The sequence below is a fragment of the Streptomyces sp. NPDC006314 genome (assembly GCF_040613075.1).
Taxonomy (GTDB): Bacteria; Actinomycetota; Actinomycetes; order Streptomycetales; family Streptomycetaceae; genus Streptomyces.
The window spans coordinates 56,307-280,694 of sequence record NZ_JBEXRL010000007.1; the positions used below are offsets into that span (position 1 = coordinate 56,307).

Annotated in this window: 196 protein-coding genes, 11 pseudogenes and 1 riboswitch (2 of these 208 running past the window's edge); of the genes and pseudogenes, 73 read left to right on the forward strand and 134 right to left on the reverse strand. The window is 72.1% G+C overall.

The features are described from left to right. Positions 1–451: the 5' portion of a VOC family protein gene (locus tag ABZ079_RS14800; RefSeq protein WP_356939817.1), read on the reverse strand. 35 nt of this gene lie to the left of the window's left edge; the window shows 451 of its 486 coding nt (coding positions 1–451); the start codon lies at positions 449–451; its stop codon lies off the left edge, out of view. A 125-nt stretch (positions 452–576) separates the two neighbouring features. Here ABZ079_RS14800 and ABZ079_RS14805 point away from each other — a divergent pair. Beyond that, positions 577–703: pseudogene (locus ABZ079_RS14805) on the forward strand (epoxide hydrolase); the annotation flags it as partial. Between the two features lie 13 nt (positions 704–716). On the opposite strand, the gene ABZ079_RS14810 reads toward ABZ079_RS14805, so the two are convergent. Next, complete coding sequence (locus ABZ079_RS14810) at positions 717–1,121, reverse strand: helix-turn-helix transcriptional regulator (RefSeq protein WP_356939818.1); 405 nt, start codon at positions 1,119–1,121, stop codon at positions 717–719. Between the two features lie 282 nt (positions 1,122–1,403). Between ABZ079_RS14810 and ABZ079_RS14815 the strand changes: the two genes are divergently transcribed. Next, on the forward strand, positions 1,404–2,291 hold the full coding sequence (locus ABZ079_RS14815) for an RNA polymerase sigma factor SigF (protein WP_356939819.1): 888 nt from the start codon (positions 1,404–1,406) through the stop codon (positions 2,289–2,291). Positions 2,292–2,360: 69 nt separating this feature from the next. On the opposite strand, the gene ABZ079_RS14820 is transcribed toward ABZ079_RS14815, so the two are convergent. Together ABZ079_RS14820 and ABZ079_RS14825 are read right to left on the reverse strand one after the other, a co-directional pair. Next, complete coding sequence (locus ABZ079_RS14820; RefSeq protein ID WP_356939820.1) at positions 2,361–2,813, reverse strand: ATP-binding protein; 453 nt, start codon at positions 2,811–2,813, stop codon at positions 2,361–2,363. A gap of 551 nt (positions 2,814–3,364) precedes the next feature. Beyond that, a pseudogene (locus tag ABZ079_RS14825) lies at positions 3,365–4,462 on the reverse strand (DUF6777 domain-containing protein); the annotation flags it as partial. 186 nt (positions 4,463–4,648) lie between these two features. Here ABZ079_RS14825 and ABZ079_RS14830 point away from each other — a divergent pair. Then, on the forward strand, positions 4,649–5,917 hold the full coding sequence (locus tag ABZ079_RS14830; protein WP_356939821.1) for a streptophobe family protein: 1,269 nt from the start codon (positions 4,649–4,651) through the stop codon (positions 5,915–5,917). Here ABZ079_RS14830 and ABZ079_RS14835 read toward each other — a convergent pair. The 4 genes from ABZ079_RS14835 to ABZ079_RS14850 form a co-directional block, all read right to left on the reverse strand. Continuing rightward, positions 5,914–6,900: a serine/threonine-protein kinase gene (locus tag ABZ079_RS14835; protein ID WP_356939822.1), complete on the reverse strand. Its 987-nt coding sequence runs from the start codon at positions 6,898–6,900 to the stop codon at positions 5,914–5,916. The genes ABZ079_RS14830 and ABZ079_RS14835 overlap by 4 nt on opposite strands. Continuing rightward, on the reverse strand, positions 6,900–7,442 hold the full coding sequence (locus ABZ079_RS14840) for a hypothetical protein (protein WP_356940073.1): 543 nt from the start codon (positions 7,440–7,442) through the stop codon (positions 6,900–6,902). The genes ABZ079_RS14835 and ABZ079_RS14840 overlap by 1 nt, the downstream gene beginning before the upstream one ends. A gap of 17 nt (positions 7,443–7,459) precedes the next feature. Continuing rightward, positions 7,460–9,799, reverse strand: a complete 2,340-nt coding sequence (locus ABZ079_RS14845) for an FHA domain-containing protein (protein ID WP_356939823.1) — start codon at positions 9,797–9,799, stop codon at positions 7,460–7,462. A gap of 161 nt (positions 9,800–9,960) precedes the next feature. Continuing rightward, positions 9,961–10,371, reverse strand: coding sequence for a hypothetical protein (locus tag ABZ079_RS14850; RefSeq protein ID WP_356939824.1), 411 nt, complete (start codon positions 10,369–10,371; stop codon positions 9,961–9,963). Between the two features lie 311 nt (positions 10,372–10,682). On the opposite strand from ABZ079_RS14850, the gene ABZ079_RS14855 reads away from it, so the two are divergent. Then, a complete protein-coding gene (locus tag ABZ079_RS14855) occupies positions 10,683–11,066 on the forward strand; it encodes a nuclear transport factor 2 family protein (RefSeq protein WP_356939825.1) in 384 nt (127 codons plus the stop codon). Between the two features lie 253 nt (positions 11,067–11,319). Here the strand turns inward: ABZ079_RS14855 and mgrA are convergent, their stop codons facing one another. After that, a complete protein-coding gene (gene mgrA / locus ABZ079_RS14860) occupies positions 11,320–12,312 on the reverse strand; it encodes an L-glyceraldehyde 3-phosphate reductase (RefSeq protein WP_356939826.1) in 993 nt (330 codons plus the stop codon). A 111-nt stretch (positions 12,313–12,423) separates the two neighbouring features. Here mgrA and ABZ079_RS14865 point away from each other — a divergent pair, with 111 nt between their 5' ends. Both ABZ079_RS14865 and ABZ079_RS14870 read left to right on the forward strand, forming a co-directional pair. Then, a complete protein-coding gene (locus tag ABZ079_RS14865; RefSeq protein WP_356939827.1) occupies positions 12,424–13,338 on the forward strand; it encodes a LysR substrate-binding domain-containing protein in 915 nt (304 codons plus the stop codon). Between the two features lie 382 nt (positions 13,339–13,720). After that, complete coding sequence (locus ABZ079_RS14870) at positions 13,721–14,236, forward strand: DinB family protein (protein ID WP_356939828.1); 516 nt, start codon at positions 13,721–13,723, stop codon at positions 14,234–14,236. Here the strand turns inward: ABZ079_RS14870 and ABZ079_RS14875 are convergent. The 5 genes from ABZ079_RS14875 to ABZ079_RS14895 form a co-directional block, all read right to left on the reverse strand. Further along, positions 14,218–15,288, reverse strand: coding sequence for an adenosine deaminase (locus tag ABZ079_RS14875; RefSeq protein WP_356939829.1), 1,071 nt, complete (start codon positions 15,286–15,288; stop codon positions 14,218–14,220). The two genes, ABZ079_RS14870 and ABZ079_RS14875, sit on opposite strands and share 19 nt — an antisense overlap. Positions 15,289–15,323: 35 nt before the next feature. Next, positions 15,324–15,716, reverse strand: a complete 393-nt coding sequence (locus ABZ079_RS14880; protein ID WP_356939830.1) for a VOC family protein — start codon at positions 15,714–15,716, stop codon at positions 15,324–15,326. A gap of 393 nt (positions 15,717–16,109) precedes the next feature. Continuing rightward, positions 16,110–16,394, reverse strand: a complete 285-nt coding sequence (locus ABZ079_RS14885; RefSeq protein ID WP_356939831.1) for a M48 family metalloprotease — start codon at positions 16,392–16,394, stop codon at positions 16,110–16,112. Positions 16,395–16,483: 89 nt separating this feature from the next. Continuing rightward, positions 16,484–16,777 (reverse strand): hypothetical protein, encoded by a 294-nt coding sequence (locus ABZ079_RS14890; RefSeq protein ID WP_356939832.1) that lies wholly within the window; start codon positions 16,775–16,777, stop codon positions 16,484–16,486. Then, the gene (locus tag ABZ079_RS14895; protein WP_356939833.1) at positions 16,774–17,154 is read right to left on the reverse strand and encodes a BlaI/MecI/CopY family transcriptional regulator; all 381 of its coding nucleotides are present in this window, start codon (positions 17,152–17,154) and stop codon (positions 16,774–16,776) included. The genes ABZ079_RS14890 and ABZ079_RS14895 overlap by 4 nt, the downstream gene beginning before the upstream one ends. Before the next feature lie 1,413 nt (positions 17,155–18,567). Between ABZ079_RS14895 and ABZ079_RS14900 the strand changes: the two genes are divergently transcribed. Continuing rightward, positions 18,568–18,924: a transposase gene (locus ABZ079_RS14900; RefSeq protein ID WP_356939834.1), complete on the forward strand. Its 357-nt coding sequence runs from the start codon at positions 18,568–18,570 to the stop codon at positions 18,922–18,924. Between the two features lie 234 nt (positions 18,925–19,158). On the opposite strand, the gene ABZ079_RS14905 is transcribed toward ABZ079_RS14900, so the two are convergent. The 14 genes from ABZ079_RS14905 to ABZ079_RS14970 all read right to left on the reverse strand — a co-directional run bounded on the left by ABZ079_RS14905 (position 19,159) and on the right by ABZ079_RS14970 (position 39,252). After that, entirely contained in the window at positions 19,159–20,664 is a 1,506-nt protein-coding gene (locus tag ABZ079_RS14905) for a hypothetical protein (RefSeq protein WP_356939835.1), read from the reverse strand. Positions 20,665–20,702: 38 nt separating this feature from the next. Then, positions 20,703–24,344, reverse strand: a complete 3,642-nt coding sequence (locus tag ABZ079_RS14910) for a hypothetical protein (protein ID WP_356939836.1) — start codon at positions 24,342–24,344, stop codon at positions 20,703–20,705. Continuing rightward, the gene (locus tag ABZ079_RS14915) at positions 24,344–26,581 is read right to left on the reverse strand and encodes a hypothetical protein (protein WP_356939837.1); all 2,238 of its coding nucleotides are present in this window, start codon (positions 26,579–26,581) and stop codon (positions 24,344–24,346) included. Before ABZ079_RS14915 ends, ABZ079_RS14910 begins: the two co-directional genes overlap by 1 nt. A 6-nt stretch (positions 26,582–26,587) precedes the next feature. Continuing rightward, positions 26,588–29,866 carry a DUF6603 domain-containing protein gene (locus tag ABZ079_RS14920; protein ID WP_356939838.1) on the reverse strand — a complete coding sequence of 1,093 codons (3,279 nt, stop codon included), beginning with the start codon at positions 29,864–29,866 and terminating at the stop codon, positions 26,588–26,590. Positions 29,867–30,257: 391 nt separating this feature from the next. Next, the gene (locus ABZ079_RS14925) at positions 30,258–30,512 is read right to left on the reverse strand and encodes a hypothetical protein (protein ID WP_356939839.1); all 255 of its coding nucleotides are present in this window, start codon (positions 30,510–30,512) and stop codon (positions 30,258–30,260) included. A 148-nt stretch (positions 30,513–30,660) separates the two neighbouring features. Next, entirely contained in the window at positions 30,661–33,222 is a 2,562-nt protein-coding gene (locus tag ABZ079_RS14930) for a tyrosine-type recombinase/integrase (protein WP_356939840.1), read from the reverse strand. Beyond that, entirely contained in the window at positions 33,132–33,683 is a 552-nt protein-coding gene (locus ABZ079_RS14935) for a hypothetical protein (RefSeq protein WP_356939841.1), read from the reverse strand. Before ABZ079_RS14935 ends, ABZ079_RS14930 begins: the two co-directional genes overlap by 91 nt. Beyond that, a complete protein-coding gene (locus ABZ079_RS14940) occupies positions 33,680–34,834 on the reverse strand; it encodes a tyrosine-type recombinase/integrase (RefSeq protein ID WP_356939842.1) in 1,155 nt (384 codons plus the stop codon). The genes ABZ079_RS14935 and ABZ079_RS14940 overlap by 4 nt, the downstream gene beginning before the upstream one ends. 246 nt (positions 34,835–35,080) lie before the next feature. Further along, positions 35,081–35,986, reverse strand: coding sequence for an aldo/keto reductase (locus ABZ079_RS14945; protein ID WP_356939843.1), 906 nt, complete (start codon positions 35,984–35,986; stop codon positions 35,081–35,083). A 34-nt stretch (positions 35,987–36,020) separates the two neighbouring features. Further along, positions 36,021–36,731: a chitinase gene (locus tag ABZ079_RS14950; protein ID WP_356939844.1), complete on the reverse strand. Its 711-nt coding sequence runs from the start codon at positions 36,729–36,731 to the stop codon at positions 36,021–36,023. A gap of 206 nt (positions 36,732–36,937) precedes the next feature. Then, entirely contained in the window at positions 36,938–38,260 is a 1,323-nt protein-coding gene (locus ABZ079_RS14955; protein WP_356939845.1) for an aldehyde dehydrogenase family protein, read from the reverse strand. Between the two features lie 120 nt (positions 38,261–38,380). After that, positions 38,381–38,566, reverse strand: coding sequence for a hypothetical protein (locus tag ABZ079_RS14960; RefSeq protein WP_356939846.1), 186 nt, complete (start codon positions 38,564–38,566; stop codon positions 38,381–38,383). A gap of 141 nt (positions 38,567–38,707) precedes the next feature. Beyond that, positions 38,708–38,857, reverse strand: coding sequence for a hypothetical protein (locus tag ABZ079_RS14965; protein WP_356939847.1), 150 nt, complete (start codon positions 38,855–38,857; stop codon positions 38,708–38,710). A 44-nt stretch (positions 38,858–38,901) separates the two neighbouring features. Beyond that, a complete protein-coding gene (locus tag ABZ079_RS14970; RefSeq protein ID WP_356939848.1) occupies positions 38,902–39,252 on the reverse strand; it encodes a YciI family protein in 351 nt (116 codons plus the stop codon). 120 nt (positions 39,253–39,372) lie between these two features. Between ABZ079_RS14970 and ABZ079_RS14975 the strand changes: the two genes are divergently transcribed. Further along, the gene (locus ABZ079_RS14975; RefSeq protein WP_356939849.1) at positions 39,373–40,434 is read left to right on the forward strand and encodes an acyl-CoA dehydrogenase family protein; all 1,062 of its coding nucleotides are present in this window, start codon (positions 39,373–39,375) and stop codon (positions 40,432–40,434) included. A 170-nt stretch (positions 40,435–40,604) separates the two neighbouring features. Here ABZ079_RS14975 and ABZ079_RS14980 read toward each other — a convergent pair whose 3' ends face one another. Next, positions 40,605–41,141: an HXXEE domain-containing protein gene (locus ABZ079_RS14980; RefSeq protein WP_356939850.1), complete on the reverse strand. Its 537-nt coding sequence runs from the start codon at positions 41,139–41,141 to the stop codon at positions 40,605–40,607. Between the two features lie 168 nt (positions 41,142–41,309). Between ABZ079_RS14980 and ABZ079_RS14985 the strand changes: the two are divergent. After that, positions 41,310–41,867: pseudogene (locus tag ABZ079_RS14985) on the forward strand (LysR family transcriptional regulator). Between the two features lie 10 nt (positions 41,868–41,877). Here the strand turns inward: ABZ079_RS14985 and ABZ079_RS14990 are convergent. Next, positions 41,878–42,054 (reverse strand): hypothetical protein, encoded by a 177-nt coding sequence (locus tag ABZ079_RS14990; RefSeq protein ID WP_356939851.1) that lies wholly within the window; start codon positions 42,052–42,054, stop codon positions 41,878–41,880. Between the two features lie 311 nt (positions 42,055–42,365). On the opposite strand from ABZ079_RS14990, the gene ABZ079_RS14995 reads away from it, so the two are divergent. The 3 genes and pseudogenes from ABZ079_RS14995 (at position 42,366) to ABZ079_RS15005 (ending at position 45,597) form a co-directional block, all read left to right on the forward strand. Beyond that, positions 42,366–43,883 (forward strand): SDR family oxidoreductase, encoded by a 1,518-nt coding sequence (locus tag ABZ079_RS14995; RefSeq protein ID WP_356939852.1) that lies wholly within the window; start codon positions 42,366–42,368, stop codon positions 43,881–43,883. A gap of 126 nt (positions 43,884–44,009) precedes the next feature. Next, positions 44,010–44,807: pseudogene (locus ABZ079_RS15000) on the forward strand (deoxyribodipyrimidine photo-lyase); the annotation flags it as partial. A 64-nt stretch (positions 44,808–44,871) separates the two neighbouring features. Continuing rightward, positions 44,872–45,597: a dienelactone hydrolase family protein gene (locus ABZ079_RS15005; RefSeq protein ID WP_356939853.1), complete on the forward strand. Its 726-nt coding sequence runs from the start codon at positions 44,872–44,874 to the stop codon at positions 45,595–45,597. A 332-nt stretch (positions 45,598–45,929) separates the two neighbouring features. Here the strand turns inward: ABZ079_RS15005 and ABZ079_RS15010 are convergent, their stop codons facing one another. After that, positions 45,930–47,363: an APC family permease gene (locus ABZ079_RS15010; protein WP_356939854.1), complete on the reverse strand. Its 1,434-nt coding sequence runs from the start codon at positions 47,361–47,363 to the stop codon at positions 45,930–45,932. A 116-nt stretch (positions 47,364–47,479) separates the two neighbouring features. On the opposite strand from ABZ079_RS15010, the gene ABZ079_RS15015 reads away from it, so the two are divergent. Together ABZ079_RS15015 and ABZ079_RS15020 are read left to right on the forward strand one after the other, a co-directional pair. Further along, positions 47,480–48,664 carry an ROK family transcriptional regulator gene (locus ABZ079_RS15015; protein ID WP_356940074.1) on the forward strand — a complete coding sequence of 395 codons (1,185 nt, stop codon included), beginning with the start codon at positions 47,480–47,482 and terminating at the stop codon, positions 48,662–48,664. Between the two features lie 106 nt (positions 48,665–48,770). Beyond that, positions 48,771–51,491, forward strand: a complete 2,721-nt coding sequence (locus ABZ079_RS15020) for a sugar-binding domain-containing protein (RefSeq protein ID WP_356939855.1) — start codon at positions 48,771–48,773, stop codon at positions 51,489–51,491. A gap of 178 nt (positions 51,492–51,669) precedes the next feature. On the opposite strand, the pseudogene ABZ079_RS15025 reads toward ABZ079_RS15020, so the two are convergent. The 3 genes and pseudogenes from ABZ079_RS15025 to ABZ079_RS15035 all read right to left on the reverse strand — a co-directional run bounded on the left by ABZ079_RS15025 (position 51,670) and on the right by ABZ079_RS15035 (position 54,421). Further along, positions 51,670–52,444 (reverse strand): annotated as a pseudogene (locus tag ABZ079_RS15025) (GNAT family N-acetyltransferase). 298 nt (positions 52,445–52,742) lie between these two features. Then, positions 52,743–53,597 (reverse strand): GNAT family N-acetyltransferase, encoded by an 855-nt coding sequence (locus ABZ079_RS15030; protein ID WP_356939856.1) that lies wholly within the window; start codon positions 53,595–53,597, stop codon positions 52,743–52,745. 302 nt (positions 53,598–53,899) lie between these two features. Continuing rightward, the gene (locus ABZ079_RS15035) at positions 53,900–54,421 is read right to left on the reverse strand and encodes a chaplin (protein ID WP_356940075.1); all 522 of its coding nucleotides are present in this window, start codon (positions 54,419–54,421) and stop codon (positions 53,900–53,902) included. Positions 54,422–54,513: 92 nt separating this feature from the next. Between ABZ079_RS15035 and ABZ079_RS15040 the strand changes: the two genes are divergently transcribed. Both ABZ079_RS15040 and ABZ079_RS15045 read left to right on the forward strand, forming a co-directional pair. Beyond that, positions 54,514–56,118, forward strand: a complete 1,605-nt coding sequence (locus tag ABZ079_RS15040; RefSeq protein WP_356939857.1) for an alpha/beta hydrolase — start codon at positions 54,514–54,516, stop codon at positions 56,116–56,118. A gap of 193 nt (positions 56,119–56,311) precedes the next feature. Then, on the forward strand, positions 56,312–56,836 hold the full coding sequence (locus ABZ079_RS15045; protein ID WP_356939858.1) for a DUF4232 domain-containing protein: 525 nt from the start codon (positions 56,312–56,314) through the stop codon (positions 56,834–56,836). Here ABZ079_RS15045 and asnB read toward each other — a convergent pair. Both asnB and ABZ079_RS15055 read right to left on the reverse strand, forming a co-directional pair. Continuing rightward, entirely contained in the window at positions 56,829–58,670 is a 1,842-nt protein-coding gene (asnB, locus tag ABZ079_RS15050) for an asparagine synthase (glutamine-hydrolyzing) (RefSeq protein WP_356939859.1), read from the reverse strand. The two genes, ABZ079_RS15045 and asnB, sit on opposite strands and share 8 nt — an antisense overlap. Before the next feature lie 278 nt (positions 58,671–58,948). Continuing rightward, entirely contained in the window at positions 58,949–59,728 is a 780-nt protein-coding gene (locus ABZ079_RS15055) for an alpha/beta fold hydrolase (RefSeq protein ID WP_356939860.1), read from the reverse strand. A 155-nt stretch (positions 59,729–59,883) separates the two neighbouring features. Here ABZ079_RS15055 and ABZ079_RS15060 point away from each other — a divergent pair, with 155 nt between their 5' ends. Next, positions 59,884–60,978, forward strand: coding sequence for a chemotaxis protein (locus ABZ079_RS15060; protein ID WP_356939861.1), 1,095 nt, complete (start codon positions 59,884–59,886; stop codon positions 60,976–60,978). Between the two features lie 107 nt (positions 60,979–61,085). Beyond that, a complete protein-coding gene (locus ABZ079_RS15065) occupies positions 61,086–62,099 on the forward strand; it encodes a Gfo/Idh/MocA family oxidoreductase (protein WP_356939862.1) in 1,014 nt (337 codons plus the stop codon). A 31-nt stretch (positions 62,100–62,130) separates the two neighbouring features. Here ABZ079_RS15065 and ABZ079_RS15070 read toward each other — a convergent pair whose 3' ends face one another. Beyond that, complete coding sequence (locus tag ABZ079_RS15070; RefSeq protein ID WP_356939863.1) at positions 62,131–62,544, reverse strand: SsgA family sporulation/cell division regulator; 414 nt, start codon at positions 62,542–62,544, stop codon at positions 62,131–62,133. 346 nt (positions 62,545–62,890) lie between these two features. Between ABZ079_RS15070 and ABZ079_RS15075 the strand changes: the two genes are divergently transcribed. Further along, positions 62,891–64,321, forward strand: coding sequence for a SpoIIE family protein phosphatase (locus ABZ079_RS15075; RefSeq protein WP_356939864.1), 1,431 nt, complete (start codon positions 62,891–62,893; stop codon positions 64,319–64,321). 46 nt (positions 64,322–64,367) lie between these two features. Here ABZ079_RS15075 and ABZ079_RS15080 read toward each other — a convergent pair whose 3' ends face one another. Next, the gene (locus tag ABZ079_RS15080) at positions 64,368–65,861 is read right to left on the reverse strand and encodes a hypothetical protein (RefSeq protein WP_356939865.1); all 1,494 of its coding nucleotides are present in this window, start codon (positions 65,859–65,861) and stop codon (positions 64,368–64,370) included. 289 nt (positions 65,862–66,150) lie between these two features. On the opposite strand from ABZ079_RS15080, the gene ABZ079_RS15085 reads away from it, so the two are divergent. Both ABZ079_RS15085 and ABZ079_RS15090 read left to right on the forward strand, forming a co-directional pair. Beyond that, complete coding sequence (locus ABZ079_RS15085; RefSeq protein ID WP_356939866.1) at positions 66,151–67,296, forward strand: aminoglycoside phosphotransferase family protein; 1,146 nt, start codon at positions 66,151–66,153, stop codon at positions 67,294–67,296. A gap of 313 nt (positions 67,297–67,609) precedes the next feature. Then, positions 67,610–69,589: an N-acetylmuramoyl-L-alanine amidase gene (locus ABZ079_RS15090; RefSeq protein WP_356939867.1), complete on the forward strand. Its 1,980-nt coding sequence runs from the start codon at positions 67,610–67,612 to the stop codon at positions 69,587–69,589. 14 nt (positions 69,590–69,603) lie between these two features. Here the strand turns inward: ABZ079_RS15090 and ABZ079_RS15095 are convergent, their stop codons facing one another. Both ABZ079_RS15095 and ABZ079_RS15100 read right to left on the reverse strand, forming a co-directional pair. Continuing rightward, positions 69,604–70,101, reverse strand: coding sequence for a hypothetical protein (locus tag ABZ079_RS15095; protein ID WP_356939868.1), 498 nt, complete (start codon positions 70,099–70,101; stop codon positions 69,604–69,606). Between the two features lie 80 nt (positions 70,102–70,181). After that, positions 70,182–70,850: pseudogene (locus ABZ079_RS15100) on the reverse strand (3-hydroxybutyrate oligomer hydrolase family protein); the annotation flags it as partial. Between the two features lie 62 nt (positions 70,851–70,912). Here ABZ079_RS15100 and ABZ079_RS15105 point away from each other — a divergent pair. The 3 genes and pseudogenes from ABZ079_RS15105 to ABZ079_RS15115 all read left to right on the forward strand — a co-directional run. Continuing rightward, positions 70,913–71,080, forward strand: a pseudogene (locus ABZ079_RS15105) (IS5/IS1182 family transposase); the annotation flags it as partial. Positions 71,081–71,437: 357 nt separating this feature from the next. Further along, positions 71,438–72,313 carry a peptidoglycan-binding protein gene (locus ABZ079_RS15110; RefSeq protein WP_356939869.1) on the forward strand — a complete coding sequence of 292 codons (876 nt, stop codon included), beginning with the start codon at positions 71,438–71,440 and terminating at the stop codon, positions 72,311–72,313. An 85-nt stretch (positions 72,314–72,398) separates the two neighbouring features. Continuing rightward, on the forward strand, positions 72,399–72,896 hold the full coding sequence (locus tag ABZ079_RS15115; RefSeq protein ID WP_356939870.1) for a hypothetical protein: 498 nt from the start codon (positions 72,399–72,401) through the stop codon (positions 72,894–72,896). Here ABZ079_RS15115 and ABZ079_RS15120 read toward each other — a convergent pair. The 8 genes from ABZ079_RS15120 to ABZ079_RS15155 all read right to left on the reverse strand — a co-directional run bounded on the left by ABZ079_RS15120 (position 72,878) and on the right by ABZ079_RS15155 (position 80,311). Further along, on the reverse strand, positions 72,878–73,195 hold the full coding sequence (locus ABZ079_RS15120; RefSeq protein ID WP_356939871.1) for a hypothetical protein: 318 nt from the start codon (positions 73,193–73,195) through the stop codon (positions 72,878–72,880). The two genes, ABZ079_RS15115 and ABZ079_RS15120, sit on opposite strands and share 19 nt — an antisense overlap. A 330-nt stretch (positions 73,196–73,525) precedes the next feature. Then, positions 73,526–74,767, reverse strand: coding sequence for a PHB depolymerase family esterase (locus ABZ079_RS15125; protein ID WP_356939872.1), 1,242 nt, complete (start codon positions 74,765–74,767; stop codon positions 73,526–73,528). Positions 74,768–74,971: 204 nt separating this feature from the next. Further along, the gene (locus ABZ079_RS15130) at positions 74,972–75,874 is read right to left on the reverse strand and encodes a universal stress protein (protein ID WP_356939873.1); all 903 of its coding nucleotides are present in this window, start codon (positions 75,872–75,874) and stop codon (positions 74,972–74,974) included. A gap of 116 nt (positions 75,875–75,990) precedes the next feature. Continuing rightward, on the reverse strand, positions 75,991–76,233 hold the full coding sequence (locus tag ABZ079_RS15135; protein WP_356939874.1) for a DUF397 domain-containing protein: 243 nt from the start codon (positions 76,231–76,233) through the stop codon (positions 75,991–75,993). A gap of 82 nt (positions 76,234–76,315) precedes the next feature. Further along, positions 76,316–77,482 (reverse strand): thiolase domain-containing protein, encoded by a 1,167-nt coding sequence (locus ABZ079_RS15140; protein ID WP_356939875.1) that lies wholly within the window; start codon positions 77,480–77,482, stop codon positions 76,316–76,318. After that, positions 77,479–78,549 carry a thiolase domain-containing protein gene (locus ABZ079_RS15145; RefSeq protein ID WP_356939876.1) on the reverse strand — a complete coding sequence of 357 codons (1,071 nt, stop codon included), beginning with the start codon at positions 78,547–78,549 and terminating at the stop codon, positions 77,479–77,481. The genes ABZ079_RS15140 and ABZ079_RS15145 overlap by 4 nt, the downstream gene beginning before the upstream one ends. Then, positions 78,546–79,496, reverse strand: coding sequence for an OB-fold domain-containing protein (locus ABZ079_RS15150; protein WP_356939877.1), 951 nt, complete (start codon positions 79,494–79,496; stop codon positions 78,546–78,548). Before ABZ079_RS15150 ends, ABZ079_RS15145 begins: the two co-directional genes overlap by 4 nt. A 14-nt stretch (positions 79,497–79,510) precedes the next feature. Beyond that, a complete protein-coding gene (locus ABZ079_RS15155) occupies positions 79,511–80,311 on the reverse strand; it encodes a crotonase/enoyl-CoA hydratase family protein (protein WP_356939878.1) in 801 nt (266 codons plus the stop codon). A gap of 187 nt (positions 80,312–80,498) precedes the next feature. On the opposite strand from ABZ079_RS15155, the gene ABZ079_RS15160 reads away from it, so the two are divergent. Next, on the forward strand, positions 80,499–82,115 hold the full coding sequence (locus ABZ079_RS15160; protein ID WP_356939879.1) for an acyl-CoA synthetase: 1,617 nt from the start codon (positions 80,499–80,501) through the stop codon (positions 82,113–82,115). A 203-nt stretch (positions 82,116–82,318) separates the two neighbouring features. Here ABZ079_RS15160 and ABZ079_RS15165 read toward each other — a convergent pair whose 3' ends face one another. Together ABZ079_RS15165 and ABZ079_RS15170 are read right to left on the reverse strand one after the other, a co-directional pair. Continuing rightward, on the reverse strand, positions 82,319–83,023 hold the full coding sequence (locus ABZ079_RS15165; protein WP_356939880.1) for an alpha/beta hydrolase: 705 nt from the start codon (positions 83,021–83,023) through the stop codon (positions 82,319–82,321). A gap of 37 nt (positions 83,024–83,060) precedes the next feature. Beyond that, positions 83,061–83,927, reverse strand: a complete 867-nt coding sequence (locus ABZ079_RS15170) for an alpha/beta hydrolase (RefSeq protein WP_356939881.1) — start codon at positions 83,925–83,927, stop codon at positions 83,061–83,063. Positions 83,928–84,280: 353 nt separating this feature from the next. Here ABZ079_RS15170 and paaK point away from each other — a divergent pair, with 353 nt between their 5' ends. Next, entirely contained in the window at positions 84,281–85,576 is a 1,296-nt protein-coding gene (paaK, locus tag ABZ079_RS15175; protein WP_356939882.1) for a phenylacetate--CoA ligase PaaK, read from the forward strand. A 275-nt stretch (positions 85,577–85,851) separates the two neighbouring features. Here the strand turns inward: paaK and ABZ079_RS15180 are convergent, their stop codons facing one another. From ABZ079_RS15180 to ABZ079_RS15190, 3 genes are read right to left on the reverse strand one after another with little or no spacing between them, the layout of a single operon-like run. Then, positions 85,852–87,348 (reverse strand): acyl-CoA synthetase, encoded by a 1,497-nt coding sequence (locus ABZ079_RS15180; protein WP_356939883.1) that lies wholly within the window; start codon positions 87,346–87,348, stop codon positions 85,852–85,854. Between the two features lie 53 nt (positions 87,349–87,401). After that, complete coding sequence (locus ABZ079_RS15185; RefSeq protein ID WP_356939884.1) at positions 87,402–88,952, reverse strand: acyl-CoA synthetase; 1,551 nt, start codon at positions 88,950–88,952, stop codon at positions 87,402–87,404. Then, the gene (locus ABZ079_RS15190) at positions 88,949–90,061 is read right to left on the reverse strand and encodes a nitronate monooxygenase family protein (protein ID WP_356939885.1); all 1,113 of its coding nucleotides are present in this window, start codon (positions 90,059–90,061) and stop codon (positions 88,949–88,951) included. Before ABZ079_RS15190 ends, ABZ079_RS15185 begins: the two co-directional genes overlap by 4 nt. A 164-nt stretch (positions 90,062–90,225) precedes the next feature. Here ABZ079_RS15190 and ABZ079_RS15195 point away from each other — a divergent pair, with 164 nt between their 5' ends. Next, a complete protein-coding gene (locus ABZ079_RS15195; RefSeq protein ID WP_356939886.1) occupies positions 90,226–92,010 on the forward strand; it encodes a serine hydrolase in 1,785 nt (594 codons plus the stop codon). A gap of 20 nt (positions 92,011–92,030) precedes the next feature. Here the strand turns inward: ABZ079_RS15195 and ABZ079_RS15200 are convergent, their stop codons facing one another. The 7 genes from ABZ079_RS15200 to ABZ079_RS15230 all read right to left on the reverse strand — a co-directional run bounded on the left by ABZ079_RS15200 (position 92,031) and on the right by ABZ079_RS15230 (position 100,193). After that, positions 92,031–93,593, reverse strand: a complete 1,563-nt coding sequence (locus tag ABZ079_RS15200; RefSeq protein WP_356939887.1) for an NAD(P)/FAD-dependent oxidoreductase — start codon at positions 93,591–93,593, stop codon at positions 92,031–92,033. 111 nt (positions 93,594–93,704) lie between these two features. Next, complete coding sequence (locus tag ABZ079_RS15205; RefSeq protein ID WP_356939888.1) at positions 93,705–94,655, reverse strand: oxygenase MpaB family protein; 951 nt, start codon at positions 94,653–94,655, stop codon at positions 93,705–93,707. Positions 94,656–94,853: 198 nt separating this feature from the next. Then, the gene (locus ABZ079_RS15210) at positions 94,854–94,979 is read right to left on the reverse strand and encodes a hypothetical protein (RefSeq protein ID WP_356939889.1); all 126 of its coding nucleotides are present in this window, start codon (positions 94,977–94,979) and stop codon (positions 94,854–94,856) included. 303 nt (positions 94,980–95,282) lie between these two features. Further along, on the reverse strand, positions 95,283–96,161 hold the full coding sequence (locus ABZ079_RS15215; RefSeq protein ID WP_356939890.1) for a potassium channel family protein: 879 nt from the start codon (positions 96,159–96,161) through the stop codon (positions 95,283–95,285). Between the two features lie 261 nt (positions 96,162–96,422). Beyond that, positions 96,423–96,866, reverse strand: a complete 444-nt coding sequence (locus ABZ079_RS15220) for a universal stress protein (RefSeq protein WP_356939891.1) — start codon at positions 96,864–96,866, stop codon at positions 96,423–96,425. A gap of 840 nt (positions 96,867–97,706) precedes the next feature. Continuing rightward, the gene (locus ABZ079_RS15225; protein ID WP_356939892.1) at positions 97,707–98,591 is read right to left on the reverse strand and encodes a universal stress protein; all 885 of its coding nucleotides are present in this window, start codon (positions 98,589–98,591) and stop codon (positions 97,707–97,709) included. A gap of 126 nt (positions 98,592–98,717) precedes the next feature. Beyond that, the gene (locus tag ABZ079_RS15230; RefSeq protein WP_356940076.1) at positions 98,718–100,193 is read right to left on the reverse strand and encodes an AAA family ATPase; all 1,476 of its coding nucleotides are present in this window, start codon (positions 100,191–100,193) and stop codon (positions 98,718–98,720) included. A gap of 1,161 nt (positions 100,194–101,354) precedes the next feature. On the opposite strand from ABZ079_RS15230, the gene ABZ079_RS15235 reads away from it, so the two are divergent. Beyond that, positions 101,355–102,275 (forward strand): DUF1918 domain-containing protein, encoded by a 921-nt coding sequence (locus ABZ079_RS15235; protein WP_356939893.1) that lies wholly within the window; start codon positions 101,355–101,357, stop codon positions 102,273–102,275. Positions 102,276–102,668: 393 nt separating this feature from the next. On the opposite strand, the gene ABZ079_RS15240 is transcribed toward ABZ079_RS15235, so the two are convergent. Beyond that, positions 102,669–103,847, reverse strand: coding sequence for an acyl-CoA dehydrogenase family protein (locus ABZ079_RS15240; RefSeq protein WP_356939894.1), 1,179 nt, complete (start codon positions 103,845–103,847; stop codon positions 102,669–102,671). Between the two features lie 127 nt (positions 103,848–103,974). After that, positions 103,975–104,349, reverse strand: coding sequence for a ferredoxin (locus ABZ079_RS15245; protein WP_356939895.1), 375 nt, complete (start codon positions 104,347–104,349; stop codon positions 103,975–103,977). Between the two features lie 165 nt (positions 104,350–104,514). On the opposite strand from ABZ079_RS15245, the gene ABZ079_RS15250 reads away from it, so the two are divergent. Beyond that, positions 104,515–104,880, forward strand: a complete 366-nt coding sequence (locus ABZ079_RS15250) for a DUF6479 family protein (RefSeq protein WP_356939896.1) — start codon at positions 104,515–104,517, stop codon at positions 104,878–104,880. Positions 104,881–104,948: 68 nt separating this feature from the next. On the opposite strand, the gene ABZ079_RS15255 is transcribed toward ABZ079_RS15250, so the two are convergent. The 16 genes from ABZ079_RS15255 to ABZ079_RS15330 all read right to left on the reverse strand — a co-directional run bounded on the left by ABZ079_RS15255 (position 104,949) and on the right by ABZ079_RS15330 (position 120,749). Further along, positions 104,949–105,404, reverse strand: coding sequence for an RpiB/LacA/LacB family sugar-phosphate isomerase (locus ABZ079_RS15255; protein WP_356939897.1), 456 nt, complete (start codon positions 105,402–105,404; stop codon positions 104,949–104,951). Positions 105,405–105,556: 152 nt separating this feature from the next. After that, positions 105,557–105,748 (reverse strand): hypothetical protein, encoded by a 192-nt coding sequence (locus ABZ079_RS15260; RefSeq protein ID WP_356939898.1) that lies wholly within the window; start codon positions 105,746–105,748, stop codon positions 105,557–105,559. A gap of 104 nt (positions 105,749–105,852) precedes the next feature. Next, complete coding sequence (locus tag ABZ079_RS15265; RefSeq protein WP_356939899.1) at positions 105,853–107,103, reverse strand: ANTAR domain-containing protein; 1,251 nt, start codon at positions 107,101–107,103, stop codon at positions 105,853–105,855. Positions 107,104–107,229: 126 nt separating this feature from the next. Further along, positions 107,230–107,676, reverse strand: a complete 447-nt coding sequence (locus ABZ079_RS15270) for an STAS domain-containing protein (protein ID WP_356939900.1) — start codon at positions 107,674–107,676, stop codon at positions 107,230–107,232. A 167-nt stretch (positions 107,677–107,843) separates the two neighbouring features. Then, positions 107,844–108,752, reverse strand: coding sequence for a glycosyltransferase (locus ABZ079_RS15275; RefSeq protein ID WP_356939901.1), 909 nt, complete (start codon positions 108,750–108,752; stop codon positions 107,844–107,846). After that, entirely contained in the window at positions 108,749–109,690 is a 942-nt protein-coding gene (locus ABZ079_RS15280) for a glycosyltransferase (RefSeq protein WP_356939902.1), read from the reverse strand. Before ABZ079_RS15280 ends, ABZ079_RS15275 begins: the two co-directional genes overlap by 4 nt. Beyond that, positions 109,680–110,672, reverse strand: a complete 993-nt coding sequence (locus ABZ079_RS15285; RefSeq protein WP_356939903.1) for a glycosyltransferase family 9 protein — start codon at positions 110,670–110,672, stop codon at positions 109,680–109,682. Before ABZ079_RS15285 ends, ABZ079_RS15280 begins: the two co-directional genes overlap by 11 nt. Positions 110,673–111,200: 528 nt before the next feature. Further along, complete coding sequence (locus ABZ079_RS15290; RefSeq protein WP_356939904.1) at positions 111,201–112,631, reverse strand: PfkB family carbohydrate kinase; 1,431 nt, start codon at positions 112,629–112,631, stop codon at positions 111,201–111,203. Further along, positions 112,628–113,347, reverse strand: a complete 720-nt coding sequence (locus ABZ079_RS15295) for an SIS domain-containing protein (protein ID WP_356939905.1) — start codon at positions 113,345–113,347, stop codon at positions 112,628–112,630. The genes ABZ079_RS15290 and ABZ079_RS15295 overlap by 4 nt, the downstream gene beginning before the upstream one ends. Next, positions 113,344–114,579, reverse strand: coding sequence for a glycosyltransferase (locus tag ABZ079_RS15300; protein WP_356939906.1), 1,236 nt, complete (start codon positions 114,577–114,579; stop codon positions 113,344–113,346). The genes ABZ079_RS15295 and ABZ079_RS15300 overlap by 4 nt, the downstream gene beginning before the upstream one ends. Next, positions 114,576–115,538: a glycosyltransferase gene (locus ABZ079_RS15305; RefSeq protein ID WP_356939907.1), complete on the reverse strand. Its 963-nt coding sequence runs from the start codon at positions 115,536–115,538 to the stop codon at positions 114,576–114,578. The genes ABZ079_RS15300 and ABZ079_RS15305 overlap by 4 nt, the downstream gene beginning before the upstream one ends. Further along, positions 115,535–116,545, reverse strand: coding sequence for a glycosyltransferase family 9 protein (locus tag ABZ079_RS15310; RefSeq protein WP_356939908.1), 1,011 nt, complete (start codon positions 116,543–116,545; stop codon positions 115,535–115,537). The genes ABZ079_RS15305 and ABZ079_RS15310 overlap by 4 nt, the downstream gene beginning before the upstream one ends. After that, entirely contained in the window at positions 116,542–117,093 is a 552-nt protein-coding gene (locus tag ABZ079_RS15315; protein WP_356939909.1) for an HAD-IIIA family hydrolase, read from the reverse strand. The genes ABZ079_RS15310 and ABZ079_RS15315 overlap by 4 nt, the downstream gene beginning before the upstream one ends. Then, complete coding sequence (locus tag ABZ079_RS15320) at positions 117,090–118,085, reverse strand: glycosyltransferase (RefSeq protein ID WP_356939910.1); 996 nt, start codon at positions 118,083–118,085, stop codon at positions 117,090–117,092. The genes ABZ079_RS15315 and ABZ079_RS15320 overlap by 4 nt, the downstream gene beginning before the upstream one ends. Continuing rightward, a complete protein-coding gene (locus ABZ079_RS15325) occupies positions 118,082–119,716 on the reverse strand; it encodes a carbamoyltransferase C-terminal domain-containing protein (protein WP_356939911.1) in 1,635 nt (544 codons plus the stop codon). The genes ABZ079_RS15320 and ABZ079_RS15325 overlap by 4 nt, the downstream gene beginning before the upstream one ends. Before the next feature lie 37 nt (positions 119,717–119,753). Beyond that, positions 119,754–120,749, reverse strand: coding sequence for an NAD-dependent epimerase/dehydratase family protein (locus ABZ079_RS15330; protein WP_356939912.1), 996 nt, complete (start codon positions 120,747–120,749; stop codon positions 119,754–119,756). Positions 120,750–121,032: 283 nt separating this feature from the next. Between ABZ079_RS15330 and ABZ079_RS15335 the strand changes: the two genes are divergently transcribed. Both ABZ079_RS15335 and ABZ079_RS15340 read left to right on the forward strand, forming a co-directional pair. Continuing rightward, on the forward strand, positions 121,033–121,926 hold the full coding sequence (locus ABZ079_RS15335; RefSeq protein WP_356939913.1) for a polysaccharide pyruvyl transferase family protein: 894 nt from the start codon (positions 121,033–121,035) through the stop codon (positions 121,924–121,926). A 100-nt stretch (positions 121,927–122,026) separates the two neighbouring features. Next, entirely contained in the window at positions 122,027–122,590 is a 564-nt protein-coding gene (locus tag ABZ079_RS15340; protein WP_356939914.1) for a hemerythrin domain-containing protein, read from the forward strand. A gap of 120 nt (positions 122,591–122,710) precedes the next feature. Here ABZ079_RS15340 and ABZ079_RS15345 read toward each other — a convergent pair. Then, positions 122,711–123,508 (reverse strand): annotated as a pseudogene (locus ABZ079_RS15345) (GNAT family N-acetyltransferase); the annotation flags it as partial. Between the two features lie 475 nt (positions 123,509–123,983). Between ABZ079_RS15345 and ABZ079_RS15350 the strand changes: the two are divergent. The 8 genes and pseudogenes from ABZ079_RS15350 (at position 123,984) to ABZ079_RS15385 (ending at position 134,747) form a co-directional block, all read left to right on the forward strand. Then, complete coding sequence (locus tag ABZ079_RS15350; protein ID WP_356939915.1) at positions 123,984–125,207, forward strand: hypothetical protein; 1,224 nt, start codon at positions 123,984–123,986, stop codon at positions 125,205–125,207. 50 nt (positions 125,208–125,257) lie between these two features. Beyond that, the gene (locus tag ABZ079_RS15355; RefSeq protein ID WP_356939916.1) at positions 125,258–127,153 is read left to right on the forward strand and encodes a hypothetical protein; all 1,896 of its coding nucleotides are present in this window, start codon (positions 125,258–125,260) and stop codon (positions 127,151–127,153) included. Next, positions 127,150–128,196: a MoxR family ATPase gene (locus ABZ079_RS15360; protein WP_356939917.1), complete on the forward strand. Its 1,047-nt coding sequence runs from the start codon at positions 127,150–127,152 to the stop codon at positions 128,194–128,196. The genes ABZ079_RS15355 and ABZ079_RS15360 overlap by 4 nt, the downstream gene beginning before the upstream one ends. Beyond that, positions 128,196–129,644 (forward strand): annotated as a pseudogene (locus ABZ079_RS15365) (SAV_2336 N-terminal domain-related protein); the annotation flags it as partial. The gene ABZ079_RS15360 and the pseudogene ABZ079_RS15365, both read left to right, overlap by 1 nt. 1,809 nt (positions 129,645–131,453) lie before the next feature. Continuing rightward, complete coding sequence (locus ABZ079_RS15370; protein WP_356940077.1) at positions 131,454–132,137, forward strand: Crp/Fnr family transcriptional regulator; 684 nt, start codon at positions 131,454–131,456, stop codon at positions 132,135–132,137. A gap of 528 nt (positions 132,138–132,665) precedes the next feature. Continuing rightward, a complete protein-coding gene (gene dhaK, locus ABZ079_RS15375) occupies positions 132,666–133,658 on the forward strand; it encodes a dihydroxyacetone kinase subunit DhaK (RefSeq protein WP_356939918.1) in 993 nt (330 codons plus the stop codon). A gap of 67 nt (positions 133,659–133,725) precedes the next feature. Continuing rightward, positions 133,726–134,334: a dihydroxyacetone kinase subunit DhaL gene (gene dhaL, locus ABZ079_RS15380; RefSeq protein WP_356939919.1), complete on the forward strand. Its 609-nt coding sequence runs from the start codon at positions 133,726–133,728 to the stop codon at positions 134,332–134,334. 2 nt (positions 134,335–134,336) lie between these two features. Further along, positions 134,337–134,747, forward strand: coding sequence for a PTS fructose transporter subunit IIA (locus ABZ079_RS15385; protein ID WP_356939920.1), 411 nt, complete (start codon positions 134,337–134,339; stop codon positions 134,745–134,747). Between the two features lie 32 nt (positions 134,748–134,779). On the opposite strand, the gene ABZ079_RS15390 is transcribed toward ABZ079_RS15385, so the two are convergent. After that, the gene (locus ABZ079_RS15390; RefSeq protein WP_356940078.1) at positions 134,780–135,553 is read right to left on the reverse strand and encodes a glycoside hydrolase family 75 protein; all 774 of its coding nucleotides are present in this window, start codon (positions 135,551–135,553) and stop codon (positions 134,780–134,782) included. Between the two features lie 498 nt (positions 135,554–136,051). Here ABZ079_RS15390 and ABZ079_RS15395 point away from each other — a divergent pair, with 498 nt between their 5' ends. Both ABZ079_RS15395 and ABZ079_RS15400 read left to right on the forward strand, forming a co-directional pair. Continuing rightward, positions 136,052–137,023, forward strand: coding sequence for a fibronectin type III domain-containing protein (locus ABZ079_RS15395; RefSeq protein ID WP_356939921.1), 972 nt, complete (start codon positions 136,052–136,054; stop codon positions 137,021–137,023). A gap of 181 nt (positions 137,024–137,204) precedes the next feature. Then, positions 137,205–137,744, forward strand: a complete 540-nt coding sequence (locus tag ABZ079_RS15400; protein WP_356939922.1) for a hypothetical protein — start codon at positions 137,205–137,207, stop codon at positions 137,742–137,744. A 34-nt stretch (positions 137,745–137,778) separates the two neighbouring features. On the opposite strand, the gene ABZ079_RS15405 is transcribed toward ABZ079_RS15400, so the two are convergent. The 4 genes from ABZ079_RS15405 to ABZ079_RS15420 form a co-directional block, all read right to left on the reverse strand. After that, the gene (locus ABZ079_RS15405; protein ID WP_356939923.1) at positions 137,779–138,351 is read right to left on the reverse strand and encodes a PadR family transcriptional regulator; all 573 of its coding nucleotides are present in this window, start codon (positions 138,349–138,351) and stop codon (positions 137,779–137,781) included. A 31-nt stretch (positions 138,352–138,382) separates the two neighbouring features. After that, positions 138,383–140,398, reverse strand: a complete 2,016-nt coding sequence (locus ABZ079_RS15410) for an NADPH-dependent 2,4-dienoyl-CoA reductase (RefSeq protein WP_356939924.1) — start codon at positions 140,396–140,398, stop codon at positions 138,383–138,385. A 233-nt stretch (positions 140,399–140,631) separates the two neighbouring features. Next, complete coding sequence (locus tag ABZ079_RS15415; protein WP_356939925.1) at positions 140,632–141,003, reverse strand: hypothetical protein; 372 nt, start codon at positions 141,001–141,003, stop codon at positions 140,632–140,634. A gap of 94 nt (positions 141,004–141,097) precedes the next feature. Next, entirely contained in the window at positions 141,098–141,979 is an 882-nt protein-coding gene (locus tag ABZ079_RS15420) for a hypothetical protein (protein ID WP_356939926.1), read from the reverse strand. A gap of 317 nt (positions 141,980–142,296) precedes the next feature. Between ABZ079_RS15420 and ABZ079_RS15425 the strand changes: the two genes are divergently transcribed. Then, the gene (locus tag ABZ079_RS15425) at positions 142,297–144,375 is read left to right on the forward strand and encodes a SpoIIE family protein phosphatase (RefSeq protein ID WP_356939927.1); all 2,079 of its coding nucleotides are present in this window, start codon (positions 142,297–142,299) and stop codon (positions 144,373–144,375) included. A 43-nt stretch (positions 144,376–144,418) separates the two neighbouring features. On the opposite strand, the gene ABZ079_RS15430 is transcribed toward ABZ079_RS15425, so the two are convergent. Beyond that, positions 144,419–145,222 (reverse strand): putative protein N(5)-glutamine methyltransferase, encoded by an 804-nt coding sequence (locus ABZ079_RS15430; RefSeq protein WP_356939928.1) that lies wholly within the window; start codon positions 145,220–145,222, stop codon positions 144,419–144,421. 309 nt (positions 145,223–145,531) lie between these two features. Further along, positions 145,532–146,647: a hypothetical protein gene (locus ABZ079_RS15435; RefSeq protein ID WP_356939929.1), complete on the reverse strand. Its 1,116-nt coding sequence runs from the start codon at positions 146,645–146,647 to the stop codon at positions 145,532–145,534. A gap of 83 nt (positions 146,648–146,730) precedes the next feature. Between ABZ079_RS15435 and ABZ079_RS15440 the strand changes: the two genes are divergently transcribed. From ABZ079_RS15440 to ABZ079_RS15470, 7 genes are all read left to right on the forward strand, one after another. Continuing rightward, on the forward strand, positions 146,731–147,213 hold the full coding sequence (locus ABZ079_RS15440) for a MarR family winged helix-turn-helix transcriptional regulator (RefSeq protein ID WP_356939930.1): 483 nt from the start codon (positions 146,731–146,733) through the stop codon (positions 147,211–147,213). 72 nt (positions 147,214–147,285) lie between these two features. Beyond that, complete coding sequence (locus ABZ079_RS15445; RefSeq protein ID WP_356939931.1) at positions 147,286–147,891, forward strand: sulfite oxidase-like oxidoreductase; 606 nt, start codon at positions 147,286–147,288, stop codon at positions 147,889–147,891. Positions 147,892–147,997: 106 nt separating this feature from the next. After that, entirely contained in the window at positions 147,998–148,717 is a 720-nt protein-coding gene (locus ABZ079_RS15450) for a ferredoxin reductase (protein ID WP_356940079.1), read from the forward strand. A gap of 216 nt (positions 148,718–148,933) precedes the next feature. Then, a complete protein-coding gene (locus tag ABZ079_RS15455; protein WP_356939932.1) occupies positions 148,934–149,518 on the forward strand; it encodes a hypothetical protein in 585 nt (194 codons plus the stop codon). A gap of 186 nt (positions 149,519–149,704) precedes the next feature. Continuing rightward, on the forward strand, positions 149,705–150,673 hold the full coding sequence (locus tag ABZ079_RS15460; RefSeq protein WP_356939933.1) for an acetylxylan esterase: 969 nt from the start codon (positions 149,705–149,707) through the stop codon (positions 150,671–150,673). A 146-nt stretch (positions 150,674–150,819) separates the two neighbouring features. Further along, on the forward strand, positions 150,820–152,004 hold the full coding sequence (locus ABZ079_RS15465) for a serine hydrolase domain-containing protein (RefSeq protein ID WP_356939934.1): 1,185 nt from the start codon (positions 150,820–150,822) through the stop codon (positions 152,002–152,004). A 144-nt stretch (positions 152,005–152,148) separates the two neighbouring features. Further along, a complete protein-coding gene (locus tag ABZ079_RS15470) occupies positions 152,149–152,895 on the forward strand; it encodes a GntR family transcriptional regulator (protein ID WP_356939935.1) in 747 nt (248 codons plus the stop codon). On the opposite strand, the gene ABZ079_RS15475 is transcribed toward ABZ079_RS15470, so the two are convergent. Together ABZ079_RS15475 and ABZ079_RS15480 are read right to left on the reverse strand one after the other, a co-directional pair. Next, positions 152,873–153,616 carry a class I SAM-dependent methyltransferase gene (locus tag ABZ079_RS15475; protein ID WP_356939936.1) on the reverse strand — a complete coding sequence of 248 codons (744 nt, stop codon included), beginning with the start codon at positions 153,614–153,616 and terminating at the stop codon, positions 152,873–152,875. The two genes, ABZ079_RS15470 and ABZ079_RS15475, sit on opposite strands and share 23 nt — an antisense overlap. Before the next feature lie 4 nt (positions 153,617–153,620). Beyond that, a complete protein-coding gene (locus tag ABZ079_RS15480) occupies positions 153,621–154,184 on the reverse strand; it encodes a PadR family transcriptional regulator (RefSeq protein ID WP_356939937.1) in 564 nt (187 codons plus the stop codon). Between the two features lie 70 nt (positions 154,185–154,254). On the opposite strand from ABZ079_RS15480, the gene ABZ079_RS15485 reads away from it, so the two are divergent. Then, the gene (locus ABZ079_RS15485; RefSeq protein ID WP_356939938.1) at positions 154,255–154,653 is read left to right on the forward strand and encodes a nuclear transport factor 2 family protein; all 399 of its coding nucleotides are present in this window, start codon (positions 154,255–154,257) and stop codon (positions 154,651–154,653) included. 47 nt (positions 154,654–154,700) lie between these two features. Here ABZ079_RS15485 and ABZ079_RS15490 read toward each other — a convergent pair whose 3' ends face one another. Both ABZ079_RS15490 and ABZ079_RS15495 read right to left on the reverse strand, forming a co-directional pair. Continuing rightward, positions 154,701–155,591, reverse strand: a complete 891-nt coding sequence (locus ABZ079_RS15490) for a hypothetical protein (RefSeq protein WP_356939939.1) — start codon at positions 155,589–155,591, stop codon at positions 154,701–154,703. A 166-nt stretch (positions 155,592–155,757) separates the two neighbouring features. Continuing rightward, positions 155,758–157,014: a cytochrome P450 gene (locus ABZ079_RS15495; protein WP_356939940.1), complete on the reverse strand. Its 1,257-nt coding sequence runs from the start codon at positions 157,012–157,014 to the stop codon at positions 155,758–155,760. Positions 157,015–157,673: 659 nt separating this feature from the next. Here ABZ079_RS15495 and rho point away from each other — a divergent pair. After that, positions 157,674–158,822 (forward strand): transcription termination factor Rho, encoded by a 1,149-nt coding sequence (rho, locus tag ABZ079_RS15500; protein ID WP_356939941.1) that lies wholly within the window; start codon positions 157,674–157,676, stop codon positions 158,820–158,822. A gap of 104 nt (positions 158,823–158,926) precedes the next feature. Continuing rightward, positions 158,927–160,096, forward strand: coding sequence for a serine hydrolase (locus ABZ079_RS15505; RefSeq protein ID WP_356939942.1), 1,170 nt, complete (start codon positions 158,927–158,929; stop codon positions 160,094–160,096). A gap of 144 nt (positions 160,097–160,240) precedes the next feature. On the opposite strand, the gene ABZ079_RS15510 is transcribed toward ABZ079_RS15505, so the two are convergent. The 11 genes from ABZ079_RS15510 to ABZ079_RS15560 form a co-directional block, all read right to left on the reverse strand. After that, the gene (locus ABZ079_RS15510) at positions 160,241–161,179 is read right to left on the reverse strand and encodes a glutaminase (protein ID WP_356939943.1); all 939 of its coding nucleotides are present in this window, start codon (positions 161,177–161,179) and stop codon (positions 160,241–160,243) included. A gap of 63 nt (positions 161,180–161,242) precedes the next feature. Further along, positions 161,243–162,652 carry an aspartate ammonia-lyase gene (gene aspA / locus ABZ079_RS15515; RefSeq protein ID WP_356939944.1) on the reverse strand — a complete coding sequence of 470 codons (1,410 nt, stop codon included), beginning with the start codon at positions 162,650–162,652 and terminating at the stop codon, positions 161,243–161,245. Between the two features lie 132 nt (positions 162,653–162,784). Then, positions 162,785–163,801, reverse strand: a complete 1,017-nt coding sequence (locus ABZ079_RS15520) for an asparaginase (RefSeq protein ID WP_356940080.1) — start codon at positions 163,799–163,801, stop codon at positions 162,785–162,787. 41 nt (positions 163,802–163,842) lie between these two features. After that, the gene (locus tag ABZ079_RS15525; RefSeq protein ID WP_356939945.1) at positions 163,843–164,349 is read right to left on the reverse strand and encodes an amino acid permease; all 507 of its coding nucleotides are present in this window, start codon (positions 164,347–164,349) and stop codon (positions 163,843–163,845) included. Beyond that, on the reverse strand, positions 164,346–165,020 hold the full coding sequence (locus tag ABZ079_RS15530) for a FadR/GntR family transcriptional regulator (protein WP_356940081.1): 675 nt from the start codon (positions 165,018–165,020) through the stop codon (positions 164,346–164,348). The genes ABZ079_RS15525 and ABZ079_RS15530 overlap by 4 nt, the downstream gene beginning before the upstream one ends. A gap of 171 nt (positions 165,021–165,191) precedes the next feature. Beyond that, entirely contained in the window at positions 165,192–166,028 is an 837-nt protein-coding gene (locus ABZ079_RS15535; RefSeq protein WP_356939946.1) for an undecaprenyl-diphosphate phosphatase, read from the reverse strand. A 79-nt stretch (positions 166,029–166,107) separates the two neighbouring features. Continuing rightward, a complete protein-coding gene (crcB, locus tag ABZ079_RS15540; RefSeq protein WP_356939947.1) occupies positions 166,108–166,482 on the reverse strand; it encodes a fluoride efflux transporter CrcB in 375 nt (124 codons plus the stop codon). Further along, positions 166,479–166,859 (reverse strand): DUF190 domain-containing protein, encoded by a 381-nt coding sequence (locus ABZ079_RS15545; RefSeq protein ID WP_356939948.1) that lies wholly within the window; start codon positions 166,857–166,859, stop codon positions 166,479–166,481. The genes crcB (ABZ079_RS15540) and ABZ079_RS15545 overlap by 4 nt, the downstream gene beginning before the upstream one ends. Then, a complete protein-coding gene (crcB, locus tag ABZ079_RS15550) occupies positions 166,856–167,317 on the reverse strand; it encodes a fluoride efflux transporter CrcB (protein WP_356939949.1) in 462 nt (153 codons plus the stop codon). The genes ABZ079_RS15545 and crcB (ABZ079_RS15550) overlap by 4 nt, the downstream gene beginning before the upstream one ends. Positions 167,318–167,521: 204 nt before the next feature. Then, positions 167,522–168,478, reverse strand: coding sequence for an SMP-30/gluconolactonase/LRE family protein (locus ABZ079_RS15555; RefSeq protein WP_356939950.1), 957 nt, complete (start codon positions 168,476–168,478; stop codon positions 167,522–167,524). A 118-nt stretch (positions 168,479–168,596) separates the two neighbouring features. Then, the gene (locus ABZ079_RS15560) at positions 168,597–168,884 is read right to left on the reverse strand and encodes a helix-turn-helix domain-containing protein (RefSeq protein ID WP_356939951.1); all 288 of its coding nucleotides are present in this window, start codon (positions 168,882–168,884) and stop codon (positions 168,597–168,599) included. 276 nt (positions 168,885–169,160) lie between these two features. Between ABZ079_RS15560 and ABZ079_RS15565 the strand changes: the two genes are divergently transcribed. The 3 genes from ABZ079_RS15565 (at position 169,161) to ABZ079_RS15575 (ending at position 170,551) form a co-directional block, all read left to right on the forward strand. Then, the gene (locus ABZ079_RS15565) at positions 169,161–169,601 is read left to right on the forward strand and encodes an FtsX-like permease family protein (protein ID WP_356939952.1); all 441 of its coding nucleotides are present in this window, start codon (positions 169,161–169,163) and stop codon (positions 169,599–169,601) included. A gap of 126 nt (positions 169,602–169,727) precedes the next feature. Then, complete coding sequence (locus ABZ079_RS15570) at positions 169,728–170,078, forward strand: VOC family protein (RefSeq protein ID WP_356939953.1); 351 nt, start codon at positions 169,728–169,730, stop codon at positions 170,076–170,078. Between the two features lie 74 nt (positions 170,079–170,152). After that, positions 170,153–170,551 (forward strand): MarR family transcriptional regulator, encoded by a 399-nt coding sequence (locus ABZ079_RS15575; RefSeq protein WP_356939954.1) that lies wholly within the window; start codon positions 170,153–170,155, stop codon positions 170,549–170,551. 167 nt (positions 170,552–170,718) lie between these two features. On the opposite strand, the gene ABZ079_RS15580 is transcribed toward ABZ079_RS15575, so the two are convergent. The 3 genes from ABZ079_RS15580 to ABZ079_RS15590 form a co-directional block, all read right to left on the reverse strand. Continuing rightward, complete coding sequence (locus ABZ079_RS15580) at positions 170,719–171,117, reverse strand: SseB family protein (RefSeq protein WP_356939955.1); 399 nt, start codon at positions 171,115–171,117, stop codon at positions 170,719–170,721. A gap of 544 nt (positions 171,118–171,661) precedes the next feature. Next, positions 171,662–172,219, reverse strand: coding sequence for a cysteine hydrolase (locus tag ABZ079_RS15585; RefSeq protein ID WP_356939956.1), 558 nt, complete (start codon positions 172,217–172,219; stop codon positions 171,662–171,664). Further along, positions 172,216–173,673 carry a cytosine permease gene (locus ABZ079_RS15590; protein ID WP_356940082.1) on the reverse strand — a complete coding sequence of 486 codons (1,458 nt, stop codon included), beginning with the start codon at positions 173,671–173,673 and terminating at the stop codon, positions 172,216–172,218. The genes ABZ079_RS15585 and ABZ079_RS15590 overlap by 4 nt, the downstream gene beginning before the upstream one ends. 144 nt (positions 173,674–173,817) lie before the next feature. Between ABZ079_RS15590 and ABZ079_RS15595 the strand changes: the two are divergent. Together ABZ079_RS15595 and ABZ079_RS15600 are read left to right on the forward strand one after the other, a co-directional pair. Next, positions 173,818–173,925, forward strand: a pseudogene (locus ABZ079_RS15595) (ATP-binding protein); the annotation flags it as partial. A gap of 102 nt (positions 173,926–174,027) precedes the next feature. After that, positions 174,028–174,265 (forward strand): annotated as a pseudogene (locus ABZ079_RS15600) (SCO5389 family protein); the annotation flags it as partial. A 32-nt stretch (positions 174,266–174,297) separates the two neighbouring features. Here ABZ079_RS15600 and ABZ079_RS15605 read toward each other — a convergent pair. Together ABZ079_RS15605 and ABZ079_RS15610 are read right to left on the reverse strand one after the other, a co-directional pair. Beyond that, on the reverse strand, positions 174,298–174,615 hold the full coding sequence (locus ABZ079_RS15605; protein WP_356939957.1) for a DUF2795 domain-containing protein: 318 nt from the start codon (positions 174,613–174,615) through the stop codon (positions 174,298–174,300). A 30-nt stretch (positions 174,616–174,645) separates the two neighbouring features. Continuing rightward, on the reverse strand, positions 174,646–174,801 hold the full coding sequence (locus ABZ079_RS15610) for a hypothetical protein (protein ID WP_356939958.1): 156 nt from the start codon (positions 174,799–174,801) through the stop codon (positions 174,646–174,648). A 172-nt stretch (positions 174,802–174,973) separates the two neighbouring features. Here ABZ079_RS15610 and ABZ079_RS15615 point away from each other — a divergent pair, with 172 nt between their 5' ends. The 4 genes from ABZ079_RS15615 to ABZ079_RS15630 all read left to right on the forward strand — a co-directional run bounded on the left by ABZ079_RS15615 (position 174,974) and on the right by ABZ079_RS15630 (position 177,552). Then, entirely contained in the window at positions 174,974–175,168 is a 195-nt protein-coding gene (locus tag ABZ079_RS15615) for a DUF2795 domain-containing protein (RefSeq protein WP_356939959.1), read from the forward strand. Further along, positions 175,165–175,431 carry a hypothetical protein gene (locus ABZ079_RS15620; protein WP_356939960.1) on the forward strand — a complete coding sequence of 89 codons (267 nt, stop codon included), beginning with the start codon at positions 175,165–175,167 and terminating at the stop codon, positions 175,429–175,431. The genes ABZ079_RS15615 and ABZ079_RS15620 overlap by 4 nt, the downstream gene beginning before the upstream one ends. 333 nt (positions 175,432–175,764) lie before the next feature. Then, complete coding sequence (locus ABZ079_RS15625; protein ID WP_356939961.1) at positions 175,765–176,526, forward strand: CAP domain-containing protein; 762 nt, start codon at positions 175,765–175,767, stop codon at positions 176,524–176,526. A gap of 177 nt (positions 176,527–176,703) precedes the next feature. Beyond that, positions 176,704–177,552, forward strand: a complete 849-nt coding sequence (locus ABZ079_RS15630; protein ID WP_356939962.1) for a helix-turn-helix transcriptional regulator — start codon at positions 176,704–176,706, stop codon at positions 177,550–177,552. Here the strand turns inward: ABZ079_RS15630 and ABZ079_RS15635 are convergent. After that, positions 177,506–177,823, reverse strand: a complete 318-nt coding sequence (locus tag ABZ079_RS15635) for a hypothetical protein (RefSeq protein ID WP_356939963.1) — start codon at positions 177,821–177,823, stop codon at positions 177,506–177,508. The two genes, ABZ079_RS15630 and ABZ079_RS15635, sit on opposite strands and share 47 nt — an antisense overlap. A gap of 233 nt (positions 177,824–178,056) precedes the next feature. Here ABZ079_RS15635 and ABZ079_RS15640 point away from each other — a divergent pair, with 233 nt between their 5' ends. Beyond that, positions 178,057–179,139 carry an NAD(+)/NADH kinase gene (locus ABZ079_RS15640; protein ID WP_356939964.1) on the forward strand — a complete coding sequence of 361 codons (1,083 nt, stop codon included), beginning with the start codon at positions 178,057–178,059 and terminating at the stop codon, positions 179,137–179,139. Positions 179,140–179,450: 311 nt separating this feature from the next. Here ABZ079_RS15640 and ABZ079_RS15645 read toward each other — a convergent pair whose 3' ends face one another. Together ABZ079_RS15645 and ABZ079_RS15650 are read right to left on the reverse strand one after the other, a co-directional pair. Continuing rightward, positions 179,451–180,200, reverse strand: coding sequence for a hypothetical protein (locus ABZ079_RS15645; RefSeq protein WP_356939965.1), 750 nt, complete (start codon positions 180,198–180,200; stop codon positions 179,451–179,453). A gap of 12 nt (positions 180,201–180,212) precedes the next feature. Then, positions 180,213–181,625, reverse strand: coding sequence for a serine/threonine-protein kinase (locus tag ABZ079_RS15650; RefSeq protein WP_356939966.1), 1,413 nt, complete (start codon positions 181,623–181,625; stop codon positions 180,213–180,215). A 320-nt stretch (positions 181,626–181,945) separates the two neighbouring features. On the opposite strand from ABZ079_RS15650, the gene ABZ079_RS15655 reads away from it, so the two are divergent. Further along, the gene (locus ABZ079_RS15655; RefSeq protein ID WP_356939967.1) at positions 181,946–182,536 is read left to right on the forward strand and encodes a histidine phosphatase family protein; all 591 of its coding nucleotides are present in this window, start codon (positions 181,946–181,948) and stop codon (positions 182,534–182,536) included. A gap of 19 nt (positions 182,537–182,555) precedes the next feature. On the opposite strand, the gene ABZ079_RS15660 is transcribed toward ABZ079_RS15655, so the two are convergent. The 6 genes from ABZ079_RS15660 to ABZ079_RS15685 form a co-directional block, all read right to left on the reverse strand. Next, the gene (locus tag ABZ079_RS15660; RefSeq protein WP_356939968.1) at positions 182,556–182,903 is read right to left on the reverse strand and encodes a hypothetical protein; all 348 of its coding nucleotides are present in this window, start codon (positions 182,901–182,903) and stop codon (positions 182,556–182,558) included. 146 nt (positions 182,904–183,049) lie between these two features. Next, positions 183,050–183,802 carry a CbtA family protein gene (locus ABZ079_RS15665; protein WP_356939969.1) on the reverse strand — a complete coding sequence of 251 codons (753 nt, stop codon included), beginning with the start codon at positions 183,800–183,802 and terminating at the stop codon, positions 183,050–183,052. 21 nt (positions 183,803–183,823) lie between these two features. Next, positions 183,824–184,045, reverse strand: coding sequence for a CbtB-domain containing protein (locus ABZ079_RS15670; protein WP_356939970.1), 222 nt, complete (start codon positions 184,043–184,045; stop codon positions 183,824–183,826). Between the two features lie 36 nt (positions 184,046–184,081). Next, positions 184,082–184,216: riboswitch (cobalamin riboswitch) on the reverse strand. Positions 184,217–184,754: 538 nt separating this feature from the next. Continuing rightward, positions 184,755–184,925: a hypothetical protein gene (locus ABZ079_RS15675; protein ID WP_356939971.1), complete on the reverse strand. Its 171-nt coding sequence runs from the start codon at positions 184,923–184,925 to the stop codon at positions 184,755–184,757. A gap of 33 nt (positions 184,926–184,958) precedes the next feature. Beyond that, positions 184,959–185,315 carry a PRC-barrel domain-containing protein gene (locus ABZ079_RS15680; protein ID WP_356939972.1) on the reverse strand — a complete coding sequence of 119 codons (357 nt, stop codon included), beginning with the start codon at positions 185,313–185,315 and terminating at the stop codon, positions 184,959–184,961. Between the two features lie 1,034 nt (positions 185,316–186,349). After that, positions 186,350–187,768, reverse strand: a complete 1,419-nt coding sequence (locus ABZ079_RS15685) for a DEAD/DEAH box helicase (RefSeq protein ID WP_356939973.1) — start codon at positions 187,766–187,768, stop codon at positions 186,350–186,352. Between the two features lie 724 nt (positions 187,769–188,492). Here ABZ079_RS15685 and ABZ079_RS15690 point away from each other — a divergent pair. Both ABZ079_RS15690 and ABZ079_RS15695 read left to right on the forward strand, forming a co-directional pair. Further along, positions 188,493–189,782: a PP2C family protein-serine/threonine phosphatase gene (locus ABZ079_RS15690; RefSeq protein WP_356939974.1), complete on the forward strand. Its 1,290-nt coding sequence runs from the start codon at positions 188,493–188,495 to the stop codon at positions 189,780–189,782. Then, complete coding sequence (locus tag ABZ079_RS15695; RefSeq protein WP_356939975.1) at positions 189,779–190,132, forward strand: STAS domain-containing protein; 354 nt, start codon at positions 189,779–189,781, stop codon at positions 190,130–190,132. Before ABZ079_RS15690 ends, ABZ079_RS15695 begins: the two co-directional genes overlap by 4 nt. Before the next feature lie 135 nt (positions 190,133–190,267). Here the strand turns inward: ABZ079_RS15695 and ABZ079_RS15700 are convergent, their stop codons facing one another. Beyond that, positions 190,268–190,837: a hypothetical protein gene (locus ABZ079_RS15700; RefSeq protein WP_356939976.1), complete on the reverse strand. Its 570-nt coding sequence runs from the start codon at positions 190,835–190,837 to the stop codon at positions 190,268–190,270. Positions 190,838–191,251: 414 nt separating this feature from the next. On the opposite strand from ABZ079_RS15700, the gene ABZ079_RS15705 reads away from it, so the two are divergent. Genes ABZ079_RS15705 through ABZ079_RS15715 form a run of 3 tightly spaced genes read left to right on the forward strand, consistent with a single transcriptional unit; the run spans position 191,252 to position 193,039 of the window. Continuing rightward, positions 191,252–191,977, forward strand: coding sequence for a hypothetical protein (locus tag ABZ079_RS15705; RefSeq protein ID WP_356939977.1), 726 nt, complete (start codon positions 191,252–191,254; stop codon positions 191,975–191,977). Between the two features lies 1 nt (position 191,978). Further along, the gene (locus ABZ079_RS15710; RefSeq protein WP_356939978.1) at positions 191,979–192,392 is read left to right on the forward strand and encodes a phage holin family protein; all 414 of its coding nucleotides are present in this window, start codon (positions 191,979–191,981) and stop codon (positions 192,390–192,392) included. Continuing rightward, on the forward strand, positions 192,368–193,039 hold the full coding sequence (locus ABZ079_RS15715; RefSeq protein WP_356939979.1) for a DUF3618 domain-containing protein: 672 nt from the start codon (positions 192,368–192,370) through the stop codon (positions 193,037–193,039). The genes ABZ079_RS15710 and ABZ079_RS15715 overlap by 25 nt, the downstream gene beginning before the upstream one ends. Positions 193,040–193,192: 153 nt before the next feature. On the opposite strand, the gene ABZ079_RS15720 is transcribed toward ABZ079_RS15715, so the two are convergent. After that, positions 193,193–193,735 carry a DUF1360 domain-containing protein gene (locus ABZ079_RS15720; RefSeq protein ID WP_356939980.1) on the reverse strand — a complete coding sequence of 181 codons (543 nt, stop codon included), beginning with the start codon at positions 193,733–193,735 and terminating at the stop codon, positions 193,193–193,195. A gap of 56 nt (positions 193,736–193,791) precedes the next feature. Further along, on the reverse strand, positions 193,792–194,691 hold the full coding sequence (locus ABZ079_RS15725; RefSeq protein ID WP_356939981.1) for a Rieske (2Fe-2S) protein: 900 nt from the start codon (positions 194,689–194,691) through the stop codon (positions 193,792–193,794). 127 nt (positions 194,692–194,818) lie between these two features. On the opposite strand from ABZ079_RS15725, the gene ABZ079_RS15730 reads away from it, so the two are divergent. After that, complete coding sequence (locus tag ABZ079_RS15730; protein WP_356939982.1) at positions 194,819–194,995, forward strand: hypothetical protein; 177 nt, start codon at positions 194,819–194,821, stop codon at positions 194,993–194,995. Positions 194,996–195,364: 369 nt separating this feature from the next. After that, entirely contained in the window at positions 195,365–195,853 is a 489-nt protein-coding gene (locus ABZ079_RS15735; RefSeq protein ID WP_356939983.1) for an SPW repeat protein, read from the forward strand. Between the two features lie 107 nt (positions 195,854–195,960). Here the strand turns inward: ABZ079_RS15735 and ABZ079_RS15740 are convergent, their stop codons facing one another. The 13 genes from ABZ079_RS15740 to ABZ079_RS15800 form a co-directional block, all read right to left on the reverse strand. Further along, the gene (locus tag ABZ079_RS15740; RefSeq protein WP_356939984.1) at positions 195,961–197,055 is read right to left on the reverse strand and encodes a glutamate--cysteine ligase; all 1,095 of its coding nucleotides are present in this window, start codon (positions 197,053–197,055) and stop codon (positions 195,961–195,963) included. A 211-nt stretch (positions 197,056–197,266) separates the two neighbouring features. Continuing rightward, the gene (locus ABZ079_RS15745; protein ID WP_356939985.1) at positions 197,267–197,428 is read right to left on the reverse strand and encodes a hypothetical protein; all 162 of its coding nucleotides are present in this window, start codon (positions 197,426–197,428) and stop codon (positions 197,267–197,269) included. A gap of 315 nt (positions 197,429–197,743) precedes the next feature. Next, a complete protein-coding gene (locus ABZ079_RS15750; RefSeq protein ID WP_356939986.1) occupies positions 197,744–198,466 on the reverse strand; it encodes a tryptophan 2,3-dioxygenase family protein in 723 nt (240 codons plus the stop codon). Beyond that, positions 198,463–199,704 (reverse strand): pyridoxal phosphate-dependent aminotransferase, encoded by a 1,242-nt coding sequence (locus tag ABZ079_RS15755; RefSeq protein WP_356939987.1) that lies wholly within the window; start codon positions 199,702–199,704, stop codon positions 198,463–198,465. The genes ABZ079_RS15750 and ABZ079_RS15755 overlap by 4 nt, the downstream gene beginning before the upstream one ends. Further along, complete coding sequence (locus ABZ079_RS15760; protein ID WP_356939988.1) at positions 199,704–200,603, reverse strand: class I SAM-dependent methyltransferase; 900 nt, start codon at positions 200,601–200,603, stop codon at positions 199,704–199,706. The genes ABZ079_RS15755 and ABZ079_RS15760 overlap by 1 nt, the downstream gene beginning before the upstream one ends. Positions 200,604–200,680: 77 nt before the next feature. Beyond that, positions 200,681–201,430, reverse strand: coding sequence for an SDR family oxidoreductase (locus ABZ079_RS15765; RefSeq protein ID WP_356939989.1), 750 nt, complete (start codon positions 201,428–201,430; stop codon positions 200,681–200,683). 158 nt (positions 201,431–201,588) lie between these two features. Continuing rightward, positions 201,589–202,224: an O-methyltransferase gene (locus ABZ079_RS15770; RefSeq protein WP_356939990.1), complete on the reverse strand. Its 636-nt coding sequence runs from the start codon at positions 202,222–202,224 to the stop codon at positions 201,589–201,591. Then, positions 202,221–203,003, reverse strand: coding sequence for an alpha/beta fold hydrolase (locus ABZ079_RS15775; protein WP_356939991.1), 783 nt, complete (start codon positions 203,001–203,003; stop codon positions 202,221–202,223). The genes ABZ079_RS15770 and ABZ079_RS15775 overlap by 4 nt, the downstream gene beginning before the upstream one ends. Continuing rightward, a complete protein-coding gene (locus ABZ079_RS15780) occupies positions 203,000–204,127 on the reverse strand; it encodes a Gfo/Idh/MocA family oxidoreductase (RefSeq protein ID WP_356939992.1) in 1,128 nt (375 codons plus the stop codon). Before ABZ079_RS15780 ends, ABZ079_RS15775 begins: the two co-directional genes overlap by 4 nt. After that, a complete protein-coding gene (locus ABZ079_RS15785; protein WP_356939993.1) occupies positions 204,124–205,260 on the reverse strand; it encodes a saccharopine dehydrogenase NADP-binding domain-containing protein in 1,137 nt (378 codons plus the stop codon). Before ABZ079_RS15785 ends, ABZ079_RS15780 begins: the two co-directional genes overlap by 4 nt. Then, positions 205,257–210,764, reverse strand: coding sequence for an amino acid adenylation domain-containing protein (locus ABZ079_RS15790; RefSeq protein ID WP_356939994.1), 5,508 nt, complete (start codon positions 210,762–210,764; stop codon positions 205,257–205,259). Before ABZ079_RS15790 ends, ABZ079_RS15785 begins: the two co-directional genes overlap by 4 nt. Next, the gene (locus tag ABZ079_RS15795; protein WP_356939995.1) at positions 210,761–217,309 is read right to left on the reverse strand and encodes an amino acid adenylation domain-containing protein; all 6,549 of its coding nucleotides are present in this window, start codon (positions 217,307–217,309) and stop codon (positions 210,761–210,763) included. The genes ABZ079_RS15790 and ABZ079_RS15795 overlap by 4 nt, the downstream gene beginning before the upstream one ends. Positions 217,310–217,335: 26 nt before the next feature. After that, positions 217,336–218,541, reverse strand: coding sequence for a condensation domain-containing protein (locus ABZ079_RS15800; RefSeq protein WP_356939996.1), 1,206 nt, complete (start codon positions 218,539–218,541; stop codon positions 217,336–217,338). Between the two features lie 9 nt (positions 218,542–218,550). On the opposite strand from ABZ079_RS15800, the gene ABZ079_RS15805 reads away from it, so the two are divergent. The 3 genes from ABZ079_RS15805 to ABZ079_RS15815 all read left to right on the forward strand — a co-directional run bounded on the left by ABZ079_RS15805 (position 218,551) and on the right by ABZ079_RS15815 (position 220,932). Beyond that, positions 218,551–218,751, forward strand: coding sequence for a hypothetical protein (locus ABZ079_RS15805; RefSeq protein WP_356939997.1), 201 nt, complete (start codon positions 218,551–218,553; stop codon positions 218,749–218,751). 64 nt (positions 218,752–218,815) lie between these two features. Next, a complete protein-coding gene (locus ABZ079_RS15810) occupies positions 218,816–219,802 on the forward strand; it encodes a ferritin-like domain-containing protein (RefSeq protein WP_356939998.1) in 987 nt (328 codons plus the stop codon). A 38-nt stretch (positions 219,803–219,840) separates the two neighbouring features. Next, a complete protein-coding gene (locus tag ABZ079_RS15815) occupies positions 219,841–220,932 on the forward strand; it encodes a class I SAM-dependent methyltransferase (protein ID WP_356939999.1) in 1,092 nt (363 codons plus the stop codon). 53 nt (positions 220,933–220,985) lie between these two features. On the opposite strand, the gene ABZ079_RS15820 is transcribed toward ABZ079_RS15815, so the two are convergent. The 3 genes in view from ABZ079_RS15820 to ABZ079_RS15830 are tightly spaced (at most 14 nt apart) and all read right to left on the reverse strand, a layout consistent with a single transcriptional unit that may run on beyond the window. Beyond that, the gene (locus tag ABZ079_RS15820) at positions 220,986–221,819 is read right to left on the reverse strand and encodes an alpha/beta hydrolase (RefSeq protein ID WP_356940000.1); all 834 of its coding nucleotides are present in this window, start codon (positions 221,817–221,819) and stop codon (positions 220,986–220,988) included. Positions 221,820–221,833: 14 nt separating this feature from the next. After that, entirely contained in the window at positions 221,834–223,291 is a 1,458-nt protein-coding gene (locus ABZ079_RS15825) for an FAD-dependent oxidoreductase (RefSeq protein ID WP_356940001.1), read from the reverse strand. A gap of 6 nt (positions 223,292–223,297) precedes the next feature. Continuing rightward, positions 223,298–224,388: the 3' portion of an NAD(P)/FAD-dependent oxidoreductase gene (locus tag ABZ079_RS15830; RefSeq protein WP_356940002.1), read on the reverse strand. Its footprint extends 121 nt past the window's final position; only the last 1,091 of its 1,212 coding nucleotides appear in the window; its start codon lies off the right edge, out of view; the stop codon is at positions 223,298–223,300.

Genomic DNA, 224,388 nt, shown 5'->3' on the forward strand with positions numbered 1-224,388 from the left:
CGACGTCGAGCTTGCCCATGCCCATCATGGCCCGGGTGGCACGCGCGGCCTTCTCCGGGTCCGGGTCGCCGATCATGTCGATCAGCCGGTCGTAGACGACCTGCCAGGAGACGCCGTACTTGTCCTTGAGCCAGCCGCAGGGGCCGCCCTCACCGCCGTTCTCGGTGAGTTTGGTCCAGTAGTGGTCGATCTCCTGCTGGTCGGCGCAGAAGATCTGGAAGGAGATCGCCTCGTTGAACTTGAACTCTGGGCCACCGTTCAGCGCGACGAACTTCTGGCCGTTGGCCGTGAACTCGACGACCAGCACGGAACCGGCCGGGCCCGGGCCGGCCTCGGTGTAGCGGCCGACGCGGCCGATGCGGGAGTTCTCGAAGATCGACACGTAGTGGTCGGCGGCCTCCTCGGCCTGGCCGTCGAACCAGAGACACGTGGTGAATCCGTCGGTGGTCATGAGCACCTCCTGGGCGTGCAACGCGGTCATCCGTACCGACCGGTCCTCGGCGCGAAACTCATCGGCCGGACCGGTGAGACATCCGGTCGGGTGAGTGAGGGACCCGCACAGCATCCGGATCACGCAGGGCGGAGCGGACCGAGAGACTCGTGCGCTGGACCCGACCGCGGTGGGCACTTCGCGGCCATGGAGGAGCCGGATCTGCTGGCCGGCGACGTCCGGGCGTTCTTCCGGCAGGTGCGGCAGAAGTGACCCGGCTGCCGGGTCAGGCGGCCAGGCAGAGGCCGTTGTGGGGGCGGTGCGGTGCGGCGGCCGTCCGGGAGCGTGTGATCGTCCGGGAGTGCGTGATCGACCGGCGGGTCAGCTCGCCGTGCGCCAGCGACAGCAGGTCGCCCAGCCCCAGGCCGAGCGCGTGGGCGGCGGCCGCGAGGACCTCGGAGGAGGCCTCCTTGCGGCCGCGTTCGATCTCGGACAGATAGGGCAGCGAGATCCGGGCCGCGTCGGCCACATCCTTGAGCGTGCGGTCCTGCGTCTGACGCTCGCGGCGCAGCACCTCACCCACCAGGTCGCGCCACAGGGGCTCCTTGGCCCGGGGCTCGGTCCCGTCCGGGCGGGCGGGTGCCGGTCGCAGGGGAATCACTCGGGCTTCTTTGCTCACCTGGTTCCTCATCCCCGTCAGCCTAGGAGCCGTGACCCGCAGGGCAAGGGCGCGGTATTGCGCCCTGAGGGAAACCGCGGGACGTCTCGGCGCAGCGGCGGCTGTTTCACGCCAGGTCCGAGCGGGGAGTGCATGCGAAGCGTCACCGGGGGTACCCGCGGGGTGAGCCGCTCCGCGGATACGCATGAACCCCGGGGATCCGGGGTATCCGGCGGGACACGCACTTCGGGCAGGGATCGGATACGCAGAGGCCGCAGAGGCAGACGTCGAACCGTGACTTTCGTGGGAGAGGTAATGAAGACCGCCGGGATCCGGTCGAAGGCAGAAGTCGCCGTGAGGACCGAGCAGGACGGGACGGGCGAGGGATCACTGCCTGGCATCGCGGACCCGACCTCCGTCGCCCCGCGCGACGCACGGGAGCTGTCCCGCCAGTTCTTCCGCCGGCTGGCCGAGCTGGAGGAGGGCACGCACGAGTACCAGTACGCGCGCAACACCCTCATCGAGATGAACATGTCGCTGGTGCGGTTCGCGGCGGGTCGATTCCGGGGCCGCGGCGACGACATGGAGGACATCGTCCAGACCGGCATGGTCGGCCTGATCAAGGCCATCGACCGGTTCGAGGTGTCGCGAGAGGTCGAGTTCACCTCCTTCGCGTTGCCGTACATCGTCGGCGAGATCAAGCGCTTCTTCCGGGACACCACGTGGGCGGTGCACGTGCCGCGCCGGCTCCAGGAGCAGCGGGTGGAGCTGGCCAAGGCACGCGAGGAGCTGTCCAGCCGGCTGGACCGGGACCCGACGGTCGCCGAACTGGCCACGCTGATGAACATCTCCGAGGACGAGGTGGTCGAGGCGCAGCTCGCCGCCAACGGCTACAACTCCGCCTCCCTGGACGCCGCGCTCACCGGTGACGGCCCCGACAACGGCGAGGCCGTGCTCGCCGACTTCATCGGCGTGGAGGAGGAGGGGCTGACGCTCGTCGAGGACTTCCACGCGCTCGCCCCACTGATGGCGGAACTCAGCGACCGCGACCGGCGGATCATCCACATGCGGTTCGTCGAGGAGGCCACCCAGGCGGAGATCGGGGAACGGCTCGGCTGCTCCCAGATGCATGTCTCCCGGCTCATCAAGCGGATCATCACGCGGCTACGCCAGGGCATGCTCGGCGAACTCGGCTGCGCCTGACGGGGAAGCCCGGGGCGGGCCTTGGCCCGCCCTCGTCCAGGCGCTCGGAAGGACGGCGTGGCGGGTGGGTCAGCGCCCCAGCATGAAGCGGGCACGCACGCGCTTGCCGACGGGTATCCGCTCCACGGTGACCGACGAGGCCAGGGCGTGCACGATCTCCAGACCATGCCGTCCGACTCGTTCGGGGTCCTTGGGGTAGCGGCGCGGGACGGCGGGGCTGCTGTCGTACACGGACACCGTGACGGAGCTGCCGGTGCCCTCCAGTTCCAGGATGTACGGGCCGTTGCTGTGCCGGTCGGCGTTGGTCACCAGCTCGCTCACCATGAGGAGCAGCTCGCCATCGGTACGGCTGTCGGCGACGGCGCACCACTCGGTCCTGAGCTGCTCCAGGAACTGGGCCGCGAAGGCGCGCGCCTCCGCGATGCATCCGGGTTCGCCGGTGTAGTGCGCCGCACGCCGCAGCGGCTCCACGGGTACGTCGAAACCAGTCGGTATCGCCGCCCCGCTCAGGTGTTCGGTCATGCTGTCTCTCTCGGAAAGCCCGCTCCGGCCTGTCGATGTTGCACCAGTCCTCGTACCCCGTGCCGGGCCCGGCAGTCCACCGGATGCGTTCGCCGAGCGCGCACAGTGGCGAGGCTCACGCGCCGGACCAGGGGACGTGAGACCGCTCACACGCTGGGCGAGCCCGTCTCCGGCTGCTCCGGGACCGTGGTGGTCCCCGCCGACCGGTCGGCGGTCTGCGACGTGACCTCGCCGGGCGAGGACTCCGGCAGTGAGTTCACCGAGGACGGTGCCGTGGGAGTGGGCGTCTCGGTCGCCGGGGAACCGGAGGACGGCTCCGGCGGCCTGGACGAGGGCGGCTCCGGGGACGGCTCCGAGGAGGTTCCGGAAGACGGCGGCGTCGACTCCGGCGACTTCGACTCAGGCGACTTCGACTCGGGTGTCTTCGGCTCGGGCGACTTCGGCTCGGGCGACTTCGACTCCGGCGACTTCGACTCCGGCGACTTCGACTCCGGCGATTTCGACTCCGGCGCCTTCGACTTCGATTCGGGTGTCTTCGACTCGGGCGACTTCGACTTCGACTCCGGCGACTTCGACTCAGAGGACGAGGATGCGGACGGCGAGGAGGAGTCGGACTTGGACGAGGACGGGCTCGACTTGCTCGGCGCCGGCCGGCAGGGCTTCGGCGAGGAGCCCGGTGTCCCGGTCGCGCCCGGGGAGGGCGGGCACGGCGGCGGGTTCCAGGGGTGCGGAAGCACCGGCGGCTCCGCGAGCCGGTCGCGACGGCAGTCGTGGTCGCCGCGGTGCCGGCGGATCCAGTCGTCGTGGCGGGTGTCGTAGAGCACGAAGAAGGTGACGGGCTTCGGTGCGGGGGTCACCACGACCACGTTCGAGGGCCGGAACGACGACCAGCGGTGGCCCGTCACCTTGGGGGTGGTCCGCTGGGCGACCGGCGGGGTCAGCGGGTTGCCGCAGGCGCACCGCACCCGGGGCACGCCGCGTCCGTCGACCAGGACGGCGGTGCCCGCCTGGAGGACGGACTGGTAGCTGGTTGCGGCGCCGTCGCGGTAGCCGTGGTTGGTGACACGGGTGTCGACGCGCAGCTGGACGGGGGTGAGCGAGCGCAGGTGGGCGGGGACGCCGGACGGCTGGACACCGGCCACGGAGGCGAAGGACCGGTTCCTGGCCGGGTCGGCCCCCAGGGCCTTGATCTGCTTCTCCACGTCACAGGCGGCGACCTTCTGTGTGCCGCCGTACAGGCCGGGCGCCCCGCCCTCCACTCCGCGCACCTCGTTGGCCGCTCCGGTGGAGGGCACGTCGGAGGCGGACGGCTCCGGCGGGGCGGAACTCTGCTCGGCGCTCGACCCCGTGTACGGGTCCGGGCCCGCGCTGTTGGCGGACTGGAGGAAGACCTCGCCTCCCTTGGCGGAGGAACCGCCGCCGCCCGAACGGGTGAAGACCAGTGCCAGGACCACGGCGACGACCACGACCGCGGTGAGGGTGGCCACACGCGGCACGGACTTCCACCACGGCCCGTGCGGCCCCTTGGGCCCCGTGCCGCCGACCGGCGGCTGCGAGGGCGGCGGTCCGGAAGGCGGCCGGTTCGAGCCCGACAGGGGCCCGGAGGGCGGCCCTGTGGGGCGGCCGGGGGACGGAGGGTCGACGCTCACGAGCACTTCTTCCCGTCGCGATCGTCGCGATACGCGGCTTTCGCGGCTTCTCTCAGCCAAATGCCATGTGCTGCATTTGGCTGCATATTGAGCCCATTGTGTGTCGCACTCCGGTGAGGCTCGCAAGCCGACGCGGATGGCTCACCCGGCGCGCGCGGTGCCCGGAGGCTGCCTAGCGTGGCAGGAGTGAGTCCACCCACCGTCTCCGAGCGGCCCGTCGCCCGTCACGGCTGGGCGCAGGCCGTGGCCGCAGTGCTGACCGGGCTGGCCGTCATGGTGCTGGTTGCGGCGCCGGGGCTGTGGGCGGCCGGGGCGGCGGATCTGCCGGACGGCGCGTTCCCGAGGGTGGTGACCGCGACCCTGGTGACGGCGGTCGGGGGCAGCGTGGAACTCGCCGGTGACGCGGGCGTCATCGCGCAGACCGGTGCCGGCCTCACGGTGCTGCCGCTCTCGGTGACGCTCGCCGGTGCCCTGGCGATCGGCTCGGGCTTTCTGCGCCCGTTGCGGCACCGGGCCGTCGCCTCGGCCGGGGAACTGGCCGGCTGGGCCGCGCGGATCGCGGTGCTGTGGCTGCTGGTGCTGATCGGGCTGGCCCTCGGGGCCCGGCAGACCTTCGCCGTCGACCTCGGCAACGGCACCCTCAGCGACCTGACCGGCCTGTTCGACGCCGTGCCGAAGGTCGGGTTCACCACGGACGTGCCGCTGACGGTGCTGTTCGGTCTGCTGTGGCTGGCCGGGGTGCTGGCGCTGGCGCTGCTGGTCGCCCGCGGGGCTCCGCTGCCTGGACGGCTGCTGCGCTTCCAGGAGACGGTGCGCCCGGCGGCGCACGCGATGGTGGTCCTGCTCCTCGCCTCCGTCGTGGTCGGCCTCGTCACCGCGCTGATCGCGGCGGTCACCCACGGACACGCTCCCGCCTCCCTCGCGCTGATCCTGCTCGGCCTGCCCAACTTCGCCTGGCTGGGCCTGACCCTCGGCCTCGGGGCGACCTGGGACGGGCGGGTGGACGGTCCGTTCGGACTGCCGATGCCCCACGTCCTGGACGCGATCCTGCGCACCCCGGGCGTCTCCGTGCTGAACCTGCGCTCCCTCACGGACCACGACGACCGGATGTGGTGGATGGTGGTCGTGGACGCGGTTCTGCTGCTCGGTGTCGCCTTCCGGATGGCGGCCCGCTCACCGGCCCGGGTCCGCCTGTGGCAGCACGCCGTGCACCTGGCCGTCGCGCTGGCGCTGACGGTGCTGATGATCTGCCTGGTGGGGCGGATCTCGACGCACTACGGACTGTCCCTGCTCGGCATCGGCGACCTGGGCGGCGGACTGTCCGGAGAGCTGTTCCTCAAGCCCCGGCTGTGGCAGGCGGTCGGACTGGGCGCGCTGTGGGGACTGGTGGCCGGTTTTCTGGGCGGCCTGCTGGCCCGGCCGGTGCACCGCAGGGGCGAGGCCGGCGGATCCTAGGGCCGGAACACGGGCTCGGCCCAGGTCGGGGGCGGGAGCGCCGGGGGCACCGCGTGGTCCCGCCCGGTCTCCGTCCGGCCGTCGCCGGGCGCGGCCGTGGCGGGTGGGGTCGACGGGGGTGCGCGCAGGGCGGCGACGAAGCCGAGGCAGGTGTCGTAGCGGGCGTCCGGGCTCTTGGCGAGGGCCTTGGCGAAGACGGTGTCGAGGGCGGGGGGAAGGCCGGGCCGCGCCGCGCTCGGCGGGGGCGGCTCGTCGTACTGGTGCGCCCACAGCAGCGCCATGTCGTCCTCGCGCTGGAAGGGCGGGCGGCCGGTGAGGACCTCGTAGACGACGCAGGCGAGGCCGTAGACGTCGCAGCGGCCGTCGACCGGGCGCCCCGAGATCTGCTCGGGGGCCACGTAGTCGAGGGTGCCGACGAACTGGCCGACGCTGGTGAAGCCGGTCAGGGACAGCGACTTCTTGGTGAGCCCGAAGTCGGTGAGGTACACGTGCTCGGGGTGGTCGCTGTCGGTGCCCTCGGCGACCAGGATGTTGCCGGGTTTGACGTCCCGGTGGACCAGCCCGTGCGCGTGGGCGGCGTCCAGGGCGGAGGCCACCTGGGCGGTGATCCGTACGGTGTCCGGCAGCGGCAGCGGTCCGCGCACGTCGAGGAGGTGACGCAGGTCGCTGCCTGAGACGTACCGCATCGCGATGTAGAGCACCCCGTCCGTCTCGCCGGCCTCGAAGACGGGCACGATGTGCGGGTGGTCGATGGCGGCGGCCACCTGGGACTCGTGGGTGAAGCGCTTGCGGAAGGTGTCGTTGCGGGCCAGTTCCGGCGCGAGCAGCTTGAGGGCCACCGTGCGGTCCAGGCGCAGGTCGCGGGCGCGGTAGACGACGGCCATGCCGCCTCGCCCGACCTCGCTCTCGATCAGGTAGTTCGCTACCCGGCGGCCGATCAGTTCCGAGGGCCGCCCGGAGAAGAGGCCGGCCTCGCGCGCCATCAGCGCTCACCCTCGGGCGCGACCAGTCGCGTCGGGGCGTGCCCGGAATCGTCCGCTCCGGTGACCGCCCGGTCGGTGGCGTAGGGGCTCAGCCGCCGTCCGTCGCCGTACATCCACCGACCCTGCTGCGCGTCGTAGATCCACATGGACTCCCCGTCGACCACGATCCCGATCCGCAGTCCCTCGGTGCGGTCGTGGAAGTCCTCGCCGTCCAGGCCGCCGGCCGCGAGTTCCGCCACCGCGGACCGGTAGTCGGCCAGAGCCTGTTCGGCGCGGGCCAGCAGGGGCCGCGGATCGGCGGTGCCGTCGGGGCCGTCGGCGGCGGGCGGGTCCTCGGGCACCGCGAGCAGGAGGCGGCCGTCGACCCAGGCCGCCCAGCCGTTGGCGCACAGGATGTGCCCCCAGTCACCGCGCCGTTCCACGAGCTGGACCGGCAGCAGCGGGTCGAGGGGCACGGTGGGCCGGGTGGGGTCCGGGGCCTCCCAGGCGGGCATGCCGCGCGGCGGGACGACGTGTGTGGGCCGGAATCCGGGGCTGGGCACCTTTGCCATCGGGCCGCCTACTTCCGCATCACGGCCGGCTCGCGCCGGCGCAGCAGCCGGGCGACCGCGAACCCGTAGAGGGCGGACAGCACCAGCAGCATGACCAGGTCGAACAGCCAGACGCCCGCCGAGTGCCGGAACAGCGGGTCGGCGGTCAGCTCACCGGGCACGATCCGGGACAGTCCCACCGTGCCGGCCAGGGCGCCGAGGGCCCAGCGGGAGGGCACGAGCCAGGACAGCTGCTGAAGGCCGGTCACGCCGTCGAGTGGGAGTAGGGCTCCGCAGAAGACGACCTGGACGATGGCGAGCAGCACCAGCAGGGGCATCGTCACCTCTTCCTTGCGCACCAGCGCGGAGACCAGCAGGCCGAGCATCATGGCAGTGAACGCCAGCAGGGCGACTGCCAGGATGATCTCGGCGAGCGGCGGCAGCAGGACACCCCTGCCACCGGGGGCGTTGAGGTCGACGCCGAGGAGGGCGACCAGGGTGAGGACGACGGCCTGGGCGACCGTGACCGTGCCGAGCACCACCACCTTGGACATCAGATAGGCGGATCTGGACAGGCCGACGGCGCGTTCGCGCTGGTAGACGACGCGTTCCTTGACGAGTTCGCGGACCGCGTTGGCGGCGCCGGTCAGTACGGCGCCGACGCACAGGATGAGCAGTGCGTTCATCGCGGTTTCCCGGGTGAGTCCGCCGCCCGCCAGGGCCCGGGCCATGGCGCCCATCACGAACGGCAGGGCGATCATGATCAGGAGGAAGGTGCGGTCGGCGCTCAGAACGGCCGTGTAGCGGCGGACCAGGGTGCGGAGCTGGGCCCCGCGGCTGCGCGGGCGGGGCGGCGGCGACGGGACGACGGGGGCCGGGCCGGGATGGTGCGGCTGCGTGCTGGCCTGGGCGACGTAGTGCCGGTGGAAAGGGGACTCGCGGTACTCCCGGGCCCAGTCCCGCTCCCGGTCGCGGTCGAAGGCCTCGAAGGCCTCCGGCCACTGTTCGAAGCCGAAGAAGGCGAGGGTGTCGCCGGGCGGGCCGTAGTAGGCGACCGTGCCGCCCGGGGCCAGGACCAGGAGCCGGTCGCAGACGCCGAGGCTCAGGACGCTGTGCGTGACCACGATGACCGTGCGGCCGTCGTCGGCGAGGCCGCGCAGCATGTTCATCACCGACCGGTCCATGCCGGGGTCGAGGCCGGAGGTCGGCTCGTCCAGGAAGAGCAGCGAGGGTTTGGTGAGCAGCTCCAGGGCCACGCTGACCCGTTTGCGCTGGCCGCCGGAGAGGCTGTGCACGGGCTGCTCCGCTCGTTGTCCGAGGCCCAGTTCCCGGATCACCTCGTCCACCCGGGCGCGCCGCTCGGCTTTCCCGGTGTCCTCGGGAAACCGCAGCTCGGCGGCGTAGGTCAGGGCGGCGTGCACGGTGAGCTGGGGGTGCAGGATGTCGTCCTGCGGGACCAGGCCGATGCGCTGGCGCAGTTCGGCGTAGTCGCGGTACAGGTCGCGTCCGTCGTACAGGACGGTGCCGCGGTCGGCGGGCCGCTGCCCGGTCAGGGCGTTCAGCAGCGTGGACTTGCCGGCGCCGCTCGGTCCGACCACCGCGAGCAGGCACTTCTCCCCCACCGGGAAGGACACGTGGTCCAGGAGTAGTTTGCGCCCCCGGTCGACGGTGACGGTGAGGTCCTGCACGTCGAGGGAGACCTCGCCGGTGTCGACGTACTCCTGGAGTTCGTCGCCGACCAGGCAGAACGTGGAGTGCCCGATGCCGATGATGTCGCCCGGGCCGACGGGGGCGCGGGTAGTGGGCCGGCCGTTGAGGTAGGTGCCGTTGTGGCTGCCGAGGTCGACCATCTCGTACGTGCCGTCGGTGCGGGCGCTCAGTTCGGCGTGGTGCCGGGAGACGATCAGGTCGTCCACGACGAGGTCGTTGTCGGGGGCCCGGCCGATGCGGATGGTGCGGGCGGGCAGCGGGCGGACACTGGTGGGCCGGCGGAAGGTGCCCGTCAGCTCGGGCATCGACACCGCTGAGGGGCGGTCGGAGGCGGGCCGCGGGACACCGGTCAGGACGGCGCGTGGTCCGTCCGTGGGGTTGCCGAAGCGGACCTCGCTGCCGGGCCGGACCTCCCACCGCTCGATCCTGATCCCGTCGGCGTAGGTGCCGTTGGTGCTGTGCTGGTCCGCCAGGGTCCAGTGGTCGTGGGCACAGCGCAGGACGGCGTGGTGCCACGACACCCGGGCATCGTCGAGGACGATGTCGCTCAACGGGTCGCGCCCGACGTGGTAGTCGTGGCCGGGGCTCATCACCGTGGAGCCCGTTTCGGTCTCCAGGACGAGTTCGGGTGCCGTCGGGGCGACCGATCGCTCCGCCATGACCAAGATTGTACCGATTCGCTCACATGTGCGCCCCTCGTCGCCCGCGCCCGCCGCCCCGTCCGGCCTCGCGGCGTCCGCCCCGTTCGCCCGCCCGTCCGCCGCGCCGTTCGGCTCCACCCTCACCCGCTCTCGGCGCCGAGGGGGCGCGCGGACACGTGTCAGGCGACGGGCACGACGAGCGCCGGGAGGGTGCGCTGCATGCGCAGGGCGTCGACGGACTCGGCGAGCAGCTCGTACTCGGTGGTGTCGTCATTGGCCGCGATCCGCACCAGCCGCCCGCCCGCCAGCTCGTCGGCGACCAGCTCCTGCCGGACGTCGTCGGCGCACCAGCCGCGCAGCAGGGCGGGCACGTCGGCCACCGTGTCCGCGACCGGCACCAGCGCGCCCGCCGGGAAGGCGGCGTCCTCGGGACTCGGATCGAGCCGCTCGGCGATCCAGGAGGCCCGGTCCCGCAGCCACCACAGTGCCAGCGCCAGGGTCGGCGCACGATAGGTGCCGAGCGGTACGCCGATGCGCCTGCCGTCGCACATGCCGTACGCCGTGACATGGCACAGGAACTCGTCGTGCACCTCGCTCCCCCGTCGCCTCGGTGATGGCCGGCCAGGCCCGCTCCTTACGTGCGGCTCCTGTGCGGTGAAGTGCCCCTGGCGTTCGAGTATCGCCACTGCCGAAACAGAGTCACCATGACTTTCCGGCCAGTCTGCTGGCATATTCACCGCCCGTTCCGGCCGGAATACACCGGGCTGTACGGCACCCGGGCATGACGCCGGAGGTAATCGACCCGTCCCGCGCCGCTGGGGCATGGTGGTCACACCGGATCGGCGAACCCCGAATCCGGGTCCTGACGAGAAGACACGACCTCGATGGAGGCTGATTCGCCATGTCCGTGAACGCCAACCGTTACGAGAGCGCCGCCGCACGTTACTTCGAGGCCTGGAACGCCACCGAGCCGGCGGCCATCGAGAAGGCGGTCGCCGACGCGTGGACGGTGGACGGCGCCTACACCGACCCGCTCGCCGAGGTCCGCGGGCACGAGCAGATCGCGGCCGTGATCGCGGCCGTCCACGAGCAGTTCCCCGGCTTCGTGTTCCGTCCGCTGGGCGCGGTGGACGGGCATCACGACACCGCGCGCTTCGGCTGGGAGTTGGTGAACGAGGCCGACGGCTCGGCACCGGTGGCCGGGTTCGACGTGGTCACGCTGGACGAGGAAGGCGGCATCCGGCAGGTGCTGGGCTTCCTGGACCGGGTGCCGGCAGGTGCCTGACGCATGGCCGGCGATGAGTTCCGCCGCGTGCGGTGATCTGCCCCGGTGAACGTACCGAGGCCACCGCACGCATCGTGCCGACGGGTGATCGAGCGGGTGAAACAGTGGACACGGATGTCGCCGCGCCCCGCGGAGGACCCCGCAGAAGGTCGGGCCGCCGTCCGGGGGGGCGATCGGGGCGGAGGAGGGCGATCCGGTGTCCGGCCGCCTAACAGAGCGGCTCGGCCTACGGCCCTCCTCCCCCGGAACCGGGCTACGGCCGGACGATCGCGTCGATCCGTGCCAGTTCCTCGGCGTCGAAGTCGAGGTTGCGGATGGCACCGACACTGTCCTCGATCTGCTGCGCGCTGCTCGCACCGACCAGGGCGGAGGTGACCCGGCCGCCGCGCAGCACCCAGGCCAGGGCCAGCTGGGCCAGGGTCTGACCGCGGTGCTGGGCGATCTCGTCCAGGGCACGGAGGCGGCCGACGAGGTCCTCGGTGACCGCGTTCGTGTTCAGGAAGGGGCTGTCGCTCGCGGCGCGGGAGTCCTCCGGGATGCCGTCGAGGTAGCGGCCGGTGAGCAGGCCCTGCTCCAGCGGGGAGTACACGATGGAGCCGGTTTGGAGTTCGTCCAGGGCGTCGAGCAGGCCCTCGTCCTCGGGGCGCCGGTCGAGCATCGAGTAGCGCGGCTGGTGGATGAGGAGCGGGGTGCCGAGGTCGGCGAGGATGCGGGCGGCCTCGCGGGTCTGCTCGGCGGAGTAGTTGGAGACGCCGACGTACAGCGCCTTGCCCTGCTGCACCGCCGAGTGCAGCGCGCCCATCGTCTCCTCCAGCGGAGTCTCCGGGTCGGGGCGGTGCGAGTAGAAGATGTCGACGTAGTCCAGGCCCATCCGCGTGAGGCTCTGGTCGAGCGAGGACAGCAGGTACTTGCGTGAGCCCCATTCGCCGTACGGTCCCGGCCACATGAGGTAACCCGCCTTGGTGGAGATGACCAACTCGTCGCGGTACGGCGCGAAGTCGGCCGTCAGGGCCTGGCCGAGCGCGGACTCTGCGGCGCCGGGCGGCGGGCCGTAGTTGTTGGCGAGGTCGAAGTGGGTGATGCCGAGGTCGAAGGCGCGGCGCAGGATGGCGCGCTGGGTCTCGACGGGCCGGTCGGGCCCGAAGTTGTGCCACAGGCCGAGCGACAGCGCGGGAAGCTTCAGGCCGCTGCGTCCGGTGCGCCGGTAGGGCATGTCGGCGTATCGGTCGGGGTGTGCGGTGTACAACGCGACTCCAGAGGGGTTGGCACACGATCTACCGGTTCCACTCTTCACCGGGCTGCCGGCAGCGGTCCAACAGAAGAATCCGATGAAATTGTGCGGCTAGGCTTCTCAATCATGGAACTGCGCCATCTCCGGCACTTCGTCGCCGTCGCCGAGGACCAGCACTTCACCCGGGCCGCCGAACGCCTGATGGTGTCCCAGTCCGGCCTGTCGGCCTCCATCAGGTCGCTGGAGCGGGAGCTGCGGGCACCGCTGTTCGTACGCACCACCCGCCGGGTGACGCTCACCGAGGCGGGGCGCGCGCTGCTGGTGGAGGCCGAGCGGATCCTGGCCCAGGTGCGTTCGGCGCACGAGGCGGTGGCGGCGGTCCAGGGCGTGCTGCGTGGCACGCTGGCGCTGGGCACCGAGCAGTGCATCGCCGGGGTGCACGTGGCCCGGCTCCTGGGCGCGTTCCGGGGCCGGCATCCGGACGTGGAGATCCGGCTGCGTCAGGCGGGCTCGGGCGCGCTGGCCGAGGAGGTCGCGGCCGGGCGGCTCGACCTGGCCTTCGCCTACCGCACCCAGGCGGACACCGAGCAACTGCGCTCCGTGTCGCTGGCCGGCGAGCCGATGACCGTGCTGTGCCACCCCAGCCACCGCCTGGCCTCGGCCTCCGTCGTGCTGGCCCCGGACGACCTCACCGGCGAGGTCTTCGTCGACTTCCATCCGGACTGGGGTCCGCGCCGCGGCACCGACGCCGCCTTCGCCGCGGCCGGCGTCCGGCGCATGGTCGCACTGGAGGTCAACGACGTGCACAGCCTGCTGGACCTGGTCGACGAGAACCTCGGGATCGCGGTCGTGCCCCGGCACTTCCGGTACAAGCGGCCCTCGCTGACGGCGCTGCCACTGAAGGGAACGGGCGAAGCGGAGTACGAGACCGTCGCCCTGCTGCCACCGGAACGGGCCACCAGCCCCGCCGCCCGCGCGCTCGTCACGCTCCTCGAGACAGAAGCCCTGGCATCACTCACGGACGGGTTCCAGGCCTCCTGATCCGGCCGTCCGCCGCCGCGACCCATGACCGCCAGCCACGACGACGGCCGCGAGTACGCGCGAGGGCGGAACCCACACGGCGGACCGCGCTGGGGGGCGCGGCCGGTCCCACGGCGGCGGGCGTGCTCGCCGGAACGGCCGTACGCAGGCGGCGGCCCGGCCCTCCGGTGAGGCGACGAGCCGTCAACGCCGCGTCTTACGAAGGGGCGTTCGGGTCCCTCATCGAGGAACCGGCGGTCTCGCCGGTGAAGTCCTGCGCCGCGAGAATGACCGGGCCGGGAGCCGGTCGCGCGGGTGGACCCGCCGGGGGCGGGTGCCGCCGGGCTTCCGCGGAGGCTGGATCGCGGACGCAGGACCGCGCCCCATGCGCGATGGTGGATCCATGCACGCAAAGGACATTCTCATCGACGGCTACGGCCGCATCCAGGAAGAGGTCCATGCCGCCCTCGACGGCCTCGGACCGGACGAGCTGCATCACCGCCCGGCGCCCGACGCCAACTCCATCGCCTGGCTCGTCTGGCACCTCACCCGGGTGCAGGACGACCACATCGCCGACGCCTTCGGCCTCGACCAGGTGTGGCTGTCCCAGGACTGGGAGAAACGCCTCGGCCTCGGCCTGCCGCGCCACGACACCGGCTACGGGCACAGGCCCGCGAAGGTCGCCAAGGTGCGCGTCGAGTCGGCCGAGCTGCTGACCGGGTACTACGACGCCGTGCACGACCAGACGCTCGGTGCCCTGCGCGGGCTCGCCGCAAGGGATCTCGAGCGCATCGTCGACGAGCGCTGGGACCCCCCGGTCACGCTGGGCGTCCGCCTGGTGAGCGTCCTGTCCGACGACCTTCAGCACATCGGACAGGCCGCCTACCTGAGGGGGCTGCTTCAGAGCGCGGCCGCGTAACCCGGGAGCACCACGTCCTCGATGAGGGCCTTGCGCTCGTCGAACGGCATGAACGCGCTCTTGAGGGCGTTCACCGTGACCGTGCGCAGGTCCTCGACCGTCCAGCCCGCCTCCTCGACCAGCAGGGACATCTCCCGGGTCATCGTCGTACCCGACACCAGACGGTTGTCGGTGTTCAGGGTGACCCGGAAGCCGAGGTCCTTCAGCGCGGTGATCGGGTGCTCGGCGATCGAGGTGGCGCAGCCGGTCTGCAGGTTGGAGGTGGGGCACATCTCCAAGGCGATACGGCGGTCGCGCACCCAGGAGGCGAGGCGGCCGAGCTTGCCGTCCACGATGTCCTCGGTGATGCGCACACCGTGACCGATGCGCTGGGCGCCGCACACCTGCAGGGCCTGGTGGATGCTGGGCAGACCGTGCGCCTCACCGGCGTGGATGGTGAAGGGCACGCTCTCGCGGCGCAGGTGCTCGAAGGCGTCCAGGTGGTCGGCGGGCGGGAAGCCGTCCTCGGCCCCGGCGATGTCGAAGCCGACGACACCGGCGTCGCGGTAGGTGACGGCCAGGGCGGCGGCCTCGCGGACGCGGTCGAACATCCGCATGCCGCACAGCAGGGTGCCGACCCTGACCGGGGTACCGGCGGCTGCCGCCTTGGCCATACCGGTGGCGAGACCTTCCTGGACGGCCTCCACGACCTCGTTCAGCGTCAGCCCGCCGTTGACGTTCAGCTCGGGGGCGTAGCGCACCTCGGCGTAGACGACACCGTCGGCGGCGAGGTCGAGGACGTACTCCTCGGCGGTGCGCAGCAGGCCCTCGCGGGTCTGCATGACGGCGAGGGTGTGCTCGAAGGTGGCTATGTAGCGGACCAGGTCGCCGGAGTTGGCGGCCTCGAAGTACCAGGCGGCCAGCTCGTCGGGGTCGGTGGTGGGCAGCTTGTGGCCGACCGCGGCCGCGAGTTCGACGACGGTGGCGGGGCGCAGGCCGCCGTCGAGGTGGTCGTGGAGCACGGCCTTGGGGAGCCGGCGGAGGGTCTCGGTGTCGATGCGGTTCGCGGTCATGGCAGGGCTTTCCTCGGCAGGTGGTTCAGGGGTGGTCAGGCGGCGGGCTGGAGCAGGTCCCAGCGGTTGCCGTACAGGTCCCGGAAGACGGCGACGGTGCCGTACGGCTCGTGGCGCGGCTTCTCCAGGAAGGTCACGCCGGCTGCGGTCATCCGGGCGTGGTCGCGGGCGAAGTCGTCGGTGTGCAGGAAGAACCCGACGCGTCCGCCCGTCTGGTCGCCGACGCGGCTCCGCTGGTCCTCGTCCTTGGCGCGGGCCAGCAGCAGGCCGGTGGCGGTCGCGTCGCCGCCGGGTTGCACGACGACCCAGCGGGAGCCGTCGGGGCGCGGGGCGTCCTCGGCCAGACGGAATCCGAGGGCCTCGGTGTAGAAGCGGATGGCCTCGTCGTAGTCGTCCACGACAAGGGTGACCAGGGCGACGCGTCGCATCGGTACCTTCCGGTGGGGGTGGTTAGCCGGTGAGGTTATACGTAAAACTTCGTGGGCGCCAGTCACTGTTCTACGCGCGTCGCCTGGGGCCGGGGCGGCCTCCCGTCAGGGCCTGTCGTCTGCCCTGGGCGACCCCGATGCGGTGGTGGACGCCGACCGTCCCGGTGACCGAGGCGACAGAAGAGACGGTGGTGCGGGCGATGAGGAGATCGGTGATCGCCCGGCCGCCGCGGGGCACCCGAGGGGTGTCCAGGAGAGTGAGGACGCCTGCGGCACGAACCCGCCGGTCGCCCCGGCGGCGAAGTAGGGGCGGTCGGAGCGGGCGGCCTGGCCGGCGAGGGCCACGCGGGCGATCGGAGCGGGCGGCCTGGCCGGCGAGGGCCACGCGGGCGGTCAGGCGGCGGTCGCCGGCCGAGGCCGCGGCGGCCTCGTCGGCGGCGCGGGGCATCGACGCGCGGACCGGGCGCAGTGCGGGGTGGCCGTGGCGGCGAGTTCTGCGGCGGCGAGTTCTGCGGCGGCGAGGACGTAGTGGTGGCCGCCTTCGTTGTGCGCCCGCTCGTGCGCGAAGAACGCCTCGCGCTCCGGGCCGTCCAGGCTGTGGAGCATCGCGGTGGTGACGACGATGCGGTGCGGGCGGCCGGGCAGGGCGTGGGCGTCGGGGCGGGGCGGGTCCACCACGCACAGGTCACCGGCGGCAGATGCGCCCCGGCCTCCGTACGGGCCGCCCGGAAGGCGCGGCTCTGGTGCAGCACCGAGCGGACGAGGGTTCAGCAGCCCACGGCCAGGACGCCGGCCGAGGTGGCGGCGGCCGGGACGGCGAAGACGTCGGAGGCGGTGCGCAGCGGGTGGATCGGCTCGCCGTGCGTGGCGAAGAGCGGCGGCTCCAGCAGCCCGATGAGGACAAAGGCCCCGAGGGCGGCCACCGCCCAGCCGGCGAGGACGACGGCGCAGACGGTGACGGCCCACAGCGCGGCGACCGGGGCCAGCCGGTCCAGAGTCCGGCGGGCCAGGGCCGGCAGGGCGAACGGCAGCAGCGGGGGCAGCAGAAGCAGGACGGTCATCGATCGCCGGATGCGAGCAGATCCCGCAGGACGCGTTCGTCGTCGGGGCTGAGCTGGGCGACGAAACGCGCCAGGACGGTCTCGCGGTCGCTGTCCCGGTCCAGTTCGCTGTGCATCCGGCGGGCGGTGAGGCCGTGGACGTCCGGGACGTCCCGGACGGGGAGATAGACGTATCCGCGGCCCTGGCGCCGCCGGTCGACGACTCCCTTGTCATGCAGGCGCGTGAGGATCGTCGTCACCGTGGTGCGGGCGAGGTCCGCACCGAGGCTCTGCCGGACCTGTCCGGGAGTCCGGGGCGCGCCGGCGGCCCAGAGTGCGGCCAGGACGCTCGCTTCGAGTTCACCGGCCGGGCGACGTTCATCCTTGGCATCGGTCATGGGAACGTTTCTCACCCCGTCTTCGTCTTGCGGTCCTGAAGACCGTCTACACAATCGTAGTCAGCCGAATGCCGTCCTGCGGTCCTGCACCCGCACACGCATGAGGCGAGGGAGCCCGCCGACGAGGACCGAACGGCTGTGACTTCAGCAGCGCGGCCACTGCGGTCGTACGGCGTGCGGCGCCGAGGCCGCGCCGGGGACGCACCAGGGCCGCGGACCCAGGCCGCAGGCGGGAGGTGCGGCACGGCGGGGACCGGTGACGTCGCCGGGCGTGAAGATCACCGAACCGGCCCGCACCGCCGGGCAGCGCAGGCCCGACGTACTGGCCCCGTCCGCAGCAGGAGATCGGCATCTGGGTGGCCACCGTGGACGCGGACGGGCTGCCGTGTCTCGTCTCGCTGTGGTCCGTATGGGACGGCGAGTCGATCTGACCGTCCATCCGCGGCGCCAACCCCACGGGCCGCCATCCGCGTGACGGCGCCCGGACCCGGCTGACCCGGGATGTCGTGCTCGTCGACGGGGAGGTGCGGGCCTTCGGCGCCGGGGACGTGCCGGTGGCGGCCGCCGACGCGTTCGCGGCCAGGACCGGCTGGGATCCGCGCGCGGACGGCCCGCCGTACTCCTCTTTCCAGGTGCGGTGCGTTCTGTGTACCGACATAACTCGTCGAAGCAGGTCATGGCACGCTTAACCTGTGGGTAGAAGACTTGACTCACTGGCCGTTGGCATGCGTCAGGGGTTCATGGTCGACTCGCGTCGGCCACTCGCCGCTCGGCAGGTAGTTTTGCGCGGAAACTATGAACGCCTGCTTCTTGGACGCCGCCGTCGCCCAGCGGACGCACCGGCCGCACTGGCGTCGATCAGCGTCACCGATCACCTCGGATACGAGAAGCACGACGCCGAGGGCCGGGGCAGCGGCAACTCCCGCAACGGTACGCGGGCGAAGACGGTCATACCGGGACGGGAGGCGGACACCAGGTGAGGTACGGGGACGGGCGTGGACCATTTCCGGGCGTAGTAGACGGAGTGCTTGAGCGCGGAGGCGATGACGGGGCCGAAGGACGCCTGGTTCGCTGCCCCTGATCTTGCTGTCGGGCGAAAGCGGCATCCTCAGGACACAAGCGGTCCCCAGTGATATCGGAACCGCCGCACATCTGGCAACACTGTGCAGCCGGGCGGCCCTGTCAGGGCTTCAAGGTCATCCCATGCCCCCGTTATGCCCCGCAATGGGGTTCCCGGTCTCCGGGTTCGGCATGGCTTCCGCCCCTTGTCGATCATGGCCGAAAAAGTGGTGTCACCGGGCAGGGGCATGACCGCTTGCCGCGCTCGTCGAGGTGAAGCAGGCCTTCGTAACGTGGATGCCGGCACGCTGATGCCGCAGGCGAGGCCGGGAAGCGTCTACTGGGGAGGGGTTAGTGAACGAGGGAGAGATCGACGTCTACCTCGGACTCGACGTCGGCAAGGGCGAGCATCACGGCACCGCGCTCACCCCTGCGGGCAAGAAGGCGTTCGACAAGCCGTTGCCGAACAGTGAGCCGCGGCTGCGTGAGCTGTTTGAGAACCTGCAGGCAAGCACCTGCGCCACAGAAGCGGACCACCCTGCCAGAACTGTATCTGACCACGGTCATCGACATCTGCTCGCGGCCGGTGGTGGGCTGGTCCACCGTCGACCGCATGCACACGTCCCTGGTCACCGTCGCGATCGAAATGGCCGTCGCGGCCCGGCACCTTCTTCCCGCCGTCGTAGCCGCGTGAGGCGGCCCGCGGGATGATCGGCTGCGTTGCCGTACACGTGCGTGAGGCAATCGCACGAACAGCAGGCGAATTGAAGTCAACTGGCTCGGGCGCGTACGAGGACGACAACAGGGCCTTCCGGAACCGCTCGGGATGGGCTCGCACCCCCGAGCTACAGAAGGCCCTGCCTTCATGCACGTATCGGCGGAAGATCACCCGACCAGGAACTTCGTTCGGCTTGCACGATCCAAGGTCGGTTGAGAGACGGCTTCTCAGTCATCCGCCGAGCGGATGTCGCCTCCGTTGGGTCCAGCGATGGTTCCTTGGCCGTCCGAAGCATTCTTCACGCTGCTGCGGGAGTCGAAGTAATGAACTCGCCAGATGGCGTTGAGGTAGTAGGTACTGCCGTCGGAGCGCCTTCCCCCGTAGACGTTGTCCCTGTTACCGGTCTCACAGTAGAGATAGAGCTCCTTGTTGTGGCTGTTGACCTCCAGCTGGATGCGGTCACCGACGCGGATAACCCGCTTGCCGCCGACGGTGAGATTGTCAGTGATGGTGACGTTGTTGCCGGGCAAGACGTTGACGTGGCTGTTGATTTTGAGCGGTTCGCTTAGCGGGCCGCGGAGGTCGGCGATTCGGACGATCCCTTTCCCGACGGCGTTGAGGTTGCCGTTGGCGGTGAGCGTGCCACCGACGGTGACGTTGTTGCCGGGCAAGACGTTGACGTGGCTGTTGACTTTGAGCGGTTCGCCCAACGGGCCGCGGAGGTCGGCGATTCGGACGATCCCTTTCCCGACGGCGTTGAGGTTGCCGTTGGCGGTGAGCGTGCCACCGACGGTGACGCCGCCGATGGTCGTGATGCTGTTGTTGAAGGTGCTCGCCCCGTTGACGTTCAGGGCCGCGTCGACCTTCAGGCCCGCGTTCTGGCTGACCCGCAGCGGGTTGCTGCCCGCGCCGCGCACCGATCCGGCGACCGTCAGGTCCTTGGCGGTGTTGGTGAGGCTGACGCTGTCGGCGAATGTGGCCGGGCCTTGGACGGTGAGGTTCCTGACGACGAGGTCAGGAATGCGTACGGTGACCGCCGTGGTCAGGGTGTGGGTGAGGGTGACGCCACCGGCTGTGACTTCGGCGCGGAGCATGAAACCGGTGACGGTGGTCAGGCCGCGCGGGGTGGACCAGACACGTTCCTTGTCGAGGGGGACTCCGGCGGGGGTGTCGCCCCAGTGCATCGTGTACTTCGCGTCCGAGCCCTCCCAGCGGAGCACGGCGACCTCACCGTTCTCCACCATGATCTTCTCTGGCGCGAAATTCCGGAACACGAACCCGGCCGGGAACTTGTCCACCTCGACCGCAGCGTCCTTGTTGGTGAAGCTCCCGTTCGTCCTTGACGAACTCTCGATGATCGCGATGGAGACCTGACCCGCCGTGCGGTTGACTGCGATGTTGGACAGAGTGAGGGTGACGATCTGCCCGGTGAACTGCACCGCGCGGGCCGGGGTGAAGGTGATGACCGCGAAGCCGCCGGAGACGGCGGGAGCGGACGGCGTCCAGCCGGTGCTGGCACCGGTCTTGATGTCGGCGCCTTCGGTGGTGAGGTGCTCGGCCCCCGCGCCGACCGGCACCCGGACGGTGATTTTGTTGCACCAGGCCGACGTGGTGATCCCGCCGCCGACATTGATGTTGACGGAGCCGTATTCGGTTTCCTCGGCGGAGCTCACCCGCAACGGCTTCGGGTCGGTCGACGGTTCGTACGGCAGCAGGTTGGTGGCGTTCACCATGACAACGCTCATGCAACAGCCTTCCTGTTAAAGGAGGTTCAGGACGTCTCGGTCGCGTCGAGCAGCAGGTATCCATACCGGGCCTCCGCCTGCGGATCGCCGAAGTGCGCCGCGGAATCAGCCGGAACGATCGGCAGCTCCACCCACTCGGTTTCCGAGCCGCGCGGCTCGGCCCAACTCCACGCTCCGTGCCACGACGCGGGCTGCGGTAGCACCACGCCTGCCTCCGTCGGTTCCTCCCCCGCCCGTGCCCGCCGGGCTTCCTCGGCCTTGTCGACCCGCTCGGCCGCGAGCAGCGGGCCGAGCCGGAAGGACGCCCGGATCCGCCGCATCGCCTCGGACACCAGGTCGTCGGGCAGCTGGACCTTGGTCACCGGGAGGATGTCCGTGGTGGCATGCACCGCCGCGTAGGGATCCATCAGCAGTGTCAGGTGGTGCGTCACCGGCTGGTCCGGGGTGCGCGCGGGCACGGCCAGGCCGTGGCCTTTGTCGATCGGGGTCAGGTAGCCTCCGCCGCCCTGGGGCATGACCGCGTGGAAGAGTTCGTACGAGGTCTCCTGGTCGGGCCCGGTCGCCCCGGCGAAGTATCCGATGAGGCCGTCGCCGAGCCGTTTCTCGTTGCCGAGCCGGACCGGCCAGCGGTAGCCGTCGTACTCCTCCTCCGACTCCCCAAGGACCTGGTCCCAGCTCGGGTTGCTCAGCAGCGGCCCTTCGAGCTCGACGCCCAGATCGGCGCGCACCAGTGCGAGCGGGCGGCCGATGAGCCGCAGTGGAGAGCCGTCCTCCTGGGCCGCGTCGTCGAGGATGGTGTCGAGGGTCTGGTCGATGGTGTCGAGCAGACCGGTGAGTGCGGCGGCGGGTTTGTCCTTCAGTGTGCGGACGAACCGGGCCAGGTGCGGCATGGCGTCCTCGAACTCCTGGGCGTCGATGTCGGGATGGGGCGAGCCGGGGAGCGGTAGCCACACGCTGTCGTCCGCGCCGTCGATGTCCTTGACGACGCGGAGCTCGCCGAGGGAGACGCCGTCGGGTCCGTGGACGACGAGGGTCTGGTCGAGATGGTTGAGCAGCAGCCAGCCGGCCAGGGGGGTTTCCGTCGTGGCCGCGCGGGCCATCGGCGAGAGCCGCTGTCCGTCCACGGCGCGTACGGTCTCCAGCCGAACGCGGGCGCCCTGGAGGAGACGCGGGCCGAGCTGGACGAAGCGGGCTGTGCCGATGAGGTCCTCGTGCAGGACGCTGTCGGGGGTAACACTCTCCGCGAGGGTGAGGGAGACCTGTTCGTAGTTGCCGCTGTTGACGATGTCGTAGGTGCGCCCGAAGCGGTCGACGATGCGCAGGTCGTGAAAGGTGAACTGGCCGGCGCGGACCGGCTGGAACGGTGTTCCGGGGTCGTCGGCGGGCGGTTCGAGCGGGCCGCCTTCCGGGACGCTCTGGATGTCGCCGACGAGCCTGGCGATGGCCTCGGGGACGTGCACGGTGGTCCTGGCGGTGGAGTCCTGCTGGACGAGCCAGTCGTGGAAGCCGTCGAGGCGCTGGGAGAGCATTCCGGGATCGCCGAGTTCCTCGCGCAGGGCGAGCAGGCCTTCGGTGGGGGCGCCTGAGTAGGTGTCGAGGTAGCGGTCGATCTGCTTCTGCAGGACCCACGGCGCGCTCGGGGTGAGGAACGCCCGGTTCTTGAAGGTGAGCCACCGCAGGTTGGCTTCGCCGCCGCCGGGCTGGGCTCCCCGGCCGGACCATTCGTAGCGGCTGCCGTTGAAGGTCCAGTAGGTGGTGTCGTCGGCCTGGAAGGGCGTGGGGCAGTACTTCAGTTCGTATTCGAGGTGCATGGGCAGCCAGGGCTGCTGCCACGGCGCGGTGTGCTCGGGGACGGGCCCGGCGACGGCGGCGGGGTCCTTGAGCGCCGCGTCGAGAGCGCCGGGCACCCGGGCCACCTGGTCCAGGAGGGCGAACTCGGCGAGCAGCGGGGTGCAGGCGTCGGGGAGTCCGGCCAGTCCCGGGCTGGGCGGAGTGGTGGGCCGGTCGTAGGTTTTGCCGCCGACGGTGATCCGGGTGATCAGGGCCTCGGGAAAGCGGCAGGGCAGCGGGGTGTCCCGGGTGAGGGGTTCCTTGGCGCCGGTGTCCTTGATGAGCACGACCGGGTCGGCGGGGCGGTAGTAGGACTCGCGGGCGGTGCGCTCCAGCTGGTAGCGCGGGTCGAGTCCGCGTTCGGTCGCGTACTTCCCGATGTCGGCCGCGAGTTCCTCCGGGGTGCCTCCGGTGGGCAGTTGCCTCAACAGCACGAACTGCTCGTCGAGCAAAGCCTTGGTCCGCCCGGCCAAACTCGTCGCATCGCTCTCGTTGAGCTGGACATCAGCTGCGGCGTCGAACCCTGCGGGGTGCTCAGGGGTGAACGCGGGAACCGGCTTGTTGCGCAGCCACCAGATGTTCCACAGGCGCTGCTGAGAGCGGCGGAGCCTGAGCGTGAGGTCGTCGTACTGCCGTTGGACATCGTTGAGTTCGGTCAGCCACCCGGGTTCCGGCGGCGGGGGCGGCAGCTCGTCGTCGCCCTCGACGGGGCGCGCGGCCACCTGCCACACATAGCCGCCGTCGGAGCCGGAGAACCAGGAGTGATGGGTGAGGGTGTCGAGGTCCTCTTCGCCGTCGGCGGTGTCGAGTGTTTCGAGGGTGCCGTGGAAGAGCGAGCGTACGAGGTCCCCGGTGCGCGCGGACCGGGTCTGGCGGGCGGCCAGCCGGCCGAGGGCTTCGGCGCTGCTGCTGCCCAGCGTGAGGATCTTGCTGAGCTCGATGTTGCTCGGTTTGTCGGACTCATAGGTGGCACCTTCGCGCTGCCAGTCGACTCCCAGCGCCGAGCCGCTGTAGAGGGTGCGGTCCAGGGCGTCGGCGTCGGTGCCTTCGGGGATGTTCCAGCCGAGGGCTTCGAGGAGGTCGGCCGTCCCGTCCGCGTCCGGCGGGAGCAGGCCGGGCACGGACGCGGCGCGGTTGAGGTAGTCGAGGGCGTCGTCGCTGTACCAGCCGACGACGAAGTAGCTCAGCGTCGCGTCGGGCGGGTAGTTGTCCAGGTCGCCTTTGAGGTCCTCAAGGGTGTCGTGGATCGAGAACACGTCTTTGTTGTACGGCTGGTAGGCCGCGAAGCCGGGCAGTCCGGGCCCGGCCGCGGTCAGGTGCGGCCTCTGGGCGGGTGGTTCGGTCCAAGGCGCCTGGGTGAGGTCGTGGCGGCGGCCGAGGAAGGTCAGCTCCAGCGGAGCGCCCTCCGGCGAATCGGGGTTCGGGTGCTTGGTGGTGCCGTAGACGTCGTTGCCGTCGGCGTCCTGGACCGGGCGGCTCTCCAGGTAGTCGCTCTGCACGATCCACCCGACGGCTTTGCGGTCTGCCGCCGCCGCTGTGGTGCTGTAGCGCACGACCAGCCAGCGGTTGGGGACGAAGGGGAAGGTCGTCTCCCCCGTCGCCTGGTCGTAGTGCCCGTTGGCCAGCGCCTCGGGCAGCTGCCAGTGGACATAGACGCCTTCGCTGTCCGGGCCCATGGTCTCAGTGCCGACGCCGGGGGGCGGTTCCGCGCTCGCGCCCTCCTCGATCATGGCGTCGAAGTTCGGTGTCCACCTGTTGAACGTCTCGGCGGTGCGGGTCAGCCGGTTGACGACAAGGGCGTTCACCTTGACGGGGACGATCAGGTCCGTGGCGCTCATCAGGCGGTCTCCGTCCGGGCAGCGGTGCCGGTGGGGCTGAGGATTTCCTGTTTCAGCGGGGCGTTGACGAGTTCCAGGGCCAGTTGTCCGGGGTCCAGGTCGGGGCGTCCGAACTCATGGGCCAGGGCGGGCACCAGGCCGCCGGTGCCGAACATCTGAAGCACCGCGGGTCCGGTGTCCGGGTCGGAGCGCAGGTGAAGGTCGAAGAGGCTGCCGGTGGCGGGGTAGTAGGTCTCCAGCGGGGTGCCGATCGGCGGGTCGGTGGCCAGGCTGCGCAGGCCGAGGCGGTTCCCGGCGTCGATGCCGTAGTGGATGCCCTGTCCCGGTTCGCGGATGACGACCTTGTCGGGAACGCCGTCCCAGAGGATGAGCAGGATCCTCTTGTCCGGTTTGGCGCGGCGCAGTTCGGTGAGGACGGTGCCGTCCTTGAGGTAGGCGTTGACCTTGATGTCTGGCCAGGCGGGGATGAGTTCGGAGTGGATGAGCAGTCCGCCGGCGGCTCGCTTCGTGCTGCCCGACCGGGCGGTGGCTCGGTTGAGTTCGGGGGCGAGGCGGCTGTCGACGGAGGTGTGCACGCCGACGTCGGCGGCTCCGGCGACGAGCGCGTCCAGCCAGCCCTGGTCGAGGCGGAACATCCGCAGGGATTCCAGGGGCAGCATGCGCGGGTCGGGCACGAGGTGGTGGAACGGCACGCCCTGGAGCAGGCCCAGGCGGGCCTGCCAGGCGGCGATGGCCTCGGCGTTGCGTTCCGCGGTGGTCCGCAGCAGGGAGACGGCGCGTTCTTCCGCGAGCACGGACCTTGACTGTGCACGTGTCACTCTCGGCTGCGGTGTCCTGCGTCCGGCGTCGTCCGGGAGCTGGGGGCTCTTGAGCCCGGTGCTGAGCCGCTCGCGGAAGCCTACGGAGGCGAGTTCACGCAGCGCGCCGAGGGCGGGCGGGGCATCCGGGTCGACCGAGGCGCGCGCCGGAGCTCCGGCCAGCGCCATCAGCGTCGTCGCCCGGTTGGCGAGTTCGCGGCGGGCCCGGCTGACGGCGGTGGTGTATTCGGGGTCGGCCAGGCCGATGGTGCGACCGAGAGTCCAGGCGACGGCATAGCTGACGTCGAAGATCCCGTGCTCGGGCTCGTAGATGAGCGCGTGGTCGGAGGTGGTGTGCGGGCCGGGGCTGTGCTCGGTGGGCACGTCAAAGGCGGTGACCGGCGTGGCCGGGCCGCGGTACCAGGCGAAGGTGCGTTCGCCGGAGAGGGTCAGCTGCGGGATGGCGGTGTAGCCACGTGTAAGGCGGTCGCGGACGTATTCGTCCTCGGGGTCGTCGGTGACCGGTGCGGTCACCGGCAGGCGCAGGGCGAGCGCTTCGACCTCTTCGGGGTCCGCGGTGCTAGGGGCGACGAGGTTCTCCAGCAGCGCTCCGGGGTCGGCGGCGGGCCCTTCGCTGCTGGTGAAGCTCCAGCTGTGCAGCGAGCACAGGCGGACGGCCGTGGTGCCGCCGGGCAGGGTGCCGGACAGGCGGCCCTCAAAGCCTTCGAGGGAGACGAGGTGGACGGCGTAGTTACCGGGGTTGTGGGGGAAGCGGTTGGCGTTGACGACCGCGTACTCCCCTTCTTCGAGGACTTCGCCGTCGGCCCGGGTCTTGTTCGCGTCGACGACTTTGCGGACGTGGGCGAGGTAGTACATCTCGTCGTCGCGCGGGGCGACCGCGTTGAAGAGATCCGCCGGGACGTCGATGGTCTGGCACTTGCTCCGGGCCTCGGCCCCGTCGACGCCGCCGGACGGCAGGTTCGGGCCCTTGACCCCCGCCTCGGCAGGGTTGCGGAGCTCCTCGACGGTGCGCAGCACGGTGTCCCCGGACGCGGCGGGGTCGTCGGGCAGTTCGTTCTCGCCGAAGACGAGCAGGGCCAGCCAGGGCGGGCGGGCCGGAGGCTGCTCGGCGAAAGTTCCGGCGAGGTTGCGTTCCCAGGGCAGGATCGACCGACTGAGGGTGATGTGCGGCAGGGTCCTGGTGTAGGCGCCGGTGCTCTCGCGCGGCGGGTAGTAGGCGTGGACGGACGCTTCGCTGAGCACGAAGCGGACGGCCTTGATCGCGAAGGTCTCCTCGGACGGGAGCAGCTTGTCCTGAACGTCCAGTTCGCCGCCGGGGTCGCTGAGGGTGTTCTTGACCACGACCCGGTAGTCGCCGGGGGTGGCACGCGGGATCAGGTGGTCGAGGAAATGGATGCGCAGATCCGGTTCAGCGGTCACGGCCGGTCACCTCGTCGCGGTGGTGGTCAGGGGCGGGGTGGTCAGGCTGCGGCCGGCGAGTGCGGCGTAGCCGGTGAGCGGACTGTCGGTGTCGGCGCCGGGTCCCGCGCCGAGCCGGGCGAGGGTGCTGAGCACGGCGGTACGGCGGGCCTTGACGGTGGGGGCGGCGACGGTGTCGACGATGATCCGGACGCTCTGGTCGTCGGCCCGCGGCTCGGGCCCGGCGGGGTCGGACACGCGCAGGGGCATGCGACCGTCCGGGAGTCCTTCGTACGAAAGCGCCTTCGAGGTGACGGCCCCGGTATCGGTGCCGTAGTCCGGCTCGGGGAGGGTGATCCTCAGTCCGGTGAGGCGGTTTTCGAGCAGCTGGTCGCCGTCGAGCGCATCACCGGGTTTGGCCAGGGGCTTGCCCCACAGGCCGGGGGCGACCGCGCCGGTGACCGGCTTGACCACCCAGTGATGGTCGGTGGGGTGGAAGGTCCTGCCGTCCTTGGTGATGGTGACCCGGTGGGCGGAGGTGACACCGGTCTTCCGCATGGGGCGGATGTCGATGCTCCCCTCGTCGGACTGCTTGATCAGCCGTTCATTGATGTACAGGTGCGAGGCGGGGATGCCGGATTCGGTGGTGAAGGTGAATCCGGCCGAGGAGACGAGGGTCGGTTCCTTGGTGGCCTCGCGCCGGGCGATCTCGCCTTGGTCGGCGTCGGCGAGCAGGCCCTCGTTGGGGATGACCCGGGCGGGTGCGGGGATCTGGGTGCGGAACTCGGGCCAGTCCACGGTGGGGGTGTTGTCGCGGGAGGAGCCGAAGCCGAAGCTGAAGGAGATGAACCAGAGTTTGACGGTGGCCCGGCCCCCGAAGGGCGGCAGCCACAGGTGGAGGTCGATGCCGACCTCGACGGAGATGCGGACCCGGACGAACCAGACCTTGATGGTGGCCGCGACACCGATGCTGATGCCGAGCCGGACATCGAGGTAGAAGGGTTTCCACTGGACCAGCACGTCGAGGTGTGCGGTGAACCACGCGGAGAAGATGCCCTTGTCGTAGACGGCGGCCAGGCGCCCGCCGAACATGAGCGCGGCGGGGGTGATCGCGGCGTAGGCCTCGGCCCGCACGGTGATGTCGCTGGCCGGGGACCACACGAACCCGAGTCGCTTGGGCCGGGGGTAGTGCGTGGGGATGTTGTAGTCGGGGTGGTAGCCGCCGAGGCTGATGGCGAAGTCCCCGGCGTGGCCTCCGCCGGTCCAGACGTAGACGGCAATGCCACCGGTGAGTTCGATCGACGGATCGAGCACATAGCTGCCGGGCAGCAGAGCCACGTCCATGGACAGGCAGTGCTCGGCGGAGCTGAAGCCGAGGCTCAGACCGATGTTCACCCTGGCGATGGCCCGGGCGCTCGGGTTGAGGGTGCGCGGCAGGCTGACGGAGGTGCGGCCGAGCAGCATGGCCTTGACGGAGTCGCCGAATTCGATGACGGCGAGGGCCTTGGTCTCGATGAAGCCGAAACTGGTGAACTTCACCCCGGCGGCGACCCAGTACTGGCCCTCGGTGGGGCGGATCCAGCCGGTGGGTCCGGTGAGGGCCTTGAGCGCGTCCTCGGGGGTGTACGGCGTCGGGGCCGGCATGCCGGGCAGGGCCTGGGCCGCGTCCAGCCGTGCCACCAGAGGGAATTCGGCGATCTCGGCGCCGGTGGGGACCTTCTTGAAGGAGCTGTTGATCCCGAATCCGGCGGAGAAACCGGTGACGGTGAAGGGCGGCGGACCGAAGACCGAGGCGCCACCGAGGAGGGAGATCTCACCGTAGATGAAGACTGAGTGCCAGCCTTCGACGCTGCGTGCCCACACGGCCTGGGCGCCGAGTTCGACCGCCATCGCCTGAACCAGGACCAGCCCGGCGAGTTCGAAGCCGAGGGTGGGGTCGTCAGGTGTCTTGTTGAGCAGTCCGCCCTTGAAGCCGATGAGCCCGTCGGCGGCGGTGGCTTCGATGTTCATGCCGTGCAGGAAAGGCAGCAGCGGGAAGCCGCCGCTCATGCCGACGTAGAAGCCGAGTCCGGCGACCTGCCAGGTGAGAGAACCGATCGTGACCTGGCCCTGGAGCTCGATCAGCAGGCCCTTTTTGAAGTCGTAGCGGAATACGATCGACGAGAGGTAGACCGGCCCGAACTGCTTGCCGATCACAAACTCGTATTCGAGCTTCGGCTTCTCCGGGCTCTGCGGATCCGGTCCGAACTTCGGCGGGACGGTGATCACCAGCGCCGGGGTCGGCTTGCCCATGACCGCCAGGTAGACCGCCGCACTCACCTTCTTGCCCAGCGGGACCCCAGCTGCCGCGTTCACCACCGGCAACTGCTGGAGCGGGCCGAGGTTGTACTCCGTGACGACCCGGTTGATCTTGATGACCTCTTCGGCGCTGAGGTTCTCGGAGACGTACATGATCTGGAGCGCGGGCAGGGACAGCAGCCCGTTGCCGATCATCGGTCCGACCACCGGCAGCCCGGAACCGTCCCAGTCCGTGCGGGCCCGGACCATGGCGACGGTGGTGGCCTTGGGTTTGCCGTCCTGGCCGGTGCGGCCGAGCACCGTGGTCCGCAGCACCAGCAGTTCCACCGGGTTCGCGCCGGTGCCGTGGTCCACCGGCGCTTCGGCGGTGACCATCAGGTTGTCCATCTTGCCCATCGGATGCTGGTGCAGCTGCACCCGCTCCAGCCAGTCGACCAGCGGTCCGGGCAGTTCTACCCCGTACTCGCCGAGGGCTTCGAGCAGCGGGGTGATCAGCAGCGGCGGTCCGTCGAGGGGCTGGGCCGTGCCGATGGACTCCTTGCGCAGTTCGGCGCGGAACTCCAGCGGGTCGGCGACCGCCCCGCCGAGCTGGAAGCCCACCCAGGGCCCGGTGCCGGGGCACCGTCCTGCCGCGGCCGCGGCCTGCCCGGCGGCCAGCAGGACACGCAGTGACCGGCCGCCGGACAGTCCGGACAAGTCGACGCGGGCGACGGCGGTCTGGAGCAGCCAGGTCGCCGGGCTCGCCTCGAAGAGCAGCGCGTCGACCGCCGTGCCGGTGGCGAAGAACCGGGCACTGGCCGGCATCTCCTCACCGGCCAAAGTGACTTTGCCGGTCACTGTCAGAGCGGCGCTGTCGGCAGTCGCCTCAGTGAGGGTCAGAATGCCGCTGGGCAGGTGCTCCAGGGACTCGGACTCGCCGCTCAGCCCGAGCCGCCCGGTGTCGAGCTCGAACGTACCGGCACCCCCCGCCGGGAACAGTGCAACCAGTTCGTCGACCGTCAGCGCCATGGGTGACCCCCGCCTGTAGACACGGTTTGGTGAGGCGCCCGCGGAAATGCGGGGCCCCTGTGCCGTTATGTGCCATTACGGAAAATAAAATAGGCGAGGGTCACGGAAACATCAATACGGAGCGTGCGGGTGGCACAGCCATCCGGCCAATACGTCTGGAAAACACCGGCCAGGAACCTGGAAATGGCCACCTCTTTCCCGCCAAACGTTCTTTTACGTGAGGGAATTTATGATATATTACGGGCCACCGAAAGCGGACATCTAACCGAAGGGCCGTTCGGAGAATCGATTCGGTCAGCGCATTTGAAGACGACCGAGCCCGCTGCCCGCTCCACTGCGCCATCCGCCGTCCCGAATGAATTGCCGAATCGCGGAATTCGGCCATGTGCCCCTAGGGTGGCGTCAAAGTCAGTTGATCAGGTAGCGGGGCGGTCCAGACCGACGAGCGGATGATCCGACCGTGGGAACGCTCGGTTTGGACGTGCTCCTCCGCTTCGGGGACCGCGGGTGGCAGAGCTGCGTGGACCCAGGCGAGCGGGGCCGCCTGGTTGCCCTTGGCCGACAGGGCGTAGTCGGCGTGACGCTGTTCCAGCAGGTAGGCGACGGTGCCGCGCAGGTGGTGGGCGGGGTCGACGTTCTGGAACATCCGTCGGGGTGCTGCTACAGGCCAAACTCCAGGTGCTCGATGTCCGTGAACCGGACCTCGTCCACGCTGTCAGCATTACCTTGGGTGCGAGAGAGCGACAGGCGCGTGGGAGGTAAGTAGCCCGCAGCGAACCGTGCCTGACAGGCATTTACTGATTGTTCATGGGCTCTGCAGTATCCGCGGCGATCAGCCGGCTGTTCTCGACCATCAGCCGCTGGTTGACGTTACGGAGTGCCTGCATGGCAGTCTCTGCTTGACGGCCGGTTGCGAGTGCTGCGTCTCGTTGCGCGCGCAGTTCCACCATCTCCGAGTCCCGCGGCGAGGGGGCGTTCATGCCGTCGCGGAGGCGGGCACCCAGGTCGTTGGCGCGTAGCGTGCGTAGCTCGTTCTGGATCTCGTGAAGGGTCCGTTGCAGGGCGGCGTTCTGTTCCAGCAGCATGCGGTTTTCGACTTCGAGTGCTGCCTCCTTACGGGCGGTTGCAGCTGCCGCAGCTCGTGGCGGGTCCTGAGCGAGGTGGGCGCGGACGGCCTCGGCTTCGGCTTTAAGGTCGCGGTGGCGTTGAAGGTACTGCGCGTTGACGGCGGCCCGCCGGGTGATCTCCGCGTCGGAGAGGGCCTGCTGGTCTAGACGCTGCTGCCCGGCCAGAACCGCCGCCACGGGGATGACGGTGAGGAACCGGTCTCTGGTGTGGAGCCAGGATTCCACCGTGGTCCTTTCCTCGGGAGTGAGGGAGCTGATGTCGGCTTCGCATTTGCCGACGAGTTCGTCGATCTGCTGAACCTCCTGGCGCAGCAGCTCCAGGCTCGCCGCGCTCAACGGTCCCGCGGTAAGCACGCCGCCGTAGGCGCTCTCCAGCGCAGCGAGCTGCTCCGCCTTCCCGGCGCGCAATTGGCGCAGCTCGGGCAGGTGGGTGAAGTCGGTGGTGTAGAAGGTGCAGGAGAAGCAGCGGTTGTACACCGGGCAGCCGTGCCCGTCGGCGCGGACGTCGTTCATCTCGTGGCAGCGCCCCGCGGGGACGGGCACCGAGCCGACGCCCGCGCGGATCCGGTCGGCCATGTCGTCGTCGGGGGTGCGGGCGCGGATCCGGCCGCCGGTGAGGTCGAACTGGTACTTGGCGGCGATGGCGCGCACTGCTTCCACCCGCCGAGGGTGCGAGGGCCGGTAGTAGACCTGGGTGGTGGAGGGGTCCTGGTGGGCCATGAGGACTTGCAGGATGTCGAGCGGGACGCCGGCGTCGGCGCGGAGCTGGGCGTAGGTGTGCCGGAAGGCGTAGGGGAACACCCGTGCCGGGTCGAAGGGCTTGCCGTGTTCGCCGGTCACGGCGAACTGGTCGAGCCAGGTCTGAAGCCAGTAGCCGATCGTGCTGCTGTCGTAGGGCCGCTCGCCGAGCGCGTTGGCGCGGGAGCGGCGCGGGGTGGGGAACTGCAGCATGCGGGTGGATCGGGGCCGTCCGGCTTCGTGGAACAGGTGCGGGGATTGGCGCCGCAGGGGGTCCTGCTGGCGGGTGATGACCTGGGCGTCGCTGGGATGGAGCGGGAGTTTGTGCCGCCGGCGGACCTTTTGCATCGAGTACGCGAGGAAGGGGTAGGACTGGCGGCGCACCGTCCCGTCCGAGTCCTCCACGTCGATGTCGTGCCACTGAAGGCAGTCGAACTCCAGGTGGCGGAGTTCCCAGGGCCGCCGGCCCACGCGCATGGCCAGCTCCACGCAGTTGCGGCGGGTCCCGGCCGGCAGCAGGGCGAGATGGCGCTCATCCATGAGCTGCAGGAAGACCTGCTCGGGCAAGGCGTCCTGGGAGCGGCCTTCCAGCTCGCTGGCCGTGTCGTCCTTCTCCGGGTATGGCGGCACATCCATCTCCAGCAGATGGACATCCGCAGCATGATTGTCCGCGAGCCACGCCCGGCCGTGTTCGAGAACCTCACGCAGCAGCTTCACCAGCTCGTAGTGGCGCACCGGGGTGACCAGCAACGGTCCGGCGCTGCGGCGAGACGGCAGGAGGCGCTCGGCGACGATCTGACGGACCGGATCGTCATCGTTGAGGAGCTGGTAGTCGCTGGTGTCGCGGGCTCGGTGCGTCATCCAGCGCAGGTAGGCGAGCATGCCGTCGCGGCCGACGTCGCCCGGCCGTCGGCCCTCGCCGGGCAGGGTGCGAAGGAACATTGCGAACCACCGGGCCGGGAAGCCGACGAGCATCAACCGCGCCGACGAGGCGCCACCGGCGGCGAGGCGCAGGAGGTACTGCTGGGCGAGGTGCGTGACCCAGGGAGCGTGGACGTCCCCCAGATCGACGCTCCCGCCCTCGTAGCGGGGGTTGAGGATGTGGAGCCTGACCAGGGTCCGGGTGTGTTCGGTGGCTGGGTCGGCCTCCAGGAACGGCAGGGTCCGCTGCCACAGCCGCAGGTACGTCGTCTTCGCGCCTTTGGCCGGCAGTTCCGCGGCGGCCAGGTCATCGACCGCGTTGTCGCACAACCAGCGCACCGCCGACTTGACCTGGGCGGGGTTGATCCGGCCGCCCTGACGCAGCTGGGCCTCGTAGCCGCGCAGCACCTGCACCACGATCGCCGGCGCAAGATCCACGAGCGGGACCACGTCGACGGACGTATAGACCGCTGCTGCCGTCAGCGCCCACGCCTCGCGGTCGGGCGTCCCCGCGTTGGACCACTGCTTCTGGTGGGGCAGGCATAGTCGACTCCGCCGCACCACGGCCATGCGCGGGCACACGCGGACCAGGCACTTCCCGAAGCCCGGACGAGGGCGCGGCCCCGGGCGAGGTACTCCTCGACGGTCAGCCGGAGCATCCGGCGCTCGGAGGCGCAGCTCTTGCACAGGCCGTGGACCTCGGCGGCACGGTCGCAGCCCACCCGGCACCGGTGCTCGGCGTAGGTGCGGCGGGCGAGCGGCACGGGCGCGCTCGCACACCAGCTGTCGATGTCGCTGAGGGCGCCGGCCTCCCGCCAGTCGGACGCGCAGCGGTGGCACAGCCACGGCCAGCTCGTAGCTGGCCGGTCGCACCCGGTGTGCCGGCAGCGGCGCAGCGAGTGCCAGTCGGCGCCCAGAGGGAAGCGCAGCTCGAGCGGGGAGCGGTCGAGGCCGTGCCGTGCCAGGTGGTCCCAGTCCGGTTCCGACCCGGCCACGGGGGCTGTGGCGGGCAGAGATGCGGAAGTCGTCATGCTGGTCCGAAGATCTTGTCGTTCACAGCCCGGGCGGCGTGGGCGACCCGGGCGTCGGAGGGATTGCGGTAGACGTTCTGGCTGGCCACGTCGCGGTGGCCGAGCAGGCGCTGGAGGACGTCGCGCGCGACGTCGAGGTCGGCTGCGGTCTCGCCGAAGGTATGCCGCAGCATGTGCGGATGGATGTGCCGAATGCCCGCGTCCCGGGCAAGATCCGACACAAGATCCTGCAGTCGCCGTGTGCCGAGGACCTGCCCGCCCGGCTCTCCCGTGGGACCTGGGAACGACACGAAGGCCCAAGAGGCTTTGCCCACCCTGGGGATGGTGAGGCGTTCGCGCATCCAATCGGCGTAGAGCATCACCACAGGCTCGGGCACGGGAACAACAACGGTGCCGCGGTTCTTGTTCGCCGCCCCACGCGGATGACCGTCACGCTTCACCAGGTGCAGGTGGGGACCCAGGCTGTAGGGACAGCCCGGGACGGTACTGCCGACCGGGACGAGGTGAATGTCCTCGCGCAGCAGGCCGACGACGTGGCCGACGCGCAGCGCGCACGCACCGAGCAGAGCGACGATGCAGCGGTCGCGGGCGGTCTTCGTGGCACGCAGGAGGGCGGCGAACTCCTCGTGGCTGGCGGCCGGTGCCCGGCCGGAAGCGTGACTCAGCCGCGGATCGACGCGGATACGCGGCTTAAGTACCAGTTTTCCTGCCGCCGGGTGCGGAGCGGTGACGAACAGGGCGTCGACCGCCTTCGCGCTGATCCGGCGGAGGTCGGCCAAGTGCTGGTAGAAGCCGTGGATTGCCGCCAGGGCGGGGGCGAGCGTGGAGTCCTGTGGCAGCTGCCCTTGGCCGCGGCCGCTCGTCAGCCGGGGCGTGGTCCGCAGCTTCATCAGGTAGTGCGGGAGCTCGGCGGCCGCGTGCTCCCGCGACAGGCCTTGTTCGCCGCACCAGGCGTGGAAGCGCTTGAGGTGACCTGCGTACGCCTTTGTGCTCGATTCCGCGCGGGTCCGGCCGAAGCGCAGGTGGCAGAGGAAGCCGTCCACGTCATCGACGACCCTCAAGGTGGGCCCGGCAAGAACCGTCCAGTAGGCCAGCGTGTCAGTGACCTCGACCCGCAGGATCTCGGCGGTCGGCCTGTCCGCAGCGAACATAAGCGGATGTAGTAGCTCAATCACTCAACGACGTACCCGGTGTTGGAACCGTGCGCGAGTGCACCAAGGGGCACATGGATGATTCGACTCACTGGACCGGCTGCCCACGAACGGCACGAGTCAGTCGACGCTCAGACGCGGTTCGTAGAAGGCCGCTCGCGGTGCAGGCGTGGCACGAGGAGCACGAACCGCGCGGCCGGCATCTGACGCGTGACGGTGTGTGGATCGTGTGGCGGTGACCGCCGGTCAGCCTGCCTGCGCGCGGCCTTGGTCGAGCAGTGCCAGCTCCTCGTCGGTGAGCCGCAGCGCACCGGCTGCGACGTTCTCGACCAGGTGGTCGGGGTTGCCGGTGCCGGGAATGGCGAGGACGTGCGGGCCCTGGTGCAGCGTCCAGGCGATGCGGACCTGCGCGGAGCTCACACCGTGGGCCCGCGCGACGGCTAGCACCGCGTCGTCGTGAGTGGTCGTCGCACCCTGCTGTCCGGCCTCTCCGGCGACGGCGTAGAAGGGGACGAAGGCGATGCCGTGCTCGCCGCACAGGCGCAGGACCTCGTCATCGACGGGATCGGGGCGGTCCACCGCGTAGCGGTTCTGCACAGACACCACGGGCGCGATCTCCAGCGCCTCGGTGAGGTGCCGGGGCTCGACCGCGGAGATCCCGAGGTGCCGGATCAGCCCCGCTTCGCGCAGCTCGGCGAGCGCGCCGAAGTGTTCGGCGATGGAGTCCTGACGCATCCGGCGGAGGTAGACGACGTCGAGGTGGTCGCGACCGAGCTGACGAAGGTTCTCCTCGACGTGCCCGCGCAGCTGGTCGGGCCGGGCGGAGGTGCCCCACTCGCCGTAGTAGTCGCGATAGGGCCCGACCTTGGTGACGATGACCAGGTCGTCGTCGTACGGGGACAGCGCGGTGTTGATGAGTTCGTTGGCGGACCGCAGCGACGAGAAGTAGAAAGCCGCCGTGTCGATGTGGTTCACACCCAGCTCGACGGCCTTGCGCAGCACGGCGAGTGACCGTTCCCGCTCACTCGGGGTACCGAGGTGGAAGGCGGCGCTGCCCGTCAGCCGCATCGCACCGAAGCCGATGCGGTGGACGGGCAGGTCGCCGAGCTCGAAGGTGCCGGAGGCTTTCGCAGTGATCGTTTCCGCAGTCATCGGCGGAGTCTCGCACATGGTGCCCGGCCGGGCATCAGCAATACAGGGCGGCGCCCGGCGGGACCCCGAGGATCTGGGTGAAGCGCTGGTAGGCGGAGACCCGGCTCTGCACCTGCGCGGGGTTCTTGCCGTCGCACTCGAGGGAGCCGTTGATGCTGCGGATGGTCTGGCCGAAGCCGGCGCCGCTGACCATCGCGTTGTGCGGGGTCATGCTCCCGGGACCGGTCTGCGTGTTCCAGTACCACAATCCGGTCTTCCAGGCGATGGACGCGTTGTTCTGGACGAGATAGGGGTTGTTGAGCAGGTCGATACCGAGTGCGTCACCGGCGGCCTTGTAGTTGAAGTTCCAGGAGAGCTGGATGGGACCGCGCCCGTAATAGGCCGCCTGTCCCGCCGGGCAGCCGTACCACTGGCTCCCGTCGCAGTAGTGCGGGTAGTTGGCGGTGTTCTGCTCGACGACGTGCACCAGGCCGCCGGTCTCGTGGCTGACGTTGGCGAGGAAGGCGGCCGCCTCCCGCTTCTTCACGGAGTCGTCGCCGGTGTTCGCGAAGGCGGGGTAGGAGCCGAGGGCAGCGGTCAGGCCGCTGTATGTGTAGAAGGGATTCCGGTTCGGGAACATCTGCTCGAACTGCGCCTCGCTCACCACGAACCCGGCGGCGGAAGCCGTGGGGGCCGCCTGGAGCACCAGGGCGGAGCCGCCCACGGCGAGTGAGGTCAGGAGTGCGGCGATGCGGTGCCTCAACACGGATCAACTCCTTTGCGGAGCACGGCCGCACCCGCCGGAGACGGAAGCGGCCGTGGTGGGGGGTCGCACCCACTCAACCGCGTTGGTATGTACCAGTCAAGGGTGTAGACCACCGATCGCTCACCGTGCGCCCCGCGAACACAAGGACTCCACGGGACAGTTGGGCCCGTCCACACGCGCGGACGGGCCCAACGGGCGGCGGAAGGTCAGCTCAGCGGCTTCGCCAGGACCGCCTTGCGGTGGCTGAACGTCTCGATGGAGTAGCGACCGTGGTAACTGCCCATGCCGCTCTCCCCCACGCCGCCGAACGGCAGGTCGGAGACGGTGAGATGGGCCAGGGGAAGGCCGAAGCCGAGGCCGCCGGAGGAGGTCTCGGCCGCCATGCGCGCACGGGTCTCGTCGGACTCGGTGAAGACGTACAGCGCGAGCGGCTTGTCGCGGTCGTTGATGAAGCCGATCGCCTCGTCCAGGTCGGCCACGGTAACGAGCGGGAGGATCGGGCCGAAGATCTCCTCCTGCATGACGGGCGACTTGGGGTCGACGTCGGCGAGGACGGTGGGGGCGAGGTACTTGGTCCTGCGGTCGCTCGCGCCGCCGACCGCGACGCGGCCAGAGCCCAGCAGGCCGGAGAGCCGGTCGAAGTGACGCTCGTTGATGATCCGGCCGTACTCGGGCGATGCCGCCGGGTCGGTCCCGAACAGCGCCTCGATCGCCCGGACCAGCGCGGACTCCAGGGCGGTGGCGGTCTCCGGGTCGGTCAGGACGTAGTCGGGGGCGACGCAGGTCTGGCCGGCGTTGAGGAACTTGCCGCGTGCGAGCCGGTCGGCGACCACGTCGAGATCGGTGCCGCGGTCCACGAACACCGGCGACTTGCCGCCCAGTTCGAGGGTGACCGGAGTGAGGTGCTCGGCGGCGGCGCGCATCACGATGCGGCCGACGGTGCCGTTGCCGGTGTAGAAGATGTGGTCGAAGCGCTCGGCCAGCAGGGCCGTGGTCTCCGGGATGCCGCCCTCGACGACGGCGACCGCGTCGGTGTCGAGGTAGGCCGGGATGAGCTCGGCCAGCGCGGCCGAGGTGGCCGGGGCGAGTTCGCTCGGCTTGGCGACGACCGCGTTGCCGGAGGCCAGCGCGCCGACCATGGGGGCGAGCAGGAGCTGCGCCGGGTAGTTCCACGGGGCGATGACGAGGACGACGCCGAGCGGGTCGTACCGCGTCCAGGCCGTCGCGTCGGCGCCGAGGTGCGCCGGGACGGGGGCCGGCTCGGGGCGCAGCCACTCGTCCAGGTGCTCGAGGGTGTGGTCGATCTCCCGGACGGTGAAGTCGATCTCGGTGCGGTAGGCCTCGGTGTTGCTCTTGCCCAGGTCGGCGCGGAGGGCGGCGGCGAGGTCGGCGCCGCGTTCCGTGAGCATCGCGCGCAGGCGGCGCAGCTGGGTGGTGCGCCACTCGACGGCCTTGGTACGGCCGGTGTCGAAGGTGGCGCGCAGCCGGGCCACGAGGTCGGCGGGCTGCTCGGTGGTGGAGTGGTTCACGGGTGCCTCGCTGGTGGTGCGCGGGCCGGGGGCAGCCCGGGCCGGGGGTCTCGACGGTCGGATGTAAACACCAACCTTTCAGGCCCTCAAGTTGATTCCGGCGGCTCTCGGTGACGCGGGTCACTTCGCCGGATGAGCCGTCGCGCGTCGGCGGCGCGTCAGATACGCCCGCTCGGCCTCGCCCACGGCCCGCTCGCCGGCGACGCCGTGCTCGGTGGCGGCCTCGATGGTCCGGCCGGGGCGGCGCAGCCGGTCCGCTCGGACGGCGGGCAGCACGTGGTGGCGGCCGAGGCCGAGCGTGCCCACCAGGTTCAGGGGCCTGCGCCGGGCCCTCGGTCTCGGCGACGGTGACGGCCCGGTCCAGGGTGGCGACCGGTGACATCCGATGGCCGGGTTGGGGGCACACTCCCTGCTCGGGCGCAGCCGGGAGCTTGCGGGGTGAGGTGGTCATACCCGGTCGGCCGGGCTGGGCGGCACGCCGGTCTCGGGACACGTGCGTACCGCGATGGTGGAGGCGTCCCGCCCCGCTTCCTCGCCGAGGTCGAGGTCGCCGAGGAAGCGGACGAGACGAGGGCGACCGCGCGCCGTACCCTGCAAGACGGCCTCGATGCCGGGCCTCGGTCATCGGTTCCGCTCCGCCGTCAGTGCGGGTCCACGAACGGCCGTACCTCGATGGGCAGGGTGGTGGCGAGGGCGGCCTTGCGGCCCCATCCCAGGGCCTCGTCCAGGTCGGCGGCCCGGATCAGGCACAGTCCGCCCAGGTACTCCTTGCCCTCGGCGTAGGGCCCGTCGGTGATGAGGACGTCGCCGTCCTTGGGGCGGAGCATGGTGGCGGTCTCCGGGCCGTGCAGGCCGCCCGCGAAGACCCAGGCCCCGGCGGCGCGCAGTTCGTCGTTGAAGGCCTCGACATCGCTGACGATGTCGGTGAGTTCCTCGGTGGCGGGCGGCTGGCCGTCGGTCGGCTGGACCACGCTGAGCAGGTAGTGCTTCATGACGTCCTCCATGGCGTCGTGCCCGTGTCGGGCTGCCTGTCACCTCCTACACGAACGGCCGGGCCCCGGATCGACACCGCGCCCCGGACGGGGCGGAAAGACTTCGGAAGGATCTACCCCATGAACGTCAACCCGCATCCCCTCGTCGTCCGCGCACGCCGACTCGCCGCGGGCCTGCTCGTCCCGGAGGCCGAGCGGGTCGACCAGGAGGGGGTACCGGCGAGCCACATCGAGGCGGTGAGGCGGTCCGGGCTGCTCGGGGTGGTCGCGCCGGTCGCGTACGGCGGCTCGGGGGCGTCACCTGCCGTGCTGCGGGAGACCACGGAGATCCTGGCCGGGGCCTGCTGTTCGACCTGGTTCGTGCAGACCCAGCACCACACGCCGGTGCAGACCCTGGCGAAGAGCGGACTGCCGGTCAGGGAAAGGCTCTTGGGAGCGCTGTCGCGCGGGGAACTGCTGTCCGGGGTGGCCTACGCGCACCTGCGGTCGTATCCGCGTGTCCCGGTGCGGGTCCGCCGGCACAGCGGCGGCTGGCGGTTCGACGGAACCGTTCCCTGGTACACGGGGTGGGGACTGAACGACGTGATGCTGCTCGCCGGGTTGAGCGACACCGGTGAGGTGCTGTTCGCCTTCACCGAGGCACGCGAGCAGCCGGGGCTTCGGGCCTCGCCGCCGATGCGCCTCGCGGCCCTCACCGCCGCGCGCACGGTGTCGCTGGAGCTCGACGGTCTGTGGCTGCCCGAGGACGCCGTGGCCCTGCGGACGCCGTACGAACGGTGGGCACCCGGGGACCGGGCCAGGACGCTCAACGCCAGTCCGGCCGTCTTCGGCGTCGCGGAAGCGGCCCTGTCCCTGCTGGACGAGGAGATGGGCGGACCGCTGCGGGCCAGGCTCACCGACGTCCGGCGCCGGGCCTACGCCCTGGCCGACCATCCGGCGCCGCTCGAGCGGGCCGGCGAGCGGCTCGCGGTGCGGGCGGAGGCGTACGAGGTGCTGTGTAGGGCCACCACGGCGGCGGTGGTGGCCGGGGGCGGCCGCACGATGGCCCTGACGAGCCGTGCGCAGCGCCTCGCCCGGGAGGGTCTGTTCCTGCTGGTGCAGGGACAGACGACCGAAACACGCTCGGCTCACCTGCGTGCACTGGCCTGGAGCCCGGCCGGGAGCGGCGGCGGGCGCGGGTGAGCGGACGCCCAGCGGAACGGCACGCCCAGCACCGGCGAAGGGGACCCCACCGATCACCCGGCCGGGCGGCGCACGCGGCGACCACGCGCGCGGCCGTACGGAGGGAGCCGCGAGCGGACGCGCGGGCCGACCGCGTGCTCAGTGCCGGTGACGGGGGCCGGACTCGGGTGTCAGCGGCGGTGCAGGACGCGGTGGGCGAGAGCATGCGTGCCGACCGCTGCCGCCGCGGCGAACGCGAGTCCCTGGGCGACGTCCCGCGGCCGGGCGGGGCGCAGGACACCGGCCCGGCGGAGCCGGCCGCGGGCCCACAGGGTGAACGGCAGGACCACCAGGGGCGTGGTCGCGGAGCCCGGCGTGTAGCCGCGCATCGCGGCCGCCTGGGCCAGATGGACCAAGCCGTGCAGACCGAAGCCGTTGAGTGCCGTCTGGTAGGCGGCGGAGCGCCCGCCGGTCCGCCGGCCGTCGGCGGCCGCCGCTGCCACCACGACGGCCATCGCGGCGACCGCGGTGCTGAACTCGCGCCGGTCAACGGACTCCAGTCGTCGCCACACCCGCTCCGGTACCCCGGGGAACCGCTTGCGCAGCTCCGGAACATGCGCCCGCACCCAGCGCGGGACCGTCACCAGCTCCTCGGTGTCGTGCACGGCCCACGCGGCCAGCAGGCCCCAAGTGACGGCCCCGGCCACCTCGTTCGACTCTCGTGTCATGAACCCGCAGTCTGCCAGGACCGGTTGTTCCGCCCGCGAACGGCACCTGCAGAGCGGGGAGGCCGGTCCTTCCGCCGGAGTGCTTCCGCAGCCTCTGCGCCGCTCGGGCCCGCGCGTTTCACGAAGGTGTGACAGGAAAACCCTCGGACCATCTGATACGCGCCCCGCATTCCGCAGCGGTTCGGACCGACCAGCCGGCACACAGCGGCCGGGACCCGGCTCGGCTCACCGCACCGGGCGGCCGACGAAGTACGCCTGTCCCGGCCCGTAGTGAGCGATACCGTGCGTCATACGGAGCGGGAACCCGGCGTCGGCCTCCTGGAGCGCAAACGCTCGGGAGCGGCGATGAGCGCGGCGGCCGGAAGCGTCCTGCGGGAGTTCCGCGCCACGCATCCGGTCACCCGGGTCGAGGTGGTGGGCTCCCAGCAGACGGACCTCCGGCGGGGTTCCGCGGAGGGCGGCTTCGCGCTCGGCCTGGTCAACCGTCTGTGCTGCATGGGCAAGCTGATGGTCGCCCGAGGGGCTCGGGGTGACCGTGCCGCCGGACTTCAGTCTCACCGGGGACCCGTGGGAGCGGTCCGGCACGATCACGTACCGGCCGCTCACCGATGGCACCACCCGGGTGCCGCCGATGCGCCGGCGCCGGCGCGGGAGTCGGTGCCGCAGGCGGTCCAGGACCCGCGCACCGCGTTCGTGCGCCGGGCGCATGCGATGGCAGAGGAGTGACGGCCAGGCCTCAGGCGCGGCCGTCCTCTTCCTGTCCTTCCACAACGACGAGGAAGGCGTCCGCCTTCAGGTCCATCACGACGGTCGCGGGTTCACCCTCGGCACGTCGGGCGGCCGCGTACTCCTCCGCCGGCCACGATCCACGCGGGGACCCTGCGGGAAAACGCTCCAACACCTTCGCACTCATGACGGCGGCCACCTCCAGCGTCGCTGACGGAACGTACGGGTTGTACCGATCCGCCTGCCCCCGATCGCTGAGGACATGTGCACGCCGAAGGCGACGGTGAAGGCATGTGCACCAGGCGGCGGGTCGACACCGAGAGCGGCGAACACCGACCGAGCGACCCTGTCGCCTCCGGGCGGCCGGAAACGGGGACGGGCCGCCGCACGGGCGCGGTCGGCGTAATAGGTGATCAGCCGGTAGAAGGACACGCATCCGCAGACCCGGCCCGGCGGGAAGGGATCTCGGGGGGCACCGACGCGGAGGAACCGGGAGCGATGAACGAAGACGACTCGGCGGACGGACTGCGCTGCCTGGTGACGGGAGCCACGGGCTACATCGGCGGCCGGCTCGTGCCGGAACTGCTGGCCGCCGGGCACCGGGTGCGCTGCCTGGCCCGGTCGCCCGGCAAGCTGCGCGACCACCCGTGGGCCGGTGACGCGGAGGTGGTACCGGGCGACGTCACCGACGCCGACTCGGTGGCCGAGGCGATGCGGGACGTCGACGTGGCGTACTACCTGGTGCACGCCCTCGGCAGCGGCAGGGAGTTCGAGGCGACCGACCGGCGCGCCGCCCGCATCTTCGGGGAAAGGGCGAAGGCGGCCGGCGTGCGGCGGATCGTGTACCTCGGCGGCCTCACCCCGACGGGGGTGCCCGAGGACGAGCTCTCCCCGCACCTCAGGTCCCGGGCGGAAGTGGGCCGCATCCTGCTGGCCTCGGGCGTGCCGACCGCCGTGCTGCGCGCCGCCGTCGTCATCGGCTCGGGCTCGGCCTCGTTCGAGATACTGCGGTACCTCACCGAACGCCTTCCGGTGATGATCACCCCCAGCTGGGTGCGCACCCGCCTCCAGCCCATCGCCGTACGGGACGTCCTGCGGCTCCTCGTCGGGAGTGCGCGCCTTCCCGATGACGTCAACCGCTCCTTCGACATCGGGGGGCCGGACGTCCTGACGTACCGGGACATGATGATCCGGTACGCACGTGTCGCGGGCCTCCCCCGGCGGCTCATCATGCCCGTGCCGGTCCTGACCCCCGGCCTCTCCAGCCACTGGGTGGGCCTGGTCACGCCGGTCCCCGCGTCCATCGCGCGGCCGCTGACCGAGTCGCTGCGCCACGAGGTGATCTGCCGCGAGCACGACATCGCCCGGTACGTACCCGATCCGCCGGGGCACCCGATCGGCTTCGACCAGGCGGTCCAGCTGGCCCTGCGCCGGGTGGGCGAGGCGAGGGTGATCACGCGCTGGTCGTCCGCCGCGGTGCCCGGCGCGCCCAGCGATCCGCTGCCCACCGACCCCGACTGGGCCGGTGGCAGCCTGTACACCGACCTGCGCGAGGCGGTGGTGGACGCCCCGGCGCACGAGCTGTGGCGGGTCATCGAGGGTGTGGGCGGAGAGAACGGCTGGTACTCCTTCCCGCTCGCCTGGAGCCTGCGGGGCTGGCTGGACCGGCTGGTCGGCGGTGTCGGCCTGCGTCGGGGCCGGCGGGACGCCCAGCGGCTGCGGGCGGGCGACTCGCTGGACTTCTGGCGGGTGGAGGAGATCGAGCCCGGACATCTGCTGCGGCTGCGGGCGGAGATGCGGCTGCCCGGCCTGGCCTGGCTGGAGATGTCCGCCGAGCCGGAGGACGACGGCCGCAGCCGGTACCGCCAGCAGGCTCTGTTCCATCCGCACGGGCTGCTCGGCCACGCCTACTGGTGGAGCGTCTCACCCTTCCACGCCGTCGTGTTCGGGGGCATGGCCCGCAACATCGCGCGGGCGGCGGCCCGGCAGGCACCCGGACCGTCCCCGGCCCGCTGACCCTGGCCGTACGCACACCAGCGCCCGCCCGCCGGCCCGCGCCGGTGCGGCGGTCCGACGCGCGTCCGCCGGGCCCGTCGGGGCGGAAGTGTTCAGCGTCCGCCTCCCTCGCCCCGGAGCCGCGCCATGTACGTCTCGGTCGTCCTGTCCACCGCCGACCTGCGCCCGCACGAGCACCCGCCCCTGCGGGCCGCGCTGGACGGTCCCCGTTAGGTCGTGCCGCTCTTCGTGCGCGACCGGGGGGTGACCGACGCCGGGTTTCGCGGCGCCTAACCGGCCGGCGTTCCTCGCCGACCGCTCGCGGGACCTGGACGCCGGGCTGCGCGAGCGCGGCGGGGGGCTGGTGGTGCGCTCCGGCGACGTCGTGGCGGAGGTGTGCGAAGTGGCCGCGGAGGCGGGCGCCGACGAGGTGCACATGGCGGCCGACGTGAGCGCCTACGCCCAGCTGAGGGAACGGCGGCTGCGCCGCGCCCTGGAGGCCGACGGACGGCGGCTGCACGTTCACGAGTCCGTGACCACCGCGGTGGTCCCCGGAGCGGTGACCCCGGCCGCCTGGGACCACTTCGCCGTGTTCACGCCGTACTTCCGGCAGTGGTCGGGGCAGCGTCTGCGGGACGTCCTCGGCCCGCCCCGCTCGGTCCGCGTACCGACCGGCATCGGGTCCGGGGACCTGCCGTCCCGGGGCTCGTCGCCGGGCATCTCGCCCGGGCTGGCCGCGGGCGGTGAGACGGCGGGCAGGGAACGGCTCACCGCCTGGCTCGGCTCCGGCGTGACCGCCTACGAGGACCGGCACGACGACCTGGCCGGGGACGCGACCTCCCGGCTCTCGCCGGACCTGCACTTCGGCACGCTGTCCCCCGTCGAACTCGTCCACCGGGCGCGCCGGGCGGGCCCGGCGCGCAGGCGTTCGTACGGCAGGTCGCCTTGCCTTCTGCCAGCGGCAGAACACCGGCCCGACCGGGCCCGGCGATCACTACAGTCCAGGCTCATGACGACGGTTACGACGCGCACGGTCGAATACACGGCCGACGGCCTGACGATGATCGGGCACCTCGCGCTCCCGGCCGGTACCGGCCGCCGGCCCGCGGTCCTGGTCGGGCCCGAGGGGATGGGGCTCAGCGACGTCGAGCGCCGCCGGGCCGATGCACTCGCCGAGCTGGGCTACGTGGCGCTGGCCTTCGACCTCCACGGCGGGCGCTATCTGGGCGACCCCGAGGAGATGCTGGCCCGTTGCATGCCGCTGCTCGCCGACCCCGACCGGATGCGAGGCATCGGCCACGCGGCGCTCGACGTGCTCCGCGCCGAGCCGCGGACCGACCCCGACCGGATCGCCGCCGTCGGCTACGGCACAGGGGGCGCGATCGCGCTGGAACTGGGGCGCGACGGCGTCGACCTACGCGCGATCGGGACAGTCAACGCACTGACCACGGGCCGACCGGGCGAGACGGCGCGCATCCACTGCCCGGTGTGGACCGGGGTCGGGTCGGAAGACCCGATCATGCCGCCCGCGCAACGGGACGCATTCACCACCGAGATGCAGGCCGCGGGCGTCGACTGGCGCCTCGTCATCTACGGCGGCGCCTTGCACGCCTTCCACCACCCACCGGTCGACCACACCGTGGTCCCCGGCGTCGGCTACCACCCACGGCACGCGCAGCGAGCGTGGCGTGACGTCGTCGACCTCCTCGCCGAGTGCCTGCCCATCACGGAGTGATCTGGTCGGCAACCTCGATTCCGGACCGCAAACCAAGCCGGTCGACCGTCACCACGCACCAAGCTCGGCCGCCCACCACCGGTGCTTACCGATCACCGGGCAGGTTTCTGGCGCATTCCGGTCCTGCCCCCTGACCCAAGTGGACGTGCCCCCGGCCTCCTGAAAGATCGGCCGGAGCACCAAGCGTTGCGGAAACAATGCGAGCGTGTCGGCGAGCGGTCGAGCAGACGCCGGCGCGTATCGTCGGCCGGCACTCGAAGATCTTGTGGGGCGTCGCCTTCTGCTGGCGCACTGAGCGTTGTGCACGGGCGCCGACCGGGCGAGCCATGGGGCTACGGCGCCGCAGCGACGATGTACTCCTCGCCGATCTCCTTCGCACCGAACGGCCACACCTTTTCCAACCATGCCCAGATCAGGAAGGCCACGCAGCCGAGAGCGAGCCAGGTGAGGGACCACTCGATGGGATGGCGGCCCGGGGAGTTCCTGTCGGCGTACCCGTAGATCACACACCAGCCGATGAAGGCGGCGATGCTCGGCAGGGGGTAGAGCCACATGCGGTACGGGCGGGGCAGCGCCGGCTGCCGTCTGCGCAGGACGGTCAGCGCGATGATCTGGGCGAGGGCCTGGACGATGACCATCACCGTGGTGAGCAACTGGATCAGCGTCGCGAGGTCGGTGTGGCGGCCGATCAGGAAGCCGACGGCGGTGATCGCGCCCATGGTCGCGAGGCCCAGCATCGGGAAGCGGTGCCTGGAGTGCAGCTTCCCGTACGGCCGGAAGAAGACCCGGTCGCGGGCGGCGTCGTACGGCACCCGGGAGCCGCCCAGCAGGCCGGTGAAGACCGAGGCGAACGCGGTGATCAGGATCAGCACGGTCACCGTGTCGGCCGTGCCCCTGCCCCAGGTCTTCTCCAGCACCGCCGAGGCCACCGAGGTGGAGGCGATGTCGTGCGGGTCGGTCATCCGGTGCCAGTCGACGACACCGAGCGTGCCGATCTGGAGCAGTAGGTAGATCGCCATGATGCCGCCGATCGAGAAGAGGATGGAGCGCGGCAGGGTGCGGCCGGGGTCCTTGATCTCGGCGCCCATGTAGGCGGTGGTGTTGTAGCCGAGGTAGTCGTAGATGCCGATGGTCAGGCCAGCGGCGAAGCCCGGCCAGAAGTGGTCGCTCGTCAGGTCGAAGGCGTGGGCCGGATAGGTGAAGGCCAGGTGCGGGCTGAAGTCCGTGGCGGCGGCGGCGATCACCAGGAGCACCGAGGCGATCATCACCGTCCACATCACGGCGGTGATGCGGGCGATGTGCTCGATGCCGCGCCAGAGCAGCATCACGACCAGGGCGATGATGCCGAGACCGGTCAGGTCGCCGGACGTCCGGCCCAGATCAGGGGCGAGATACCCCAGGTACTGGACGAAGCCGACCACACCCGTGGACATGATCAGCGGGATGAACAGCATCGCCGTCCACACGAACAGGAACGGCATGAGCCGGCCGGTGCGGTACTGGAAGGCCTGGCGCAGATAGACGTAACTGCCGCCGGAGCCGGGCATCGAGGCGCCCAGCTCGGCCCAGACCAGACCGTCGCACAGCGCCAGGACCGCGCCCGCGACGAACCCGATGACCGCCTGCGGGCCGCCGAACGCGGAGACCATCAGCGGGATGGTCACGAACGGGCCGATCCCGCACATCTGGCTCATGTTGATGGCCGTCGCCTGGAACAGGCCGACACGGCGGACGAAACCACCCGTGGGTGGCGGGCTACCGGGCATGGGGACTCCTGACGCTACGGGCGCTCCGCGGCACCGGCGGGGGCGACTGGCCGATAAAGTTAAGGAGCCTTACTAGGGGCGTCAAGTATGCGTCGGTCATGCACGAGAATGGTCCGATGGCCGCCGGTGACGTCATAGAGCAGCAGGAACAGCCCTGGAGCCGCCGACGCCTGCGCAGTACCAACGAGCGGCTGCTCCTGGACCGGCTGCGCGGCCTGGGCGCCGCGTCGCGCGCGCAACTGGCCCGGGAGACCGGCCTGTCGAAACCGACGGTGTCCAGTGCGCTTGCCTCGCTGGAGGCGGCCGGCCTGGTCCGTGAGGTCGGCACCCACGCTCCGGAGCGCGGGCGCACCGCCGTGCTCTACGCCCCCGACCCGGCGGCCGGGTACGCGCTCGGGGTGGACATCGGCCGGGGCTGGCTGCGCGTCGCGGTGGCCGACCTGGACGGCACGGTCGTCGCCCGGGCCGATGTACGCAACCGGGCCCGTGCCTCCGCCGCCCTGGCCGACCTGGTCGTGGGCACCGCGCGCCAGGTGATCGCCGACTCGGGCGTGGACCCGGCCGAGGTGGTGCACGGGGTGGTCGGTACGCCCGGCGTGTACGACGAGCGGCAGCGGCGGGTGCGGTACGCGATGCACCTGCCGGGGTGGGGGCGCGCCGGGATCGTCGACCGGATGCGCGCGGAACTGGGAGTGCCCCTGGAGGTGCACAACGACGCCAATCTGGCGGCGCTCGGCGAGTACACGTACGGCGTCGGCGCGGGCAGCCGGCTGTTCGCGTACATCCTCATAGGCACCGGCCTGGGGATGGGGGTCGTCAACGGGGGACGGCTGTTCACGGGGGCGCACGGGCTGGCCGGGGAGATCGGGTTCCTGCCCTGGCCGGGCCGGCGGAAGCCGGAGCGGCTGGAGGACGCGGTGTCCGGGGTGGCCGTGGTGGAGTCCGCCCGGCGGTTCGGGATGAGCGGGCAGCTGACGGCGAAGGCCGTCTTCGACGCGGCCCGGCAGGGCAATCCGGCCGCTGTGCGCGCGGTGGAGCTGGAGGGCGAGCGGATCGCGCACACCGTCGCGGCGGCCGCCGCGGTGCTCGACCCGGACCTCGTGGTGCTCGGCGGCGGCGTCGGTCACAGCGTCGATCTGCTGCTGCGCCCGGTACAGGACCAGCTGCGCGCCCTCACCCCGCTGCGCCCGCGGATCGCGCCGAGCCGGCTCGGGGAGGACGCGGTGCTGCTGGGCGCGGTGGCCACGGCCCTGGACACCACCCGGGACCTGGTGTTCGAGCGCAGGGCCGCCGAATCCTGACCCGTTCAACGTCCACCACGGCCGGGGTCGTTGACACGACCCGCGGGGCGCCCTAGCTTGAGCGAGATTAGTAAGGTTTCCTAACTTTACGAGGCTGGAGACCCCTGTGTTCCCTCGCCCCGCACTCGGACGCCGGTACACCACCACCGCCCTGGTCCTCGGTCTGCTCGGCACGCTGACCTCCGGCGCCTGGGCCGGCGGCCGGCAACCGGCGCCGCGCCACGGACACACCAAGGTCACCCAGGTCTCCTCCGCCGCCGGATCGAGCACTCCGCTCTCCGGCTACGCCATCCAGTCTACGGCGAAGGTGAGCGACTCCCCCGCGGCCGTCTCCACCCCCGGCTACCCGGCGACCGGCTGGTACCCGGCGGGCCCGCGCTCGACGGTCCTGGGCGCGCTCCTCACCGACGGCGTCTACGCCGACCCGTTCCACTCCACCGACCAGCAGAAGATCCCGCAGGCCGACTTCCAGGTCCCCTGGTGGTACCGGTCCGACTTCAGCGTCGAGGACACCGCACGGCGCACCTCCCTCGACTTCAGCGGCGTCGTCTCGGCGGCCGACGTCTACGTCAACGGCCGGCAGGTGGCGCCGGCCACGGAGGTCACCGGCACCTACACCCACCACGAGCTGGACATCACCTCGCTGGTCCGGCGGGGCACGAACACGGTCGCCTTCCGCGTCCGGCCCAACGACCCGGTCAACGACCTCACCATCGGCTGGCTCGACTGGCTCCAGCCGCCGCCGGACCAGAACATGGGCCTCGTGCGGGACGTCCTGGTGCGCAGGGGCGGACCGGTGGCGCTGCGCGACGCGCATGTGGTCACCGAGCTGGCCGTGCCCTCGCTCGCCACCGCCGACCTGACGGTGAAGGCCCAGGCCCGCAACGACTCGAGGATGCCGGTCACGGCCGAGATCTCCGGCGGCATCGGCGGGACGCACTTCACCAGGCACGTGTCGCTCGCCGCCCACGAGACGAAGACCGTCACCTTCTCCCCCGCCGAGGTGCCCGGCCTGCACCTGACCGGGCCGAAGGTGTGGTGGCCGGCCGGGATGGGCGGGCAGCCGCTGTACGACCTCCACCTCACCGCCACCGTCGCCGGCAGGACGTCGGACACCGCGCACCAGACGTTCGGCATCCGTGACGTGCGGGCGCCGCTGAACCCCGACGGCGCCCGCCAGTACCGGATCAACGGCCGCAGACTGCTGATCAAGGGCGGCGGCTGGTCCCCAGACGAGTTCCTGCGCTGGGACCGCGGCTACGTCGAGGACCGCCTGAAGTACGCCCTCGACCTGGGCCTCAACACCCTCCGGCTGGAAGGGCACCTGGAACCGGACGAGTTCTTCGACCTGGCCGACCGCTACGGCGTGCTCACCCTGCCGGGCTGGGAGTGCTGCACCAAGTGGGAGGGCGATGTCAACGGCAGCGAGAAGGGTGAGGAGTGGACCGAGGCCGACTATCCGGTCGCGAAGGCGTCCATGGCCGCCGAGGCCGCCCGGCTGCGTGGTCACCCGAGCGTGCTCTCCTTCCTGATCGGCAGCGACTTCGCACCCGACGCGACGATCGAGAAGAACTACCTGGACGCCCTGAAGGCCGCCGACTGGCCCACCCCGGTCGTCTCCTCCGCCTCCGACAGGTCCTCACCGCGCCTGGGCAGTTCGGGCATGAAGATGACCGGCCCCTACGACTGGGTGCCGCCCGGCTACTGGTACGCCAAGCGCGAGGGCGGGGCCACCGGCTTCAACTCCGAGACCAGCGCGGGTCCGAGCATCCCCACCCTCGACACCCTGCGCCGGATGATGACGCCCGCCGAACTCGACACCCTGTGGAAGGACCCGGACGCCAGGCAGTACCACCGCTCGCCGTCCACCACCTTCGGCACGCTGAAGATCTACGACGACGCCCTCGCCGGCCGCTACGGCACCCCCACGAGCCTCGACGACTACGTACGCAAGGCCCAGCTGGCCCAGTACGAGAACGTCCGCGCACAGTTCGAGGCGTACGAGCGCAACGCGACGGACGGGGACCAGCCCTCCACCGGGGTGATCCACTGGATGTTCAACAGCGGCTGGACCTCCCTGCACTGGCAGCTGACGGACCGTTACCTCGACCAGAACGGCGCCTACTTCGGCGCGAAGAAGGCGAACGAACCGCTGCACGTCCAGTACTCCTACGACAACCGCTCGGTCGTGGTGGTGAACAACCGGCCCGCTCCCGTCCAGGGCCTCACCGCACGGGCCACGCTGTTCAACCCCGACGGCACGCAGAAGTACGACAGGACCGTCACCGGTGTGGCGGTAGACGGTGACGGGGCGCACGGAACACCGCTCACCCTGCCGCCCTCCGTGAGCGGGCTGTCGCGCACGTACCTGCTCCGCCTGGTGCTGACGGACGCGGCCGGCAGGGAGGTGAGCCGGAACGTGTACTGGCTCTCCACCAAGCCCGACACCCTCGACTGGACCAACACCACCTGGTACTACACGCCGACGACGAGCTACGCCGATCTCGCGGGCCTCACCTCGATGCCGCGGGTGCCGGTGTCGGCGACGGCGTCGACCACGTCGTCCGGCGGCATGTCGACCACCACGGTGACCGTGCGCCACGCGGGCAGCGGCAGGACGCCGTCGCTGCTGACGGACGTCCACCTGGTGGACGCGCAGGGCAGGCCGGTGCTGCCGGTGCGCTGGTCGGACAACGAGGTGAGCCTGTGGCCGGGCGAGTCGGTGACGCTGACCGCCACCTACCGGACGGCCGACCTGCACGGCTCGGCACCGAGCGTGCGGGTCTCCGGGTGGAACACGCCGAAGCGGACGGTGCGGGCGAGCTGACCGGACAGGGGAGCCCGTCACCCCCCGTGGCGGCGCTGCCGGCCCCCGGCGATCGCCGCCGGCTTCGGGGCCACGGACACCGAGGGGCCCGGCTGGATCGAGTGGTTCCTCCGGATCGCGCCGGCCGCACGGGGTGTCGCGGCGCTCGAACGGCCGCGGGCCGCCGCTGAGGCAGCGGTCAACTCCCGTACAGATAGGGGGTGGTGGTGCTCAGCGCGTGGAAGCCGAGGCGTTCCAGGATCGGGCGGCTCATGGGTGAGGCGTCGACCTGGAGGTAACGGTAGCCGGGTGGCGGCGACGCGGGCACGGTGGGCGACCAGGGCGCGGTAGACGCCCCGGCCCCGCCAGGGCTCGAGCGTGCCGCCGCCCCACAGCCCGGCGAACCGGGTGCCGGGTACCAGCTCCATCCTCGCGGCGCTGACGGGTTCCTCGCCGGCGAGCGCGACCACAGCGACGACCGTGCCGGGGTCGGCGGCCAGGCGCGTGAGCAGCCGGTGCCGCAGCCGGGCGCCGTCGGTACCGAAGGCCTTCTCGTGCACGTCCACGACCAGGTCGACGCCGGCCGGGTCGGTGGCCGGCGCGAGCCGGACGCCCTCGGGCGGTTCGGCGTCCAGGGCGAGCCGGGCCACCTCGCCGACCATCAGCGTCTCCTCGGGCTCGGCCCGGAACCCGGCGCTGGTGAGCCGGGCGCCGAGATCCACCGGCCGGTCATGGCCGTAGAGCTTCCACTCGAAGCCGTGTCCGAGACCGGTGAAGTACGCGATCTGCTCCTGGATCACCCGGTCCGCACGGGCCGCGTCCAGCCCGGACCAGAGCACGCCGTTCCAGCCCTGCGCGTCCGCGACCTGCCGCACCACCCCGCCGGCCCGCTCGATCCGGGCACCGGGACCGTCGGGACGGGCGCCCTCGCGCATGTCCCGGTCGTAGAGGGCGAGCACCGCCGCGTGATGCATGCGCTCACTGCAGCATGCCCGATCCGCTTGGGGCAACGGAGTTACCGGCCGGCGGAGTTACCGGCCGGCCGGCGTGACCGCCTTCGGCCGTTCACGGCCAGGTGGGCGGCGATCCGGGCGCGGATGCGGGCCAGGCAGTCTCTGCGGGCCTGCCTCGATGCGGTCGATGTGCCCCTGCGGCAGCGCCACCCTCCGCGGGGTGACGCACTGGGCGGATGCAGGGCCCCGGAGCCGGCGGGGTACGGCAGGATCTCCTCGTTGGCGCAGCAGGGCGGTGCGCGCCGAAGCCGCCTGGGGATCAGCCGAGTTCGAGCGTGGTGACACCGAACACGCGCTCCCGGGCAAGGTCACGCACGGGGCCGGTGTACATGCGGGCGGTCTCGAACGAGGCGCGCAGTCCCGCCTCTTCGGCGAGGGCGACACCGGCCGCATTCGGCACGGGCACGTCGATGGCGACCTCGTGGCCGACGGCATCGGCGACGAGGGCGGTGAAGAGTGCCCGGGCGTCCGCGGCGGTGTCCGCGAAGAGGGGCCCGATGCGCAGGCAGTCGTGTCCGGGGCGGATCACGCCGTAGCCGACGAGCCGTTCGCCGTCGTGGCGGACGACGGCGCGGTGGCCGGGGCCGGTGAGCCACTCGGCGAGGAAGCGTGGGCGGTCGGCCGGATAGCAGGCGCTGTCGTAGGCGGTGATCGCGGCCAGGTCGCCGGGCCCGGCAGGCCGTACGCCCCGGGCTGCCTCCCCCTCGGGAGCGATGCCGGTGAACCGGATGGTGCGGTAGGCGAGGTCGAAGCCGGACTGGCGGTAGTTGTCCTGCTGGGCGACGACTCCGTCGAGGCCGACGGTTCGGTTGCCGGCGTGGGCGAGGGCGGTCTTCCAGGTGGTGAGGCCGTGGCCGTGACCGCGCAGCTCGGGGCGGACGAGGTAGCAGCCGAGGAAGGCGTAGTCGGGGCCGTAGTTGACGACGGAGATGGCCGACACCGGCTCCCCGTCGATCCGGCCGAGGAAGAAGCCGTCGGGGTCCTGGGCGAAGAACGCGGACCCGTCGGACAGCCCGGGGTTCCAGCCCTCCGCCGCCGCCCACCCGCTGATCACCGGCCAGTCGGCGAGGGTGGCCTGCGTGACGACGAGGTCGTGGGGGGCCGCAGAGTTCATCGGTGCGCTCCGTTTCCGTCGGGGTCGGACTGCCGCGCAGCATCCTTCCGGATCAACGGGGGCCGCGCCACGGGGTGATCAGTCGTTGCGCACCGCGGCGCCACGGCCGCTCGCGGCCCGCAGGAGGAGCGGTATCGAGGCGACGGCCACCACACCGCGGCGGGTGAGGGCCGGGAGCCCGACCGGGCGCAACAGCCCCGGCGCAGCGATCGTCGTCGCCCGAGTATGCCGTCGGTCACCGAATCGGTCCTACGGCGACTCCCCACCGGGCCGGCGTCCGGTGGGGACTGGAGGGTGCCGGGTCAGCGGGTGCGGTTCGGGCGGAAGCGGCGGTACAGGGCGGTGCCCGTGAGGAGGAGCGCGGCGCTGCCGGCGACGGCGGGGGCCGTCAGGTCCGCTCCGGTGTGGGCCAGCGAGGGCGCCACCGGCCGCGGTGCGGCGTGGTGCGGGGCGGGGGCCGGGGGCTTCGGTGCCGGAGTGCCGGGGTGGCGAGGGTGGCGGGGGTGGTCGCCGGGGCCGTTGACCGACCGGTTGCCCTCGGCCGGGTTGCCGAGGCCCACCACGTTGACGCTGTTGCCGCTGACGTTCACCGGCAGGTGGACGGGAAGCCGGATGTCGTTGCCGGATATCACGCCCGGCGAGTCCGTCGCGCCGCCGCGGGTCGACGCCCCGCCGGACGAGGCCGATCCGCCCTCCCCGGCGCCGCCGGTGTTCGCGCAGGTGTTGCCCGCGGCCGGGTCGAGCAGCCCCGCCACGTTCGCGGTGTTGCCGCACACGTTCACCGGCGCGTGCACCGGGAGCTGGATGCCGTTGCCGGAGATCAGCGACCGTCCGGAGGCGGGCCGCCCGGGGCCCGCTTATGGTGATCCGAGGGCGCCGTTCCCCGGTCCGTGGCGGGCGCCCCGGGAGGCGATCGATGCTGACCAAGCTGTCCCCACGGCCCGCCGTGCGGCGCTGCGCGAGTGCCGCGGGCCTCGCCCTGGCGCTGCTCGGAGCCGGGCTGCCCGCGGCTGCCGCCGACCGGCCGCAGCCCGACCTGTCGCCCTTCTACCGGCAGAAGGTGGCGTGGGCCGCCTGCGAGGCCCCGGACATGCCGAAGGACCTCCAGTGCGCGAAGGTCACCGTGCCGCTCGACTACGCCCGCCCTCGCGCGGGCACGCTGGACGTGGCGCTGGCCCGCTACCGTGCCACGGGCGGTTCACGCGGCTCGGTGCTGCTGAACTTCGGCGGCCCCGGCGGTGCGGGTATCGGTGAACTGGCCACCGAGGGCAAACAGTTCATGGATCTGACCAACGGCTACGACGTGGTCACCTTCGACCCGCGTGGTGTCGGCCGCTCCTCCCCCGTCAGCTGCGGTGAGGGCGGCGACGAGGCCTCTGCCGTGACGAGCGAGAACGCCGACATAAGTCATCCGCAGGCACTGCTCAAGCGGGTGCGGCAGGCCGCCGACCAGTGCGCCCGGCACTCCGGTCCGGTGCTGCCCCACATCGGCACCGTGAACGTCTCCCGCGACCTGGACGTCATCCGCCAGGCGCTCGGCGACGAGAAGCTCAACTACCTCGGTTTCTCGTACGGAACGCGGCTCGGCGCGGTGTACGCGGCGCAGTTCCCGACCAAAGTCGGCCGGCTGGCCCTCGACGGGGTGGACACGCTGACCGAGCCGCTGTCCGAGCAGGGGATCGCGGGCGCCGAGGGGCAGCAGACCGCACTGGACGCCTTCCTGGACTGGTGTACGACGGATGTCGCCTGCCCGTTCGGCAAGGACCGGCGCGCGGCCGGGGACCAGATCGTCGGGGTCGTGCACTCCCTCGACGAGAACCCGGTGCCGACGGACTTCGGCGGCTCGTTCTCCGGCCAGGACCTGGTGGGCGCCATCGGGCAGGCCCTCTACAGCAAGGAGCTGTGGCCCTCGCTGGAGCGCGCGCTGGCCTCACTGGTCGAGGACGGCGACACCCGGGGCGTGCTGAACTTCTCCGCCGGCGGCATCGGCGTGCCCCGCGAACGGCACCGGAGGGACGGCGGGCTCGTCGACCCCGACGAGGTCCCGGCGGACAACCTGCCGGCCGCGCTGATGGCGATCAACTGCGCGGACGACCCCGACCGGCCGGCAGAGCCCCGGATCACCAAGGATCTGAAGGAGCTGCGGGACGCCTACGAGAAGGCGTCGCCGGTCTTCGGCCGCTACCGGCTCACCCAGCTGCTGATGTGCTACGGCCGCCCCAAGGGCACGGACTTCATCCGCGACCGGGTCAAGGACGTCCCCTCGGCGAAGCTGCTGCTGGTGGGCACGCGCGGCGACCCGGCGACGCCGTACCGGTGGACCGTGGAGACGGCCGAACGGCTCGGCCCGTCGGCCGTGGTCCTCGACAACCGGGGCGAGGGCCACACCGGCTACTCCTCCTCCACATGTGTGCACCGCAAGATCAACGACTTCCTGCTCTACGGCTCCCTGCCCGCGAACGGCAGCTCCTGCCCGGCGGACGGGAACGACTGGGGCGGTGGCATGAACACCTCCCGCTGAGAGCACAGGCGCCAGCGATGACGGCGCGGACAGCGGTGACCGACGGCACGAACACCGCCAATCGATGACAGGAATGGCGCAAGCGGGTGACAGGCCCTGAAGGGGGCAACCCTCCGGCCGCCCCGGCCGTCACACTGGGCAGGTGCGCTTCGGCCGCCGTATCCCGTACGGGACCACGACAAGGGGAACCACCATGCGCGTCCGCGCCGCCATCGCCGTACCCGCCGCCGCGGCCGCCGCCGCGGCCCTGCTGCTGACCGCGCCGCAGAGCCAGGCCGCCACGGGCCATGCCCCGCCCGTGCGCTGCGCCGAGAAGGCGCTCACGGTCCGGGCGAAGGCCGCGGCCGCCGACCCGACCGTGGTGCGCATGAGCGTCACCAACCGGGGCGCCCGTGCCTGCGTCGTCGACCAGGTGCCCACGGTGACCTTCGGGGACCTGGACGGGGCCGCGCTGCCGGTGCCGGAGGGCGGCACCGGCACCTACCGGCTCACGGCGGGCGGCACCGCCTACGCGGACGTCCGGACCATCGGCGACGCGGCGGACCCCGAGGCCCGCCGGGTGCATTCGCTCACCGTGGCCGCGTCGGCGGCGCACTGGGGCCGGTCCTTCACCGCCGCGCAGCTCGGCACCGGAAAGGAGGTCCTGGTGTGGGAACCGGTGACGACGTGGTGGCAGCGCACGGCGGCGGGCGCGGACCGGGCCATCGGCCTCAGCTGAGGGCCAGTTCCGGCGTGTAGAGGTCCAGCCAGTGGGCGAGGTCCAGGGTGCGTTCCAGACCGCGCCGGGCCACCTGGGTGCTGGCCGGTGCGGCCCGTTCGGCGGCCTCCCGGACCCGGTCCCGGTCGACCAGGTCGAAGACACGGTGGGAAGGCCGGGAGAGCAGGTCCTTGGCCTGGTCCTGGAGGGCACGGGCGTACCGCGGGTCCTGTGTGGAGGGGTACGGGCTCTTGACCCGCTCGTACACCGAGCGCGGCAGGACGTCCGCGGCCGCCTCCCGCAGCAGGCTCTTCTCCCGGCCGTCGAAGGACTTCAGCGCCCACGGGGCGTTGTAGACGTACTCGACCAGCCGGTGGTCGCAGAACGGCACCCGGACCTCCAGGCCGACGGCCATGCTCATCCGGTCCTTGCGGTCGAGCAGGGCGCGGACGAAGCGGGTCAGATGCAGGTGGCTGATCCGCCGCATGCGGTACTCGAAGTCGCTCTCGCCGTCCAGGCGGTCGATGCCGGCGACCGCGGTGCGGTAGCCGTCGGCGACGTAGCCCTCCAGGTTCAGGGACTCGCCGAGGTCGGCGCGCAGGACCTCGGTGTCGTCGCCGAAGTGGCGGCCGAAGTGCACCAGCCAGGGGAAGGTGTCGGCGCGGCGTGCCTCCTCGTCGAAGAACTGCAGGTAGCCGCCGAAGACCTCGTCGGCGGCCTCGCCGGACAGGGCCACCGTGGACTTCTCCCGGATGGCACGGAACAGCAGCAGGAGCGAGGCGTCCATGTCACCGAAGCCGACTGGCAGGTCGCGGGCGCGGATCACCTGCTCGCGCACGGCGGGGTCGGCGAGGGACTGCGCGTCGAGGACGATGTCCTGGTGGTCCGTGTCCGCGAGCCGGGCCACGTCGTGCACGAACGGGGTGTCGGGGGTGCCGCGCAGTTCGTCGGCGACGAAGTCGTCGGCGTGGCCGGCGAAGTCGACGGCGAAGCTGCGCACCTTCTCTCCATGCTCGGCCAGTCGCCGGGCGGCCAGCGCGGTCATGGCCGAGGAGTCGAGGCCGCCCGAGAGCAGGGTGCAGCGCGGTACGTCGGCGACCAGCTGGCGGCGCACGATGTCGTCGAGGAGCGAGCGCACGGTGGCGATGGTGGTATCACGGTCGTCGGTGTGCGGGCGGGCTTCGAGCCGCCAGTAGACGCGGGTGACGAGGCCGGAGCGGTCGACGGTGACGACGGTGCCCGGTTCGACCTCCCGCATGCCGTCCCAGATCGCGTGTCCGGGCGTCTTGATCAGCACGAACAGCTCGCGCAGACCGTCCAGTGAGAGGCGGGGGCGGGCCAGCGGGTGGGCGAGGATCGCCTTCGGCTCGGAACCGAACAGGACGCCGTCGGCGGTCGGGTAGTAGGAGAACGGTTTGATGCCCATGCGGTCGCGGATCATCACGAGCTTGTCGTGGCGGCCGTCCCACACGGCGAACGCGTACATGCCGTTGAGGCGTTCGGCGACCGCGTCCCCCCATTCGAGGTAGCCGTGCAGGACGACCTCGGTGTCGGAGTCGGTGGCGAACCGGTGACCGCGGCCTTCGAGTTCCCTGCGCAGTTCGGGGAAGTTGTACGTCTCTCCGGAGTAGACCAGGGCGACGGTTCCCTCGGGGGTCGCGAGGGACATCGGCTGGCGGCCGCCGGGAAGGTCGATGACGGCGAGCCGGCGGTGTCCGAGGGCGGCGGGGCCCTCGGACCAGGTGCCGCGGTCGTCCGGGCCCCGGCAGGCCATCGTCTCGGTCATCGCATGCAAGGTGGTGGCCTCGGCGGTCAGGTCACGGTCGAAGGAGACCCAGCCGGTGATGCCGCACATGCGCTACCTCCTGCCTCCGGTTCCCCGCCGACCCCTCGCTCACCCGTGCTTCCGGGAGACCGAGCACCCGAACGGCAACCAGTTGTATCCAGCACCTATATGGCGAGCCTCCGTCAGGCACTCGGGCACGGTCAACGCGGCCGTCCACGGGGACGGCCCGCACACCCCCACGGTTTCGGCCGCGTTTTGCTTGCGCGACATCCAGCGAAGCCCATGCCGCCGGGCCGGTTCCGTCGGGAACCGGCCAGAGGCAAAAACTTCCCCAACCGCCGTCCCCTTCACAGCTTTTCGGTCAGGAACCGGTCGAGCACCGTGGTCAGTTCGGCAGGCTTCTCCACGGGCAGTTCATGGCCCGCGTCCAGGATGCGCACGACCGCGTCCGGGTAGGCCTTGGCCATCCGGAGCATCTGCCGCACCGGTAGTTGGGCGTCGTGGTAGCCGTGCACCATCAGGGTGGGCGTACGGATCTCACCGGCCCGGTCGAGGACGTCGAAGGCGCGCATCGCGCCGTACAGCGTCATGACGACCTCGCGCGGGGTTCCGGCGGAGGCTCGGATGTGCTCGCGGATCTCCTCGCGCGGGTATCCGGGCGCGAAGGCCCGCTGGATGTTGGCGGCGACGAACAGCCTGAACGGCACCAGCGTGGAGGCCGCCATCAGCAGGCCCCGGCCGCGGCTGTACGTCATCCGGCCGATGGAGTTGACCAGCACCATCCGCTCGACCCGCGCGGGGTGGGCCAGGGCGACGGTCTGCGCGATCATGCCGCCCATGGAGTGGCCGATCAGCACGAACCGTTCGACCTTCAGGTGATCGAGCAGGGACAGGACGTCCTCGGCGAGTTCCGCGATCGTGCGCACCCCCGCCCCGGTGCTGTCCCCGTGGCCGCGCAGGTCGAGGCGGATCACCCGCCGTCTGCCGGAGAAGTGCGCCAGCTGGTGGTCCCAGCGGTGCCGGTTCGCGGTCCAGCCGTGGACGAACACCAGGGGCACGGCCTCCGCGTCGCGGGGACCCTCGTCGTCGTACGTCAGGGCCGCTCCGTCGACTTCGAGCTGTGGCATGGGGCCTCCTGGGGCGCGGTAAGTTCCGGTTACTGACGAGTACGGTAACCGGGCGCGTGGCACCGCGTCACCGGCGTGCGCTGAGGAACCCGCCGCACTTCCGGGACGGATTACCCCGAATGCCGTAGCGGCGAATCCGCCCTATCGTGCTGTTCATGGAGCACGCACTGAGTCCCGCCACCCTCGCCGAACTGCGGCGCCCGCGTCCCTACCCGGCGGTGTCCGTGCTGACGCCGACACACCGCCGTGAACCCGAGAACGGCCAGGATCCGGTCCGGCTGCGCAACGTCGTAGCCGAGGCCCGCAAGCGCCTGGAGTCCGACCCCGCCGTCACCCGCGACCGGCGTGCCGACGTCGTGGCACACCTCGACCGTGCGCTGGCCGAGGTCGACCTGACGCACGCCGAGGACGGCCTGGTGATCTTCGCCGCCCCGGGCGAGCACCAGGTCTGGTCGCTGGGCCGAAGCGTCCCTGAACGGGTCGTGCTCTCGGACACCTTCCTCACCCGCAACCTCGTCGCCGCGCAGGCGGCGGAACGGTCCTTCTGGGTGCTGTCCGTCTCCGCGGACCGCGTCACGCTCTGGAGCGGCGGCCCGGACCGGGTCGTCGAGGTCCGCTCCGGGGGCTTCCCGCTCATCCGCAACCGGGAGAACTTCGACGCCGAGCGCCAGATGCGCGTCGGTGATCTGCCGAGCACCTTCCGCGACGAGAGCACGCGGCAGTTCCTGCGGAAGGCGGACACCGCGATGAGCATGGTCCTGCGCAGGGAGCCCCGCCCGCTGTACATCACCGGGGAACAGGCGGCGCTATCACTGTTGGACGAGGCCGGCAGCGTCACGGAGGCCGCCGTGCGGGTACGCCGGGGCGGGCTCGCGCACGCCGGTCCCGACGCCGTGTGGCAGGCCATCCGGCCCGTGCTGGATGCGGAGACGACCAAGGACACCACGTCCGTGGTCCGGGAACTGACCTCCGCACGCGGCCACCGGACCTTCGCGGCCGGGCTGGACGAGCTGTGGCAGAGCGCCCGGGAGGGCCGGGTCCGGCTGCTCGCCGTGGAGGAGAACTACCGCGCGACCGTCCGCGACCTCGGCGAGCATCTGATGCCGGCCGAGTCCGGCGACCTGGACGCCCACGACGACATCGTGGACGAGCTCGTCGAGCAGTGCCTGGAGACCGGCGCCAAGGTGCGCTTCGTCCCCGACGGCACCCTGGGAGACGCGGACGGCATCGCGGGCGTGCTGCGGTACTGAGCCCCCGCCGCGCCGCCGGACCGAGGCCCTGCCGGGTTCGCGGAGGGGTAAGCGCTCTCCCGTCGGCGTACGCTACGGCGTGACCGTCGGCGGGAGGGAGCGCACTCATGGGTGACCTGCTGGGTGTGGCGGTACTGGGTGCCGGTCACATGGGAGCCGACCACATACGACGTCTCGACCAAGTGGTCAGCGGCGCCAGGGTCGCGGCCGTGGCCGACCCCGACATGGAGCGGGCGAAGGAGGCGGCGGCGGGTCTCTCCGCCGTGACGGTGCACGCCGATCCGTCGGCCGCGCTCGACGCGCCCGGTGTGGAGGCCGTCCTGATCGCCTCCCCCGGTCCCGCCCATGAGGAGGCGCTGCTCGCCTGCTTCGCCCGCGGGCTGCCGGTACTGTGCGAGAAACCCATGGTGCCGGACCCCACCGGCGCACTGCGGGTCGTGGAGGCCGAGGCGCGGCTCGGTCGTCGGCTGGCGCAGATCGGCTTCATGCGCCGCTACGACTCTGAGTACCGGCGGCTGAAGGCCCTGCTGGACGGGGGAAGCCTCGGCCGGCCCCTGATGCTGCACTGCACCCACCGCAACGTCTCCTCCCCCGCCGACTTCACCAGCGCCATGCTGATCAACAGCTCCGTCTCCCACGAGATCGACGCGGCCCGCTGGCTGCTCGGGCAGGAGCTGACGGCGGTGACCGTGCTGCGGCCCAGGTCTTCCGCGGGAGCCCCCGAGGGCCTGATCGATCCGCAGTTCGTCCTGTTGGAGACCGAGCGGGGCACCCTCGTCGACGTCGAGGTCTTCGTCAACTGCGGCTTCGGCTACCAGGTGCGCTGCGAGGCCGTGTGCGAGGCGGGCAGCGCCCGGATCGGCGACGACCCCACCATGGTGGTCACCACCAGGGGCAGCGCCGCTCACGAGGTGGCGCAGGACTACCTCGTGCGGTTCGCCGACGCCTACGACCGCGAGGTGCAGGCCTGGGTCGACGCCACCCGGTGCGGTGAGGTCACCGGCCCGGACGTATGGGACGGCTACGCGGTCTCCGCCGTCGCCGAGGCGGGGGTCCGGGCCCTGGAGGCGGGCGGCCGGGTCGCCGTCGACCTCGCCCCCCGCCCCGGCCCGCGATGGTGACGCGGGGGGGGGTGACGTTCCGGGCCGCACCTCACACCCCGCCGAAGAGGGCGCTCAGTCCCCGCTCCACCACCACCGCGACGTCCTCCTGCCCGGCCGCCACCACCTCATAGGTACGCAGGAGGAAACGGCGCAACGACGAGGCCTGGAACTGCAACAGGGCGAGGCCGTACGGCGAGTGGAACTCCAGTACCGTCCGTGTGCGGCCGTACGGCCATATCCGCACGTCCCCGCTGCCGGCCGGGGCCCGCAGCCCCTGGTCGAGCAGGGAACGCGCGAAGGTCCACGTGAGTTCCTCACCGTCCAGGGCGGCCTCGGCGGGGAAGTCCACGAAGACGGCGAGCGGGTCGTGCGGGGTGTACCGAAGGGTGGCCGGCACCGGGATCTCCCGGTCCTCGGCGGTGATGAGCCGGGCAAGGGCGGGCTGTTCGATGGAGACGTCCATACTCTGTGGAGTCGGTGGGGGCCCCGCGCATGGCGCCAAATCCGGTCAGAGTTCGGCGGATACCCGCCGAACGACGGCAGCATGGAACACACAAGCGTCGAACACGCGATTGAGCGCTCCACCGAAGCCATCGGCATCGTCCAACTCCCGTAGCGCTCCTACGACTTGAACCCATCTGCGCGTACCTCATCCGTACCCGCGGAACACTCCGGGAAGACTCTGGCATATGCCGGAAGCACCACCGTATCGTGTGTTGCCAAATCCCTTACGAGGCGTCGCGGGCTGTGCCACAGTCGTAACGCTCCCCCCGTCCCCCTTGGCCGTACCGTTCCCATCGGAGTGCGTCATGCCGTCCCCAGTCTCCGCGGACCGCTCAGCCGCCCAGCCGCCCGGACGCGGCTCGGTCGAGGCGTTGATAACGCAGGCGCGGCGGCTCAAGGGAGACGTGGACGCCGTACGGCGGGACACCCGGAGCGACGGCGCGGACCCGGAGGAACGCTGGCAGCGCGCTCTCTACGACCTCGCGTCGCACCAACTGGACGACCTGGACTCCCACTTGGCGCAGCTGCGGGACGGCCCGGACCCCGCTCCGGCGGAGTCCGCCGACCCCCCGGCCGTCCGGCCGGTCCCGGTCGGCACCCCGCCCGGCTCGCTGCTCAGCCGCGTCGGCAGCGCGGAGTGGAATCTGCTGACGGACGAGGCCACCTGGTCCGGGGAGCTGTACCGGATCCTCGGCCGCGACCCGGCCGGCCCCGCCCTCACCCTGGACGAACTGCCCTCCGTGGTCCTGGAGGAGGACCGGCCGAGGCTGACCGCGATGGTGACGGACTGCCTGGTCGACGGCAGGCCGATCGACGGCGAGTTCCGCGTCGTACGGCCCGACGACTCCGAGCGGACCGTGCACATGATGGGCGAGCCCGTGCTCGGCGCCGACGGCAGCACCGTCTCGATGTGGGCGGTGCTGCGGGACGTCAGCGAACTGCGCCGCAGCCAGCGGACGGTGCGCGAGACCCGTGACTCCCTGCAGCGCCACCGCCGGCAGGAGCAGACCGAACACCGGATCGCGGCCGAGCTGCAGGAGGCCGTGCTGCCACCATGGCGCGGCTCCCTGCGGCTCCCGCACCACGAACCACCGGCCCTCGACCTCGCCGCCCACCACCTGCCGGCGACGACGAGCACACTCATCGGCGGAGACTGGTACGACGCGCTGGAGCTGTCCGACGGGCAGACCCTGCTCAGCGTCGGCGGCCTCACCGGACAGGGCGTGGCCGTCGCCTCGAACATGACGATGCTGCTCGGCGCCGTACGCGGCATGGCGTTGGCCGGCACGGCCCCCGGCCAACTGCTCGCCATGCTCAACCAGTTACTGGACGCCACCGTGCAGCCCGCCCTGGGCAGCGCCGTCTGCTGCCGCTACCGGCCCGAGACCCGCACCCTGCTCTGGGCGCAGGCCGGACACCCCGCCCCGCTGCTGTACCGCGACGGGACGGGGCGCAGGCTGAACGCGCCGGACGGCGTCCTGCTCGGCGCCACCTCGGGCGCCGTCTACGGGCAGGCCGAAGTGACCCTTCGGCCCGACGACCTCCTCCTGCTGCACACCGACGGACTGGCCTCGGGACAGAGCGGCTCGGCGGCCGTGGGCCGTCTGCTGGACCTCGCCCCACGGTTCGGCGCGGCGCGCACCGCGCAGGACTGTGTGCGGACGCTCGTCGAGGAGTTCGGCGGGGCCGGGCGCGAGGACGACGCATGCGTACTCGTCGCCAAGGTCACCTCGTGAACTGACCTGCTCCCGGCCTTACTGAGAAGACCCGGCGCACAGGCCGCTACACCTGTGCGCTGTGGTCGCCCTTGGCCCTGGGCTTGGGCAGGGCGAGTCTGATCTCCTCCCGCAGTTCGTGGATCTTCGGGTAGCCGGCGTACTCCGCGGTCAGCCGGTACATCTGGCGCAACCGGTCCCAGGTGCGACGGGAGGAGTTCGACCCCATCGACATCAGGGCCAGCCGTGCGTAGCGGTCCGCCTGTTCGGGGTCGTCGGCGATGAAGCAGGCCGACGCCATGGAGAGGTGGTCGAAGATCTTCGACCGCTCCCGTCCGTCCACGCGCAGGGCGAGGGCCTTCTCCGCGTAGTGCTGGGCGTGCGCGGCCGCACCCGGGTCGAACTCCGCCAGCGTGCGGTAGGCCAGGGCCTGCATGCCGTACAGATCCTCGTCCTTGAAGGTCTGCATCCAGTCCGGCGGTTCCACGTCCTGCCGGTCGGAGACGAAGAGGTCCTCCGCCCGGCCGAGCGTGCGGCGCATCGCCTGGCCCTTGCCCATCGACGCCTGCGCCCAGGCCTCGATGGTGTGGAACATCGCCTTCGTACGCGGCTGCAGGCGGTCGCCTGCGCCGGACTGGGCGAGCTTCATCAGATCCAGTGCGTCGTCCGGCCGGCCGAGGTGCACCATCTGCCGGGCCGCCCGGGACAGTGCCTCGCCGGCGCGGGGCCGGTCACCGCCCTCACGGGCGGCATGGGCGGCGATGACGAAGTACTTCTGCGCCGTGGGTTCCAGGCCGACGTCGTGCGACATCCAGCCCGCGAGGACGGCGAGATTGGCGGCGACGCCCCACAGGCGCCGCTGGAGATGGGGTGGGTGGTGGTAGGCGAGCATGCCGCCCACCTCGTTCAGCTGACCTACGACCGCTTTGCGTTGCAGTCCGCCGCCACGGGCCGCGTCCCAGGCGCGGAACACCTCGACCGAGCGCTCCAGCTCCTCGATCTCCTGCGATCCGATGGGGGCGGCCTCATAGCGGTCGAACCCGGCGGGGTCGGCGTGCAAAGGGTCGTCGAGGACGGGGGCGTCGGCTTTGAGGGCCGGGTCGGTGTGCAACCAGTCGTACATGGCGCTGCTGAGTGTGGATCCCGCGGCGAGCGCGGCACCCGCGCCCACCAAGCCGCGTCGGTTGAGCATGAGGTCCATTCCCGTGAATTCGGTGAGGACCGCGGCGGTCCGCTCGGGCGGCCACGGCACTCCGTCGGGATGTTCCTCGATCCCGTCGCCCTGCCGTTTCCCCGCACGCCCGTGCCGTACCAGACCGAGGTCCTCGATGGTCACGACACGGCCGAGACGCTCGGTGAACAGGGCTGCCAGCACCCGCGGCACGGGATCGCGCGGGATCTCTCCCGTGTCGATCCACCGCCGCACCCGGGAGGTGTCGGTCGCCAGCTGGGGGTGGCCCATGGCCGCCGCCTGCCGGTTGACCAGCCTCGCGAGTTCACCTTTGGACCAGCCGGCCAGGCCGAACAGGTCCGCAAGGCGGGTGTTGGGTTGTCCGCTCACGTCAAGCCCCCAGGTTCTCGGCTGAGTTGACAGTAGCCCGCTGGAGGTTGCCGGGCGACTATTCGCCACCGTTCGCCAGGGTCCGCCAGATGGTGTGCCACTGGGCATCGGGTGTCAGGTAGGAACGCGCCACCCCGACCCGGTCGCCGCCCTCGTTACGAGGGCACGTGACGGCACATGACGGAACATGACGGGCACATTCCCCAGGGTGTGCCCGGGCGGCCGGGCCGGGTTGCGCGTGAGATGTACAGGCAGGCACTGCAGGCACACGAAGGGATCTGTATCTCCCATGTACGCAGCATCGTCCTCCGTGTCCGCCCCGCCCCGGCCGCTGCGTCCCCGCCCGGCGGGCGGCGGGCCGTACCTCGACCCGGTGGCGCGGCCGGGCGGACCCGTGCTGGGCGCGGGCCGGCCCCGGCGGGTGCCGGGTCAACCCGGTACCCAACCGCTCAGCGGGAGACTCGACTTGTCCGGCCCCCAGGGCGCGCAGCTGCGCACCGCGATCGCCTCGGTGCACCGGATCTGCCCTGAGTTCGCTCCGGTGCAGCTGCTGCGGCGCAGCGGACGATCCGTCCTGCTCGTCGGGACGACAGGGCGCAGCACGGCCGTCGCCAAGTGTCTCCTGGACCACTCGCCCGCCTGGGCCCAGCGGATCCGCCACGAAATAGCCGCATACCGCTCGTTCGTCCGGCACCGGCCACCGGTCCGTGTGCCGAGGCTGATCGCGGCGGACCCGGACAACTGCACCCTGGTCATCGAGCGGATGCCGGGCCGGGTGGCGGCACTGCAGCGGCATCCGTTGGAGGCCCCGCCCCGCGCGGACATCCGGGCCGCGCTGGGCGCGATCTGCCGGCTGAACGCCTGGCGCCCCCCGGCGGGCACCTTCGGCATGCCGCTGGACTACGCCGCCCGGATCTCCCGCTCCCATGAGCTGGGCCTGCTCACCGACCGGGATCTCGGAGATCTGCAGAAGCTGCTGCACGGCATCGCCCACGAGGTGGGCCGGCAGGGCATGTTCCAGTTCTGCCACGGCGACGCCCTGCTCTCGAACATCCTGCTCTCACCGGCTGGTCCAGTGCTGGTGGACTGGGAGCACGCGGGCTGGTATCTGCCGGGGTACGACCTGGCGACGCTGTGGCTGGTCCTCGGGGACGCGCCGGTGGCCCGGCGGCAGATCAGCCAGATCGCCCAGTCGGCGGGCCCGGCCTCCCGGGACGCCTTCCTGGTGAACCTGATGCTCCTGCTCACCCGGGAGATCCGGACCTATGAGACGGCCGTGCAGCGTGCGATGCACGACACGGCCCCGGCGGCACCGGGTACGGCCCACCCGGGTGCTGCGCCGTCCGGCGAGGAACAGCGGCTGCTGCTCAGGCGTCTGCACGACGACTGCCAGATGGCCCGCAAGGCCGTCCGCGCGGCGGTCGGCACTCGCTGAGCAGAACGACGGTCGGCACTCGCCGAGGGGGACGAAGGTCCGCGGTGCGCCCAGAGCGGCGGCGCACCGCGGACCTTCGTGTGTGCCGGGCCCCGCGGACACTTCGCCTGTATCCGCCCACCCTGCCCACTGGTGTATGCCAGTGACGCCCCGCAGGCCCGCGCGCCGCCATCGCGAAACTCGCCGAAAACCCTCCGTGACGTGGGAAATCACCGCGCTGAGGGCATCATTGACGGATCGTCGGCAAGCCGGTACCACTGACCCAGCTCGGCGCCGCACGCCCCGCCACGCCCGCGCGTCACAGGAGGCCGCATTGCGAGGTTCCGCCACCGACCCCACGTCCACACCCGGCCACAGACATCTCCGGCGCATCGCCGGCCCGCTCGCCTCCGCGGCCCTGCTGCTGCCGTTGCTCGGCGCGGCACCCGCGCCCACCTCCACGGACTCCTCCGCCGCCCGGTTACAGCACGCGTTCGCCACCGCCGCGGCCGACTACCACGTGCCGCAGAGTGTCCTGCTGGCCGTCTCCTATCTGCAGTCACGCTGGGACGGGCACGGCGGCGCTCCCAGCGTGATCGGCGGCTACGGCCCGATGCACCTCATCGACGCCCGGACCGCGCTCGCCACCACGGAGCACTTCGCCGAGGGCACGGAGGATGCCCGGGGCGACACCGCCCGGACCGCCCTGCACCCCGGCATCAAGGAGCCGGACGAGTCCGCGGTCCCGGCCCGCCTGAGGACGCTGCCGAAGGCGGCGGAGCTGACCGGCATCCCGGCCGGGGAACTGCGTACCGACCCGGCGGCGAACGTGGCGGGCGGTGCCGCCCTGCTCGCCGCCGCGCAGAAGGAGCTGGGCGAACCGCTGAGCGCCGACCCGGCCGACTGGTACGGCGCGGTGGCCCGCTTCTCCGGCGCCGACGACACCGCGACCGCCGAGGCCTACGCCGACGACGTCTACGACGTCCTGCGCACGGGCGGGGAACGTACCACCGACGACGGCCAGCTGGTCGCCCTGGCCGCCCAGCCGAAGCTGACCGCCGACACCGCCCAGCTGAAGCAGGCCGGTCTGCGCACCCTCCCCACGGACGACACGGAGTGCCCGCGATCGGTGTCCTGCGAGTCGGTGCCGGCGCCGTACGCGCAGTTCGGGGACGACGACTACGGCAACCACGACCTCGGCGACCGCCCGGCCGCGCAGCGCATCAAGTACATCGTCATCCATGACACGGAGGGTGCCTGGGACGGGGTGCTCGACTTGGTCCAGGACCCGACCTATGTGTCCTGGAACTACACCATCCGCTCGACTGACGGTCTGATCGCCCAGCATGTCAAGGCGAAGGACGTGGCCTGGCACGCCGGCAACTGGGACATCAACGCCCGGTCGATCGGCATCGAGCACGAGGGTTTCCTCGCCCACCCGGACGCCTGGTACACGGAGGCGATGTACCGGTCCTCGGCGCGGCTGGTGCGGTACCTGGCCGGCAAGTACGGCGTCCCGCTGGACCGGCAGCACATCCTGGGTCACGACAACGTGCCCGGGCCGACCACGTCCACCCTCCCGGGCATGCACACGGACCCCGGTCCCTACTGGGACTGGCGGCACTACTTCCGGCTGCTGGGCCACCCCTTCAAGCGCACGGCCGGCAAGAAGGCCGGGCTGGTGACGATCCTTCCGGACTACACAGCGAACCGGCCCGTCTACACGGGCTGCACCACGAAGGGCGAGCCCTGCGCGGCGCACGGTTCCAGCGAGGTGCGGCTGTACTCCGACCACGACGTGAATGCGCCGCTGATCAAGGACATCGGTCTGAAGACGGACCCGACCAACGGGGTGAACGACCTGTCGTCGCGGGTGTCCACCGGCCAGCAGTACGCGGTCGCCGACCGCTGGGGCGACTGGACGGCCATCTGGTACCTGGGGCAGAAGGCCTGGTTCGAGAACCCGCGCAGGGAGCCGGCGGCGGTGCCGGCGAAGGGCCTCGTGGTGGCCCCGAAGGACGGCCTGACGAGCGTACCGGTGTACGGCCGCGCCTACCCGGAGAAGGAGGCCTACCCGGCGGGCGTCCCCGCCCAGTCGGTGGTGCCGCTGCCGTACACGATCCCGGCCGGGCAGAGGTATGTGGTCGGTGACGAGGTGCCGGGCGAGTACTACTACGCGGTCACCTTCACCACCGACTCGCACCGGGTCGTGGTGGGCCGGGACCTGTACTACGAGATCCAGTACGGCCACCGGGTCGGGTTCGTCCGCGCCGCGGACGTGCGTCTCGAAAGGGTCGGCCCGCTAGCCCGCTAGCGGCGGCCGGTGTCTCAGCCCTGCTGGAAAAGCTCCGCCGGGAGCGGCTTCAGCAGGGCGTACAGGTCGTCGGTGATGGGACGCTCCCAGGCGGCGATGGTCACGAGGACGCCATCGCTGCGGTCGAACTGCACACAGGAGATCCGGCTCTCGGACAGCTTCAGACGTCGCACGATGAGGAGGTTGTCGCCCTGGAGGACCGGCGTGTCCTCGGTCTCGACAACGGTGACCTCCTCGTCGTTCTCCAGCGCCAGCAGCAGCTGGCCCACCTCGAAGGGGATCTCTCCCTCGGCGACCTCGCGGGCCGGGGAGCCCTCCGGCAGATTGCCGATGATCATCGCGGGGCCGCGGCCGCCGAAGAGGTCGTAGCGCAGGAAGACACCCTGGCAGGTGCCGTCGGGGGCGGGCAGCAGGCCCGCGCCGAGGTTGCCCGGCCAGTCGCCCGGGTCCATGGCCAGCACGTCGAAGTCGGGTCCGGCGGGAGTGGCGCTGCGGCGGCGGAGGAACGACATGCGGCCATGGTACGTGCCGGGGCTCCGATGGGTGACCTGCGGGCGCCGGGCAGCGCATCGGCAGGCGGGCGTACGGCCGGTCAGTTCAGGGGGCAGCCGCCGAGCAACGTGCCCGGGTCCGCGTCGGCCGGTCGGGCGACCGTGTGATCGGCGGGCGGAAGGCCGTCCCCGCCGATCCACCGTTCCAGTGCCTTGAACGCCGAGCGGTGGCAGGGCACCATCGGGCGGAGCCGGCCGGGGAAGGCGTCGACCAGGGAGTCGGTGTGCGTGCCGTCCTCGATGCGGTAGTAGCGCAGCAGCCCGCCGCGCCCGGCCGCGTGGACCATGCGCGTGTAGACGTCGGAGTCCTCGCTGATCGGCAGCAGCACGTCCAGGGTGCCCTGCAGGGTGATCAGGGGTTTGCCGATGCGTCCGGTGAGGGCGATGCGGCCGACGGCGCGGTGGACGGCGGCGGGGCGGGCCGGGTAGTCGTAGTCGGCGTCGCAGGCGGGGGTGCCGGAGGCGCAGAAGGGGGTGCCCGCCTCGGTGGCACCGTCGTAACCGGGGTCGAGTTCCTCCCGGTAGATGCGCTGGGTGAGGTCCCAGTAGACCTTGTGGTGGTACGGCCACAGGAACTCGGAGCCGGCCGGGAATCCCGCCCGGTGCAGGGCCGCCCGAGCGTCGGCTGCCGCGGGGCCGCCGGCCGCGTACGCGGGGTAGTGGCGCAGCGCGGCCGGCAGGAAGGTGAACAGGTGGGGGCCGTCGGAGCGCCTTTTCCGAACTACCGGATCGGCCTGCTCTGTCAAGGTGATAGGGCGGCCGACCCGTCTACCGCGACCACGCACGACTCCGGGCCCCCGGCGAACGCGCCTTCGCCCAGCTCAAATTCGCCCAGCTCAAAACCTGGCGGCGGCTGCGGCGAGCCCGCTGTTCCACCCGCCGCATCGGCACAGCCGTCCAAGCCGTCCACACCCTGCTGACCTGCAACTATTCAGGATGAAAACGGTTCACTGAGCGACGAGGACGGCTGCAGCCACGGGTGGATGCCCGGCCGGCATTGCCCTTCCGCGGTGCATGGCCACTTCTCGGCCAAAGCGCGAAGGGTCCGGCTGACCGTGTCCCCATGGAGCCGATTCCACGGGGTCCAGCACCGCCGCGGAGCAGGCATCGGCCCCAAGTTGCAATCAGATAGGGACGGACGGACCCTGAGAGGGAGGATAACTACGAGTTTGCTTTCTGTCAGGCCTCGTTGGGTTGAGGCATCCGGTCTCTTTCCCATGGTGTCGCCGCATGCACACGTCGGCCGTTCGAGCCAAACCGGTTCCCCCATCTGTGCGGTGTAGAAAGGCCAATTACAATGCATCAGATCGTTCGTGCCCATTGGATTGCGTTCAACGACCCCCTCGAAGGCCGAGTGAACTTCATGTACCTCGACCAGAAGGGATGGGTGAGCACGGGGATCGGCAACAAGATCGATGAGACCGCCGCCGCCAACTCCCCCCCGACTCCAGCAGAGCGGTCCGCTTCTTTGGCCCTGGCCAACGAGTTGCGATGGCTGGGTAGCAGCGGCTCTCCAGCGACTGCGGACCTGGTCGCCGCCGAGTGGGACAAGGTCAAAGCGCTCCTCGATCGCGCCCCTCTGGGGCACAACGCCTTCAAACCCCCATTCACTTCGCTGCACTTGGAGGACGACGAGATCGACCGCCATGTGTTCGCCAAGCTGGACCAGATGGAGTCGTTCCTCACGCGGCGCCCTGAGTTCGTCGACTTTGCCTCCTGGCCGGCCAACGCACAGCTCGCGACCTTGAGCATGTGCTGGGCGCTGGGACCGGCGTTTAAGTTTCCCAAATTCCAGCGCCACGTGTCGGTGCGGAACTGGAACGGTGCGGCCGACGAATGTCATTTCACTCCGGACGTGGGAACCATCAAGATCCGGAACAAACTCGACCTGGCGCATTTTCTGCTGGCGCAGACCGTCGAAGACCTGAGCTTGCCTGCCGACCGATTGGCGCTCGACCTGTCGGACATGTTCGGTGTGCAGGGCACATTGCTCGCCCTCGGTTACAAACCCGGACCCCAGGATGGCGCTGACGGACCCCTCACTCAGGGCGCGGTCCGCAAGTTCCAAGGCGACAACGGACTCGAACAGAACGGATCCTCTAAGGACCCGGGCACCCTCGCTGCACTGAGCTCGTGGCTCTTGGAGTCGGGCTTTACTCCGCTGGGCGTATGACTGGCGGCAACGTGCCTGGACAAGGGTCAGTCCGAAGTCTTGTTCGCCGCAATATTTCGACCCCTACGGAAGAAGGAGAAGCATCATGCCCACGGCCAACATAGTCGAGCTCTGGTGCTTGAAGCCCGCTACTGGTACGGACTTCGGCCATCTGACCCCGCACTTGCAAGGTCTGCTCTCAGGCTTCGAGAAGATCTTGATCGACGAGACGGGCCAGGCAGTGACAGCGACCGTCAAGGCCATTCCAGGGCTCGTAGAGGCGCTGGATGAGGTCCAGGCGGACCCGGACAACCTCTTCCTCACTGTTAACGACTTGAGTGGGCTGGACAACTCGGTGTGGCCGGGCAACGGGGAGACGCGCGACATAAACAAAGGTCAGGTGGCGCATCCCTCCATCGCTATCCCCTTCGACTTCTCCATGTCGCTGACCCTTTGGGATAGGGACTCTTTCCTGGACGACGACGACCCGCTGGGCACCATCAGGATCGACACGGGCGACACCGACCGGGGGCACATCGCGCAAGTCGCCTCGTCCGATGTCGAAGGCTCGTTCTACTACGTGACTTACCGGGTGGACCCCTGAGCCCGAGCACGCCGGCGACGACATCGCAGTGGGTGGCCGCAGGGACGCCCGCAGGTGCCCAGTTCGACCTTGCGCAACTCGAAGTGCTTCTGGAACTCGTCCCACTCCTGCTCGGTAGGTTCCCGGTACTCGGCGGCCGGCCGGGCAGCGCGCCGGGTGTCAAGGAATGCCCGGTAGGACCTGATCAACTCCTCCTGGAAGACCGCGAGATACGCCTGGGTGGTGTTCAGGCTGTGACCGACGATCTTCGCGGCGATGTGGACGGGAAGGCCGCCGGTGACGGCGTCCGTAATGAACATCCTGCGGAAGTCATGCGGGCGGCGCCGGGCACGCGCAGCTGGGCCGGGCCGGCACAGTGCCCGACGGGTGTCTCCGACCCGGTGGGCGCCGCGGTGGCCGGGGTGACCAGCAGGGAGCAGGCGGCGGCGAGCGACAGCGCGCCGAACGCGGCGCGCCGTGTCGGCCGTCCGGGCGGTGATGTGCGGTGGGGGAGCATGCGGGACCGGGTTGGGGACGCGCTGGAGGTTAGGGCGGAGTGGTGGTGCCGGATATGTATGAGGCCGCCATGATGGCGGCCCGTACAGCGTCGCCAGCCACCATGGCGGACCGTGTGTCTTCCTGGCCCTCCGTCAGGGACAGCCACCGTCGGCGAGGGTGTAGTAGCCGGTGGGCGACTCCTTCAGGGTGTGGGTGACGAATGTGTTGTACAGGCCCAAGTTCTGGTGGGAGCCCTTGGCGTAGGTGGAGCCGCCGCCGGTGGTGGCCCGCCCGGCCTGCACATGGGCGTAGTTGCTCGCCGTCCAGCAGGACGCGGTGCCTCCGCCCCCTGGGTCGGAGCCGCCCGGGTCGGAGGTGTTCAGACCGAAGAACCGGGCGATCCAGCGGCTGGAGCAGATCGAGTCCAGGAAGTACGGGGCGCCGGTGCTGCCGCACTGCTCGGTGCCGGTGCCCGGATCGACCGGGGTGCCGTGGCCGATGCCCGGGACACGGTCGACCTCGACGGCGACCGTGCCGTCGGCGGCCAGGTACTGGTCCTGCCGGGTGGCGTCCGGCCCGATGGTCGTCGTACGCGCGGGGGTCTGGGACAGGCCGTGCAGGGCCGTCCACTGGTCGCGCAGTTCGGTGGCGTTGCGCGGTACGACGGTGGTGTCCTGGTCGCCGTACCAAACGGCCGTGCGCGGCCACGGCCCCGGGTACGAGGGGAAGGCGTCGCGCACCCGCTGGGCCCACTGCGCCGGGCTCAGGTCGACGCCGGGGTTCATACAGGTGTAGGGGCTGTTGTCCCTGGTGCAGTCGTAGGGCAGACCGGCGACGACCGCGCCGGCGGAGAAGACGTCGGGATAGGTCGTGAGCATGACCGACGTCATGGCGCCGCCCGCCGACAGACCGGTGACGTAGACCCGGTGGGGATCGGCGCCGTAGGCGGTGACGGCGTGGCTGACCATCTGCCGGATGGACAGGGCTTCACCCTGGTCACGCCGGTTGTCGCCGCTCTGGAACCAGTTGAAGCACCTGCTCGGGTTGTTGGCGGTGGTGGTCTCGGCGAGCACCAGCAGGAACCCGTCGCTGTCGGCGAGTTGTGGCAGCCCGGAGTTGTCGGCGTAGACCTGGGCACCCTGCGTGCATCCGTGCAGGGCCACGACCACCGGCGGACGCGCGGGGAGGGAAGCGGGCCGGTGCACATACATGGCGAGGGCGCCCGGGTTGGACCCGAAGTCGTTCACCTTGGTGAGGGCGACGGTGGCCCGGGCGGCGGGCACGGGGCCGGCGAGCGCGGTGCCGAGGACGACGGCGACGACGGTCAGGACGCGGAGCAGAAGGCGGGCCCGTGGGGGCGCTCCGGATGGCTTCCTGAACGGGGACAGAGGCATGGCGGCTCCTTCGGTGGACACAACCCGGCCACTCCCGCGCAGGGACGGCGCCTGGAGCACCGGGCGTGGCGGAACCGTAGGTCCGGACGTGTCCGGGCACCATGGCACCGCGCACCACAGCCGTCGGGGTGCCGAGTCCACACCGGACGCATTGCGGGCCGCGGTGCGGTCTGCTACGCCAAGTCGGCCGTGGGCACACCGGCCTCACTCCTCCGGCGGTCCCGGCGGCACCACCGCGATCGGGCTCGCCGCGTGCAGCAGCACGGCCTGGGTGACCGAGCCCATCATGCGGGCCGGGGCGAGCAGCCGCCGCCGGTGCCGGCCGACGACGACCAGCTCGGCGTCCCTGGACGCGGCGACCAGGTGGCCGGCCGCGTCGCCGGGCAGCGCCTCGGCGTCGGCGCGGACCCCGGGGTGCCGCTTGCGGTGCGGCGCGAGGAAGCCCTCGGCGAGGACGCGGGTCTCGTGCTCGACGGCGTCCTGATCGATCAGGGGCGGCACCAGCTGGCCGGGGGCGGACCACATCTGCACCGGCCACGGGTAGGCGGCGATCACCTGTACCCGGGCGGTACGCAGGGCCGCCTCGGCGAACGCGAAGGCGAGGACGGCCTCGTCGGGGCTGTCGGCGTGCAGGCCGACGACCACCCGGGGCCCCGGCTCGGCCGGGCCGTCCCCGTGCACCTGGCGGCCGGGCGGGGGTACGACGACCACCGGGCACTCGGCGTCCCGCGCGGCGGCGAGCCCGTTGGAACCGAGCAGCAGGCTGGCGAAACCGCCGCGGCCCCGGGAGCCGAGGACCAGCAGCTGGGCATCGAGGCCGAGTTCGGGCAGGACGGCGCCCGGAACACCCTCCAGGGCGACGTACTCCACGGCCTGCTCCTCGGCGTGGTCCGCGAGCCGGGTGCGCACCTCGTCGAGCACCGGATCGCCCTCCGCCTCGGATGGCCCGGCGACCAGTACGTCGGCCTGGCCCCAGGCCGCGTACTGCCGTACGTGCACCACCCGCAGCGGTGCCCCGCGGCGGCGGGCGGTGGCCAGGGCCCAGTCCAGGGCCCGGATGCTGTCCTGCGAACCGTCGACCGCGGCGATGACCGGCGCAGTGCTCATCCTTCCTCACCTCCGGAACACGACCTTCCCCTTGCTGGGGCCAGCCTCGCTCAGGCTCGGCCCGGGCAGGGCGCTGCCGGTCGCGTGTCCGGAAATCCGGTCGGAACACCCCTCGCTCAGGTCAGGTCGAACTCGCCTTCCCTCGCTCCGGAGACGAAGGCACCCCATTCCGCGGGGGTGAAGATCAGGGAAGGGCTCTCCGGATGGCCGCTGTTGCGCATCGCGATGAAGCCCTCGACAAAGGCGATCTGGACATCCCCCAGACCTCGGCTGCTGGACTGCCACTCGGCCTTGCTGAGGTCCAGCTCCGGCTTGTCCCAGCCCGCGAGCGGCTGCTGCTGGATGGTGGTCTCGGCCACGTCCGTGCTCCTCCCGGTTCGTCGTCCGCGGTCAGCCTAGCGACCGCTCACGACAGCCGACAGGCCACGTGGGAAGGACCTTTCAGGAATCGGGGGGCGCGGACCCCACGAGCCACATGGAGAAGAACTGCGAGCCGCCGCCGTAGGCGTGTCCGAGCACCTTGCGGGCGCCGTCCACCTGGTGTTCTCCGGCCTGTCCGCGCACCTGCAGGGCCGCCTCGGCGAAGCGGATCATGCCGGAGGCGCCGATGGGATTGGTGGACAGCACACCGCCCGACATGTTGACGGGAAGGTCCCCGTCGAGTCCGGTCACCCCGGACTCGGTGAGCTTCCAGCCCTCGCCCTCCTCGGCGAAGCCCAGGTTCTCCAGCCACATGGGCTCGTACCAGGAGAACGGCACATACATCTCGACGGCGTCGATGTCCCGGCGCGGGTCGGCGATGCCGGCCTGCCGGTAGACGTCGGCGGCGCAGTCCTTGCCGGCCTGCGGGGAGACGAAGTCCTTGCCGGCGAAGAGGGTCGGTTCACTGCGCATAGCGCCGCCGAGCAGCCAGGCGGGCGGCCGGGGCGCGCGGGCGGCGCCGGCCCGGTCGGTGAGGACCATGGCACAGGCGCCGTCGGAGGACGGGCAGGTCTCGGAGTAGCGGATGGGGTCCCACAACATGGGTGAGGCCTGGACCTTCTCCAGGGTGATGTCGTGCTCGTGCAGATGGGCGTAGGGGTTCTTCAGGGCGTTGCGCCGGTCCTTATAGGCGACGAGGGAGCCGACGGTGTCGGGAGCGCCGCTGCGCCTCATGTACGCGCGCACATGAGGGGCGAAGAAGCCGCCCGCCCCGGCGAGCAGGGGCTGCTGGAAGGGGATCGGCAGGGACAGGCCCCACATGGCGTTGGATTCGGACTGCTTTTCGAAGGCGAGAGTGAGGACCGTGCCGTGGACGCGGGCGGCGACCAGATTGGCTGCGACGAGCGCGGTGGACCCACCGACGGAGCCGGCGGTGTGCACCCGGAGCATGGGCTTGCCCACGGCGCCGAGCGCGTCGGCGAGGTACAGCTCGGGCATCATCACGCCCTCGAAGAAGTCGGGCGCCTTGCCGATGACCACGGCATCGATGTCCGCCCATGACGACTCCGCGTCCGACAGGGCGCGTTGAGCGGCCTCGCGGACCAGTCCGGCGATCGACACGTCCCGACGGGCGGCCACGTGCTTGGTCTGGCCGATCCCTACGACGGCCACGGGCTCCTTGCTCATCGTGGATCCCCTTCGAGTACGGCGACCAGGTTCTGCTGCAGGCAGGGGCCCGAGGTGGCGTGGGCCAGGGCACGGTCGGACTCACCGCGGTGGATGCGGGCGGCGGCCTCGCCGATGCGGATGAGCCCGGCGGCCATCACCGGGTTGGCGGCGAGGGCCCCTCCGGAGGGGTTGACGCGCACGCTGTCGTCGAGGCGGAGCACCTTGCGCAGGATCACCTCCTGAGAGCTGAACGGAGCGTGCAACTCGGCGGTGTCGACGGGTCGTTCGAAGACCCCGGCCCGTTCGGCGGCCAGCCGGGTGGAGGGTGAGTCGGTCAGGTCGCGCACGCCCAGTCCGTGGGCCTCGATGCGGTGGTCGATGCCCCGGATCCAGGCGGGCCGCTCGCACAGCTCGCGGGCCCGCTTCCCTGCCGCGAGGATCACCGCGGCGGCGCCGTCACCGATGGGCGGGCAGTCGCCGGTGCGCAGGGGACGTACAAGGGGATCGCCCTGCGGGACCTTGCCCTTGAGCTGGGCGTGGGGGTTGGCGGTGGCGTCGGCCCGGCTGCGCGCGCCGACGGCGGCGAGCGCGGATTCGCCGGTGTCGCCGGCGTCGATGAGGGCCTGCGCCTGCAGGGCGGCGAGGGCTATGGCGTCGGGCCACAGGGGTGCGAGGTAGTACGGGTCGAGCTGGCGGGTCAGCACGTCCCGCACCGAGCCGGATGAGCACGTGCCGTAGGAGTAGACGAGCGCGGTGTCGGCGTCTCCGGTCAGGAGCTTGGTCCATGCCTCGTACAGGGCCCAGGCGCCGTCCATCTCGACGTGCGACTCGGAGATCGGCGGCCAGGCGCCGACGCCGTCGAGGGCGAGGGTGAAGGAGAAGGCGCGGCCGGCGAGGTAGTCGCTGGAGCCGGAGCAGGTGAAGCCGATGTCGGCGGTCTTGAGGCCGGTCTCTTCGAGGACCTGGTGGAGCACCGGCATGAGCATCTCGACCTCGGAGACCTCCTCGGTGGAGCGCCGGTGGTCGGTCTGGGCGAAGGCGACCACGGCGATGTCCCGGCGGGTGGGGGCTGTTTCGCTGGTCACAGCAGCTCCTTGTACGTCTCGTAGTCCGCGTCGGGCTCGCCGGTGGGCCGGTAGTGGTCGGGGTGGCGGGCGCCCGGCGTCCACACCGGTTCCACGCGCAGGCCCATGCGGACCTGGTCGTAGGGGATGCCGCCGATCCGGGCGTGCAGGGCGAGGTCGGCCCCGTCGAGGGCGATGTGCGCGTAGACGTACGGCACCTCGATGTCGAGGTTCGCCGTATGAGCAGCTTTGATGTTGACAATGCAGAAGGTGGTGACTGTGCCCCGAGGGCCCACTTCGACCTGTTCGTATGTGGCGAGGCCACATGTGGGACAGGCACCCCTCGGCGGGACGTACACCTTGCGGCAGGAGGGGCAGCGCTCGCCCACGATCCGCTGTTCGCGGAGGGCGTCGATGTAGGCGGACTGGGCGCGGCCGGGCGAGTAGGTGTAGTCGAGCCGGGCCGGGGCGACGATCCCGGTGAGCGGGTCCTCGAACTGGCCGGTGTGGCCACGTGGTTGCTCCGGTGCGCCGTCGTACGGCTCGAAGGAGGCGATGTCGGTGATGGCGCCGGTGCGTTCCCCGGCCCAGCGGATGCGCACCCGCATGCCGGTGTGCACGGCGTCGGGTCCGGGGACGTCGAGGGCGTGCAGCAGGGCGGTGTCGGCGCCGTCGAGCCGGACCAGGACCCAGGCGAAGGGGGTGGCGAGGGGCTGACCGCGGCGGGGTTCGTGGTTCCAGGCCCAGGTGGTGACCGTGCCGGTGGGGGCCACCTCCACCAGGTCGCTGATCTCGTCGGCGGTGACGGGGTCGTACTCGACGGGCGGGACGAGCGTGCGGCCGTCGGTGGTCCGCACGCCGAGGACGACGCGTTCGCGCAGGCCGGTGAGGAAGGCGCTCTGGACGGGGCCGAGGGAGCGGGTGAAGGCGAACTCCACGACGAGTGGCGCTTTGAGGACTTCGGGCATGGGAGCTCCTCGGGTCAGGCGCGCTTGTAGACGGGTGGCCGTTTCTCCGCGAACGCGCGGGCGCCCTCCTTGGCGTCGGCGGTGTCGAAAACCGGTCGGCCGCGGGTGAGTTCGGCGGCGAGTCCGTCGGTCTCCGTCATCCCGGCGGTCTCGTACACGGAGGCCTTGACGGCCTCGACGGCGAGCGGTCCGCAGGCGTTGATCTGTTCGGCGATCTCCAGGGCCTTGGCGAGCGCGGTGCCGTCCGGCACGACATGGCCGATGAGGCCGATGCCGGCGGCCTCCTGAGCGCTGTACGGCCGGCCGGTCAGCAGCATCTCCAGGGCGTGGGTGCGCGGGATCTGGCGTGGCAGCCGGACGGTGGAGCCGCCGATCGGGAACAGAGCGCGCTTGACCTCGAACAGTCCGAAGGTCGCGGACTCGCCCGCGACCCGGATGTCGGTGCCCTGGAGAATCTCGGTGCCGCCCGCGACGCAGTACCCCTCGACGGCGGCGATCACCGGTTTGCGCGGGCGGTGGTGGCGCAGCATCGCCTTCCAGTGCAGGTCGGGGTCCGCCTTGAGCCGGTCACGGTGGTGCTGCCCCTGCATACCGTCGCCGGCCAGCGCCTTGAGGTCCATTCCGGCGCAGAAGGCGCCACCGGCCCCGGTGAGCACGATCGAGCGGATCGTGTCGTCCCCGTCGGCCTCGAGCCAGCCGTCGTACAGGCCGACGAGCATCGGGAGCGAGAGCGCGTTCTTGGCGTCGGGCCTGTTGAGCGTGAGTACCAGTGTGGCGCCCTCGCGCTGCACGGCGAGGTGTTCCGTCCCAGCCATGGGCCATCTCCCCTCGGTAAGAACGAGAACAGGTTGCAGCAGGCGAGGGGGCACTTCAAGGGTTTTCTGACAGACAGTCAGATTTCTTGGTGCGGGCCCTTCACAGTTGCGGCCCCCTTTGCTCTGATGACCGGCGAACCGACGGATGCGCCTTTCTTCGTCCGGGCTGCCGGGGTCAGGAGGAGCGGTGGAGTACAACCTTGCCGATCTGTTCGAGTCGGTCGTCGACGTGGTCCCGGACCGCGAGGCGCTCGTGTACCTCGACCATCCCGGCACGGGCGCGGAACGCCGGCTGACCTACGCCGAGCTGGACGCCGCCGCCAACCGCATCGCGCACCACCTGTCCGACAGCGGTCTGCGACCCGGCGAGCACCTCGGCCTCCACCTGTACAACGGGGTCGAGTACCTGCAGACGGTACTGGGCTGCCTGAAGGCCAGGATCGTCCCGGTCAACGTGAACTACCGCTACGTCGATGATGAGTTGGCGTACCTCTACCGGGACGCGGACCTCGCCGCACTGGTCTTCGACGCGGAGTTCGAGGACCGGGTGGTGCGGGCGCTGCCGCGTGCGCCGGGGCTCCGGCATCTGCTGCGGGTGGGAGCAGGGCCGGCAGTGGTGCCCGGAGCGGTTCCGTTCGCCGACGCGGAGGCCGCCGGTTCGCCCGAGCGCGGTTTCCCGGCACGGTCCGGGGACGACCATTTCATCATCTACACCGGCGGTACGACGGGCATGCCCAAAGGTGTGATGTGGCGCCAGGAGGACCTGTTCTTCGCCGGGTTGGGGGGCGGGGCACCGACCGGGGAACCGGTGAAGGCGCCGGAAGAGCTGGCCGAGCGGGTCGCCGCGGCCGGCTCCGGGATCACCTTCTTCCCCACTCCCCCGCTGATGCACGGCACCTCGGCCCTCACCGCGTTCATCGGTTTCAACTTCGGCCAACGTGTCGTGCTGCACCGCCGATTCGCCCCTGAGGAGGTGCTGCGGACCGTCGAACGGGAGAAGGTCACCAGCATGTCGCTGGTAGGCGACGCGATGCTCCGGCCGCTGATCGACGCCCTGAACGGGCCGATGAAGGGAACCGACTGCTCCGCCCTGTTCAGCGTCTCCTCGTCGGGCGCCATCATGTCGGAGACGGTGCGCAGGCAGTTCCGCGAGCTGGTCCCGAACGCGAGGCTGCTGAACAACTTCGGCTCCTCCGAGTCCGGCTTCAACGGGACGGCGACCGACGACTGCGGACCCGAGCGTGGCTTTCGCATCCGGGTCAACTCCCGTACCCGGGTGGTCGATCCGGTGACGCACGAGCCGGTCGCCGTCGGTGGGATCGGCCGGGTCGCCCAGTGCGGCCATGTCCCGCTCGGCTACTACAACGACCCGCGCAAGACCGCCGAGACCTTCTTCGAGAAGGGCGGGCAGCGCTGGGTGCTGCTGGGCGACATGGCGACGGTCGACGAGGACGGGGTGGTCACCGTCCTCGGCCGGGGCTCCCAGTGCATCAACACCGGCGGCGAGAAGGTCTATCCGGAGGAGGTCGAGCAGGCGCTCAAGGCGCATCCGGACGTGTACGACGCGCTGGTCGCGGGTGTGCCGGACGACACGTGGGGCAACCATGTGGCGGCCGTGGTGCAACTGCGCGAGGGAGCACCGCGCCCGTCGCTTGCCGACATCCAGAACCACTGCCGTACCCGGCTGGCCGGTTACAAGATCCCCCGCCAACTGGTGATCACGGACACCGTCCGGCGGTCCCCGAGCGGCAAGGCCGACTACCGGTGGGCGCGGGAGGTGGCGGTGGCGGCGGACCGCCGGTAGGCCGGGAAGGGCGTGCCCGTGACCACCGGCGCCACGGCCCGAAGGCACTGGATCGGGTCTCCGGCTGGGGCGGGACCGAGGAACCGAAGCCTGCCGCGGACGCCCGGTCTGGGCGATGACCGCGTTCCGGGACCGGTTCATGGAGGCGTGCGTGCCGCAGCCGGGCCGAGGGCGGCTGCCGAGGCTTCCCGGTTCCCCGGCGCTCACCCGTCGAGGAAGTCCTCCACCAGGGCGAGGAACTCCTCCGGTCGGGTCTCGTGCACCAGGTGCCCGGCGTCGACGGTCACCAGCCGGGCGTCCGGGATCAGCTCGGCCAGCTGGGCGACCTGGTCCTGCGGGATGGGGCTGGTGGGACCGCCCCCGATGATCAGCGTGGGCATGGTGATCCGGTCCATGTGATCCCACCACACAGGATTGGGCGTGTTGCGCTGCCGATCGGTGGCCCGCACCATCGCCCAGTCGAACGGCAGCTCACCGTCGGGCCGCTCGGCGGGCGGTCGGGGCGGGTCGAGCGGAACCGGCGCGCACACGTCCTCCAGCACCAGGCGCCGTACGGCACCGGGATGCCGCTGCGCGAGAAGATAGGCGACGAGGCCGCCCAGCGAGTGCCCCACGACGTCGGCGCTGTCGAGCCCGAGGGCTGCCAGCAGGGCGCGGATGTCCTCGCTCATGGTCTCGGCCGAGTAGTCCCCGGGCCAGTCGCTCTGTCCGTGCCCGCGCAGGTCGGGGGCGTACACCCGGCGCGGGCGGGGTGGTGCCGCGAGCCGTTCGGCGATCCGCGTCCAGTCCGCGCCATCGGCACCCCGGCAGTGCAGCAGCAGCACGGGCGGGGCGTCCGCCGGGCCCCAGGTGCGGCAGGCCAGAGTGGTTCCGCTCGCCTCGATGGCGTGCGGCGGCGCGGTGTCCATGCCCGGCACGCTAGCCGAACGGGGCGGGGCGGGCGGCCTAATCCGCCGACGGCGGAGCGGAGTCCGCGGACCGGTCGAGGAAGGCGCGCGTACGGCTCAGGAACGACTCGGGGTCGTCCAGCCACGGGTAGTGGCCGGCGCCGGGCTGGACGGCGAACTCGGCGTTCGGGAAGGCCTGAGCGGCACGGCGGGCGAGGCCGGGTCGTGGGCCGCCGTCGAGTTCGCCCGCGTACACGAGGACAGGGGCGGTCAGCGTGGCGAGGGCGGCACGGGTGGCATCCGGTGTGAAGGCGCCGTCGGCGAAGTAGCGCTCCCCCGCCTCCTCGTTCGTCTGCTCCGGTTCGGCGTCCGTGTGTGCCCGGGCGGTGTCGTCCCAGCGGCCGTAGAAGAACGGCAGGAACACGTCGTCGAAGTCGGCGCCCCCCGCGAGCCACCCCCGGAAGGCCGGGAACGCGTCCTCGAACCACGGCTCCTTCGTGCGCAGCGCGGCCGCCGCCAGCCGGTCCTCGGGCGTCGCCCGCATGCCCAGGGCGGACGGGTTGGGGGTGATCAGCACGAGCCGTCGTACCCGGTGCGGACGACGGGCCGCGTAGAGCATCGCCAGGGCGGCACCGGCCGAGTGGGCGAGGAGATCCATGTGCTCCAGACCCATGTGGGCGCGCCACGCCTCCACGTCCTCGACCATCCGGTCGCATCGGTATGTCGCCGGGTCCGCCGGCACCGCGGAGTCGCCGGTGCCCCGCAGGTCGAGCAGGGCCAGCCGGCGGTGCGCGGTCAGCCCACCGAGGTCCCCGAGGTAGGCGGAGGCACGCATGGGGCCGCCGGGCAGCACGGCGAGGGGCTCGCCCTCACCCCGCAGGTGGTAGGCGAGCGGCGTGCCGTCGGCTGCGATGAAGGTCGGCATGCAGGTGATCATGGTCGTCGCCCCCGCCGGTACGCAACGCCTTTCCCGGACGGCCTGGGTGTCGCTGCTCACCGCGCGATGGGCCGGTAAGCCAGGAGTCCGCGCACTCGGGTGGAGCGTCCTGCCCGACCACCGGGAGCCACAGGGGCGGTGCCGAACTCCGCCAGGTGCTCGGCCGGGACAGGCGGGAAGTCCCCTCGCAGCTCCACCGCCCCTCCTCGCGGGGGTGCCCCCACGAGGAAAATCGCCGCCGCCCTCTTGCCTGAAGGCGCGTGGCCTGGATTACTGGCCCCGAAGAGATCGACCGAATGATCGGTCGTCCGAAATGTGAGGTCGGCGAGGGAGACGTCTCGATGGCGGATGCGACGGATCTGCTCGATGCGGGCGAGCGGCTCGGGCCGGACGAGCTGCGGGCGCTTCAGCTGGAGCGGCTGCGTGCCTCGCTGCGGCACGCGTACGACCACGTGCCGTTCTACCGGGTGTCGTTCGAAAAGGCCGGCATCCACCCGGAGGACTGCCGTTCGCTCGCGGACCTGGCTCACTTCCCCTTCACGACCAAGGCCCACCTGCGGGAGAACTACCCCTACGGCATGTTCGCCGTGCCGCGCGAGCGGATCCGCCGCCTGCACGCCTCCAGCGGCACCACGGGACGCCCCACGGTGGTCGGCTACACGGACAACGACCTCTCCATGTGGGCCGACATGGTGGCGCGGTCGATCCGTGCGGCCGGCGGGCGGCCCGGTGACATCGTGCATGTGGCGTACGGCTATGGCCTGTTCACCGGTGGTCTGGGCGCTCACTATGGTGCCGAGCGGCTGGGCTGTACGGTCGTACCGGCCTCCGGCGGAATGACGGCGCGCCAGGTGCAGCTGATCCGGGATCTCGAACCGGCCGTCATCATGGTGACCCCCTCCTACATGCTCACGCTGCTGGACGAGTTCGAGCGGCAGGGCGTGGACCCGCGCGGCACCTCACTGCGGGTGGGCGTCTTCGGGGCCGAGCCCTGGACCGAGCAGATGCGACGCGAGATCGAGGAGCGGTTCGCGATCGACGCCGTCGACATCTACGGTCTGTCCGAGGTGATCGGTCCGGGTGTGGCCCAGGAGTGCGTGGAGACCAAGGACGGCCTGACCGTGTGGGAGGACCACTTCTATCCGGAGGTGGTCGATCCGATCACGGGCGAGGTGCTGCCGGAGGGCGAGCGGGGCGAGCTGGTGTTCACCTCGCTGACCAAGGAGGCCATGCCGATCGTCCGGTACCGGACCCGCGATCTGACCCGGCTGCTGCCCGGCACGACCCGGGTGTTCCGGCGGATGGAGAAGGTCACCGGCCGCAGCGACGACATGGTGATCCTGCGCGGGGTCAACCTGTTCCCCACCCAGATCGAGGAGATCGTGCTCCGCACGCCCGGTGTGGCGCCGCACTTCCAGCTGCGCCTCACCCGGGAGGGCCGCCTGGACGCACTGACCGTACGGGCCGAGGCCCGCCCGGGCGCGACTCCGGAGGTACGGCGGGAGGCGGCCCGGTCGATCGTCGCGGCCGTGAAGGACGGCATCGGTGTGTCCGTCGACGTGGAGATCGTGGAGCCGGAGTCGCTGGAGCGCTCGGTGGGCAAGATCCGCCGTGTCGTGGATCTGCGCCCGCGTTAGCGCTCAAGGCGCCGATGTCCGTCCTCACGGCACCGGCCGGGCACCCGGCGCCGGTGCATGGACATGCGTGGCAGCCGCGCGGAGAAGGACGCCCTGCGCGGCGGGGCCGGCGTGGTGTTCGGGGGCGATCCGGACGGTCGTCCGCAAGCCGCACGGCCACGTGGAGGCGGGCGCCGACGATGTGGCCGTGCAGGTGATCGGCGTCGGACCGGGCCAGTCCGCGCTGCCGCACTGGCGGTCGCCGGCCGACACACCGCCGCCGTCGAAGCGTCCGGCTAGCCGCTGAAGCGGTCCCGCAGCTCGCGCTTGAGGATCTTCCCGCTGGCGTTGCGCGGCAACCGGTCCACGAACAGCACCCGCTTGGGGGCCTTGAAGGCCGCGAGCCTCTCCTTCACGTGGGCGATCAGCCGGTCCTCCGTCACCTCGCCGCGCGGCACGACGACCGCCGTGACGGCCTCGACCCACCGCTCGTCGGGCAGGCCGATCACGGCGGCCTCCGCCACGGCCTCGTGAGCGTACAGGGCGTCCTCGATCTGGCGGGAGGCGACCAGCACCCCACCGGAGTTGATGACGTCCTTCACCCGGTCGACGATGGTGAGGTAGCCGTCGGAGTCGCGCACCGCGAGGTCGCCCGAGTGGAACCAGCCGTCCCGGAACGCCTCGGCGGTCTCCTCGGGCTTGTCCCAGTAGCCCTCGCACAACTGGGGTGAACGGTAGACGATTTCGCCCGGCGTGCCGTCGGGGACGTCCTCGCCCTTGTCGTCCACGACCCGGGCGTCCACGAACAGCACGGTCCGGCCGCACGAGTCCAGCCGGCCCTCGTGCTCGTCGGGGCCGAGCACGGTGGCGAGCGGGCCGATCTCGCTCTGTCCGAAACAGTTGTAGAAGGCGAGCCCCGGCAGGCGGTCCCGCAGCCGCTCCAGCACCGGCACGGGCATGATGGACGCGCCGTAGTAGGCCTTGCGCAGGCCGCCGAGGTCGCGCCTCGCGAAGTCGGGCCGGTCGGCGAGGCCGATCCACACCGTGGGGGGCGCGAAGAGGCTGTCCACGCGGCCCGCTTCGATGAGATCGAAGAGCCGGTCCCCGTCCGGCGCGTCCAGGATGATGTTGGTCGCGCCGACCGCGAGGTACGGCAGCAGGAACACGTGCATCTGCGCGGAGTGGTACAGCGGCAGCGCGTGCACCGGCCGGTCGCCGGCGCTCAGGTCGAGGGCCGTGATGGCGCTCAAGTACTCGTGCACCAAGGCCCGATGGGTCATCATCGCGCCCTTGGGCAGAGCGGTCGTGCCGGAGGTGTACAGCAGTTGCGCCAGGTCCTCGGTGCGAGGCTCGGGCCCGTCGTACGACGGTGCGTCCGGGAGCCGGGCGAGGAGCGAGCCCTCGGTGTCCCGCAACGGCAGTACACGGACGCCCCGCGGAAGGCGACCGGCGAGGTCCGGGTCCGCGAGCACCAGCGTGCTGCCCGACTGGCCGACGAGGTACGCCAGATCGTCCCCGGTGAGGTTCTGGTTGACCGGCACGTGGACCAGGCCCGCTCGGGCGCAGGCCAGGAACCCGATCAGGTAGGCGTCGGAGTTGTGGCCGTAGGCGCCCACCCGGTCGCCCGGCGTGAGCCCCTGCGCGCGCAGGAGTGCGGCCGCGCGGGAGACGGCGTTGTCGAGTTCCTCGTACGTCCATCTGCGCTCGCCGTACTCCACCGCGACGCGCGCCGGGGTGCGCCGGGCGCTGCGCCGTAGGACTCCGTCGACCGTGCTGCCGTGTCCCTGCATCATGACAGCCGATCCTCGGGCCGCCGGACGTGCCGGTCAAGGACCCGGGGCTGCCGTCATACCGGCCGGGTGCGCCCCTCCCAGTAGGGGGCGCGCAGCCGCCTCTTGTAGAGCTTGCCGTTGGGGTCGCGGGGCATCTCGGCGATGAAGTCGACGCTCTTGGGCCGTTTGTAGCCGGCGAGCCGTTCGGCGCAGTGGTCCAGGAGGGCGGCGGTCAGGGCCGGGCCGGGTTCGTGGCCGGGGGCCGGTTCGACGACGGCCTTGACCTCCTCGCCCCAGTCGTCGTGCGGGATGCCGAAGGCGGCGGCGTCGGCGACCGCCGGGTGGGAGAGGAGCACGGACTCGATCTCGGCCGGGTAGATGTTGACCCCACCGGAGATGATCATGTCGATCTTGCGGTCCCTGAGGAAGAGATAGCCGTCCTCGTCCAGATGGCCGAGGTCGCCGACGGTGAAGAAGTCGCCGATGCGGTTCTTGCGGGTCTTCGCCTCGTCCTTGTGGTACGAGAAGCCGCCGGTGCTCATCTTCATGTAGACGGTGCCCAGCCGGCCCGGCGGGAGCCGGTTGCCGTCGTCGTCGAAAACCGCGAGTTCGCTGATCGGCCAGGCCTTGCCGACCGTGCCTGGTTTCTTCAGCCAGTCCTCGGCGGTGGCGAAGGCGCCGCCGCCCTCGCTGGCCGCGTAGTACTCCTCCACACAGTGCCCCCACCAGTCGATCATGGCTCGCTTCACATGGTCCGGGCAGGGAGCGGCGCCGTGGATGGCGTGCCGCATGGAGGAGACGTCGTAGCGGGCCTTCACCTGGTCCGGGAGGGCGAGCAGACGGTGGAACTGGGTCGGGACCATATGGGTGTGCGTGCAGCTGTGGCTGTCGATGAGACGGAGCATCTCCTGGGGCGTCCACTTGTCCATCAGCACCAGACGGTGGCCGATGTGCAGGGACGCTCCGGCGAACTGCAGGACGGCCGTGTGGTAGAGCGGCGAGCAGACCAGGTGGACGTTGCCGTCGAACGGCCTGATGCCGAAGATGCCGAGGAAGCCGCCGAGGTAGGCCTCCTCGGGCGCCTTGCCGGGCAGCGGTCGGCGGATGCCGCGCGGGCGCCCCGTCGTACCGGAGGTGTAGTTCATGACCCAGCCGAGTTCACGGTCCGAGGGCGGGGAATCCGGTCGGCCTTCGAGGAGTTGGGTGTACGGCCGGAAGCCCTCGGCCGACCCGACCGCGTAACGGTGCGTGACCGGAAGTCCCGCCTCCTCGGCCGCGGCGCGCGCGGCGGCGGCGTACCGCTCGTGCGCGATGAGCACCTTGGCGCCGGAGTCGGCGACGATCCAGGCGATCTCCGGGCCGACGAGGTGGTGGTTGACCGGGACGAGATACAGACCTGCCTGGCTGGCGGCCAGGTAAGCGGTGAGGAACTCGACGCCGTTGGGCAGGACGATCGCGAAGGCGTCGCCGCGCTCCAGTCCGGCCGCGCGCAGCCCGTGCACGAGCCGGTTGGCGGCGGAGTGCAGACGTCCGGCGGTCCACTCCTCGCCCTCGGGGGCGATCAGGACCGTGCGGTCCGGTTCCTGGGCGGCCTGCGCCCAGAAACCGGCGGGGGGTGTGCTCACGACTGGCCGCTCCTTCCGGCGATGCGGTTGATGCGGTCCACGGCCCGCTCGAAGCCGCGGGTGAGGTCGTCGAAGACGGCCTGGACGCTGCGTTCGCTGGTCATCCGGCCGACGATCTGGCCGACGGGCGTGCCGAGCAGCGGCTCGACCTCGTACTTCTGGATGCGGGAGACCGCCTCGGCGACCAGCAGGCCCTGCAGCGGCATGGGCAGGGTGCCGGGCCCGGCCGGGTCGTCCCAGGCGTCGGTCCACTCGGTACGGAGCTGACGTGCGGGCTTGCCGGTCAGGGAGCGGGAGCGCACGGTGTCCCCGGAGCCGGCGGCGAGCAGCTTGCGGGTCAGGGCGGGCGAGTGCAGGTCGGCTTCTGTGGTGGTCAGCCATATGGAGCCCAGCCACACACCCTGGGCGCCGAGGCTGAGGGCGGCAGCCACCTGCCGGCCGCTGCCGATACCGCCCGCGGCCAGCACGGGCAGCGGGTCGACGGCTTCCACGACCTCGGGGGTGAGCACCATGGAGGCGATCTCCCCGGTGTGACCGCCGGCCTCGTACCCCTGGGCCACGACGATGTCGATGGCCGCCTCCTGGTGCTTACGGGCGTGCCGGGCGCTGCCCGCGAGCGCGGCCACGAGCACGCCCCGGTCGTGGGCGCGGGCGACGACGTCGGCGGGCGGGGAGCCGAGGGCGTTGGCGAGCAGCCGGATGGGGTAGTCGAAGGCGGCGTCGAGTTGGGTGCGGGCGACCTGCTCCATCCACCCGGTGATGCGCCACCCGGACGCCTCGCCCTCGGCCAGCTCCGGCACCCCGTACTTGGCGAGGGTGTCCCGCACGAACTGCCGGTGCTCCTCGGGGATCATCACCTCGACGTCGGCCTCGGTGACGCCCTCCACCTTCTTCGCGGGCATGACCACGTCCAGCCCGTAGGGCCGGCCCCCGGCGTGCGCGTCGAGCCAGTCGAGGTCGCGCCTGAGGTCGTCGGGGGCGGTGTAGCGGACCGCGCCGAGCACGCCGAAACCGCCGGCCCGGCTGATGGCCGCGGCGACGGCGGGGAACGGCGTGAAGCCGAAGACGGCGTGCTCGACTCCCAGGTGCTTGCTCAGCTCCGTCTGCATGGGCGCAGGATGCCGCAGTCACCCGGACGACGGAAGACCGTTTCTGATACTCCGTCAGATTCTTTCGTACGTCACGCGTCCCGTTGACACACCCGGCACCTGACAGGAAAGTTTCACCACGCGGGGCAAGCCCCGAAAGATATTTTCAGGCGGGAGGCCGCACAATGACGGACGACCTGGCAGGCAGACGAGCGAGCGGGCTGACGCGGCGCCAACTCGTGGCGGGTTCGCTGGCGTCGGGCGGCGCGCTGGCCCTCGCGGCGCTGCCCGCGGGTCCGGCCGCGGCGGCGCCCGTCTCCGGTCGCCCCACCCTGCGCCACGGCACGCCCGAACGCGCCGGGCTGCTCTCCGCGCATCTGCGGCAACTCATGACGGACGCCGAGGCGTTCCTCCGCCCCTCTCCACGGCATCCCTGGTTCGCGGGCGCCGTCCTGCTCGCCGGGCGCGGCGGCACCGTGGCCCTGCACGAGCCGGTCGGGATGGCGGTGCGTTACGCCGCGTACGACGAGAAGACCGACACCGGTGTCGAGTTCCCACCCGACCGACAGCTCCCCATGACCCGGGACACCGTCTTCGACCTGGCCTCCGTCTCCAAGCTGTTCACCTCGCTCCTCGCCGTGCAGCAGATCGAGCGGGGCACGCTGGCACTGGAGGGGACGGTCGCCGCGTACCTCCCGGAGTTCGGCGCCGCCGGCAAGCAGGAGGTGACGATCCGCCAACTCCTCACGCACACCTCGGGATTCCGTGCCTGGATCCCGCTGTACAACGCGCCGACGTACGAGGAGAAGCTCCAGCTCATCTGGGACGAGGCACCGCTCGCCCCACCGGGCACCACCTATCTCTACTCGGACCTGAACCTCATCTCCCTTCAGCTGGTGCTGGAGCGGATCACGGGCCGCACCCTGGATGTCCTCCTCCGCGACGGGATCACCGCCCCGCTGGGACTGCGGCACACCCGCTACAACCCGCCCGCCTCCTGGAAGCCGGGGATCGCGGCCACCGAGGACGCGCGCAGGCCCTGGTCCGGTCTGGACCGCGGGCTGGTGTGGGGTGAGGTGCACGACGAGAACGCGTACGGCCTCGGAGGCGTGGCCGGGCACGCGGGGGTGTTCTCCTGCGCGTGGGACCTCGCGGTCCTCGGCCGTACGCTGCTCAACGGCGGTGCCTACGGCCGGACCCGTATCCTGCGGCCTGAGTCGGTGGACCTGATGTTCACCGACTTCAACACCGCCTTCCCGGGTGACGAGCACGGCCTCGGCTTCGAGCTGTACCAGCACTGGTACATGGGGGCGATGGCCACCCCGTGCACGGCTGGGCACACCGGCTTCACCGGCACCTCGCTCGTGCTCGATCCCACGACCGACTCCTTCCTGGTCGTCCTCGGCAACTCGGTGCATCCGGTGCGCACCTGGCGGTCCGGTTCCGCTCCGCGGTCCGCCGCCGGGAACAACCTGGCCCGTGCGGTACCGGTGCGCCCCGCGCGAGGCCGTACGGCCTGGTTCTCGGGCATGGGGAACGCCACCTCCGCGACGCTCACCCTCCCGGTACTGGACACCTCCCCCGGCCCGGCCCGCCTGCGGTGCGCCCTGTGGTGGGACACCGAGCCCCGGACCGACGTCCTGGTTCTTGAGTCCACCACGGACGGCGGTACGACCTGGCAGCCGGTCCCGTTCACCACCTCCCGTCACGGCGAGGACCCCCAGGACCACCCGTCGGGCACGGTCACGGGCTGGTCGGGCCGCGTCTGGCACCAGGTGACCGCGCCCCTGCGGGCCGACCGCCGGCTGACCCTGCGGTGGCGGTACACCACCGACCGGCTGTACGCCGGCCGGGGCGCGTACGTCGATGCCCTGTGCGCCGAGGCCGGCGGGAAGGTGCTGTTCGACGGGGCACGCCCGGCGGACACCGCCCGTATCACGGCCGTGGGGTGGCGGGAGTCGGCCGACTAGGGCGGACGGGGAGGGGGAGGTCAGTCCCGCTCCAGCACCGCCATCGCCGCGTTGTGTCCCGGTACCCCGCTCACCCCTCCCCCGCGGACCGCCCCCGCGCCGCACAGCAGGACGTTGGTGTGCCGGGTCTCCACGCCCCAGCGGCCCGTGTCCGGCTGGGCGTACGGCCAGGACAGGGCCCGGTGGAAGATGTGGCCGCCGGGCAGCCGCAGGTCCCGTTCGAGGTCGAGCGGGGTCTTCGCCTCGATGCAGGGGCGGCCGTCGGCGTCGGTGGCCAGGCAGTCGGCGAGCGGTTCGGCGAGGTGGGCATCGAGCTGGGCGAGGGTGGACCTCAGCAGCTCCTCGCGTACGGCGTCGTTGTCCCGGTCGAAGAGCCGGGCCGGGGTGTGCAGTCCGAAGAGGGTGAGCGTCTGGTAGCCGCGCTCGGCGAGGCCGGGGCCGAGGATGGTGGGGTCGGTCAGGGAGTGGCAGTAGATCTCCGAGGGTGGCGTGGCGGGGAGTTCACCGGCGGCGGCCTGGGCATGGGCGGTGGCCAGCTGCCGGTAGCCCTCGGCGATGTGGAAGGTGCCGGCGAAGGCCTCGCGGGGGTCTGCGTCGGGGTCGCGGAGCCTCGGGAGGCGCGTGAGCAGCATGTTGACCTTGAGCTGGGCGCCCTCGGCGGGCTCGGGCGTGGCGTCCCCGGTCAGGGCGGCCAGTGCCTGTGGGGAGGCGTTCACCAGGACATGCCGGGCGGCGGCGGCACCCTCTCCGTCGGCGGTGCGGTAGGCGACCTCGGCGGTGTGCCCGTCGGTGTCGATACGGACCGCCTCATGTCCCGTGGCGATGACCGCGCCCGCCGAGCGGGCCGCTGCGGTGAGCGCGTCGGTGAGGGCGCCCATGCCGCCGACGGGCACGTCCCAGGCACCGGTTCCGCCGCCGATGACGTGGTAGAGGAAGCAGCGGTTCTGGGCGAGGGAGGGGTCGTGGGCACCGGCGAAGGTACCGATCAGCGCGTCGGTGAGGACGACCCCCCGGATCAGGTCGTCGCTGAACGTCTCCTCGACGGCGACACCGATCGGCTCCTCGAACAGCACCCGCCAGGCGGTGTCGTCGTCGATGCGGCGGCGCAGCTCGTCCCGGGTCGGCAGGGGCTCGGTGAGCGTCGGGAAGACCCGCTGGGCGACCCGGCCGGTCATGCCGTAGAAGCGCTTCCAGGCCGCGTACTCGCGCTGGCCGCCGGTCAGCCGGGCGAAGGCCTGCCGGGTGCGCTGCTCGCCACCGCCGACGAGGAGTCCGGTCGGCCGGCCCTCCCGCTCCACGGGGGTGTACGAGGAGATGGTGCGGGCGCGGACGCGGAAGTCCAGTCCGAGGTCGCGCACGATCTTCTGCGGGAGCAGGCTGACCAGGTACGAGTAGCGCGACAGACGGGCGTCGACACCGGCGAACGGGCGGGTGGAGACGGCGGCGCCGCCCGTGTGGTCCAGCCGTTCCAGTACCAGCACGGAGCGGCCGGCCCGCGCCAGGTAGGCGGCGGCGGCCAGGCCGTTGTGGCCGCCGCCGACGATGACGGCGTCGTAGGCGCGGGTTCCCTCGTTGGCAGTCATGGTTCTTCGTAACACGTGCTGATCCACGGCGGCCAGATGCGGGTACGGGAAGTGATCGCACGGGAAGTGATCGCACGATCGGGCTCCGCCGGATGCCCGCCGCCGGGTGGATCACCGCGGCCCGTCGGTACGGCTCCCCGGCCTCCGTGCCGCGGCCGAGGTGCTCCTTGCGGCCGGCGAGGGTGTCGTTGCGGCCTGTCGTCCGACCTTGTACGGTGCGGGACGCACGCCCGGGCCGAGCCTCGCCATCGCGCGCAGGATGTGTTTCGGCGGAAGCTGCCAGCGCACCCGTGCGGGAACGCGTCGCAACAGGGCACCCGTGGTCCGGAGTCGGCGGGTGACGACGGCGGGTGGCGGGGCGGGTCTGCCGTACAACTGATGGGCGTACGGCGGCAGGGCGGCGTACGCCAGGTGCGCCACGCGCCGCCACAGCACCTCGCGCGCCGGGACGAGGAGGGGGTGCGTCGGCGGCCGGAGCAGAAAGCCGTCCACCTCCTGTGCCTCGTCGCCTGCGGCGAGTTCGGGCCGCACCCGCTCGAAGTACGCGGCGAGTTCCGCCCGGTCGGCCGGTACCGCGCCGGGCTCGAGGCCCACCAGGCGGGCGCTGACCCGGTGTTCGGCGATGTACCGGTCGGCCTGGGCGTCGCTGAGCGGAAAGCCGGAGCGGCGCAGAACGTGCAGATAGGAGTCGATCTCCGCGCAGTGCACCCACAGCAGCAGCTCGGGCTCGTCCACGCCGTAGCGCTCACCGGTGTCCGGATCGGTCGCCGTCAGCATGCTGTGGATCTTCCGCACCCGGGCGCCCGCGCGTTCGGCGGCCTCGGTCGTGCCGTACGTCGTCGTGCCGACGAAGTCCGCCGTGCGCATCAGCCGGCCCCAGGCGTCGCGGCGGAAGTCCGAGTTCTGGATCACGCCGCGGACCGCGCGCGGGTGCAGCGCCTGGAGATAGAGCGCGCGGATGCCGGCGACCCACATCATCGGGTCGCCGTGCATCTGCCAGGTCACGGAGTTCGGTGTGAAGAGCCCGGGGTCGCCCGTGCCCGAAGGTGTGACCACAGCCATGGTTGTCACCTCTTGTCACCACCGACCCGCGCTTTGCCAACAGCGGCAGCATCCCGCTGCCCAGCCACCGAGCTTTCTCGGCACATCGGTACACGCCGACGGCTCCCAGTGCACGGTGTCCTCCGCACCGGCGACCCTGACCGCACGCATCGAGGCGCCGCTCTGCCATGAGTGCTGCCCGGATCGGCAGTGGGTCATTCACTCGAAGGTGAAGCGGTCGCGCGGGAACCAGGTGCCGACGAGGCACAGGAGCGACAGGCCCGGCTCCCGTGTGGGGGGCCGCTGGGCCGTGTCCTCGTGATCGGTCGAGGCGACGGCGAGCACTCTGTACTCCCCGGCGTGGCAGGGCCTCCGCCCGTGCTGCCGCCCGGGCGAGTACGTCGCCGCCATTCCGGGGCCCGCGGCTCCGTGGGAATCGTGTCGGGGCCGTGCGATGCCGGTCGCCGCGCGGCCTCGCCCGACGACCGGCATCCACAGCGGGCCTCCGGCTGCCATCGCGCCGGTTCACGCCCGTGGCGGACGTTCGTCCGCACGACTGTGAGCGGTGCCTGTCATCGACCGCTCCCATCGTCCACCCGGCCACCGCTCCGAGGGACGGTCGGCGGGTTTCTGAACGCCAGCCCTCGGTCAGGGCTCCGCACGGCCACGGCCATGGTCGGCGGCGTACGCGGCGAACACCTCCGCCGGCGTTCCGCTTGTATGGAGGAAACGCTGGTCGAGGATGGCGGCGAGGTCCTCCAGGGCACCGGCGAGCAGGTCACCGGCCAGCCTCACCTCCGGCCGCTCGGCTGTCTGCCCGCACTGGGCGAGGGTGGACGCGAAGCCGACCGTGGCCGCCAGCGACGAGTGGTCCTCGCCGTCGTGGAAGTAATAGGCCTCGGCGTACTGCGTGAAGTCGATACGGACGCGTACGACTTCGGTGACCAGGCTGTCCAGCAGCACAGCCCCCGCGGTGCAGTCGATCTGTCCAGGTGCCGGATCCGAGTCGCGCAGCAGCGCCAGCCGGATGGCCAGGACCCTCCTGCGGGTCAGCGCCGGATAGATCTCCAGAACCCAGGAGACGGTGGCTGTCAGGAGGGCGAAACCGACCAGAGCCTCCAGTGGCGAGACCACGCGGAGCCAGCCCTCGCCCGGCGCGATGTCCCCCAGCCCGAGGGTGGCCACCGTGACCAGCGACAGGTACATGGAATCGAGCAGCGCCGGCTCCTGGGCCGCCTGTGATCCGGGCGAGAAGGTGAACGCACCGGGCATGTGGGGCCAGTAGACGATGGCCCAGCCCAGGACGATGGAGACGGTCCACGTGCCCACCACCGTGACCATGGCGAGCGGCCCGACAAGGCCGACCACGCGCCTGCGCGCGCGGAAGCGTCGGGCCAGTCGCCACAGCCCGGTCATGACGAGGCGGCTCAGGCCACCGTGGCGGGTGGGATGCCAGAGTGTGTGGAACAGGTCCCTCAAGGTGACCATGACGAGCCCGGCACCGACCAGCGAGACCAGCCACTTCATTCACGACTCCCACGGCCCTGTCACCCAGAAGCGGAATCCCCGCTTCTGGAGCTTACGATCTGTCCACGGCCGGAGCCGCACAGGAACGGCCGGCTCGGCGCGGACCGGCGGAGCAGCCGTCCTGGCGGACCACCGGGAGATGACGCTGTCAAGGCGCGGGCTGAGTCAGGGCCCGTCACTGGTGCTGTTTCGCAAGACGGTCAGTCGGCGGCGGTATTCGTGGGCTTTCCAATGAGCCGGGCCCGGTGGGCCAGGCCCGGGTCACCGATCCTGGCTGCGCACGATCACGACCGGGCAGCTCGCATGCTGCGACACGTGCTGACTCACGGAGCCGAGCAGGGCGCGCGCGAACCCACCCCGGCCCCGGCTGCCGACGACCAGGACCTCGGCTCCTTCCGCGGCTCTCAGCAGAACGTCCGCGGGATTGCCGTGCACCACGTGGGTCCGGACCGAGCCGGCCGTGTCCGCGCCGAGCACGTCGGTCAGCTCCTGGCTCATCTTCTGGCGGGTCTCGTCCTCGTCGACGTCCATGTCCACGGCGGGCCCCGACCAGCCGTACAGTCCCGGCAACTCCCACACGGCGACCGCGTGCACGGTGCCGCCGATCAGGCCCGCGTACCGCACGGCCCAGTGCAGAGCCTCGTACGAGGACCGCGACCCGTCGAGGCCGACCACGACCTTCAGCTCGGAGACATCCCTGTTCATGCGTCCCACCTCTTCTCCGGTGTGTGCGCCCACCTGGCCGGGCCGCCCCTGTTCTCCACGCTGCGGGACGCATCGCCGCACCGCCAGAGAAGAGCGTCCGGCGGCATGACGGACGCCGCTGCCGTCAGAGCCCATAGCGTGTCGCCCAGCCGGACTCCACGCGTTCCCACTCACGGCTCCACTGGGCCGGGCGCCGGCGGTCGACGGTGCAGCCATGGCGCCACGGGCGTCCAGCCCCACGGTCGCGGCGGGCATGCGCGTCATGGCTGTACACCGTCTGTCCGGCACCCCACGCCGTCAACGGCAGCAGCACGACGGCGACGGCCGTCAGGAGTGCCCGAAGTGCCGGTCCACCGGCCGTTCCGGGGGCTCCGGGCACCGCCGGGGTTCCGCGGAGCGCGCTTACCGGACGAGCCTGAGGCGGGCCGGTGTCCGGGAGGACGCGGTGTCCGCATGCACGGCCCTCCGCTCGCGAGTCGTCGGTTCCGTGTGCTCTCTCACCGTGCCGCGCCGGCAGACCCACCGGGCAGGAGCCCCACGGTCCTCCTGAGCGCCGTTCGGCCCCACGGGTCCGGGTGCCCTCGGGAGTGAGGCCGGGCCACCGGGCCGGGTGCCCTCGGGGAGTGATGCCGGGTCATCGCCGACCGCCTCGGCATCGAACAGGCCCGATCTCCCGGGGCCGTCGCGGCTGCCTGTCGGGGGCAGGGAGCCCAGGCGACGGGACTGTGGACGGCGGGAATGAACAAACGAATCGGAGTCGACCCGAGACCGAAGGCCAGTGGTTGCGTTCGTATGCATGCCGTACCGGAGGCGGCGGCACGGTCGGTCACCGTCCACCGGTCATGTCGCTTTTTCGTCCCGCACGACGGCGACGGGACAGTGCGCGTGGTGCAGCAGTGCCTGGCTGACCGAGCCCAGCACCAGCCCCTTGAAGCCACCGCGCCCCCGGGTACCGACCACAACCAGCTGTGCGTCGCGGCTGGCCTCGATCAGGGCCGGGCGGATCCGGGAGTGGACCAGCCGCCGCTCCACGCTGACCAGGGGACGGGACCGCTGCCAAGGGCTCAGCGTCTCGTCCAGCGCACGCTGCTCCTGCTCGCGGAGCCGTTCGGCGTCCGCCACCACGTTCAGCGGATCGACCGGCCCCTCGGAGGCCGGCTCGCTCCAGGTGTTCCAGACATGCAGCGCCACCAGGTCCGCGCCGCGCAGCGCTGCCTCGGCGAAAGCGAACTCGACGGCCGGCTCGCCGGCCGGTGAGCCGTCGACCGCCAGCAGCAAGGGTCCACACGGGTTCTCTCGGCCGCGTACCACCAGCACCGGGCAGCGGCCGTACGCGGCCAGGTGTGCGGCGGTCGAGCCGAGCAGGAGGCTGCCGAACGCGCCCAGTCCGCGGCTGCCGACCACCAGGAGCGAGGCGGTGCGCGACTCGATTTCCAGCACGATCAGCGGCTCACCGACGGTGACTTCTCGCGTGACCTCGATATGCGGGGCGACTTCGCGGGCCCTCTGTTCGGCCTTGGCCAGTGTGCCGTCGACCAGCTCGCGCACGCCTGCCATGGCCGGATTCCAGGGGGGTCCTCCGGGCGGCAGGTGCATCGACGGCCATCCGAAGGCGTGCACCAGACGCAGTCCCACGCCGCGCAGCCCCGCCTCGTGTGCGGCGGCCCCCACCGCTTCCAGGCTCGACGCGGAGCCGTCCACTCCCACAGCGACCGGGTTCTCCATGACACACCTCGTCAGGGCTTCACTCGCGGTGCAGCACCACTTTGCCGACGGCCTCGTGGCCGGGGACCGTCCCGACCTCCACGGTCACCGCCGCGGTACTCCCGGGCAACACGGTCACCGTCCACCTCAGTCCGGCTCCATGTACGGGCGGCGGAAGACCGGGGCCTGTCCGGTCCCCCACGGCCGTACGGCGGTCAACGCCCGGGCGACCGCGGACTCCAACGCGCCACTGGTGTCGACCGGGACGGCTTCCGGCCACGGCGGTTCCCTTGCCGCCATGGCGGTGGCGATGTCGGGGCCGGCGTCGGAGACGCCGGAGGCCCGCGTGCTCAGGCGGGCCGCTGACACGTCGCCCGGCACATGGCAGTGCAGGGCCACCAGGTCGGCGCTGGTGCGTTCGGCCACGCGCAGAGCCGCCTCACGCTGTCCGGCATCGGACCAGGTGGCGTCGAGGACGACGGACTCGCCGGAGGACAGCAGAGCCGTTGCGCGGTGAAGCAGGGCGGCATAGGTCCGGGCCGTCCACCCGGGCGTGTACAGCCCCTCGCCGTAGCCTGCCGCCGCGGAGTGCTCGGCGGGGATGCCCGCCAGCTCCTTACGGATCCGGTCGCTGCTGAGCAGGGTGACCCCCAGCCGGTCGGCCAGCGCTCCGGCGAGAGTGGACTTGCCGCTGCCCGGCAGTCCGCCGACGAGGGTGAGGCAGACGGCGGAGGTGCGCAGGTGGCGCAGTGCCGCCGAGGCCAGCCGCCGTGACGCCGCGTCCGCGCCGGGAGCGCCCTGCCGAGCCTGGATGACGGAGACCTTGGCGCGGACGAACGCGCGGTAGGCGACGTAGTGGTGCCACAGTGACGGAGGCGCGGGATCGGCGGAGTACTCGCCGTACTCGGCGAGGAAGTACGCCGCGGCCTCCGGAGCACCGAGCTGTTCCAGGTCCATGGCGAGGAAGGCGGCGTCGTCCAGGCCGTCGACATACCGAAGATGGTCGTCGAACTCCAGGCAGTCCAGGACACGAGGGCCGTCGTCCAGGCAGAAGATGTCCTCGGCGAGCAGGTCTCCGTGGCCGTCGACCACCCGTCCCTGCTCGATGCGGGCGTCGAACAACCGCTCGCGACCGGCGAGATAGCGACGCACCAGCCGCTCGATCTCCGTCAGTTCATCGGGCACGAAGCCTTCGGCGGCCAGCGCGGACATCTGGGCGAAACTGGCCTCCCAACGAGACGACAGCGCGTCCCGTGTGCCCTGCTCATCCACGTCGCGGCCACGGGGCGCCTCTGCGTGCCACGCGGCGAGGTGCCGGGCGACGGCTCGGAGGACGTCGTCGACGGCGGCCCCTTCCCGTACGAGGTGGGAGAGGCGGCGGTCTTCCGGCATGCGGCGCATCACCACGAGTGGTTCAGGCGTCTGCGCGTCCGGGCTGCGGAGCTCGCCCAGGCCTAGGTAGACGTCGGGGGCGAACCGGCGGTTGAGGGTGACTTCGCGCTCGCACGCGGCCCGTCGGGCCGTCTCCGTGGTGTAGTCCAGGAATCCGAGGTCGACCGGTTTCTTGAGCTTGTAGACGTGGTCGCCGGCGAAGAACAGGACCGCGGTGTGCGTCTCGCACACCGCTGCGGGGGGCAGCGGCTCGCCGTGCGCGGAGGCGTCGCCGTGAGGCACCGGCCGCGAGTGCACCGGCGTCCCGCGGGGGTCGGGCTCAGTCATGAGGAACGACCGCGAGGGGACAGCGCCCGCGAGGAACGGCAGCCTGCGCCACCGGACCCAGGGGAGGCGCCGAACCACGACGGTGCCGGTGCCGGCGCCGGCTCACGATCAGCGGTGCGGCGCCCCCGGCGGCCTGTACGGCGGCATGGGCGGAACTCTCGAGACGGATGTCGCCAGAGGTTCCCTGACGTTTCAGGGCCACGACCACACGGCTCGCGTGCATCGGGGGCGTTCCCTTCTCATGGGGTTCGGCGGGCGCCAGCACCACGGGCCGCTCGCCCCGCGCCACGACGGGCGTGGTGTTCTGGCGTTTCTCGGCCTTGTGGGCGGCCCATCGGGCGGCGGCCAGACGTTCGGGCAAGCCGTCGGGGCCCACGGTGATGACTGGTCGCATGGCGGCCGCCTCTCTCAAGAAGCTGGACACGACGGTTCGGACGTCGTCTGCATGCCGGGAGTGGTGCGTTCCCTCAATTCGAGGATCACCCCCATCCCGTCCGCGGCGCATGTGGAGCTGTGGACGAGGGACCGGAGGGGTGGCATCCGGCATGAGAGGAGACCGGGGCGCGGCGAGTCCCCTCGTGGTCGGCGTCGACTGACCCGAGGCGAGCCTGGAGGCGGTCGACTGGGCTGTAGTCGGTCCGGTAGGGCGTGCCGCTCCGCCTCCTGCACGCGGCGGCCGGTGAGCAGGAAGCGTCCGACGTGATCGGCGTTGCCGCGGCGGGTGTCCTCGTGCATCACCGCGCTGGACACACCCGCACCGCGGGAGCGCCCTCACTGGCACCCAGAGGGCTCGGGGACCTCGCCGACATGCTCCTGGGCCCGGTCGGCCTCGCCGTGGCGGAACGGGCCGACTGCCCGGTCTCATGGTTTCGCGGAGGCGCCGGCGCAGGTGCTCGGCCTTTCCGAAGCTCCTCGGTTCCCTCCCCCGGCCACACAACCAGTCGCACCGCCGGCCACCTCGCGAACCGCCGGCCACCTCGCGAACGGGAGACTCTCGCCCCGTGCGGCGATGTCTCCCGCGTGGCAGGTTGGACACAGCACCATTCAGAGGAGAGGGCGGCGATCATGCGAGCTCACCTCGGCGACCAACTGGTCATCGAAAGTCCGGCGACCGGCACCGCGAGGCGTGACGGTGAGATCGTCGGGCTGCACCACGAGGACGGAACACCTCCCTACGAGGTGCGCTGGTCGGACACGGACGAAGTGACGCTCGTCTTTCCCGGGCCCGACGCACACATCCGCCATCCCGAGTACGAACAGCCAGGGATCACGCGCGCCGCAGAGCCGGACACGGGCCAGGCGGAAGCCGTGCCCACGGCTGCCCCATCGGCCGGGGCTCCCAACCCCGGCGACATCGGCCGGCGGGTGGCCCTCGAACGCCGGAGACAGGGGCTCAGCCGTGAGGAGGCAGCCGGCCGCGCCCGGATGTCACCCGACTACCTCGCCTACCTGGAGGAACAGCCCGCCGACCCGACCTCGGCGTCCCTCGTCAGGCTGGCCGACGCGCTGGGCACCACGGTCACCGCTCTACGCGGAGGAGGCATCGATCTCCCGCCCGGTCAGGGTTACGCACTGCTGCACCCTCAGCTGCGGGACCTCGGCCCGCACGAATGCCGCACCCTGCTCTCCACGCACGGCGTGGGGCGCGTCGCGGTGTCGGCGTCCGACGGCCGTCCGGCGGTCGTCCCGGTCAATTACGAGGTGGTCGATGACGCCATCGTGTTCCGGACCACGCCCCACTCCGTGGCCGCGGCCGCCGTGGGAACCGAGGTCGCCTTCGAGGTCGACCACGTGGACGACGCGCTGAGCCAGGGCTGGAGCGTGCTCGCCGTCGGCCCCGCCGGCGTGGTGACGGAGCCCGAGGCCGTGCGCAGGCTCACCCAGCAGGCGCACACCACGCCGTGGGCAGGCGGTGAGCGTGAGATGTGGGTGTCGATCCGGCCTGCGAGCCTCACGGGCCGTCGGATCACTCCGGCTGATCAGTAGACACGGTTCAGGGCGCCCTGCGCCGCGCTTGCCCGCATCCGGCTCTGTGCCGCCCAAAGGACGGCCGACGGGCGCCGCCCGTGCGGAAGTCATCCCGCACCGGCACACCCTGGATCCGAAGTGACACAGGCACGGGTGTCTCCGGCCCGGCCGCACGGCAGCAGGGGCCACCGCCGAGCCACCCGCCGGGAGGCGGGCTCGCGGGCACCTCGTGACGCTGACCTGGTCTCCTGCCTCGGCGCTGCCGAAGCGGCCAGAGGTTCCGTTGGGGCAAGGGCTTGCGACCGCCGGGCCAGGACTTGCGGTGCGGCTTCGGCTGCCGGCTGCGCTGCTGATCGGCTACCGCTGCCCCCGTGAAGGCCGGTGCCGACTGCAGACGATGGTCGCAGAAGGCTAACGCCGCACCCTCGGCATCCCCAGACCGATCCAGGAGATGATCTCGCGCTGGATCTCGTTGTTGCCGCCGCCGAACGTGAAGATGACCGCCGAGCGGTAGCCGCGTTCCAGTTCGCCGTGCAGGACGGCGCCCGCGGAGCCCTCCTTGAGGGGTCCGGCCGCGGCGACGATCTCCATGAGCCAGGCGTAGGAGTCCCGGCGGGCCTCGGAGCCGTAGACCTTGACGGCGGAGGCGTCCTGCGGGGTGAGCGTGCCGTCCTGGACGGCGGAGACCATCCGCCAGTTGAGGAGCTTCAGCGCGTCGAGCCGGATGTGGGTGCGGGCGAGCAGCCTGCGCACCCAGGGCAGGTCGGCCACCCGGCGCCCGTCGGCGAGCTTGGTCTCCCGTGTCCAGCGCTGTACGTCGTGCAGGGCGCGGATGGCCATGGTGCCGTGCGCGGCCAGGGTGACGCGCTCGTGGTTGAGCTGGTTGGTGATCAGCCGCCAGCCCTGGTTCTCCTCGCCGACGCGGCGGGAGACGGGGACGCGGACGTTCTCGTAGTAGCTCGCGGTGGTGTCGTGGGAGGCGAGGGTGGTGATGACCGTGCAGGTGTAGCCGGGGTCGGAGGTCGGCACCAGAAGCATGGTGATGCCCTGGTGCGCAGGCGCCTCGGGGTCGGTGCGCACGGCCAGCCACACCCAGTCCGCGGTGTCCCCGTTGGTCGTCCAGATCTTCTGTCCGTTGACGACGTACCGGTCGCCGTCGCGTACCGCCCGGGTCTTGAGAGAGGCGAGGTCGGTGCCTGCGTCGGACTCGCTGTAACCGATCGCGAAGTCGATCTCACCGGAGAGGATGCGCGGCAGGAAGTACGCCTTCTGCTCCTGCGTGCCGAACCGCATGAGCGTCGGGCCGACGGTGTTCAGGGCCATCAGGGGCAGCGGTACGCCGGCCTGCGCGGCCTCGTCGAAGAAGATGAACTGCTCCATCGCCGTCATCCCGCGCCCGCCGTACTCCGTGGGCCAGCCGACACCGAGCCAGCCGTCCGCGCCGAGCCGGCGGATGGTGTCGCGGTAGAACCGCTTCCGCGCGACCGGGTCGGCGTAGCGGGCGTAGGCGTTGTCCGGGACCAGCTGGGCGAAGTAGGCGCGCAGGTCGGCGCGCAGTCGCTGCTGCTCGGGCGTGTGATCGAGATGCACGGCGCCTCCAGGCTCCCCAAGGGCGGTCCTGCCGGCGCACACCGTAGAACGTGTTTCAGAAATTGGGAATGGCGCGCCCCTGGCGAATTCGGCGGCCGGTGCTGCGCGCCGAGTCACGCGAGGGGTGTCACCGGAGGCTGTCCAGGAAGTTCGAGCAGGCGTCCGCGCAGGCCCGGCAGGCCGCTGCCGCCGGCTCGGCGCCGGGGTACGCGTCAAAGGTGCGGGCGCATTCGAGGCATACCGAGCGGCACCATTCCAGGCGGACCCTGATGCCCTCCTCGTCCTGACTGTTCTCCTCGCACAGCACGCGGCAGGTGGCGTCGCACACCTCGGCGCACATGATGCCGAGCCGGCGCACGCGCTCCTGGCGCTCGGTGCCGTCCGGGTCGACGAGACTCGCGCGGACCGCACAGGCCCGGGCGCACTCGGTACAGGCCTGGGCGCAGGTGAAGCGATCCTCCAGGAACCGGTAGAGCTGCTGCTCTGAGGCCGACGGTGTCACTCCGTGCGGGTAGCCGGGGCGGGGAGCCGCAAACCACTGTCACCGGCCGGGAAAGGCGGCGGAGGGCGCCTGGTCGGACCGACAGGAGATGTCGTCGCGGTCCGACCCAGGCGCGGTCACGGATGTGGTCCGATTCATCCCCTTATGGGGGGGTATTCGGGCTCTATGAGTACCGTATCGATGCAGTTGGCCGCAGCGAGCGGCCTGATGAGCCTTGCGCTGTTCATCGTGGCCGTCGGTCTGCTCGCGCTGCTCGCCGGTGGTTTCTGGATGAATTCCCGTGTCAAGTACCGCGAGCCTCCTCGTCCGCGACCCGAGGAGCAGCCTCAGCTGCCCATGGAGGGGCCGGTGCGCGAGGTCCGGCAGAACAGGGAGTCCCAGGACGTCCCCCAGACCCCCAAGGGCGGTCGCCCGCTCACCCCGTACGAACTGAGCAACATGGACTCCCGGCCGAGTGAGTCCAAGGACCGCCCGCGCTGGAGCAAGGGGTCCAGCGGCTCGTTCGGCGGAGGCGGACTGGGCGCCCACTGAGTTCGGACGACCGAGCCGGCCGCGCCGCGACACCCGGTCACCGGCCCGCGCCGGACCGCCGGACGTCCCTAGGAACCCTTCCTGGCGGCGTCCAGGCGGCCGACGCGGGCCACGTTCCGCACATCGTCGGGGTCCTGGCTGGGCTCGGCGGCGAACCAGGCGTCGAGAATCTCCTTCAGCACCGGTTCCGAGGTCAGCCGCAGGCTGAGCGCCAGCACGTTGGCGTCGTTCCAGCGGCGGGCGCCGTCCGCCGTGGTGGCGTCCGTGCACAGGGCGGCGCGTACGCCCGGCACCTTGTTGGCCGCGATGGACGCGCCCGTACCGGTCCAGCAGCACACCACCGCCTGCTCGGCCAGGCCCTCGGCGACGTCCCGGGCGGCCGCCTCCGAGCAGACCGCCCACTGCGCGTCGGCCCCGGGCCGCAGCGCCCCGTGCGCGCGCACCTCGTGCCCACGATGCCGCAGCTCCGTCACGAGGAGGCGCGCCATGCGTTCGTCCATGTCGGAGGAGACGGAGATCCGCATACCGCGGAGCCTAGCGCGTGCCACGCGGCGGCGGGCCACCGACATGGAACGGTCCCGGAAGCGCTGCTGCCGCCTCCGGGACCGTTCGGCCGTTCACCGGTCGGGCCGTGGTCATCGGGCTGGGGCGTGGGGCAGGGATGGCCGGGCCGTGGTCAGGGATGGTCGGGCCGCTGCGCCGGAGGCACCCCGCCGCCCTGCCCCCCGCCCTTCTCGCCCTTGTCCGTGCCGTGCGGGCGGGCACCCGCGTTGCCGCCGGTCTGGCGGGCCTTGAGTTCGCCGCTGTCCTGCGGGCTGGAGCCTCCCTTGTCACTGCGCCGCTGTTCGGGCTGCTGCGGATTGGACATGCCGGACTCCCTCCGGGTGGTGCGTGATCCCTGCGGGGTACGGGTTCCCGCGGGGTACGGGTTCCCAGGGATGCGCGGGTGACGCGCACCGCGGGCGGATCACCTCATGGGGCGGAGCGGGTCAGCACCTGGTGGAGGTGTTCGAGGGCGTCGAGAAGCACCGAGCGGTGGTACCAGCTCAACCATGCCGCCGTGTCGGAGGCCAGCAGGCCCAAGGCCTCCGCCTGGGCGGCGTCCGGCCGGTGGCCGGCGTGGGGCCAGTGCAGGGTGATCACACCGGTGCAGGAACCGGCCGCGGACAGGACGGGGATGCACTGCAGCGCGTGCGTGCCGGTGGCCAGCAGGAGGCGCCGGCACTCGTCGGAGAGCATTGGGTCGGCGCCCACGTCGGGCACGCTCACCCTGCGCCCCCGCGTCCGGGCGACCGCGTCGGCCGTGCCGTCGTCCCGGCCGCACACGAGGTGGTCGAGGAACGTTTCCGCACAGCCGTGGTGGCTCTCCAGCACCAGCGTGCCCACGGCGGGGTCCACGGACTGCACATAGCCGGCGGGCGCCCGTCCGATGGCCAGCGCCTCGCGCAGCACGGCGTCGGTCATCTGCCGCCGGTAGCGCGGGTCCCGGCCGCCCCTGCCCAGGAGCCGCAGCTGCGGCACGGGCAGGGAGCGGCGGCCCGGGAACCACACCGCGCCGTCCGGGGGCCTGGCCACCACCACGGCGGAGACGAGGACGCGCAGCGGTACGTTGAACCGTTGCGAGGCCTCGCGCAGCGCCCGGAAGGCACTGCCCGAGTCCGGCAGGCCGTACCGGACCATCAGCGCGCCCTGCGCCATGCCGATCACCGGGGCGGTGCGTACCCGGGCGCGCAGGGCGCGGACCTCCATGAGCAGGTCCTCGTACGAGGGCCGCAGCGGGTCCGCCATCTGCGACCGCCAGGCGGGCAGCTCCTCCACCCGGGCGGCGGTACGGGCCAGTTCCCGCAGCGCCTCGTCAAGAGTGGCGTACAACTGGACGCCGTCCAGGCGGGCGAGGTGCACCGCCTCGCGCACTCCGGGCCGGGCCCGGACGATGATCAGGTCCGGGCGTCCGGTGCGTGCCCGGGTCGTCTCGCTCAGCGCGCGCAGTACGGCGGCGCCGCCGAGCTGCACATGCGCCATGTCGAGGACGGGCCGCAGTCCGGCGCGGTCGGCCTGGTCCAGGTGGCCGCGCAGCTCCTCCGACCAGGCCTCGGCTCCCTGGGCGTCGAGGGTGCCGGACATGCGCAGGAGCAGGGCGCCCTCGGCGGGTAGTCCCTCGACGACGGAGGACTCGATGACGAGGGGGGCCGGTGCGCCGGGGCGGTCGGAAGGGGCTTTCATGGCATCACCCAGACAAGACGTCACAAAAAACTCGATCGGCCTCTTTGTGACCACCTTGCACGGTAGGTGACCGACGCTCAACCGCGCCATCCACCGCGCCGGGCGCGCGAGCCGCCCCTGCCCGCGTCAGCCGGGCCGCCGGTTTCCGCTGGTGCCCGTCCCGGACTCCAGCGTGTGCAGGGCCGAGGCCATCGTGGCATGCACCTGCACGCCCGGCAGGCCGGCCGTCCGCAGCGCCTCCCGCACGTGGGGTCTCGGCTGTACGACGGGCAGGGCGCGGCCGGAGCAGGCGAGGGAGCCGGTCGCCCGGTCCAGGGAACCTACGGCGGCCGCGCAGGCGAGGTACACCTCGGTCAGGTCCAGGACGGGGTGTTCCGCGGCCTCGTCGGCGTGCGCGATGTGCTCGGCGAGCGCCTCGGTGAACTCCACGGCGTTGCAGGCGTCGACCGTGCCCCGTGCTTTCAGGACGCTGATCCCCCCGACCTGCGGGCGGTGCTCGTGCACGGTCTGCAGGAGCAGCGGGGCCGGGCCGCCGGGACGGACGCGGACGGGGAACAGCTGATCGTTCTCCATGGGGACCGGGCTTCCTGCGGGGGAAAGGTCAGCCGGCCGCGTCTTGACCGGGGGCATCACTGTGCCCCGGGCGTGTGCGCGACGCAACGACTCCACCCGGGCGTGTCGGGGCCGGACCGGCGCCGCCCTCCCGGCTCGTGCGCCAGTCGGCACATACCCCGCGGAACTCAGCCGACGTACCGCCGTGCGGGTGAGGTTCTGCGTGCCCGCTCCAGTTCGGCCAGCCGGCGTTCCAGCTCCGGCGGCACCGGGTCGCGCTGACGCAGTACCCAGGGCAGTCCGGCGGTGGCGTGCACGAACGCGCGTGCGGAGGCGGCGTCGCGGGGCACGGTGCGGATCAGATGCCCGGTACGGCGCAGGGCCGGGAGCAGCGGGCGGCGCAGCCAGGTGAACCACAGCGTGTTGCGCAGTCCGAGGACGCGGCGGGCCGTGCTGTCGCGCAGCCGGGAGGCGTGGTGGTGGACGGTGAGCTCCTCCGCGTAGGCGAGCCACCAGCCCTGCCGCAGCAGGTCGCAGGCGAGCAGTTCCTCCTCGCCGCCGAGCCAGAGTCCGGGGTGGAAGCCGCCGCCGGCGCGGAAGGCCTCGGTGCGCAGCACGGTGGCGGCGGCGAGGAAGGAGCCGAGTGCGGGTCCCGGGAGCCAGTCGGGGCCGGGCAGCGGGGACTCGCGCAGTTCGCGTACGACCGGGTCCTCGGTTCCGCCCGGCTCGACGACGATCCGTGCGGTGACGGCCGCGAGCCGGGGCCGGGCATCGAGCAGGTCGGCGGCCCGCCGCAGGCTGCCCGGCTCCCACCAGGAGTCGTCGTCGCAGAACGCGACGTAGGGGGTGCGTACCCGCTGGACGGCCAGGTTGCGGCCGATGGCCCCGAGGTTGCGGCCGGGACGCAGCAGGGTCATCTCGGGGAAGTCCCGGGCGACGGCTTCGGCGGTGCCGTCGCCCGAGGCGTTGTCGGTGACGATCACCGGGGGCCGTTCGGGCAGCCGGCGCAGCAGGGCGAGGGTGCGCAGGAGTTCGTCGCGGCGGTTGTGGGTGATCAGGACGACGGTCGTACGGTCGTCGGAGTGCGTCGGGGTCATGGCGAGGCGTCTTCCTCCGGGCATCGGGCCGCCTGCCGGTCGAGCAGGCGGGCGGCGTGTTCGACGTGCGGGGGCAGGGTGCGGCGACGGGCGAGGGCTGCCGGGAGCCGCGCGAGGGTCTCCTTCAGGGCGCGGCGGGCGCCGGGGCGGCCGGCGGCGGCGGCCCGGGTGAGCTCGGCGCCGGCTCGCAGGGCGACGGGCCAGGGGCGGCGCAGGCAGGTGGTGAGCACGTGGTTGCGCTGTACCAGGGACGGGCGGCCGCCGCGGCCGTGGCCCTCGGGATGGTGACGGGCGCACAGGGTGGGCTCGTAGGAGACGCCCCAGCCACTCGCGGCCAGGTCGTAGGCGAGCAGGGTCTCTTCGCCCCCGAAGAAGAGCAGCGGGTGGAAGCCGCCCGCGCTCAGGAAGGCCTCCCGGCGCACCACACTGGCGCAGGCGAGGAAGCCGAGCACCGGGCGGCCGGGCAGATCCGGCTCGGACGGCATGGGCGAGGCGGCGAGGATCTCGTTGAGGGGATCCTCGGCGGCCTCGTCGCCGACCAGGGTGCGGGCGGCGAGCAGGCCGAGCCGGGGGTGGCCGTCGAGGAGGTCGGCGGCCCGGCGTAGGCTGCCCGGCTCCCACCAGGAGTCGTCGTCGCTGAAGGCGACGTACGGGGTGCGGGCGTGGCGGACGGCCAGGTTGCGGCCGAGGGCCCCGGTGTTGGCGGTGGGCCGCAGCAGGTGGGCGACGGCCGGGTGGCCGCGCACGGCCGTGCGCGTGGTGTCGCCGCGAGAGTTGTCGACGACGATGACCGGCGGGCGCTCCGGCAGCGCGGCCAGCGCGTCGAGGGTGCGCAGCAGACTGGCGCACCGGTCGCGGGTGATGACGGCGACGGTGACCCTGGGGTCGCCTCCGGTCGTGGGCCGGCGGGTGAGGCCGGGGGCGTGCTCAGTGGACACGGGTCACCTCCGGTCCTGGCTGCCGGGCCCGGCCGTGGACCGGCCGGAGCAGCGTCAGGCAGGCCGTGGCGACCTCGCCGGTGCGGATGCGCAGGAGGCGGGTGTCGGGGGTGCGGCCGTGCGGGTCGCCGGGTGGGCCGGGCGCCCACAGGGCCAGGTGGTCCGGGCCCGGGGGCGGGCCCCACAGGCGCGGGGAGACGGGTCCGAACAAGGTGACGGAGCGGGTGCCGTGGGCGACCGCGAGATGCGCGAGACCCGTGTCACCGCTGAGCAGGAGGGACGCCTCGGCCACCAGTGCGGACAGCTCCCCGAAGGGCAGGCCGCCGGCCAGCACGTCGCACGCCCGCAGTCCGCCGCGCTCGGCTACGGAGCGGACCAGGGCGCCCTCGCCGGAGCCGCCGGTGAGCACCACGTGGTGTCCGGCGGCGCGCAGGCACCGTGCGACGGCGGCGAATCGCTCCCCCGGCCAGCGGCGCGAGCCCGACGCCGCTCCCGGGTGCACGACCACCGCGCCCGGCGCCGGAGACGGCGTACCGGGGCGGGGCAGACGCACGTCCAGGGGGTCGGCCGGGATGCCGTAGGCGTGCAGGAACGCGCACCACCGGTCCCGTTCGTGGGCTTCGCCCCGCCATGGTGGCCCGTCGGGGCCGGCGTGGGCGAGCAGCCGGCGCGGGCGCAGGGCGGCGAGCGCGTCGCGGCTCTCGGGACCGTTCCCGTGCAGGTCGATCGCCACGTCGGGCGGCGGCCCGGCCCAGTGCGCGAGGGACGGTACCGTCCGCCCCGGCGCCTCGGCCGGGAACACCGCGTCGATCGCACCGGTGGCCAGGGCGAGTTCGGTGAGGCCCGGTGGCTGCGCGAGGACGACCCGGTGCCCCGGAAAGGTCCGCCGGACACCGCGCAGCGCTGGCACACCGGCCAGCAGATCACCGAGACCCAGCGCGCGCAGCACCAGGACGGTCGGGGGGTGCGGGGTACGGGTCACCGAGTCGGACCTCCTGTGGCAGCGGTGGCCGAGGCCGGGCGGCGGGCGAGGATCACCTCGCGGCCGGGGAAGACCGGCCGGACACCGCGCAGCGCGGGGACACCGGCCGGCAAGTCGCCTGTGCCGATCACCGGAGCGCCCCTCCGGCGGGAGCGGGAGCCCCGGCCGGGCGGCGGGCGAGGTCACCTCGTCGCCGGGAAGGGCCCGCCGGATGCCGTGCGGAGCAGGTACCCGGACGCAGGCCTGTGCGGATCGCGGGTCGATCCTCCGGCGGGCGGGGGAGCTCGCGGAGGCGGCGGGCAGAGGCAGGGGGCTTCTCGCGTGCGGTGGGTGCACGCCGGGAGCCACGCGAGGCCCGGGTACCGGCCGCAGGGTCGAGCCGCCCGCCCCCCGGCACCCCGGGCACGGGGCCGCAGCCGACGAGGCGCCCGAACACAGACCAGACCGCCCGGCCACAGCACCCCGCGCACCCCGGCCCAGCCGACGAGGCGCCCCGGCCCACGGCATGCGGTGGGGCGTGGCCGGTGGTCACCTTGTGTGTTCTCCGGTGGGTGCGGGGGTCAGGGCGGCGCGGCGGGCGAGGCCGGTGGTGGAGCGGCCGTCGAGGTAGGGAAGCAGCAGGACCTGGCCGCCCCAGCTCTCCACCAGGGGTTGTTCGGGCAGGCGGCTGCGTGCGTAGTCGCCGCCCTTGGCCCAGATGTGCGGGCGGAGGTCGCCGAGGATGCGTTCGGGCGTGTCCTCGTCGAAGACGGCGACGGCGTCCACACACTCCAGAGCGCGCAGCACCCGGACCCGGTCGGCGGCCGGGACGAGGGGGCGGCCGTCACCCTTGCGGCGGCGCACCGAGTCGTCGGAGTTGACGCAGACGACCAGGCAGTCACCGGCCCGGCGGGCGGCCTGGAGCAAGGCGACGTGACCGGCGTGCAGCAGGTCGAAGCAGCCGCCCGCGGCGACGACCGTGCCGCCGGCGGCACGCACCCGGGCGGCCGTGCGCACGGCGTCCGCGGTGGTGTCCCCGTCGGACGGGCCGGCCTCGGGCTGGTCCGGCTGCTCCGGAGCGGCGATCGCGCGGGCGCCGCCCTCGGCCACATAGCGGGTGGCGGCGTGCACGGCGGCCTGGACGGCGGCCTCGGTGAACGTGCCGTCGGCGAGCAGCCCGGCGGCGGCCGCGGCGAACCGGTCACCGGCTCCGCAGGGGTCGCCCACCGCGGCGGCCGGGGTCGGCACGAGCAGCGGGGTCTCGCCGTGGGAGAGCAGCGCGCCACGCTCGCCGAGGGTCACGGCGACGGCCTGGGCCTGCCAGGCCCGGACGAGGGTGCGGGCGTCGCGGGCCGCGGTGCGCAGTCCGGCCTCGCCGCCGGAGTCCTCGCAGGCGTCCAGTTGCCGGGCGAAGGCGCGGGCCTCCTGCGCCGAGGGGGTGGCCAGCCGGACACCGGGAACCGGGAACCGGCCCCGCACATGGGGGTCCCAGACAACGGGTGCCTGAGTGGCGGCGGTGCTCAGGGCCGCTCTGAGGACGTCGGCGGTGCCACGGCCGTAGTCGGCGACCAGGACGCCGCCGGCCCTGTTCACGATGGCTTCGGAGGCCTGGGTCGCCTCGCGGGCGCGGCCCTCGCCGTCGTCCAGGCGCAACAGCGGCCGGTCTCCGGCGAGGATGCGGGTCTTGCTGCCGAGGGTGCCCTCCAGTGGCACCTCCACCAGGTCGACGCGGCCGGCCAGCAACTCGCGCAGGGTGTCGCTGGCCGGGTCGTCGCCGAGCGCGGTGACGAGGGTGACCGGGCGGCCGTCGGCGGCCGCGAGGCAGGCGGCGAGAGCCGCGCCGCCCGGGCGGGAGCTGCGCCGGGTGCCGTGCACCACCGGCACGGGCGCGTCCGGGGCGAGTCGCTCGGCCCGGCCGCACAGATCGTGGTCGAGCAGGGCGTCGCCCACGACGACCAGGGGCGTGTGCGAGGCGCTCATGCGTGTCCCTTCGTGGGGGCTACGGGCACGTCGGACGCGGCGCGGCCGACGGTACGGGCCCGGCCGACGAGCCGGCCCACGACGCTGGGCCTGCCATCGGCACCGTCCCTCGCCGCCCGGTCGGCCTCGCCCCGTTCGACCGCTTGATCGAATGCCTCACAGAGCATGTGCACGGCGACCAGGTGCAGCTCCTGCACGGTGGCGGAGACCGGGGCGTCCACGCACAGCGCCTCGTCCGCGCCGAGTTCCAGGGGGTTGGGTGCCCGCCCGGTCAGCGCCCACACCGTCATCCCGAGGCGGTGGGCGCGCTCGGCGGCGGCCAGCAGGTTGGCGCTCGCGCCGCTGGTGGACAGCAGCATGAGGACGTCTCCGGGGCGGCCGTGGGCGGCGGTCTGGCGGGCGAACACCTCATGGACGCCGTAGTCGTTGGCGATCGCGGTGGTGGATGAGGTGTCGGCGTGCAGGGCGATCGCGGAGAACGGCGGCCGGTCGTCCCGGTAGCGGCCCACGAGTTCGGCCGTCAGGTGCTGCGCCTGAGCGGCGCTGCCGCCGTTGCCCGCGACGAGCAGCCGGGAGCCACCGCCGAGACGCCGGGCGAGTTCGGTACCCCAGCGCTCGATGAGCGGACCCCGGTCGCGGAACGTCTCCAGGGCCGCCATCAGGTCGTCGCAGTGGGTGGTGTCGATGACGGGCTTGGTGTCGGTGACGGTCTTCATCGGACGACTCCCGAGAGCGAGCGGATCGAGGACACGGCGCCGTACACCCCGGCCACACCGTCGGCCACGCGGTCCCAGGTGTAGTGGGCGAGCACCCGTTCGCGGCCGGCGGCACCGTAGCGGGCGAGCCGGTCCGGGTCGGCGAGGAGGGAGCGGACGACCGCGCCGAGGTGGTCATCGTCGTCGTCGGCCGGGACGAGCACGCCCGTGGTGCCGTCCACGACCGTGTCGAGCTGGCCGCCCACCGCGGTGGCCACGACCGGGGTAGCGCAGGCCATGGCCTCCAGCGGGACGATGCCGAAGGGCTCGTACCGGGGCAGGGACAGGACGAGGTCGGCGCTGGACATCAGCCGGGGCATGCGGGCCCGGCCGACCCCGCCGAGCAGGGTCACGCGGTCCAGGACGCCGTAGTCGCCGGCGATGCCGTAGAGGCGCGCTGCCTCGGGTTCGATGCCGAGCAGGTCGGCCTCGGGGCCGCCCGCGATGAGGAGTTCCGCGTCGGGGACGCCGGCCAGGGCGCGGATGGCGCGGTCGAAGCCCTTACGGGGCACGAGCCGGCCGACGGCCAGCAGCCGCCTGCGGGCGCCGGGCGGCCTGGTGGGGGCGACGGGGGCGAACTGGTCGGGGTCGACGCCGCAGGGCACGACGCTGATCCGGTCCTCCGGCAGACCCATCGCCTTCAGTTCGGCCACCTCGTCGCTGCACGTGGCGATGATCCGGGCGCACTCGTGACCGATGGCCTCCTCGATCGCGAGCCGCTCGGCCGGGCTGGTGTCGGCGGCCCCCTGGTAGCGCTTCTTCACGGTGCCGAGCGCGTGGTACGTCTGCACGACGGGGATGCCGAGTCCCCGGGTGCCGGTCAGGGCGGCCAGGCCGGACATCCAGAAGTGGGCGTGCACGACGTCGGGCGGGCTCGTCGCCCACTGCCGGGCCAGGAAGTTCCCGAACTCGGCCATGTGGGGCAGGAGGTCGTCCTTGGGGACGGCTGCGGGCGGCCCGGCGGGTACGTGCACCACCTGCACGCCGTCGATCAGGGTCACCCGGTCCGGCAGGCCCGCCGAGTCCCGCCGGGTGTACACCGTGACCCGGAATCCCTTGCGGGCGAGTTGCCGGGCGACCTGCGCCACGTACACGTTCTGGCCGCCCGCGTCCGGTCCGCCGAGCGCGGCCAGCGGGCTGGCGTGCTCGGAGACCATGGCGACGCGCCCGGCCGTGTGCGGTATACGGCTCATCGGGTGACCTCCTTGATCAGGCGCTCCCAGTCGTCCAGGAAGCGCCGCTCTCCGTAGCGGGCCTGCGCCGCGGCCCGGGCCGCCTCGCCCGTGCGGCGGGCGTGCTCCGGTTCGGCGAGGAACGCCCGCACGGCGTCCTCCAGTACGTCGAGGCGGTTCGAGACCACCCCGGCGCCGTCGGGTATCGCCTCCCGGGCCTCCGTGGTGTCGAGGGCGACCACGGGCATGCCCAGGAACATGGCCTCCAGCAGGGACAGGCCGAGCGAGGTCCAGCGCACGGGGTGCAGATAGAGCCGGCAGCGGGCCATCTCCCGGTGCAGTTCGTGCTGCGGCAGGTCGCGGGTGCGGCAGCGCTCGGGCGGCAGGTCCAGGTGCTCGGCGAGTCCCCCGGTGCGCATGCCGAAGACGTCCAGGGGCGCGCACCGGGCGAAGCGGGGCAGCAGGTCCGTGCCGGTCGTACGGCCCCTGCGGACGGGGTCGTTGACCACGACCGCCGCGCGTCGTCCGGTGCCGGTCCACAGCCGGCCCGGGTCGATGATGCCGTGTTCCACGACCTCTGTCGGGGCCTGCCCGTTGTCCCACATCAGCCGGTTGAAGTGGGTGACGTGGACGACCGGGATGCCGGACTGCCCGGCCAGCGGGTGGAGTTGCCGCTCCGGTGACTCGTCGGGGCTGTTGTGCTCGACGTACACGGCGGGCACGTCCACACCGGGCCGGCGGCCGGTCCAGCGCAGGGCCAGGTGAAGTTCGTGCGGCCGTTGGAGCACCATCAGGTCGATGTCGCAGTCCCACAGCTCCTTCGGGGTCCGTTCCCTCACGCTCTCGGGCCAGTCCCAGGTCACGGCCCGGCCGAGCCCGTCGGGTCCCCGGTCCCGGGTGGCCGGGACCAGGTAGGTGTGCGGGCCCTGCACGAAGGCGGTGAGCCACGATCCGTGCACGTGCCAGACGAGGATGTTCATGAGTTCCGCTCCTGGATGAGCTTGTGCACCGCGCGCACCACGTCCTGCCCGGTGACCTCGTCCAGGCAGGGGTGGCCGGGCACCGGGCAGGTGAGCGCCCGGGTGTCCGCGCACGGCGCCGACTGGTCGCCGAGCAGGATGGTGGGGACGCCGTACGGTGCCCAGCGGCCGGCCGGGACCACCGGCGCGAACAGGGACACCACAGGGGTGCCGACCGCGGCGGCGAGGTGGGCGGGGCCGGTGTTGGCGCTGATCACGACGTCCGCGAGGCGCAACACCCCGGCGAGGGTGCGGGGGCTGGTCCGGCCGCCGAGGTCCACGGCCAGGTCCCCGCTGACGCGCCGGGTGAGGTCCGTCTCGTCCGGGCCGCCGGTCACGACCACGCGGTGCCCGGCGTCGGCGAGCAGCGCGACGGCCTCCTCGCACCGGTGCGGGCTCCAGGCGCGGGCCGGGGCGCTGGCGCCGGGGTGCAGGACGACGTACGGGCCGTGGCCGGTCAGGTCGCTCGTGTCCGGGGGCGGCAGCACCCGCAGCCGCCCGTCGTCCCCGGGTGGTGGCGGGAAGCCCATCGCGGCGGCGGTGTCGAGGGCCGCCTCGGCCTCGTGGCGGCCCTCCCGCCGCCGGTGGCGTACGTCCAGCAGCCGCCCGGGGTGGTCGACGCTGTCGGCGCCGGTCCGGCCGACGCCCGCGAGCCGCAGCAGCAGTGCGGTGGGCAGGGGGCTCTGGTGGAACGAGGTGAGGATCAGGGCGGTGTCGAAGGCCCCGGCGCGCAGCCGCCCGACCAGTGCGTCGATGTCCGCCGGGCTCACCGGGGGCGGGTCGAAGCCCTCCCAGGGCGCCTCCCACACCAGCACCTCGTCGACGGCGGGCAGCAGCCGGGCGGCTTCGGCACCGCGCGGGCCGCACAGCAGGGTGACGTGCGAGGAGCGGGCGGCGACGGCGCGTACGGCGGGGCCGGCGAGCAGCACGTCACCGAAGCTGTCCAGACGGACGACGAGGGCTTTCACCGCGACCGCCTCCCGGCCGGGGCCGCCGTGTCCTCGAGCGCCCGGCGCACCGCGGTGAGCAGGTCGGGGGCGCTCTGGTCGGCGAAGCGTTCCACCTCGTGCGCCGCGGTGACCGGGTTCGGGACCAGCACGCCCCGGGCGCCCGCCGCGTGCGCGGCCAGGACGTCGGCGGCGATGTCGCCGATCACCAGGCATTCGGCGGGCCTGACGCCCAGCCGTGCGGCGGCCGCGAGGATCAGGCCGGGCCGGGGCTTGCGGCAGTCGCAGCCGGCGTCCGGGGCGTGCGGGCAGAACACCCAGGTGTCCAGGCCGCCGAGCAGTTCGTCCGCGCGCTCGTTGACGCGGCGCACCTGCTCGGTGGTGAGCAGCCCGCGCCCGATGCCGGACTGGTTGCTGACCACACCGGTGGCCAGACCGTGGGTGCGCGCCAGTGCCACGGCCCGAGCGGCGCCCGGCAGCAGCCGGACGCGGCCGGGGTCGCCGTTGTACGGCACGTCCGTCACGAGAGTGCCGTCGCGGTCGAACAGGACGGCGGCCACGCCGCTCACCCGGCACCTCCCAGGGGTGCGGCGTGCCGGTGGCGGACGACTCCGCGCAGCCAGTGCCGGACGGCGAGGGGCGGGATGAGCACACTGGTGCCGAGCATCCCCGCTATCTCCCGGGCGGTCCGGGGACCGGGCAGGATGCGCGCGAGGGCGAACTCGGCGGTGCCCAGGGTCCACACGGCCGCCCAGGCGGTCGCGGCGCGGCGGCGGCCGGCCAGGGCGCAGGAGGCGGCGGCGAGCGCGGCGCCGGTGACCGCCAGGTGGCGGGGGAGCCGGCCCCGGGGCGCCTGGGCACGGTCCCACCAGTCGCGGCCGTGCAGCCGGTTCATGAGGGCGTCGTCGGCGTTGCCGCGCTGCACGGGCAGCGAGGCCCACCAGTGGGCGGGGCGGACCGGGTGCCGGGTGACCCGCTTGCCGCGGCACAGCGACCAGCCGGCCCGCTGCACCCGCAGGGCGAGGTCGGCGTCCTCCCGGAAGGCCCGCGGGAAGCGTTCGTCGAAGCCGCCGACCCGGGTGAGCGCCTGGGTGCGGTAGGCCATGTCGGCGGTGGCCCAGGCGGCGTTCTCCAGGCCTTTGGTGGTGCGTTCCCAGTCGGTGGGCCGGCGGTCCGGGGGCAGGGGGACACGCAGCTGCCCCTGAATGCCGCCGACGTCCTCGCCGGCCTCCCGCAGGTCCTCGGCGAGCAGCAGGGACCAGTCCGGGAGCACCTGGACGTCGTCGTCCAGGAAGACCGTCCAGGGCGTACGGACGGCCCGCCAGCCGGCGTTGCGGGCGGCGGCCGGGCCCTTGCCGCAGGTGCGCAGGGTCCGTACCCGGTCGAGGAGCTGTCCGGCCGTCCGGAGCGGCAGGTCGCCGTCCGGCTCCGGCCGGTCGTCCACGATGACGACCTCGTGCGGGGCGTGCCCCTCGGCCTCGGCGAGGGCGCGGAGGCACTCGGCGAGGCACGGGCGGCCGATCGTCGGGACGACGACGGTGTACGCGGGCGCGCCGGTCATGCGAACGCCTTTCCTCGGCGGATTGCGAACGGGCCGAGCACCAGCAGGTCCACGGGGGCCGAGCCGAAACACTCCAGGGCGTCGCGGGGATCGTCGACCATGGGCCGCCCGGCGGTGTTCAGGCTGGTGTTCACCACCACCGGCAGCCCGGTGCGCCGCTCGAAGCCGTCGATCATGCGGGCCACCAGGGGCTCCTGGGCCCGGTCCACGGTCTGGATACGGGCCGTGCCGTCGACATGGACCACGGCCGGGATACGGGCCTTCCAGTCGGCGGCCACCTCGTGTACGAACAGCATGTGGGGACTGGGCAGCGGTCCGTCGAACATCTCGGCCGCGCGCTCGGCGAGCACCATGGGGGCGACGGGCCGGAACTCCTCGCGGCCCTTGACCGCGTTGAGCCGTTCCAGATTCGCCGCCCTGCCGGGATGGGCGAGCAGCGAACGATGGCCGAGCGCCCGGGGCCCGTACTCGCTGCGGCCCTGGAACCACGCCACGATCCCGTCGGCCGCAAGCGCCTCGGCGGCCGTCTCCGCGATGTCGGCGGGCTCCTCGTACGGCACGGCCGCCCGCTCCAGCCACTCCCGCAGCTCCGCATCGCTCCAGCCACGGCCGAGCGCGGCGGTCGGCATGGGCTCCACGGTGTCCTTCTGGCCGGCGACGTGCGCGGCCGCGCCCAGGGCCGTACCGGCGTCTCCGGCGGCGGGCTGCACCCACACGTGCCGGAAGCCGCTCTCCCGCCACAGCCGGGTGTTGGCGACACAGTTCAGGGCGACCCCGCCGGCCATGGTCAGGGCGTCCTCGCCGGTGCGCTCGCGCAGCCGGCGGGCGAGCGCCAGCATCGCCTCCTCCAGGCACAGCTGGGCGCTGGCCGCGAGGTCGGCGTGGTCCTGGCTCCAGGCGCCGCCGGCCGGGCGCGGCGGGACGAGGTCGGCCCAGGGCACCGGCCGGGCCCGGAAGCCGCCCCGTTCGTCGGCCTGGACGTACTCGCGCAGCCGGTCGGCGAAGCGGGGGGTGCCGTAGGAGGCGAGCGCCATCACCTTGAACTCGTCACTGCTGCGCAGGAAGCCGAGGTGCTGGGTGAGGTCCTCGTAGAACAGGCCGAGGGAGTCGGGCAGTTCCTGGGTGCCCAGGACGGTCAGTTCGCGGTTGGTGTAGTGGCCGGCCAGGTGGGAGCCGCACTCGCCGCGGCCGTCCAGGACGAGGACGGCGCAGTCGGGGTAGGGCGAGACCGGCCCGGCGGAGGCGGCGTGCGCCACATGGTGCGGGACGAAGCGGACCTTGGCCGGGTCGAGTCCGGGCAGGGCCTCCGCAAGGAAGTCCGGGGCCCGTCGGGCGTACTCCTGGCGCAGGTCGTCCCAGGGGTCGTTCAGGCCCATCTGCTCGGCGGGCCGGGCCAGCGTGGGGTCGTAGGAGTAGGCGACGGCGTCCAGGTCGGACGGGGTGAGCCCGGCCTGCTCAAGGCACCAGCGGGCCGACTGCTCGGGTAGCTCCCAGGCGGAGAAGGGCACGGGACGCTTGCCGTGCTTGCGGCGTGAGAACCGCTCCTCCTCCGCCGCCGCCATGACCTTGCCGTCGGTGATCAGGGCCGAGGCCGGGTCGTGGAAGAGTGCGTTGATACCGAGGACGTGCATGCGCTGTCTCCTGGGCGGCGAACGGACGGGGGGCTGGTCAGGACTGCGGTGGGGCCGGCTCACCGTCCGGGGACCGGGCCGCGAAGTAGGCGATGGTCTGCTTCAGGCCTTCCTCCCAGGGGACCTGTGGCGACCAGCCGAGCAGTTCGCGGGCGAGAGTGGTGTCGGGGCGACGCCGGCCGGGGTCGTCGACCGGCCGGTCGACGAACGCGATCGGCGAGCGGGAGCCGGTGAGGGCGACCACCCGGCGGGCCAGGTCCGCGACGGTGATCTCGTCGCTGCCGCCGATGTTCACCGGCCGCACGGACCGGCTCCCGGCCACCCGCAGAATGCCGTCGACCGTGTCGTCCACGTAGCACAGCGAGCGGGTCTGGCTGCCGTCACCGGTGACGGTGAGCGGATCCCCGGCCAGGGCCTGGCAGATGAACGTCGGCACCGCCCGGCCGTCGTGGGAGCGCATCCGCGGGCCGTAGGTGTTGAACAGCCGCACTATCCCGGCGTTCGTCTGCCGGGTCCCGGCGTGGGCGGTGACGAGGGCCTCGGCGAACCGCTTGGACTCGTCGTAGACGCTGCGTGGCCCGACCGGGTTCACATTGCCCCAGTAGCCCTCGTGCTGTGGGTGCACCAGCGGATCGCCGTACACCTCGGAGGTGGAGGCCAGCAGGAAACGCGCACCGTCGCGTGCGGTGATCTCCAGGGCGTTGCGGGTGCCGAGACTGCCCACGTCCAGGGTCTCCAGGGGCATGCGCAGGTAGTCGGCGGGCGAGGCCGGGCAGGCGAAGTGGAGCACCAGGTCGTACGGACCGGGCAGCCGCCGCGGGCAGTCCGGGGCGGAGACGTCGCAGTGCAGGTACCGGAATCCGGGCCGGTCCTCGAGGTCCGCGACGTTCTCGCGGCGGCCGCAGGCCAGGTTGTCGGCGCAGTCGACTTCGACACCTGAATCCAGCAGCCGTTCGCACAGGTGGGAGCCGAGGAAGCCGGCGCCGCCGGTCACCAGGGCGCGCCGCCAGGAAAACGCTCTGTCACCAGTCATGGGGCTGTTCCTTCGTCCACGTCCGCGCCCCGGGAACGCTCCTGGGTGTGGGCGTTCGGCGCGTGCCGCGGCGCCGGTTCCGGCGTCGTCGGCCCGTTCGGAAGAGAAGAGACAGGGCTCGGGGTCCCCGCTGACCGGAGGACCGCCCTGGTCGGCCGCCGCTGGCTCGACGGCACTGGCAGGTGAGTTCCCCTGCCAGTTGGATTCACACGTTGATTCTTATTGTCCGGTCCGGCGGGTACTCGCGCGACTCCGGCGACCGCACACCACGGTGGAGGAAGCCATGCACGACGACGCCACGACCGCCCTGCTGCACACGCTGCGGGCATCCGGCCAGTGGCCCCGGAGGCTGCTCCTGACCGGCTGGTTCAGCTTTCTGGACGGGGAGGCGACGGCGGGCGACGTGCTCGCCCGGCAGCAGGTGTCGGCGGCGCTGGCCCGGGCGGGTATCCGGCACGACACGGCGTGGAGCCCCGGTTTCCGCCCGGGAGCGCTGTCCCTGGACACGGTGGAACCGGCGGAGTACGACACGCTGCTCTTCGTGTGCGGTCCGCTGCACGGGCCGCAAGTCGCGGCGCTGCATGCCAGGTTCAGAACCTGTCGGCGACTCGCGGCCGGTGTCTCCGTCGTCGATCCGGCGGACCCGGCGGTCACCGGTTTCCACCAGATCGTGGCCCGGGACGGCACCGCGGCCCCTGCCCGCCCCGACCTCGCCGCCGGGGCCCCGGCCGGTCCGCTGCCGCCCGTGGCCGGGGTGATCCTCTCCCACGGGCAGGGCGAGTACGGCGTGCGCCGCCGGCACGAGGACGTCAACGCCCGGATCACCGGCTGGCTGGCCGGGAAGGACTGCGCGCGCGTGCCGGCCGACACCCGGCTGGCCACCGGCGACTGGCGGCTGTGTGCGACGCCCGAACAGTTCCTCGCCCTCATGACCCGCTTCGACGTGGTCGTCACCACCCGGCTGCACGGCCTGGTACTGGCCCTGCGCACGGGCACCCCGGTGATCGCCGTCGATCCGGTCGCGGGCGGCGCCAAGGTCAGCGCCCAGGCCCGGGCCGTGGGCTGGCCTGCGCTGGTCGACGCGGGCGCGCCGACCGAGGAGATTCTGGACCACTGGTGGCAGTGGGCGCTGTCCGAGTCGGGCCGGATGGCCGCCGCCTGCCACTCGATGCGCTGACAGGGCGGGGTTGCCCGTGTACGCACCGGGCCGCGGGGCACTCGGCGTGGCGACGGCCGGCCGTTCACGGCTGCCGCGATTCACGCAGGAGGTAAACGACATGGGTCACGGCGGAAACGTCATCCAGGAGCTGACGACCGACCATCGCGAGGTCGAGGAGATCTTCGGCCGAATCGAGGCGCTGCCGCCCGGCTCCGCGGAACGCAAGAACCTCGCCGACCAGGCCACGATCGAGCTGGTACGCCACTCGGTCGCGGAGGAAGCCCATCTGTACCCGGCGGTGCGCGAGCACCTGACGGGCGGGGACGCCCTGGCCGACAAGGAGCTCGAGGACCATGCCAAGGCCGAACAGCTCATGAAGGACCTGGAGGGCTGCGATGCGGACGACCCGCAGTTCGACAGGCTCATGGCAGAACTGATGAGCGAGATCCGGTCCCATGTGACCGACGAGGAGCAGAACCTCTTCCCGCGGCTGGAGGCGTCCTGCCCCGCGGACGCGCTGATGGAACTCGGTGACAAGGTCCGGCGCGCGAAGAAGATGGCTCCCACCCGTCCGCACCCGTCGGCGCCGGACAAGCCTCCCGCCAACAAGCTCCTGGCGCCGGGCGCGGGTCTGGTCGACCGGATGCGCGACGCGCTGTCGGGACGGGGCAAGGAGAGCTGATCGCCCGGCGGCTCCACCGCCGCTGGTCGGATTGCCGGCCTCCCGGCGCCCGCCCGCCGTCGTGGCGGGCGCCGGGAGGCCTCACGTGTGCCGAAGCTCAGGGCCGGGGGCCGACCCGGGAGCGGGAACGGCGACGACCACGAGGTCGGGGATCCTCGGCAGCGCGCCCACGGACGGGTACGACGGCACGGAGAGGATCGAGGAGGCGCTGGGGTTCACCGCGAACAGCCGCCGGGTGAAGCCGCCCGCCCTCAGGTGGTGCAGGATGGCCCGGCAGACCGATCCAGGCCTGCGCCCGGCGCCGACCACGGCGACCACCTTCGGTCTCAGCAGCGGTTCGAGACTGGCGATGTCGGCGGCCCTGCCGCGGGCCTCGACGGCCGTGAGGTACGTGTCGTCCGCGTCGAGGCGAATGGCACAGCGCACCTCGGGCCCGTCGAAGCGGCGGGCCGTGTGCAGACCCAGGTCGGCGAAGAGACGGAGTATCTCCCGATTCTCGCTGAGTGCGTCGGCGGTGAAAGTGGTGATGCCCTCGGCGCGGGCGGCGGAGACCAGGTGCTCGACGAGCAGGGTGCCCACCCCGCGGTGGTGCAGCCCGTCGGCGACGGCGACAGAGATCTCCGCCTCGTCACCCGCTCCCCCACTGTCGTAATCGGCCAGGCCGATCACCTGGCCGCGTGACTCGGCCAGCAACGCCTGGTAACCCGGGCGCGGCGGGGCGCAGGCCCGGTCGGCGGCCAGCTCGGCGCAGCGCCGGCTCGCCACGAAGAACCGCAGCCGGAGGTTGTCCGGCGACATCTCCTCGTACAGCCCCTGCACCCGCTCGTGGTCGCCCGGCAGCACGGGGCGGATGCACACGGTGGTGCCGTCCGCGAGCAGAGCGTGGACGGGGGGGCGGCTGAGCACGGCGTCCGTCATGGCAGGTCTCCTCCGGGCGTCTTCGACGTCTTCGAGCATCCAGCGGGACGATGCCCGGCCACAGGGACTGTCCGGGGCACACGGAGGGCCGGTCGGCCCCGGTCCGGCAGCCACTCGGCCCGCTCACACCGGCTGCGGTGACACGAGGCCGGGCAGTCGGCGTGGTGCAGCACCGTGCGCGGGCCGGCCGAGCCACAGTCCGAGGGCTCCCGGGTCGCGGCGGGCGCCGGCCGCGCCGCGGCCCGGAGCGCTTGGCCCCCGGCATCGAAGCGCCCCACCGCGCCGGCCGCATCACCCTCCGCCCCACCGAGCGCGCTACCCGGCTCAAGGAGCATGCCCTCCGTGCCCGCGCCCGCGCAGAGATTTCCTCGGGTGCGGCGATACCGAGCGAGTGCCTGCGCGGCACCGCACTGTTGGTGCACACTCTCGGGGCGGGTTCCTCGTGGAGGGGGTGGCGGACCTGCCTGGTGAGCACATGCGTCTCGTCTTCGTGCACGGCACCGGAGTGCGCGAGAAGCGTTTCACGCGTCTGTCCGGTCTGGTCTCGGACAAGCTTCGGTCGCGCCTTCCCTCAGCCGAGGTCCATGCCGTCTGCTGGGGCGAGGCCCACGGCGCCTCTCTCTCGGCGGGCGGCGCCTCGATTCCCCGCGGAGGCCGGGTAGTCCGTGGTCCGGCGGACGGCACCCCTCTGGACGAGGAGGCCGCAGGGTGGGGGCTGCTGCTCGCCGATCCGCTGTGTGAACTGCGGGTGCTGGCCGAGTGCGCCCCTGCGGATGACGGTGTCGGGACACCCGGGGTGCGCGCCGCGGGCCGGCAGGTGGCCGACGCACTGGAGGAGTTACCGGCGGCCCTGGCCGCGGACCGGGACCTCACCGGCCCGGTGCGGGCTGTCGGCGGGATGCCCAACCTCCTGACATCGGCGGAAACAGTGGCGTCCGCCTCGGAGTTCGCTGACGCCTGCGATGCCGCCGCATACGCCCCGGCGGTGCGGGAACTCGGGTACGCGACGGCGCGAGCGGTGATCGCCTGCGCCCTGGCCGTCGCGGGCGACGAGGCGTTATGCACGGGCGATGAACGGGACAGCCTCGTCGATCTCCTCTGTGTCCGCCTCGGCGGCGCGGGACGGTTCCCCGGCGGCCGTGTGGGCGCCGTCCTGGGAACGCTGGCCCTGCGACTGACGACACAACCTCTGCTGGACCGGTGGCGGACCTCGCTGACCACCGGCGCGGTGCCCGCGCTCGGCGACATCCTCCGCTACCAGGCCAGAGGCCGACCGCTGCGTGACCACTTGGAGAAGGTGATCGTCTCCCATGACGGTCCGACCGTTGTGATCGGCCACAGCCTCGGCGGAGTCGCTCTCGTCGACATGTGTGCGCTGGCCGCGATCCGGCAGACCGGCCCGCCGCAGCCACTGCTGCTGGTGACGGTCGGCTCTCAGGCCCCCTTCCTGCACGAACTCGGTGCGCTCACGGGGTTGCCGCCGTCGGCCGGTCTCCCTCCGGGATTTCCGCGCTGGCTCAACGTCTACGACCGCACGGACCTTCTCGCATACCGGGCGCAGCCGGTCTTTCCCGGCGACCCCCGCGTCACTGATCAGGAGGTGAGCAGTCGGCAGCCTTTCCCCCTCAGCCACAGTGCCTACTGGAAGCTCGACGCGGTGTACGACCGGATCGTGAAGGAGATCGAGGCTCCGCAGTGAGCACGGCCGATGTCCTGGAACCAGTCGATCCGCGAAGGATGTTCGCCTTGGTGGTCGGCATCGAGTCCTATGCGATCAGCCACCGCTGGGATCTGCCCGGGGCGGCCCGGGACGCCGTTCGCTTCGCGGACTGGCTGACCCGCGGCGGCGTTCCCCGTGAGCAGGTCCACATCCTGCTGTCCCCACTGGACCGCACGAGGGGCGACCTGCGGGAGATCGCCTGCCGGCCGCCCACGCGCGACCATGTCGAACGGCTGCTGTTCAAGGAGCTCCCCGCCTGTGACGGAGACCTGCTGTGGATCTACTGGGCCGGGCACGGCTACCTGGACAGCGCCCACCAGCTGCTTCTGCCGTACGCGGACGCCACCCAGGACTGGACGTCCCATCTCAATCTGGAGGCGGCGCTGCGCTGGTGGAAGGCTTCGGGGCCCATGGGCGGCCGCTTCCGTAGGCAGATAGCGATCGGTGACGCGTGCCGAGTCGACGCCCGTCACGCCCGCAAGCTCTCCTTCGGCGAAACCGGCTACGGGGCGCGTCCGCCGGACCCGGATCGGCTCCAGTTCACGCTGTACGCCTCGCGGGTCGGTGAACTCGCCCAGAATCTGCCGGACCGCGGAGCGGGACAGTTCACCGATGCGCTCATCCGCCGGCTGCAGGAGACCACGCTGCAGAAGAGCGTGCACGACCTGGTGGCGATCGCCCGCACCGTGCAGGCCGACCTTCTGGCGCTGCGCTCCCGCGGGCTGGCCTGGCAGCAGCCGCAGTTCATCGTCGACCGGGACTGGTCCGGCTCCACGATCTTCGGGGGCAGCTGGCACGGGCGCGACACCCCCGACTGTCCAGCAGCCTGCCTCGACCAGCAGGGATGGGACGAACTGGCACCGCTCCTCCGTGTCCCCCGTCTTCCCGCTCATACCTACGACGCGTACCGCTGGGCGTTCGAGATCACCGACTGTGCGTTTCCCGCCCGACGGGGTCTGCCCGCCGCCGAGTTGGCCGGTATCACACACGACCTCGATGCGCGCCAAGGCCGACGGGGCATGCCCCTGGTCCTGCCGTTCATGCGCCATCTCGCCGCGCACTGCGAGGACGCCGTCTGGGCCCGGCAGGTACTCGCCTGGACCGAGTCGGCTCGTGCGCGGTTGGGTGTCCCTCCGGTGCCGGTACCTCCCCGGCCCCACTCGGAGGACGTCGGCCTGCACGTGCGGTTCGAGGAGGACACCGGACTCGACAACGCCTACTGGGTGCGGATGTGGCTCTACCGCAACGAACGCTTCGAACCGCTCTGGGAATCGCACCAGCCGCTGGACCCGCCCGGGGTGCAGCGGGCGCTGGCTCGTCTCCTGCGCCAGCCGTACGCGCGGGAGGTGCGGCGCATCGAGTTCCATGTACCGCTCGGTCTGCTGGCCGAGCCTTTCGAATGCTGGCGGTTGCCCATCGGCAGGCACGAGAAGACCGTTGAGCTCGGCCAGGCGTTCGAGGTCGTGGTGCGTTGCCCTGACGAGCGAGACGGCCTGGCGGGGACTCTGTGGAACCGTAAGTGGCAGTGGTTCAAGGCTCATGGAGGGGTGGATCCGCAGGCCGTGCGGGAAGTGTGCGACGAGGCCGTCTCCCCTGATCTCGGCGGCATGCTTCAGGCCGCCGACCCGCCTGTGTGTGTACTGGCCGACGTCTCCGGGCAGCGTCTGGCGGAGACCCTGGAGGCCGTGCTCGACGCCGGCGTTCCGATCGCCGTGTGGCACAGGAACGGTGGTGAACGGGGCCGTATCACCGCGGCTCTTGCCGACCGGGACGAACTGGACGTCCGCCGGCTCCCCTCCCTGGTGCGGCAGTCCAGGATCCCGCACCCGGCGTCCGTCACGGAGGCGGGACGGACGTCCTCACCCCCTCTCGCGTTGATGTGGGATGACCCTGAACGCGTGCCCGAAAGGCGGAAGTTGTCATGACAGAGAAGGACTGGTGGATCTACCGGGGCCCGGGAGAGATCCGGGACCGGCAGGTGAAGCTCGCGGCAGAGTGCCCCCCGTGGCGCACCTTCGACGGCGAACCGGACCCGGCGTACGTCTTCCCCGACCACGACAGCGCCGCCTGGCGGGAAACCCTGCGGCGAGGTACCGGATACGTGCCGGACACGGCGGAACTGAACGCCGTCAACACGGCCCTGTATCTTCGGCGCCCGCTGCTGGTGACCGGCAAGCCGGGAGTGGGAAAGTCCACCCTCGCGTACAGCATCGCAGCCGACCTGGAGCTCGGGCCCGTCCTGCACTGGCCCATCACCAGCCGGAGCACCCTGCGCGACGGGCTCTACCAGTACGACGCCATCGGCAGGCTCCACGAGGCCAACCTTCGGCACCTGCAGGGAGCGTCCGGCGATCCCGATGGCTTCTCGATCTCGCCCTATCTCCGCCTCGGCCCCCTGGGCACCGCTCTCCTCCCTCGCCGGCGACCTCGGGTGCTGCTGGTCGACGAGATCGACAAGAGCGACATCGACCTGCCCGGTGACCTGCTGACGGTGTTCGAGGAAGGGAACTTCGACATCCCCGAACTCGCTCGTGTCGCCGGCCAGGAACCCGAGGTGCGCGTCGGTACACACGATGATCCCGAGGCGCGCGTACGCGTTGAGCGGGGTTTCGTGAAGTGCCGGTCGTTTCCCGTGATCGTCCTGACCAGCAACGGGGAGCGGGACTTTCCACCGCCGTTCCTGCGGCGCTGCATCCGGCTCCACATGGAACCGCCCGGCGAGGAGAAGCTCGTGCAGATCGTCCGCCGACGGCTGGGGCTGGACTCCGCGCAGATCGACCGCCACCGCGGGCTCGTCGAGAAGTTCCTGGAGCGCCGGCTGGACGGCGATCTGGCCACCGACCAACTGCTCAACGCCGTTCAGCTACGGCTGCGGGGGGCCTGGTCCGACACGGCCGACGAGGCGCAGTTCCTCGACTCCGTCCTGCAGCGACTCACCGGTCCCACATCCCTCCAGGGGCCCCTGTAATGCTGGAGGAACTCCGCGCGGCGCTGCTGGCGGCCGGCGTGGAGGCGGGCCCGGAGGAACTGGCGGACATCCTCTGGCTGGCGGGCCGCGCGGGCACTCACCGCCGACCGCGGAACGAGGGGGTACGGGGCGAGCCGCTGCTGACCGGGGAGCACATGTCTCCCGCCTCCCCGCCACCCGTGGAGAACACATCGCTGTCCGCGAGAGGGGTGCGCCACTACGCCGCCTCCTCAGCCGGCGACGAACTCCGCGACGCACCGCAGGGCAGGCCGGTGCGGGTGCGGCGCGCGTCGGACCTCGCGGACCCCCTTGGTCTCATGAGGGCCTTGCGCCCCCTCGCCAAGCGGACCGTCACCGGCGTGACCGGTACGGAACTGGACGAGGAGCGCACCGTCGTCGCCAGCGCCGAACAGCGTATGACGGTGCCGGTGCTCACACCACGCCGCGGCCGGTGGATCGACCTTGCCCTGGTGGTGGACACGCACCATTCGATGGTGCTCTGGCACGACCTGGTCACGGAACTGTGCCGCACTGTCGAGCGGACGGGAGTCTTCCGGGACGTGCGCACGTGGTTCGTCAGCGGCACGGACGGCTCGTCAGATCCCCGGATCGCCTCGGCGCGGGGCGGCGAGCCCCGCAGTCCCCAGGAGGTCGCCGATCCGACGGGCCACCGGCTCATCGTGGTCCTGACGGACGGAGTGGCGCCCGGGTGGAGCGGCGGTGCCCTCCATGACGTGCTGCGCCACTGGGCCGGGCACAGTCCGCTCTGCGTCCTGCAGGTCCTGCCACGCCGGCTGTGGGGCAGCGCCGCGCTGACGGCGACCGGCATGTCGGTCCGGGCCGGTCAGCCCGCCGCCCCCAACACGTCCTGGCGCCTGCTGCCGGCCCGGTCCGCGCGGCGACGCCTCCGCTCCCGCTCCCGGTACGGCAGACCCTGGGCGGAGGAGTTGGCGCACACGATCGCCGTTCCCGTCGTCGAGGCGACGTCCGCGGGGCTGGGTTCCCTCGTCTCGCTCGTCACCGGCGACGGGCGCTGGCACCGGATGTCCTGCCTGGCGGTCCCCCGCACCCGCGCGTCCCGGGAGGAGGCACCCGCGCCACCCGCCGCACCACCTGCGCCTTCCGGCCCTGCTGCCCTGCGGCGGTTCCAGGAGACCGCGTCGCCGCTCGCGCAGGAGCTGGCCGGCTACCTGTCCGCGGTCCCGCTCACCCTCCCTGTGATGACCCTCGTGCGCCGTGTCATGCTGCCCCATGCGGAGCACGGACATCTCGCGGAGGTGGCGCTGGGCGGGCTCCTCGCCCCCTGGCGGGAGGCGGCTGGCCGCCCCATCGACGACATGTCGGTGTTCGCGTTCGACTTCCTGCCGGGGGTGCGGGAGGCGCTGCTGGGTGCCCAGCTCCGGCACGAGGTGACGGCCGTGCAGGAACTGGTGCGCCGCACGATGGCCCGTCACCTGGAGCGCCATGCCGGGGGTCCGGGTCCCGACTTCCCCGCGGTTCTTGTGGCGCCGGGCGAGCGAGGCGGGCCGGGGCGCGGCCGGGCCGTGGGAGCGGGCGCCGTACCGTTCGCCGAGGCCGACGGTGCCCGGGTGCGGATGACTTCGGTGCGGGAAACCGAGGCGGTGCCGTTGGGGGTGCACCCGGTCGCCCCTGCGGACCCGGCCCGGCTTCCGGGGTACGTGGCGCGGGACCACGACCCGCGGCTGCGCGACGCCGTAGGGCGAGCAGCTTCCGGCGAGCGGGTGCGCGTCGTGCTCGTCGGCGAGGCCCTGTCGGGAAAGACGCGCTCGGCCTGGGAAGCGATCCTCGCCGTGGTACCCGGCTGGCAGGTGTGGATACCGGACGACTTCACGGACGGGCAGGACGTCGTGCGGCACCTCGGGCCCGACACCGTGGTGTGGCTCGACGGCCTGGAAAGGTATCCGGTCGCCGGGGCACTTCTTCGTCAGGCGCCCGAGCCGCGGCTCGTGCTCGCGACGGTGCACCCGGCCCACTGGGAAAGGCTTCATGGGGAGCAGACCTGGTCGGGGGCGACCGTGATCCACGTCCCGCATGCCCTCAGCGCCCCGGAACTCGAGCGGGCGCGCTCCGCCTGGGCCACCGGCAACGATCCGGTTCTCACCGCCGCGCTGGAATGGGCGCGGGACGGGGGCGGTTTCGAGGGGCTGATGATCGGGTTCATGTTCTTCACCGCCTACGAGGGCGCGTCGCAGGAGGTGCGTGCCCTGGTCGACGCCGCCGTGGACGCCCGCTTCGTCGGTCACCGGACTCCGCTGTCGGGCCGAGCACTTGTGCGGGCGGCGAGGGACTACGTGACAGGCCCGGCCACGGGCGACTCCCGGTTGCGTGATGCGCTGGGGGACGCGACCGGTCCGCTCGCGGGCGGCGTGCGCCTCCTCATGCCGCACATGGGACGAGACGGTATCGGCTACATCGCAGACGACGTGGCGCTGCGCATACGGGGCGGGCGCCCGACCGCCGTCTATCCGCCTTCTCTGTGGCGGGCGCTCAGGAGCCATGCCTCCCGCCTCGATCTTGCGGCCGTCATCCAGTCCGCCCGGCAACTCGGACTGACGCAGTACGGCTGGCCGACCCAACGGCTGGCACCCGGTCCGGACCGTGCGGCAGTGCGCCTGTGGGCTCGGGAGCGCGTGCTGTGCTCGGGCGTTCTCGTCGGTCCCGGCCTTGTCGTGGCGCCGGCCGGCCCGTTGCACCCGTCTGCGTCTCGTCTGAGCGTCTCTCCAGGAGAGGGCCCGGCCGGCGAAAGGTACGAGGCACGGGCAGACTGGGTCGACGAGGCCACCGGGCTGGCGCTGGTGTCGGTGACGAACGCCAGGTGGGCGCAGGACTGGGGCAGCACCGTCGTCCTCGCCGAGTCCGGCATCGTTGCGGGGCAGCGATTCACCGTGGTGGGAGGGCGGCCCGAGCCGTCCCGCGCGACGGCGCCCACCGGGCCGGGCGTCTACCTGGACACCACCGCGGTCGGCCCCGACACCCTGCGGGTGGAATCCTCGGCGCCCTGGACGACCCACACGGTGGCGGGCGCCCCGGTGTTGGACGCTCAGGGTCACGTGGCCGGTGTGGTCACGGGCGCCACGGAAGAACACCTCACCGTGGTCACCGCCCGGCGGATCGCTGCCGCGCAGGCCGGGCTGATGGAGGCACGGCGGGCGCGAGCCCCTGAATCCCCTGGGGACCGGGAAGCAGGACACGGGCGAGGCGAAACGCCCGGCGGCTTGCCGGAGTGGCGGTCGAGCATGTCCGAAGCGCGGGTCCCCTTTCTCGCCCGGCTCGAACCCGAGGACCGGACCGCCCTGCTGGCGACGGGCCGGGAACTCACCTTCGACGCACGGGCCGCGCTCCTTCACCAGGACGAGCCGAGCAGCCACGTTCTGATCATCGTGGCGGGCTGGGTCAAGGTGACCGCCGCCTCCCCGTCCGGCTACGAGGCCCTGCTGAGCCTGGTCGGCCCGGGAGACCTGGTGGGCGAGGAAGCGACGCTCACCGGACGCCCGAGAGCGGCAACCGTCACCGCACTCGAGCAGGTCAGGGCTGTCGCCGTGCAGGGAAGCCGGTTCACGGACTTCCTGCAAGGGCATCCCCGGGTGTCCAGGGCGCTGCTGGGGCTCACGGCCGACCGGCTCCGGCATGCCGACCGCCGCCGCGTGGAGTTCGCGTCGATGAGCGTGCGGGAGCGCTTGGCCGTTCTCCTGCTGGACCTGGCGAGGACCCACGGACGCCGTTCGGAGGCGGGGATCGAGGTGGCCGTGCCCCTCACCAAGCAGGAATTGGCCGGAGCCGTGGGCGCGAGCCGGGAGATGACCCAGCGGCTGCTCAAAGAACTGCGCGACCGCGAAATCGTGAGCACCGGACGACGAACCATGGTGATTCTCCGCCTCGACCTGCTGCTGGCCATGGCCGGCACACAGGCGAACAGCTGACCGTTACCGCCGACGCCTCCGGCTGTCGGGGGACTCAGGCTGCACGGCAGGCGAGAGGTGCGGTGAAGCCGGGCGGTGTCACCTTCGACCCCGGTTCGGCGCCTCGGCTGTCCCCGACATCACCATCACGCCGCACGAGCGCCTTGCGCGGCTCCGGAGCGGCGGCCCCGGGCGCGGGCTTGCGGGCCCGCCGACTCCCGTCCGTCTCGATGTCGCTCTTTCCAGCCAGTCAGTGACCGGCTGGCGGCGCGCGTCACCGTTTCGGAGCCGTGCGGGCACACTGCGTGAACCGGCAGCCCGGGGCTGCTCGGCCCGAGAGCCGGTTCGGTCAGTGGCGGCCAGGCGGGAAGCCGGCGCGCATGACCTTCACTGCCGCAAGGCCGATACTGAGGAGCAAGGCTCCGTCCATCCACCCCGGGGGGCTACCCGCTGCCAACCGGACCGCCGAGATCAACAGCTGGTTGGAACCGGCCCGAACAGGAAGACACCGGTCAGAGAATCACCTGCTACGCCTCTTAGGAGATAGGTATGAAGATGTTGATCAACGTGCCGGAGACGGTCGTGGCGGACGCGCTGCGTGGCATGGCGGCCGCCTATCCCGATCTGACCGTGGACGTGGAGAACCGGGTGATCGTCCGCCGGGACGCGCCCGTGTCAGGGCAGGTCGGGCTCGTGTCGGGCGGTGGATCGGGGCACGAGCCGCTGCACGGCGGGTTCGTCGGCCCGGGCATGCTGTCCGCCGCCTGCCCCGGTGAGGTGTTCACCTCGCCGGTGCCGGACCAGATGGCCCGCGCGGCGGCCGCCGTGGACAGCGGCGCCGGGGTGCTGTTCATCGTCAAGAACTACACCGGCGACGTGCTGAACTTCGACATGGCGGCCGAACTGGCCGAGGACGAGGGCATCCAGGTCGCCAAGGTGCTCGTCAACGACGATGTGGCGGTCACCGACAGCCTCTACACCGCCGGGCGGCGCGGTACCGGCGCGACGCTGTTCGTGGAGAAGATCACGGGTGCCGCCGCGGCCGAGGGACAGCCGCTGGAGCGGGTGGAGTCCATCGGCCGCCAGGTGAACGAGAACGCCCGCAGCTTCGGTGTGGCGCTCAGCGCCTGTACGACACCGGCGAAGGGCAGCCCCACCTTCGATCTGCCCGAAGGTGAGCTGGAGTTGGGCATCGGTATCCACGGCGAGCCGGGCCGGGAGCGGCGCGCGATGATGACCTCCGGGGAGATCGCCGACTTCGCGGTGCACGCGATCCTGGAGGACATGCCCCCGCGCAGCCCCGTGCTCGTGCTGGTCAACGGCATGGGCGCCACCCCGCTGCTGGAGCTCTTCGGCTTCAACGCCGAGGTGCAGCGGGTACTGCGCGAGCGCGGTGTCACGGTGGCCCGCACCCTCGTCGGCAACTACGTCACCTCCCTGGACATGGCGGGCGCCTCGGTGACGCTGTGCCAGGTCGACGAGGAACTGCTGCGCCTGTGGGACGCGCCGGTGAAGACCCCGGCGCTGCGCTGGGGGATGTGATACGGCGGACTCGGCGCTCACCCTCCCCACCACGCCGGTCAACACCCCTACCACGCAAGGAGATCCAGTGCTCGACGCCGATTTCTTCCGCCGCTGGCTGACGGCGGTCGCCGCGTCCGTCGACCGCGAGGCGGAACGGCTCACCGCCCTCGACTCGGCCATCGGGGACGCCGACCACGGCAGCAATCTGCAACGCGGGTTCCGGGCCGTGACGGCCACCCTGGAGAAGGAGGCGCCGGACACGCCGGGCGCCGTCCTGACCGTGGCCGGGCGGCAGTTGATCTCGACGGTCGGCGGCGCCTCCGGGCCCCTGTACGGCACCCTGCTGCGCCGGACCGGCAAGGCGCTCGGGGATGCCGCCGAGGTCGGCGAGGAGCAGCTGGCCGAGGCGCTGCGCGCGGGTGTGGACGGGGTGATGGCCCTCGGCGGGGCGGCGCCCGGCGACAAGACCATGCTGGACGCACTGGTGCCGGCCGTGGACGCGCTCGGGGACGGCTTCGCCGCCGCACGGGCCGCCGCCGAGGAGGGCGCGGTGGCCACCACCCCGCTACAGGCCCGCAAGGGCCGGGCGAGCTATCTCGGCGAACGCAGCATCGGCCACCAGGACCCGGGGGCGACCTCGTCGGCACTGCTGATCGCCGCGCTCGAAGAGGCGGCAGCGGCGGCGGAGGGCTGACCGTGAGCGCCGACAAGCCGGTCGGGATCGTACTGGTGTCTCACAGCGCGGAGGTCGCCGCGTCGGTGGCCGAGCTGGCGAAGGGCCTGGCGGGCGGGGCCACGGCGGTGCCCGTGGCCCCAGCGGGGGGCACGGAGGGCGGCGGGCTCGGCACCAGCGCCGAGCTGATCGCCGCCGCGGCGGCCTCGGTCGACCGGGGTGCCGGGGTGGCGGTGCTCACGGATCTCGGCAGCGCCGTGCTGACGGTGAAGGCCCTGCTCGCCGAGGGCGACGAACTGCCGGACGGCGCGCGGCTGGTGGACGCCCCGTTCGTCGAGGGCGCGGTGGCGGCGGTGGTCACCGCGGCCGCGGGTGGCGACCTGGACGCGGTGGAGGCCGCGGCGGCGGAGGCCTACGGCTACCGGAAGGTGTGACGCCTCCCGGGCCGTTCGCGCCGGTGCGCCGGTCACCTGTTCGCCACGAGCAGCTTGGCCAGCCGCCTCCCCGCCGCCACCGCCGCGGCGTGGTCCTCGATGGGATGCACACGGGAGTTCCTGAAGACGATGTACGTGACGCCGGAGTCCGCCCCGCCGTCGAGCGGGTCGGCCCGGAGGCCGAGACTGCGGGCGGTGGCGTAGGAGACCTCGCCGATGATGTCGCGCGGACCGGTGTCGCCGACGACGGCGTACCGCACCCGTCCCCGGTAGACGACCGCGGCGACGGAGCCGCCCCGGACACCGTACGCGCGGGGGTTCCAGATGCGGCTCGGAGCCGGGAGGACGATGTACGGCAGCGTCTCGGCGTTCAGATGTCGGCCGTCGGACTGCGGGAAGGCGGTGGTAGCGGCGAACAGCGGGTCGGTACGGTGGTTGCAGTGGGCGGTGGTCCGCCCGTCGCAGTCGATGTCCAGGTCGGCCTTCCAGTAGACGGCGTCCCGGGTGCCGCAGACGGGCACGGTCGCGGGGCTTCCGGCGTCGGTGCGGTACCGGCCCCGGGAGACCTGGGTGCACTTGCCCAGCCCGGCCAGCAGGTCGGAGGCGGCGACAGCGCCCTTGCCGCGGGCCACGGACCTCTCCCTGTGCGGGACGGCGGCGGCCGGGGAGGGGAGCGCCACGGGCGCGAGCACGGCGGCCGGGGCGGGCAGCACCGCCGGCGCGAGCACGGCGGCCGGGGCGGGCAGCACCGCCGGCGCGAGCACGGCGGCGCCGGCTGCGGCCAGCATCAGCATCGGGACACGCACACGCACGATGAGGGACCCTCTCCTCGGGGACGTGGGGACATCCAGCCCACTGTGGTGCGCGTCGGGTCACCGGGCCGCCGTGGCCGCACCGCAGGGGGCCGGATGGAGCACGCTTCTGACACCCCGTGAGGGGACGCGGCGCGGGGCCGAGACCGGTTGGGGGACAACAGGGGCCGGGGTTCCGAGCCGATGCCGGCCCAGAATCCCCGGCCGCCCGCGTCGGCGCGGGATCGGCGACGACAGCGTGTCCGCGCCACAGACATGAACTCCCGTGCTTTCTCGGGTAGTTCAGCCATAGGGAGGTTCAGCATACGTACCTTCCCCGGATGGTCGGCAACGCCACCCCCTCGAACGGTCACCGGCACGGCCACTCCGCGCGCGCCGGCCCCGGCACACCGGAGCCGTCCGTGCGGCCCTCTTGATGAGTTCGCACCGGCCGGGCCATATTGGTCCGGACCTTTAATGCCTTGATGCCGATGCCGTCCGGGGGGCAGAGCCGTGCGACGCATTCCCCTTCCGCTCGTGCCGGTCTGCGGGGTCCTGCTCCTGGTCGCGTCCTGCGGGAGCCGGGCCGCTGGCAGCGACGAGGGCCGGGCACCCGGCGCTCCGACCGGCGTCACCGCGGTGGCGGGCAGCGCCACCAGCGTGCACGTGATGTGGAACGCGGTCACGGACGGTCCCGGCATCGGCTCCTATGAGGTATATCGCGGCACCACGAAGGTGGAGGAAGTCTCGGGTTCGCAGCACATGGTGGACGTCTCCAGGCTCAGGCCGTCCACGATGTATGCCTTCACCGTGCGGGCCCGGGACACGGACGGGCGTCTCGGCCCGCGGAGCCGGGCGGTGCGGGCGCGGACACCGGCCATGGCGGCGGCGGACCACTCGGCGCCGACCCGGCCGCTGAAACCCGCCGGGCGGACCGTCGGCAGCCGCGCGGTCCAGTTGTCCTGGGGCGCCTCCCGGGACGCGCGGGGCGTGGTGTCGTACGACGTCTACCAGGGCGGGACGAAGATCCACAGCGTCGGCGGGAACCAGACCGCGACCGTGGTCACCGGTCTGCGCCCCGGTACCGCCTACGTCTTCACGGTGCGGGCCCGGGACGCCGCCGGCAACCTCTCCCCCGCCAGCGGCCCCTTGCGCCTCAGGACCCCGGGCACCGATGACGGCCGGAACACCGCGCCCGCCGGCTTCACCGCCACGACCCACCGGACCGGCGGGGCCTACTACATCGACCTGTCCTGGGTTCCGCCGCGCGCGGACGGTGTGATCACCGAGTACCAGGTCCAGCTCGACGGCACCGCGGCCACCTCGCTGGTGTGGGGCGGCACTCCGCCGCGCGGCCGGGCGCGCTACAGCTTCTACACGGGCGAGGCCGCCGGGGAGGAACACCGGGTACGGCTGCGGGCGCGGCTGCCGGACGGGACGTGGGGCGGCTGGTCGACTGAGCGGACGGTGACCACGGGCGGCTGACGCACGCACCGCGTCGGCGTGTCGCCTTGCGCCGGACGAAGGAATCCGTCACCTGACCGGGTCCCTCCCGCGTGCGGGCGTGCCCGGGACCGCGTTGGCTACGGTGCAGGCAGCACGGGCGTTTCCCGACCCTCGGCGGCGCATGGGACGTACCGCCAACCGTGCCGCCGGAGGCCAGCCCATGCACAACTCGCGACTGCTTCTCCGTTCCGGCCTGACCCTGGCGGCCGCCGCCACTCTCCCGGCTGCGCTAGCCGGGCCGTCCGCCGCGGCCTCGGGCATTTCCGTCAGCACGACCGGGTCCACCGTCTCGGTGGTCACGAGCGCGTGCAGCCAGATCAACGGCAGCTGGGGCAGCGCGGCTCTGCTCACCAGCCGTCAGGCGAGCTTCGCCGAGGGCCGGCAGGTGGCCCTGGCGGGCACGACCGTCAGCCAGTCCGCGGCCTGGTCCGGGGTGAGCCCGGGGACCTACACCGTGGTCGTGGTCTGCTCCAGCGGCGCCACGGCGGGCAGCCAGTCGGTGATCGTGTCCGCGCCCACGAGGCCGACGATCTCCGCGACGTCCACGACGGCACCCCCCCGTGGCGTGGCGGGCGGCCTGGGCGGCGCCGCCCGCGACTACGGGCCGCTGACGCTGGGCATCGGCGCGACCCTGGTCGGCGCCGGCGTCGTCGCCACTGGCTGGTTCCTGCGCCGCCGCTCGAAGCCGTACCGGCTCTGAGAGGCCGCCGCAGCGAGTCCGGGGTCTACGGCCCTCAGCCGTCAGCCGAGCCCCGGCTCGCCGCTTCCTCGTCGGGCAGTTCGGCGAACTCCGTCAGGGCGTGCGTGAGCCACCGGGTCCAGAAGGTCTCCAGGTCGATGCCCGCCCGCAGGACCAGATGGCGCAGCCGGTCCTGCGGGGTGTCCCGGCCCGGCGGGAAGTCGCGCTTCTCGATCTCCTGGTACTCGGCCAACTGCCGCCGGTGCAGCTCCAGATGGCGGCGCAGATCGGCCTCCAGGCCCGCTGTGCCGACCACGGCCGCCGCGCGCAGCCGCAGCAGCAGGACGTCCCGCTGGGGCTTGGGCTGCTGCGTGGCGGCCGTCCACCGGGCCAGTTCCGCACGGCCCGCGGGCAGGACCTCGTAACTCTTCCTCTGCCCACGGGCCGGCTGCTCGGACGGAAGCGTGCGGATGAAGCCCTCCGCCTCCAGCCTTCCCAGCTCGCGGTAGATCTGCTGGTGCGTCGCGGACCAGAAGTAGCCGATCGACTTGTCGAACCGGCGGGTCAGCTCCAGCCCCGACGACGGCTTTTCCAGCAGGGCGGTGAGGATCGCGTGCGGGAGTGACATGGGCTCATCCTAGGGACGCGCGCTCCGGCTCCTACAGCGCCGCCGCCAGCTCGGTGCCCTGCTTGATCGCCCGCTTGGCGTCCAGCTCGGCCGCGACGTCGGCGCCGCCGATCAGGTGGGCGCTGCGCCCGGCGGCGATCAGCTCCTCGTAGAGATCGCGGCGCGGTTCCTGGCCGGTGCACAGCACCACGGTGTCGACCTCCAGGACCGTGCTCTCCTCGCCGACGGTGACGTGCAGGCCGGCGTCGTCGATCCGGTCGTAGCGCACCCCGGGGACCATGGTGACGCCCCGGTGCTTCAGCTCGGCGCGGTGGATCCAGCCGGTCGTCTTGCCGAGTCCGGCGCCGACCTTGGTGGTCTTGCGCTGGAGCAGGTGCACGGTGCGCGGCGGGGCCGGCCGCTGCGGGGCGGCGAGGCCGCCCGGCGCCCGGTAGTCCATGTCGACGCCCCAGTGCCGGAAGTAGGTCTCCGGGTCCTCGTGCGCCTTGTCACCGCCGTCGGTGAGGAACTCGGCGACGTCGAAGCCGATGCCGCCGGCGCCGAGGACGGCGACACGGTCGCCGACGGGGGCGCCGTCGCGCAGCACGTCGAGGTATCCGAGGACGCGGGGGTGGTCGACACCGGGGATGTCGGGGGTGCGCGGGATGACGCCGGTGGCGACGACGACCTCGTCGTAGCCGTCCAGGTCGCCGGCCTCCACCCAGGTGTCCAGGCGGACGTCCACGCCGTGCGCGTCGAGCTGGTGGCGGAAGTAGCGCAGGGTCTCGTCGAACTCCTGCTTGCCGGGGACCTTGCGGGCGACGTTGAGCTGGCCGCCGATCTCGCTCGCGGCGTCGAACAGGGTGACGGCGTGGCCACGCTCGGCGGCGGAGACCGCGCAGGCCAGTCCGGCCGGACCGGCGCCGACGACCGCGACCCGCTTGCGCCGCCGGGTCGGGGAGAGCACCAGCTCGGTCTCGTGGCAGGCGCGCGGGTTGACCAGGCAGGAGGTGATCCGGCCGCTGAACGTGTGGTCGAGGCAGGCCTGGTTGCAGCCGATGCAGGTGTTGATGGCCTCGGGCGTCCCGGCGGCGGCCTTGGCGACGAAGTCGGGGTCGGCGAGCATCGGGCGGGCCATGGAGACCATGTCCGCGTGACCGCCGGCCAGCAACTCCTCGGCCAGCTCGGGGGTGTTGATGCGGTTGGTGGTCACCAGCGGGACGGACACCTCGCCCATGAGCTTCTTGGTCACCCAGGTGTAGGCGCCGCGCGGCACGGAGGTGGCGATGGTGGGGATGCGGGCCTCGTGCCAGCCGATGCCGGTGTTGATGAGGGTCGCCCCGGCGGCCTCGACGGCCTTGGCGAGGGTGATGACCTCCGCCAGCGAGGAGCCGCCCGGGACCAGGTCCAGCATGGACAGGCGGTAGATGATGATGAAGTCCTCGCCGACGGCCTCGCGTACCCGCCGGACGATCTCGACCGGGAAGCGCATCCGGTTCTCGTACGAGCCGCCCCAGCGGTCCTCGCGCCGGTTGGTCTGCGCGGCGATGAACTCGTTGATGAGGTAGCCCTCGGAGCCCATGATCTCGACGCCGTCGTAGCCGGCCTGCCGGGCGAGGCGGGCGGCGCGGGCGTAGTCGTCGATGGTGCGCTCGACATCGGCGTCGGTCAGCTCGCGGGGAACGAACGGGCTGATCGGGGCCTGCAGGGGGCTCGGCGCCACGAGGTCCTGGTGGTAGGCGTACCGCCCGAAGTGCAGGATCTGCATCGCGATGCGGCCGCCCTCGCGGTGCACCGCCTCGGTGATGGTCCGGTGCGCTTCGGCCTCCGCCCCGGTGGTGAGTTTGGCGCCGCCGTCGTACGGCCGCCCCTCCTCGTTGGGCGCGATGCCGCCGGTGACGATGAGCCCGACTCCCCCGCGCGCGCGGGCCGCGTAAAACGCCGCCATCCGCTCGAAGCCACGCTCGGCCTCCTCCAGGCCGACGTGCATCGAGCCCATGAGCACGCGGTTGGGCAGTGTGGTGAAGCCCAGGTCGAGCGGGGTCATCAGGTGCGGGTAACGGCTCATCGGGCCCTCCGTGCGCGGTGTCGTCGCTTCTTGTTGTAGAGGAAGCACGACGCTTTATGCAACTAGTTGCACAACCACGCAGGGGTGACTCCGGCCACTCTGTACCTACTACTATGTACAACGTCGCGTAACGACGACGCGTCCGCCGCCTGGCCCTCAGGCCGCGGCCCGACGCGGTACCCCCCGGCCGACACGGGAATCGGCCGGGGGGTACCGCGCCTGCATCTGCGCCGTCAGCGGCTCTCCAGGCGAAGGTGGAGATCCCTCTCCTGGTCGCCGGAGGCCGCGCAGGTCTCCTCCACGGTGAAAATCGCGTCCAGGGTGGTGCGGAACCGGTTGACGGCCCAGGGTCCGCCCTGGACGTCCGCCTGGACGGAGGCGCCGAGGTGGACCGGCGGGCAGCCCTCCGTACGGGCGTCCGCGACGTCGTAGCTGCCGAACCACACCATGGGGCGTGTCTCGTGAAGCTGCTGAGGCTCCTCGTCCGCGCCCCGGTCGGACGCGAAGCACGACCTCAGCGCCTCGAAGACGAGGCGGGCGTCCTCCTTGGAACCGCTGATCTCCACCGAGACGGTTTCCGGATGCGACCGCTCCGTGTCTGCCATTGATCGCTCCTTTCGTGCCGCGCTGCGGTGGAACGGGGTACCCCGCCGAACCGCGTCCATCCTCAGGAAAACACCACCGGCCGCCGCGCACACCTCAGCTGCGCGCGAACTTGTACGTCTTGCTGTCCGTCAGCACACAGAAACCGGGCGACACCACGATCACCCGCAGGACGCCCGTGCGCCTGTCGTAGTCGATGCCCTCCGCCTCGAAACTGCCCGGGCAGGAGCTGCGCAGCGGCAGCTGGCGCAGGGCGGTGACGTGCCCCGAGACATCCGAGGAGCCGTTCGGAGCCGCCGAGAGGTCGATCTGGAGCAGCGGCTTGGTGAGGCCGAAGAGGCTGCCGTCGGGGTCGTCCGAGGAGCACAGCAGGGTCGTCGGGCCGGAGAAGTCACAGCCCTGGACGTCGCGGACGGCATGGTCCAGGTGGACGGTCGCCGCCTGCGGGAGGTTCGTCGAGGGCGAGGTGCCCGGATTGACGCCGGGGGTCGGGAAGACCAGCAGACGGGTCATCGTGCCCCACTCCCCGGAGAGCATCCACTGGCCGTCGGGGGAGATGGCGTCCCAGGAGTTGTTCAGGGCCTCGCCCGGGCTGAGCGTGTGGACGTACTCCGACCGGGTGCCGCCGGGCGCCTGCACGCGGTACATCTTCGAGTTGCCGGAGTCCCGCTGGTAGGGCTCGATGTAGTAGCCGTTGTACGAGGCGTCGGGGTCGCCGACGTGGTTCCAGCCGCGGCTGGAGAGGCCGATGGGGATGGTGCCGATGCCGGTGTAGCGGTTGGGGCTGTTCGCCGGTACCTCCACCGATGTCAGGCCCTGGCTCTCGGTCAGCGGGTCGGCACGGTCGGAGCCCGTCTCGGTCCACGTGCCGGCCGCGGTGGCGGGCACCGGCGCGGCGAGGGAGACGACGGCGGCGGTGGCGAGGGTGACGAGTCCGGCGAGGACTGCGTGACAACGTTGCCGGGCGGGCACGGGCATGGCCGACTCCTCGGACGGGGGGTGGGGCACTCGGTCGGCGGACAGTCTGGCGTGGCGCGATAGGCATGTACAGACCAAACGAGCAAACATGAGCGTGAAACTCTTACGGCCCGCGGGACGGGCCGGTACGGTCCGCGGCGGGAGGCCCGTACCGCGCGCACCGCCGACGTGGCGAATGCGGCGGACGTCCGCCGCCGTGTTGAGGGATGGTGGAGATAAACGCGAAGGCGGCGGAGAGTCGGTGTGAGCGCGGTAGAACAAGGGGAGCCGGCACGGGGCACGGCGTGCCGTGCGGACGGGCGAGGGCGGTGCGTGGCATGAGTGCAGCCGAGGCTCCGGTGGCCGAGGGCGACGGGCCCGTGCGCGGGCCGGTGCGGCCGGGCGGGCTGCTCGACGTGCTGGGCGTCGCGTCCGTGGTGCTGGACACCGACGGCCGGATCGTGCTGTGGAGCCCGCAGGCGGAGGAGCTGTTCGGTTACACCGCACAGGAGGCCCTCGGCCAGCACGCCGCCCGGCTGATGGTGCACGAGCGGCACATCCAGCTGGTCGGCAGGCTTTTCGCCGACGTCATGCGCACCGGGCAGAGCTGGGCCGGCGGCTTCCCGGTCCGCCACAAGGACGGCAGCACCCGCCTGGTGGAGTTCCGCAACATGCGGCTGCTGGACGACCGCGGCGACGTGTACGCGCTCGGGCTCGCCGCCGACCAGTCGACCGTACGGCGGCTGGAGCAGGACGTGGCGCTGTCCGAGCGGATGGTGAAGCAGTCGCCGATCGGATACGGCGTCCTCGACACCCGGCTGCGGTTCGTCTCGGTGAATCCGGCCCTGGAGAAGATCAACGGTGTCCCGGCCGCCGAGCACGTGGGCAGGACGCTGCACGACGTGCTGCCGCTCTTGGACGCCGGGGCCCTGGAAACCACCGCCCGCCGGGTACTGGAGACGGGCGTGCCCCTGATCGACGACACCCTCGTCGGCCGTACCGCCGCCGACCCGGACGTGGAGCACACCTGGTCGTACTCGGTGTACCGGCTCGAGGACGCCATGGACAACGTGCTCGGCGTGACGGTCTCGCTGGTCGACATCACCGAGCAGCACCGCGCCTCCGTGGAGGCGGAGGCCGCCAGGCGCCGGCTCGCGGTCATCGCCGACGCCTCCGCCCGGATCGGTACGACGCTCGAACTGGAGCGCACCGCCTGCGAGCTGGCCGAGGTCGCCGTACCGGAACTGGCGGACGTGGCGGCCGTCGATCTGCTGGACGCGGTGGTGGAGGGCCGGCCCAGCACTCTGGGCCCGTCGGAGTCCGCGGTGATCCGGGCGCTCGCCCTGCGCCCGGAGGAGGACACGGACGCCGTACGGGCGGCAGACCCGCCCGGCCGGATCGCCCGGTACGCGCCCGACCGGCTGGTCACCGAGTGCGTGCGCACGGCTGAGGCGGTGCTGGTGCCGCAGGTGAAGGACGAGGACCTGCCGCGCATCGCCCGCTCGCCCGAGGCGGCCGTGCTGCTGGGCCGGGCGGGGCTGCACTCGTATCTCGCGGTGCCGCTGATCGCGCGCGGCGAGGTGCTGGGGGCGCTCGACCTCAAACGCACCCGCAATCCGGCGCCGTTCGACGAGGACGACCTGCTGCTGGCCCGGGAACTGGCGGCCCGTGCGGCCGTGCAGATCGACAACGCGCGCTGGTACCAGAACGCCCGCAACACCGCGCTGACCCTGCAGCGCAGTCTGCTGCCCAGCCATCCGCCGGTCACGACCGGCCTGGAGGTGGCCTCCCGTTATCAGCCGGCGGGCGCCACCAGCGAGGTCGGCGGCGACTGGTTCGACGTCATACCGCTGGAGGGCGGCAGGACCGCGCTCGTGGTGGGCGATGTGATGGGCAGTGGCATGAGCGCGGCCGCCACGATGGGCCGGCTGCGCACCGCGACCACCACGCTGGCCGCGCTCGGCCTCGACCCGGCCGTGCTGCTGGAGCACCTGGACAAGACGACCTCGGCCCTGGACCACTCCATCGCGACCTGCGTGTACGCCGTCCATGACCCGCGTCTGCGCCAGTGCCGGATCGCCAACGCCGGCCACCTGCCGCCGGCCCGGGTCCGGCCCGGCCAGCCGCCCGTGCTGCTCGACCTGCCGACCGGGGTGCCCCTGGGCGTGGGCGGGGTCGGGTTCTCCACCGTCACCGTCGACTTCGAACCCGGCGACGAGCTGGTGTTCTACACCGACGGTCTGGTGGAGACCCGCCGCCACTCGCTGGACGAGCGCCTGGACTTCCTGCTGTCCCTGCTCACCGACCCCGAGCGCCCGCTGGAAGAGACCTGCGACCTGCTCCTGCGCACGCTGCACCACCCCGACAACCACGACGATGTGGCGCTGCTCATCGCCCGGGCGCAGCAACTGCCCTAGCCGTATTGCCCTGCGAGGGTGCCGCGGCACCTTCCTCGGCCTTCTAGGGCCGTACGCCGATCACCGCATGCGCGTACAGTTCCTCCGACACCGCCAGACGGGTCGTCAGGCCCGCCTCGGCGAGCGCCTCCACCGCGGCCGCCGCCTGGTGCTCGCTGGTCTCGGTCAGGAGGCAGCCGCCGGGCGCGAGCCACTCGAGCGCCCCGGCGGCCACCCTGCGCAGCACGTCGAGGCCGTCCGCGCCGCCGTCCAGGGCGGCCAACGGCTCGTGGTCGCGGGCCTCGGCCGGCAGCAGGGGCACCTCATCGGTGGGGACATAGGGCACGTTGGCCGTCAGGATGCCCACGCGGCCGCGCAGGCCGGCGGGCAGGGCGTCGTACAGGTCGCCCTGGTGGGCCCGGCCGCCGAAGGCGGCGAGGTTGCGGCGGGCGCAGCGCACGGCGGCCGGGTCGATGTCGGCCGCGTGCACCTCGGCACCGTCCAGGACGGCTGCGAGGGCCGCGCCGAGCGCGCCGGAACCACAGCACAGGTCCACGACCACGCTCGCCTCCGGCGCCGTGGCCAGCGCCTGGTCCACGAGGAACTCGGTGCGGCGGCGGGGGACGAACACCCCGGGTTCCACGGTGATGCGCAGTCCGTGGAACCGGGCCCAGCCGAGAACCTGTTCGAGGGGGAGTCCGGCGACGCGCCGGTCCACCATCGAGGTCAGTTCCTCCGGGGACCGGGCGGTCGTGAGCATCAACTCCGCCTCGTCCTCGGCGAAGACGCATCCGGCGGCGCGCAGTGTGGAGACGACGGCAGCAGGGGCAGCGGGGAGTGAAGAAGGGGGAGGGGGTAGAGAGGGCATGGAAGCCGAAAACCTTTCGGGAGCGCAAGGCCTGAGGGCGCTCCCGCGGTCACCGCTGCCGGTGTACCGCGCCGTCGCAAGGAGAGAGGGCCCCAGCTGACACAGCGGTAATGGGTCTCACCTCCTCGTCGTCGGGGCCGCGAGCGTCCGCGACCGGACGGCCACCATACCCCAGGGCTCACGACGCGCCGTCGGGCGCGCGGAGTTCGGGGGCCGGTGACGCGTGTGAGAGGCGGACGGCGACGGCCGCCGCAAGGGGCTCCGCCCGGTGGCGGGCGGTGCGCTCCCCGCTCCGCGGAGGGCGGTCGCTCAGACGCCGACCGTCTCCTCGACCTCTTCCTCGACCTCTTCCTCGGCCTCTTCCTCGGCCTCCTCGTCGGCCGCCCGCTCGGGGTCCCGCCCAGGCCGTACCACGGCGGACGCGGACCGGGCGTCGGTCTCAGAGTGCTGCGCGGTCGCCCGCCGGGCCTGGCGGGTCCGCTCGTACAGGGCCGCGATCGCGGTCAGCAGGAGGCCTGCGAGCAGCCAGATCAGGAGGGTCCACGCGTTGCGCGCGAGGCCGTCGCTGCCGAAGTACAGCAGGCTGCGGACGCCCTCGACGAAGCCGGCGCCGTTCCAGAAGGCGTGCAGGGTGCCGAAGAACCCGTTCTGCAGCTCGGGCCGGAACAGGCCGCCGGAACTGGTGAAGTTGAGCATCACGAACAGCACCATCATGGTCAGCGTGGTCCACCGCTTGAGGAAGGTGTGCAGACCGACGCCGGTGAAGAGGATGCCCGCCGAGTACAGCCAGGCCATGCCCCACACGCCCGCGAGGTCGTGGTGCGCGAGATGGAACACCGGCCCGGCGAGCACCACGCCGATACCGCTGACCACGGCGGAGACGCCGAGCGCGAGCAGCGCCCGCACCCGCATCGCGAGGGCGGCGCCCGCGGCACCGAGGGCGGCGACCGACGCGTAGGAGCCGATGCTGAGTGCGATCAGCAGGAAGAAGAGTCCCTGGCCGGTGGGGTCGTCGGCGACCGGCGTGGCCACGTCGGTGACCTTCAGCGGGGCGCCCTGCTTCTCGGCGACCGGCGTGAAGACCTTCTCCACGGCCGTCGCGCCCATGTCGGAGGCGGCGCCGGCCACCAGCAGCTCGGGCGCCTTGGCGCTCGGCACATAGGCGCCGGTCACGATCCGGGACATGAGGAGGTCGACGGCGTCGGCGCGGGTGGCGACCGTACGGACGTCGAGCTTGTCCCCCGCGGTGTCCTTCACCGTCTGCGCGAAGACCTTGACCTCCGGGGCGGTGCCCACGACGGCGATGGGCAGGTGGTGCGGCTCGGGGGTGACGAAGGCCCCCAGGTACGCGAGCCCCATGCCGATGCACATCAGCAGCGGGGTGATCAGGTGCGTGAGCACATGGCGCAGCGCCGGTGACCTCATCGCGCGCGACCTCCAAAAGTTGGCTTATACAACCCTCAATTAAGTTGTACTATACAACTAGAACGCCCTGAGGAGGTATCCCCGTGAGCGCAGCGGAGTCGGCCGTCGAGACGATCCAGCGCGAGATGACGAGCTTCGCCCGCCGGGCCCGCGCCTCGGCGGGACGGATGCACCCCGAGCTCTCGCTGGTGTCGTACACCCTGCTGGGGCACTTGGAGGAGAGCGGCGGCTGCCGGGCGACGGACCTGGCGACCCACTATGCCCTGGACAAGTCCACCGTGAGCCGCCAGGTCGCCACGCTGGAGCGGGCCGGACTGATCGAGCGCCGGCTGGACCCGGAGGACCACCGGGTCCAGGTGCTGCATCTGACCGAGGCCGGCCAGCAGATACTCGCCCACGTCACCCGTAGCCGCCGGACCGCGTTCCGGGAGCGGCTCGCGGGCTGGCCGGAGGAGGATCTGGTGCGGTTCGCGGCCTACTTGGAGCGGTACAACGCGGGGCCGGGCACCGCCGAGCCGGACCGAGGGGCCGGGGAGGAGCCCCGGTCCGGTATTCCCGGCCCCTGAAGAGTTCGTACGGCCATGATCCGGCCGACGACCAGGGACGGGGCACCTGGAACGACAGCGTACGGTTGACGCATGAACGTCACGCGAGGCTTCACGGGCCGCCCGCGCGTCGACAACCCGGGGCTGCCGCCCGGGCAGTACGACGCGGGCGAGGACTGGCCCGTCCTGTCCGCCGAGGTCACCCCGGACCTCGCACCCACCGACTGGTCCTTCCGCATCGACGGCCTGGTCGAGCGGGCGCACACCTGGGACTGGGACGCGGCGCACGCGCTGCCGGCGTCGGCGTACGACGGTGACATCCACTGCGTCACCGGCTGGTCGAAGTTCGGCGTGCGGTTCGGCGGCGTCTCGCTGGACGCCTTCTTCCATGTGGTGCAGCCCCATAGGTCCGCCACACATGTCCTCGCCTACTCCCACACGGGCTACACCACCAACCTGCCGCTCGCCGACCTCACCGGCGGTCGGGCCTGGATCGTCTGGGAGTACGACGGCGCGCCGCTGCCGCCCGAGCACGGCGGCCCGGCGCGGCTGCTGGTGCCCCACCGGTATTTCTGGAAGAGCGCCAAGTGGATCGCCGGCCTCACGCTCCTCGACCATGACGAGCCGGGCTTCTGGGAGCGGAACGGCTACCACGCCCGCGGCAACCCCTGGGAGGAGCAGCGGTACTCCGGTGACTGACACGGTGCCGACGAACACGGCCTCCCCCGCCCCGGACCCGACGTCCCCCGCCCAGGTCCCGACCGCCCCGGCCACCGCCCCGGGCGTTCCGGCGACGCGGTTCGCGGTGCCCGGGCGCATCACCGTGAGCGAGCAGGCGGCGGCGGTGTGGCAGACCGCCACGCTGACGGAGATCCGGCGCGAGACGCCGCACGCGGCCACGTTCCGGCTGGCGGTGCCGGAGTGGACGGGGCATCTGCCCGGACAGCACCTGATGCTGCGGCTGACCGCGCACGACGGTTACGTGGCGCAGCGCCACTACTCCATCGCGTCGGCGCCGGACGACTCCGGGCACATCGAACTGACCCTGGACGAGGTGCCGGGCGGCGAGGTCTCCGGCTGGTTCCACTCGGTGGCCCGCCCCGGTGACACGGTCGAGGTGCGCGGCCCGCTGAGCGGCTTCTTCGCCTGGCCCGGCGACCGGGCCGCGCTCCTGCTCGGCGCCGGCTCCGGGATCGTTCCGCTGATGTCGATGGTGCGGCACCACCGGGTGCGTGGCCTCACGGTGCCGCTGCGGATGCTGGTGTCCGCACGGAGTCCCGAGGAACTGATCTACGCGCGGGAACTGGGTGCGGAGACGACGCCCGTGTTCACCCGCAGCGCGCCGGCGGGGGTGCCGGTGGGACGCATGACGGCTGCCCATGTGGCGCCACTCCTGGCCGAACAACCTCCTGGTGGGTGGGAGGCCTATGTGTGCGGGTCCAACGGGTTCGCCGAACACGCCTCCCGGCTGCTGGTCGCGGCGGGACAGCCGGTGGAGCGCATCCGCATCGAACGCTTCGGCTGAGGGCTCGGGTCGCGTGGCGGGACCGGCAGCGCGATCGTGGGGCGCATGGCGCGTTCCGTCGTGATGTGGGCTTGAACTCGCGGTTCACAGCATGCGCGAGCTGCGCCCTACGGGGTACGAGACGGGTGTGGACGCTCGTGTGCGCGAGCGGAGGGGCGGCGGACCCGTGGGCCGACTCGCCCGGCTCTTCGGCTCCGGCGTGGCGAGGAGGTGGACATGCGTGCTCGGGTGCGGGGTTGGCGCTGGCGGCGCAACCCGCTGCGGCGCCGGTCCGATGTCGTGGAAGCCTGGACGGTACTGGTCGTCGCGGTTCTCCTGTTCGTGGTCGCCCCACTGGTCGGGGTCGCGGCGGGCCTGCACGCCCACGACAAGGCCCAGACGCTCGCCGCGACCCAGCGGGCCGAACGCCACCAGGTGCGGGCCACGGTGATCGGCGACCCGCCCGAGCGGCGGACCGCCACCCGCGACGACCGCGAGCACCCGTACCGCGCCCAGGTCCGCTGGACCGAACCCGGAAAGGGCGCCCGGTCCGGGTGGGCCCGGGTGACGGCAGGGACACGGACCGGTGACGTCGTCTCCGTGTGGCTCGACACCCGGGGCCGCAACGTCGCCCCGCCACCGGACGGCGTGGCGATCTGGCAGCACACGGTCACCATCGGCCTGTGCGCGGCGGGCGGTGCCGCAGGCGTGGTGGTGCTCGGGCACACCGTCGGGCGCCGGATCGCGCTCCGCCACCGGCTGGCCGAGTGGGAGCGGGAGTGGGCGCGCACCGGACCGAGGTGGACCCAGCCGAGGACGTGACGGTGGCCCGAGCACCGAGCAGTACCACCTGGCCCCGCCACGCACCGGGAGCACACGCATGCTCGCCCGCTGACCAGCGCCGTCACCGCGGGGAGGATCGCCGGATACCCGCGGAACCCTGGCCAGTCATCGGACCACGCACGTACCGTGAGCCGACACAGTCTCCCTTCGCGAAGGCGGTTGTCGATGGCCCTGTTCGACCTTCCCCTCGACGAGCTCCGCGCGTATCGCAGCGAGTCCACCGAGCCAGAGGACTTCGACGCCTTCTGGGGCAAAACACTCCAGGAGGCGCGCGAGCACGAACTGGACGCCCGCTTCGAGCCGGTGGAGGCGGGACTGTCGACGGTCCAGGTGTACGACGTGACGTTCGCCGGGTTCGGCGGTCACCCCGTCAAGGGCTGGCTGCGACTGCCGGCCGGCGCGACGGAGCCGCTGCCGCTGGTCGTGGAGTTCATCGGCTACGGCGGCAGGCGCGGACTGCCGCACGAGAACCTGCTGTGGGCCTCGACGGGCCGGGCGCACTTCGTGATGGACACCCGCGGGCAGGGCAGCGCCTGGGGCGGCGGTGGCGGCACGGCGGACCCGGTCGGGGCGGCGCCGGCGTATCCGGGTTTCATGACGCGGGGCGTCGACGCGCCCGAGAACTACTACTACCGCCGGGTGTTCACGGATGCCGTACGCGCGGTCGAGGCGGCCCGTTCGCACCCGCTGACCGACGCGGCGCGGACCGTGGTGACCGGCGCGAGCCAGGGCGGCGGCATCACCCTCGCCGTCGGCGGGCTGGTCCCCGACCTGGTCGCCGTCGCGCCGGACGTGCCGTTCCTGTGCGACTTCCCGCGGGCGGCGACGCTGACGGATCGCCAGCCCTACCGGGAGATCGGCCTGTTCCTGAAGACGCACCGAGGCCGTTCGGCGGGCGTGCTGCGCACGCTGTCCTACTTCGACGGGGTGCATTTCGCGGCCCGTGGCCGGGCCCCGGCCCTGTTCTCGGCGGCCCTGGAGGACCAGACCTGCCCGCCGTCGACCGTGTTCGCGGCGTTCAACGCCTGGGCGCACCAGGACAAGGCGATCGAGGTGTACGACTTCAACGACCACGAGGGCGGCGGCCCCTTCCAGGAGGCGGCGAAGGCGCACTGGCTGCGGTCGTACGCCTGAGGCCGGCTGGGCGAGGGGCACCGGACGCGCGCAGAGGCTGCCGACACGGCTCTTTCGCACCCTTCCCTCCCATCCGACCAGTCGGTACGTTCGGGAACCCCGGTCGCGTCGCCCGCGACCGGGGTTCCCGCGACGACGGAGGCCACATGTCCGCGCACGAGACGCACGAGACATCCCAACCCCAGGTGCACGGCCACTGCGACGCACGGTTCGCCGCGGTGCGCGAGGCCTTCGAGGAGAACTTCCGCGAGCGGGGCGAGCTCGGCGCCGCGGTGGCGGTCACCGTCGGCGGGGAGACGGTGGTGGACCTCTGGGGCGGCTGGGCGGACGCGGCCCGCACCCGGCCCTGGTACCGCGACACGCTGGTGAACGTGTGGTCGACCAGCAAGGGCCCGGTGGCGCTGTGTGCGCACATCCTCGCCGACCGGGGACTCCTCGACTTCGACGCACCGGTGGCCGCGTACTGGCCGGAATTCGAGGCTTCCGGCAAGGGGCAGGTACGCGTACGGCATCTGCTGTCGCACCGCGCCGGGCTGTCCGGACTGCGGGAGCCGCACTCTCTGGACGACCTGTACGACTGGGAGCTGACCACGGCCCGGCTGGCGGCCACTGAGCCCTGGTGGGAGCCGGGCACCCGGTCCGGGTATCACGCGCTGACGTACGGCTTCCTGGTCGGCGAGGTCGTCCGGCGGGTCTCTGGGCTGCGGCCGGGGGCCTTCCTGGAACGGGAGGTGACCGGGCCGCTCGGGATCGACTTCACCATCGGTCTGCCGGCGAAGGAGTCCGGCCGGGCGGCCGAGCTGGTGCGCGCGCCGGCCGCGTCGAGCAGCGACCAGGCTGCGGCTCTCGGCCAGTTGACACCGGTGGCCGTCGCGGCACTGACCAATCCGGTCGTCGGTGCGACCGAGGCCAACTCACCGCGGTGGCGGGCGGCCGAGATCCCCGCCGCGAACGGCCACGGCACCGCGCGGGCCGTCGCGGCGCTGTACGGGATCTTCGCCGGGCGCGGCTCCCACGACGGCCGGCGGATCCTGTCGGCCCAGGCGGCCGAGCGGGTACGCGAGGGCCAGGGGAGCTGCCGCGATCTGGTGCTCGGGGCCGGCTTCGAGGGCGAGACCGAGGTGGGGCTCGGCCTGTGGCTGAGCGGCACCCGGGGCTCGTACGGACCGAATGCGCGGGCTTTCGGTCATGACGGGTTCGGCGGTTCATGTGGGCTGGCCGACCCTGACGCCGGGGTGTCGCTGGGCTACGTCATGAACCGGATGGGGCCGCGCATCGCCGACGATCCACGGAAGACGGCACTGCTCGAAGCTCTCTACAGCGCCCTGTGACCCGTCGGCCGGTGCACCCGGTCACGCGGATGGGTTTCGGCCGAACCGGCAGACCACTCTTCCCTTGTGGTTTAGACCAATGCTAATTGTGGTCGCGCAATGAGCCCGTACGGCTACGTCTTGTCACCAACAGGAGGGCGCGGCATGGCCCGCACCACCACCCCGCACCACCCCCCGCAGGGCGACGACCGGCCCCTGTATGCGCGCGTCGCGTCCCTGCTGCTCGACGAACTGCGCGACGGCACCATCCCACCGGGTGAACGACTGCCGGCAGAGCGGCGTCTGGCCGCGCACTTCGAGGTCAGCCGGGAAACCGTCCGGCAGGCGCTGGAGGTGCTGCGTCGCAGCGGTCTGGTCGCCACCGACCGCCGGGGCAGCCACGCCACGCTGCCCGGCCGCCCGGTCGAGGCTCCGGAGTCGCTGACTTTTCCCGTGGGCGCCCGCTCGGTGGACCCCTGCGCGGTCGACCGGGCCACGGTGACCTGGGAGGCACCCCCGCCGGAGCACGCGCAGGCGCTGGGCCTGGCCCCGCACCGGCCGACACTGGTGCACCGCTACCGGTCGGTCGCACCGGACGGCCGGTCGCTTCGGACGGCGGTGACCTCGTTCTCGACGGTGGCGCTGACGGAGGTCGCGGAGCTGGCCCGCTACCGGGAGCGGGCCGACGGGGCCACCCCCGCGCAACTGCGGCGGGCGTACGACTGGATGCGCAAGGCCGGGCTGACCCTGCACCACCGGGACTCCATCACCCAGGTCGGCGACGCGTCCTCGGTCCGGGTGACCCGGCGGGTGCACGACCAGTATGCCCGCCCGCTGGAGATCACCGACCTGGTGGTGAACGCCGAACGGGACGCCCTGGTCTACGAGTTCACGCTCCCGGCCGCGGGGTGACACGCCGGGCGAGCACCAGCCGGGCCCGCGGGCTGCCGTCGCCGCGCCGCCCGAACCCGGGCAGGGCGGACAGCTCGACCGTGAATCCCACGCGCTCCAACTCCCCCAGCACATCGCCGAGCCGGAAGGCCCGGTAGTACATGACGAACGGCGGCCGCCAGAGCGCGTTGCGCACCCGCATCACCGCGTCGAAGCCCAGCAGCATCCAGAAGGCGGGGTGCACCGGCCGGGGTGGGGCGAACACCGGGAAGGCGAAGCGGCCCCCGGGCCGCAGGACCGAGTGGACCTGGCGGAAGAGCCCGGGCAGTTCCCGGGGCAGGAAATGCCCGAACGCCCCGAAGGAGACGACCAGATCGAAGGCGGCCGTGAACGGCAGGGCCCGGGCGTCGCCGCGCACCCAGCGCGGCTCGGGCCCGTCGGCCGGCCGCGTCCGACGCCGGGCGACCTCGAGCATCCCCGCGCTGAAGTCGACCCCGGTGACGCTCCGGCGGCACAGCCCCGTCAGCACCTCCGCCCCGGCGCCCGTGCCGCAGCACAGGTCGAGTCCGTCCTCGAACGGGCCGACCGGGGCGAGCGCGTGCGCCACGGAGTCCAGCACCTCACCGGGCGTACGGAAGGGCGTGTGGTCGAACTTCGGGGCCAGCAGGTCGTAGCCGCGCTCGACGGACGACAGTACCTGCACGGCCAGCTCACGCAGGGTGGGACCTTGGGGACCGAACATTCCGTCAGCCCAGAGCCACGCGCTGCCGCACGACCGTCAGAGCGCGCTCGCACCAGCGCAGGTTCTGCTCCTCGAAGCCGATCCCGGCCATCAGGGTGAGATACGGCCCGACACGGTCGGAGGTGCGCAGGTACTCCTCCTCGGTGCGCCCGTCGAGGAGGCGGTCACGCACCCGCCGGTAGCGGTCGAGTTTCGCACGCACCCAGCCCATGCGCTCCTCGATCAGCGCCCGGGTGACCCCGGGGTCGCCGCCGTCCATCGCCTGGATCTTGATGAGCAGTTCGTCGCGGACGGCCGTGGGCCGTTTCGGCGCCTCGGCCGCGAACGCGCCCAGCTCGGCCCGCCCTGCCGTGGTGAGCGTGAACAGCCGTTTGTTGGGGCGGCGCTCCTGCTGCACCGTGCGGGACCGGACGAGCCCGTCCTGCGCGAGGCGCTCCAGCTCCCGGTAGAGCTGCTGCGGTGTGGCGGGCCAGAAGTTCGCGAGCGAGACGTCGAACGACTTGGACAGCTCGTAGCCCGAGGCCTCACCCTCCAGCAGGGCGGCCAGGACGGCGTACCTGAGCGACATGTGGACAGGCTAGCAGCAAGTGACTAATCTCATCCGCACCTATTCAATTAATTGACTATGAGGTGATCCGATGCGTGCGTTCCGCGAGGCGGTCGAGGCCCGGGACCTGGACGCCGTCGAGGCACTGCTGGCCGAGGACGTCGTGTTCACCAGCCCGGTCGTCTTCAAGCCGTATCCGGGCAAGGCGATCACCGCGGCGATCCTGCGCGCGGTCGTCCAGGTCTTCGAGGACTTCCGGTACGTCCGTGAGATCGGGGACCCGGCCGGCCCGGACCACGCGCTGGTCTTCACCGCCCGAGTGGGCGACCGTCAGCTGACCGGCTGCGACTTCCTGCATGTGAACGAGGACGGTCTGATCGACGACTTCATGGTCATGGTCCGTCCGCTGTCGGGCGCCCAGGCCTTGGCCGAGGCCATGGGCGCGCGGTTCGAGCAGATCGCGAAGGAGGCGGAGGCGCGGTCCGCCTGAGCGGCGCGCCTGCGTCCTCCCACCGGACGCCTCTACGGGGCTGAGCGTCAGCCCTTGAGCTGTCCCAGCGTGGCCTTGGCATCCGTCTTCAGCCAGTCCGACACTTCGGTGATCGCGGGCGGGTCCTTGTCCTTGTCGTAGGAGCTGAGGTAGGCGCTGTAGCTCATCGTGTACGTCACCCAGCCGTCGCGGACCGCGAGCGTCGCGTACCGGGAGCCGCTGGAGGAGCCGCCGGTGGTGTCCTGGCTGACCAGGTAGGCCTCGTCCCCGATGCCCTTGACCGGGTCGACGTCGTAATCCTTGTGGCTGTCACCGTAGTTCTTCCAGTTGGCGGTGAACTCGGGCCCGGGATCGGTCTTCTTGTGCAGGTCCAGCTGCATGGAGAGGTAGGCGTCGGCATACGTGGAGCCGGGCTTCTTCAGGCTCAGGCTGCAGTAACTCTCGTCGAGTGCCTTGTCCTTGAGCGCGGTCCGGGTCGGCGAGGAGTCGTCCTGGGTGTATTCGTCCTTGAAGGACGCGTAGTCGGCGCTGGAGCACATGTTGCCGGGCGCCGAGTAGCCGCGCAGATCCGCGCTGTCGCCCTTGCCGCCGAGCAGGAAGACACCACCCGCCCACGCGGCGGATGCGACGACCGCGCCGACGACGGCCCACAGCACCGCTTTCCCGGCCCCTCCACCGCCGGAGCCACCGGCCGGCGGAACGGGCACGGGGCCGTACTGCGGTGCCTGGGCATAGGGATTCCCCGGCGGTAGCTGCCCCGGCAGCGGCTGGGCGGCGGGCTGGCCGACCAGAGTGGGCTGCGCGTAGAAGTTCCCCGGCGGGGGAGACTGCGGGTTCGGGTAGGGGTAGGCCGTCGGCTGCGGGGGGACGGTCGGCTGCTGCGCGGGCTGCTGGGGCGGCTGGTCGGCCGGCTGCGGGGACTGCGGTGGCGTGGACATGGCCTGAACATAGTGGACGGTTGACAGTCAAGTCCCCTGCGGTCGGCGATTGTTATGGTCTGGGGACATCTGGTGCGGTTCCCTGACACAGCGGTCAGGAGGGGCCGGGGCACGCCCTGCCCGAGCAATGCGCCGGTCTGTCGGGGTTCGCATGCGGGTGTGCGGCTCAGGACCCGCGGGGTGCGAGCCGCACCGGCAGGCTGCGCACGCTGTTGCCGACGAAGCCGGCGTGCGGCGCCAGGTCGGCTGCCCGTACGCCGAGTTCGAGCGTGGGGAAGCGGGTGAACAGCTGCTCGAGCGCGACCGTCGCCTCCAGCCGGGCCAGTGGGGCGCCCAGGCAGTAGTGGGCGCCGTGCCCGAGGGCGAGGTGGCGTACCGCGTCGGCACGGGCCGGGCGGGTGACGTCGTAGAGGTCGGCGTCGGGGCCGTGCGCGGCCGGGTCGCGGCCGGCGGCGGAGTAGCCGGCGAGCACGGGTGTGCCTGCGGGGATCAGGGTGCCGCCGACGGCGAGGTCCCGCACCGGGTAGCGGAACGGGAAGTAGCTGACCGGCGCGTCCCAGCGCAGGGTCTCCTCCACCACGTCGGCCCAGCTCGCCTCGCCGGTGCGCACCAGGTCCAGCTGGCCGGGGTCGGCGCACAGGGCGCGAACGGCGTTGGTGATCAGGTTGAGCGTGGTCTCGTGCCCGGCGATGATCATCAGGACGAGGGGCCCGATCAGCTCCTGGTGGCTGAGCCGGTCGCCGCCCTCGTCCCGGGCGGCGATGAGCGCGCTGGTGAGGTCGTCCGCCGGGTCTGCGGCCTTCGCCGCGGCGATCTCTCCCAGGACGCCGGCCAGTTCCCGGTTGGCGGCGATGGCCTCGGCGGGTTCGGTGTCGGTGGCCACGACCTGGCTGCTGAGATGGTGCAGCCGATCGCGGAACTCGACGTCCACGCCAAGGAGTTCGCTGATGACCGCCATCGGCAGGGGCAGGGCGAAGTGCCGCCGTAGGTCGGCGACGCCGTCGTCCGCGATGGCGGCCCGCTCCAGGCCGTCGAGCAGCCGAGTGGTCAGCTCCTCCACGCGCGGCCGCAGTTCTTCGACGCGCCGGGGCGTGAAGGCGCTGCCGACCAGCGATCGCAGCCGCCGGTGGTCGTCCCCGTCGGCGGTGGTCATGCCCTGGACGGTCGCGAAGGTGCGCAACGGCCAGCCCTCGGCGATCCGCCCCTCGCGCAGATCCGTGAAGTGCCGTGCGTTCTTGGCGACATCGGGATGCTGCAGGAACTCCTTCAGCGCCTCATGTCCGAGGACGGCCATGCCCTCGATCCCACCGGGCAACTCGACCGGGGTCACGGCACCGCGGGACCGCAGCCGCGCGTTGACGGCGTGCGGGCAGCCACCGGCGGGGTCCAGGCGGTGTGGTGTGCGGGCGGGCGAGGTCTCCATCGGATCCTCCTGACGTTCCCACGACAAGGTGGGACGATCGTAGGCTCCCCAACGGGCGGGCAGCGAACCCCAGGGCATACGTCAGCCCCGGTGCCTCCGGCGCGGTGCCGCGGGTCGGTCGTGTGCTCACCCGGTGTGGACCGGCATCGCGTTGACGCCCGGTCGCGGACTCACCCGTGGCCCCAGCGTGTCGCGGGTCCATCGCGGGCTCACGGTGTGGCGGACGTCCACGAGGATCCGGCCGGTCCGGGCACGGGATCCGGCGCCACCCGAACCGTGGCGGGCGGGGGCGCCGGGAGCGACGATCCGTGCACACATGGGCCCGCCCCCCTCTCCCGCCGCCCGGGAATAGCCCGATCCGGCGACTTGTTGACGCGGTCACGGACACAACACCCGAACGAGTGGTACTGTGCCGTCAGCACTCGTGCACGCCCACCATGGGCGCCGGTGCCAGTTTCCCTCCCCACGCTGATCCGCTCGCCGTCTTCCCGGATTTCCGGCTCCCGGCGCGTCAGCTTCTCAACAGCACCTTGTGATCAGGCTTTCCGCGCCCTGCCCGAGGTGCCGTTCCCACCGCCCGGAGGCCAGATGCACGCCTCCCGCTCGCGGTCCCTCCCCCTTCTCTTCTCTCTTCCGTCCGCGAAAGGACCACCACACCCATGACCACCACACTCGAACACCCTGTCGTGGCCCAGCAGCACCCGGCGGCCCGGCTCGTCGCCGGCGTACTCGACGTCGACGCGCACGGGAAGGGGTACCTGAGGGCCGCGAGCCTCCTGCCCTCCCCCGCCGATCCGCAGGTCCCCACGGCGCTGATCCGCCGGTACGGACTCCGCAAGGGCGACTCGGTCGAGGGCGTGCAGGGCGCTCAGCGCGCCCTGACCGAGGTCGCGCGCGTCGACGGCCGCGCTCCCGCGGACCTCCGCTCGCGCCGGCACTTCCGCGACCTCACCCCACTCCACCCGCACGAGCGCATCCGCCTCGAACATCCCGCGTCCGGACTCGCCGGTCGTGTCACCGATCTCTTCGCGCCGGTCGGCAAGGGCCAGCGCGGCCTCATCGTGGCCCCGCCCAAGAGCGGCAAGACGGTACTGCTCCAGCAGTTCGCCTCCGCCGTGGCCGGCAACCACCCCGAGTGCCGCCTGATGGTCCTCCTGCTGGACGAGCGGCCCGAGGAGGTCACCGAAATGCGCCGTTCGGTACGGGGCGAGGTGTACGCCTCCACCTTCGACCGGCCGGCCAAGGAACACATCGCCCTCGCCGAACTCGTCGTCGAGCGGGCGAAGCGCCTGGTGGAGGCCGGCGAGGACGTCGTCGTCCTGCTGGACTCGCTGACCCGGCTGTGCCGGGCGCACAACAACGCCGCCGCCGCCGGCGGCCGCACCCTGAGCGGCGGTGTCGACGCGGGCGCGCTGCTCGGTCCCAAGCGGTTCTTCGGCGCCGCCCGCCAGGCCGAGGAGGGCGGCTCGCTCACCATCCTCGCCAGCGTCCTGGTGGACACCGGCTCCCGTGCCGACGGCTACTTCTTCGAGGAGCTGAAGGGCACGGGCAACATGGAGTTCCGTCTGGACCGGGAACTCGCCGCCCGTCGCGTCTTCCCCGCCGTGGACATCGACGGCACCGGCACCCGCCGCGAGGAACTCCTCCTCACCCCGGCCGACTTGAAGGCCACACAAGGCCTGCGCCGTGTCCTGCGCTCCCGCGAGGGCGCATCGAACGGCCTGGACACGCTTCTGGAGCGACTGCGGAACACTCCCGACAACGCCACGTTCCTGCGGCAGATCCGGCCCACCCTGCCGACGGGCTGACCGCCGGTCCCAGGACGGCCGGGTGCGGCATCCGGGTTGCTCACATAGGCCGAACGGCCCGGCCGGCGCGGCACACGGGGGTTCTCGTTCGTAGGTTAAATCATATGATCACCGGACTTTCTTATCGGGCGGCTGTGTCGGCCTGCTCCCTGTGCGTGGCGGCCGTGCTGGCGCTCACGCCGGCCACGGCAGCCGCCGGGCCCCGTGCCGGGGACCCCGCGCCGCCGCCCCCGGCGGCGACGCCCGGGCCGTCCCTGCTCTATCGGGAGGGCACACAGGTCCGGCCGCACCGGGGCGCGCCCGAGGTGCCGGACGTATCGGCGCTGTCCTGGGTGGTGGCCGACGCCGGCAGCGGGGAGGTGCTGGCCGCGAGCGAGGCGCACCGCAGGCTGCCGCCCGCGAGCACCCTGAAGACCCTGTTCGCCCTGACCGTACTGCCGGTGCTGCCCGGCGGGCTGCAGCACACCGTGCGCTACGAGGAACTGGAGGACGTCGGCGAGGGCAGCAGCCTGGTCGGCGTCGAGGAGGGCCACACCTATCAGGTCGCCGACCTGTGGCACGGGGTGTTCCTCAGTTCCGGGAACGACGCCGTGCACGTGCTCGCCTCGATGGGCGGCGGCTGGGAGGCCACGGTCGAGCGGATGCAGGTGAAGGCCCGCTCGCTCGGCGCCCTGGACACCCACGTCGTCTCCCCCGACGGCTACGACACGCCCGGCCAGGTCTCCTCCGCCTACGACCTGGCCGTTTTCGGCCGGGCGGGGCTGCACAACCCCGACTTCGCCCGGTATTGCGCCACCGCCGAGGCCAGCTTCCCCGGTGACGGGTCGCCGTACCCGATCGAGAACACCAACCGGCTGCTGACCGGCGAGGACGGCGTGGCACCGTACCCGGGGCTGATCGGCATCAAGAACGGCTACACCAGCAACGCGGGCAACACGCTCGTGGCCGCGGCCCGCCGGGGCGGGCGCACGCTGGTGGTGACCGTGATGAACCCGCAGGCGGGCGGCGGGTTCACGGTGTACGAGGAGGCCCGTGAGCTGCTCGACTGGGGCTTCGCGGCGGCCGGGCGGGTGGATCCGGTCGGCTCACTGGACGGGTTGCGCCCGAAGTCCGGGGCGGCGACGGCCGTTCCGGTGGCGGCGGCCACGTCGGGGACGCCGGACGACTACTCCGGCTGGTCCGGCACCGCCATCGTCGCCGGGCTCTCGGGACTCGGCGCGGGGGCCGTGGCGCTGAGACTACGGGCCAAGGGCGGCCGGTCCACCCGCAGCTGACCGGCCGGCGGCCCGAGCGGCAGGACCGGTGTGATCCTTCGCGGGGACTGGTTCGACACATGGCCGGGGCGGCCCGCCCCGCCGGTGTCATACCGCGTACGGCCGTGCCGCTGACGCTGCTGCATCAGTAGCCGGACCGAGCGGTCAGAACACCGACAGCCCGGTGAGCGTCGTGAACCGGTCCAGGGCCGCCACGCCGGCCACCGAGTTGCCGTGCTCGTCCAGGCCCGGGCTCCACACGCACAGCGTGCACCGGCCCGGTACGACGGCGATGATGCCGCCGCCGACCCCGCTCTTGCCGGGCAGGCCCACCCGGTAGGCGAAGTTCCCGGCCGCGTCGTACGTGCCGCAGGTCAGCATGACCGCGTTGACCTGCTTGGCCTGGCTGCGGGTGAGCAGCCGGGTGCCGTCGGCGCGGATGCCGTGCCGGGCGAGGAAGCCGGTGGCGAGGGCGAGGTCGGCGCAGGATGCGGCGATGGAACACTGCCGGAAGTACTGGTCGAGCAGGACCGGCACGTCGTTGTCGATGTTGCCGTAGGACGCCATGAAGTGGGCGAGGGCGGCATTGCGGGCACCGTGTGCGGTCTCGGAGGCGGCGACCTCCATGTCGAAGTCCAGGGCGGGGTTGCCGCTCTCCGCGCGCAGGAAGGCCAGCAGCTCGCCGGCCGCGTCTCCGGTACGGGTCTGCAGACGGTCGGTGACGACGAGCGCGCCCGCGTTGATGAAGGGATTCCGCGGGATGCCGTTCTCGTACTCCAGCTGCACCAGCGAGTTGAACGGGTTGCCGGAGGGTTCACGGCCCACGTGCTCCCAGAGTTCATCGCCCTCGCGGGCCAGATCCAGGGCGAGCGTGAAGACCTTGGTGATGGACTGCGCCGAGAACGGCTGCCGCCAGTCCCCCACCCCGTACACCGTGCCGTCCAGCTCCGCGACGGCCATGCCGAAGCTGCGCGGGTCACGGGCCGCGAGGGCCGGGATGTAGTCGGCGGGGCGGCCGCGCCCGGGCGTACGGCTGATCTCCTCGGCGATGCGCTCCAGGACCGGCAGGAAGGTGGGGGACGACGTCGTTGTCATGATCACCATTGTGCCTCCAGGCCGGTCCGGGAGCGTCGTCGTGCTCGCATTGCCCGCTCGCGTTGCCGCAGGTCAGGCGGCAGGTGTCCCGCTGCCCGCGACCACTTCGGGGCGCAGCAGGTCGGCCAGCCTCTCGGCCGGCAACAGGCCCTTCTCCAGGACCAGTTCGGCCACACCGCGGCCGGTGGCGAGGGCTTCCCTGGCGATGTCGGTGGCCGCTGTGTAGCCGATGTGCGGGTTCAGGGCGGTGACCAGGCCGACGGAGTTCTCCACGGTCGCCCGCAGCCGCTCGGTGTTGGCGGTGATGCCGGACACGCAGCGCTCGGCCAGCGTGAGGCAGGCGCTGCGCAGGTGCGTGATGGACTCCGACAGGGAGTGCAGGATGATCGGCTCGAAGGCGTTGAGCTGGAGCTGTCCGGCCTCGGCGGCCATGGTGATGGCGACGTCGTTGCCGATGACCTCGAAGGCGACCTGGTTGACCACCTCGGGGATCACCGGGTTGACCTTGCCCGGCATGATCGACGAACCGGCCTGCACCGGCGGCAGGTTGATCTCACCGAGACCCGCGCGCGGCCCGGAGGACAGCAGGCGCAGGTCGTTGCAGCTCTTGGAGAGCTTGACGGCGATCCGCTTGAGCACGCCGGACATCTGCACGAAGGCGCCGCAGTCCTGGGTGGCCTCGATCAGGTTGGCGGCGGTGACCAGGGGCAGGCCGGTGAGGGCGGAGAGGTGGCGGCGGGCGGCCTCGGCGTACCCGGCGGGGGCGTTGAGGCCGGTGCCGATGGCCGTGGCGCCCAGGTTGATCTCATGGATCAACTCGACGGCCTCGGCAAGACGGCTGCGGTCCTCCTCGATCATGACGGCGAATGCGGAGAACTCCTGGCCGAGCGTCATCGGCACCGCGTCCTGCAACTGTGTGCGGCCCATCTTGAGCACGTCACGGAACTCGACGGCCTTGCGGGCGAAGGTGTCCTGGAGTACAGACATCGCCTTGAGCAGTCCACGCACCGCGAACACCGTCGCGATCTTGACGGCGGTCGGGTAGACGTCGTTGGTGGACTGACCGAGGTTGACGTCCTCGTTGGGGTGCAGATACGCGTACTGGCCCTTGGCGTGGCCGAGCAGCTCCAGCGCGCGGTTCGCCACGACCTCGTTGGCGTTCATGTTGGTGGAGGTGCCGGCACCGCCCTGGATGACGTCCACGACGAACTGGTCGTGCAACCCGCCCTCGCGGATCTCCTGGCAGGCGGCGGAGATCGCGGCGGCCTTCTTGGGTTCCAGCAGACCGAGTTCCTCGTTGGCGAGGGCGGCGGCCTCCTTGACGGCGGCCAGGGCGCCGATCAGGTGCGGGTAGGCGGAGATCGGAGTGCCGGTGATGGGGAAGTTCTCCGTCGCGCGCAGGGTGTGGATGCCCCAGTACGCGTCGGCGGGCACGTCGCGGTCACCGAGCAGATCGTGTTCGCTTCGGGTGGCGGCGGTCATGAGGGGTGGGTCCTCTTTCTGAGGTACGAAGGTGAGAGCGCCCCTGGAAGGGGCGCGGGGAACTGCGCGATCACCACGGACGGCCAGCGGACCGGCGACGACCCGCAGACCCGAACGATCGGCACGCGGCGGCTAGACGCAAGCGGTGAGCGGAACCGGGTCCAGCGCACGCACAGGCCGCACACACCCCACCGGCTCCCCTCCCCCGAGCAGCGGCTCACCCGCGAACTCGGCCAGCAGAGCCGGGTCCACGCCCGCCCGCGCCAGCGCCGCCGCGGCGACCGGAATCCGCGCCCGGTTCGCACCGTCGGCGATCTTGACGGCGATGGCGCGGCCGTCGGGCAGCGCGGCCACCTGGACGCCCTCGAAGCCGTCCTTGGCGAGCAGTCCGGGCACGGCCCGCATCAGCGCGGCGACGTCGCGGCCGGAGCCGGAGGCCATCTCGGCGTGCTCCCGCATCGCGTCGGCGACCCTGGCCTCGGGCGTGCCGGGCGCGGCCGAGGTGATCCGGGCCAGGGCGCGGGCGAGGCCGTGCAGGGAGATGGAGAACAGCGGGGCGCCGCAGCCGTCGACGGTGACCCGGGTGACGCGCTGGCCGGTCAGGTCCTCGACGATCTCCCCGATCGCCTGCTGGAGCGGGTGCGCCGGGTCGAGGTACTCCGCCAGGGACCAGCCGTTGAGCTTGGCCGTCCACAGCATGGCCGCGTGCTTTCCGGAGCAGTTCTGGGCGAGCCGCGAGGGCGGCCGGCTCTCGCGGATCCAGGCGTCCCGCACGACCGGGTCGTAGGGCATGTCGGGGACGTTGCGCAGGTCGTCCTCGGTGAGTCCGGCGAGTTCGAGGATGCGCCGGGTGCCGGCGAGGTGGCGCTCCTCGCCGGAGTGGCTCGCGGCGGCCAGCGACAGCAGGGCGCCGTCGAGGGGCAGTCCGGCCCGCAGCATGGCCACGGCCTGGACCGGCTTGAGGGCCGAGCGCGGATAGAAGGCGGCCTCGGTGTCGCCCAGCTGGAACCGCACCTGCCCGTCGGCGCCGAGGACGACGACCGAGCCGTAGTGGATGCCTTCGACGACCCCGCCGCGGACGAGGTGGGCGACGGGAACATGGAGGGGTTCACGGGCGACGGGCGCGTCGGCGAGGGAACTGCTGTACATCACTGCCTGCATCATGGGGTCGGGTTCGGCCGGTACGCGGGTCACGCGTCGGCACCGGTGGACGTGCGTGCTGTGCGGCCGCGGATGCCGTACCAGCCCGCGACCAGCGCTGCGACGATCAGCGGCAGACAGAGCACGGTGGTGCGTCCGGCGCCGCCGTCGGCGTACATCAGGACCAGGACGGAGGCGAGGAACGCCAGCGTCACCAGGAAGTACATCCAGCCCGCGGTGTACGCGCCCTTCTCGCCCAGGAACTCCCGGGCGTACGAGACGAAGGCGCCGGAGGACGGGCGGTACAGGACGAGTTCGCCCAGGGCGCGGACGACCAGGAAGGCGAAGACACCGCAGACGGCGTACGCGATGAACAGGAAGGGCCCGGCGTCGGCGAGCCGGCCGCGCGCGCCGAGGAAGAGGCCGGTGCCGACGGCTCCGCCGACGGCGATCATGTTGACGTGCCGGTGCTTCAGGCCCTTGCTGTAGCCCGCGTCTCCGGCGTCGACATGGCCGGACGAGGCGCGCGTCCCGTCTTCGAGGTGCTGCTCGCTCACGCCTCGGGTCCGCCTTCCGTGGGGTCCGTGCGCGCGGGGCGCACGATGTCGGTGAGTGTCGTCTCGACGCGGTCCAGGTGGTGGCTCATGGCCTCCACCGCGTCGTGCTCGGAACCGTCGACCAGCGCCTCGACGATCGCCCGGTGCTCACGGTTGGACTGCTCGCGGCGCCCGCCCAGCTCGTTGAGGAAGGCCGACTGACGCGCCAGCGCGTCACGGATCTCCTCGATGACCCGGCGGAACACCGGGTTCTGGGCGGCCTCGGCCACGGCGAGGTGGAAGAGGGTGTCCATCGCGACCCACGCGGTGGTGTCCGTCTCCCGCTCCATGCGGTCGAGCAGGTGGGCCAGATGGTCCAGGTTCTCCGGGGTGCGGCGCACCGCCGCGTATCCGGCGACCGGGATCTCGATGTGGCGGCGCACCTCGAGGAGGTCGCTGGCCGCGTAGTCGCCGAAGGTGGGGTCCTCGACGGCGCTGGCGACGACGAAGGTGCCCTTGCCGGCCCGGGAGACCGTCAGGCCCATCGTCTGCAGCGCGCGCAGCGCTTCGCGCAGCACGGGCCGGGACACCTCGAGGGTGCGGCACAGCTCGGCCTCGGAGGGGAGCTTGTCGCCGATGGCGTACTGACCGCGCTCGATGGCGCCGCGGAGGTGGGCGAGGACCGCTTCCATGGCGCTCACACGCCGCGGACCCCGACCACCTGTCTGGCTGTCTGACAGGTTCACGGGAGCGATCCTGGGGTGTGCGGGCGGGAACTGTCAAGGCACCGAGTAAGGAGACATTCACGGGGTGCGGCGACTGAATACAGGCATCCGCACCCCGTGAGCGGGCAGGGGCTCCGCTCAGCTGCTGAGCGTGCCGGTGGCGAGCAGGCCGAGGAGCCCGACACCGATGATGATCCGGTAGATCACGAAGGCGTTGAAGGAGTGCTTGGCGACGAACTTGAGCAGCCAGGCGATGGAGGCGTAGGCGACCAGGAAGGACACGACCGTGCCGACGACCAGGGGGGCGGCGCCGACGCCCGCGCCGAGGGCGTCCTTCAGTTCGTAGAGGCCGGCGCCGGTCAGGGCCGGGATGCCGAGGAAGAAGGACAGACGGGTGGCGGCGACCCGGTCCAGGTCGAGGATGAGCGCGGTGGACATGGTGGCGCCGGAGCGGGAGAAGCCGGGGAAGAGCAGGGCGAGGATCTGGGAGCAGCCGACCCACATCGCGTCCTTGAACGAGGTGTCGTCCTCACCGCGCTTGTGGCGGCCCATCTGGTCGGCGGCCCACATCACTCCCGAGCCGATGATGAGCGAGCCGGCGACCACCCAGAGCGAGGCGAGCGGACCGTCGATCAGCGGTTTGGCCGCCAGACCCACCGCGACGATCGGAATGGTCGCGGCGATCACCCACCAGGCGAACTTGTAGTCGTGGTGGTAGCGCTCCTCGCGGTGGGCCAGACCCCGGAACCAGGCGGAGACGATCCGCTTGATGTCCTTGAAGAAGTACACCAGCACTGCGGCGATGGCGCCGACCTGGATGACGGCGGAGAACCCGACGACGGACTTGTCGTCGACGGGGATGCCCATGAGCCCTTCGGTGATCTTCAGGTGGCCGGTGGAGGACACCGGGAGGAACTCGGTCACCCCCTCGACTACTCCGAGGACGACGGCCTGACCGACGGAGATGGCGCTCATGGGATCCAGTTCTGGGGAGAGTGAGTTGGTCGACAGTGCTGTAGACAGTACCTACCATGCCCGGCCGTACGCCAAGCGCCTAGGCCCACAGGACGCCGGCGAGCGAGACGCCGGCGAAGGCCGCTGCGAGTCCCGCCGCCACGCTCGCGACGACGTTGACGGCAGCGTAGAGGCCGGAGCCGGCCTCGGTCAGCCGCAGGGTCTCGTAGGAGAAGGTCGAGTACGTCGTCAGCGCCCCGCACAGACCGGTGCCCAGCAGGAGCTGCGCATGCGGCCCGGCGGCCCCGGCGGAGGCCGCGCCCGTGAGCAGCCCGAGGATCAGGCACCCCACGACGTTCACGGCGAAGGTTCCCCAGGGGAAGAGCGAGTCATGGCGGGCCTGCACGGCACGGTCGGTGAGGTAGCGCAGGGGCGCGCCGATCACGGCCCCCGCGATGACCAGCAGCCAGTTCACAACGGCTTCTTACCTTTCGGGTCCGCTTCGTCCGGGCCTGTCGTGCGGCCGACGTACCGGACGACCTCGCACTCCTCCAGCGTCACGAGGCCCTCGCCGACCAGTTCGTCCAGGTGCGGCAGGAACGCCCGGACCCGCTCCTCGGTGTCCACGACGACCACCGCGACCGGCAGGTCCTCGCTCAGGGACAGCAGGCGGGAGGTGTGGATGCGGGAGGAGGCCCCGAAGCCCTCGATGCCCCGGAAGACGCTGGCCCCGGCGAGCCCGGCGGCGTGGGCGCGGTGCACGATCTCGGAGTAGAGGGGCTTGTGGTGCCAGGTGTCGTCCTCGCCGATGTAGACGGTCAGCCGGAGGGCGCGGCCGGTGAGTGACGTCATCGCTGCCTCCTGGTCAGCACCCGGGCGGCGGCGGCCGAGGCGAGCCACACCGACGCGAGAGCCGCGAGCAGCGTCGCGGCGAGATAGCAGAGCCCCAGGCCGGGGCGGCCGGCGTCGACCAGTCTGCGGATGTCGACGGCGTAGGTGGAGAAGGTGGTGAAACCGCCGAGGACGCCGGTGCCGAAGAAGGGGCGGACCAGGCGGTGGGCGGCCCACACGTCGGTGATGAGCACCATGAACACGCCGATCACCGCACAGCCGATGACGTTCGTGCAGAAGGTCGCCCAGGGGAAGCCGCCGGGTGGCGCGGGCCAGGCGAGGGTGAGCGCGTAACGGGCCGACGCGCCGAGGGCGCCGCCGAGCGCGACCACGGCGACGACGGGCGCCTGGGTACGCCACTCGGACCGCCGCCGGGGTGCGGGGCGGACGCGGATGCTCTCGGTTTCCGGGGCCGTCATGCTCGTAGGTCTCCTGTTCGGCGGTGCCCCGACGGGTGATCACGGCCGGGCACCAGGGTACCTCCGGGGCGGTGCCGGCTACCCGGCAGCGGCTCGCGCGCAGGCGGCGACGCCCGGCTTCCGGCCCATCCGGTGGCGGGACGGGCGGCCCATGCGGTGGCGGGGGACGGCTTCCGGCTCGACCGGGTCGCGGGCAACTCCGGCTCATGCGGTGGCGGGCGGCGCGCAGACCGCGACGCCCGGTTCCCAGAGGCTGCCGAGGACCAGGTGATCGCCGGTCGTGCAGACGCTGGTGACCATGCGGAAGGCGGAGTGGCGACGGGTGAGGTGGTGGACGGTGCGGCCGCGGTCGTCGAGCGCCAGCACGCCGATCGTTCCGCCCGGCCGGAACGGCGCGTGGACGGCGGCCCGGGCGGCGGTGGCGCGGACGGCGGGCGGGGTGCGGTGCAGGAGGTCCAGCGGGAGGACCCGCGGGGCGGCGAGGGCGACCCAGATCGGGCCGTCGGGGCCCGTGCGCCAGAGGTTGTCCGGCATGCCGGGGAGGGCGGCGAAGAGGTCGGTGCGCCCGGCGCGCGGGCCGGTGAGGTGGTAGCGGGTCAGGCGGTGGGCGCCGGTCTCGGCGACCACCAGGAAGGAACCGTCGGCGCCGACGGCGAGTCCGTTTGCGAACCGCAGTCCCTCCAGCAGGACTTCGGGTTCGCCGCCCTCGGGGGCCAGCCGGAGCAGCCGCCCGGTGCCGGTGTGCTCGACGATGTCGCCGATCCACTGGGCGAGCGGGTAGCGGCGGCTGGAGACGGTGAAGTAGACGGTGCCGTCGGGCAGGGCGACGACGTTGCTGCAGAAGCGGAGCCGCTCCCCCGCCACCGAGTCGGCGAGGACGCGGACGGTGCCGTCGTCGGGGCCGACGCGGAGCAGGCCGCGTTCCGCGTCGCACACCAGCAGGCCACCGTCCGGCAGGAGTTCCAGTCCCAGGGGACGGCCGCCGGTCTCGGCCAGCACCTCCACCCGGGCCGTCAGCGGGTCGCCCAGGTGGTGGACGCGCAGGATGCGCCCGTCCTCCACTCCGGTCAGTACGCGCCCGTGCCTATCGGCCACCACGTCCTCCGGGCCGCGGGCGCCCAGGGAGACGTAGCGCAGCGGGACGAGTGCCGTGGGTTCCATGCGCGGTGCCCTTCGCCGTCGGGTGGCCCATCCTGGCAGTTGAGCTGCCGGGCGGCTCGTGCCGGCCGGTGACTCCGTGCTCTGCGGTCCTTCTCGAACTCGGGCCGTGACTCCGTGCTCACCAGCCTTTCTCGAACATCCGGGCCACCTCGGCGATGCGGATCTCGTCGCGCCGGTAGTAGGTGCGACAGCCGACCCGCCGGGTGCGGAGCAGGCCGAGGCGGTTGAGGAAGGCCAGGTGGGCGAGGGCGGTCCGGCGCGGTACTCCGAGCTTGGCGGCGACGGCCCGGGCGGTGACGCCGGTCTCGGCGGGGTCGCGGTGGCGCGAGGCCGGGAAGTGGACCGCCGGGTCCTTGAGCCACTCCAGGATGTCCTGCCGTGTACGGCCCGAGGGAGTCCCCATCATGCGCGTCCGCCCTCCGTCCCGGCCTCCTCGTAGGCAGTGTTCCCACTGTGGCTCGGGCGACGCCGTCACGTCCGGGACTCCGAGGCCGTTGTCCGGTACCGACCGGCCGCGTCCCCGAGCGGCCCGGCCGCCACCCCGGAAACACGGGGAGGGCCCGGCCGCCCCTTACGGCCGAGCCCCGTCAGAATGGTCCAGCGGTGGCTGAACCACGTCATGGAGGAGAGCGCCTGGTCGTGGCCGACAGCGATTGGTTCTCCCAGCCGTTGCTTGTTCGGCGTGCTCGGCATCGCGGTGGCCGTGCTGATCGTCGCCAACGTGGTCGGCGGGGCCGTGGTCTCCGGGTTCCGGCACATCGGCATCCTCAAGGCCCTGGGGTTCGCTCCGGGGCAGGTGCTGGGTGTCTATCTCGTGATGATCTCCGTGCCCGCGGCCCTGGGCTGTGCGCTCGGCACACTGACGGTGACCTCGATGGCGGTACCCGGTGCGCTGGGGTCCCTGCTCGGCATCCCGCTGGGCATCGCCGCCTACGAGGTGGCGGTCCCGCGCATGGCGGCGGGGGTCGACATCTCCTTGCCGTCGTACATGACGGACGTCTGGCACGTACCCCGGCTGGGCCTTCTGGCGCTGGCCGGGATCGTCACCACCGTCATCGGCGCGCTGGCCCCGGCCCGGCGCGCGGCCCGTCTCACCGTCGCTGAGGTGCTGCACAGCGAGTGAGGCCGCCTTCGGGGGTGTCCGCCGCAACCGGTCAGGATCGAAGAAGCCGCGGCGGGCTCCCCGGCCCTAGCGTGAGAGCACCGACGAGGGACCCGTCGGGTCACGCACCTACAAGGAGTGAGTCCTATGACCACCGGCCTGCAGACGATCATCTACCCCGTCAAGGACCTGGCGAAGGCCAAGCCCCTGTTCACCGCCCTGCTGGGCGTCGAGCCGTATGCGGACGAGCCCTACTACGTCGGGTTCAAGGCCGCCGGGCAGGACGTCGGCCTCGACCCGAACGGGCACGCCAAGGGCATGACCGGGCCGGTGCCGTACTGGCACGTGACGGACCTCGAGGAGCGGCTCGCGGCGCTGCTGGAGGCGGGGGCCGAACTGCTCCAGGCCGCCCAGGATGTCGGCGGTGGCAGGCTCATCGCCTCGGTGCAGGACCCTGACGGCAACATGGTGGGGCTGCTCCAGGACCCCGCGGTCTGAGGTGTGCGGAGCCGCCCGCACAGGGCACTAGTTGCACACTCAACGATTGGCCGGATCGGTGCTACGGTGCGGGTATGGCAGTCAAGACGGCCGACGCCCGGCTCGAGGAACGGTGGCGGGACATCCTCGCGGTGCACGCGCGCACGATGTGCGAGATCGACCGGGCGCTGCACCCGCACGGGCTGGGCGCCAGCGACTTCGAGGTGCTGGACATCCTGGCGTCCGAATCGCCCGGGAAGGGCGACCAGTGCCGGGTGCAGAACCTCGTCGGTCGGGTGCATCTCAGCCAGAGCGCGCTGTCCCGGCTGATCGGCCGGCTGGAGAAGGACGGTCTCGTGGAGCGCTCGGTGTGCGCGGAGGACCGGCGCGGGGTGTGGGTCGCGCTCACCCGCAAGGGCCGGGAGCTGCACACCGAGGTGCTGCCGGTGCAGCGGGCGGTGCTCCAGCGCATGCTGGTCGAGCGGGAGCCTTAGAGCGCAGGGTGTTCCGGGTCCGGGTGCGCTGTGTTGGGCGCCCCACGCCCTTTTTCTCACCGTGGGGGAAGGGCGCGAGCCGGACGGGCCGGCCCGCTTCACATGCCTTTCGCCCTCGGAAGATCAGCGAAGGGCGAGCGGAGGTGGGCGCCGCTCACCCCCGGCCATCAGCGGGCGAGCAGGGTGCGCACTCCTTGCGAGGTGAGGGTGAGCGCGTGGGCGGAACTGCCGTCGATGGCGAGAGAGAGGTCGTCCTCGGGCCACTGCGAGGCGAGCGCGCCCAGCGGGATGAGTCGGTAGCGCGAGACGAACGGCAGCAGCTCGGCCATCTCGCCCTCGGTGGTGAAGACCGGGACGACGGGGCCGCCACCGGGCTGTTCCAGGACGGGCAGGGCCACCGTCGCGGCGTCGGCGCCCTCCCCGTCGATCGCGTCGTCCGGCACCGGGACGAGCACGTCGGTGTGGGCGAGGGTGTCCAGGGCGGCCTGGTCGTCGGCGTTCACGGTCAGGGCGTCCAACGCCTGCTGCGCCGGCGTGGGCTGGTCGTCGTGTGCGGGTGTCTCCATGGCAGATCCCCTGGTAGAGGCGGTCGTACGGGCCACCCGGACTGGTTGCCGCCCGGGCGTGCTCCCGCCTCGCGTACCCGGTGGGGTGCGGGGCATGCGTGAGGATCGGCGGGAGGCCGGTGGCGGGCCGAGGTAAACAGGAAGGCCGATGGGGCGCGCATGCTGAAAGCCGTTGCCGCTCCACCAGCCGGCAGGGGCCAGCAGCGGCTCCAGCAGGTCCCCCGGCGTGTGGTGGACCAGCGGGCCGGGGTCGGTGACGAGCAGGATCTGGTCGGGCAGCCGGGGCAGTACAGGGCCTGTTCGATGCGTCCGGCGGGCGGCCGTCGAAGAGGACCTGGGAGCCCTTGCCGGTGCGGGTGGTGGTCAGGCCCTCCTCGGAGGGTTCGGTCAGGGTCGCGCGGGGGGCCGTACGGCTGACGCCGAACCGCTGGGTGAGGGCGTGCTCGCCGGGCAGCCGTTCCCCCGCCGGGCGGCTGCCCCGGCGGCAATCTCCCGGACCCACAGCGAGGATGCGGCTGATCCGCCTGCTCGAGAAGGACACCGGTCATGGCCCGGCCTCCGCGAGCAGGTCGGCGACGCTGGTGACCCGGATCAGCGGCCGGTACAGCTCCATGATCTGCAGCGCCTTGAGGTGGGAGTCGTCGTCCACGCCCGCGCAGGCGTCCGCCACGACCAGCACCTCCGTGCCGGCGTCGGCGGCCGCCAGGGCGGTGGAGAGCACACAGCAGTCGGTGCTGACGCCGGCCAGGACCAGGCGGTCGTCCGGGCGGAGGCGGGCGGCGAGTTCCGGGGTCCACTTGCCGAAGGTGGTGGCGTCCACGACATGGCCGGCCAGAGCGGCGAACTCGTCGGTCAGTTCCCAGAGTCCGGCGTCCTGGGGCTGGAGCGCGAAGGGCCACTGCGCGTAGTAGGCCTGCCAGGCGCCGGCCGGTTCCTCCGGGGCCAGGAAGCGGGTGAAGGTGACGCGGTCGGCGAAGGCCGGCAGGAGGCCGCGTACACCCGCCGCCGCGTCGGCGTAGCGGGGCGTGGCCCACGGGCTGGCGGGGTCGGCGAAGACGCGCTGCATGTCGATGACAGCGAGGAGGCCGGGCCCGCTGGTCATGCGCTGTGCACCCCTTCGTTCGGGGCGGTGCTCGGCGCCTTGGCCTCCTGTTCGCGCACCCGTCCCCGGCCCAGCAGCAGGGTGCCGGCGAAGGCGAGTGCCAGCGCGACCAGGACACCGAGGTTGGCGTATGCCCACGCGCCGGTCTTTCCGCCGAGGCCGGTGGGCTCCAGGAGGTAGCCCTGCCAGGTCAGCCAGAGGGCGGCGGTGTTGGTCACCAGACCCCAGCCGACGGCCGTGGCGGCCACTGTGAGCAGCAGGGGCAGCAGGGGGATGTCGCCGTAGCGGCCGTGCGGGCGGTACAGGTCGCCCCCGTCGTAGTCGCGGCGGCGCAGGGCGAGGTCGGCGAGCACGACCCCGCACCAGGCGGCGATGGGGACGCCGAGCGTGGTGAGGAAACCCATGAACTGGCCGAGGAAGTCGCCGGCGAAGAACACGATGTAGATCGAGCCAGCGATCATCAGGACGCCGTCGAAGAGCGCGGCCAGATAGCGGGGCACCCTCAGGCCCGCCGAGAGCAGGGCCAGACCGGAGGAGTAGATGTCGAGGACGGCCCCGCCGACCAGACCCAGGACGGCGACCACGGCGAACGGCACCAGGAACCAGGTGGGCAGGATCGTCGTCAGCGCTCCGATCGGGTCGGCCGCGATGGCCCTGCTCAGCTTCTGCGAGGAACCGGCCAGCAGCAGGCCGAAGACCAGCAGGAGCAGCGGCGCCGTGGAGGCGCCGAAGGCGGTCCAGCCGATCACCCCCCGGCTGGAGGAACTCCGGGGCAGATAGCGGGAGTAGTCGGCGGCGGCGTTGACCCAGCCGAGGCCGAAGCCGGTCATCATGAACACCAGCGCGCCGATGAACTCCTGGGCGGAGCCCGCCGGGATGGCGCTGACCGTGCTCCAGTGGATGTGGTCGGCGACGAGGCCGATGTAGACGACGGTGAGCACGCCAGTGATCAGGGTGATCCCTGTCTGCAGGCGCATGATCAGGTCGAATCCCATGACCCCGCCGACCACGGTCAGCGCGGCCACCACCATGAGCGCGACCACCTTGGTCTCCGTGCCGCCGCCCCAGCCGAGGCGGCTGAAGACGGTCGCTGTGGCCATGGTGGCGAGTGCGGTGAGGACGGTCTCCCAACCGACGGTGAGCATCCAGGAGACCACGGACGGCAGCCGGTTGCCGCGCACCCCGTACGCGGCCCGGCTGAGCACCATGGTCGGCGCCGAGCCGCGCTTTCCGGCGACCGCGATGAAGCCGCACAGCAGGAACGAGACGACGATGCCGAGCACGCCTGCGACGAGGGCCTGCCAGAACGAGATGCCGAACCCGAACGCGAACGCGCCGTAGCTCAGTCCGAGGACGGAGACGTTGGCCCCGAACCAGGGCCAGAACAGCGTCCTCGGGGTGCCCTTGCGTTCCGCGTCCCCGATCACGTCGAGCCCGTGCGTCTCCACCTGCATCGGACGGCCGGGGGTTCCGCTGTCGAGCGGGTCCTGCGGATACGTCATCGCCGAGCCACCTGCCCCACCTGGTCCGGACCTGTCCGATGACGCTAGGCCGGGGTCAGCAGAGCGTCAAGGACGGAGCCTCCCGCGGGCCAGGGGGTGCGCGATGCCGCCGCCTGGGCCGACGGCGCCACCGGCCACGATCTGGCCGACCAGGTCGATCCCGGATTCCGGCACGGTCCGGCGGCGCTCGCGGCCCACGCCTGACACTCGTCCCGGCCTTGTCCGCACCATCGGTTCACCAGCACAACGGACAGGATTCTTGCCCTGTCACTTCTCGCAGGCGAACTTCGCGACGGCACGGCCGGGTTCGCGGACAACCGGACCCCACCGCCCTCGGAACACGAACGCGGCCAGCTGCTGCGGGCACCGTCCAGCGACGCGATCCGGGACAGCCGGGAGCGGCGCTTCGGCGTGGCGCTCGCGCTCCAGGACTGCCACCGGGTGGCGGTGTTCCCGCCCGGGGCACGGCGGTACGGCACACACCCGTTTCACCGCCCCGCGCGCCCAGCTGCCGAACCAGTCACCGGAGCCGCGGCACTGCTGAGGGCGGCCTCGCGGGCGGCGGCCGGGCTCGGCTCAGCGGTCGAACTCCTCCTGGATCGGAGTTCTCGGCTCTTCCCTCAGGTGCTGGGAGAGCCCGGGCTTGCCGCCGTGCCGCACTCGCTCCGCCCGCTGCTCGGCGTGGTGGCCGAGGTCCGAGTCCGGGCCCGCCCCCACCGACCGCGCCACCTCCTCGGGGCCGGCGTACTCCCCCGCCGGGATGCCGCGCAGGGCCTCGACGACCTTGTCCGACGCACATGCCTCACGGGCTGCTGCGACCAGCTCGTCCTTGCCGGCCGGATAGGTCACGTGCTTCAGCGTGTCCAGCACCTCGGGCACACCGGTGCGGGCCATGGGGAACCTCCTCCTCTCATGGCGCCCTCCTCACTCGCCGCCTTCGGCCTCGTTCCGGTCGCCGTCGTCCTGCTCAGCGGTGTCCGGACCCTCCGCCTGGGACGGAGTGGTGGGCGGCGGCTGCCCGGTCTCCGCCGCGTCCTCCTCCGGTTCGCCCTCGGCCTGGGAAGGGGTGTACTCGCTCATCGGGGCCTCCCGCACACGTACGGCGCCTGCTGTCGAAGCCCCCGAGTACCCGTCCGACCCAGGTCCCACCACCCGGGAGAATCCATGAATCCACTTCCGGACGGTGGGTACCTGACCAGCCCGGCGCAGCATGCGCGCCGGGCACATGCACCATCTACCGCCTGGAGGAGCCATGGCGGGTATCACTCCCCCCGAACTGCAGAAAGCCCTGAACGGCGCAGAGTACCCGGCCGACTCGGACCAGCTCCGGAAGGTCGCCGAGGACAACCACGCGCCCAAGGAGATCACCGAGCGGATCTCCCACCTCGGGAAGAAGGAGTTCCAGAACCCGGCGGAGGTCAGCAAGGCCGTCTTCGAGAACGAGTGACCGAACAAGTCGACCGGGACCGCGCGGCGGCCGAGTTCCTCGGGCTCGGGCCGCCGCGTGGCCTGTCCACCGGGGCCCGCCACATTCCGGAGACCTCACGGCAGAAGGGCCGTCGCCCCCGCGCCATGGCCATGGCCAGGGCAACCGGCCCGTACGCGCCCGCCTTCCTGCAGGAGGCGTGGCAGTCCTTCTCCAAGCTGTGGCACGGAGCAAACCGAGCCCTGCCGGTCGTCGCGATCTCCATCCCGCTTCCCCCCAGGTGACATCCCTCACACCGCTGTCGGCAACTAGGCGTGCGGGATAGTAGACGGCCCTCCCACGACATATGGGATTTGTCCGGCTTGCCGTGGGTTCGCGGCGCGGTTCCAGCGACGGCACGCCGACCGCTCGACACGTCCACGGACTCATCGCTCAACGTGCGCTCCTGACGGGACGACAGCATCGCGCAAACATCGCGTACGCGAAGTCGGCATCTCTCGACCCAGCTGGCAAGGACCGTCCCAGCCTACGAAGCGAGGTAGTGGAAAGGCCCCTTTGCACTCACTGTGAAGCCCTCCTGAGAATGAGCGCTCCGCGATCAGCAGTGAGGTTGACGTATGGGCCAGCACCGGAAAACGAAGCACTACCGGCGGATAGTCATCACCGCCGTCGCCATCGGAGCCGTGGGCGTGCCATCCGTCGCGCTGGCGTGTTCAGACTGGCCGTACGGCGCGGAAGAGCAGTCGTACGCCCCCACGACGAGCGCGCCCGTGGCGCAGTGGCAGCACACCCACAGGCATCACCACCGCAACGGCCACCACGCCGTCACACCGCACACCACCGCGCCGCCCAAGCCCCGGGCCACCGCTCATCCGAGTGCCGAGATGAAGGCCACGGCCCCGGAGCCCAAGAGCACGACTGCTCCCAGCACTCCCAAGACCACCGCATCCGCGTCCGCCGCCCCTGCCGCGCCTGGCACCCCGAAGCCCACCGCCACGGCGTCCGGGTTCGCCGCCGAGATCGTGCGGCTCGTGAACGCCGAGCGGACCAAGGCCGGTTGCCAGGCCCTGGCCCTGAACCCGGAGCTGACCAAGGCCGCGCAGGCCCACAGCGCGGACATGGCGGCCCACCAGAACATGTCGCACACCGGATCCGACGGGTCGTCCCCGGGCGACCGCATCACGCGTGCCGGCTACGCCTGGAGCAGCTACGGCGAGAACGTCGCCTACGGCTACGCCACGGCGGACCAGGTCATGGCGGGCTGGATGTCCAGCCCGGGTCACCGGGCCAACATCCTCAACTGTGGCTTCAAGGAGATCGGCGTCGGTCTCGCGCAGCCCAACAGCTACTGGACGCAGGACTTCGGCACGGCCCGGTGAGCGGCGGCGGCCGGCTCGGGTGATCAACGCACGGGGCGCCGCCGCCGAACCGGGCCGAAACGCCGGGCCGGTTCGCGGCGGCGACCGGGGCCAGTGGGTTCGGGCAGGGTGCGGAACAGCAGCCAGCTCAGCACCGGCATCAGGACCAGCGGCGCCAGGGCGGTCCCCTGCCACACGATGACGCAGATCCGCCATACACCGATCGCCCCCACGCGCACCCGGTGGCTGACGGCCGGCGCGGCGATAGACGCCCACCGGCACGACGGGCACCAGATCGTCTACGCGGGCCGGGGAGTTCTGGCCGTCAGCACCGACGCGGGCTCCTGGATCGCCCCGGCCACCCGCGCCATCTGGGTCCCGGCCGGCACGGTCCACGCCCATCAGGCACACGGCGAGCTGGAACTGCATCTGGTGGGGCTGCCCGCGATCGAGAACCCGCTCGGCCTCGACGCGCCGACCGTGCTCGCCGTGGGCCCTCTGCTGCGCGAGCTGATCATCGCGTACACCCGTGCCCCGGACGACGACAGCCCCGAGCGGGCCCGGCTGCGCGCGGTGTTGCTCGACCAGCTGCGGGCCTCGCCCCAGCAGCCGTTGCACCTGCCGACACCGTCTTCGCCCCTGCTGCGAGCCCTGTGCGACATCCTGCGCGCCGATCCCGCCGACGGCCGCACGCTCGCCGAGCTGGGCCGGGAGGTCGGGGCCAGCGACCGTACCCTCTCGCGGCTGTTCCGCGGCGACCTCGGCATGACGTTCCCGCAGTGGCGCACCCAGTTGCGGCTGCATCACGCCCTGATCCTGCTGGCCGAGCGGACCCCGGTGACCGCGGTGGCGCATCTGTGCGGCTGGTCGTCGGCGAGCGCGTTCATCGACGTCTTCAGACGTACCTTCGGCCACACTCCGGGCAGCCATCCGGCGCAGGCGCGGGGCGGGGAGCACGCCCGACCGGGAGCCGGGGCGGGTCAGGTCGGCGGCGAGGGCGTCAGATGCCGTTCGGGCCGGCGGCGCGATACGGGAAGCGCCCGGTGAGCCCGCGGTACGCGGCGCGGAGCACCGCCGCCTGGAACAGGGCACTCACGCCGAGGGCCGCCCACCGGAGCGGGCCCGGCGGGAAGAGGAACAGCCACGACGTCGGGGGCCGTGACCAGGGACGCCCACACGCCGCGAAGCCGGGGTCCCCGAACAGCACCTCGGCCTCGATCCAGCCGAGGTCGCCGGCCACCACCGCCAGATAGCCGAGGGCGGCCGGATTGAGCAGGTAGGGGCGCACCGCCGCGCCGAAGGAACGCCGCGAACCCATGGAGCCCCGCGAGCCGTCCGTGTCCCACCTCCCGTGCCACGATCCGCGTCCGGTGACGGCGGCCTGAGTAGCCGTACTCACGTTCGCGCGGATGCCTACCCAGGTCCGGGCCGTGCCCGGGCAGCGGGGTTGCGCACCCCCGGCCGCGGCATCCGGCGGCGTGGCGCGCTCCGGGCCGGGCCGGTCCGCGACGAGGATGGCGCTCGGCGGGGAGAGAGGGCTGGGAGGCGGCTATGACCGTGAACCGTGTCGGCCTGGTCGTCCACGGCGGACGCGCCGAGGCCGTGGCCGCCGCGCGGTCCGTGCGCGAGTGGTGCGCCGAGCACGCCGTGGGATGTACCGACATCGACGTGTGGCAGGAGGGCGAGCGGCACAACGCCCATGAGGAGGTGGACACCGCGGGCGATCCGGACCTCATCGTCACCCTCGGCGGCGACGGCACCTTCCTGCGCGGTGCCCGGCTGGCGGCCGTGAACGACGCTCTGGTGCTCGGCGTCGACCTCGGCCGGGTCGGCTTCCTGACGGAGGTCCCGGCCCCGGCGGTGCGCGCGGCGCTGGACGCGGTCCGGGAGGAGCGGATCACCGTCGAGAGCCGGATGCTCCTCACCATGCGGGCGTCGTGCCGGCTGGAGGTGCCCGCGCAGATGGAGGCGCTGCTGCGGTACGGCCGTGGTCCGCTGCTGCCGCCGCCCCGGATCCGCATGGAGTGCGAGGTGGGCGGCGACTGGGGCGTCGCCCTGAACGTCATGGCCCTGAACGACGTCGTCGTGGAGAAGCTGGCCCGGGACCGGCAGGTGTCGGTCGGGGTCTATCTGGCCGGCCGGCTCCTCGCCAGCTACTCAGCGGACGCGCTGCTGGTGGCCACGCCGACGGGCTCCACCGCGTACAGCTTCGCCGCCGGCGGTCCGGTCGTCTCGCCCCGCGCGGAAGGCCTTGTCTTCACGCCGGTCGCCCCGCACATGGTGTTCAACCGCTCGGTCGTGGCCGCCCCCGACGAGCCCATCGCCCTGCGGGTGCTCGAACGGTCCGGCCAGGCAGCCGTCAGCATCGACGGCCAGCTGCGCGGTGTGCTGAGTCCCGGGGACTGGATCGGCGTGTACGCCGCTCCCCGCCGGCTCAAGGCGGTCCGGCTGGGCCCGACGGACTTCTACGGCCGGCTGCGTGAGCGTATGAACCTCACCGACGCGCCGGCCGCACTCGCCGACGGGAGCGCCGCCCCACTGTGGCCGGTGACCACTCCTCCGCCCGGTGACCTCGCGCATCTCGCACTGCCTCCGGCGCCCGACGAGACGACACGGCCGGCCGGTGGAGGCTGAAGGTGGTCTTCACCGCGGCGACGGGCCTGCGGGGACGGACACTTGCCCGGCCACCGCGTCGACGGCGGGTGGCAGGTGTGCCGACCGCGGGCACGCGTGGAGGCCGACGGTTCCACCGCGTGACGTCGCAGGCCGGCGGCGCCCGCCGACGTGGCGGACGCCGGCGGTGGGCAGGGCGACCGCCCGAGAGGGGCGTGGCCGCCGGCTGTCGCAGCTGCCGGCGCGGGATCGCCCACCGGCGAACGTGTCCCTCGACGGGGGTGCGGCGAAACACCGATCAGCACCGCGTGGCCCAGTCCTCCGCGGGGGGCTCAGTCGTACGCCTTCAGGCACAGCAGCGTCGCGCCGTCGTCCACCTTCGTGGACCAGTACGTGTTGGCGTCGTACCGCTCATGGCGGCAGACCTCGCTACCGGCGCCCGCCGTCGCCCGGTAGATGTCCGTGACGACCAGAATCTCGTTGTACGCGGCGGGAACCCTCCGGTCCGTGCAATTCGGGGACGACAGCATCGCGACGCTGCTGACGTAGTTGCCCGCGCGCTTGGCGAGCAGGCAGTCACCCTGGTGGTACAGGCCGGTGAGGCAGAGCGCGGTCCGCTCGCCGCTGCTGGTGGAGTAGTACGACCAGGTGGCCTTGCCCACGCCGGACGCGCAGTCGCCGGTGGTGCCGGTGACTTTCACGCGCGTCCCGTAGCCGCAGGACGTCGTGTCCGGCTTCTCCTCGCTCCAGTCGTACTTGGTGGTGCCGCCGTAACCGGTGTCGACGACGTCCAGGCAGTCCCCGTACGAGACGGCCCTGAAGGCGTCTTCGGTGGGGTCGGGCTCGGGGGAGCTGGTCTCCGCCTCGGGTTCGGGCTCGGTGTCATCGGAGCCACCGCCCGAGGAACTGGAGGAGCCGGAGTCGTCGGTGCCGCCGTCGATACCGTCGCCGGGGCCGCCGAGGCCGCTGGTGCCGCCGCTGCCGGAGAAGGTGAAAGCGGAGGTGGGGCTGCTCTTCGGGGTGTCGTGGCCCTTCTTCTCCCAAGGCTGCCAGAGCAGTAACCCGATGACGAGTGCGGCCACGAACAGACCGCCCTAGCCTTCCGGGGAACCCGATTTCTGGGCGGGTTTCTTCGCCGCCCCGGGCTTCGGCGGTGCCTTGGGGGTCGACACCGCGCCGGTGCTCTTGTCCTTGGCGGACGTCTCGGTCCTCTCGCGCGCGATGTGTTCGCGTTCCCTGCGCTGACTCTCCCTGCGCTCGCGTTCCTTCTGTTCCTTCTCCTCCCTCTCCTGTTCCCTGCGCTCGCGCTCCCTGCGTTCCGCCTCTTCCTTCCGCGCTTGTTCCCGGCGCCTGCGCTGTTCCTCTTCCCGGCGCGCGCGCTCCCGTGCCTCCGCCTCCGCCTGCTCCTCGGCCTGCTCCCGCACCAAGGCGTCCCGCTGCCTGCGCAGGGCCTCCAGCTGCTCGCGCATCTCGCTGATCGCCTCGTCCGCACCGCCGTCCCGGGCGCTCCCGGGCTTCACCCGAGTCGGTGCTTCGGCCGCGTCCAAGTCGAGTGTGTTGTCGCGGAGTTGACGGCCCTGCTCCGCGTACTCCTCGATCAGCGCGGTCCACGACCGCGGCAGGCACCGCTCGGTGCCCCCGCCCGCCGTCATCCGGTCGAGGCCGGCGAGAACGTCCCGTAGGACGTCGGACGGGGCCGGACGTCTCGCGGGGTCGGCCTCCAGCAGGGGGAGGATCAGCGGTTCCAGTTCCGGCGGCAGTCCGCTGGTGTCGAGCTCTCCGCGCTGGACGAGGGCGAGGATCCCGATGGAGTGGTCCGTCTGCTCGTACGGCGGGCGGCCGACCGCGAGGAAGAAGAGCGTGGCCCCCAGGGAGTACATGTCGGACGCGGCGGTGGACTTCTTGCCGCACGCCTGTTCCGGCGAGGTGAACGCGAAAGTGCCGATGGTCGTCGTCGAGCTGGTGTGGTCGTGGGCGTGTGAGATGCTGAAGTCGATCAGGCGGGGGCCGTCATGGGGCAGCAGGATGTTCAGGGGCTTGATGTCGCGGTGGACGACCCCCAGGCCGTGCAGCTCGACCAGCGCCCGCGCCGCCCCGGCCGCGGCCCAGCGCACTCCGTCGACGGGCAACGTCCCGGCGCTGACGACGAGTTCGGCCAGGCTGGGCGCCGGAATGAACTCGATGGCGAGCCACGGGCGCTCCGCCCTCGCGTCGGCGTCGAGCACCGTGGCGGTGTACGCGCTGTCGACCCGCCCCGCCAATTCCACCTCGCGGGCGAACCGCTCCCGGTCCGGCCTGCTCACGAACCCCTCGGCGAGGAGTGTCTTGACCGCGACGAGCCCGTGGTCCACCGCGGTCCCGGTGGGCCCCGCGGCGCTGGCGGGGGTCCCCAGGGCTTCCTGCCGGGCGAGATAGATGCGGCCCATGCCGCCGGTGGCGATCCGCCGCAGCAGCCGGTAGGGGCCGAGCCGCCGCGGATCGCCGGATTCGAGTGAATAGAGCTTCATTCCGGCCACGCGGCATCACTCCCCATGTGCGTCCCCCGTCCGTGCTGCCGACAGCGTGCGCCCGGTACGCCCGTACGCGATTGTGCGATTCAGCGATCAAACCGTGCCATGTCAGGGCGAGTTCGGGAAGTCCGCATGGCTGGAGCGGCCATAGTCGTCCGATGCGGGCCCCGAATCTGCGGAAACCGCGACTTCCGCGGATGCTATGTTCGCCACGCGGCGGGGCGACGAGCAGGTGCGCGTGCGGCCCGGCGCCCGCTGGCGGCACCCGTGCTGCCGCGGATCGCTGAGGTCTTGGCAGCCGCGGGAGGAGCAGCCACGTGACCAGCCGCGTCACCTTCGTCTCACCCGCGACGAGCCCGTCGCTGCGGCAGGCCCGCTTCTACGACGGCGACTCGATCGACGCCGTCGGGGCCGCCCACGCCCTCTCGGCGGCCGGCGCGCTGCCCGCGTACGCCCGTGTCATCACTTCCCCGAGCGTGCGCTGCCGCGAGACGGCGGCAGCGCTCGGCCTCGACGGCGTGGCGACGCCGGAGTTGCAGGGTCTGGATGCGGGCCGTTGGCGAGGCCGCACCCTTGAGGAGGTGGGAGCCGCCGAGCCGGAGGCGGTGGGCCGTTGGCTCGCCGACGCGGGCTGGTCGGGGCACGGCGGGGAATCGGTGCGGGACGTGTGCGAGCGGGTCGGGCGCTGGCTGGACACCGCGCCGGACACGGACGGCCGTACGGTCGCCGTGGTGGAGCCAGAGGTCGTACGGGCCGCGGTCGTTCATGTCCTGAGCCTGCCCACGGCTGCCTTCTGGCGGCTCGACGTACCGCCGTTGACGGCCACACAGCTCAGTGGACGGGCCGGACGCTGGAATCTGCGGCTCGGGCAGCCCCTGGCCGCGCCGGGCACCGCCGCGGCGCGCTGAGACCGGCGGGCGCCGTGGTTCAGGAGGCCGCGTCCCGGTGACGGCGCAGCAGCGCCGCTATCGCACAGCGCAGGCAGTCGGTTCCCGCGTCCCACTCCGCCGCCCGGGCCGTGGAACAGGACGCCGGGCACTCCGACGGCACGGTGCCGTTCTGCTCGTGGCGATCCGCCGGGTTGTCGACCAGCGTTTCCAGCTCGTGCAGGAGCCGTTCGGTCCGCTTCACCTGCTGGGCGAGCACCCGTACCCGGGCGCTCTGACCGCCGATCTGCCGTCGGCTGGCGATCAGCTGCTCGTATTCCTCGACGGTGAGGGCGACCGCCTCACGGCCCCCGAGCGTGATGCGGCGCGGCTGGGGATGTCTGGCCACTCGGTTCCTCCGCTCCTCGGCTTGGCGGTACCCGCCCCATCGGACGGTGTTCTGTGCCCTGTCCGTGATCCGATCGCGTCGGTGCCCGGAGAACGCGAGAGGGCCCCCGGATGGTTCCAAGGGGCCCTCTCGTGTCCCAAAACCGCTTAGTTCGAGGCGGGAACTGTCCGCCCGGACGGGGCTGTCGCCGGCTTGGGGTTCAGCTGCCGCTCGGCCAACTCGCCGAAGAGCAGCCCGAATCCGGCCCACAGAACGCTCTGGATGGCCAGTGCGGACAGACGGAACCGCCACAGCAGGGTGGCCGGGAAGTCCGCCGGCACCTCGTTGATGACGGGCAGGAACTCATAGGCCAGACCGATCACGACGGCGAAGGCGGCCACCGCGGCCACGGTCGCCCACCAGGTACCCAGAGCGGGCGCCAGGCGCTTGCCCAGGATGGTGGCGGCGACCGCGAGGAGGACGCTGAGCAGCATCATCAGGAAGTACAGGGTGGTCCGCTTGCCGATGGTGTCGGGGTCGCCGACCGACGGCGGGTTGGCCGGGTACTTCAGGAACGGGACCACGTACACGGCGAGCAGTGCGCAGCCGGACAGCAGCAGCGCGGTCACCCGCGGGGAGAAGCTGCCCACGCGGCCCAGCGCGAAGCAGAAGGCCAGCGCGGCGATGCCGCCGAAGGCGACCCCGTAGACGAGGACACCGGTGGCGAGACCGGCGGTGGACTGCAGGGAGCGGGAGACGACCTCCATCTCGTGCTCGTGGGAGTGGGCGTCCTCGAAGCCGATCGCCTTGTCGACGTTCGGCTCACCGAGGAGGTAGGAGACGACCAGGGCGAGCACGCCGGCGGCCAGGCCGGCGAGCATGCCCCGAACGAGGAGGTTTCTTACCGTTGCGGAGTTCATGGGCGTGCGGCGTCCCTCGCGTCAGTGGCAGGGGAAGCCGAGCAGGTGGCGGGCGTCGTGCACCCACTCGTGGACGTCCGTGCCGCTGAACACGGAGGTGGCGCCCTGCTCGGCGCCGACGAAGTAGAGCAGGATCAGCATCATGATGCCGAAGAAGACCGCCCAGGGAGCTATCGCCTTCAGCGGCAGCTTGGCGGGGATGGCGGGAGTGGTGGCTGTCGGCTGGGCGACGGTCTGCGCCATGGCAGAACCTCCTCTGGGAGTTCGCGTCCCATCTCGGTGGTGCAGTGGACGACGGCCACGGGTCTGACTCACGAGACGCCTCTCGCATACAGTGGCGCGACCGTGCCGGATTCCCACCGGCTTCCGTCTCGCCGTCGTCGATATCTGACAGACCGTACCGCGTGACGCGTAGCCCGCCAAGACCGCGCCACCTGGCGTGATCTTCCTCTCGCGGTAGGTGACCGGTCTGCTGAGTGCGGTGGGTGCGATGGGACTCGGGTGGCCTCCTGCCGGCGAAGGCGCCCATCCGCCCTTCTGGCCCCAGGTCGCGAACACCGCATCGACCAGGCGCCGTTCGCCCGAGACCGGCCCGGCACGCTCGGCCTCCCCGCGCCCACGGGGCGTCCGGTCAGGCACGGTTCGCATGGTCTTGGCCGTCGGCCGCGTCTCCTTGATGTCGACGCCTGCCACGAACGCCCGCGCCGACCCGGTGATCATGATGCGGCCGCGGTCGGGGCGCGGTCGAGGGCCTCGGGGGCTGCCATGGCCCTCATGGCCTGGTGGTGGCGGGCGTACGGGGCTCAGCGAGGCGGCGAGGGCCGTGTGACGGTCGTGTTCTGGGCGGAGCGGTGAACGGCCGGTTCGGCGGCCTGTGTCCGAGGTGCCGGGTCGGCGGGTTCCCTGGCGGGATGTGCCGGGCGACCGGCGAGTCCGCCGGCGCGGGAATCCGTCAGCGGAGGACGTGCCGATGGGAGCGCCGGGACAACCGCACGGCGGCGAGGACCAGGTCGGCGACGAGGAGCGCGATGCCGATGATCAGCAGATAGCCGAGACCCTCCACCGTCGCGCCGATCAGTCCCAGCACGATGGCGACGATGACGATCAGCAGGAAGATCACCATGACGGGAACACCTCCCTTGGCCGGACGCGGCCGTCAGCGGCGCGCGAGTTGCCGTTCGCCGCCGGCCCCTGGTTGGTAGGCCATGCCGTAGTAATGGAAGATCGCCTCCTCCTGCTCGGCGGGCAGCACGTCGTCCGTGCCGATCGAAGGGGACTTCCTGACGCGTGCCCTGTCGTAGGAGACCTTGACGTAGTCCGGGCCGAGGACTGTCTCGTCGAGGGGCACGAAGACAAGGAACCGGTGGGTGGGCAGACCGGTCCGGACGGTGACCATGGCCGGTTGGTCGGTGGTGGTGTCCACGTAGACGGCTTCGAGCGCGCCGATCTTGTGACCCTTCGGGTCGACGACATCGCGGTTGCGCCACTCGCGGATATCGGCTGGCTGGATCATGCCGTTTCTCCTTCCCGCTCTCGTTCGGCGAGAGCAGAACGAACGCCGGGCTCGGGTGGCCCGGCCTCGGCGGTCGGGTGGGGAGCGGGTGCTCACCGATCACGTGGCACAGCCAAGGAGCGCAGGGCGGGGGACGTGTGAGGCCTGAAGAGCGGGATGCGTCCGTCTCCGGCACACGACGTGCCCCGGCCGTTTCAGCGTACTCCTGCCGGTTTCCACGCCCGCTTCGCCGGATGCGGAGTCGTCTCTTGCCCACCCGTGCTGCACCCCGAGCCCGTCACAGCCCCGGCCGCGCGTCTCGCGCTGAAGCGCAACGGCACGTCCCGTGGACTCCTGGACGGTGCCTGGCGGCCCCGCTCCCGGAACCCGCTGAGCTGAGATCGACCCGCACAAGCTGTCGCTGCGCTCCTACGGCACCGGCCGCTGGGACTCATCCCGCCGGGGACCACCGCGGACGAGGCCGGGCACGCCGGCTCCGCGGCCGACCGGCCGCTCGATCCCGACGAGGCATGGGAGTACGAGGGCGGCGCGTCCTCGGTCTCCGCGGCCGTACCGGCCAGGCCGGTCGCGCCAGTCGCCTGATCATCGGCATGTGAGAGGGCCGCCATGCACGCCTTCCTGACGGTCGCCGCCTTCCTGGTCCCCATCGCGGGGGCGGCATTCGTGATCCACCGGCTCAACGCCGAGCACGCGGAAAGAATCGCCGTGCACCGGTACAGCCGCGCTCTGCCCGGCCGCGTGCCCCGCGGCCCGCGCCGCGGCGCCGACGCGGCACAACCCCCTGCGGGACCGCGACAGTCCGAGTCGCCGACCGTCGGCGAACAAGGTGACCCCCGCGACGAGGGCCGCGGCTGCTCCTCACCGCGGCGTCGCCGCAACCGCTCCACTGACCACAGGTGACGACGGCGGACAGCCACCGGACGCGGATGCCGGCGCCGCCCGCTGACCCTCCCGAAGTCCCCCGGCGTTCGATGCCGGAGGACTTCGGCGGCCCGCGTGAGGTGCGTGTATGCCCGCTCGGCAGGTCCCTCGCGTCAGCGGCCCCTGCGCACCCGGGCCGCCGCGCGTGCTTCGGCTGCCTTGCGCTGCTCGGCGGCTTTGCGGGATTCCTTCGCGGGGCGGCCCGGACGAGTGCCGAGGCCGCGGAAGGGGGCGTTGCCGCTGCCGCTCTTCACCCCGGCCGGTGGGCGCTTCGCCCCCGTGATGGTGGTCAGCTTCTCCTCGCCGGAGCGCACCTGTGTGACGGTCGGCCGGATCCCGGCGTCGGACATCATCCGGTTCACATCGCGCCGCTGGTTGGGGGTGACGAGGGTGACCACGTTCCCGGATTCCCCGGCACGCGCCGTGCGCCCGCCACGGTGCAGGTAATCCTTGGCGTCGGCCGGCGGGTCGACGTTGACGACAAGGTCGAGCGCGTCGATGTGGATGCCCCGCGCCGCGACGTTGGTGGCCACCAGCACGTTGATCTCGCCGTCCTTGAACTTGGCGAGCGTGTGCGTGCGCTGCGGCTGTGACTTCCCGCTGTGCAGAGCGTCGGCCCGTACCCCGCTGGCCCGCAGGTGACGGGTGAACTGGTCCACGCCGGCCTTGGTGTTCAGGAACATCAGGACCCGGCCGTCCCGCGCGGCGATTTCGGTAGCGGTCGCGTACTTGTCCGCGGCGTGGATGTTCAGCACGTGGTGCTCCATCGTGGTGACCGATCCCGCCACCCGGTCGACCGAGGCGAGTACCGGGTCGTGCAGGTAGTCGCGCACCAGCTGGTCGACGTCGCGGTCGAGCGTGGCCGAGAACAGCAGCCGCTGCCCGTCGGGGCGCACCTGGTCCAGGATTTCCGCGACCTGCGGGAGGAACCCCAGGTCGCACATCTGGTCAGCCTCGTCCAGCACCGTGATCCGCACCTGATTCAGGTGGCAGTCCCGGCGCGACACCAGGTCGGCCAGCCGCCCCGGCGTCGCGATGACCACGTCGGCGCCGGTCCGCAGCAGCGCCGACTGACGGTTGATCGACAGCCCGCCGACGACCGTCCCCAGTCGGACGTTCAGCGCCTGTGCGTACGGCGCCAGCGCGTCGCTCACCTGCTGTGCGAGTTCCCGGGTCGGCACCAGGACCAGTGCGAGCGGCCGCTTCGACTCCGCTCGCAGGCCTGCCGTCCGGACGAGCAGCGCAAGCCCGAACGCGAGCGTCTTGCCGGAGCCGGTTCGTGCGCGACCGAGGACATCGCGGCCGGCCAGTGCGTGGGGCAGAGTCGCCGCCTGGATCGGGAAGGGCTCCGTCACCCCCAGGCCGATCATGGTCTTCATCAGCTCCGGCGGCAGCCCGAGGACGTCGAAGGACTCGGCCGGCGGCACGTCCGGGGCCACCATCTGCGGCGGCGAGAGTTCGGCCTGCGGGGCTGCTGCCCGCTGGGGGTTACCGGCACGGGAGAGTCCGGGGGCCGGCGGCTTCGCGTTCATGGGGGACCTTTCTCGATCGGGCGCCCGGAACGCGCCGGGGCCCGTACCCCTCGGTACGGGCCCCGGCGGTGTCGAAGCGTGTCGCCATTTTACCAGCGGGCACCCAAACACCTGCCGGTCCGACCGTCGGCCCGGTGGGGATCCGGGGAGGTTTTCCGGAACGGACGACGCCGTCTGGGCGCCATGAGCCGACCGCCGTCCTCACACAGCGGTGGAGGGACCGGACCCCACGGACATCGCCGGGCACGACGGCCCACTTCCGCCGGACGACCGCCAGGCGGTCACCGCGCCCTTCGGGAAGACCACCAGGCCGGTTTCGCGTGATCGGCGGACTGGCCACCATCGCCACCTGACCGCGGCCGGCACTGCGGCCCGGGCGGGCGGTGGCTGGGCCTGCGTGCCCCGTGCGGGGTCGGGCGTCGGTCGGAGGTGCCGCCGGCGCCTGCGATCTGCGGCTGCGCGGGCGCGGACGCGGACAGGGTGGGCCGTCAAGCAGAGCGGACCCGCGATCACCATGGGGCCGAGCCCCGGCTGGGGCCCCGGTGGCCCCGCGGGTGCACGTCGTCGGGCCAGGGACAGGCGCTGATGCCGTAGTCCATGCCGTGCTGCGGAAAACGGGCGAAGGGGTGGTTCGGCCGGCCCGCTGCCTCTCTGCTGCCTTCTGACGGCGTCAGGGGGTAGTCGTGTGAGGCGGGGCGACACCGATGAGCGGAGGTGTGGGTCGATGGAAGGAAGCGGCGGGGGTGGGCGGGAGATGCTCGCCGGTCTGCTGGCCGCCAGCCACCTCATGCCCGTCGAGATGCTGCCGGCCAAGGCATCCGCCTGTGCCCGTGCCGCCGGTTTCCGCCAGGTGCTGATCTACCTGGCCGACCTGCAGCGCAACACCCTGCGTCTTCTCATGGGAGAAGGGGCGACGGACCATGAAGCCGAAGCAGAACTGCAGGTCGAGGGGACGGTGCCCGGGCGGGCCTACCAGTACGGCGACATCCACCCCGCCGTATCCGCGGGCGGGAATGTCTTCGAGTGGTGGGTGCCGCTACTGGACGGCACCGAACGCATCGGGCTGCTGAGAGTGACCGCCGACCACAACGACGCCGACGCCCGGCAGGACTTGGAGGCACTGGCCGCCCTCGTCGCTCTGATCATCGTCAGCAAGCGGGGAACCAGCGACGCACTGGCCAAGCTGGAGCGCGCGCAGCCGCTGAACCTCGCCGCGGAGATGCAGTGGAATCTGCTGCCTCCGCGCACCTACGCGGACGGGCGGGTGGCGATCTCCGCCTCACTGGAGCCGGCCTACCAGATCAGCGGCGACGTGTTCGAGTACGCCATCGACGGGCCCCTCGTGCACCTGTCGATCTTCGACGCGATGGGCCACGACACCGCCGCCGGTCTGGCCGGCGCGCTGGCTCTGGGGGCCTGCCGCAACTCTCGCCGGCAGGGCGCCGACCTCATCGGCAAGGGCGAAGCCGTCGAGGCCGCCCTCATCGAGCAGTACGGCCGCCAGCGGTACGTCACCGGCATCCTGTCCACCCTCGACACCCGCACCGGCGTCCTGCAATGGGTCAACCGCGGCCACCATCCGCCGATCATCATCCGCGACAACCGCTGGACCATCCACCTGGTCTGCCCACCGGCACACCCCATGGGGACCGACCTCGGCCTGCCCGGCACCGTGTGCACGGAGCAGCTCCAGCCCGGCGACCGCATCGTCTTCTACACCGACGGCATCACCGAGGCCCGCCGCCCCGGCGGCCCCGAATTCGGCCTGGAACGCTTCGCCGATTTCCTCATCCGCCACCACGCCGACGGCCTCTCGGTCCCCGAGACCCTGCGCCGTCTCATCCACGCCGTCCTGGACTACCACGACGGGCACCTTCAGGACGACGCCACCGTCCTGCTGTGCCAATGGCTCGGCGCAGCCATGGAGCCGGCCGACGAGGCAGCCGAGGTGACCGGCCTGTCGTCCAACGGCCCCCACAGCGACAGCGACCAGGACGGGAGCATCCTTCCATGAGCGCGGATCTGCACATCGACGTGACGGACCAACCCGGTCAGCTGCCCGTCGCCGCCGTGGCCGGCCCGCTGGACCTGCACACCGCACCCCGGCTCTACCGGCACGCCACCCACGTCCTGCAGCGGTACCCTTCACTGATCCTGGGCCTGGCCGGAGTCACCTTCTGTGACTCCTCCGGCCTCAACAGCCTCATCCGGCTGCGCCGCCGCGCTCAGGAAGCCGGCGGCCGGCTCATTCTGGCCGGCCCTCCCCCGCAACTGGCCCGGATGCTGGCGCTGACCGGCGCCGACACCATTCTGCCCGTCCACGGCAGCGTCGCCGAAGCGCAAGCAGCCCATTCCGTGACCTGACCACCGGCTTCCGGACATCCATAGGGCCGTCGCCCGTGGCCTCGAAGCCCGGCGGGGACCGGTTGGCCGGCGCATCACCGACTGCGTCGCCCTCCTGCGGCCGGTCTCCGTCACCAGGTGTCCTGCGGCGGAGTCTCACGGGATCAGCGGAGTGACCGAGCGGGCGTGCTCCCACATGCCATGGAGCTGCTCAAAAGGACGCTGCTGTTCACCATGCAGGGCGTTGAGCACGACCAGGCAGCCGGTCAGGGCCGGCACCGCCCACTGAACGCAGGCGAGCTGACGCCGGGCTTTGTCGACGTCGACGGGATGCTGGGCGGCCTTCTCGGCGTCCTGGGGATCGGAGGAAGAACTCAGCTCGATCTTCTTGCCGAGGACGCGGGCGTAGGCGGTGGCGGCCAGAGCCGCTGCGGTGACGGCCGTCTTGGCCGTGGTGGAGGCGGCTACGCCCTTCTGCTTGGCGACCCGGTGGGCGTTCACCGCGAGCAGCCCGCCACCGCCGAACAGGTGTGCGCCGATGGCGGCCGCGTTGACCGGTGCCCACTTCGACCATCCGGAAGAGGCGATCCGCGCCCCGGCCGTGTCCGTGGCGCCCTCGTCCTTCGCCGCCCCGTTGAGGCCGACAGCGCCCATCAGGGAGCCGCCGAACCATGCTGCCAGACCCACGTCGTGCAGGCTGCGAATGAGGGTGTTGCGTCCGGACATGGCTGTGCTCCTTTGACTCAGGGGTGCGGGGTGAGCCGACAGAGATGTCAAGCGTCACTCCACCCTTGCCGGAACCTGCTCCGGCCGCCATCAAGGCTGGGCCGGACGGGTCCCCGGCCGAGGCGGCCCCGGGCTCGGCAGTCCCCTGCCGCCACTCCAGGGACACCGCCGGCCGCAACTCCCCGCGCGGACGCCCGAAGAGGGTGCGCGGGGCCCGGTAAGTGGTCAGCGCCGCGGCGCTGACGACGCCACCCTCACGAGCGGAGAAACTGATGCCCGATTTGTGTGTGAATGTCGCCCTAACAGTTACTCGTGGGTGAGAAGAACGGTCGATTGTGAGGCCCGGCGGTGGCGTCCCGTACGTCGGCGAGAGGTCTCGCATGAACGTCGATGCGGTGCCGAGGAGGCTGGCCGATGAGTGAATACACACAAGAGGGTGCCGGGAGGCTGAAGCAGACCGGTGAGACAGCCAGGACACAGGCGTCGGCCACGGCCGATCAGGCCGGCCGGGCCGCGGGCCAGGTTGCGGGAACCGCCGCAGAACAGGCCAAGGCCGTGGCCGGGGAGGCGCGGCAGCAGGCCACTACGGTCATCGAGGAACTGCGCACCCGCGCGGTGAACGAGGCCGAGGAACAGGCACGGCGCGCGACGGGAACGTTGCGGCAGTGGTCCGACGACGTGGCCGGCCTGGCCGACAACGCCCCGAGCGACTCAGCTGCCCGCAGCGTTGCCGGCCAGATAGCCGACCGTGGGCACCGGGCCGCCGACTACCTGGAGAAGCAGGGTGTGGACGGGGCGGTTTCCGATCTTCGCCGCTTCGCTCGCAGGCGCCCCGGGGTCTTCTTGGGTGGAGCACTGCTGGCAGGACTGGCGGTAGGGCGCCTGACCAAGGCCGCAGGCAAGGCCGGGCAGTCGTCCGAGTCGGGGCAGCGCCGCACCGGCACCCCGCAGCTCGAAGCGGAGAACGAGCCGGTTACGCCGACGTTGCCATCCGGCCCTGTGCAGGATGCCCCACCGATGCCGCCCGCACCGCCGGTTGTCCCGCAGTCGACAGAGCCCTCCGGATCACCGCAGGCACCGCCCTTGCCCGGGGACCCGCCGCCGGCCGGTATGCGGACCCGGCCCTATCCGGAGGTGTGAGGTGTCTACCATCCCTCCGAGCCCCGCGGAGCACGGGCATGACAGGTCGGTCGGTGAGCTGCTGGCGGTGGTGACATCCGACGTCCAGACACTCTTCCGCCAGGAGATCGAGCTGGCCAAGGCGGAGGTGCAACAGGAGGCTGCCAAGGCCGGCAAGGCGGCCGGCATGTACGGCGGTGCCGGTTTCGGCGGATACATGGTGCTCCTGTTCCTCTCGCTGGCCGCCGTCCTCGGTCTGGCGAACGTGATGGACGGCGGGTGGGCCTCGCTGATCGTCGCCGCGGTGTGGGCCGTCATCGCCGCCGTGCTCTACCAGCGGGGCCGCACCCGGATGCGCACCGTCTCCCCCAAGCCCGAGCGGACCGTCGAAACGATGAAGGAGAATGCGGAATGGGCACGTCACCCGACCAAATAAGGGACCAGATCGACGCCACCCGGAACCAGCTGTCCGCGGACGTGGACCGGCTCGCCGACCGGACCAGTCCCCGCCGCATGGTGCGTCGCCGGACCCAGCGGGCGCGGAGCAGGTTCACTGGCCTGCGTGAGAGTGTCATGGGGGCCGCCTCACAGACGGCTCACGGGGTCACGACCGGTGCCCAGTCGGCGGCCGGCTCGCTGCAGGAAGGCGCCGGACAGGCCACCGACGCGGTACGGGAAACGGCCGGTCAGGTGGGCGACGCGGTCAAGCAGGCGCCCGATCAGGTCATGCGCCAGGCCCAGGGAAGCCCGTTGGCCGCGGGTCTGATCGCCTTCGGAGTCGGTGTACTGGCGTCCTCGTTGCTGCCGACCTCACAGGTGGAGCAGGAGACGGTCTCCGGCCTGATGGAGTCCGGTGGTGAGGTGCTGGAGCCGGTGAAGCAGGCTGCTCTGGAGTCCGCGCAGAACCTGAAGGAAGGCGCCAAAGAAGTCACGCAGAAGGCCACCGAGGAAATCAAGGGCTCTGCCGCCGACGCTGCCCGGACGACCCAGGAGGAAGTACGCGGCCAGAGCGAGGATCTGACCGCGCAGGCACGTGAGTCGGGCCAGCAGGTGGTCAAGGAAGCACGGCAGCAAGGGGGCTGAGACGACGCGGTACTCGCCTCCCATGACGGACCGGCAACCGGATCCGGCCCAACTGAGCCCCGCGCCGGTCGACTTCCGTGTAGCCCCGTCGGACCCCCCGCGCCCCAGCGCTCTCGGCTCGACGCGAAGCGGGTGTGGGGGGCTCGCGCGGGGTCAGTCGCCGGTCGTCTTGTCCACCAGCGCGCTGTAGAGCATTTGCAACGCGTCCGCTCCGGCAAGGGCGGCGAGCGCGCCCATGGCGGTGCGCGTGGCACGCGGCCAGAGCAACTGGCCGGCCGTCAGGGTCGAGGCCACCCACACGCTCACGCAGAAGGGGCAGGTCACAAGCTCGCCCACGGTCTCTTTGCCCGTCTGGGACTGTGCTTCCTCGTGGAGTTCGGCAGGGCCCTGTGGTCCGACGTACTGAGTGAAGGGGGCGCGCAGCGGACTGGTCACCGACGCCTTGCTCAGCAGTCGGCTGAGCCGGAAGGTGGCCACCGAGGTCAGTACCACGTCCCACGGTTCGGGGCGGTCGGGCAGCGGGCACCCGCGAAGTCGTACCGCCGTGGCCCAGGCCGCCGTGTACGCCCCGAACCCCGTCATGGCCGCGAGGTAACCGCCCAGCGGGCGTTCGTGCCCGGCGGAATAGTTCTGGTGGGTGCGCCGAAGAAGCCCGTTCACCCGTCGTGCGAGGCGGTTGTCAGCTGCTGTGCCCATGGGCCCTGTCCGTTCCTTTCCCGCTCTCTTCCGGTCCGCTTCCCGGCGGTCGCTCGTCATTGTTCCCCGTCATGCCGGCGCAGGCGCACCTCGACGTGGCCATCGGCGATCCGGGTGTCGAAGGCGGGCTGGGGCGCGGTGGCGGGGCCGCGTACGTTCCAGCCGTCCGCGAGGCGGAAGACGCTGCCGTGCCAGGGGCACTGGACACACCCGTCCGTGACCGTGCCCTCGGACAGGGGACCCGCGAGGTGGCTGCACCGTTCCGCCAGTGCGTGGATCGTCCCGCCGGACTCGCGCAGCACCAGGACCGGTACGTCGTCCACGACGCGGCGTACGGGTTCCCCGGCCGGGAACTCGGCCACTGCGCCGACCCGGTGCCAGATGTCCCGGACCACGTGCGGGACCTGTTCCGCATGGTTGGCGCCGGACGCCTGGCGGTAGGCCAGGTGCCCGCCCAGCATGCCGCCGAGCCCGACCGCCGTCAGCCCCAGAAAGCCGTAGACCCGGCCCGCTCCCGTACGGCCCTTGAAGCGGCAGGCGAGCGAGGTGGCGTACAGGCCGAGAGCCACCGTGTTGGCGAGGGCGTGCACAAGTCCGACGCGCATCTGCTGCCGGTGCAGCTCCGCCCAGTCGACGGCGCCCGCCAGCGCGGCGGGCGCGGCCGCCGCCAGTCCGACGCCCACCAGTACGCCCGCCTCACGGGAGCGGCCGGGCCGCAGGTCCAGAACCGCGGCGGACAGCCAGGTGCCGATCGGGAGCTGCACCAGCAGTGGATGCGCCGGGTGCCCCAGCCACCTGCCGTGCAGCAGGTCGCGGCCGCGTCCCAACGGCAGTCCGCGTACTCCGCTGCCGACAGCGTCGATCACCGGGTCCGCCCGTGGGTCCCGCTCGAGTGCGTCCAGCAGACTCAGGATCCGGTTCTGCCGCACCCGGCGGCGAAGGGGCGTTGCGCTCATGGGCGCCGGGTCCCCGCCTGCCCCTACGGCAAACGAAAGACCCATACCGGCACAGAAAAGGGAGAATTAGGGTAATTGAGTCACCCCCCTGGGGAACCCGGAAGGTACCGCTCTGGAAGGAGCCGATATGAGCAACCCGCAGGGGAACGAGTTCTCCCACCCGCTGGAGCAGGTCACGGGTGAGAAGGACGTCCACCCCGAGGAAGAGGAAGGTCGGCAGCAGCCTCAGACTTCGGCCGACGCCCCCGCCGACGAGGACGACACCGACGCTGAAGGCGCACCCCCGGGGCCGGCCGGATTGTGACCGCCTCCATCGCCCACCAGGATGCTGCTACTCGGGGGCGGCGGCAGTCTTCTGCTTCGCCAGCGGCGCGACCACACCAGCGGCGCTACCACCCACGGCTCGACGCGATGATGAACCGCTACCTCGCCGGCCTCCTCGTCTGCGGGAGGCCCTCAGTGACCGTCCGCTGCGGCGGATCGCTGCCGCCTGGGAAACCGTTCGGGCAACCGCCCCGACCCACCCCCATCCTGGCGTATCCCGCCGCCCGCCCGGCAGCGCCCTGCGGGGCATCCCGAGGGGTGGCCCCAGGAGCCATCGCTCCGGTGCGCTCTGCCCGGCGTGCGGGACACATCTGACAGCATCATCAGCATCGCCCTGAAGGTGAGAACAATGACAACTTCTCCCAGGCCGTCCATGGAAACGCATCCCGACATCGTCGACATGCGCCTTCGTCACGAGATGGCCGAGCGCGCCACGAGCACACCCAAAGCCCAGGCCATCGAGACCATGGCGCTGCTCACCGGTCTCTACCTCGCGGCATCGCCCTGGATCACCGGGTTCAACAACCTGTCGACACTGGCTGTCACCAACCTGCTCACCGGTATCGCCTACGCGGTCCTGATGAGCGGCGGATTCGGCCGCGCCTACGAGCGGACCCACAGCATGGCGTGGGCGGCCTGTGCGCTGGGAGCGTGGGCCATCATCGCGCCCTGGGTGGTTGCGGGTGACGTCAGTACGACGAAGACGATCGTGAACAACATCATCACCGGCGTGCTGGCCCTCCTGCTGGCCCTGGCCGCCAGCGCGGCCGCCCGGGCGGCGGAGTCGTCCCACGCACGGCGCGACATGTCGACGTCCTACGCACCGGGTCGCAGCTGACCAGATCGCGTGTCTCCACGGGCCTCATCCACGCCCGTGAGAGCATCAGCCCCGGCCGGCACCACTGCCGTCCGGGGCTGAGCGTCTTCCGGTCTCCCATGGGGCTGTCAGGGCATGCCGCCGGCCTCGATGAGCAGGTCGATGACGGCGTCGAGACCACCTTCGGCCAGCGCCTGGCGCTGGCGGTCCGCGCCGGTGCCCTGCTGCAGCAGACGGTGGACGAGCGACGTCACCTCACGGGTGTCACCGGCCGCCTCCAGCGCCGGGCCGACGTGCTCCACCAGCCCGTACACGGCGTCGCCCGCCCGGCAGCGTTCGCCTCCGGGCAGGATCAGCTCACCACTCAGTCCGTAGCGTGCCGCCTGCCACATCGCCACGTCCACCAGCTCAGGAGCGGTGTCCGGCGCCTCTTGGCCGGCCGCCGTCTCGGACATCGCGGTGTCGACCAGGGCGCGCACCAGCCCGGCGAACATCACGGCCTCATCCGTGCGCAGCTGCACGTCCAGGCAGCGGACCTCCACCGTGGGATAGGTCTCGGACACCCGAGCCTGCCAGTACAGCTGGCCGGTGTCGCTGATCACCCCGGTCGACAGCAGCCGCCGTATCCGGACGTCGTAGTCCGTCTCGTCGATGAAACACGGCGGGACTCCGCTGACCGGCCAACGGTCGAACACCAGGGTGCGCCAGCTCGCGAAGCCGGTGTCGTGGCCCTCCCACAACGGGGAGTTCGCCGCCATGGCGGTCAGGACCGGCAGCCAGACACGGATCCGGTTCAGCACCTGAACCGCCACGCGCCGGCCCGGCACGGCGACGTGGACGTGCATGCCGTTGACCATCTGCTCGGCGACCAGTTGTGGTGCCTGCTGCTGCATGGCCCGGTAGCGGACCTGGTCGGTGACGGGCATCGGCAGGGCCTGCCGCAAGGGCGGGGTCCCGCCGGCCATGATGCGGCAGCCGTGCGTCTCCGCCGCCCCGGCCACGGCGTGCCGCAGACGCAGCAGATGGCCGCCGACCTCCTCCAACGAGTCGCACACCGGAGTGGCCACCTCGATCTGCGCCTGAAGAAGCTCCGACTGAATCTCCCGCGCGGTCACGAACGGCGCCAGGCCGGCCGCGGACCGTACCTTCTCCGCGCGCGCCACCAGCCGGCCCGTGACCGGCTCCACCAGCATGTACTCCTCTTCGACACCGACGGTCGTCATCGGGGACCTCCCGTTCCGGCGGCGCACCGCCTCGAAGGGAGCGGGCGCGTTCCGGACCGGTCGCCCACTGCTGCGTGCCCGGCGTCACCCCCCGCTGGTGGCGGGTGCCGCTCCACGTCCCATCATCGTGCCTACCCGGGGCACGGCACACGCCGTGCCCCGGGTCGGTCGCTGCCGGCCGGGCCCTCGGTGTCCACCGCAGTGCCGGGGTTCAGCCCTTGCCCATGGCCTTGCGGACGGCGCCCTCGGCGCGGTCCATGAGGGCGGCTCCCGGGCCGGGGGCGATGTTGGCCGCGGCGGACTCGACGCCCGGACGGGGCCGGGTGGAGGCCACGGCCCTGGCCGCCTTGGCCATCGCGGCGAGGTCGGTCACGCCGGTGATGCGGCGGATGTGGCAGCGGAGCTGCGCACGGAAAACGGGGGGGGCGCCTCTTCGCGGGACGCGGTGGCGGGCGGCAGGCCGCGGGCTTCTTCCAGAGTCACGGCAGAGGGCGCCTGACCGGGTCGGACGCCCGGCCAGGCGCCCTCCTCAGGCTCCGTCGAGGCCGCGAGCCGCGTCGGACCCCGCTGCCGATCACTCCCACCCGTGCCCCGCCTCCGGCCAGCTGCTCCGGTGTGCTGCCGGGACGATCCCGTGCCGACGCGCCCGCGGCGGTGCCGTCATGCACCTCGCATCAGGGCTCGGTGGTCAGGTGTCGGCCTCGTGCCGATGCAGTCGCTCCCGGGCCGACCGCAGTTCCGGGAAAGGCATGCGGGCCCGTGTGACCAGATAGGCGGCGCCCGTCGTGCCGCCCGTGCCGGACAGGCCGCCCAGCGCGCGATCGACCAGCACCAGGTGGTTCACCTTCCACTGCCAGAAGCGGTACCCCAGGTCGAGCAGGGTCTCGGCGAGCCGGTGGGCGGCGCCCGCGCCGGCGGCGCCGAGTCGGCAGACCTCCTCCACACTGGTGCCGCGTGCGGCGAGCGCCTTGAGGAAGGCCCGGTACAGCGGGCTCTCGCCCTCGTCCGCGGTCCCCATGCGCACTTCCAGGTCGTGGAAGTTGCGCGACTGGGCTCCGCTGGCGCTGCCCAGGCGGGGGCGGAACACGGCGAATCGCTGGACGGGAAGCCGCTCCAGGAGCCGGACCGTCTCCCCCAGCAGGCCGAGCACCGCCACGGCACGGCCCAGGTGCTCCAGCGCGTGTTCGACGCCGTCGGGAGTGCCCGTCCCGTCGGCGCACACCAGTGCCTCGGTGGCGGCGTCCAGGTCGTTCAGCACCTGCACGAGCCACAGCTCGCTGGTCTGGTGGGCCACGATGAAGAACAACTCGGCCGATCCGGTGGCGGTGTCGTCGCCGGCCGGGTACTGCGGCTCCTGGAGCGACAGCAGCCGCTCCAGGCGCAGATAACCCGCGTAGTCCTGGCCTGTCACGGTGATCCGCCTCGGGAGCGCAAGTCCCTCACGTGGGCGAGCAGCCGCGAGACGCCGGTGTCGAGTTCCACGGGGTCGCCGCAGAACGCCAGCCGGACCAGGGTGCGGGCCTCGGGCGCGGGGTCGGACGCCAGCACCCGGCCGTCGTCCGAGAACACGGGCCGCAGCGCGAACCCGGCGGCCGGAGCCACACCCACCTCGTGGGTCTCCAGCAGGCTCGCGGCGAAGGTGTCCGCGTCGACACCGGTCGAGCCGACGTCGATCACGGCGTACCAGCCGCCCTGCGGGAGTTCGGCGAGCAGACCCGCCTCGCGCAGGGCGGGCAGGGCCCGGTCGCGGTTGGCCCGCACCATCCGCGCGTTGGCCCGGGCGCTGTCCTCCGCCTTCAGCGCGGTGAGCCCGGCGTACTGGATGGGCGTCGAGGGGCCGATGATGCTCGCCTCCTGCACCACGCGCAGGGCGTGTGCCGCGGCCGCGTTGGGTGTCACCACGTACCCCAGCCGGTATCCGGTCATCGCCAGGCTCTTGGAGAAGGTGAACGTGCTGGAGACGCGTCGTTCCTCCTCCGGCAACCCGCTCTCCAGGGAGGCGAACGAGAGGTGCTCGCCCTCGTACACGAAGTGCTCGTAGGCCTCGTCGCTGATGATCTGGAGGTCGTGCTCGCGCGCGAGTTCGAGGATGCCCGTCATGGTCTCGGCGTCGAGCACCGCACCGGTCGGGTTGGCCGGGGAGTTCACCAGCACGGCCCGGGTGCGGGGGGTGACGGCCTCGCGCAGCGACTCCAGGCGGGGGCGGTACCCGGGGCCGAGCGCGTAGAACACGGGCCGGAAGCCCGCGAGCAGGACCTGCTGGAGGTGGATGGGCCAGTGCAGTTCCGGCATCAGCAGTTCGTCGCCCGGACTCGCGAGGGATTGGAACAACGCGGCGAGCCCCTGACACGAGCCCGGTGTCACAAACACCCGTTCGGGACTGGTGCGGTGACCGTTCTCCGTCTCCAGTTTGACCGCCAGTGCCTCCCGCAGCGCGTGCATGCCCTCCGCGGAGGTGTAGGCCGTCCGGCCGTCGTGCACCGCGTGCTCCACCGCCAGGGCGACCTCGCGCGGCGGCGGGAAGTAGGGTTCACCGACATGGAGTTTGACGACCGGCCGGCCGGTGGTCCGCTCCCGCTCCTCCGCCGCGCGGAAGACCGCGTGCAGACAGGACGGGGGGATGGTGCCGGCGTGTGAGACCCGGCCCATCACCGGTCGCCGTCGCCGTCGGCGGCCCCGTTGCCCGGGACGAACTCGTAGATGAAGAAGCTCTGCAGCTCAGCGGGCCGGTCACCGATGACGTGCTTGGCGATCTGCTCGAACCCGTTCACGGCCAGTTCGTGTTCGGCGATGAGCGGTGACAGCTTGTGCTCCTCCTCGAACGACGTGACCATGTCGTCCTTGGTGATCTGCATCTCCGCGATGGCCACCGGCCAGTGGTCCCGTTCGATGGCGTAGTCGATGACGAACTTGTACCAGTTCCACAGCGTGCGGCGGCGGCGGTCCTCCAGCGTCCGGGACCACTCGGGGACGGTGCCGTCCTTGCGGTACGCCTCGATCTCCTCCCGGCTGGCGAGCAGATAGCCGCCGCCCAACTCGATGACGTCGGCGTCCCTCAACCGTTTGACGTCCTCGTCGGTGCAGTACTCGGGGCAGAACTCGTCACCGAGTATCAGCACACCCCCTTCGTCGAGGAGGGCGCGCGCGTGCTGGAGGTGGCTGTGCGGCAGATGGTGGTGGCTGCCCCAGGAGATGATGACGTCGAGCGGGTCCTTCCAGTCCATGAAGGAGTCGGTGAAGACCTCCGCGCGGGGGTGGTCCGCCAGCCGATCGCGGGCCTGACGGGCCGGGTTGGGAGCGATCTCGTTGGCGATCACCCGGCAGTCGGGCAGCCGCTGCGCGATCATCTCGGAGAGCACACCCGATCCGGAGCCCACGTCGATGACGGTCAGCGGACGACCGGCCGACTCGCGCTTCTTGGCCACCAGGTCCACGATCAGCTGGTCGCCGTCGCTGATGTCGGGGTGACCGTCCCGCATGACGGCCCCGACGTCGACCCGCTTGAATTCCTGACGGCCGTAGACGGTGGAAATCTCTTCGCTGCTCATTCTTGTTCTCCCTCGTCCTTTCGGCACCGCATGTTCTCTGAGCAGTGCCGGACTGTTGTACGAAACAACGAGCGGAATTACGAAGTGCGGCCCCCGTCGACGGGAATGAGAGCGCCCGTGACCCATCCGGCGGCCTCCGGGTCGAGCAGCCGGCACACCCAGGAGGAGACGTCGTCCGGTGTTCCGAAGCGGCCAAGCGGGGTGCTGTCGACCAGGTCGTCGCGCAGCTGCGCCACCTGCTCGGGCGCGAGCCCGAGATCGTCGTACATCGGGGTGTCGACCGGACCGGGCAGCACCGCGTTGACCCGGATGTGCGGGGCGAGTTCCCGGGCCAGCGACCGTGTGAGGCTGTTCAGTGCGGCCTTGGACGCGCCATACACCGCCCGGCGGGGCATGGCCAGGACCCCGCCGACGGAGGAGACGTTGACCACCGATCCGCCGGCGGCCCGCAGCGCGGGGAGGGCCGCCCGGATCAGGTGGACCGGCCCCATCAGGTTGACGTCGAGCATGGCTGTCAGATCGTTCGGATCGGCCTCGGCCAGAGGGCCGAAACGAGCCAGTCCGGCGTTGTTGACCAGGCCGTCCAGCCCGCCGAAGCGGTCCAGCGCGGCTCGTACGGCACCGGCGGCCGCCGCGGGCCGGGCGATGTCCGCCGGGTGCACGAGTGCCTGCTCGTCCGCCGCCGCCCCGGCGGTCTCGCGCAGAGCCGTGGCCCGCCGCCCGACCAGGACGGCCCGGGCGCCCTCGCCGATCAGCTGCCGTGCCACGGCGCGTCCGATGCCGCTGCCGGCACCGGTCACGAGGAAGGTCTTTCCGTGCAGGCTCATGAGGGAAATCCCGCTCGCTTTCTTCCGCGGTCGATGTCTGCGGTTTCCGCTTGCTGTCGCCCGTCACGAGAGCCTAGGGTGCGGTGCATTCGTTCCGGCGTAATCTTTCAGGGTTCAAAAAGAACTTCAGCGGGACCGGAGCAGGGAATTCCGTGGCGTCAGGCCCGCCGGATCAATGTGATGCCCTCGCGCACCGTGAGCACCACCTGTTCGACCCTGGGATCGTCGCGTACTTTCTCGTTGAACGCCCGCAGGGCCACGGTGTCCGCTTTCCGGTCCAGCGGGTTGGCCACGCCGCCGAACTGCAGCACGTTGTCGACGGCGATGAGGCCGCGCTCGGCGAGCCGGGGCAGCACCGCGTCGTAGTAGTCGCCGTAGCCCGGCTTGTCGGCGTCGATGAACACGAAGTCCCAGGGCCCGTCGAGGCTCTTGAGCTGTTCCAGCGCCGGTCCCAGCCGGAGCTCGATCCGGTCGGCGTAGGGCGAGGCGGCGAAGTGCCGCCGTGCGATCTCGGCGTGCGCCGGATCCACCTCACAGGTCACCAGAGTGCCGTCCGGCGGGAGTTCCGCCGCCATGCACAGGGCCGAGTAGCCGGTGAAGGTGCCGATCTCCAGGACGTTGCGCGGGCGCAGCATCCGGACCAGCAGGGCGAGGAAGCGGCCCTCCAGCGGGCCGACCATCATCTGCGGGACGTCGCACCGGTTGCGCGTCTCCTCGGCGAGTGCCGCCAGCGGCGGCGGTTCACCCGTCGAGTGCGCCTCGGCGTAGGCCTCGACGGTGGGCCTGACGATCATGCGGCCTCCCGGTCCGTTGTGGTGAGCAGCCAGCCGACGAGGTCGTCCTCCTGGCCGCGGAAGTAGAAGTGGTCCCCCGTGAAGAGGCGGAACGTGAAGCCGCCGCGGGAGACCTCCGACCACGCCTCGGCCTCCTCAGGCGCGACCTCAGGGTCGTGGTCGCCGAGGCAGGCGGCGACGGGGCAGGACAGCACGGGACCCGTGCCCGGCCGGTACCGCTCCACCAGGCGGTAGTCGGCCCGCAGGGTGGGCAGGACGACGCGCCGGACCTGCGGATTGGTGAGGAGCAGGGACGGGGTCGCCCCCAGGCGGGCGAGTTCCTTCCACAGGGCCTCGTCGTCGAGGTGCTTGCTGCCGGGTCTGTGGTGGCGGGGGGCCGGCCGGCCCGACAGGCACAGCAGCGCCGGGACCACCCCGTGCTCGTGCTCAAGCCGCAGCGCCACCTCGTGGGCGACGGCCGCGCCCATGCTGTGCCCGAAGAGCACGAACTCGCGGTCGAGCGCGGGCAGCAGTGCGGCGCTGATCCGATCCGCCAGCTCGGCCATCTCCGTGATGTGGCACTCCTCCAACCGGTCCTCGCGGCCGGGGTACTGCGCGATCAGCGGTTCGGCCGCGGGCAGGAGCCGTTTGGCCAGGCCGCGGTAGAAGCTGGCGGCGCCGCCGCCGTGCGGGAACAGCACGACGCGGCGCTGTGCCGAGGGGCGCGGCCAGTAGCGGCGGAACCACAGATCGAGGTCCGAAGGGGCCTGTGCGGTGCGGGCGTTGCGCTGGGGGTTCATGGACTGTTCCTCGGTGCCGGCGCGCCCTCTATGAGGGCCGTGACGGGCAGGACACGGGGCGCGGGCGTGTCGCGGTGCAGGCGGACGGGTCCGAAGCGGTCCGCGACGTCACGGGTGAGCCGGCACAGCGTCAGGTGGTACTGGCCGTCCCTGCCCGGGTCGGTGCCGCTGCCGATGTCCTCGCGCAGCGCCCGCAGGGCTCCCACCGCTCCCTCGGGCCACAGCTCGCCGAGGATGTCCCGGTAGTCGGGTCCGGTCGCGGGTCCGAGCGGCTCGGCGCTGAGGTGGCCGAAGTGCGCGGCCTGCGACTGCTCCATGCGTACGGTCTCGCGCATGTCGTCCGGCATGTGCGGACGAGGGCTCCACAGGAGGGGGCCGTGGGTGTTGAGCAGTGTGAGATGCCCGCCCTCGGTGTGCAGGGTGATGCGGTGGAAGAGGTGGGTGTGGTTGTCCGGGTCGGCGGGGTCCATGTCGTTCTGCAGCCGGAGGGTGCACGGCACCCCGGCGATCACCCCGTCCAGGCTGCGGTAGACGGGGGGTGAGTCCGCCAGGTCCCGGAGTGCGGACGGCAGGTCGCCCGTCTCTCCGAAACCCCAGGGGCGGACGCCACCCAGCGCGCGACCGAGGATGTCGAAGAGCGTGTACAGGACCTGGAACGCGCAGGCCGCGTCGATGTGCAGGGCGCGCTGGCCGGCCAGCAGCCGGCGGGCGGCGGCGATGAACCGGCGCACCGGCTCGACGTGCACATAGTGGCTGTTCAACCGGTACGCCACCCGGTGCTCCCGGGCCGTGCGGAGGCAGTCGGCCAGCTCGCGGGCGTGCAGGGGATGTTCCTGCAGGACGTGGTGGCCGCGCGCCATGAGCTGCTGGGCGAGGCGGGCACCGGGGCCGCCGTTGATGCCGGCGCCGACCACCACGCAGCAGGCCTCGACGTCCTTGGGGACCTGCTCCGGGTCGGTGAACAAGGGCACGCCGTAGTGGCGGGCGATGCGCGCCGAGCGCTCGCTGCCGCGGGCCAGGACCCCGGCGAGCTCGTACGGGGAGTCGGGACGGGCGACGCCCGCGAGGTAGATACGGCCGAACTTGGTGCCGGCCACCACGATCCGGGGCCGTCCACCGCTCACAGTTCGCCCTCCTCCGTGGCGCACGCCTCGGCCAGCGGGCGGTCGAAGACGTCCAGCGAGGTCACCGCCGCCAGCGCTCTCAGCCGCTCGACGACGAGGTCGGGGTCCAGCACCTCGGCGGCGTAGTGGACTCCGGCGGGCACCCGGCCGGCGAGCAGCGCTCCGGTGGCGACGGCGGCGACGGCGCCGGTCAGTTCGTAGGTGTCGGTGCCCCGCAGCACCAGGGCGCGCGCGGTCGGGCGGCCCGCGCTGCGGCCGGTCAGCTCCAGGGCGAACAGCTGGTAGGGGTCACGTCCGAACAGGTCGAGTCCGGCGGCCTCGATGAGCTCGCGGGCGGCGGGCTCCAGTGCGCTCTGCCCGGTCATGGCGCCCTGGAGGCGTCCGAGGGTCTTGAGCATCCGGGAACCGCCGTCGAAGACGTTGTACCAGTCGACGGTGGCCAGTCCCAGGTCGCGGGCGAGCCGCTCGACCTCGTAGCTGAGGTAGGGGTAGGCACTGACCGTGCCGGGGAAGAAGGGCAGTTCGGTGTCCGTGAGCGGCTGCAGGACGCGCAGCACCCGGGCGCCGCCCCGCCAGGCCGACTGGGCCTCGCCGTAGGCCCCGCCGAGGCTGAGCAGGTAGTCGCCGGCGCCGGCGGGGGTGAGCCGGTCCATGGTGCCGACATAGCCGAGCAGCCGCTCGGGTTCGTCGACTCCCCGGGCGGCGAGCCAGCGCGGCAGCAGACCGGTCAGGCCGGGCATCATGCCGGCGGTGAGGACGGCGGCGCGGCCCTGCTCCGCCGGGTCCTGGCCGGACAGCGCCCGGTGCACCGGTTCGTCGCCGCCCGCGTCGACGTAGTCGGCGCCGGCGGCGAGTGCGGCCCGCGCGACCGTGTCCAGCACCCGGTAGGAGGGACCCGCGCAGTTGACGACGACGTGGCTGCCGGCGCAGAACGCGGCGAGCGAGTCCGGGTCGGTCAGGTCCACGGCGTACGGCTCGGCCCGCCCGCCGAGGCGGCCGGCACAGCGGGTCGCCTCGTCGAGGCGCCGGCCGCCGATGCGCAGCCGTGCCTCGGGGTGGGTGGCGGCCAGTTCGCGTGCGGCCACCGCGCCGACCGCGCCGTAGCCGCCGAGGACGGCGAGGGTGGTGGTCACCGGGTGTCCTCCTGGTGAGTCGCGGGAGAGGTCAGGGCGCCGGCCAGTTCGGCCGCGTGGTCGGCGGACAGGCATGTGAAGTGGTCACCGGGGACGGTGCGGGTTCGCAGCCGGCCCAGGCTCAGCTCGTCCCAGAAGCGGGTGGCGTCGGCGGCGAGCGTCGGCCACAGCGGGGTGTCGTCGCGGTGGAGGAGCAGGGTGACGTCCCCCGTGTACGGGTCCGGCCGGTGGGTGGCGGCGGCCTCGGCGAGCAGGCGGTGGGCTGCGTATCGCTCCCGGACCGCCTCGGCGGTGCTGCCCAGGGCCGCGGCGAGACGTGCCTGCCGCTCGTCGGCGGCAGTCGCGGCCAGACGGGCGAAGGCGGCCGCGGTACCGGCGAGGTCGCCGTCCAGCGCGGCGAGCGCACCGGCGGGCACCTTGCCGGGCGTGCGGGCCAGTACGGCCGCCAGGGCGGCTCCGGCCGCACGCTGGTCCGGCCAGCCCAGGTCGCGGGGGTCCGCTCCGCTGCCGAGGGCGAAGAGGTACTCGGCGAAGACGGGGTCCTCGACCACCGCGGGCAGCGGGAAGCTGCTGATGACGGTCAGGCCGACGTCGGCGCCGCCCTCGGTGAGCTGCCGGGCGGTCTCGGCCGCGAGCAGGGCTCCGCTGTGGGCTCCGACCAGACGGAACCGGGTGTGTCCCGTCGCACGCAACAGCCGGGCCCGCTCGTGGGCGACGCGCTCGATCACGGCGTGCGGAGCGGTGCCCAGGTGGGCGCTGAGGGGGTGTGCGGCGGAGACGTCGAGCAGCGGGCCGGTCTCCTCCAGCCGCGTGCACAGGTCCCGGTGGGAGCCGCTGGCGGGGAAGCCCTCCCGGAACACCGCCCAGAGCCGGTCGTCGGGGGAGCCGGTGGAGGCGATCGGCACCGGAGCCGCCGGGGCGGTCGGCTGCGGTGCCGCTCGGGGCGCCGGGGCTGTGGTCAGGACCTCTGCGAGACGGTGGATGCTCGCGCCGTCGAGGAGTTCGCGCAACAGCTCGTCGAACAGGGTGTGTTCGGCCTCGGGCAGTTCCTCCCGCAGCGCTCCGACGAGCTGGGCGGCGAGCAGGGAGTCGCCGCCCGCCTCGTAGAACGTGTCGTCCCTGCCCACCGCGGGGGTATCCAGGACGCGGCACCACAGGGCCGTGATCCGCCGCTCCAGATCGGTCATCGGCGAGGGGTCCGCGCTGCGGGTCTGCTCGGTGGTCCGGCGCGGGGTGAGCCAGGACCGCAGGGTGCGCCGGTCCACCTTGCCGTTGTCCGTGAGCGGCAGTTCGTCGACGACCTGGATCTGCGCGGGGACCATCTCCTCGGGCAGCCGCTCGGTGAGGTGTGCGACGAGTTCGGCGGGTGTCACCCGGGCCCGGTCGGCCTTGAAGCGGACGGCGAAGACATGCATGCCGATGGCCGCCAGCGGGTCGTCCGCACCGGGCAGGCACAGCACGGTCTCACCGCCCGCCCGGGAGATCAGGTCGAGCCACTGGTCGCGGGCCACGAACGTCTGGTCCTTGCCGTGGCGCACGTCCTCGAAGTCGCCGGCGGTGGCGTCGAAGAGGAACTCCATGGAGGTGAGGATCTGGTAGTTGTCGCGGGTCGTCTCGATGAAGACCAGCCAGCCGCCGGGGGCCAGCATCTGCCGCATCCGGTCCAGGACCTTCGTGGCGTTGCGGGAGTAGTGCATGACGTTCCCGCACAGGATGAGGTCGAGCGAGTTCGGCTCGATCCCCTGGGGGCGGAAGTCCTCGTTCATGTCGAAGAGGGCGTAGCGCACCCACGGGAAGTCCGCGAACCGTTCGGCGGCCTTGTTCAGGAAGAACTGCGAGACGTCGGTGAAGAGGTAGGAGCAGTCGGTGCCGGCCAGCCGGGGCACCGCCTCGACGCTGACACCACCCACCCCGGCGCCGACCTCCAGCAGGCGCACCGTGCCGTGCCGGGCGCGGTCGTCGGCGATGCGGCGCACGACGGAGGTGGCGATGCGGTTGAGGTAGGAGTTGAGGAAGCCCTGTGTGTAGGCGGCTTCCTGGATGTCGATGCTGCCCTCGGGGAACAGCAGTTGCACGGGGTCCTGTTCGTCGCGCAGCAGCTGCGGGAGGTGGGCGGTCGCGGTGCGGAAGTACTGCAGGAGCTGCGAGCCGTCCTGGGCGGAGGGCAGCGTGGCGTCGACACGCCGCCAGGCCTCCCCCACGGCGCCCGGCGCGGCCCGGCGCACCGCCCGGTAGCCGTCCTGCGGCCGGTGCTCCAGGTAGCCCTCCCGGACGAGGGCGGCGAGCCAGCGGCGCACCAGGCGGTGGTGTTTCGGGGCGACTTTCGCGGCGGCGAGGATCTCGGGCAGCGGATGCCGGGTTCGTTCGTCCGGGAACAGTCCGCTGCCCTGGAGGACGTCCATCATGGCCAGCAGGGCGGCCTCGTCGAGGTGTCGGGCGAAGCCGACCACCCGCTCGGCGTCCACCCCGGAGCGGACCTCCTCGCCTTCCTCTGCGACGGCCGAGAGGAGAGCGGAGCCGTCGGTCCGCTCGGCGGGGCCGCGGGCGGCGCGGGCGGTCTGGGCGAATCCGACGAGGCGGCGCTCCAGGGGCCGTTCACCGTCCACGATCACCGCGCTCGCGGCGACCGCCGGATGGGACTGCAGAGCCGCCTCGACCTCGGCCGCCTCGATGCGGTGTCCGCGGATCTTGACCTGCCGGTCGTTGCGGCCCAGGAACTCGATCTCGCCCGAGGGCAGGTAACGTCCCAGGTCGCCGGTCCGGTACAGGCGTTCGCCGGTGAGGGGATGCCGTACGAAACGCTCGGCGGTCTTCTCCTCGTCGTGCAGGTAACCCGCGGCAAGCCCCGCGCCCGCGATGTACAGGTCGCCGGCGACCAGTTCGGGGCAGGGCTCGAAGTCGGCGTCCAGGACGTGGAAACGCTGGTTGGCGAGAGGGGTGCCGTAGGGGATGGACGGCCAGTCCTCGGGGACCTCGCCGTCGAGGGGATGGAGGATGGACCAGATCGACGCCTCGGTCGCGCCGCCGAGGGAGACCACGCGCAGTCCGGGCACCTTGGCGCGGATGCTGTCGGGCAGCCGTACCGGTATCCAGTCGCCGGAGAGCAGGGCCAGGCGCAGGCGGGGCAGCGGGACCGGGTTGGTGCCGAGGTATTCGTTGACCATGTGGAGCTGGGCGGGCACGGAGTTCCAGAGGGTGACGTCGTGCTCGGCCATTTGCGCCACCCAGTGCGAGGGGTCCGCTCGGCGGGCGGGGTCGGGCAGGACCAGGCAGCCGCCGGCGGCGAGGACGCCGAAGACGTCGTAGACGGACAGGTCGAAGCCCAGGTTGGCGAGGGCCAGGACCCGGTCGTCGGAGCCCACGGAGAATCGGCGGTTGATGTCGTCGATGGTGTTGACCGCTCCCCGGTGCGTGATCATCGCGCCCTTCGGGCTGCCGGTGGAGCCGGAGGTGTAGATGACGTAGGCGAGGTCATCCGGAGTGCGCAGCCGGGCGGGCAGCCGGACGGGCACGGGCTCGGGCGTGAGCGTGTCGACGGTGATCGCGGTGACGTCGGGGGGCAGTCCCGGGGTGCCGGAACGGATCAGAGCGTGCCGGACTCCGGCGTCGCGCAGCATGCGCTCGCGGCGCGCGGCCGGCTGGTGGGTGTCCACGGGGACGTAGACCGCGCCCGCCGACAGTGCGCCGAGGACGGCCGCGATCTGCTCCCAGCCCTTGTCGGCGACGATCGCGACCGGGTCGCCGGGCGCGCATCCGGCCGCGCGCAGCGCCCGGGTCACGGCGGCGGCACGGGCCGCGAGGTCGCCGTGGGTCAGGCGGCGGTCCCCGGTGATCACGGCGGGGGCGTCGGGGGTGCGCAGCGCGGCGGTGAGCGCGCCCTCGTGCAGCAGCGCGTCGGACAGTGGGGCATCGGTGGCGTTGGCCCGGTTCCGGCGTTCGAGTTGCGCGGCCGGCAGACGGACGGGCGAGGACGACTCCCATGGGTCGTCACCGTCCGCCAGGCGGGCCAGCAGATCACGGAAGGCGGTGAACATGTCCGTCACGACCGTCTCGTCCAGGACGCCGTCGCGGACGTCCCAGTTGACGCAGAGGGATCCGCGCCGCTCCATCGCCTGGCAGTCGATCCACACCTGCGGGGTCTGGCTGATGCCGTGCACCAGTTCGCCGTCGGGGACGGCGTTCCCCGGGTCCTCGGCGCTCCCGGCGTGCGCCGTGCCGTCCGGGGCGTCCTGTTCGCGCAGGCCGATGGCGCTGGTGAAGACGACCGGCATCAGAGCGGCTTCCTGACCGCGGCGGCGGGCGAGTTCGCGCAGGACCTCGACTCCGGTGAACAGCCGGTGGTCCAGGTCCTCGAAGAGCTGCCCCAGCACGGCGGTGGCCCGCTGGGTGAACGTCGCACCCCGCCGGCGGTCGACGGCGAGCAGTTCCACGGAGGTGAAGTCGCCGACGAGGGAGGCGACCTGCGGGTGCAGGGGCAGCCGGTTGAGGAGGGTGAGGTCGAGGGTGAAGCGCTCTCGTCCGCTCCACCGGCCCATCACCTCGGCGTAGGCGGCGAGGACGGCTCCCGACGGTGTCAGGCCGCGTTCGACGGCCCGGCGGCGCAGGGCGCGCCAGCGCTCGGGGGCGAGGACGAGCTGGTGGCGGTCGAACCGGGCCGGGCCGCCCCTGCGCCGTCCCTCGCGCAGGGGCAGCGGCGGGGCGGGGGGCAGATCGTCGATCCGGTCCAGCCAGTAGGCGCGGTCGCGTTCGCGGTGCGGGCCCTGGCGCAGGCGGCGTTCGGCGAGCAGGTAGTCCCGGAAGGTGACGGGCAGTTCGGGCAGGGAGGCGTCGGGGTCGGTGTAGAGGGTGCGCAGTTCGTCGAGGAGGAGGTGCAGGGAGATGTAGTCGGCGATGAGGAAGTCGATCGAGAGGTGCAGCAGGGCGTGGTCGGCGAGGAGGGTGATCCGCAGGTCGAACAGCGGCCAGGTGCCGGTGGGCAGGACCTGGTGCTCCATCTCCTCGCGCACCGCCGCCAGTGCCGCCGCCGTCTCGGTGCCGGTGGCCGAGCGCAGGTCGGTGACCGCGATGCGGTAGGGCGCAGTGGATTCCAGGACGCGCTGGGCGCCTTCGTCCTCGACGACGGCGCGCAGCATGTCGTGCCGGTCGATCAGGGTCTGCCAGGCGGCTTCCAGGCGGTCCGGGTCGAGGGTGGCGAAGCGCAGCTCACCGTAGGCGTGGCAGGCGACCGATCCGTAGTCGAAGACGTCGCGGCGGCCGAGGAGGTAGGCGGTCTGCACGTCGGTGAGCGGGAAGGGCGCGTGGCGTTCGGCGGGTCGCGGGGTCACCGTGACACGGTCGTGCCCTGCCCTGAGGAGGTCGAGCACGTCGTTCCTGTGGGCTTTCAGGAGGGCGCGCTGTTCCCCGGTCAGGGCGCCGTGGGGGGCCCGGAAGCGGAGCTTTCCCGATTCCTCCCACAACTCGACACCACTGGCCTCCAGTTCGGCCAAGAGCCCGGCCAGGTTCATAGCACTCCTTCTTCCATGGGGATCAGGGCGCTCTCGGCGCGTCGGTGCTCGATGAGACGGGCCAGCGCCTCGGCGGTCGGCGCGGAGAAGAAGCCGCGCAGGGTGAGGCGGACGCCGGTGGTGTGCCACAGCCGTTCGGTGGCCCGGGTGGCGGTCAGGCTGTCACCGCCGAGCGCGAAGAAGCTTTCGGTGCGGCCGACCCGTTCGACGCCCAGGAGGTCGGCGAAGAGGGCGGCGACGGCGGTCTCCAGCTCTCCCCTGGGTTCCTCGTCGGCCTGGGGCGGTTCCTCGTCGAGAAGGGCCGCCAGGGCGCCCCGGTCCACCTTGCCGTTGGCGGTCAGCGGCAACCGGTCGACGATCCGGATGCGCTCGGGGATCATGTAGCCCGGCAGCCGCTCGGTGAGGGCGGCGCGCAGCGCGACCGGTTCGGGTGGGTCACCGGCCGGCACCGCGAACGCGGCGATCCGGTGCCGGGGCCGCTCCCCCACGATGCGGGCGACGGCCCGGGCAACGCCGGGCAGGTCGTGCAACGCCGCCTCGATCTCGCCCAGTTCGATGCGGTGCCCGCGGATCTTCACCTGCTGGTCCGCCCGGCCGAGGAACTCCAGGATGCCGCCCGGCCGGTAGCGGCCGAGGTCGCCGGTGCGGTACCAGCGCAGGCCCTCGTGCTCGACGAACTGGTGTGCCGTGCGCTCGGGGTCGCCGCGGTAACCGCGAGCCACGCCGGTGCCCCCGATCCACAGCTCCCCCGGCACCCAGTCCGGGCGGTCGCGGCCCGCCGGGTCGGCCACCCGGAAGCGCTGGTTGCGCAGGGGGAATCCGTACGGGATGGAGGGCCAGTCGGGCGGCGGCTCGGTCACGGGATAGGCGTTGGACCAGATGGCGGCCTCGGTGGCGCCGCCGAGCGCCACCAGACGGCAGTCCGGGGCGCGGGCGGCGAGCCGCCCCGGCAGGTCGAGCCCCACCCAGTCGCCGGACACGAGCGCCAGGCGCAGCGGCTCCAACGGGGGCCCGTCCGCTCCCTCGGCCGCGGTCAGCAGCATGTCGAGGAGCGCCGGCACCGTGTTCCACACGGTGACCCGATGGGTGTGCAGCAGGTCCAGCCAGCGGTGCGGTTCGCGCCGGTCGCGTTCCTCGACGAGGACGAGGGCACCGCCCGCTCCCAGCAGGCCGAAGATGTCGTAGACGGACAGGTCGAAGTCGAGGGCGGACAGGGCGAGGACGCGGTCGTCCGGCCCCGCCGAGAAGCGCTCGTTGATGTCCTCGACGGTGTTCGCGGCCGCGCGGTGGGTGGTCTCCACGCCCTTGGGCTCACCGGTGGAGCCCGAGGTGAAGACGGTGTAGGCGAGCGCGGTGTCCGGCACGGTGACCGGCGCGTCCAGGGGGGCGCCGGTCGTGCGGGCGGCCTGCACGTCCAGCACCGCGACACCGTCCGGCCACGCGGCGTCCGCCGTCGGGCCGGCGTCGGTGAGGACGGCCACGGCACGGGCGCGCCGCAGGATGCGCGCCCGCCGGACGGGCGGCTGGTCGACGCCCACCGGCACGTAGCAGGCGCCGGCGGCGAGCGTGCCCAGGACGGCGGTGATCTGGTCGGGCCCCTTGGGCAGGACGATGGCGACGGTGTCACCGGGCCGGACACCCGCGGCCCGCAGCGCGCCGGCGACCCTCAGGGCCCGCTCGGCGAGTTCCCCGTGGTCCAGTCGCCCGTCGCGCCACAGCAGCGCGGGGCGGCCGGGCGCGGCGGCGGCCCCGGCGAAGAAGGGTTCGTGCAGCAGGCGTCCGCTCAGCGGAGCCTGGGTGGCGTTCACCTCGGCACGGACGCGGGCCTGCTCCGGGGGGAGTTCCACGGCGACGGGACGCCGCCAGTCCGCCCGGGCCAGGCCGGTGAGGTGCCGCTCGTAGGCGGTGATCATGGTGTCCAGCAGCCCGGCGGGGAACAGTTCCTCCACGGCGTCCCAGTTGACCGAGATGCCGCCGTCGCGCTCCACGACCTGGCAGTCCAGCCACACCTGCGGGGTCTGGGAGAGCCCGTACACCTGTTCCCCGAAGGGCATGGTCAGGTCGGCGAGCCGGTCGGAGACCCCGAGGGTGCTGGTGAAGACGACCGGCATGGCCGCCTCCGCCGTCCCGGTGCGCCGGGCCAGCTCGCGCAGGACCCACAGCGCCGACACCGAGCTGTGCTGCAACCCCTCCCAGATCTGCTGCTGGAAGCGGCGCGCCGCGTCGGCCCAGCCGTCGCCGTCCTGCGGCCGGTGGCCCACCAGCAGCAGGGAGGTGAAGTCACCGACGATGTTGTTGATGTCCGGGTGGACCTCCCGCCGGTCGAACAGGGTCAGGTTCACGGTGGCCTCGGGCTGTGCGCTCCAGGCGCAGAGGACGTCCGCGAAGGCCGCGGCCAGCACGGCCGACGGGGTCAGCCCGGTGCCGCGGGCGGTCCGGGTCAGCGCCTGCCAGGTGGCCGGCGGGAGGAAGAACTCGCGCCGGGTGAAGCGGGGCCGGGCGGTCTGCTCCGGGGCGATGGCCAGCGGTAGCGCCGGGGCGGGCGGCAGTTCGGGCAGTCGTCCGGTCCAGTACGCCCGGTCGGCGGCGACCTCCTCGGGGTCGGGTGCGGCCTGCAGCACGTAGTCGCGGAAGGAGATGTCGAGCGAGGGCAGCGCGCAGGCCGGGTCGTCGTACAGCCGGGACAGCTCCCAGAAGATCGTCATGATGCTCAGCGCGTCGAGGACGATGTAGTCGAAGCCGAACGAGATGCGGGTGCGGTCGCCGTCGTAGCGGGTGGCGGCGATGTGGAACAGCGGCCACTGCGTGACGTCGAACACGCGGTGGTCCAGCGCGGCACGCTGGGCCCGCAGCATCTCCTCGGCGCGCCCCGGTGGCGCGTCGGTGACCTCGAAGGCGATGGGCGGGACGTGTTCGAGGATGCGCTGGTTGCCGTCCTCGTCGAAGACCGCGCGCATCATCTCGTGGCGCTCGACTAGCCGGTTCCAGGCGTCCTCCAGGCGCTTGAGGTCCACGTCCGGGCCGTCGAACTCCCAGTACCAGTACGATCCGACGCCGCCGAGCGTGAAGTCCGTACCGCGCCCGAGCCAGTAGGCCCGCTGGATGTCGGTCGCGGGGAACGGTTCGTACCGGCGGCCGGGGTCGGGGGTGACCGGTGGCAGCCGGGTGGGCCGGCCGATGCGGAGTCCGGCGGCGAAGTCGCGCAGGACCGGTGCGGTGAACAGGCGTCCCAGATCGGCGCCGTGCAGCCCTGCCGCCCGCAGCCGGGTCAGCAGCCGTGTCGCGAGCAGGCTGTCACCGCCCAGCTCGAAGAAGCCGTCGTCGCGTCCGACCCGCTCCACCCCGAGCAACTCGCCCCACACTTCGGCGACCTGGCTCTCCACGACCCCCTGTGGCGGCTCGTGTCCGGCGGTGGTGCGCTCGTCGTGGGTGAGGAGGTCGCGCAGCGCAGCTCGGTCGACCTTGCCGTTCGTGTTGAGCGGCAGTGCGTCGAGCACCGCGAGGACGTCCGGGATCATGGCGGGCGGCAGCCGGTCGGCCAGATGCTCCCGCAGCAGCGCGGTGAGCGGCTCCGCCGGCTCGTCCCCTCGCGGGGACGCCTCGCGCGTGACGACCGCGGCGGCGAGCCGTGTCGCCGGGTCCCCGATGCCGACCACGGCGGCGGTGGTCACCGCGGGATGGTCCCGCAGCGCGGCCTCGATCTCGCCCGGTTCGATCCGGTGCCCGCGCACCTTGAGCTGGAAGTCGGCCCGGCCCAGGAACTCGAGTGTGCCGTCCGGCAGATAGCGGGCCAGGTCGCCGGTGCGGTACCAGCGCAGCCCCGCGTACTCCACGAACCGGTCAGCGGTGCGTTCGGGGTCACCCCGGTAACCGCGGGCCACCGAGGCGCCGCCGATCCACAGTTCGCCGGGCACCCGGTCCGGGCAGTCCCGGCCGCGTGGGTCGACGACCCGGCAGCGCTGGCCGGGCAGCGGGACTCCGTACGGCACGCAGGTCCAGTGCGCGGGCGCCTCCTCGACCTCCTGGACGGTGGAGTGGATGGCCGTCTCGGTGGTGCCGCCGAGGCCGGCGAACCGCACGGAGGGGAACACGCGGCGGGCGCGCGCGGCCAGGTCGGGGGCGACCCGGTCGCCGCCGAGCAGGGCCACGCGGATCCCCGCGGTGGCTCCGGCGCCCTCGGTCGCCTCCAGGAGCATCTCCAGCAGGGTGGGGACGCAGTTGACGACGGTGACGTCCCGGCCGCGGACCAGGTCCAGCCAGGCCCGCGCGTCACGCCGCTCCTCCTGCCGCACACAGACCACCGCGCCCCCCGCGCACAAGGGGCCGAAGATGTCGTACACCGACAGGTCGAAGTCGAGCGCGGAGACGGCGAGGGTGCGGTCGCCGGGGCCGAGGGCGAACCGTTCGTTGAGCGCCGTCACGGTGTTCACGGCGCTGCGGTGCGGTACCTCGACGCCCTTGGGTTCTCCGGTGGATCCGGAGGTGTACAGGATGTACGCGATCCGCTCGGGCGGTACGGGGACGGGTCCGGGCAGCGGCGCCGCGGTGCGTGCCTCGTCGAGGGTGTGCGTGGTCACGGTCAGGCGTGCGCCGCAGGAGTCCGCGATGCGCCGGCGGCGGTGTTCGGGCTGGTCGATGCCGGCGGGTACGTAGGTGCCGCCGGCCGCGAGGACGCCGAGGACGGCGACGATCTGCCGTGGGCCCTTGGGCAGGGAGATCATGACCGGGTCGCCGGGGACCACCCCCCGGGTGCGCAGCAGTCCGGCGAGCCGGAGGGCCTGGTCGGCGAGTTCCGCCCGGGTCAGTGAGCCGTCCGCCCACAGCAGCGCGGGCCGGTGCGGATCCCGGTGCGCGGTGGCGAAGAAGGGGTCGTGCAGGGTGTGGTCGGGGCAGGGCCGGTCGGTGGCGTTGACGGTGGCCCTGACCTCACGCTGTGCCGCCGGAAGCAGGTCGGGCACGGGGTCCGCCCAGTCGGCGTCCGGTGCGGTCAACCGGTCGAGCAGGCGGCGCAGGGCACCGGCCATGTCGTCCAGCAGGCCCGCGGGGAAGAGCTCTTCCACGGCCTCCCAGACGAGCCGGATCCCGCCGTCGTGCTCGACTGCCTGGAGGTCCATCCACACCTGCGGCGTCTGGGAGCTGAGCCACACCGGCTCTCCGAGCACCCGGCGCACCTCGGGCGCGAAGAGCTCGCCCATGTTCAGCGCCGAGGTGAACACCACCGGCGCGACCGTGCTCTGGGAGCGGCTGCGCGCCAGGTCGCGCAGGACGTCGGTGCCGGGGCAGGCGCTGTGTCCGGCGGCCTCACGGAAGTCGGCGTGCACCCGGCGGGCCCGCTCGGCGAAGGACTCCTCCCGGGTGGCGTCCACGGTGAGCAGCAGCAGGCTGGTGAAGTCGCCGACGAGGGCGGGGACGTCCGGGTGGACCGGGTCGCGGTCGAACAGCGGCAGGTTGAGCAGGAAGCGCTTCTCCGCGCTCCAGGTGGCCAGGACCTCGGCATAGCAGGTGGCCAGCACCATCGCCGGACTGAGACCGTGCTCCCGGGCGCGGGTGGCGAGCCGTTCACGCCGCTCCGGTGTCAGCCACAGGGTGCGGCGGCCGGTGCGTGGCCGGTGCAGCCGCTCCGGTGGTCCGGCCAGCGGGAGTTGGGGTCCGCCGGGGAGGGTGGGCAGCCGGCCGGCCCAGTAGGCACGGTCCCGTTCGAGGCGGGCGGGCGGCCGGGCGGCCCGGTCCGCCAGGTAGCGCGGATAGCTGTAGCCGAGAGGTTCGGGCTCCCACTCGGGGTGCTCGTAGTACCGCGCGAGGTCGGCGAGGGCGATGCGGAAGCTCATCGCGTCGCACACCAGCATGTCGACGTCGAGGTGCAGTCGGCTCGTGCCGTCCGGCAGGAGGGTGAGGCGTACGTCGAGCAGGGGACCGGCGGCGGCGTCCAGCCGCTGATGGGACAGGTGGGCGCGCAGCCGGTCCAGTTCCGGGCGGACCTGCTCGGCGTTCGCGTCCCGCAGGTCGTGGACCCCGGTCAGGCCGGTGGGCCGGTCGGTGATGCGCTGGGTGCCGTCGGGCAGGAAGCGGGCACGGAACATGGCGTGCCGAAGGGTGAGCGCACGCAGCGCAGCGTCCAGCCGGTCCGGGTCGAGGGCCGGTCCGTCGAACTCGAAGTAGAAGTGCCCGCCGACACCGCCCAGTACCTGGCCGTCGGCGCGGCCCACCCAGTAGGCGTGCTGCAGGGGCGCGAGGGGGAAGGGGGCGGACTCGTCGAGCCGGGCCGGGTGCGGGTCGCCGTCGGGAGCGGCGGGCCCCGCCTCCTCCTCCGCCGCCTCGTCGGCGGCCCGCTCGACCAGCGCCCACCACTCCGCCAGCCGCGGCCGCTCCACCAGGTCGCCGAAGCGGATGTCGGCGCCCGCCCGGCGCCAGAGCGCGGCGAGGTTCATGATGGCCATCGAGTCGAGACCCAGGGCGGTCAGGTCGTCCTGGTCGCCGATGGCACCGGGCGGCTCGTCGAGGATGTCGGCGACGGCCCTGCGCATCGTCTCGAGCGTTATTCGCATGAAGATCCCCTGGTTTCCCGCGGTACTCAGCAGACCCGTCCGAAGGACAGGTCGGTGTTCTGGGAGACACGTTCGGCCGCCGCGACATAACGCTCGGACAATTCCGTGACGAATTTCTCGTCGAGTCGTCCCTCGTTGTAGAAGAGCAGCACGTGGAATCCCGCATCGTGCGGCACCAGAACCAGTTCGAGTTCGAATCTGCTGCCCACTCCGTCGGGCACCAGCACTTCCAGGCGGAGATCGGCCGCGGTGGTGCTGTAGACCGGCTCGGCGAGCATCTGGAAGACGATGTCGTCGGCTCTCGAGCCCTGACCCTGTGCCTCACGCAACGGCAGCAACTGATAGGGGACGCCCTGGTTGAGGAAGGCGCCGGTGACGGTGGAATGAGTGGCGCGCAGGGCCTCGAGGACACCGGCGGCCGGGTCGAACCGGGTACGCAGCACGACCATGTTGGCCAGGAAGCCGACGGTCCTGCGCAGCTCGGGCCGGGTCCGGTTGGCGTACAGGGAGGCGACGGCGAGGTCGGTGTGGCCGGTGGCCCGGTACAGAACGGCGTAATAGAGGGTCAGCAGCAGTGAGAAGAGGGTGCTGCCGCCGGCCCGGGCGGCGTCGCGCAGGCCGGCCACCGTGGCTCGGTCCAGTTCCCGTCGTACCAGCGCGGTACGGCGCTCGCCCGGAACGTCGCGGGTGGGCAGGGCGGGCAGGGTGAGCCCGGCCAGGCGGTCGTGCCAGTACTCCTGCTGTCCGCGCAGTTCACCGCCGTCCAGGGCGGCGCGCTGCCACGCGGCGAACGCGCTGAACGGCAGGCCTGGCGGCAGGGGTTCGGCGCCTCCTCCGCGAGCCTGGTCCAGGAGGGCGCACAGGTCCTGGAAGACGACACCGCACGACCAGGAGTCGGTGACGAGGTGGTGCATGTTGAGGCACAGGACGTGGTCGCCGTCCGCGACCCGCCACAGCGTGACGCGGAACGCGGTCTGCGTCGGGTCGATGCGCGTGGCGAGCTCCTCGGCGACGGCCTCGCGCAGTGCCCGCTCGGGGTCGGGCTCCCGGTCGAGGTGACGCACCCGGAGGTCGACGGGCGCGGACGCCCGCACCCTCTGGCGCAGATTGCGTCCGCCACCCCGGAAAACCGACCGCAGGGATTCGTGACGGGACATCACCGCCTCCAGGCAGCGCCGGAGCACGTGCGTTTCCAGCGGGCCTCGAATACGGCACATCATCGGGCAGTTCAAGGCGCCGTCATGTCCCCGATAACGGTCCAGGAACCACAGCAGCCGCTGTCCCGCGGAAGGCTCGGCCTCTCGTTCTTCCGCTTCTCGCTCTTCCGCTTCTCGTTCTTCGGCTTCTCGTTCTTCGGCTTCTCGTTCTTCTGGCTCTCGCTCTTCTGGGCTGGCCACGCGGTCAAGCTACCCGCGGCCGGGAGACGGCCGGGCTTTCACTGAAAGATGTTTGGCGGCATTGAAAGATTTACCCCGGCACCCGGTGCGCGCGGTTAGCCTCGCCCGCATGCAGAGCCTCGACCTGGAGGCCCGGGTGCACACCCGCCTGTCCTGGGACTACACGGCGAGCACCCCCCGGCTCCAGACCCTCACCCGCCGCGCGCACGCCGGTCAGTGGGACGCGGACCGCGACATCGACTGGTCGGCACCCGTGCCCTTCGGCACCCCCCTGGGCGACGGATCCGACCTCGCGAGGGCGTCGTTCGAGGCGTCCCCGATGGCCGCGCGGGGACGCTCGATGTGGGACGACTTCCGCTGGGAGCTGCAGGCCTGGCTCGTCAGCCAGTTCCTGCACGGCGAGCAGGCCGCGCTCACGGTGGCGGCACGCCTGGTGGAGTCCCTGCCGACGGTCGAGGCGAAGCTGTGCGCCGCGACCCAGGTGACCGACGAGGCCCGGCACGTCGAGGTGTTCGCGCGCTATCTGCGCGAGCACGTCCCCGCCCCGTACCCGATCAACGCGGACCTGCGGGCCCTGCTGGAGGACGTGCTCGGCGACTCCCGGTGGGACGTGACGGCGCTCGGCATGCAGATCATGGTGGAGGCGCTGGCGATGGCGGCCTTCCGGCTGGCCGGCTCCACGTTCCACGACCCGCTGATCCGCCGGATCACCACCTTGGTGGCGCGCGACGAGGCCCGGCACGTCTCGCTCGGCGTGGTGTCGCTGGAGGAGGTGTACCGGGAGCTGTGCAGCCGGGAACTGGCCGAGCGGGAGGAGCTGGTGCTGGAGGCCGCGGCGCTGATGCGGCGGCGTTTCCTGCTCGCCGACATCTGGGAGCGGCTGGACGTCGACCGGTCCGCTGGGCTGGCCTACGCCGCGACGGACCCGGCGATGGTGCTGTACCGGCAGACGGTGTTCGCGCGCGTGGTGTCATCACTGGTGCACATCGGGCTGATGTCGGAGCGGGTGCGTCAGGGACTCGCGGACCTGGATCTGCTCAGTTACGGGACGGTGCCCCGCCGGCTGTCCCGACGGCCGTCCGGCCGGCCCGTGTGAGGGATTCCCGGCGGTCGAGTCGGAGGGATGCGGGGCACATGACCATGGACGCGCAGGACACGGAGGGTTCGGCACGGGCGCTGTCGGTACGGCTGTTCATGGCCGGGCTGGGCGCGGCGGAGCTGATGACCGCCTACCTGGGCCTGCGGCTCGGTCTGTACGACGAACTCGCCAAGGCCCCGGCCACCGCCGGCGAACTGGCCCGGCGTGCCGGCGTCGATCCGCGGTACGCGCGCGAGTGGCTGGAGCAGCAGGCGGCGGCCGGGATCGTGACCACGGACGAGTCCGAGCCGGACGCCGCCCGGCGTGTGTTCACCCTGCCCGCCGGGCATGCGGAGGCGCTCACCGACCCCGACAGCCCGTACTCGATCGCACCGCTGGTGGTGCTGCCGATCGGCGGGCTGTCCGCCGTCCTGCCGAGGCTGGCCGACGCCTTCCGCTCCGGACACGGGGTTCCGTACGCCGCGTACGGTGCGGAACTTCGGGGCGGTCAGGAGGGGCTGAACAAGTCGGTGTTCCGGCACCAGCTCGCGGGCTGGATCGCGGCGACCCTCCCGGAGGTGCACGCGGTGCTGTCCGGCGAGGGCGGCCGGATCGCCGATGTGGCCTGCGGCACCGGCTGGTCGTCGATCGCTCTGGCGCAGGCCTACCCGCGCGCGCGGGTGCACGGCCTGGACCTGGACGACGCATCGGTGGCGGACGCCGTTCGCAACGCGCGGGAGGCCGGGGTCGCCGAGCGGGTCGGCTTCGAGGTCCGGGACGCGGCCGACCCCGCGCTGGCCGGCCGGTTCGACCTGGTGTGCGTCTTCGACGCGTTGCACGACATGGCTCGCCCGGTCGACGTGCTCGGCGCGTGCCGCGCGCTGCTGGCGGACGGTGGCAGCGTGCTGCTGATGGAGCCCAACGTCGGTGAACGCTTCCGGGCGCCGGCGCCGGAGACCGAGCGGTACCAGTACGCCGTCAGCGTGCTGCACTGCCTGCCGGTCGGCAGAGCGGAAGAAGGTTCGGCCGCTACCGGGACGGTGATGCGGCCCGGCACGGTCCGGGCGTACGCGACGGCCGCGGGCTTCCGGCAGGTACGGATCCTGCCGGTCCGGCACACCTTCCACCGCCTGTACCACCTGCGATGACAACGGCCGGCGGCCGGCCCGCGGTCTGATCGGCGCGGGCCGGCCGCCGGTGTTCAGCTCCGCGGTGCCGTCGGTCCGCCGGCGCCGAGGTACTCGTCCAGCAGCCGGTTCACCTCGGTCGGCTTCTCCAGCAGGGCGGCGTGGCCGCTGTTCTTGATCTCCCGGTACTCGGAACCCGGGATGAGCCGCGCCAGTTCGCGGGCCATCGGGTAGGGGGCCATGATGTCGTGCTCCATGCCGACGATCAGGCAGGGCACGGTGATCCCGGCGATCCGCTGCGGATCGGGGGCGTAGGCCGCCGAGGCCTCCGCGTGTCCGAGGGCTCCGTGCCCGCCGGAGGCGGCGAGTCCGCGCAGACCTTCGAGGTAGGGCCCGATGAAGGCGTCCCGGTTCAGCGCCCGCGGGCCGAAGAGGTACATCGCCCGGTAGATGCCCTCCGTCACCGGCGGCATCACCGCGCCCGACCGGAGCCGCTCCAGGGCGTCCTCGCGGATCGCCCGGTGCAGCGCGCTCGGCTTCCACGGCACGCCCACCAGGGCGGCGCGGGTGAGCAGATCGGGCCGTTCGGCGGCGAGTTCCAGGATGATCGTCGCGCCCAGCGAGTAGCCCACGATGGCGCACGGCCCGATGCCGAGCTGCTCGATGAGGGCAGCGGTGTCCTCGGCCAGGCCCTCCATCGTGTAGGGCGGCGGAGTCTCCTCGGACGGCGGCACTCCCCGGTGGTCGAAGGTGATGACGCGGTGACCGCGTTTGGTGAGGAAAGGGACCTGCGTCTGGTGGAACAGGTTGGCCTGGTGCTGTCCGGCGACCAGGAGCACCGGGGAGCCGTCCGGGTCCCCGAAGATGTCGTAGCTCAGTGTCACGCCGGTCTTCAGTGCGATGTCCACGCTGTCGTCCTTCGTCAGGTACGGGCCCGTGTGCCGGGCCCCTTGGCCGGGATACCGGCGGATGGCAGAACCGAGGGGGTGGAGGCGCCCGTGACCAGGGCCTCGAAGGCGGCACGGTCCGGGCCCTCGGCAGGGCTCTCGGGTGTCGGGTGCTCGCGCAGGAAGGCGAGGATGCGCCGGGACACGGTCCGGTCGCTCATCAGTTCCTGTGGCGTCATCAGCATGTGGTACAGCCGCAACGATGCGCTGCGGATGCGCTCGTCGTCGCGCAGCACGGCCATCGCCCGGACGAACCGGTTGGGCAGGTCGTCGGCGGGCGGCGCGTGCTCACCGCGGAGTCCGGCCCGCAGCTGCGCGAGCCGGGCGCGGTCGGTGGCCCGCTGGATCTCGAACCACACACCGAGGTTGTCGTCGGTCCAGCGCTCGAACCGCTCGGTGTAGGCCGCCGGTTCGGCCGCCGCCCGCTCGGCGGTGCGCGCGAGCTGCCGGGCGTGGACGAAGGCCAGGGAGACACCGCGGCCGAACGTGGGGTTGGTCTGTAGCGCGGCGTCACCGACCAGGGCCAGTCCCGCGGCCACGGGCCTGCCGTCCGTGCCGAGCAGGGTCCGGCGGCGGTTCTCCAGCCGGCCCATGGGCGCGGGGTCGTCCAGCGGCAGACCGCGCTCGCACCACTCGGCCGTGCTCGGCACGGCCTGCAGGAAGCGGGTGAAGATCTCCGGCTCGCGCAAGCGGTGCTTGTACGGGTCGTCGACCGCCACCGTGGTGGAGAGCTGGAAGGTGTCGTTGTCGCCGGGGAAGACCAGGGCGGTGCCGTAGTCCAGCTCGGTGACGATGGGGACGGTGGTGGACGGGAAGGCGCAGCCCGGGCGCAGCCGGTAGTGCCGGGTGAGGTAGAAGAAGCCGCAGGGCTGTGCCGTCTCCCGGGGCGCCGCCAGGCCCGCCGCGGTCAGCCATCGCGCGAGCTGCGAGCGGCGGCCGCCCGCGTCCACCACGAGATGGGCGGTGTGCTGCGTGCCGTCCTCGGTGCGCACGCCGGTCACCCGGGGGAGGCCGTCGGTGTCGCCTCCGGTCAGCAGGCCGGTCACGCGTGCCCCGGTGACCAGGGTGACTCCCGGCTCGGCCGCGGCGGTCCGGCGGACCACTCCCTCGTAGACCAGGCGTCGGCTGAGGACGGTGGCGTCCTCGGAGCCGGCCTCCAGGGGTGTGACGCGGGCTCCGCGGGCGGCGAGGGCGGCCGGCAGGTCCGGGCACTCCTCGCGCAGGACCCGGGTGGACAGGGCGAGGAAGGCGTGCCCCTGGCGCGCGTGCGGCACCTCTCTGCGTTCCCAGTCGTGCCAGTCGTCGTCCGCGCCGGCTCCGGGCGGTGGCGGGCCGCCGCCCTCCAGGACCGTGACCCGGTGGCCGCGCCGGGCGCAGAACAGCGCGGTGGCCGATCCGGCGAGTCCGGCACCGATGACCAGGATGTGGGCCACGGCCGGTCACCGGTCCGCTGCGGTGACCGGGGTGGACCAGTCGACGCGGTAGCCGTAGACCGACTCGGCGTTCCGCAGGCCGAGCTTGAGGAAGACCGGCAGCATCAGATCGCGGACGGCGCGCCCCACTGGCCCGGCGGGGGTCATCTGCCCGCCGGTGCGGCGCGCCTGCCGGATCAGGTCCTCAACCCGCGGGCGGCGCAGCCCTTCGAACGCGGCGAAGGCGGCGCGGGCGTCGGGCAGGTCGCGCAGGCACTTGGCGAGGACGACGGCGTCCTCCATGCCGAGCGCGGCTCCCTGGCCCAGGTGCGGTGAGATGGCGTGCGCGGCGTCGCCGATCAGGGAGACGTCACCCCGGTGCCAGGCGGGCAGGGACGGCAGGTCGTACAGCGGCCACCGGCCGATCGGCCCGTCGGTGGCGCTCAGGATCTCGCCGACCAGGGGATGGTCGCCGGCGTGCCGGCGCAGCAGCTGCTCGCGCCACTGCTCGTCGGTGATCGACCCGGCCCAGCCGCGGACGGGTTCACGGGTCTGGGTGTGGTTCTCGAACCAGTAGACCTCGCCGCCCGGCAGCACCTGGTAACCGAAGAAGCCGCGCAGCCCGAACATCATGCGGAAGGTGCCGTCCGGGTCCCCCGGGGCGCTGGTGCGGGCGAATCCGCCGGAACCGATGCCCTGGGTGAAGCTCGGTGGAGGGGCCTCGGGGAACACGGCGGTGCGCGTGGCCGAGTTGATGCCGTCGGCGCCGATGAGGATGTCCCCGTCGGCGGAGGTGCCGTCGGCGAAGACCGCCGTGACCTCGCCCGGCCGTCCGCCCTTCACGTCGACCAGGCGCTTGCCGAACTCGACGCGCGCTCCGGCCCGCTCGGCACACTCCCGCAGTGCCTTGTTGAGCAGACCGCGCTTGACACACGTGGTGTGCTCGGGGTTGCTGCCGATGACGCGGCCCTTGTGGTTGGTGAAGACGAGCCGGGTGGTCGGGGCGCCGTGCCGCAGCACGGTGTCGGCGATGCCGAGGGTCTGCAGGACGCCGCGTCCGTTGGGGCCGAGGTTGAGGAAGGAGCCCGCGTGATCGTCCGGTTCGGGGCGGGCCTCGT

Excerpts from the sequence above, each read along its gene's own strand:
- ABZ079_RS15200 (WP_356939887.1), bottom strand. The coding sequence starts at position 93,593 with ATGACTGCCAACGAGGGAACCCGCGCCTACGACGCCGTCATCGTCGGC.
- ABZ079_RS14835 (WP_356939822.1), bottom strand. The coding sequence starts at position 6,900 with ATGGCGCGCGAGGCCGGCCTCTTCTCCGGGCGGCCCTCGGAACTGATC.
- ABZ079_RS15725 (WP_356939981.1), bottom strand. The coding sequence starts at position 194,691 with ATGAGCGCAACGCCCCTTCGCCGCCGGGTGCGGCAGAACCGGATCCTG.
- ABZ079_RS15165 (WP_356939880.1), bottom strand. The coding sequence starts at position 83,023 with ATGGACACCGCGCCGCCGCACGCCATCGAGGCGAGCGGAACCACTCTG.
- ABZ079_RS15670 (WP_356939970.1), bottom strand. The coding sequence starts at position 184,045 with ATGGCGCAGACCGTCGCCCAGCCGACAGCCACCACTCCCGCCATCCCC.
- ABZ079_RS15610 (WP_356939958.1), bottom strand. The coding sequence starts at position 174,801 with ATGAGCGAGTACACCCCTTCCCAGGCCGAGGGCGAACCGGAGGAGGAC.
- ABZ079_RS15220 (WP_356939891.1), bottom strand. The coding sequence starts at position 96,866 with ATGAACAGGGATGTCTCCGAGCTGAAGGTCGTGGTCGGCCTCGACGGG.
- ABZ079_RS14890 (WP_356939832.1), bottom strand. The coding sequence starts at position 16,777 with ATGACCGTCCTGCTTCTGCTGCCCCCGCTGCTGCCGTTCGCCCTGCCG.
- ABZ079_RS15665 (WP_356939969.1), bottom strand. The coding sequence starts at position 183,802 with ATGAACTCCGCAACGGTAAGAAACCTCCTCGTTCGGGGCATGCTCGCC.
- ABZ079_RS14895 (WP_356939833.1), bottom strand. The coding sequence starts at position 17,154 with ATGACCGATGCCAAGGATGAACGTCGCCCGGCCGGTGAACTCGAAGCG.
- ABZ079_RS14865 (WP_356939827.1), top strand. The coding sequence starts at position 12,424 with ATGGAACTGCGCCATCTCCGGCACTTCGTCGCCGTCGCCGAGGACCAG.
- ABZ079_RS15250 (WP_356939896.1), top strand. The coding sequence starts at position 104,515 with ATGAGTACCGTATCGATGCAGTTGGCCGCAGCGAGCGGCCTGATGAGC.
- ABZ079_RS15685 (WP_356939973.1), bottom strand. The coding sequence starts at position 187,768 with ATGAACGCGAAGCCGCCGGCCCCCGGACTCTCCCGTGCCGGTAACCCC.
- ABZ079_RS15690 (WP_356939974.1), top strand. The coding sequence starts at position 188,493 with ATGGAAGGAAGCGGCGGGGGTGGGCGGGAGATGCTCGCCGGTCTGCTG.
- ABZ079_RS15290 (WP_356939904.1), bottom strand. The coding sequence starts at position 112,631 with ATGAGCGCCTCGCACACGCCCCTGGTCGTCGTGGGCGACGCCCTGCTC.
- ABZ079_RS15465 (WP_356939934.1), top strand. The coding sequence starts at position 150,820 with ATGTCCGCGCACGAGACGCACGAGACATCCCAACCCCAGGTGCACGGC.
- ABZ079_RS15520 (WP_356940080.1), bottom strand. The coding sequence starts at position 163,801 with ATGTACAGCAGTTCCCTCGCCGACGCGCCCGTCGCCCGTGAACCCCTC.
- ABZ079_RS14990 (WP_356939851.1), bottom strand. The coding sequence starts at position 42,054 with ATGAGTGCGAAGGTGTTGGAGCGTTTTCCCGCAGGGTCCCCGCGTGGA.
- ABZ079_RS14935 (WP_356939841.1), bottom strand. The coding sequence starts at position 33,683 with ATGACGACTTCCGCATCTCTGCCCGCCACAGCCCCCGTGGCCGGGTCG.
- ABZ079_RS15555 (WP_356939950.1), bottom strand. The coding sequence starts at position 168,478 with ATGGAACCCACGGCACTCGTCCCGCTGCGCTACGTCTCCCTGGGCGCC.
- ABZ079_RS14930 (WP_356939840.1), bottom strand. The coding sequence starts at position 33,222 with ATGGCCGTGGTGCGGCGGAGTCGACTATGCCTGCCCCACCAGAAGCAG.
- ABZ079_RS15630 (WP_356939962.1), top strand. The coding sequence starts at position 176,704 with ATGACGCAGATCCGCCATACACCGATCGCCCCCACGCGCACCCGGTGG.
- ABZ079_RS15085 (WP_356939866.1), top strand. The coding sequence starts at position 66,151 with ATGTACGCAGCATCGTCCTCCGTGTCCGCCCCGCCCCGGCCGCTGCGT.
- ABZ079_RS15360 (WP_356939917.1), top strand. The coding sequence starts at position 127,150 with ATGACAGAGAAGGACTGGTGGATCTACCGGGGCCCGGGAGAGATCCGG.
- ABZ079_RS15760 (WP_356939988.1), bottom strand. The coding sequence starts at position 200,603 with ATGAGCAGCGAAGAGATTTCCACCGTCTACGGCCGTCAGGAATTCAAG.
- ABZ079_RS14905 (WP_356939835.1), bottom strand. The coding sequence starts at position 20,664 with ATGGTGAACGCCACCAACCTGCTGCCGTACGAACCGTCGACCGACCCG.
- ABZ079_RS15635 (WP_356939963.1), bottom strand. The coding sequence starts at position 177,823 with ATGGGTTCGCGGCGTTCCTTCGGCGCGGCGGTGCGCCCCTACCTGCTC.
- ABZ079_RS15415 (WP_356939925.1), bottom strand. The coding sequence starts at position 141,003 with ATGGCAGACACGGAGCGGTCGCATCCGGAAACCGTCTCGGTGGAGATC.
- ABZ079_RS15155 (WP_356939878.1), bottom strand. The coding sequence starts at position 80,311 with ATGGCTGGGACGGAACACCTCGCCGTGCAGCGCGAGGGCGCCACACTG.
- ABZ079_RS15755 (WP_356939987.1), bottom strand. The coding sequence starts at position 199,704 with ATGGGCCGGGTCTCACACGCCGGCACCATCCCCCCGTCCTGTCTGCAC.
- rho (WP_356939941.1), top strand. The coding sequence starts at position 157,674 with ATGACCACCACACTCGAACACCCTGTCGTGGCCCAGCAGCACCCGGCG.
- ABZ079_RS15270 (WP_356939900.1), bottom strand. The coding sequence starts at position 107,676 with ATGGAGAACGATCAGCTGTTCCCCGTCCGCGTCCGTCCCGGCGGCCCG.
- ABZ079_RS14820 (WP_356939820.1), bottom strand. The coding sequence starts at position 2,813 with ATGACCGAACACCTGAGCGGGGCGGCGATACCGACTGGTTTCGACGTA.
- ABZ079_RS15695 (WP_356939975.1), top strand. The coding sequence starts at position 189,779 with ATGAGCGCGGATCTGCACATCGACGTGACGGACCAACCCGGTCAGCTG.
- ABZ079_RS15455 (WP_356939932.1), top strand. The coding sequence starts at position 148,934 with ATGCGTGCTCGGGTGCGGGGTTGGCGCTGGCGGCGCAACCCGCTGCGG.
- ABZ079_RS15475 (WP_356939936.1), bottom strand. The coding sequence starts at position 153,616 with ATGTTCGGTCCCCAAGGTCCCACCCTGCGTGAGCTGGCCGTGCAGGTA.
- ABZ079_RS15205 (WP_356939888.1), bottom strand. The coding sequence starts at position 94,655 with ATGGCTGTGGTCACACCTTCGGGCACGGGCGACCCCGGGCTCTTCACA.
- ABZ079_RS15170 (WP_356939881.1), bottom strand. The coding sequence starts at position 83,927 with ATGCCGACCTTCATCGCAGCCGACGGCACGCCGCTCGCCTACCACCTG.
- ABZ079_RS15775 (WP_356939991.1), bottom strand. The coding sequence starts at position 203,003 with ATGAACCCCCAGCGCAACGCCCGCACCGCACAGGCCCCTTCGGACCTC.
- ABZ079_RS15260 (WP_356939898.1), bottom strand. The coding sequence starts at position 105,748 with ATGTCCAATCCGCAGCAGCCCGAACAGCGGCGCAGTGACAAGGGAGGC.
- ABZ079_RS15625 (WP_356939961.1), top strand. The coding sequence starts at position 175,765 with ATGGGCCAGCACCGGAAAACGAAGCACTACCGGCGGATAGTCATCACC.
- ABZ079_RS15075 (WP_356939864.1), top strand. The coding sequence starts at position 62,891 with ATGCCGTCCCCAGTCTCCGCGGACCGCTCAGCCGCCCAGCCGCCCGGA.
- ABZ079_RS15490 (WP_356939939.1), bottom strand. The coding sequence starts at position 155,591 with ATGTCCACGCCACCGCAGTCCCCGCAGCCGGCCGACCAGCCGCCCCAG.
- ABZ079_RS15180 (WP_356939883.1), bottom strand. The coding sequence starts at position 87,348 with ATGATGCAGGGACACGGCAGCACGGTCGACGGAGTCCTACGGCGCAGC.
- ABZ079_RS14845 (WP_356939823.1), bottom strand. The coding sequence starts at position 9,799 with ATGGCGGAGCGATCGGTCGCCCCGACGGCACCCGAACTCGTCCTGGAG.
- ABZ079_RS14975 (WP_356939849.1), top strand. The coding sequence starts at position 39,373 with ATGAACGTCAACCCGCATCCCCTCGTCGTCCGCGCACGCCGACTCGCC.
- ABZ079_RS15190 (WP_356939885.1), bottom strand. The coding sequence starts at position 90,061 with ATGCAGACGGAGCTGAGCAAGCACCTGGGAGTCGAGCACGCCGTCTTC.
- ABZ079_RS15680 (WP_356939972.1), bottom strand. The coding sequence starts at position 185,315 with ATGATCCAGCCAGCCGATATCCGCGAGTGGCGCAACCGCGATGTCGTC.
- ABZ079_RS15070 (WP_356939863.1), bottom strand. The coding sequence starts at position 62,544 with ATGGACGTCTCCATCGAACAGCCCGCCCTTGCCCGGCTCATCACCGCC.
- ABZ079_RS15815 (WP_356939999.1), top strand. The coding sequence starts at position 219,841 with ATGACCATGGACGCGCAGGACACGGAGGGTTCGGCACGGGCGCTGTCG.
- ABZ079_RS15060 (WP_356939861.1), top strand. The coding sequence starts at position 59,884 with ATGGAGCACGCACTGAGTCCCGCCACCCTCGCCGAACTGCGGCGCCCG.
- ABZ079_RS15535 (WP_356939946.1), bottom strand. The coding sequence starts at position 166,028 with ATGAGCGCCATCTCCGTCGGTCAGGCCGTCGTCCTCGGAGTAGTCGAG.
- ABZ079_RS15460 (WP_356939933.1), top strand. The coding sequence starts at position 149,705 with ATGGCCCTGTTCGACCTTCCCCTCGACGAGCTCCGCGCGTATCGCAGC.
- ABZ079_RS15040 (WP_356939857.1), top strand. The coding sequence starts at position 54,514 with ATGCTGACCAAGCTGTCCCCACGGCCCGCCGTGCGGCGCTGCGCGAGT.
- ABZ079_RS15530 (WP_356940081.1), bottom strand. The coding sequence starts at position 165,020 with ATGGAAGCGGTCCTCGCCCACCTCCGCGGCGCCATCGAGCGCGGTCAG.
- ABZ079_RS15295 (WP_356939905.1), bottom strand. The coding sequence starts at position 113,347 with ATGAAGACCGTCACCGACACCAAGCCCGTCATCGACACCACCCACTGC.
- ABZ079_RS15495 (WP_356939940.1), bottom strand. The coding sequence starts at position 157,014 with ATGGAGACCTCGCCCGCCCGCACACCACACCGCCTGGACCCCGCCGGT.
- ABZ079_RS15055 (WP_356939860.1), bottom strand. The coding sequence starts at position 59,728 with ATGCCACAGCTCGAAGTCGACGGAGCGGCCCTGACGTACGACGACGAG.
- ABZ079_RS15795 (WP_356939995.1), bottom strand. The coding sequence starts at position 217,309 with ATGCGAATAACGCTCGAGACGATGCGCAGGGCCGTCGCCGACATCCTC.
- ABZ079_RS15810 (WP_356939998.1), top strand. The coding sequence starts at position 218,816 with ATGCAGAGCCTCGACCTGGAGGCCCGGGTGCACACCCGCCTGTCCTGG.
- ABZ079_RS15125 (WP_356939872.1), bottom strand. The coding sequence starts at position 74,767 with ATGCCTCTGTCCCCGTTCAGGAAGCCATCCGGAGCGCCCCCACGGGCC.
- ABZ079_RS14875 (WP_356939829.1), bottom strand. The coding sequence starts at position 15,288 with ATGACCGCGAACCGCATCGACACCGAGACCCTCCGCCGGCTCCCCAAG.
- ABZ079_RS15405 (WP_356939923.1), bottom strand. The coding sequence starts at position 138,351 with ATGTCACTCCCGCACGCGATCCTCACCGCCCTGCTGGAAAAGCCGTCG.
- ABZ079_RS15265 (WP_356939899.1), bottom strand. The coding sequence starts at position 107,103 with ATGAAAGCCCCTTCCGACCGCCCCGGCGCACCGGCCCCCCTCGTCATC.
- ABZ079_RS14970 (WP_356939848.1), bottom strand. The coding sequence starts at position 39,252 with ATGAAGCACTACCTGCTCAGCGTGGTCCAGCCGACCGACGGCCAGCCG.
- ABZ079_RS15400 (WP_356939922.1), top strand. The coding sequence starts at position 137,205 with ATGCACAACTCGCGACTGCTTCTCCGTTCCGGCCTGACCCTGGCGGCC.
- ABZ079_RS15700 (WP_356939976.1), bottom strand. The coding sequence starts at position 190,837 with ATGTCCGGACGCAACACCCTCATTCGCAGCCTGCACGACGTGGGTCTG.
- ABZ079_RS15045 (WP_356939858.1), top strand. The coding sequence starts at position 56,312 with ATGCGCGTCCGCGCCGCCATCGCCGTACCCGCCGCCGCGGCCGCCGCC.
- ABZ079_RS14980 (WP_356939850.1), bottom strand. The coding sequence starts at position 41,141 with ATGACACGAGAGTCGAACGAGGTGGCCGGGGCCGTCACTTGGGGCCTG.
- ABZ079_RS15730 (WP_356939982.1), top strand. The coding sequence starts at position 194,819 with ATGAGCAACCCGCAGGGGAACGAGTTCTCCCACCCGCTGGAGCAGGTC.
- ABZ079_RS15485 (WP_356939938.1), top strand. The coding sequence starts at position 154,255 with ATGCGTGCGTTCCGCGAGGCGGTCGAGGCCCGGGACCTGGACGCCGTC.
- ABZ079_RS15130 (WP_356939873.1), bottom strand. The coding sequence starts at position 75,874 with ATGAGCACTGCGCCGGTCATCGCCGCGGTCGACGGTTCGCAGGACAGC.
- asnB (WP_356939859.1), bottom strand. The coding sequence starts at position 58,670 with ATGTGCGGCATCACCGGCTGGGTCTCCTTCGACCGTGACCTGACCGCC.
- ABZ079_RS14870 (WP_356939828.1), top strand. The coding sequence starts at position 13,721 with ATGCACGCAAAGGACATTCTCATCGACGGCTACGGCCGCATCCAGGAA.
- ABZ079_RS15005 (WP_356939853.1), top strand. The coding sequence starts at position 44,872 with ATGACGACGGTTACGACGCGCACGGTCGAATACACGGCCGACGGCCTG.
- ABZ079_RS15225 (WP_356939892.1), bottom strand. The coding sequence starts at position 98,591 with ATGGAGAACCCGGTCGCTGTGGGAGTGGACGGCTCCGCGTCGAGCCTG.
- ABZ079_RS15740 (WP_356939984.1), bottom strand. The coding sequence starts at position 197,055 with ATGACGACCGTCGGTGTCGAAGAGGAGTACATGCTGGTGGAGCCGGTC.
- ABZ079_RS15010 (WP_356939854.1), bottom strand. The coding sequence starts at position 47,363 with ATGCCCGGTAGCCCGCCACCCACGGGTGGTTTCGTCCGCCGTGTCGGC.
- ABZ079_RS15065 (WP_356939862.1), top strand. The coding sequence starts at position 61,086 with ATGGGTGACCTGCTGGGTGTGGCGGTACTGGGTGCCGGTCACATGGGA.
- ABZ079_RS15425 (WP_356939927.1), top strand. The coding sequence starts at position 142,297 with ATGAGTGCAGCCGAGGCTCCGGTGGCCGAGGGCGACGGGCCCGTGCGC.
- ABZ079_RS15605 (WP_356939957.1), bottom strand. The coding sequence starts at position 174,615 with ATGGCCCGCACCGGTGTGCCCGAGGTGCTGGACACGCTGAAGCACGTG.
- ABZ079_RS15650 (WP_356939966.1), bottom strand. The coding sequence starts at position 181,625 with ATGAAGCTCTATTCACTCGAATCCGGCGATCCGCGGCGGCTCGGCCCC.
- ABZ079_RS15120 (WP_356939871.1), bottom strand. The coding sequence starts at position 73,195 with ATGTTCATTACGGACGCCGTCACCGGCGGCCTTCCCGTCCACATCGCC.
- ABZ079_RS15350 (WP_356939915.1), top strand. The coding sequence starts at position 123,984 with ATGCGTCTCGTCTTCGTGCACGGCACCGGAGTGCGCGAGAAGCGTTTC.
- ABZ079_RS15115 (WP_356939870.1), top strand. The coding sequence starts at position 72,399 with ATGCCCACGGCCAACATAGTCGAGCTCTGGTGCTTGAAGCCCGCTACT.
- ABZ079_RS15015 (WP_356940074.1), top strand. The coding sequence starts at position 47,480 with ATGGCCGCCGGTGACGTCATAGAGCAGCAGGAACAGCCCTGGAGCCGC.
- ABZ079_RS15720 (WP_356939980.1), bottom strand. The coding sequence starts at position 193,735 with ATGGGCACAGCAGCTGACAACCGCCTCGCACGACGGGTGAACGGGCTT.
- ABZ079_RS15140 (WP_356939875.1), bottom strand. The coding sequence starts at position 77,482 with ATGAGCAAGGAGCCCGTGGCCGTCGTAGGGATCGGCCAGACCAAGCAC.
- ABZ079_RS15570 (WP_356939953.1), top strand. The coding sequence starts at position 169,728 with ATGACCACCGGCCTGCAGACGATCATCTACCCCGTCAAGGACCTGGCG.
- ABZ079_RS15510 (WP_356939943.1), bottom strand. The coding sequence starts at position 161,179 with ATGGTGATCATGACAACGACGTCGTCCCCCACCTTCCTGCCGGTCCTG.
- ABZ079_RS14810 (WP_356939818.1), bottom strand. The coding sequence starts at position 1,121 with ATGAGGAACCAGGTGAGCAAAGAAGCCCGAGTGATTCCCCTGCGACCG.
- ABZ079_RS15325 (WP_356939911.1), bottom strand. The coding sequence starts at position 119,716 with ATGCACGTCCTCGGTATCAACGCACTCTTCCACGACCCGGCCTCGGCC.
- ABZ079_RS14815 (WP_356939819.1), top strand. The coding sequence starts at position 1,404 with ATGAAGACCGCCGGGATCCGGTCGAAGGCAGAAGTCGCCGTGAGGACC.
- aspA (WP_356939944.1), bottom strand. The coding sequence starts at position 162,652 with ATGACCGCCGCCACCCGAAGCGAACACGATCTGCTCGGTGACCGCGAC.
- crcB (WP_356939949.1), bottom strand. The coding sequence starts at position 167,317 with ATGACGGCCCCGGAAACCGAGAGCATCCGCGTCCGCCCCGCACCCCGG.
- ABZ079_RS15275 (WP_356939901.1), bottom strand. The coding sequence starts at position 108,752 with ATGACCCCGACGCACTCCGACGACCGTACGACCGTCGTCCTGATCACC.
- ABZ079_RS15215 (WP_356939890.1), bottom strand. The coding sequence starts at position 96,161 with ATGAAGTGGCTGGTCTCGCTGGTCGGTGCCGGGCTCGTCATGGTCACC.
- ABZ079_RS15735 (WP_356939983.1), top strand. The coding sequence starts at position 195,365 with ATGACAACTTCTCCCAGGCCGTCCATGGAAACGCATCCCGACATCGTC.
- ABZ079_RS15305 (WP_356939907.1), bottom strand. The coding sequence starts at position 115,538 with ATGAACATCCTCGTCTGGCACGTGCACGGATCGTGGCTCACCGCCTTC.
- ABZ079_RS15435 (WP_356939929.1), bottom strand. The coding sequence starts at position 146,647 with ATGAGGTCACCGGCGCTGCGCCATGTGCTCACGCACCTGATCACCCCG.
- ABZ079_RS15095 (WP_356939868.1), bottom strand. The coding sequence starts at position 70,101 with ATGTCGTTCCTCCGCCGCCGCAGCGCCACTCCCGCCGGACCCGACTTC.
- ABZ079_RS15300 (WP_356939906.1), bottom strand. The coding sequence starts at position 114,579 with ATGAGCCGTATACCGCACACGGCCGGGCGCGTCGCCATGGTCTCCGAG.
- ABZ079_RS14880 (WP_356939830.1), bottom strand. The coding sequence starts at position 15,716 with ATGCGACGCGTCGCCCTGGTCACCCTTGTCGTGGACGACTACGACGAG.
- ABZ079_RS15030 (WP_356939856.1), bottom strand. The coding sequence starts at position 53,597 with ATGAACTCTGCGGCCCCCCACGACCTCGTCGTCACGCAGGCCACCCTC.
- ABZ079_RS15150 (WP_356939877.1), bottom strand. The coding sequence starts at position 79,496 with ATGCCCGAAGTCCTCAAAGCGCCACTCGTCGTGGAGTTCGCCTTCACC.
- ABZ079_RS15585 (WP_356939956.1), bottom strand. The coding sequence starts at position 172,219 with ATGACCAGCGGGCCCGGCCTCCTCGCTGTCATCGACATGCAGCGCGTC.
- ABZ079_RS15575 (WP_356939954.1), top strand. The coding sequence starts at position 170,153 with ATGGCAGTCAAGACGGCCGACGCCCGGCTCGAGGAACGGTGGCGGGAC.
- ABZ079_RS15675 (WP_356939971.1), bottom strand. The coding sequence starts at position 184,925 with ATGGTGATCTTCCTGCTGATCGTCATCGTCGCCATCGTGCTGGGACTG.
- ABZ079_RS15480 (WP_356939937.1), bottom strand. The coding sequence starts at position 154,184 with ATGTCGCTCAGGTACGCCGTCCTGGCCGCCCTGCTGGAGGGTGAGGCC.
- ABZ079_RS15110 (WP_356939869.1), top strand. The coding sequence starts at position 71,438 with ATGCATCAGATCGTTCGTGCCCATTGGATTGCGTTCAACGACCCCCTC.
- ABZ079_RS15320 (WP_356939910.1), bottom strand. The coding sequence starts at position 118,085 with ATGACCGGCGCGCCCGCGTACACCGTCGTCGTCCCGACGATCGGCCGC.
- ABZ079_RS15790 (WP_356939994.1), bottom strand. The coding sequence starts at position 210,764 with ATGAACCTGGCCGGGCTCTTGGCCGAACTGGAGGCCAGTGGTGTCGAG.
- ABZ079_RS14920 (WP_356939838.1), bottom strand. The coding sequence starts at position 29,866 with ATGGCGCTGACGGTCGACGAACTGGTTGCACTGTTCCCGGCGGGGGGT.
- ABZ079_RS14995 (WP_356939852.1), top strand. The coding sequence starts at position 42,366 with ATGAACGAAGACGACTCGGCGGACGGACTGCGCTGCCTGGTGACGGGA.
- ABZ079_RS15255 (WP_356939897.1), bottom strand. The coding sequence starts at position 105,404 with ATGCGGATCTCCGTCTCCTCCGACATGGACGAACGCATGGCGCGCCTC.
- ABZ079_RS15445 (WP_356939931.1), top strand. The coding sequence starts at position 147,286 with ATGAACGTCACGCGAGGCTTCACGGGCCGCCCGCGCGTCGACAACCCG.
- ABZ079_RS15235 (WP_356939893.1), top strand. The coding sequence starts at position 101,355 with ATGCGAGCTCACCTCGGCGACCAACTGGTCATCGAAAGTCCGGCGACC.
- ABZ079_RS15420 (WP_356939926.1), bottom strand. The coding sequence starts at position 141,979 with ATGCCCGTGCCCGCCCGGCAACGTTGTCACGCAGTCCTCGCCGGACTC.
- ABZ079_RS15470 (WP_356939935.1), top strand. The coding sequence starts at position 152,149 with ATGGCCCGCACCACCACCCCGCACCACCCCCCGCAGGGCGACGACCGG.
- ABZ079_RS15615 (WP_356939959.1), top strand. The coding sequence starts at position 174,974 with ATGGCGGGTATCACTCCCCCCGAACTGCAGAAAGCCCTGAACGGCGCA.
- ABZ079_RS15370 (WP_356940077.1), top strand. The coding sequence starts at position 131,454 with ATGTCCGAAGCGCGGGTCCCCTTTCTCGCCCGGCTCGAACCCGAGGAC.
- ABZ079_RS15590 (WP_356940082.1), bottom strand. The coding sequence starts at position 173,673 with ATGCAGGTGGAGACGCACGGGCTCGACGTGATCGGGGACGCGGAACGC.
- ABZ079_RS15430 (WP_356939928.1), bottom strand. The coding sequence starts at position 145,222 with ATGCCCTCTCTACCCCCTCCCCCTTCTTCACTCCCCGCTGCCCCTGCT.
- ABZ079_RS15765 (WP_356939989.1), bottom strand. The coding sequence starts at position 201,430 with ATGAGCCTGCACGGAAAGACCTTCCTCGTGACCGGTGCCGGCAGCGGC.
- ABZ079_RS15545 (WP_356939948.1), bottom strand. The coding sequence starts at position 166,859 with ATGACGTCACTCACCGGCCGCGCCCTCCGGCTGACCGTCTACATCGGC.
- ABZ079_RS15640 (WP_356939964.1), top strand. The coding sequence starts at position 178,057 with ATGACCGTGAACCGTGTCGGCCTGGTCGTCCACGGCGGACGCGCCGAG.
- ABZ079_RS15805 (WP_356939997.1), top strand. The coding sequence starts at position 218,551 with ATGTCCCCGATAACGGTCCAGGAACCACAGCAGCCGCTGTCCCGCGGA.
- ABZ079_RS14925 (WP_356939839.1), bottom strand. The coding sequence starts at position 30,512 with ATGTTCCAGAACGTCGACCCCGCCCACCACCTGCGCGGCACCGTCGCC.
- ABZ079_RS14940 (WP_356939842.1), bottom strand. The coding sequence starts at position 34,834 with ATGTTCGCTGCGGACAGGCCGACCGCCGAGATCCTGCGGGTCGAGGTC.
- ABZ079_RS14945 (WP_356939843.1), bottom strand. The coding sequence starts at position 35,986 with ATGACTGCGGAAACGATCACTGCGAAAGCCTCCGGCACCTTCGAGCTC.
- ABZ079_RS15560 (WP_356939951.1), bottom strand. The coding sequence starts at position 168,884 with ATGATGGGGACTCCCTCGGGCCGTACACGGCAGGACATCCTGGAGTGG.
- ABZ079_RS14855 (WP_356939825.1), top strand. The coding sequence starts at position 10,683 with ATGTCCGTGAACGCCAACCGTTACGAGAGCGCCGCCGCACGTTACTTC.
- paaK (WP_356939882.1), top strand. The coding sequence starts at position 84,281 with ATGGCGGATGCGACGGATCTGCTCGATGCGGGCGAGCGGCTCGGGCCG.
- ABZ079_RS15340 (WP_356939914.1), top strand. The coding sequence starts at position 122,027 with ATGGGTCACGGCGGAAACGTCATCCAGGAGCTGACGACCGACCATCGC.
- ABZ079_RS15705 (WP_356939977.1), top strand. The coding sequence starts at position 191,252 with ATGAGTGAATACACACAAGAGGGTGCCGGGAGGCTGAAGCAGACCGGT.
- ABZ079_RS14910 (WP_356939836.1), bottom strand. The coding sequence starts at position 24,344 with ATGAGCGCCACGGACCTGATCGTCCCCGTCAAGGTGAACGCCCTTGTC.
- ABZ079_RS15715 (WP_356939979.1), top strand. The coding sequence starts at position 192,368 with ATGGGCACGTCACCCGACCAAATAAGGGACCAGATCGACGCCACCCGG.
- ABZ079_RS15330 (WP_356939912.1), bottom strand. The coding sequence starts at position 120,749 with ATGACTGGTGACAGAGCGTTTTCCTGGCGGCGCGCCCTGGTGACCGGC.
- ABZ079_RS15770 (WP_356939990.1), bottom strand. The coding sequence starts at position 202,224 with ATGATCGTCAGGCCCACCGTCGAGGCCTACGCCGAGGCGCACTCGACG.
- ABZ079_RS15195 (WP_356939886.1), top strand. The coding sequence starts at position 90,226 with ATGACGGACGACCTGGCAGGCAGACGAGCGAGCGGGCTGACGCGGCGC.
- ABZ079_RS15505 (WP_356939942.1), top strand. The coding sequence starts at position 158,927 with ATGATCACCGGACTTTCTTATCGGGCGGCTGTGTCGGCCTGCTCCCTG.
- ABZ079_RS15580 (WP_356939955.1), bottom strand. The coding sequence starts at position 171,117 with ATGGAGACACCCGCACACGACGACCAGCCCACGCCGGCGCAGCAGGCG.
- ABZ079_RS15410 (WP_356939924.1), bottom strand. The coding sequence starts at position 140,398 with ATGAGCCGTTACCCGCACCTGATGACCCCGCTCGACCTGGGCTTCACC.
- ABZ079_RS15335 (WP_356939913.1), top strand. The coding sequence starts at position 121,033 with ATGCACGACGACGCCACGACCGCCCTGCTGCACACGCTGCGGGCATCC.
- dhaK (WP_356939918.1), top strand. The coding sequence starts at position 132,666 with ATGAAGATGTTGATCAACGTGCCGGAGACGGTCGTGGCGGACGCGCTG.